We start from the raw sequence: 222,112 nt of genomic DNA on the forward strand, positions 1-222,112 counted from the left end.
TTGGAAAAATGCCTACGCTGATCATCGACGGGAAGGAAATTGATGTCAAGCCGGGGACCTCCATCATGGAGGCCGCCAAGCTTTTGGGCATTTACATTCCCCATTTCTGCTACCATCCCAAGCTGCCGATCGCCGGCAACTGCCGCATGTGTCTGGTCGAAGTGGAGAAAATGCCCAAGCCGGTGATCTCCTGCGCCATGCCGGTGAGCGAGGGGATGGTGGTGAAGACCGACTCTCCCATGGTGCGCACCGCGCGCAAGGGGGTGATGGAGTTCCTGCTGATCAACCACCCCCTGGATTGTCCGGTGTGCGATCAGGGTGGCGAGTGCACCTTGCAGGATCTGGCCATGAAATACGGCCCGGACCGTTCGCGTTTCCACGATCACAAGCGCGAGGTGCCCAATCACGATCTGGGTCCGTTGATCGAGACCGAGATGAACCGCTGCATCCACTGCACCCGCTGCATCCGTTTCTCCGAGGATGTCTCCGGCGTCGAGCAGATGGGCGCGGTCTACCGTGGCGATCACATGACGGTGGGTCCGTTCGTTGAGACCTTCCTGGATTCGGAGCTGACCGGTAACCTGGCCGAGATCTGCCCGGTTGGGGCGCTGAATTTCAAGCCGTTCCACTTCCAGGCGCGTGGCTGGGAATTCAAGCACGCCGACGGGGTATGCGCCCACTGCTCGGTGGGGTGTCACACCCGTCTGGACCATCTGGATGGTCGCATTTTGCGTGTCATGGCGCGCGGTTGGGACGCGGGCAACGAGAGCTGGCTGTGCGACAAGGGTCGTTTCGCCATCGACGGTCTGCGCGAGGGACGTCTGGAGGAGCCCCGTGCCCGTGCGGTGAACGGCGTGGTGCAGCAGAAGGTGAGCTGGCCCGAGGCGTTGGATCGGGCGGCGGCGGTATTGAAATCGGTGAAGCCCGAGGAGGTGGCCGGTCTGGCCTCGGATGCGATCCAGGGTGGCGAGGAGCTGTTCGCGTTCCAGGATTTCCTGCGCAACGTGGTGGGCACGCCGCATGTGGATCACCGTCTGCGGCAACGGGATTTCTCCGGCGACGAGCAGGCCCTGACCCGCGCGGATCTGTTGATGAACACGCCGCTGGTGGAGTTGGCCGGCGCGGACGCGATCGTTCTGGTGGGTTTTGATCCCCGCTTCGAGACACCGCTGTTGAACTTCCGACTGCGCCGCGCGGCCCAGGCCGGCGCGCGGGTGGTGTCGATTCATGCCCGGCAGTTGAACAGCAACATTCCGGGTCTGACCTCGATTCTGGTGACCCCGGGCGGCGAGCCGACCTTGTTGGGTCAGATTCTGCTCGGCCTGGATGGCGAGGCGCCGGGTGGCGATGCCGGGATGGTGGCGGCTCTGTTGAAAGGCGCCAAAAAGCCGGTGGTGCTGCTGGGCGGACAGGCGATCCTCCATCCCGAGGCCGAGACGTTGCGTCGTCTGGCCGTGGCGATTCTGGACAAGCTGGGTGCCATCGGTCCGGGCTGGAACGGATTCAACCGGGTGGCCGCGCGCGGCAACGCGGCGGCAGCCCAGGATCTGGGCGTGGTGCCGCATCGCGGTCCTGGTTATACCCGCCTGGAGCGGGTGGGGATGAACGCCACGGCCATTCTCGAGGCCGCCGCCGAGGGGCGGATCAAGGTGTTGTTCCTGATGGGGGTGGATCCCACCGAGGAGGCCCTGGATCGGGATCTGGCGCGGCGTGCCCTGGAGAAGGCGCGGGTGATCCATCTTGGCGCCTACGGCTGCGAAGCGGCGCGGGTCGCCGAGGTGGTGCTGGCCGGTCTGGCTCCGGGCGAGAAGTCCATGACCTTGACCAACTGCGAAGGTCGGGTCCAGCACAGCGCACGGGCGGGCAACGGACCGCTGGAAGCCAAGGAAGATTGGCGCATTCTGCGCGGTTTGAGCGATCGGTTCGCGGCTCCTCTGGGTTACAACGATCTGGAGGCGCTGCGCAAGCGTCTGGCGGCGAGCGATCACCGCTACGATTTCGCGCGGCTCGGTCCGGGCGAGACCCCGCGGGCCTGCGATCACAGCCCGGTCACCAAGGGATTGCCGGTGACGGTGCGCCCCGTGGAGCAGGCTTCCGGCATTCATCTGGTGCTGGAGTCCTGCTTGTATCGGGATGATCCGGTCACTTGGCGCTCGCCGGTCATGTCCAGGCTGGCCCGCGATGGTCGCTTGCGGATCCATCCGGACGATGCCAAGGGTCTGGCGATCGTGCAGGATGGTCTGGTGCGGGTGCTCCAGGGCGAGAAGCGGGTGGAGTTGCGCGCGGAACTGGATGCGCGGATTCCTCTCGGCGTGGTGTTCGGGGATTTCGGCCAGGGTGAGCACTCTCCGCGTGAGTTGTGCGACGACGCCCGCGGTCATGGTCGGGTGAGTCTGGTGGCATTGCCGGGTTGAGCGGGCGGTCACCGGTCGCCATGAGGCGATGGGTGATCCGGCGTGGATCCGGAATTGGGGTTGAATGGCATGCCAGGTTCGGCGAGGACCTGGGCATGGTGGCGAGTGTCAAGCGTGGACCGGGGACGACATGCCTGAAATTCTGAAAGAACTCTTGGGAACCGTTCATGGCTTCGGCGAGGGGTTATTCGGACCGATGCTCTGGATCGGTGTCTGGACCGTGATCAAAATCGTGCTCCTGCTGGCCCCGGTGCTCTTCATGGTCACCTACATCACGCTGGCGGAACGCAAGATCATCGGCTTCATGCAGGTGCGTTACGGACCCAACCGGGTGGGCTTCTGGGGGATTCTCCAGCCTCTGGCCGACGCGGCCAAGCTGATCTTCAAGGAGTTGCTGCTGCCCGAGAAGGCGGACCGGACCCTCTTCTTCCTGGCTCCGGCCCTGACGCTGGTGCCGGCCCTGATCGCCTGGGCGGTGATTCCGTTCTCGCCGGGTCTGGTGCTCGCGGACATCAACATCGGCATCCTCTACATTCTGGCCATCTCCTCGATGGGGGTGTACGGCATCATCATGGCCGGTTGGGCATCCAACACCCGCTTCAGCTTTCTGGGCGGTCTGCGCTCGGCGGCGCAGATGGTCTCGTATGAGGTTTCCATGGGCTTCACCCTCATCCCGGTGGTGCTGCTTTCCGGCAGTCTCAACCTCACCGAGGTGGTCAATGCCCAGAAGGGGATGTGGTTCGTGATTCCCCTTCTGCCGATGTTCGTGATCTACTTCATTTCGGTGGTCGCCGAGACCAACCGTTCCCCCTTCGACCTCCCGGAGGCCGAGGCGGAACTGGTGGCCGGTTTCATCACCGAATATTCGGCCATGAGTTCGGGTCTGTTCTTCATGGGCGAATACGCCAACATGATCCTGGTCTCTTTCATGGGCTCCATCCTCTTTCTGGGTGGATGGTTGCCGCCGGTCGGGTTCCTGGATTTCATCCCCGGCGTCATCTGGCTGGGGCTGAAGGCGGCGTTTCTGCTGTTCGTCTTTTTGTGGATCCGGGCCACCTTCCCGCGCTATCGCTACGACCAGTTGATGCGGCTGGGTTGGAAGGTTTTTCTGCCCATCTCGCTTTTGTGGATTTTCGTCACCGCGCTGGGTGTGCTGCTGTTCGGAAAGGCGTAATGGAGGAGATGCCAAGATGGGATTGAACTTCAAGGAGTTGGCCGACACCTATGCCCTGCGGGAGCTGGCCTCCGGGCTGGCGGTCACGCTGCGGCACATGTTCAAGCCGCACATCACCATCCAGTATCCCGAGGAGCGCACGCCTTTGTCGCCCCGTTTTCGTGGCGAGCACGCCTTGCGTCGCGACGAGAAGGGTGAAGAGCGCTGCGTGGCCTGCAAGCTCTGCGAGGCCACCTGTCCGGCCCAGGCGATCTACATCGAGATCGATCCGGAAAGCCGCGCGGAGAAGCGTTTGACCCAGGTCTACAGCATCGACGAGACCAAATGCATCTTCTGCGGCTTCTGTCAGGAGGCCTGCCCGGTGGATGCGATCGTGCTGGGACCGAATTTCGAGTTTCACGGTTACACCCGCGAGGATCTCTATTACAACAAGGCGCGGTTGTTGGCCAATGGTGAGCGGTGGAAGGCGGAGATCGACGCCAATCTCGCCGCGGACGCCAAATACCGGTAAGCAGGAGCGCGACAGATCATGGTAGCGGATCTCGTATTCTACATCTTTTCGGCCATCTCCGTGGTTGCGGCCATCGGGGTGATCGCCAGTCGGAACCAGGTCCATTCGGTTTTGTTCCTGATCCTGGCCTTCTTCAATGTGGCCGGTCTGTTTGTGCTGCTGGAGGCGGAGTTCCTGGCCGCGATTCTGGTGATCGTCTACATGGGGGCGGTGGCGGTGCTGTTCCTCTTCGTGGTGATGATGCTCAACGTCGATTTCGAGGAGCTGCGCAAGGGGGCGATGGAGCATCTGCCGATGGGGCTGTTCATCGGCGCGCTGATTCTCGTCGAGTTCGGCTTCATCCTCTCCGGGATCCATGTGGAGGGCCATGCCCACCAGGCGGCCAACATCTCGAACACCCAGCTGATCGGGCAGGTGCTTTTCACCAGGTTCCTGCTGCCGTTCGAGGTTGCCTCGTTGATCCTGCTCGTGGCGCTGATCGGCGCGGTGGTGCTGACGCACCGTCGGCGCAAGGACGTGAAGCGGCAGGATATTCCGTCGCAGATCGCCCGTCGGCGCGAGGATGCGGTGGAGCTGGTCAAGGTCGCTTCGGGTCAGGGAGCCAAGCCATGAGTCTGAACAACTATCTCTTGTTGAGCGCCATGCTGTTCACGATCGGCATTGTCGGGATCTTCCTGAACCGGCGCAACATGATCATCATCCTGATGAGCATCGAGCTGATCCTGTTGGCGGTGAACATCAACTTCGTGGCCTTTTCCCACTATCTGGGGGATGTGTCGGGCCAGATCTTCACCTTTTTCGTGCTGACCGTGGCCGCTGCCGAGGCCGCCATCGGATTGGCCATACTGGTCGCCTTCTTCCGGAATCGCGCCACCATCGACGTGGAAGAGATCGACACCCTCAAGGGTTGAGCCGGGCCGCTCCATTCTCAAGGGCTGAAAAAACCCCACTTGCATGCGGGATTTGAGACCACGATGAGCAAGAACCTTCTGATTGTCCTACTGCCCCTCGCGGGATCCCTGATCGCCGGACTCTTCGGACGGCGCTTCCTGGGGAACGCGGTGAGCCGTCTGGTGACCATCGTCTGCATGTTGGGGGCGCTGGCGCTCTCGATCCAGGCCTTTCTGGCCATCGCCGTGGGGGATGCCCCGACGGTGCGCGAACCGATCTTCTCCTGGATCGTCTCCGGGGGATTCAAGGTCTCCTTCGGGATGCTGATCGACCGGTTGACCGTGGTGATGCTGGTGGTGGTCAACGGTGTTTCGACCCTGGTGCACATCTACTCGGTGGGCTACATGGCCGAGGATCCGGATCAGCCGCGCTTTTTCTCGTATCTGTCGCTCTTCACCTTCGCGATGTTGATGCTGGTCACCGGTGACAACTTCCTGCAACTCTTCTTTGGTTGGGAAGGGGTGGGACTGGCCTCGTATCTGCTGATCGGCTTCTGGTTCACCAAGGAGTCGGCCTGCAACGCGGCGATCAAGGCGTTCCTGGTCAACCGGGTGGGCGACTTCGGTTTCGCGCTGGGAATCTTCGCCCTGTACATGGTCTTCGGCACCCTGGATTACGCCGAGGTGTTCGGCATGGCTGCGGCGGGCCAATATCCGGCCACGGTCGATTTCCCGCTCTGGGGCGCGGTGCCGACCATGACCCTGATCTGCCTGCTGCTCTTCGTGGGGGCCATGGGCAAGTCGGCCCAGCTGGGTCTGCACACCTGGCTTCCGGACGCGATGGAGGGTCCGACCCCGGTTTCGGCGTTGATCCACGCCGCCACCATGGTGACCGCCGGCGTGTTCATGGTCTGCCGCGCCTCGCCGCTTTTCGAACTCTCCCAGACCGCCCTCAACGTGGTGACCATCGTCGGCGCCTCCACCGCCCTGTTCGCCGCCACCGTGGGCCTGGTGCAAAACGACATCAAGCGGGTGATCGCCTACTCCACCTGCTCGCAGCTGGGGTACATGTTCTTCGCTGCGGGAGTCTCCGCTTATCCGGCGGCCATGTTCCACCTGTTCACCCACGCCTTCTTCAAGGCTCTGCTCTTTTTGGGCGCGGGTGCCGTGATTCATGCCATGCACCACGAGCAGGACATGCGCCACATGGGTGGCCTGGTGAAGAAAATCCCCTTCACCTACGCGGTGATGATGATCGGTACGCTGGCTTTGACCGGCTTCCCCTATCTGGCTGGTTTCTACTCCAAGGACGCGATCCTCGAGTCGGCCTACGCAGCTCACACCACGGTCGGCACCCTGGCCTGGATCATGGGCATGCTCGCCGCGATCCTGACCACCTTCTATTCGTTCCGGCTGGTCTTCATGACCTTCCATCGCGGCGCGCCCAAGGATCACCACGACAGGCACGCCTACGACCACGCCCACGAGGCCCCCTGGTCCATGCGTCTGCCGCTGCTGATTCTGGCTGCCGGATCGCTGGTGTGCGGCTACCTGGGGCAGTCCATGGTCGATGTCGGCTGGTTCAAGGAGTCGATCGTCATCGTCAAGGGTCACGACGCCCTGGCCCATGCCCACCATGTGGCCGCCTGGGTGAAGTGGTCGCCGTTCGGCATGTTCCTGATAGGCCTGCTTCTGGCCTGGATCCTCTACATCAAGGTGCCGGGCCTGCCGGCGATCATGGCCGATGTGCTGCGCGGCATCTACCAGTTCCTGCTCAACGCCTGGTACTTCGATCGCCTCTACGACCGGCTCTTCGTGCGCACCGCCCGCGAGATCGGTCAGGGGTTGTGGCAGACGGGTGATGTCAAGATCATCGACGGCTACGGCGTCAACGGCACCGCCGGCCTGGTCGTGCGGTTGGCCCAGGGGTTGAAGCGGATGCAGACCGGTTACGTCTATCACTATGCCTTTGCCATGGTGATCGGGGTTCTGATTCTGATCACGGTTTACGTTTGAGTTGGGGGCGGGAGAGAGCAACCATGCTGAGCCTTGTGACATTCCTTCCGCTTGTCGGAGCCCTGGTGATTCTGCTGGGGGTGCGCAACGACAACCTGGCCAAATACTGGGCCATGCTGGTCTCGCTGGTCACCTTCCTCATCAGCCTCGGGATCCTGCTCGGATTCGACACCAAGACCGCCAGCTTTCAGCTGGTGGAAGAGGTGGCCTGGCTGCCGGAGTACGGCATCGCCTATCGCATGGGCGTGGATGGGATCAGCCTGCCGTTCGTGCTGCTGACCACCTTCTTGACCCCGATCTGCCTGCTCGCCTCGTGGGAGTCGATCAAGATCCGGGTGCGTGAGTACCTGATGGCCTTTCTGGCCCTGGAGAGTTTTGTGGTGGGGGTGTTCTGCGCCCTGGACTTCATCCTCTTCTATGTGCTCTGGGAGGCGATGCTCATCCCGATGTTCCTGATCATCGGCGTCTGGGGTGGTCCGAACCGGGTCTACGCGGCCTTGAAGTTCTTCCTCTACACCCTGGCCGGTTCGGTGTTGATGCTGATCGCCATCCTGTCGCTGGGTTACGCGGGTCACACCTTCTCGATCCCCGAGTTGATGAAGCTGCCGCTCGCGTTCTCGTTCCAGGTGTGGCTGTTCCTGGGTCTGTTCGCCTCCTTCGCGGTCAAGGTGCCGATGTGGCCGGTCCACACCTGGCTGCCGGATGCCCACGTCGAAGCCCCGACCGCCGGTTCGGTCATTCTGGCCGGCATTCTGCTGAAAATGGGCGCTTACGGCTTCCTGCGCTTCTCCCTGCCCATCCTGCCGGACGCCTCGCGCTTTTTCATCCCCTTCATCTTCGGCCTCTCCCTGATCGCGGTGGTCTATACCGCCCTGGTGGCCCTGATGCAGAAGGATCTCAAGAAACTGGTCGCCTATTCGTCGGTCTCCCACATGGGTTTCGTCACCCTGGGGATCTTTGCCCTGAATCAACAGGGGCTCGAGGGCGGTATCCTGCAAATGGTCAACCACGGCATCGTGTCGGGCGCTCTGTTCCTCGCGGTGGGCGTGGTCTACGACCGCATGCACACCCGCATGATCGCCCACTTCGGCGGTGTCGCCCATGTGATGCCGGTGTATGCGGTGATCTTCATGATCTTCACCATGTCCTCGGTGGGTCTGCCGGGCACCAACAGCTTCGTGGGCGAGATCCTGATCCTGTTGGGGGCCTTCATGGCCAACAAGGCGGTGGCCATGGTGGCGGCGACCGGTCTGGTCTTCGGCGCGGCCTACATGCTCTGGATGTTCAAGCGCGTGGTCTTCGGCCCGATCGCCAACGACGAGGTGCGCGCCATGAAGGATCTGTCGATGCGCGAGGTGATGTTGTTCGCGCCGCTGCTGGTGCTGGTGTTCTGGATCGGCTTCTATCCTGCGCCGTTCCTGAATCTGTTCCACGCCTCGGTGGAACATCTGTTGATCCAGGCTGCGGCGGTCAAGACCGGTGCCGTGGCGGTGGCCGGGTTTTAAGTATGAGAATCGAGTCGCACGCTTTCATCCAGACGGGGAGCATGTAAGGAAATGCCAGTCCAAATGCCGGATATCAACCTCGGTGCGATGCTGCCGGAGATCCTGATCACGATCCTGGGACTCGTGGTGCTGTTGAAAAGCGCCAGCGAGAACGAGGAGCGGGGGACCCGGCTGATGGCGATGAGCATCGCCGGCGTGGTCGTGGCCGCCGCCATCACGCTCAACGCTGGAGATGGCACCGCGTTCGGGGGTTCGTTCATCAACGATCTGTTCTCCCGTTCGATGAAGCTGCTGATGTACGTGGCCACCGGTCTGGTGCTGTTCATGTCCTCGGGCTACATGCGTCAGAACCGCTTCGATGGCGGCGAGTACCAGGTGTTGACCCTCATGGCGCTGCTGGGCGGCATGTTCATGGCCTCGGCGGGCGATTTCATCATGCTCTATCTGGGTCTGGAGCTGATGTCCCTCTCCATCTACGTGCTCGCGGCCTGGAAACGCGATGACATCCGTTCCAATGAGGCGGGTCTGAAATACTTCGTGCTTGGCTCCATGGCTTCCGGCTTCCTGCTCTACGGCATCACCCTCATCTACGGCACCACCGGCACCACCCTCTTCACCGGCATCGGACAGGCCATGGCGCATGGTCACATCGCCACCGCCACCATCATGGGCGTGATCCTGGTGCTGGCCGGCATGAGCTTCAAGATCGCCGCCGCGCCGTTTCACATGTGGGCCCCGGATGTCTACGAGGGTGCTCCGACCTCGGTCACCGCCTTCATGGCCGTGCTGCCGAAGATCGCCGCTTTCGCCGGCATCTTCCGGGTGCTGTTGAGCGCCTTCCCGGCGTTGCAGAGCCACTGGAATCCGCTGTTGCAGCTGTTGGCCCTGTTGTCCCTGGCGGTCGGCGCCATCGCCGCCATCGGCCAGACCAACATCAAGCGCATGCTCGCCTACTCCTCGATCGGCCATGTCGGTTTCATCCTGATCGGCATGACCACCCATTCGGGTCTGGGCTATCAGAGCGTGATCGCCTATCTGGCCATCTACATCTTCACCAGCGTCGGCGCCTTTGCCGTGGTGCTGCTTCTCAACCGCGAGGGGATCGGCGACGAGACCTCGGATTACAAGGGGTTGGCCCATCGCCGTCCCATGCTGGCGCTGTTGATGTCCCTGTTCATGTTCTCCATGGCCGGGATCCCGCCTCTGGCCGGGTTCATGGGCAAGCTCTATGTTTTCATGGCCGCGGTCCAGTCCGGCATGATCCTTCTGGCGGTGGCCGGTGTGCTCTTCTCGGCGATTGGCGCTTTCTACTATCTGCGCATCGTCAAGTTCATGTATTTCGATCAGCCTGCCGAGGGTGCCTTCACCATCTCCCTGAACTTCCAGGAGTTGGCGATCCTGACCGTGACCGGCGTGATCATGCTGTTCTGGGGGCTTTTCCCGGGCGGACTGTTGACCTGGAGCGGCACGACCGTCAAGATGTTTCTGTAGTCCGGATTTGTTGTTGCGGGCTTCGGGAGGTCTGGAAGAGGATTCCAGACCTCCTTTTGTTTGGGGCGTGGCCAAGGTGGTCTGGTGGGCAGGGATGCGGGGAGCCGGCGATGCGTGCGGCGAACCTGCTCGGCAGAGCGCTGGTGGGCAGGGATGCGGGGAGCCGGCGATGCGTGCGGCGAACCTGCTCGGCAGAGGGCTGGTGGGCAGGCGATGCGGGGGGCATGCCTGGGCAGGGCGCGCGCGGGACGATCGCGGGTCGCGGTGGTTGCCCCATCTGACTTGAAATGCGGGGAGCGATGAAGGCGAATGTGACGAGCGGGGAGGAGCCGATCGCCGGCGTGCTGCGCGAGGCGATCGCGGGCGCGGGCGGGAGTTTGCCCTTTTGTCGGTTCATGGAGTTGGCGTTGTATCATCCGCGTCATGGTTATTACATGACCGGGCGTACCCGCGTGGGGCGGGGCGGGGATTTTGTCACCGCGCCGGAGCTGACCTCCCTGTTCGGCGAACTGCTGGCCTTGCAGTGCATCGAGATCTGGCAGTTGTTGGGCCGTCCCGCCTTGTTCGAGGTGATCGAGATGGGGGGTGGGTCCGGGCGGTTGGCGCTCGACATCCTGACCACCGCGCGGCGGTTTCCAGAATTTTTCCCGGCATTGCGGTATGGTCTGGTGGAGATCAGCCCGGATTTTCGCGATCGGCAGGAGAGGTTGTTGCAGGAGGCCGGTTTTGGCCCGGAGCGGGTGGCGTGGCTGGCAGGGGTGCCGGAGACGGTTGCCGACGGGGTGATTCTGGGCAACGAGTTTCTGGATGCCATGCCGGTCCACTGGGTGGAGATGGGCGCCGACGGCTTGCGAGAGCTGGCGGTGACCATGGACCGGGATGGCGGTTTGCAAAATTGTCATCGAGAGCCTTGCGAAGCGCGGATCGCAGCCTATTTTGAAGGGGCGGGGATCGGTTTGCCGGTGGGATTTCGCGACGAGGTGGGGTTGGCGGCATGGGACTGGATGGCGGATGTCGGAATGCGTTTGCGGCGCGGCGTGCTGTTGATGATCGATTACGGCGAGGTGGACCAGGACCACTTCGGCCCGTATCGTCAGGCCGGAACGCTGGTGGGGCATCGGGACGGGGAGCGGGTGGACGATCCGCTGCGGCATCCGGGAGCGATGGATCTGACTGCCCATGTCAATTTTTCCGCCATGGCGCGTGCCGGGGTGGCTGGCGGTCTGGAGTTGCTGGGGTTCACCACGCAGGGGTGGTTCTTGCAGGGGTTGGGGATTCTGGAACGGCTGGAGATGGCCGCGCGGCGCATGGAGCCGGAGGCGGTCGAACGGCTGCGCAAGGTGGCGATGCGGTTGCTGCTGCCGGACGAGATGGGGGAGCGGTTCAAGGTGTTGGCCATGGGACGTGGGGTCGGGGATGGGGTGCTGTCCGGTTTTCGGTTGAATGATCAACGGAACCGGTTATAGAATGTTACTTTGTGGGTTTGGTGTATCCGGTTACGAGACGATGAGGGACGAAGGTCATGGGAATCCTGGAAGGCAAGCGGGGATTGATTTTTGGTTTGGCCAACGAGCGCAGCATCGCCTGGGGGATCGCGCGTGCCTGTCATCGCGAGGGGGCGGTGTTGGGGTTCAATTATCTCGGCGAGGCGCTGGAAAAGCGGGTGCGTCCCTTGGCCGAGGAGCTGGGATCCGATTTCGTGGTGCCGTGCAATCTCAACAATGACGAGGAGATCGATCGGGTTTTCCAGGAGGTCGAGCAGCGTTGGGGTGGGGTTGATTTTCTGGTCCACTCCGTGGCTTTCGCCAAGAAGGAGGAGCTGGACGGATACTACTACGACACCTCGCGGGAGGGATTCCGCATTGCCATGGAGACCTCGGTCTATTCGTTGACCGCGTTGTGCGGTCGTGCGGCCCCTCTGATGCGCAACGGCGGTTCGATTCTGACCCTGACCTACCTGGGCGCCGAACGGGTGATGCCCCACTACAATGTGATGGGCGTGGCCAAGGCGGCCTTGGAAGCGAGCGTGCGTTATCTGGCGGTGGATTTTGGACCCAAGAACATCCGGGTGAATGCCATCTCCGCGGGTCCGATCCGCACCCTGGCCGCGGCGGGGATCGGCGATTTCAAGCACATCCTCAACTGGAACCGCGACAACGCCCCCATGCGCCGCAACGTCACCATCGAGGAGGTGGGGGAGTCGGCGTTGTATCTGTTGTCCGGGATGAGCAGCGGGGTGACGGGCGAGGTGTTGCATGTGGATGCCGGGTATCATGTGGTGGGCATGAAGGCGGTCGATCACGAGGAGGGCTGACCATCCCACCGGACCGCGCGGCTCAGGCTCTGCGGAGCGCGCGGCTCAGGCTCTGCGGACCGTGCGGCTCAGGCTCTGCGGAGCACGCGGCTCAGGCTCTGCGGAGCGCGCGGCTCAGGCTCTGCGGAGCGCGCGGCTCAGGCTCTGCGGACCGCGCGGCTCAGGCTCTGCGGAGCGCGCGGCTCAGGCTCTGCGGACCGTGCGGCTCAGGCTCTGCGGAGCGTGCGGCGCAGGCTCCGGTGGTTCTCCGACCGCTCCACCGTCACATCCAACCATCGGGAATCGGCATGTCCGGCAATGGCATTGGTATCCTGTTTCGCTTGACCACCTTTGGCGAGAGCCATGGTCCGGCCCTGGGCGGGGTGGTGGAGGGGTGTCCGGCGGGTTTGCCCCTTGTGGAGAGCGATCTGCAACGGGATCTGGACCGGCGTCGTCCGGGCACGAGCCGTTTCACCACCGGCAGACGCGAACCGGACCAGGTACGCATCCTCTCCGGGGTGTTCCAGGGGGTGACCACCGGGACGCCCATCGGCCTGATGATCGAGAATACCGATCAACGCTCCCGCGATTACTCCGAGATCCAGGACCTGTTCCGCCCCGGACACGCCGATTACGTCTACTGGCGCAAGTATGGCATTCGCGATTACCGTGGCGGCGGACGGGCCTCGGCGCGGGAGACCGCCTTGCGGGTCGCGGGCGGGGCGATCGCCCGCAAGCTGTTGGCCGCCGTCGGGGTGGAGATTCGTGGCGCGTTGATCGCCATGGGTCCGGAGCGGATCGACCGCAATCAATGGGATTGGGAAGAGGTGGGACGCAACCCCTTCTTTTCGCCGGATGCGGCGGCGGTGAGTCGTTTTGAGCTGCTGATCGACACGGTGCGCGCTGCCGGGGATTCGGTGGGCGCGACCGTCGAGGTGGTCGCCTCTGGGGTGGGCGTGGGGTGGGGCGAACCGGTGTTCGACCGGTTGGATGCCGATCTGGCCAAGGCGTTGATGAGCATCAACGCGGTCAAGGGGGTGGAGATCGGCGATGGGATGGAGATGGCGCGCGGTCGCGGCTCCATGCTCGCCGACGAGATGCTCCCCGCGCCGGATGGCGAGGTCACCTTTGTCAGCAACCACGCAGGTGGCATCCTGGGTGGACTCTCCACCGGCCAGGAGATCGTGGCCCGATTGGCCCTCAAGCCCACCTCTTCGATCCGCATTCCCAAGCGCACCGTGGATGTGCATGGCAATCCGCGTCAGGTGATCACCGAGGGGCGTCATGACCCGTGCGTGGGGATTCGCGCCGTGCCGGTGGCCGAGGCGATGATGGCCCTGACCTTGGCCGACCACTGGTTGCGTCACCGCAGCCGTCAGGGTTGGAAGCCGTAGCGCGGCGTTGCTGCCCGGCGCTGGCCGTCAGGGTTGGAAGCCGTAGCGCGGCGTCGCTGCCCGGCGCTGGCCGTCAGGGTTGGAAGTGGTGGCGCGTCGCGCGCCGGTCTAATGGCGCGTTTTGGTGGTATGGCCCGCTTTGGGCGTCAAGGTGAAAACGAGCGAGAAACGCCCCATGTCGATGCGATCGCCGTTTTTCAGACGCTCCTCCTGGATGCGTTCGTCGTTGAGATAGGTGCCGTTCTTGCTGGCCAGATCGCGCAGGTAGTATTTTTCGCTGTTGGCCCTGGAGATGCGCATATGATGACGCGATACCGCCGCGTTGGGCACGCGGATGTCGTTGTCCTTGGCCCGTCCGACCCGGATCGGCTCCTTGCCGACCGGGAACTCCTCGACCAGCTCTCCATCCCGGTACAAGATCAATCTGGCGCGTAGCGTGGTGCTCATGCGGTGCCTGGTGACGCGAGGTTAGCGTGCAACGTCTTTGTGGGGATTCCGTGGGTGAGGCTCGCGGGAGTGCGCGCCCATCTGGCCCGTGTGCCAGGAGGCGGCGCGCGGATGCAGCCGGCCTTCGGCGTCCAGATACCGCACGGTGAGCAGGGTCTGTCCAACGCGAATGGCTGTCGATTCGGGCAGGGGGGCGGGTTCTTCCAGGCGGTGCCAGGTGGCGTGACGCGGTTCCGGCGGACGCAGGAAGGTGCCGTTGGAGCTGCCCAGATCTTCGATCATCCAGAATCCCTTGGCATGCGGGAATATCCTGGCATGTTGCAACGAAACCCCCTGGTCTTGCAACAGAATACGGATGCCCTGGAACGGATGGAGATGGATCGCGGCCCTGCCGATCAGGAATTCCGCATGCTCCTGGACATGGTAGTGGAAGTCATAGCCGTTGCACTCCGGCTCCTGAATGTGGAACAGAAGTTGCGGGAAAACGCCGTTGGGCAGAATGGAGGATGGGTTCGGCAAGCGTTGCATGGCCATTTTTTTCCGGTTTGGCTGGATTGAGAGGCGATTGAGGGTCATGAAAAGCAAGATGCGAGCCACCTCGGATGAGGGTATGCCCAGGAATGTTCGTCAACTTGCGGGAGGAGGGGAGAATCCCCTCGCCCTCCACCCTTGGATCGCCCTGACGGGCGTTCCAAGGTAAACGGTGATCCCCATGATTCAAGCCTTTCTCGATCGTCTGGCGGGCGTGGACCGGCGGGACGGGGAAAGTCTCCTCCCCGCCTCCGACGACAACGACGCGCCGCTGTTCTGGTTGCACACCTCTGCGGACGGGCCGGTGGAGGTGGTGACGGTGGCCCGGTTCGGGGAGGAGGCCCGGCGGTGGGCCGGACGCATCGCGGCCCGTCCCGAGGGGGTGGTGGCGATTTTCGGACGCATGACCCTCTCCATGCTCGCGGCCTGGTTCGGGGCGATGCTGGCCGGTCGGCTGCCCACCTTTCTCTCCCACCCGAGCCGCAAGATCACTTCCGAGGATTACGCCGTCAAGCTCGCCAACTACCGGGCCCGTTTCGGTGCCTGTCTGTTCGTCGGGGAGGCCCTCGACCGGGCGGTGTGCGCGGAGCTTTTGACGCCCGAGGATCCGGAACATGCCCTGGCGCCAGCGGTTTTTCCACCGGTCGTGCCGGATGTCCGGCGACCGCTCTTTCTGCAGTGCAGCTCCGGCACCACCGGGTTGCAGAAAGCGGTGGCGATCACCCCGGCCATGCTCGACCGGCAGGTGGCGGCGCATGCCGGCGCGTTGCGGCTCGATCCGGCTTCGGATCGCATCGTCAGCTGGCTTCCGCTTTACCACGACATGGGACTGGCCGGGGTGTTCCTGCCTGCCCTGCTCACCCAAACCCCGCTCCATCTGCTGGATACCTTCGAATGGGCCGCCAATCCGGGCTGGCTGCTGGGGGTGATCGAACGCTTCCGCGCCACCCTTTGCTGGCTGCCCAATTTCGCCTTTTCGTGGCTGGCGCGGGTGGGCGGCACCCAAGATCTGCGCACCATGCGCGCCTTCATCAACTGCTCGGAACCGGTCTCGACAGGCGCTTTTGCACGATTTCAGGAGGCATTCGGCGTGGATGGCGGACAGTTGGCGGTCTGCTACGCCCTGGCCGAGAACGTCTTTGCCGCCACGCTGACCCCTTTGGGTGAGCCGCCCGGCCTGTTGATCGTGGATCGCATGGCCCTGGCGCGGCGTCAGGTGGTGGTGCTCGGGGAGGGGCGGGCGGGTGATCCGCCGGAGGCCATCCCGCCGGGGGGCGCTGCGCTGTTCGACTGCGGCGCGCCGGTCGCGGGGGTCGGGGTGCGCATCGATTGCCGCTCGGACGCGGAAGAGGTGGGCGAGATCCTCTTGTCCGGCCTGTGCGCGGTGTCGTCCTATCACGGGCAACCGCCTCCCCGCGATGATGGCTGGTTTCCCTCCGGCGATCTGGGTTTCTGGCGGGAGGGCCGGTTGTATGTCACCGGGCGGATCAAGGAGCTGATCATCCACAACGGCAAGAACATCCATCCCGCCGATGTGGAGGCCGCCGCTGAGGGGAGTGGCGTTGTCCATCCCGGTCGGGTGGTGGCGGTGGGACGGCAGGATCCGGGATTGGACTCCGAACAGGTGCTGGTGCTCTTCGAACCGGCGGAGGAGTTGACCCCCGAGATGCGCCGTCAGCACTGCGCACTGCTGCGCCAGCGGCTCGACGCCTGGTTCGACATCCGCTCCGAGGTCGCTTGTGTGCCGCGCAACTGGTTGAAGAAGACCTCCAGCGGCAAGATGGCCCGCCTGGAGAATCTGCGCCGTTTTGAAAACGCCCTCAACACCACGGTTCATCTGGTCGGCGACAGCCATGTGCGGCTCTTCTGGAGCGGCCCGACCAGCCATCACAACCGCTACCGGCGCATCCAGGGCCACTGGGTGGGACTGCTGTGGTCTGAGAACTGGCGTCAGAGCCTGCCCTTTTTCGCCGCCCTGGTCGAACGGCTCCAGTCGACCGATGTGCTGATTGTCTCCTGCGGCGAGCCGGAGTGCCGATCGGTCTTTCCGGTCGATGCCGATCCACCGGCGCGCATCGCGCGGGCGGTGGGCGAGTATCGGGCCTTTTTCGGTCTGCTCAAGCGGCTCTGGCCCGGACGGCTGGCCTATTTGACCGGCATCCCCACCCATCCGGAGAACATCGACAACGGCGATCTCACCTGGCCGATTCGCGGCACGCCGGAGGATCGCTACCGCTGGCAGGGGGTGTTCTATACGGCCATGCGCGCCCTCTGCGGGGAGTTGGTGATCCATTGTCTGGATCTTTGCACCCCGCTGCTGGGCGCGGACGGCTATCTGGATCCGGCCCTGCTGTGCGACAAGGCCCATCTGGATCCGGCCTACGAGGGGGTGGTTCTGAAACTTCTGACCGACCGGTTCGGGCATCTGGATCTGGCGCCCAACGATCCGGCTCCAGAGGAGCGCGTCTGGGACGGCTCCAGGGAGCACTTCCTGGCGTTGATGCGCCTGAAGATCCGCTCGATCCAACCCATGATCGAGGCGGCGGACTGGTCGCGGCTGGTGTCGGATGGGCTGCTCGACTCCCTGGCCATCGTGGCGCTGATCGCCATGCTCGATCGCACCTTCGGGTTCCAGATCGATCCGGCGCGGTTGCGGCGCGAGGATTTCGAATCCCTCGAACGGATCTGGGAGCGGTTCGGTCCCGTGGATCAAGCACAGCCCGACGCGGTGGAACAATCGAACGGCACGGGGTGTTGAGTTGACGGTGGCGGCGGGTCACGCCTGGTCCACGATCCAGTCGCCGATCACCAGATGGTCGAGTCCCATGGCGACAAAGGCCCGAAGCGCCTCTTCGGGGGTGTTGACCAGCGGTTGGCCATGGGGATTGAAGCTGGTGTCGAGCACCACCCCGAGTCCGGTCGCCGCGCGCATGGCGACAAGCAACCGCGCGTACCGGCCCGGATCCTCCTCCGCCACCATCTGCGGACGGCAGCTCCCCTCTGCGCCGCTCACCTCGGCCAGAAGCCCGCGAAAGGTCGGACGCAGCCGGTAGAGGCTGGTCATGCCGCGATCCGGAGGCCCCCGATGGTCCTCCAGGAGCCGTTCCGCCTCGCCGTCGAGCATTGCCGGACAGAACGGTTGATACCAGGCGCGTCGTTTCAGGCGGCGGTTGAGCCGCTCCCGCAGGCCGGGCAGGTCGGGTCGGGCCAGCACGCTGCGTCCTCCCAGGGCGCGCGGTCCGTACTCCATGCGGCCCTGATGCCAGCCGAGGATTCGCCCATCGGTCAACAGGCGCGCCGCTTCCGGCACCGGATCGGCGTGGTGGCGATGGGGCAGACCGCTCCGGCGCATGGCCGCTTCGATCTCCTCCGCGCTGGCCTCGGGTCCGAGAAACGGATGCTCCAGCAGGGGCATGGTCACCTGGGTGGCCGACAGGCAGGCCGCCCCAGCCGCCAGTCCCCCATCTCCCATGTGCGGGAAGACGTAACAGCGTTCCACCTCCGGCAGCCGTCGGATCATCCCATTCAGCCGCACGTTGGCGAAGATTCCGCCTGCCAGGGCCACCCGGTTCAGGCCGGTCGCGGCCAGGGCGTGGCCGATCCATGTCAAGACCCAGCTCTCCAAAGCCTGTTGGGCCATGGCCGCCAGGGTTTCGTTTGGATGACGCCAGTGGACCCGCCGCACGCTTCGTTCGAGATCCCCCACGGTGGCGCGGATCCGGAGTCCGTCGATGGCGAAGAGTTCCAAAAGCGGGTTGTCGTCCGGATCGATCTCCGGGGCGTGATCGGCCAGGGCCATCACCTTGCCCTCGTCTTCGAGTTCGCGCAGATGCATCAGGCGGGTGATGCACTCGAAGAAGCCCCCCAATGAGTCGTGCGCCGCCACCGAGGCCAGCGGTTCGAGCCGGCCACTCCGGAAGCGGTACAGCGAACCGGAACGGCCATCGCCCACCCCGTCCAGGGTCGCCACCAGGGTGTCGTCCAGCCCGAGGCCAAAGGCCGCCGTGGCCGCGTGACACCGATGATGGTCGTGCCAGGTGACGGGAGCCTGGATGCCCAGGCGGCGCAATTCAGGTTGCAACGCCCACTCCGACAGCCGGCGGGTGACGGCGTTGCCGGGCCAGCGGGTGACGACCCGTTTGGCGGTTTGCGTCCAGGGATCCAGGGGAGAGGGAGGGAGGAGGTGGCGGCGCAGCTGGTAATAGCGCTCCTTGGTGGCCGGCAGGAGGCGGGAGAGGGTCTTGGCCGGATCCGTGGTGCAGGCGGCGATGCGATCGATCCGGTCGGCGCGGATGCCGGCCTGGTCGAGACAGGCGGCGATGGCCAGGCGCGGAAAGGCGATCTCGAGCTTGCGGCGCGTCAGCCGCTCCTCGTTGATGGCACAGGCGAGGCGGCCATCGACGAGCAGCGCGGCGCCGGCGTCGTGGCCGTCCCAGAGTCCGAGGATGATCTCGCGCATGGTCGTGGATCCGTGCTGGTGTGGGTATCCGGGATCGTGGGGCGTCCACATGCTTGGCATGGTCGATGCTTTATACCGTGACCAGGAGAATCACTTCAAGCCACGTCCGCAACCGATCGAGTGACCCATGCCCAGTTCCACCGTACCGACCCCGGATCCGCTCTTCGCACCGTTCCAGCGTCATTTGAGCGCCGAGAGGCGCTACTCCGACCACACCACCACCGCCTATCTGGGGGATTTGACCCGTTTTGCCGCATTCTGGGAGCGACACACCGGTCAACCGTTGAACATGGCCACGCTGCCGACCGTTCGACCCGTCGAATTGCGCGCCTTTCTGGCCCACGAGCGCAAGGAGGGGCTTTCCAAGGCCACCTTGCAGCGGCGTCTGGCCTCGGTGCGCGCCTGGTTCCGATTTCTGGAGAGTACCGGAGTGCTCACGCAAAACCCGGCGGCGCTGATCGCCGCGCCGAAGCTGGGGATCCGCCTGCCGCGCGCGCCCACCGAGGAGGAGACCGCCCGTCTGTTGGATGCGCCGCTGGACAACGCGCCGCTCTCCGACCGGGAGATGCCCGCCTGGGCCGAAGCCAGGGATCGCGCCATCCTGGAGCTGCTCTACGGCTCGGGGTTGCGCGTTGGCGAGGTGTGCGGCCTCAACCGTCAGGATGTGGAACTCGACTTTGCTCAGGCGCGGGTGATGGGCAAGGGTGGCAAGGAGCGCATCGCTCCGCTGACCATGCCGTCGGTCCAGGCGCTGCGGCGCTATTTGCGCGAGCGGGACCAGGAGTGCCCGTTCGGGCGCGGCGCCCATGATCCGCTGTTCATCGGGGTGAACGAGACCGGCGATGACCGGCGTCTGAATCCGCGTCAGATCCAACGGTTGCTGCAAGGGTTGCGCCGTCGCCTCGGCCTGCCGGAGAAGATCACCCCCCATGCCCTGCGCCACGCCTTCGCCACCCATCTGTTGCAGGCCGGCGCCGATCTGCGCGCGATCCAGGAGTTGCTTGGCCACGCCTCCCTGGCCACCACCCAACGCTATGCCCATTTGGATTTCCAGGCGTTGAGCCGGGTCTACGACCAGGCCCACCCCCGTTCCCGGGCCATGTGACGCCACCATGGGCCCGATCGTCAATCGTTTCCTCGAGCAGATCGTGCTGCCCCCCGGCGTGTTCCTGACCGGATTGTGCGTGGTGTGGTGGCTGCTGCATCGTCCCGCCCGTCTGGCGGCGGAGATCCGGGTGCGGCGGGCGGGTTGGGCTGTCGTCGTGCTGGGATCGTTCGCCTGGCTCGCCATGCTGCCGATCGTCGCGGATCGGATCGTCGGGAGCCGCCATCCTCCTCGGGAGACGGCCCTGACCCGCGAGTCGATCCAGAGGAGCGATGCCGAGGCGATCGTGGTGTTGGGTACCGGACGCACGCCCAGGGCTCCGGAGTACGATGGCGAGGATACCGTGACCCTGGGTGGATTGGCGCGTGTTCGGTATGCGGCGCGTCTGCACCGTTTGACCGGTCTGCCGCTGCTGTTGGCCGGTGGACGTCCGTATGGGGAGAGTCGTTCGGAAGCGGCCATCATGCGCGACGTGCTCGAACAGGAGTTCCAGGTTCCGGTGGCCTGGCTGGACGAAAAGAGCCGCGATACCAGGGAAAATGCCATCGAGGCCACCGCGATCCTGAAAGAGCGGGGGATAACGAGGATTCTCCTCGTGGTCCACAACCGCGACATGCCACGCGCGCTCGAGGCCTTCGAGCGGGTGAGCGGGGGAGCGATCCGGGTGACTCCGGCGCCGATTCAGTTCCGACCGAAAATCGATCGGAGCCTCTCCTGGAACGCGGCCACCCTGTGGTCTGCGGTTCCCAACGCCGATGCGCTCGCCCTGCTGTCAACCGAGCTGCACGAATGGCTCGGAGGGATCTGGTATCGTCTGCGGGACCGCGGAGCCCATGACCCGAAAGGAGCTTAGCTCCCTTCCTGGTTTGCCAGCCGGGCGAGGCACAGACCGAGAATGTCCGCCAGATCCCGCAACAGATCGGTGGCATCGCTCGGCAGGAAACGGTTTGGCGTGGCCCCGCCCAGATTCAGGGCGCCGATCAGTCCTTCCGGACCGCTCTCGAGATGGGTGAAGAGCGGGATCAGGGCTTCGGAACGGACCTGCGTGGAGGCTGGACCAAAGAAGATTTCGCGGTTGATCCCCTCCTGGCCCACGCGGATCAGCGGACGGGGCGCATCGCGCAGGAGGTCGGCCAGCTGTTTGTGATCGACCAGAAAGAGCCGCTGGTCGAGATCGGGATCGGCTTGCAGCGGCGCGCACAGGCTCCAGAGTCCGGGGTGACGGTTGGAGATGGCGATGGTGGCGCGGTGGATGTCGAAGAGCCGCTCCGGATCGCCGGTGGCGATCAGCAGCAGTTCGCGCGGGTTGGGGGCGGTGACGAGGCGCATCTGAATGCGATGAAAGCTGGCATGAATCCGTTCGTTGCGACGGATCTGCTCCAGCATGGCATCGAGCTTGAGCGACAACTCTTCGTTTTTCTGGCGCAGGACGTTGAGTTGTCCGGCTTCGAGCGTGACCACCTTGCCCGAACCCCCGGAGACGCTCGGCAGCAGCTCCGGATGGGTGTCGAGAAATTCCGGATGGGCGGTCAACCACAGTCGGACCTGTTCGGACGAGAGGTCATCGGAAGGTGTTTCGGCGTTCATGGCGGAATCCAGTCGGTTGGCGCGGCGATGAGTGTTGACGCAGTGCGGAAAAGATCCTATTTTTAGCGGAATCTCATGAACATTGGAAAGGTTTCATGGGTGGAAACGGTCAGGAGCGGAAATTTTTCAGGGAGTGAACATAAAAATCATGGCATGCGAGATTGATGAAGGCAACATTGAAAAAGTGGCTCGCTGCATGAAGGCATTGGCCCATCCGTTGCGTTTGAAGGTGATCGTGGCGCTGCGGGATCGCGAGTTGAGCGTGCAGGAATTGGTCGATGCCGTGGGGACGACGCAATCCAATGTTTCGCAGCATTTGACCATCATGCGCGACAAAAACATCCTCGATTCACGCCGCGAGGCCAATCAGGTGTTCTATCGGGTGGGCGATTGCAAGGTGTTGGATCTCGTCGCTCTGACACGCAGCATTTTTTGCGACTCACGCGGTGGCGCCACGGCGGCGGCTGCGGCTTTGGCCCAGGCGGCGGCGCTGGCCGGGGAGTTCGAGGAGGAGACGGTCGGCACGGGTCGGGAGTGAGACGGTTTCGCTGTCCGGAGTTCGTGGGGGAGGGAGAGCATGGAGTGGGTGCAACAGAATGGTCTGACGGTTCTGCTGACGCTGCTGTTTCTGGTGCTGGCGTTGAAGAATCCGGTCATGGCGCGGATTTACGGCGTGCGTTCGATCTCGGTGCATGAGCTGGCCAAACGGCTCGGGAACAAACCCGCGCCGTTGTTGATCGACGTGCGCACGCCCATGGAGTTCAACTCCGGTCATATTCCCGGCGCGCGCAACGAGCCGCTGGGAGAGCTGTCGAGGCGGATCGAGGCGTTGCGCCAGTTGGCCCAGGGCCGGGAGGTGGCGGTGGTCTGTCGCAGCGGCGCCCGCTCCCTGGGAGGTGCGGTGATGCTGAAAAAGGCCGGCTGCGAAACCGTTTACAACGTTGCGGGCGGCATGTTGCAGTGGCAGTCGCAGGGATATCAGGCGCGCGGTTGAGAGGTTGCGTTCCGGGACCGGCGCGCCGTTGGGCATCCGCACCGGCGCGTCGCCGGGCGCCGCGATGAACGGGGCTTTGTGGCCCGATGCTTCCGACTCCGCCGCTCTGGAGGAGGAGATCCGTTTGACCGTGCCGGATCCGGCCCTGTTTTCCGCCCTGGAATGTGATCTGTCGGCGCGCGTCGGCGGGGGCGGCTTTCTGGATCGCTCCTATACCGATCTCTATCTGGACCATCCGGACCGGTTGCTTCTCAAGCGCCGGCTGGCGCTGCGGCTCAGATCCACTGCCACGGCCACCCATCTGGAGATCAAGGGGGAGGGGGTGCTGGATGGGGGGGTGTGGCGACGTCCCGAGTGGCGGCAGGGGGCGGATGTCGTGCCGCCGGCCCAAGTCCGGGATGTGGCCGATGGTCCGGTGCGCCGGCGGCTGGAGAGCCTGTTGGGACGCGAGGCGCCGTTGGCGCCGCTGCTGACCTGCACCATCGACCGGCGGCTCGTGGCGCTTTCCGGACGTGAAGGGGCACGGTTGGAGGTGAGTCTGGATCGCGGCGAGATCCGGGCTGGCGAAGGCCGGGTCGGAGTCGCCGAGCTGGAGATCGAATGCGGTGCCGACGCCCGCGCGGCGGGCCTGTCGCTGGCGCGCGAACTGCGCGAACGGTTCGACCTCCGGGATGCCCCGCATTCGAAGTTCCGGATCGGTCTGGCGCTGCTGGGGTCGGCCTGATACGGCGCTCCGGACCGGTGGTGACGGAGCGGGGAGCAGGGGGCTCTTCTGTCATAAAAATTCTCTGGAGTTGAAACGACGTGCGCTATATCAGCACCCGGGGGGGCGTGGCCCCGATCTCCTTTTCCCAGGCGGTGATGATGGGGCTGGCCACCGATGGTGGTCTGTTGCTGCCGGAACGGATCCCCACGGTGAGCGCGGAGCAGTTGCGCGCCTGGGCCGGATTGTCGTTCCAGCAACTCGCCATCCAGGTGATCACCCCGTTTCTGACCCCCGGCGAGGCGGTGTCCGACCGTCTGCCGGAGCTGGTGGAACGCTCTTTCGCCACCTTCAGCCACCCCGACATCACCCCGGTCACCCGCGCCGGTGACCACTGGATCCTTGAGCTGTTCCACGGCCCGACCCTGGCCTTCAAGGACGTGGCGTTGCAGTTTCTGGGCAATCTCTTCGAAATGCTCCTCAAGGCGGAAGGGGGACGACTCAACATCCTCGGCGCCACCTCCGGCGATACCGGTTCTGCGGCCATCCACGGGGTGCGCGGTCGCGAGGGGATCCACGTCTTCATCCTCCATCCCCACAACCGGGTGTCGCCGATCCAGGAACGGCAGATGACCTCGGTGCTCGATGCCAACGTACACAACATCGCCATTCGCGGCTCCTTCGACGACGGACAGACCATCGTCAAAACGCTGTTCAACGATCTGGCCTTCAAGGACGCTTATCGCCTCGGCGCGGTCAATTCCATCAACTGGGCGCGCATTTTGGCCCAGATTGTGTATTTCTTCTACGCCTGGGGGCGGGTGACCGGCGGAGATCCGCATCAGAAGGTGCTCTTTTCGGTGCCGACCGGCAATTTTGGCGATATTTTCGCCGGTTACATGGCGCTGCGGATGGGGTTGCCGGTGGAACGGCTCATTCTGGCCACCAACCGCAACGACATTCTGGTACGATTCATGGAAAGCGGGGAGTATCGGACCGGAGAGGTCAACCCCACCATCAGCCCCTCCATGGATATTCAGATCTCCTCGAACTTCGAGCGTTACCTCTATTACCTGCTCGACGAGGATCCGGCGGCGGTGCGTGGGGAGATGGAACGTCTGCGCGTCGAGGGTGTTTTTGCCGTTTCCGAGGCCAGGCGTCGCCAGGCCGGGGAGATTTTTTCCGCCCGCCGCGTGGGCGAGGAGGAGACCTTGGCCCGCATCCAGGCGACCTGGGAGCGGCATGGGGTGCTGCTCGATCCGCATACCGCGGTGGGGGTGGAGGCGGCGGGGAATGAACCGGGGGCCATCTGTCTGGCCACCGCCCACGCGGCCAAGTTCGCCGAGGCGGTCCATCGCGCTGTGGGATTCGATCCCCCGGTGCCACCGCCCCTGGAGGGGTTGCTGGAACGACCGACCCGCTGCCGGATCCTCGATCCGGATCCCGAGGCGGTGCGCGCCTTCATCCGCGAGGTGCTCGGGTGATCCGTCCCGGTCGCGAGGCGCGCGGGTGAGCATTCTGCGCGCGATCGTCTCCGGCGCGGAGGGTGGCGGACGAGGCGTGGAGCGCAGACGGGTGCCGCGTCATCCGTTGCGCGTCGTGGTGACGCTGCGGCTGGTCAATGGCGCCGTCACCGAGGGCAGGATCCGGGACATGAGCACCCAGGGGGCCTTCGTGCGACCGCGCGGATTGCCCTTTGGTCTGGATGTGGGCGAGGAGGGGATGCTCTGTCTGAGTGTGCCGGGAGGCGGGAGCATGGAGCACCGCTTTCCCTGCGAGGTCCGGCGGACGGGCGAGGATGGGGTGGCGGTGCGTTTTTTGAACGGGGAGTGAACCAGAGGGGAGCCGCACGGGTTGGAATCGGCCAAGGCAGCCGCCTCGGTCACGCCGTGGGAGCGCGGAGCGAATGCGACAACCAACTTTCCTGGAATCGGGCATGTACCGATGGTGACGATGCGCGACACGAGAAACGAACCAGACCCGGCGATGCGACGCCGTGCGCGCCCGACGATCGTCCCCTGGCTGACCGCATGGCGGATCGGCCTGGCCGCCTCTCTTCTCTGGATCGGCGCGACCTGGCCGGCAAGTGCCGACATCTACTCCTTCACCGACCCCAACGGCGTGATCCACCTGACCGATCGTCCGCTGGGCCCGGAGTACCGCCTGTTGATCTCCTCGCCCAAGGAGTCCAAGGCCGACCAGAAAAAGAGGGCTCAGGCCCGGAAAGAGAGCCTGGCACGCCAACCGCTGCCCGGTCGCGCCACGGGTTTGCTCTCCGGCAATCCGGTGGCCGGCGATTACGGTTCCAGCGCTCCCGGCGCACGGGTGATCCGCTATGACGGGCGGCAGGAGAGCCGCAACCCCCGTTCCAACCTGGTGACCCTGGGAGGCATGCCCTATTCCGGTTATGCCGGCGGCGGCTCGATGAACGATACCATCCAGGACGCCTCCCAGCGTTATCGGATCCATACCGCGCTGATCAAGGCGGTGATCAAGACCGAATCGGATTTCAACCCCCTGGCGGTTTCGCCCAAGGGGGCGGTCGGGTTGATGCAGCTCATGCCCGGCACGGCCCAGGATCTGGGCGTGGTGGATCGCACCGACCCGGTGGAGAACATTCATGGCGGTGTGCGCTATCTGCGCGAGATGCTGGAACAGTTCAACAACGACCTGGTGCTCTCCCTGGCGGCCTACAACGCCGGTCCGGGCGCGGTCAAGAAACACGGCAACACCGTTCCACCCTATGAGGAGACCCAGCACTATGTGGCCAAGGTGCTCCATTACTATCGGGCCTACCTCGCGGCCATGTGACCCTTCGGGTGGCGCGGCGTCGGGTTCCCGGTCCGTGAGCGGCCTGGGGGCATCGGTTCGGCGCGTGCTGCTGGCGTGGGTCGTTCTGTTTCTGGTCGTGCCCGTCGGGGTTGCCGAAGCCCGTTTCCAGGACGACTTCAACCGTCCCGACTCGCGGGATCTCGGGCCTGGCTGGACCCACGCCCCCACCCAGAACGACTGCCCGCAGCCCAAATCCGCCGCCAGAAAGCCCGCCCGCGCCAAGGAGCCGGCCCCCCGGAGCGACGACGAGGAGGCCGATGCCCCCTACGACGACATCTCCCGCGAGATCGAAAAAAAAGCCGGCAAGAAGCCGGGCAAGCCTGCCGCGAAAAAGTCCCAATCGCCGGCCAGCGACGGGTTTCCGGGTGCCCGCGCGACCATTCGCGACGGGATGCTCTTTTTCAAGTACACAGAGAATCAGGATGCCCAGATGGTGCAGCGGGAGTTCCCTCGCGTCCTGACCCGGCTGAGCTATGATTTCACCCCGCTGTATGCCATGGGTGGCACCGAGGATCGCGCCTGGATCGGGGTGCGTCTCTTCTATCTGGATGCCAACGATCTGATCCTGGGCGAGATTCGCCACTTTTATCACCAGTCCGAGTTTCCGGAAAAAGAGAATCTCCCCACGGTCCACACCATCGCCCAGAAGGGGAGCTTCGATGGCACCCCACGCCGGGCCGACATCGATGCCGAGCGCATTCTCGAACAGCGTCTGCGCGGCGTGGACCGCAAGAAGATCGTCAAGACCCGCGTGTCGTTCGAGGCGGCCACCGGTTTGTGCGCCTCGTCGGTCGAGGCCCAGGTGGATAACGTGGTCGCCAGCTTCGGCGAGGGGGCGGAACCGTTCCGTGTCACCCGTGCCATGCTCATGGAGATCGTCGATGCCGGGGTGGAGCGGTTCGGCAAGGAGCGGGCCGGCTTTCCGGGCAACTGGAAAAGCGCCATGCTCGACCGCTACGGCAAGCAACCCATGACCGACTGGCTCAACGAATTTCCCTCCGACCTGCGCGGCGATCCGCTGCGTCTGGTCGATCATCTCGGGCAACGCTACGGCCTGACCGGACGCGAGGCCTGGCTGGCCGGTTTCTCCCTTCATCAACTGTTGTCCGCACCGTGAGCAGGATTTGGAGCGGGGGCGGGAAACGCCCGTTTTTGTCGGCCCTCGGGCTGCTTGCGATCCCCTGGTCGCTGTTGGCCGCCGAGGAGATGGTGCAGTGTTCCGACGGCAAGGGGGATCCCCAGCTGTTCCGTCGTCAGGAGTGTCAACCGCTCAAGGATCCCACGGTTCCGCGCCCGCGACCGACCGCAGACCCCGCCACCGGGGAGCAAGGGAACAATTCGCCGGTCGGCGTGCCGGAGCTTGGGCCGGACCCGGGTGGTCCGGACGGCGATAACCCGGCACAGGCCTCCGCCAGGCCCAAGGTGGTCACCAGGATTCCCGGCCCCTGGCATGTCACCGAGATCCTCGTTCCCTCCAAGGGCGAGGTGGCCAAGGGGTATGCCCCATCCGCCATCATCAACGGACGGCACATTCTGGTCGGCGAAACCGTCGATGGCGGCGTGGTCGGATCCATCGCCCGCGATCGCGTGGTGATTCGCCACGAGGGCCGGGAGACCGTGGTCCCGTTTGACCAGACCACCCATGCCGCGCTACCCGGACGGGTCGGCGTGGTCCCCTTGAAACGCACCGCCTCGGGCATCTATCTGGTCAAGCTGCGCATCAACGACAATCCGGAGTTCGAGGCGGTGGTCGATACCGGCGCCTCGGAGCTCGCCCTGCCCGCCGAGGTGATCCGTTGGCTGGTGCGCACCGGTTCGTTGCGTCAGGAGCATTTGATCGGCAAGGGAAAGGCCGTCATCGCGGATGGCAGCGAACACGATACCCGCCATCTGCTGCTCACCAGACTGCGGATCGGGGATATGGAGCTTAAGGGGGTTCCGGTCATCGAACTTCCTGAGAAAAAAGAGAAGTCAGAGGATGGTGGGGACAAGGGGGACAAGGACAAGGGGGCGAAACCTGGCCTTGGTGGACCAGGGGAGGCGGACAAGAAGAGCAAGGAGGAGAAGATCGATCCCGACGCGCTCCTGCGTCCCCTGTTCGGCATCAAGACCCTCGAGCGTCTGGGACGCTGGCGGATTGACCAGGGCGCGGGTCAACTCATCGTCGAGCGCTAGCCGTGGCCAACCGGGAGAAATCCCAGACGGAGCTCCGCCTTGGGGCCTGCAAGGGGATGCGTTTGGCCAGATGCTGCTCCGCGTGGACCTGGAGCAAGACCAGCAGGGCAATGATGTGGTACGGCAGGTCGAAATAGGCCATGCCCAGGAAGATCCCCGCAGTATAATAACTGATCAGACTGACCTGTAGCATGCCCGCCAACTCTCTGGCCCAGAGGAGTTCCGGATCCCGCCGCGTCAGGCGGGCGATTCTGCGTCCGGACAGCAGGGCCGAGATGTGCAGCGCCGCCCAGATGAAAAAGCCCACATATCCCTGTTCCGCCAACACCTCGAAATAGATGCTGTGTGCTGCGCGGCGTTGCACGCCGGGCAGATAACGGTCAAAGGCGCCCTGATCGTAGACCTTGAATCCCCCTCCCAGGATCGGACGGTCGTTGGCGACCGCGATGGAGAATTTCCAGGCGTCGAAGCGACCGGTCACGGATTTGTCGCGGGTGATTTCGGTGTCGCTATGCATCATGTACTGAAGAATGGTCATGGCGGTTGACTTTTGACTTTCATTGAGCTGTTCGAAATGGATGTTTCCTTGACTTGATGTGTTGATATTGACCTGTTTTGGCAACTTAAGATCTGTATCGGTATGAGTTCCGAGGGTTGACACGATCGAATCAATTACTTGATTCATTCGATTGTGCCATTGCTGCGGCATGAACTGATAGATGATGGGTGCGCATGCCATGAAAAAGGCCAGAAGAATGAACCTGCTTCGGGTTTTCAGAAACAGGGAGATGCTCAAGATCATGAGTCCCAGAAAACCACCGCGCGAATAGCTTCCCAGTACGGAAACGAAGGAGAGGAGAAAGGAGGCGATCAGAATGATGCGCAGATAGAGTGATTTGGTTTGAGATGTCAAATAATAGATCAGTGGAATGGTCATGAGCATGGCCAGCGCGAAGCTGTTGTTGTCCACGAAGAAAGAGTCGGTGGGGCCCATGACCCGGAAGTGTCCGCCGGAACGAATCGTGAAGAGTCCGCCCTTGACGCCGTAGAAACCGATCGAGATCGTGATGATCAGGACGAGCAGCATGAACTGTCGGCGCGTTTTGACCAGGATCAACGTTGAGAAGACCAGGAGCTGGATCTTGAAGAAGCGATCGAACTGGATCTCCGCGGCGCCGGACTGAATGGCGAATTGGGTGGTAATGAAGGTCCAGAGGGTGAAGACCGCCAGCAGGATGATGGGGAGTCTCCAGGGGATCTTGCCTTGGATGGTGCGCCGGTTGACCAGGATGCTGATGATGGTGATGGCGGCCACGATCAGGTTGAAGCGGAAGTTGTAGGCAAAACCCCAGGTGAGGCGGTGGGGGTTCATATAGCTGAACCAGGTCCAGAGCATCAGGCCGACATAGGGTCGGAACAGGGCGACCGGCAGCAGCGCGAAGACGAACAGCAGGAGCGCGATGTCTCTCATGGCGCGGATCGGTCCCGGGTGCGGAGAGGGTGAGGGATCGAGGAATCTCCGCGGGCGATCAGCCGTTCGTAGAGGGGTTGATAGCGGCGCGCGCTGGCGAGCCAGGTGCGCTCTTCGTTGGCGAAGCGTCGCGCCTGTTCGATGACGGCGGGCCAGGAGGCGCGATCGGCGAGCAGGGCGATGACGGCATGGGCCAGGGCGGTGGAATCGCCGGCGGGAAAGAGAAAGCCGGTGCGTTGATGGGAGATGAGTTCCTGGTGACCCCCGACGTCCGAGGCGAGGACCAGGCGACCCGCGGCCATGGCCTCGAGGGGTTTGAGCGGGGTGACCAGGTGGGTCAGGCGCATCGGCAGTCGTGGGAAGAGCATCAGATCGACCATGGCCAGACAGTTGGGGATGACGCTGGCAGGCAGGCGTCCGGTGAAGTGGACGTGGGTGTCGAGCTGGAGTTCACGGGTACGTTGGCGCAGGCGGGCCTCCTCGGGGCCGCCGCCGACGAGCAGCAGCAGCACGGAGGGGCGTTTGGCGCGGATGGCCGGCATGGCCTCGAGCAGCAGTTCGAGTCCCTCGTAGGCGTAGAAGGAGCCGATGTAGCCGAGGATCTCCCGGTTGCGGGTGTCGAGTTCCGGGAGATCGAGTCGTTGGGGATCGGTCGGGATGAGGAACCGTTCGACCTCGACGGCATTGGGGATGGTGGTGATTTTTTCCGGCGGGATGCCGCGGGCGATGATGTCGCGTCGGAGCCCTTCGCAGATGACGGTGATGGCGTCGGCTTGGCGCATGACGTGGGTTTCGAGCCGGCGGGTCAGGTGGTAGCGGGCCCCCTGGGGGTGCGAGGTGCCATGGCTGGCGGCGGCATCTTCCCAGAAGGCGCGGATTTCGTAGATGACCGGAAGGCCGAGTTCCCGTCCCACGGCGAGCGCCGCCAGGCCGTTGAGCAGCGGCGAGTGGGCGTGGAGCAGATCCGGTTTCTCGGCGCGGGCGATCTCGACAGCTCTTTTCTTGAGAGCCGCCACCATCACCATCTGTCCGAGCAGGGGGATTCTCGCGGCCAGGTGGGTCGGGGTTGGGGTCCGGTGAAAGATCACCCCATCGACCTCTTCGCGCGGGGAGTCGGGCGGGGTGGGATGTTTGGGACTCGTCAACTGTATGGTTTGCCAGCCAAAAGCCTGCTGTTGGCGCAGGATGGCCAGGGTTCGCGAGACATAGCCGCTTTGCAGCGGCGCGGAGTGGTCGAGGAGATGCAGGATGCGCATCGTGGTACGGCCTTCACGCCGTTGAGGCGGTTGAGGTGGAGGTCAGGGCGTGCGGCGGGTGGTGGAACGGGCCGATCGTGCCTGGTCGCGCTTCAGACGCCTTCGCGCGGCGGTGCGGGACGGAGGGCGGAAGGTCTGGTCCGGGCTGGGGCATGGAGTCGTCTCGAGAACCGGGGATGGAGGTGATTGGCGAGGCCTCCTATCTTGTATTAATCCTGGATGGGGGTCAACCGTTGATGTTCCCGGTGGGCGACGTGGTGAAGCCGCGCCAGACGGCGCGTGGTTCACGGCTGGGAGGCGTTTTCGAGGAGGCGGATCACCTGCGCCCACCAGGGCGGGGAGAGGGTGCGGGCGGGGAGCGCGGGCCGGTCGCGCCACTCTGGGAGCGCGGCGCGGATCGAGACCGCCCGATAGCGGTCGGGGTGGGCGTCGATGAGTCGGCAGAGACGCGCCAGGCGGGATTGATGCAGGCGGTGGGCCGGGTAGCCGGGATCGGCCCCCGCCAGATCCCGTGGGTGGATCAGAATCACCACCGGGGAGAGTCGTGCGTGCCGGGCCTGTTCCAACAAGGCGCGCATCTCCCACCAGGATGTGCCGGTCAGGGTCAGGGCGCGCCAGGGACGCGACAGACGCGGCAGACGGGCGTGATGGCTGAGCACCGGCAGTTCCAGCACGCCGTCGATGCGGTGCAGGCCGTTGGCCAGCCGCAATTCCGGCTCTTCGGGCATGAAGATGCCGATGCCGATGTGCGAGGCCGCGGGCATGCCCATGGCCGCCATCACCCGATAGAGTTGCCGATCGACGCGCAGTCCACCGGCGCGCAGTGCCACCGGGGGTTCGACCCCCCACTGACGGAATCGGGCCCGACCGTCCTGGATCCAGCGGGTGAGTTCGGTCACCGTGCGTCCGTGACAGTTGTCGTTGGGGCGCTCCCGACCCAGCCGCTCGCGCCAGTCGGGGTGGCGGAAGAACTCCCAGCAGGGGTGCAGATGGAGCTGCACGTCATGACCGGCGGCCTGGATCCGTTGGACGATCCGTCCCATCGGTTCCGGACCGAACCAGGTGGACTGGAGCGTTTCGCAGAAGAAACTGGCCACCAGATGGTGTTCGGCCAGGGTGTCGAGCAGTCTGCCCAGACCTTGTTCGCGTCCCGAGCCATCCGGGCACAGAACGTTCTCCTCACCCAGGGGGGTGGCGTCCGGCAGGGTGAAGGCGCCGTGGATGCTGAACTCCACATCGACGGTGAGGAGAATCTCCAGGGGGGGTGGCGCGTTCATCGGTGACTCCGGTCGAGGCGGTCGGCGAGCCAGTCGCGCAGATACCAGAGGGTGACGCGCGGGTCGTCGCGCCGGAAGATCTCGTCGCGCCACAGCAGAAATCCCGTCAGGAGGTCGCGCCAGGTGCGCGGCAGACCGGAGGGGTCGTGCGCCAGGTCGGGATCCTGGCGCGCCATGGCGAGCAGCAGTTTGGTGAGCGCCAGCCGGTTGCAGACCACCCCGTCTTGCGGCGTGCCGGCGGCGGGCGGGTAGGGCAGCACCCCGTGGGCGCTCAACAGCAGGCGCGGCTCGTCGAAGCCGAGGAGATGCACCTTGCCGGTGGTGCCGCCCAGGCGACCGTTTACCTCCAGAAACCAGGGCGTGGCGTCGCGGGGATCGAGGAGCAGTTCGAAATGGAGGCAGCCATGCAGGCCCGCTCCCTGGCAGAAGGCGGTACAGGCGGCACGCAGGGATGGATCGAGGGGCGCGGGTTCGAGGGTGAGGGTGACCCCTTCGAATTTGCGTCGCACCAGGAAGGCCGCCAGCGCGAACGGTGTGCCGTTGGCGTCGGTCGCGGCGTGGATCACCAGGTTGGGTCCGTCGATGAAGGGTTGGAGCAGCACGGGCCGGTCGAGTTTCCGGAAGCTCCCCAGCCAGGTGGTCAACGCCGCGGGGGTGTGGAGGATCTTGATCTTGAACATCGGTTCCGCACTGCCGGAGCCGTCCGGACGGGCCACGACCGGGAAGGCCCCGGCGGGAATGAGTGGCAGGTGGTCGCGGTCGGCGTGCCAGGTGGGCAGCACGGCGAAACCGCACGCGCGGGCCAGTTCCGCCTGGCGGCTTTTGGCATCGAGAAAATCGAGCGACCGCTGGGAGGGGAGCCACAACGGGCAGGGGAGTTCCGGTTCGATGGCGCGCAGGAGCCGGGCATCCCCTTCGCCCAGGCAGGTCAGGCCGGCGCAGCGGTTGGCGGTGAGAAAATCCCGCAATCGGGTCTGTCCGGCGGATGTGCGCAGGGCGTCGCGGGGGATCGGCAGGTGGTGACCGGGCGTGCCGGGCCAGCCGGGGGTGCCGTTGCCGGGCGTGAGATGGACGAACAGCGGTTGCAGTCCCAGTTTGCGCCAGGAGCGCAGGCAGGTGAGTTGCGCCGGTCCCAGGGGACCGAGCACGCCGGGTCGTGCGGACTCGGGGGGAACGGTGGGTTGGGTGATGGTCACGAATGCCGGATTTGGGGTCTCCATGGTCGAGACTATACCCTGGGAGTCATCCGTGACTCAAGAGGGTGGACCATTCTCTTGCCAGACAGCCGACGCGGGCCATTCATGGCCCGCCAAATTGCGCAGCAATTTGAGAGCACGAATCGATTTTTTCGATTCGTGCAGGTTTGCTGATGCCATTTATGGAATCACCAGACAGCCTCTGAGTGTGGGCTTGGCATTTTGGTCGGCATTCGTTAAGATCGGAGGGCAAGGGGTTTTTGGGCGGCGCTTCCGGATCCCGCTGGTTGCAGGGATCGCGGGAACCGCGAGAGCAGGGGGCATGGGTGCCGGGGATCCTGAACGGTTCCTTTCCCGGATTGATGGACACGCGAGTCGAAACGGATGCACGAGATCTTCACGGAACTGGACCAGGACGGCTCGATCAACGCCTATCAGCAGGCCGCCAACCGCCTCGCCGAGGGGGGCGGATGGGGTGGACGCCCCCTGACGATCGCGCTGCTCTCCTCGTTCGTGGTCAATCCGTATCTGCCCACCCTGACCGTGGAGGCGGCACGATTCGGCTTCGAGGCGCGCTGCTGGGTGGCTCCGTTCGACAACGTGATCCAGGAGTTGATCGATCCCGCGAGCGCCACGGTCCGGGGAGGGTACGACGTGGCGCTGATCATGCGCACCCTGCATGCCGCCTGTCCGCCCCTGGCGACCCGGTTTCTCGCCCTCTCCCCCCAGGAGGTGGATCGACTCATCGCCGGGCAGGTCGAGGAGTTGGTGACGGCGCTGCGACGGTTCCGCGAGCAGACCGCCACCGTGGTGATCGTCCACGGTTTTGCCCTCCCGGCCCATCCGCTCCTGGGCATCCTGGAAGGGTCGGTGGAGAACTCCCAAACCGAAGCCATCCGCCGTCTCAACGCCGCGCTGAGCCGGGAGGTCCGCGCCATCCCCGGTGTCCATTATCTGGATCACGACCGCGTGTGCGCCCGCGTCGGACATGCCAACAGCCAGGACGATAAATGGTGGTACATGGCGCGAGCCCCCCTGTCGGCCCGTCTGATGCCGGAGTTGGCACGGGAACAGGCGATCTTCTTCCATGCGCTGTGGGGTCGGGTGCGCAAATGTCTGGTCCTGGACCTGGACAACACCCTGTGGGGCGGGGTGATCGGCGAGGATGGCATGGCCGGCATCGCCCTGGGTCATACCGGTTTGGGCCTGGTGTTCCGGGAGTTCCAGGAGAGCGTGCTGGCGCTGCATCGACGCGGAGTGCTGCTGGCCATCGCCAGCAAAAACAACTTCGACGACGCCTTCGCCGTGCTGCGCGATCACCCGGAGATGGTGCTGCGTCCGGAACTGTTCGCCGCCATGCGCATCGACTGGCGACCCAAGCCGGAGAATATTCTCGAGATCGCCCGGGAGCTGAACATCGGCGTCGATTCCCTGGTCTTCTGGGACGACTCCCCCCAGGAGCGACTCTGGATGCGTGCCGCGCGCCCGGAGGTGCTCACCCCGGAGTTGCCCACCGATCCCATGCTTTATTCCGAACGGTTGCGACGCCTGGGGGTGTTCGACAAGCTCTCCCTGACCGGCGAGGATCTCAAGCGCGGCGAGATGTATCGCGATCAGGCCCGCCGTGACCAGTTGCGCGCCGGAACAGACTCCCTCGAGGCCTTTTATCACGGCCTGGCCATGCGCGTGACCATCCAACCCGCAGAGGAGATGACCTTTGCCCGGGTGCTGGATCTGATTCACAAAACCAATCAGTTCAATCTCTCCACCCGGCGCCACGACGCGCAGACCCTGCGCGGCTTCCTCGCCGATCCGGCGTGCGGGGTGTTCGCCATGCGCGTTGCCGACAAATTCGGCGACAACGGCCTGGTGGGGGTGGCCATCGTCCGCCATGCCGGGGAGATGGTCGAACTCGATACCCTGCTGATGAGCTGTCGGGTGATCGGACGAACCGTGGAACGGGCCCTCCTGACCCATCTGTTCGCGTGGTCCCGGCAACGGGGCGCGACCCGCATGGAGGCCGATTTCATCCCCACGGCCAAGAATCAACCCGTGGCGCGATTCTTGCCTGAACATGGCTTCACCGAGATGAGCCGGAACGGGTCGTCAAGCCGCTGGGCGTGCGACCTGACCACGGTCACCCTCTCCTGGCCCGATTACATCGAACGAGGTATGGCATGAGTCACGCTCCACACGATGCGCGCATGTTCAAGGTGCTCTCCGGGGTGTTGGGCAAGAGCGTCGAAGAGGTGGCGCGTCTGGCCGAACGGCAGGAGCCGCATGGGGAGTCGTTCTGGGACTCCCTGCAACACATCAACATCATTCTGGGTCTGGAGGCGGAGTTCGGAATTCGCTTCGAGCTTCTCGAGGCGGTGGATCTCAAGACCGTTCCCCTGATTCGCACCAAACTGGCCGCCCTGATCCGGTGAGTCGGCGGAAGTTCTTCGTCGTTCACCCGTTGATCGACTCTTCGAGGTCTTCTTGATCATGTTCTCCTGGCTCAAGGCACGCAGCCCGGAAGCGCGGCAGACGCGCCCAGGCGTCCGCGACCGCTGGGGTGGCTGGCTCTCCGTGGCGCTCATCCTGGCGGTGATCCTCGTCCCGCCCGCCCTGATCCGTACCCAGCGCGACCCCATCCGCTTCGACGATCATCATCTCCGGCAGCTCCAGGCCCTGCAACCCGAATACGTCTTCGTCGGCTCCTCGACGCTGCTGTCGCGCATCGATCCGGAGTGGATCGGCGCCCTGCGACCCGGTACCCGCGCCTACCTGCTCGGCGAGCTGGGAAGCATGAGCGCTCTTTGGTATCTGTGGGTGAAAAATTCGCTGCTCCCCTCCGGCGTCCGGCCCAAGGCGCTGTTCATCCATTTTCGCGACACCGAGTTGACCGATCCGATCGACGAGACCGGTTCCGTGACCGGCCAGGAGAAGATCGCCCGAAATCGGGTCGGGGACGAGGCGCTGTTCGATCGGGTGATGGGCCATCACAAGGGATGGATCGGGCGTCTGCGCGAGGGGTTGCTGGGACTCTATCCGATTCAGGAGACCTGGCGCCAATCCGGACTCTGGCTGATCGACGGGATCGGTTTTTTCGCCGCCTCTCCGGAGTACCGGGCCTATCTGCACAAACGATTGTTTGGATCGGAACCGGTCACCTCGAGCGAGGCCGCGGCCATGGTCGCCCAGCGGGAACATTTCAAGCGGCAATTGGCCGAGGGGATCTTTTCGACGGCGAATCAGCGGGTGCTCAAGGGGAAAAGCGGGGTGTCGGGAGGCGAGGAGGAACGGTTGCTCTTTTCCGCGCGACTGGAGCACTCCTTTTTGCCGGAGTTGATCCGGCTGGGCAAGGAGGTGGCCTCGCGTGTCGTGTTGGTCCGCATCGAGTCGCGACCGGCCATGGACGAGACCCGACATGGGGAGAGCGGACCCTTGCGTGCCTATATGGCTGACCTGCGGGAACATCTGACCAGGGAAGGGGTGGAGCTGCACGATTTCAACGACGAGCGGGCTTTCAGGTTTGAGATGTATCTGGATGGTGGGCATATCAAGCCCGAGTTCAGGCGTTTTTACACGGAACGCTTCGTCGAGCGGCTCGCGGAGGTGTTTCGATGATCTTCCACAGCCTCGATTTTCTGCTCTTCATGCTTTTCGTGCTGGCGGTCTACTGGCAGTTGGGACGACGCGCGCAGAATCTGTTTTTGTTGGGGGTGAGCTATTTTTTCTACGGTTATGTGCATCCCTGGTTTTTGTATCTCATCTTCGCCTCCACGGTGGTGGATTACCTCTGTGGTCTGACCATGGCGCGCTTTCCGGAGAAAAAACGGTTCGTGCTTTGGTTCAGCATGGTCAGCAATCTGACCTTTCTTGGCTATTTCAAATATTTCGGCTTTTTTGTCGAGAACGTTGCCGAATTGTTGCGACTGCTCGGTCTGCCGAGTTTCACCAACACGCTGGATATTTTCCTGCCGGTCGGGATTTCGTTCTACACCTTTCAGTCGATGAGCTACATCATCGATGTCTATGCCGGCAGGCTCAAGGCACGGGAGAACTTCTTCGAATTCGCCCTGTTCGTGGTCTTTTTCCCGCAACTGGTCGCCGGACCGATCGAACGGGCGATCACCTTTCTGCCGCAAATCGAGAAGGCTCGTTCCATCTCGGCCACGGATGTCCGTGACGCCCTGTTCCTGCTGGTGTGGGGATTCTTCAAGAAGCTGGTGATCGCCGATAACGTCGCCTACATCGTCAACAAACTCTTCGCCCTGGAGGAGACCACCTTTGCCCTGGCCTGGATCGGCGTGTTGGCCTTCGGCGTGCAGGTCTACGCCGACTTTTCCGCCTATACCGACATGGCGCACGGCTCGGCGCGCCTGATCGGCTTTAAACTCTCCCCCAACTTCAACCATCCCTTCATCGCCGCCTCCCCGGCGGAGTTCTGGAAACGGTGGCACATTTCACTCTCCTCCTACATCCAGGATTACATTTTCTTGCCGCTCTTTTTCCATTTCCGGGCGCGCGGGGTGCGATACGGTGTGGAGAAGGGGTTGCTGATCACTTTTTTTCTGATCGGACTCTGGCATGGCGCGGGATGGAATTTCATTGTGTTCGGTCTGTACCACGGCATGCTGGTGATCGTGTATGACCGGTGCAAGGCGGTGACGCCGATTGGCATTCGGGAGAGTCCCTGGATCAGGCCGTTTCAGGTGGTGTTGATGTTCTTTTTCATTCATGTCGGCTTTTTATTGTTTCGAGAGGGTGAAATCGCGTACATTGTGCGCCATCTGAGCCTCTCTCCCTTTGCGACCACCACCGCCTTGCAGGATCGGGCGGCCTGGTTCCTGTTCGGACAGACGCTGCTATGGTCGCTGCCGTTGTGGATCAACACCGCGTATGTGCATGTGAAAGATCATCTGTTCCGCGCACCGGAGTCGCGGATCCGAACCGCCCTGCATCTTCTGGTGTCGGCGTTGATGTTCTATGCGATTCTGGTGGTGCGCGGGGATTCCGAGGCGTTCATCTATTTTCAGTTCTGAACCGCATCCGGTCTGGCATGTGAAGAGTTCCGGTAACGTGCATGATGGGTGGCGAATCCCCTCACCCCCCTTGCCATGGAGCTCCCTTCGGGAGTGCCACGGTAACCATTCAGGATCCCCGCAGGGTCATCACGACTCCGGGATGACGGGTTGGATGCGATTCGTCGCGAGGATGCGGGGGGGACGATCGCCGGATTTGGTGGTTGAAATCGGGCGGGAAATGGCTTAACGTAACCGGTGCAGGGATTGGCATGAACCACCCTTGGTAATGGAACCGTTTCGTGATTCGTATTTTTCGTCACTATCTCCACCGTTGGTCGTTGATGCTGATCGGCATGGAGTTGGCGTTGGCCTCGCTGGCGGTCTATGTCGGCGTGGCGGTCCGTTTTTATGGTATGGATCATCCCGATGAGATCCATACCCAACTGCTGCTCCCCAAGGCGCTCTTTTTTGCCTTTGTGATCGTCACCAGCCTGGCGGCCATGGGACGTTATCAACGGCTGATGAACGAGGGGTTCTCCGGGGAGTTGTTGCAGGTCGGCATCAGCTTCGTGGTCGGTCTGGTGGCCATGAGCATGCTGTTTTATGTGTTTCCGGGTCTGTTCATCGGGCGTGGCGCGTTTGGTTATGCCCTGGTCTTCAGTTTCTGGATGATCGTGGCGGTCCGGTATGTTTTCTTTCGTTTCGTGATCGACACCGATCTTCTGAAACGGCGCGTGATCGTTTTCGGGATGGGCGAGCCGGCCCGTTTGGTGACCCGTGCCGTGATCGACCAGGGGGTCGGACAGTCCGATTGCCAACTGCTGGGATACTGGCCGGTGTCCGGCGAGACGATGCGCGTGGACGACGCCCGGATCATCTGGGATATCCGCGATCTGCCCGAGTACGCCCAGGATCACGACGTGGACGAGGTGGTGATCGCCCTCGAGGAGCCCCTCTCCACCCTCTATCTGGACGAAATCCAGGCGTGCAAGTATCGCGGCATCCGCATCATGGACATCCAGGAGTTCTGCGAACGGGAACGGCACATCATCCTCACCGAGGTCATGGATCCCGGCTGGTGGTTGTTCCACTCCGTGGGATTGTACCGGGAACCCTGGAGCGAAGCGGTCAAGAAACTGTTCGACACCTCGATCAGTCTGCTGTTGTTGTTGATTCTGTCTCCGGTGATGCTTCTGGCCGCGTTGGCGATCTGGATCGAAGGGGGCGGTCGGGGACCGATCTTCTACACCCAGAGTCGGGTCGGGATCGATGGCCGGATCATCCCGGTGTTGAAATTCCGCAGCATGCGCACCGACGCGGAGCAGGACGGCGTGGCGCGCTGGGCGGCGCAAGACGATGCGCGCGTCACCCGCGTGGGTCGGTTCATCCGCAAGAGCCGCATCGATGAGTTGCCGCAGTTCTTCAACGTGCTGCGCGGTGAGATGAGTCTGGTCGGTCCGCGTCCGGAACGTCCCGAATTCGTGACGGAGCTCAAGATCAAGATTCCCTTTTATACCGAACGGCTGCGTGTCAAGCCGGGCATCACCGGGTGGGCGCAAATTCGTTATGGCTACGGCGCGTCGGAGGAAGACGCGGCGGAGAAATTGAAGTACGATCTCTATTATGTCAAGAACCGCGGACTGTTTCTGGATCTGCTGGTGCTGATCCATACCGTGGAGGTGGTGCTGTTCGGCCAGGGCGCCACGGGTCCAAAATCTCGGAATTAGCGAACGGATTGGTTCTTGCATCACCCGTTACATTCCCGACGGGCGGGCGGTTGCCGTTGAACCTCCGGGGGGGCTGTCACGGCAACGGGGATGAGCGATTGCCTCCTCCCATCATGTAAGTTCGTCAAGGCATGGATTGAAGTCGCATGCAGCAGGATTTCGGATTCCGCGATATCTATTTCCAGATGATCTTCTATGCCCGGGGCATGTGGCGGCATCGCTGGCATATGGTCGGTCTGGCATGGTTCGTCTGTCTGTCCGGCTGGGTCTCCGTGGCGGTGATGCAGGATCAATACGTGTCCAGCGCTACGGTCAAGATCGAGGATCCCCGTCAGGAGATCGCCGACTTTCTTTCCAAGACCAAGCAGGTGATCGATGTCACCCGCGAGGCCCATCGGGTGCTTAACAACCTTCTGAGCCAGCAGACCCTTTCGCACGTCGTGCGCGAAACCGATCTGTCGTTTCTGGTCAAAAACGATCAGGAACGCCAGGAGGTCATGAACCAGCTCCGCGTGCAGATCAGTGTCACCTCCACCGGCGACGGTCTCTACCGCATCACCCACCGTCACAACGATCCCAAGATCACCCGTCAGGTGGTGGATGTGGTGCTCGACCGTCTTCCGATGGATACCCTGCCCATCGAAGGGGGTGGCTCGGCGCGCACCGCCGAGGAGTATCTGAAAAAACGGATCGCCGAATACGAGGCCAAGGTGGCCGAAGCGACCCAGAAGTTGCAGGAGTTCAAGAACCGGAATCTCGATCTGATCCCCGAGAAGGATGGGGGATATTACGTGCGCGTGACACGGCTCAACCGCGCCATCGAAGCCCATCAGGCCAAGTTGCACGAACTCGAGCAGAGTCGCGACGAGGTGCGTCGTCAGATGCTGGAAATCGAGAACTCCACGGGATCGCCGACCGAGGAGCAGGATCGCAAGATCGAGGCGCTCAACAAGCAATTGCAGGAGTTGATGAGCAAGCATTATGTCAAGGGTGGACGAAAATTGCCCTTGTACACCGAAAATCATGCCGAAGTGATCGCCCTGCGCAAGGCGATCGCCCAGCAGGATCAGCAGCGCCAGGAGAAGATCAACCGTCTGCGCGCCAGCGCGGATGATGGCACCTCCTGGGAGTTGGAGGCCAATCCGGTCTATCGCAATCTCAAATTGACCGCGAGCAAGCTCGAGGTGGAGCTGACCAGCGCCCGTGTCCGGCTGACGGAGACCGAGGCCCATCTGAAACGGTTGCGGACCCAGGAGACCACGCTGCCTGCCATCGAGAACGAATACAATCGTTTGCAGACCCGCCTGTCGATGATCCAGGAAGAGATGGCGGCGATGTTGCAGCAGGAGACCAAGGCTCGGGAACGCGGTGAACTGGAGGAGGATCTGAGCCGTTTCGTGCGCTTCAAGGTGATCGATCGTCCGCAGGTGCCGCGCAAGCCGGTGGGACCGAATCGACCGCTCTTCTCCACGGTGGTTCTGGTGGGTGGTATTCTGGCCGGTCTGGCGTTGTCGCTGTTCTTGTCGGTGATCCGTCCGGTTTTTGACAGCCCGGCCTCGATGAAGCGCGTTCTGGGTCTGCCGGTGTTGGGCATGGTGTCGATGGTGGATGAAGGGGTGGGCAGCCGTTGGGCCCGTTCCAATGCGGTGTATGGCATGACGCTGATCGGTCTGTTCGTCCTGTACGCGTGCGTGCTCTATTTCGTTCCCATCTTTTGATTCTGGTCGGTTCGCGATTTATTGCCGGTGGGTCCGAGGCCCAATCCACATGATGGACTATCAGAACATTCACAAGAAAGTGGTCCTGGACTTCGAGCGTCTGCGCGCCAAGGGGGTTCTGACGCCGGACACCGGTCGGAGCATCATGGCCGAGGAGTACCGGGTCATCAAGCGTCCCCTGCTGCTCAACGCGGTGGGCAAGGAGTCCGAAAAGGTTGCCAATGGTCGCATGATCATGGTGACCAGTGCCTTTCCCAAGGAGGGCAAGACCTTCACCGCCATCAATCTGGCCATCAGCCTGGCCGCCGAGATGGATTTGAACGTCCTGTTGGTGGACGGGGATGTGGCCAAGCCATCCGTGGCGCGGATTCTGGGATTCAAGGCCAAGGTGGGGTTGATCGACTGTCTGTTGGGCAAGGTGGAGAACTACTCCGAGGTGCTCATCAAGACCAACGTGCCGAAATTGACCCTGTTGCCCTCGGGGCGTCGCCACCATCACGCCACGGAGCTGTTGGCCAGCGAGAACATGCGCATTCTGATCAAGCAGCTCGCCGACAGTCCGGATCGCATCGTGGTGTTCGATTCGCCGCCGCTTCTGGTCACCACCGAGGCTCGGGAGTTGGCGCGCAACATGGGTCAGATCATCATGGTGGTGGAGGCGGAACGGACTCCCCAACTGGCGGTGAAGGATGCCCTGGAGCAGTTGGACAATCCGGATATCGTGGGTCTGGTCCTGAATAAATTCCGCAAGCGTGGCGCGGTGGGTGGCTATTACGGTTACGGCGGCTACGGCGGTTATGGCGGCTACGGCGGTTATGGCGGTTATGGCGGTTACGGCAGCTACGGTGGGGGGTATGGCGGCGGCTATGGTGGGGGGTATGGCGGCGGCTATGGGGGTGGATACGGCAGTTCGGAGTCCGAATCGCCGCCCAGGAAACCGGGATTCTTTTCGCGTTTGTTCCGGCGGGGGCAGGATTGAGAGGTCCGGTCCAGAGTGGGGATGCGCCCCTCAATGGGCTGACCGTGGATGTGGAGGAGTCGTTTCAGGTCGCGGCCTTCGAGGGGTGCGTGGCGCGCGGCCATTGGGAGTGCCTCCCCGCGCGCGTCGAGGGGAACACGCGGCGCATTCTGGCGCTGTGTGACCGGCATGGGGTGCGGGCCACGTTTTTCGTGTTGGGTTGGGTGGCGCGACGTCATCCGGATTTGATCCGTGCCATCGTGTCGGGTGGTCATGAGTTGGCCAGCCACGGCATGGAGCATGTGCGCGCCACCCGGCAGGATCCCGAGGTTTTTCTGGCCGATGTCCGCCAGTCGCGAGAGATTCTCGAGCAGATCTCCGGCGTGCCGGTCGTTGGCTATCGCGCTTCGACCTATTCCATCGGCAAACGGAATACCTGGGCCTTCGACAAGCTCGCCGAGGCCGGTTACCGTTACAGTTCCAGTGTCTATCCGATTCGGCACGACCTTTACGGTTGGCCAGAGGCGCCGCGTGAGCCGTTTTGGCCGAGCGGGGTGGTGGGGCGTGGTCTGGTGGAGATCCCGGTGGCCTGTCTGGAGTGGGCTGGGCGGCGTTGGCCGTGTGGAGGCGGGGGCTTTTTCCGGTTGTATCCGTATGTCGTGACCCGTTGGGCCTGGCGACGGTTGAATGTTGGCGAGGGGCGGGCCGGGGTTTTCTATTTTCACCCATGGGAGTTGGATCCCGGTCAGCCGCGGGTGGCGGGGTTGCGGTGGAAGAGTCGTTTTCGGCACTATCTGAATCTGGAGCGGATGGAACGGCGGATCGAGGCGTTGATGGGGGATTTTCGGTGGGATCGGATGGATCGGGCGTTTGCGGGGGTGATTGGGCAGGTGGGGGCGGGTGTGGTTGGCGGAGTCGGAGATGGGGAGCGCCCTCACGATCGTTCAAGCCCAACCAACCCGACATGTGAACCATGAATCTGTCCGGCCTGACCCCGCCTTCCCAACCGTTGCGCGTCCAACCCGCCAGTCCCGCCGACGCATCGGAATGGGACCGCTTCGTTGCAACCTGTCCGGAAGCCACCTTTTTCCACCGCTTCGGTTGGAAACAGGTGATCGAAACCGTCTTCAACCATCCGACCCACTACCTCCTGGCGCGCGCCAATGGTGAAATCCGCGGCGTTCTGCCTCTGGTTCATGTCAAAAGCCTGCTGTTTGGCAATGCCCTCGTCTCCACCCCGTTTTGCGTTCAAGGCGGCGTCGCGGCTCTGGACGAAGAGAGTCGCCTGGCCCTGGAATCCCACGCCGAACAACACGCCCTGGAACTGGGCGTCGATTGGCTGGAGTGCCGCAACACCACCCCCAGACGGCCCGACTGGGACGCCAAGTCGCTTTATTACGGCTTCCGCAAGCCGATCTCGCCCAATCCCGAGACCAATCTGGCCGCCATCCCGCGCAAACAACGCGCGGAGGTGCGCAAGGGCATCGCCCACCATCTCGTCGCCGTGGAGGATGACACCATCCACACGCGCTGTTTCGATATCTACGCCGAAAGCGTGCGCAACCTGGGTACGCCGGTCTTTCCGCGCGCGCTGTTTTTTCAGTTGAAGGAGACCTTCGGAGCCGATTGCCAGGGCTTGCGCATCGAACAACACGGCAAAAGCGTGGCCGAGGTGGTGAGCTTCTATTTTCGCGACCAGGTGTTGCCCTACTACGGCGGCGGCCTGCCCGAGGCGCGTGCCAGCGGGGCCATGGCCTTCATGTATTGGGAGTTGATGACCCGCGCGGCGGCGCGCGGTGCGGAGACATTCGATTTCGGTCGGAGCAAGATCGGTTCGGGGTCGTTTGATTTCAAGAAGTTCTACGGCTTCACCCCGGAGCCGCTCCAGTATCGCTACCGTCTGGTGCGCGCCGGAAAGTTGCCGGATATCAATCCCATGAATCCGAAGTACCGGTTGTTCATCCGCCTGTGGAAACGTCTGCCGCTTCCGGTCGCGGAGCGGGTCGGACCATGGTTGTCGCGCCATTTGGGGTGAGTGGCCCGAAAGCGTCGATGCGGGGGATTCGGGAGGGGGCGGAATGATGCACGCAACCCTGCTCAACCACGGGTGATGGAGTCGGCGCACAACGATACCGTCACGTCTTGGGGTGAGTGGCCCGAAAGCGTCGATGCGGGGGATTCGGGAGGGGGCGGAATGATGCACGCAACCCTGCTCAACCACGGGTATGGAGTCGGAACACGACGATACCATCACGTCCGAAAGTGCGGCGTGGGGAAGTGGGTATGATAGGCGGTAGAGCTTCCGCCATGGTTTGCTACCGCGGTCGAGACGCACGGTAGCAAACCATGGCGGAGTGCCGTATCGGTATCGCGGGATGCGTTCATGGGCTTGGGAACGCAAGGTGCCGCGAAGGGACCGGACGGATGGGACCGTCAACGGCTGATTGGTCAGACGATCGCCAGAGGCGATTACTTCTTGTTCAGGCTCTTGCGGAAGGTCTTCTTGACCCGCTCGGCCTCTTGACGGGCGGCTTCGGCCTCTTGACGGGCGGCTTCGGCATCGCGCTCGGCCTTCATGCGGGCGGCGTCAGCCCGTTCGGCCTCGAGGCGGGCATTGCGGGCGGCTTCGGCGGCCTGCATGTCGGCGGCATCGGGTTGGGTGGCGCAGCCGGGCAGGGTGCTGCCGAGGACACCAGCGAGCAACAGAACGGGGAAGATTTTGTAACCCTTCATGACTAAGTCTCCTTTTGCTGACTGATTTAAAGCGAAAATAAGTGTTTGAACCACATTTTGCCCATCATACCGTGAAAATGGGGAAAAGTCCCATAAAAAATTAGATTTCCCGAGGTTTTTTTTGCTTTTGCAAACGGCACATCATTTGCATAAGCCAATTTTTTCCATATGAATCAAACAATTGCTTGTCATGATTCCGGAGGGACATTTCCTTGACGATATTCAGGATCTCAGCAAACGCCATGCCAATTATCGAGATTCATCCGCCCCAGAATTTCAATAACCCGCGCCGACTCACGGTCCGGTTCATCACCGCTGTAACCGATTGTGGCCCGGTGCGGGCCTGGGTGCGTCCCAGAGCGGTATCCAGCGCCGATTGGGCGGTGTCGAAACCCTGGGTGTGGTGCAGCAGCGTCTCGACGAAATAGTGGCCGGTTTCCGGCTCCCAGGCGATCACCACCGGCACCAGCCGCTCCACCTCCGTCTCCAGGAGCACCCCCTGTCCGGCGGCCACCCGTCCCGATTCGTCCGATTCCAGTCGCATGGCGTGCTTGACCGGCGGTTCGGTGCCGGCGGTCGGGGAGTGCCAGTAGATCCGCTCCACGGCCCAGGGGGTCACCAGCAGGGCGCGGAACTCACCGGTGAAATCGTCGTTCAGCTCCATCTCCACGGTGATGACCAGATTGCGGTTGATCTCCGGACTTTTTTCCGGCATCTGTCTCAAGATGCGGGTGGCGCTCACCTTGAGGGCCACCGGATCGGGCCAGCGGCAGTCCCAGACCGGTGGTTCCTCCGGGTCGGGATGTTCGACCGATTCGTCCATGGGATGTCGTGTCCTTGGCGCTAGAAAAACAGCCCGTCAAGCGGGCTGGAGGCCGACGCATAGAGCTTGCGCGGGATCCGTCCGGCCAGATACGAGGCGCGCCCGGCCTCGACCGCCTTTCTCATGGCCACGGCCATGCGGATCGGATCCTTGGCGCCGGCGATGGCGGTGTTCATCAGCACCCCGTCGCAGCCCAGCTCCATGGCAAAGGCCGCGTCCGAGGCGCAGCCCACTCCGGCATCCACCAGGATCGGCACCTTGGCCTCCTCGATGATGATCTTGATCGTGTAAGGGTTGCGCACCCCCAGTCCCGATCCGATCGGCGCGGCCAGAGGCATCACCGCCACGCATCCCATCTCTTCGAACCGCTTGCACAGATAGGGATCGTCCGTGGTGTAGACCATCACCTCGAATCCTTCGGCGATCAGCCGCTCGGCGGCGATCAGGGTCTCCGGATTGTTGGGCCACAGGTATTTGGGGTCCGAAAGCACCTCCAGCTTCACCAGATTCCACCCGCCGGCCTCGCGGGCCAGCCGCAGGGTGCGCACGGCATCGTCGGCGGTGTAGCAGCCGGCGGTGTTGGGAAGGTAGAGATATTTTTTGGGATCTAGATGATCGGTCAACATCGGCGCATTGGGATCGCTCACGTTCACCCGGCGCACCGCCACCGTGACGATTTCCGCTCCCGAGGCGGCCACGGCCTGGGCGGTCTCCTCGAAATCCTTGTATTTGCCGGTGCCCACCAGCAGACGACTCGTGAAGCGGCGTCCGGCGATCACCAGCGGGTCGGGTTGCATGACCGCGACGCTCCCGTCAGGGAGGGGCGGGGTCGGGGGGAGAGAAGGGGATTCTCCCATCAAGTCAGAATCTGGTTCCATGCCGCCTCCGATGAAATGGACGATTTCGATGCGATCCTCGGGCTCCACGGTGGTATCCGTGAACCGATCCCTGGGCACCACGTTCAGATTGCGCTCTACCGCCACGCGCCGCGCGTCGAAACCAAGGTGCCGCAGCAGCTCCGCGACGTTGATTCCCTCCGGCAGTTCGGTGGCATCCCCGTTCAGTGATATCCGCATCGTCCGCCTCTCCCGTTCGCTTCACCGCGCCGATTGCTGTTGGGTTGGGATCTCTTTACACTAAAACGTCCCAAAAGGGGGTTCTCGCGCATGCAATGGGTTGCCCTTTGGTGTTGATTTTCGATAAACTCCCAATGGGATTTTATCCATCGAAATATTGTCCGCAACCTTCGCCGCGCGCAAGGACTCATTTTCCCGGGTCACCTCAAGGATGCTGACCGGTCACCTCAAGGAGGCTGAATGAGCGGGAGTCTGGAGACGTGGGATCGGAACCTGGCTCGTTTGCCGCGTCTGCTGCGCGAACGGCGCCTGGAGGAGGCCGAGGCGCTGGTGGAGGCCTGGATCGGCGCCGAACCCGAGATCGCGGCGCGGGGTCTGCTGCTGGCGCGTCTGATCGCGCTGCAACCCGAGCGCTGGGATCAGGTGCTCGCCTCGGCGTTGCGGGAGTTTGGTGCCGCCCCCCTGGCCGCCTACCAGCGGACCATCGGGGTGTTGGACGGGATCCGCGCGGAGCGTTTGGCCAGCCCGGCTCCATCTGCGGCCCAGGCGGAAGAGCCGGTCGTTGAGCCGGTGGAACCGGAAGCGGCCCAGGCGGAAGAGCCGGTCGTTGAGCCGGTGGAACCGGAAGCAGCCCAGGCGAACGAACCGGAAGCGATCGAGGCGAACGAACCGGAAGCGATCGAGGCGAACGAACCGGAAGCGATCGAGGCGAACGAACCGGAAGCGATCGAGGCGAACGAACCGGAAGCGATCGAGGCGAACGAACCGGAAGCGGCCCAGGCGGAAGAGCCGGTCGTTGAGCCGGTGGAACCGGAAGCGGCCCAGGCGGAAGAGCCGGTGGAACCCGAAGAGCCGGCCATCGCAGCGGTGGGGGAAGAACCGGAAGAGGCGGCGAAAGAAACGGAACCTCTGCCCAAGGAAACGGACGAACCGTTGAGAGAAAACGGGGCGGTGCTGCGTCTGGAGGGGTGGTTGCAAGGGGTGCGCGGCGGCTGTGCCGTCGGGCGTTCCGAGGCTCCCGAAGGGGAGGGGATGGTGCGGGCGTCGTCGGAGGAGCGTGCGGATGTCGCGCCCATCCGGGATCCGCGGGTGGAACGGATCGCCTCGTGTCTGGAGGCGTGGCAGGCACGGCTGGCAGCATGAATACCCTGATGAAAAAGCGCTTCCTGGTGCTCAACGGTCCCAATCTGAACATGCTGGGGTCGCGGGAGCCGGGAATCTACGGTTCCCTGACCCTGGCCGACATCGAACGCGCCTGTCGCGGAAAAGCCGCGACTTTGGGAGTCGAAATCGATTTTTTCCAGTCCAACCACGAGGGCGAACTGGTGGAGCGCATTCAGGCCGCGCTGAACGTCGTCGATTGGATCATCATCAATCCGGCGGCGTATACCCACACCTCGGTGGCGATTCGCGATGCCCTGCTTGCCGTGAACATCCCGGTGATTGAGGTGCATCTGAGCAACATCCACCGCCGGGAACCCTTCCGGCATCACTCCTACGTGAGCGACATCGCCGAGGGGGTGATCGCGGGATTGGGGGCGGATGGTTATCTGTTTGCCCTGGAGGCCGGGGCTGGACGCCTTGCCGCGTGCGCGGCGCATGAAAACCCTTAGTTGAGGAAGGTCATATGGCTTTTGATCTGAGAGACATTCGACAATTCATCCGCTTTCTGTCCGACACGGACGTGGCCGAAGTGGAGATCAAGGAGGAGGGGCGTTCGTTGCGCATCACCCGCGCCACCGCCCAGACGGCGCCCGTCATGCCGCAACCGCTTGCGCCGCCCCCGATGAGCCGACCGGCGCCGATGGCGGTGCCGGCGGTCGCCCTGCCGCCGCCGTCCCCCTTCATGCCCTCCTCCTCCCAGGACGACGGCAAGGAGACCACCGTGGCCATCACCGCGCCGATGGTGGGCACCTTCTACAAATCCGCCTCGCCCGAATCCGCTCCCTTCGTGAAACTGGGCGACGTGGTGAAAAAAGGTCAGGTGGTGTGCATCATCGAAGCCATGAAACTCATGAACGAGATCGAATCCGAGGTGAATGGCCGGGTGGTGAGCATCATCAAGGAGAACGCCACCCCGGTCGAATACGGGGAAGAGATGTTTCTGGTCGAGCCGAGCTGACCCATGCCCATGTTCAACAAAATCCTGATCGCCAATCGCGGCGAAATCGCCCTGCGGGTCCATCGTGCCTGCAAGGAGCTTGGCATCCAGACCGTGGCGGTCCACTCCTCTGCGGATGCCGAGGCCATGCATGTGAAACTGGCCGACGAATCGGTCTGCATCGGTCCGCCTCCCTCGCAGGACTCCTATCTCAACGTCGCAGCGATCATGGCCGCCGCCGAGATCACCGATACCCAGGCGATCCATCCGGGTTACGGTTTTCTCTCCGAGAACGCCGCCTTCGCGGAGATCATCCAGGCTTCGGGGCTCACCTTCATCGGTCCGGAACCGGAGGTGATCCGACTGCTCGGCGACAAGGTGCGCGCCCGTCAGGCGATGATCGAGTCTGGCGTCCCGGTGGTGCAGGGCTCCTCCTCGGCGATTCCCAACGAGGAGACCGCGGTCAAGGTGGCTCGTGAGATCGGCTTTCCGGTGATCATCAAGGCCGCCGGCGGCGGGGGTGGTCGCGGCATGAAGGTGGTCCACACCGAGGCCGCCCTGATCAACAGCTACACCGTGGCCCGCACCGAGGCCCAGCAGTTTTTCAAGAACGACGAGGTTTACATCGAGAAGTTCCTGAAAAACCCGCGCCATGTCGAGATCCAGATCCTGGCCGACAAACATGGCCACGCGATCCATCTCGGCGAACGCGACTGCTCGTTGCAGCGGCGTCATCAAAAACTCCTCGAGGAGTCCCCCTCGCCGATGGTCACCCCGGAGGAGCGCGAACATCTCGGGCGTCTGGCCACCAAGGCTGCCCTGGCGGTGGGCTACACCGGGGCCGGCACTTTCGAGTTCCTGCAATCCGAAGGGAAATACTACTTCATCGAGGTCAACACCCGCATCCAGGTCGAACACCCGGTCACCGAGTACGTCACCGGTCTGGATCTGGTCAAAGAGCAGATCCGCGTCGCCGCCGGGCTGCCTTTGGCCATCACCCAGGAGCAGGTCCGTTTCACCGGCCACGCCATCGAGTGTCGCATCAACGCCGAGGATCCGGAACGGTTCATCCCATCCCCCGGCCTGATCACCGAATACCATCCGCCGGGTGGCGGTGGGGTGCGGGTGGACTCGGCGGCCTACTCCGGCTATCGGATTCCGCCCTACTACGACTCCCTGATCGCCAAGCTGGTGGTGCACGGTTCGGATCGCACCGAGGCGGTGGCGCGCATGCGCCGCGCCCTGGATGAGTATGTGATCGGCGGGGTCAAGACCACCTTGCCGTTGCATCAGCGCATCCTGCGCGACAGCGCCTTTGTGCGTGGTCGTTATGATCTGAATTTCTTGAGCCGCTTTCTCAAGCGGGATGGCTGACCGGTCAGGGGAGGAGTGCGCGATGAAGGCATTGGATCACATGACCGTCATGCTGGATGCCGAACAGATCCAGCAGGCGGTCGCCGACATGGCCGAACGGATCAACCGCGAGGTGATCGCTTCCGCGGCGACCGACCGGGAACCGGTGATGGTGGTGGTGCTCAAGGGGGCGTTCCTGTTTGCCAGCGACCTGCTGCGTCATCTCTCCAGACCCATCCCGGTGGTTTTCGCCCACACCCGCTCCCAGGAGGAGCGCATCGTCATGACCGTCGAGGATCAGGAATTCCTGCGCGGGCGTGACCTGATCCTGGTGGATATCCTCCTGGACAGCGGCGACAGCCTGAAGCGGCTGCATCGCTGGTTGACCGATGCGTGTCAACCCGCCTCGATCCGCATTGCCGTGTTGCTGCACAAGACCGTGCTCGATCCCGAACCCCTGCCGCTGGATTTTCTCGGCTACGAGGTGCCCGACCTGCGACTGGTCGGCTATGGCATGGATGAGCATCAACGGTTCCGCGGACTTCCTTGCGTCTACACCTGGTGGAAGCCGACCCCCGATCTGGCCTGAGCGGGATGTCGCATGGTTGCAACGTCGTTTCCATGGCGGATGGATTGAGGCCAATATGCGGAAAAAGCATCTTTTTTCTGTGGTGGTCGTCTCCCTGGTCCTCACCGTGTCGTATCCCGCCGCGTATGCCGAGACGAAACTCGATTTCTGGATGGCCCGGTTTGGCGCCGAGTTGGGCATTGCGGAGTCTCAGTTGGCCCTGGGCGAGATGTACCGCAAGGGCGAAGTGGTTCGTTTCAATTTGGAATTGGCGCGCCATTGGTTCCAGAAGGCCGCGGAGCAGGGGTTTCCGGAAGCGCAGAGCAAACTGGCCCTGATGTATGAACAGGGCGTGGGTGGACGCCGCGCCATTGGCAAGAATGCCGTGCAGGCCTATGCCTTTTACAATCTGGCCGCCCTGAATGGCGACGAGACCGCGGCGGCCAAGCGCGATGCGATCGGGCGAAAGTTGAAACCCGAGCAGATCCAGCAGGCTCAGGAGTTGACCCGGCAGTGGGCCAACAAGTTTCCCGGCATGAACGAGATCCCCGAGTGACCTTTTCCAGGCATGAACGAACCCCCCGAGTGACCTTTTCCCGGCATGAACGAGATCCCCGAGTGACCTGAAAGCCCCGCGTGACCTGAAAGCCCCGAGTGACCTGGAGGCGGTGTTTGCCGCGTGGCCGGGGTGTTTGTCCGCTCGCCGGCCTGGTCACGAGCTGGCGCCGGCCCGGTCACGAAGCCCGTTTCTTTTTACCGTGGTTGAACATCAGATAGAGCAGCGGAATCAGAAACAGCGTCAACAGGGTCGAGAAGCCCAATCCCCACACGATCGACGTGGCCACCGGTCCCCACAGCAGGGATTTCCCACCCAGTCCCATGGCCAGGGAGAGCAGTCCGACGATGGTGGTGATGGTGGTGATGAGGATCGGCACCACGCGGCGTCGGGCGGCATAGATCATGGCGTGCAGGGGGCCCATCCCCTCGCGGCGGCGGTCGTTGGCCGCGGCGATCAGCACGATGGCCGCGTTCACCGCGATCCCCGAGAGGGCCACCACCCCGTAGAGGGTGTAGAGACTCAGCGGATGGCCGGTGATCAGCAATCCGCACACCACCCCGACAAAGGCCAGGATCACGGTGGTCAGGATCAACAGCGGCTGAAAGTAGCTGTTGAACTGGGTGCCGAGGATCAGATACAGCAGGCCGAATCCCATCAGGAACAGCCACGCGATGGCGTCCATCGACTCCTGGATGTCGTCCAGGATGCCGGAGAAGTCGAGATCCACGCCGGGAAAGCGGGTGTGGAGTCCGGCCCACGCCTTCTTGATGTGCTGGTTCGCGGTGACCACATCCATGCGGGTGCGATCGAGTTCCGCCTCGATGGTGATGGCGCGGCGGAAGTTGTAGTGGTGGATGGTATCCACCCCCTGGCGGGTTTCGTGGCGGGTGAGGGTGTCGAGGGTGGTCGAGGTGCCGTTGGGCAGGGCGACCGGCAGGTTGAGGATCTCCTCGACCCCGTGCGGCCTGGTGGGCTTGGCCATCACCCGCACCTTGACCTGCTCCCCCTGGTGCTGGAAAGAGGCGGCGATCTCGCCATCGGCCAACAGACGGGTCAAACGCGCCACCAGCGCGGCATCCACCCCGGCGCGGCGCAGGGCGTCGGCATCCGGACGCAGCACCAGTTCGTGGCTGCCGAAGGCGAAGTTGTCGGTGATGTCGCTCACTTCCGGCATGTCGGCCAGGATCTTCTTGATCGCGGCGCTCGCTTCGCGCAGCTGGGTGTAGTCATCGCCGCGCACCTTGACGCTGATCGGCTTGGTGACCGGCGGTCCGCCCGACATGGGCAGAAAGGTGATGTTGTCCGGTCCCGGCGTGGCCAGGACCGAGGCGCGCATGCCGTCGATGATCTCGCGCACCGAGCGGCGCTTTTGGGCGTCGGGTGTCAGGCTCACCAGGATCTGTCCGAAACGGTCGCCGAAAAAGGGTTCGGTATCGGTCATCATCTGCCCGGCGTAGGGGACCACGGTGCGGGTCTCCTCGGGTTTGAGGCCGGCGCGCACCCGTCGTTCGGCCTCCAGGGTGGTGGTCATGGTCCGTTCCAGCGAGGAGCCGGCGGGCATCTTGAGGTTGACGTAGAAGAGCGGCATGGGATCCATGGCGAAGAAATCGACCCGGATCATGCCGGATGCCACCACGCCGATGGAGAGGGCCAGGCCCAGGAAGGCGGTTCCCATGGAGAGTTTGGGGCGGCGCAGCACGGGAATCAACAGCCGCACGTAGAGGATGCGGATGCGGTGCATGAGGCGGGCGCGCCACAGCTCCATGCGGGTGGGCGGACGGTCGTGCTTCCAGTTCATGGCCGCCACATGGGCGGGGAGCATCCAGAAGGCCTCGACCAGACTGAGGAGCATCGCCAGGGAGACCACCATGGGGATGATCTTCATGAACTTGCCGAGGATGCCGGGCAGGAGCATCAGGGGCAGGAAGGCGGCCATGGTGGTGAGCGACGAGGAGGCGACCGGGATCCAGACCTCGCGGAGTCCCGCGATGGCGGCATCCATGGCCTGGACGCCGTTGGCCAGGCGCAGGGCGATCGACTCCACCACCACCACGGCGTCATCGACCAGCATCCCCAGGGCGATCACCACCCCGAGGAGCGCCATGACGTTCATGGTCTGGCCGAGGGCATGCAGGATGATGAAGGTGCCGGACAGGGCGAAGGGGATGCCGAGACTCACCAACAGCGAGATGCGCAGACCGAGGAAGAGCCAGGTGGACAGGAAGACCAGGATCAGCCCCATGAGGGCGTTGCTCTCCATGATGGAGAGGGCATTCTTGACCATGGCGGTCTGATCGTCGGCGAGCAGGGTCTGGACGCCGGTTTGCTCTTTCAGCGTCTGGCGACTTTCCAGGTACGCCTTGATGTGGTTGGTCAGATCGAGGGAGTTGACCCCGGGCCGTTTGGTGACGGAGAGGAAGATCGCCGGCTTGCCCTGATAGCGCACCATGCGGTCGGCCTTCTTGCGGTCCCGGACCACCTCGGCGAGGCGGTTGAGCTGCAACTCCCCCTCGCGGCCCATGACCGGCCAGGTGGCCAGTTCTGCGGGATCCGGGGTGGTTCCCTGATAGCGCAGCATGCGATTGCCTTCGCCCATGGCCACGGCCCCGCCGGCCAGATCCCGAAAACGCGCGGTGATGGTGCCGGCCAGTTGGGTGGGATCCACGCCGAGCAGGGCCAGATGGAACGGATCGAAGCGCACCTGGAGTTCCGGATCGCGCAGCCCGAGGGGCATCACCTGATCGACCCCCGGAATCCGTTCCAGATCCTTTTGAACCCGGCGCGCCTGCTGGCGCAGGGTTTCGTCATCGGCCTCGCCGGTGACCACGGCCATGACCGTGGGCCAGCCGTTGGCGCTGGTGATCTCCAGGATCACCGGATCCTCGGCCTCGGTGGGGATTTCCCGTTGTTTGTGGTTGATTTCGCGGCGCAGATCGGTGACCCGTTTGTCGAAGGTGTGGTCATCCATCTCCTGGAAGCGGACCAGGATGCTGGAAGTGGCATCGCTGCTGCTCGACATGACGAAGCGGATGTCCGGGATCTTTTGCAGCGCCTCTTCCAGGGGGTCGGTGACCAGTTTTTCCACATCCTCGGCAGAGGCCCCCGGCAGGATGGTGACGAGGCTGATCCAGTTGAAGCTCATGTCCGGATCCTGTTGCCGGGGCAGTTGGCCGTAGGCGAGCAGGCCGAGCACCAGCACCAGGACGAAGGCGACATTGGCCAGGACGTGATTGCCGAGAAAGGTACGCATCATGGGGGAGGGGCTCATGGGTTGCAAGGGTATCGGATCGTGGTCGGGCCACGCGCGCCAACCTGGGGTATGGGAGCGGGGTTCAGGGCGGGGCCGGAATGGGCTGGATCGCCGCGCCGTGGGTGAGGGATTCGCGTCCGGAGATCACCACCGTCCCTTCCGGGAGGGGATCGAGCAGGGCCGGATGGCCTTCCAGGGCCTGGGGAAGCGGTTGGAACGCCGCCTTGTCCCCCTGGGCGAGAAAGAATCCCAGGGTGGCGTCGCGGCGCACCAGCAGCCAGGGTGGAAGATGGGGTCTGGCATCCGACCAGACCAGGCGACCGGCGGCGCCGGGAACCGGTCGATCACCCGTGAAAAGCAGACGGGCCTCCCTGGCGCGACTGGCGGGATCGACCACCGGCACCACCACGCGCAGCTTCACCGGATAGTCGCGTCCTTCGTGGGAAAAGTGCCAGGATGGGGCGCGGGTCAGGCTGTCGATGCGTCCGGAGGCGATGGTCGCGGAGAGTTCCACATGGCGATGGTCCACCAGTTGCGCCAACGGCGTGCCGGGCGCGGCATCCATCCCCACTCTGGCCTGACGTTGCACGACCACCCCGTCGAAGGGGGCCTTGACCAGACACTTTTCGACGCGGGTGCGCGCATCCTCCATGGAGACCTCCACGGCACGCGCCTGGGCGGCCAACTCCTTGACCTCGCTTTCGCTCTGCTCCACCCGTTCTTCGGAGGCCTGTTTTTGCGCGTGCAACTGTCGGGCCCGTTCGGCGCGCTTGCGGGCGGTCTCCAGGCGGGCGCGCAGCCCATCCAGTTCAGCTGCGGCGCGGCGTTCCGCCAGCCGGTAGGCCCAGGGATCCAGACGCACCACCAGGTCGCCGCTCTTGACCGTATCCCCTACCTGTACCGGCAGTTCGACGACGGTCGCGCCAACCTGGGCGGTGATCAAACCATCCAGCAGTGCGCGCGATTCGGCGGGCGCCTCCTCGCGGGGGTGGATCAGCACCGCTTCCAGGGGTTTGGTGGTGACCTGGAGCGGTTCGTCGGCCTGGGAGGGGAGAGGCAGACAGAACAGGATGAACAACCAACCCGGCAATGGGCATTTCATGACTCAAGCATCCTCGTTTTCGTGAAGCGGACGATTTCAAGCGTGGCATCCGGCAGTGTAGGAGGTTATGCCGAGCGGATCAATATTTGGTTTGTTGATAATTGTTCACTATGGGGTGTTGCGTTTTTTTCGTGTTTGTGCGATAAAAAGTGGTGTTCGTTCGCATTCTTGCAAGCAATAGCTAGCGTATAATGACTTTGTGTTTTCTGTGTACCGGCCTGTTTGTAAAACTTAACAGCTTCGGTTGAGGGTGGGATCGTCAAACGTGGGAGGGGGACGCTTCGGATCCGGTGCTCGTCTGATGGTGGGTATGATCGTCTGTGGTCTGCTGGCCGGTTGCGCCAGTACCCCGCCCGCGTCGCGTCCGCTCAAGAAAGTCAACGACGCCTGCGCCATCTTCGAGGATCGGAACGGGTGGTACGACGAAACCCGCAAAGTGGCGAAAAAATGGGGCGCACCGATTCATGTGCAGCTGGCGATCATCCATCAGGAGTCCGGATTTCGCCATAACGCCCGTCCACCCCGTTCCAAACTCTTCTGGTTCGTGCCGGGTGGCCAGTCCACGGCCTTCGGCTATGCCCAGGCCCTGGATTCAACCTGGGAGAACTACAAGAAAAATACCGGTGCCCGCAACGCGAATCGGGACAACTTCGCCGATGCCGTGGATTTCGTCGGCTGGTACGTGGATCAAAGCCATCGCAAGTGCGGCATCGCCAAGGATGACGTGCGCGCCCAGTATCTGGCCTATCACGAGGGGCAGCAGGGCTACAACCGGCGCACCTTCGCGAGCAAGGGGTGGCTTCTGGATACCGCGCGTCGCGTCGAGAAGAACGCCGAGAAGTACCGGCAGCAGTTGCTGCGTTGCCGACCGGAAGAGGAGCCGAAGGGCAGGGGTGGGTGGTTCTTCTGATACCTTGTATTGTCTTGCCAGAAAAGTGATCGGCATGCACACCCCAGGTCTGACAGACGTGCGACACCCCAGGGCTGACAGACGTGCGACACCCCAGGTCTGACAGTCGTGCGACACGCCAGGTCTGACAGTCGTGCGACACGCCAGGTCTGACAGTCGTGCGACACGCCAGGGTGGAGGGGAATCGAGGGTGGGTTGGTGGGATCCGGCATGGCGGGAGCGGGGCGGACGAAAACAAAAAACGAGCCGGCCAGGATCAGGGTCCCAGAGGGGGGAGACGCGTACCGGGCCGGCTCGCGACAACGCTGGGTGACAAAGTCGCCTGGCGCCATCTGATCAGAAGTGATGAGCGGAATACGTTTCTATGATTGCATTCGCTTATACCATGAATTATCGTACGATCGGGATCCAGGGTAAATTTATTTTCGGAACCCATCGTATTCACGACGGGCAGGAAGGGTAAACCCATGCATGATTTGGTTCGGTTCGATCTGAATCTCCTGGTGGCCTTCGATGTGTTGATGACCGAGCGGGGGGTGACGCGCGCGGGACGACGTTTGGGCATCACACAGGCCGCCATGAGCAATACATTGCGACGCTTGCGCGATATCTTCGATGATCCGCTGTTCGTCAAGATCGGACTGCGCATGGAGCCGACGGCACGCGCCCTGGAACTGGCCGGACCGGTGGAGCGGGCACTCAAGGAGGTGCGGCAGGCGTTGAATCAGGAGCGGTTCGACCCGATTCACGCGCAACACCTGTTCCGCATCGGCATGGTGGATTATGCCTCGGTTCTGTTGTTGGCCCCGTTGGTGGATCTGTTGCGCAAGAAGGCTCCGGGCGTGGCTCTGGAGTTGGTGGATATCGGTGGCGAGGACGAGCGCACGGTGTTGGAGAGCGGCGCGGCGGATCTGGTGTTCAGCCGTTTCCAGTGGGTTCCGCCGAATATCCTGCTGCATCGGGTGTTCCAGATGCAGTTCGTCTGCATTTTCCGTCAGGATCATCCGTTGATTCCAGACGGCAAGTTGACCCTGGAGTCGTTTCTGGCTGCGGATCATATCCATTTCTATCCGCGTGGCATGACCAGCACCGTGGTGGACGAGGCCCTGGCCAACATGGGACGGTCGCGGAGCATCAAGGCGCGGCTCTACTCGCTGGGGAACATCCCCTTCATGGTGGCGCAGAGCGACCTGATCGCGGTGTTGCCGGATCGGGTGGCCAAGCGCATCGCCAAGCCCCTCCACTTGCGCGTTGCGCCGGTTCCGGTGAATACCCCGGCATTGCGCATGGCCATCGCCTGGCATCCGCGCACCGAAAAGAGTCCGCCCAACATCTGGTTGCGCGAGCAGGTCAAGTCGCTTCTGGAGTTGCCCGAAGAGGGGTGATCCGCCTGCTTCGGAATGGATCAAGATCGGGGGAACCGGGACGGCGTTCGTCACGTTCCCCCGGTCCCGCCTTGCCGGAGGCGCCCGCCCCCTCACACCCCATACGGCGCTTCGGTGCGCAGACGGCTGTCAACGATCGGGCGTCCCAGGGTGAAGTGATACAGACTCTGGAAACGGGCCGAGCGCAATCCGATGGTCTGGTGAAACCAATCGTCCAGAAAACAGCCAATGCCCGTGCCGCGCATGCCGGCGGCCTCGGCCTCCAGATAGAGGGTCTGTCCCACCATCCCGGCCTCCTGGTAGAGTTGTCGATAGAGCCAGGGTTCGGATGACAACCCTTCCGGAAACTCCCCGAGCATCCCCAACGTCAACACCCCGTCCGAGGCGATCTCCTGCTGGCAGGAGATCCAATAGGCCGTCTCTTCCAGAGAGTCGCTCCGCAACCGGTACAAGGGCAGATGGTCCGGCGCCCCGGTGACCGCTGACCATGCCAGCTCTTCCCCGAGCGCGGCCTTGAGCCCATCCAGGCGATGCGGATCCCGTACCAGGATGTACAATCCGGCCTCGACCCCGCTGATCCGATGGAGCATGCAGACCGGAAAGATCCGGGGCGCCCAGGGGAGGGCATCCCAGGGGGCCAGATCGGCACGCGGCAGGGTGGCGTCGAGCAGACGCCACAAGGCCGATGCCGGGAGGGTGGCGGAGGGATCGAACCGTTGCGCGCTGCGCCGTTGCCGGATCAGGGAGGCCGCCCCCTTGGACGATGCGCCCGCCGGCAAGGGAGTCTCCAGGAGAGGCGCCCAGGGGGGTGGCTCGGGAAGGCGGGGTTGCAGGGTCGCCAAGGTCATGGCTTCGACCTGCGGCCAGTGATGGCCATGGCGGCGGCTCAGACGATTGGGCAGCCCGAGCCACGGACCCCGCGCCGCCAGATCGGCCAGGGCAACCACCTCCGCGCCCAGCGGACGCCAGGGTGCGCTGGCCGGTTCGACCAGGAGCAGCCGTTCGGCCTCCTCGGCTTCGGGGGTTGTGCCGTCGTCACCAAAGTTCACCCCGCTGGTGAGCACGCCGAGCAGGCGCGCCACGTCGCGCGTGGCGGGCGCGGTCAGGAGCCGTGCCCGCCAGCCGAGGGTGGCCGCCGCATGTCGGAAGGCGGATATCGCGTGGCCGGTGTCGAGTTGTACGTAGCGAAAGGCCCGATCCCCGTATTTCCACGTCTCGCGCCACGGGATCGAGGTCAGGCCGATGAGCAGGCTTCCCGGCGGGAACCGGGCGTTCCAGTCTGCCCGTTCGTCGCGGGTGATGGCGCGGCGCTGCTCGAGCCGATGGTCGCGGCTGACGTAGTGATAGACCCCGGCCTCGATGCGCGGGCTGCTCCCTTCCGGGGGGAGATCGGGGAGGATCACATACCCCTCGGTGGGGTGAAGGTTGCCGCTGGAGGGGTTGCAGCGCAGCGCCCAGCGGGTCTCTCCGTGGACCTTCCAGGCGGAGAGACCCAGGGACAGCTCCAACAGGGCGGCCACGGAGGCCAGATGTACCGGGGCCACCGGGATCCGTCCCGGTGGTGCGTAAAGGTCGTCGAAGCTGGAGGTGAGGCGGTCGGCCACGAGGGGAAGCTGGATCCGCGGCGCGCCGGCGTGGGTGCGGAACGGATCGGGCTGGTTGGCCCAGTCGAGGTGGCCCGGACCTGGGGCATGGCGGTCCGGCTGGTGCTTGGAGTGGTGGTGATAGGCCAGGACCGTTTCGCCTGGGGTGGCGTCGTCGCGCTTCATGATGCGAACCTCACCCCGGTGCCGCCCAGTCCACAGTAGCCGCGCGGATTCTTGGCCAGGTACTGTTGATGGTACGCCTCGGCGACATGAAACGGGGGCGCGGGGAGGATTTCGGTGGTGATCGGACCGAACCCGGCCTGGGTGAGCCGGGTTTGGAAGCGATCACGGGAGGCGAGGGCCATCTGGCGTTGTTCGTCGGAGTGGGCATGGATCACGGAACGGTACTGGGTGCCGATGTCGTTGCCCTGACGCATCCCCTGGGTCGGATCGTGGCTCTCCCAGAAGAGGGCCAGGAGCGCCGCGTAGCCGATTCGGGTCGGATCGAAGACGACCAGGACCACTTCGGCATGGCCGGTCAGACCGGTGCAGACCTGGTGGTAGGTGGGATCTGGGGTCTGGCCGCCGGCATAGCCCACGGCGGTGGTGATGACCCCCGGCTGTTGCCAGAACCGTCGTTCCGCGCCCCAGAAGCAGCCCAGGCCGAAGGTGGCCATTTGAGATCCTTCCGGATAGGGGGGCTCGAGGGGAGTGTTCAGGACGGCATGCAGGGTGGATGCGGGCATGATGACCTCTGACGCGGGAGAAAGGAGTCGTTGCACTGTTTTGACACGCCGCCGCGCGGTTTGGTTCGCGCTTCGGGCCTCATCACCCCGCCAGACAGCCGTCGAGCCGGGCGAGGGCGTCCGGGTCCGCGAGGAGCCGATTGCGCAGGGCGTGGCTGATTTCCAGGTGGATGAAGCCCGGAAATCCCATGGCGCGCACCGCCCGGCCCGTGGCGTTGGTGGTGCCGCCGAGGATCTCCACCTCGGTGGGATAGAGGCTGACCGTGCCCAGATCGGCTTGCTTGAGACACTTGGCCACCTTTTCGACCGGCGCCGAGGGTTGCCTGGTGCCGGAACTGACGATCAGATCTGAGGTCCGCGGGTCGTGAGCGGCACGCTTTTTCTCGTCGAATCCATGCAGTTGCACGATGCGCGCATGCGGATGGGTGGCGGCGATGGCGCGCCCGAACGCGGTGAAGGGTGAGGGATCCACATGGGCCAGATCGCTGTGTGGGGTTTCGTGACGGTGCCGGGTGTTCCAGGCCGCGCCGGCCACCCCGCCGCGTTCGAACAACCGCCGGGTGATCTCTCCGGTTCCCTGGTCGAAAAAGCGGTGCGGCGCCTGGATGAACACCCCTCCGGTCCGCTCCGGACGCAGCAGATAGAGTCCCTGTCCCTGGTTGGCGCGTTCGCCGATCAGCAGGGTTGCCGAATCGGGCCATGCAAGCTCGAACCCGAGTCGCCTCCAATCCGCCCGGTTGTCCCTGCCGCGCATGGTGTCGCGAAACGCCAGCTCCATCCGCTCGGCATCCGGAGGGGAGAGGGGCGCGAATCCGCCAGGTCGCACCGTCGCCGGCAGCCAGCGGGCCCACGCGGCGGCATCGAGGGGGGTTCCCGAGGCCTCTTCCAGGGCGACCGTGAGCATCAGCGCCATGGCCAGCCAGCCATGCGTCGCTCCGCGCATGCCCCCCGTCATGCCCCGTTCCGGCGCGCGCCAGAGCCACCCCCGTTATCCGTCCGCAGCGACCAGAAGAGGTGATAAAGCGGCGCCAGGATGGTGAAATCCTCCCGAAGCCGGTCGGCGAATCCGGGACCGAAGTGCTCGGCGCCCACCGGTTCCCGGCGCATGAGGTAGAGGGTCTTGCGTTGATACCAGTCGGCCAGTTCCGGGGGGAGTTTCGGGTTGAGGGATTTTTTGTACATCTCGCCCGCCAGGGAGAAACGGGTTTGTCCCCGTGCCGGCGCGGTCGCCTCCAGGAATTCTTCCGGGGTGTCGTCGATCATGGCGCGTAAGTGGTCCATGGTGGCGCGGGAGGCGGCGTAGAACCCCATGCCGTAATGGCACTGCTCGATGCCCAGATCGAAGAAGAAGGCCGGGTTCTCCTGCCAGGTTTTGAAAGGGCGCTTGAAGGAGAACCACAGGTTGGTCCGGTAGGGGGATTTGTCGCGGGAGAAGCGGGTATCCCGATGAACGCGGGCTATGGTCTTGCCGACCAGGGGACGGGTTTCGAAATCCGGATCGATGTCGAGCATGGCCGGTCCCAGCTCTCCCACCAGCTCGGCCATGGGGTTCAACACATGCCGATCGAACCTCTCCCGATGTTCGGTGAACCAGGTTTTGGTGTTGTTCTCGCGCAGATCGACGAGAAAACGGAGCGTGTCCGGAGTGAAACCGGTGGTCATGGTGGTGACTCCTCGGTATGACTTCCATCGTTGTATCGGCAGGCGATCCCATGCTGCCGGGCCGCCGTTTGGAGTTGGTCGATGCGTCAATCCAACGGGTTGCGACCCATGGCATCGAGAATTTTTTCCGAGGTGTTGGGCGAGATGGTATCAAATGAGGTCTGAACCGGCAAGCGTCATCCCTCCTCCCGCCGCCCGTTCCACGTGCTCTTGGCCGCCTACGCGGCGGCAAACGACAGTCACATCAGCGCCCTTTTTACCCTGCTCTCTTGGCTGCCTACGCGGCGGCAAACATCAGCGCGCAACCCTGCCCAGTTGATGTCATTTTCTTGGCCGCCTACGCGGCGGAAAACCGCCTGAAGATGTACTATCCGACCAAGGAAATTCTTTTGGCCGCCTACGCGGCGGCAAATCAGCGCTCCGGCCATTGCCACAAGCAACCGAATCTCTTGGCCGCCTACGCGGCGGCAATGGGGTGGCCAAATGCAGTTTGGCCCCAACAGCACGTAACAGACGCAGAATCCATTCTTTTGAGAGCCTGTGACCTGCCTGACAGTAGGCCCCGGTCCCAGGTGAACAAGGTGGTTTTCCTTGTGCAACCCTCTCCGCAACGACCTGGGCAACCGCCCAGCAACAGGAATGATCCGGGCTGAGCACCTGGGCAATGAAAGCAGCCAGGGTCACGACAGGTGAGAACACCCGGTCACGGAATGTCGCTTTTTGCTCCTCCAGAATCTGGAGTATGAACCCGGACGACAACACATCCCCGAAGGGCAAACCTTCCCTGAGGGGGAAAACGCGATTTCAATGTGGCTGCAAGTCATCCTTGTATGCCGATATTTTTCCTGTTGGAATGGGTCCTGGGCGTGAGATCTTGGGTTAAGATTAATTTTAATGATTATTTATATTATATTCGTGCGCAAAAAAAATCGGGAAAGCCCTGTTCCCGGATGGGCGAGGTGGAGCCTGTTCCCGATGTCGCTCAAGCTGGATATCGTGATGCGTCGCCCGTGGCGCGCGGGGTCGGCGTGCCACGGGGAGGCGTCAAGCGAAGGGGATCACCGATACCCGTGGTGGCGGTGGTGGTGGGGCGGGGTGTAATCGGATGCGCCGTCGCACTGGGCCTGGACGCGGCAGGCGTGGCCGCCGGTGGCCTGGCGGCAGCGGCGTGCCACGGCGTTGACGGCGGCGTTTTTGCTGCGGAAACCATCGCTCCAGACCCAGGCGCCACCGTGTTTCGGCCAGCCGATCGCGGCGCAGGTGTTGGAGAAGCGTCCCGCGATCCGACAGCGATGGCCGCAAGCCTGTATCGCCTCGCGGTCCGCCTGACGTTGGGTGGGGAAATTGGTCACCATGGATTCGCGCCGGCCCCGTTCGTCGATGGCGATCGCGCCGGCGGCCAGAAGATCGCCCGAGATCAACAGAAGCACCAACAGAATCAAGCGTTGCGCGATGGAAGGGGACATGGGGCTCCTCCTGGCGAATACGGTCGGATCAAGATTGATGGGAACCTCCAGCCGTGAAACGCGCCACGGGTGGGGTACGGGCCAAGTCTGGCGAAAAATGGGTCGGTGTGCCTGATCGAGCCTATTCGCTCACCACGCTGATCGGAGTCAGTACCGGGGAGAGCGGTTCCACCACCCGCGTCAGGGTCGAAGAAGGAATCTCCGAGGCCATGGCCGGGGGGTCCTCGTCCGAATCGACGTGTTCGGTCTCCAGGGCCGCGGGCGGGTGCTCCTCGACCGGTTCCGACTCCGGTTCCGGCGCGGCGGCGCGGGCGGCGGGCGGGGTGGTGGCGGGTTTGCGGGCCGGACGGGTGGCCGGTTCGACCGCGCGGGCGGCGGGCGGCGGCTCGACGCTCTTGGCGGGCTGACGTGCGGCAACCACTGGTCCCGCCACGCAGGGGGAGCGTCCGGCCTTGCGGCAGTTGGCGGTCAGAACCGTCTGACGCCATTCGCCCAGCGACACGAAACGGTAGTTCTCGCGCTCGGCGGCGGCCAGCACCGCCGGCAGGGCGCGCAGGGTGTTGATGTGCGGGCTGTGGAACAGCAGCACCGCGCCCGGATGGAATTGACGAATCACGTTTTTGGCCATGATCTCCGGGGTGATGCCGGTCCAGTCGCGGGAGTCGATGGTCCAGAGCACGGTCTCCATGCCGTGATCCTTGGCGGTATGCACCAACCGGTCGTTGAACTCGCCATAGGGGGGACGAAACAGGGTCAGTGGCACGCCGAGACGGGAGAGTGCCTCCTTGCCCTGGCGGAAGTCGCTGCTCAGGTTTTCGGACGAGAACCAGCTCACCCGTTGGTGGCGGAACGAGTGGTAGCCGATCTCATGCTTGTTCGCATGCACCTCCTTGACCACCTCCGGGAACAGCTTGACCTTGCTCCCGATATAAAAGAAGGTTGCCGGGATTTCGTGCTTCTTGAGGAGCGCGGCGACCTCCAGATCCCGTTCGTCCGGTCCGTCGTCGAAGGTGAGCGACATGATCCGCTCTTCGGGGAGCGAGAGGGTATCGACGGACATCACCACCTCGCCACCCGGATAGAGAAACCGGGGGGTGAAAGAGACGTTGGCGTATTTGACGCCTGCCTTCGACTCCTCGCTCTTGCCGTGCGCCACGGAAAGGGGCAGCACGGAGACGATCAGAAACCAGAACAGCGCGAGATTTCGCGCCAGGGCATGGGAATTGGGCATGATGAACGAGCGAAGGGCCACTTTAAAAAGAGTCAGGATGGATGTCGAATGTGTAAAGAGGCTGTCCGATCCATGCCGAACAGCCGATGCGGGCCAAGGGGCCAGTCATCGTGCGAAGCACTGGGTGAAGCAAGGGTTGAGAGTTTTTTTCGAAAATCGTGCGCATCCGGGTGATGCCGTGGGGGGGCTGATTGAACCGCACCCAAGACGACTCGAAAAGAGCAAACATCATACCGATTCCCACGCTGGATGACAAGCTGTCCTGACCCGTGGGGAGAAAGTTGTTTTTTGAGATTTCCAAAAAAAATGGATCAGACCAGATCCTGGGCGTGCCAAATGCAAGGAGATGGTTTCCTTGCGGGTCGGAGACGTGCTAATCTATGGAAGGGTGTGAGTCCGAAGGCCATGGAATCTCCGGGCCGTCCATTCGTTTCTCTTTTATTTCTATCATTGCCTTGAATCTACAGGAATACCACGGTGAACTGTTCCCAATGCCAACTGGACAACCGTCAAGGTGTCAACTACTGCACCCGTTGCGGTTTCCCCATGATCGCCGTCTGTCCCCACTGCCGCGCCCCGCGTGCCCTGGAGGATCACTATTGCGGCGAATGCGGCATGCGTTTGCCAGTTCCCTCCACCAGTCGCGTGGCGACGCCGACCTCGGCCATGATGGTTCCGGGTGCGGTTTCCGCCGCCGGTGGCTCCCAGACCACCCCGGTGCCGCTGGAGTCGGAACGCAAGAATGTCACGGTGCTCTTCGCCGACATCTCCGGCTTCACCGCCATGAGCGAAAAGATGGACCCGGAAGAGGTCACCAACATCATGAACGGCTGCATGAAGATGCTTGCCGACATCGTTCACCGCTACGAAGGGTATGTGGACAAGTTCATCGGTGACTGCATCATGGCCATCTTCGGCGCGCCGGTCACCCACGAGAACGATCCGGAACTGGCCCTGCGCGCCGCCCTCGACATGCAAAAAGAGATGGAGGAGTACAATACCCGTCTCCAGGGGCGCATCGAAAACCCCCTCGCCCTGCATACCGGCGTCAACTCCGGCATGGTGATCGCCGGTGGGGTGGGATCGGACAAGAAAATGGAATACACCGTCATGGGCGACACGGTGAATCTCGCCGCCCGGCTCGAATCCCTGGCCAAGAACGGTCAAACCTTCGTCTCCGGCTACACCTACAACCTCACCCGCCAGCACTTCGAGTTCATCCGCCACGACCCCATCAAGGTCAAGGGCAAGAAGGATCCGGTGGCCGTTTACGAAGTGGTGCGCGCCAAGAGCCGCCAGGAACAGAGCAACGATACCGGCCAGCCGACCACCCCGCTGGTCGGGCGCGGTCGCGAAATGGAGACCCTGCGCGCCTGCATGGAACGCCATGCCAATGGCCAGGGATTGGTCACCTTCCTGATCTCCCCGGCGGGCGTGGGCAAGAGCCGCATCCACCAGGAACTGAAAAAACAGTTCCTCAAGGGCGAGCGCATCCAGGTGCTCGAGGGGATCTGCCGCTCTTTCAACCGCGATACCAGCTACGCGGTCTTCATCGAACTGTTCCGCCAGATCTTTGACATCGATTCCGAGGATCTCGAGGAGTCGATGACCAACAAACTGGTCACCAACCTGCCCCTGCTGCTCGGCCTTAAACCCGAGACCCTCTCGGAGGAGGCGCGGCGCGCCATGGTGTTCATCGGCGCGGCCATGGGCCTGAAATTGGGGGCCGAGTTCGACGTGCCACTCGACAAGATGAGCGCCCAGGAGATCAAGATGGGGATCTTCCGCTCGGTGGGCTGGTTCCTCCAGTCCCTGGCCGCGCGCAAGCCCCTCATCCTCACCCTTGAGGATCTCCACCTGGCCGATGCCACCTCCGTGGAGTTGATCGCCTCGTTGTTCGAAAGCGTCAAACAGGCGCCGATCCTGCTGCTGCTGCTGATGCGTCCTCAGCCGGAACACCCCTCCAACAAGCTGCCCCTCATCGCCGACAAGGAGCTTGACGACCTCTCCATCGAGATCCAGTTCAAACAACTCACCCCCGCCGAGTGCGATGAGCTGACCCGCCGGCTGCTTCACTCCGACGAGGTGCCCGAGTCGGTCCTGCACCTGATCCGCAACCGCGGCGACGGCAATCCGATGTTCATCGAGGAGATCGTGCGCAACCTGGTGGAGGAGGGGATCGTCGAACTGGTCCCCGGCGAGGCGCCGCGCATCATCAAGAATCTCGACGAGGTGACCATCCCCTCCTCGATCCAGGGGATGTTCATCGCCCGCATCGACAAACTCCCGGCAGACCTCAAGGAGGTGCTGCTCACCACCGCCGTCATCGGACCGGTGTTCCGTCTGTCCCTGCTCCAGAGGCTGTTCCACAACACCGACCTGGAACCAGGTCTGGCCAAACTGGTGGAGATGGGCTTGATCTTCGAGTCCAAATCCTTCCCGGAGATCGAATACAGCTTCCGCAACATCATGATCCAGGAGGCGATCTACTCGATTCCGCTCCACAAGAAACGGCGCGAGCTGCACGCCGCCGTGGCCAACGAGATCGAAACCCTCTACGCCTCGCGTCTCGACGACCACTTCGAGATCCTGGCTCAACACCACCTGCGTGCCGACAACGCCGACCGGGCCTATTTTTATCTGGTCAAGAGTGGCCTGAAGGCCCAGGAGACCTATGCCAACACCGCCGCCCTCGCCGCCCTCGACAAGGCGGTCGAACTGGGTCGCAACCTGCCGAATCCCGCCATTCCGCTCTTGACGACCCTGGTGGCCCTCTCCGAGGTCCAGGAGTTGTGCGGCGAATTCACCCTGGCCATCAAGAGCCGACGCGAGATCATCGCCACCATCGTCGATCCATTGATCCGCATCGACCACATGCGCCGCATCGGTCGGCTGCACGAGAAACAGGAGAACCACCAGGAGGCCATGACCGTCTACGAGGAGGCGCATATCGAACTGGCCGCCTTCCCGGATTCGGTGGAGATGGGGCTGCTGCTGACCAATGAAAGCTGGATCCTGAACCGTCTCGGCCAGCGCGAAGAGGCGGCGGCACGGGCCAAACGGGCTCTGGAGATCTTCGAATCCCACCACGCCAAGGAGCAGATCGCGTTGGTCTGCAACAATCTCGGCGTGATTTTCGAACATCAGGGGGATCTCCAGCAGGCCCTTGAGTACAACCAGAAGAGCTTGAAGATCTTCTCCGAACTCGGCGACAAGCGGCAGACCGCCAACCTTTACCTGTCGCTGGGCTTCTTGCAGGAGAAGATCGGCAACCTGGAGGAGGCGCTTAAATTTTTCGATCTCTCCCACGAGATCATGCAGCGCATTGAAAATCCCTTCGGCATGGGTACCGCCCTGATGCGCAAAGGGGCCTGTCTGAACCGTCTCAACCGTCTCACCGAGGCCGAAAAGGCGCTCAAGGAGGCGTTGCGCATCCACCGGCAGCTCAATCTGACCCGCAAGGTGGTCTCCAATCTCTGGACTTTGTGCGAGCTGCATCTGGCCATGGGCGCCCCCTCGAAGGCCCGCAAACTCATGGAGGAGGCGCGCGCCATCGCCACCGCCAACGACGATACGCCCGATCTGGCGCAGTGCGCCCTGATCGAGGCGCGCATCCGCATCCAGGAGCACGGCGAGCCGGAAGAGGCGTTCCAGGAGGCGATCCGGCTCTATCGGCTGTGCGGTCGGCATGCCGTTGCCGAGGCCGCCGAAAAAGAGATGGAACGACATCGCGTCGAGTCGGGTGGTCCGGGGTGAGGCCGGAACGCGAACGTTCCCTTGCACGACAGGAATGAAGCGACCACCACGGGGGAGCGGGGATCAACACCCGTTCCCCCGTGTGCGTTTGGCGCGGCGTCTCGTCGCGACCGGCAAACGATCGGGCGGTGAGCGTCCTTCCCGTGTGCGTTTGGTGAAGTGCCACGCGCCCCCTTGGCCCGTTCCGTTCAATCAGGAGTCTCCCACCATGCCGATGCGCTGGAATCCCGAGATCCACCCCGATGAAATTACCCCGGAGGGGTTGTTCCGACAACGCCGCCAGATCATGCGCGCGGCGGCGGGGGTGGGGGTGGGCGCGCTGCTGGGTCTGGATCCCTGGCATGCCCTGGCCGCCGCGGGGAAGGATTTGCCCGATGTGCGTTCCGGCGTGGTGACCACTGCCGACAAAGAGACCCCGTTTCTGTCTGCGACAACGTACAATAATTTCTACGAGCTGGGTCTGGGCAAAGAGGATCCGGCCAAATGGGCCGATCATCTGGTGGTCGATCCCTGGAGTGTCACGATTGACGGCGCGGTGGGGCGTCCGGGACGGGTGGCGCTCGACGAGTTGTTGCGACCCCATCCCCTGGAGGAGCGGGTCTACCGTTTGCGCTGCGTGGAGGGGTGGTCGATGGTGATCCCCTGGGTCGGATTTCCGCTGGGCGATCTGTTGAAGCGATTCGAACCGGGCGGCTCGGCCCGTTTTGTCGCCTTCGAGACCGTGCACGACCCGGAGCGTCTGCCGGGGCAGAGCCGCGACATCCTGGCGTGGCCCTATCGGGAGGGTTTGCGGTTGGACGAGGCGATGCATCCTCTGACCATTCTGGCGGTCGGCATGTACGGCAAGGGGCTGCCCAATCAGAACGGCGCGCCGCTGCGCCTGGTGGTGCCGTGGAAATACGGTTTCAAGAGCATCAAGTCGATCGTGCGCATCACCCTCACCGAGGAGCAGCCGGTCACCTCCTGGAACGCCCATGCGCCCGAGGAGTATGGCTTTTATGCCAATGTCAACCCGGCGGTGCCGCATCCGCGTTGGGATCAGAGCAAGGAGCGGCGCATCGGTACGTTGTGGCGACAGGATACCCTGATGTTCAACGGTTACGGCGAGCAGGTGGCCAGGCTGTACGAGGGAATGGATCTGACACGGAATTTTTGACCACGGAATGGTTGACGGGAAGGTTTTGGATGGTCTCGAGGTCGGTTTTTTCACATGACGCGTTTCGAATCTTCTGGTACGGGAGGATTCTGGGCAATGTTGCGACCTTCATGCAGGGTGTGACGATCGCCTGGTTGGTCTACGCGAGCGCGCGCCGTACCCTCGATGAGGCCGAGAGCATGTATCTGGTCGGCTTGCTGGGTCTGGCGCAGTTTCTGCCGATGTTCCTGCTGGCTCTGGTGGCGGGGGCCATGGCGGACCGTCACGACCGGCGTCGGATTCTCCTGGGATGTACCCTGGTGCAGTTGGGGTGCGCGGTGGGGTTTACTGTGGTTTCTGCCCAGTCCGAGGCATCGATCCCGACGATCTTTTTTCTGGCTGGTCTGTTCGGGGCGGCGCGTGCTTTCGAGATGCCGGCGCGCATGGCGTTGACCCCGGCGTTGATCCCTCGGGAGATCCTGCCGAACGCCATCGCCTGGAACACCCTCGGGGTGCAGGGTGGCATCATTCTCGGTCCGTGGCTGGGTGGGGTGTTGTGTGCGTTTTCTGCCACTTTAGCCTGTGCGACGGCGTTGGGACTCTATCTGCTCTCTTTGGCGGCCATGTTGCGACTGCTTGCCATGGTCATCGACGCGCAGCCCCGGAATGGCGACGGGTCGCGCCTGGTGATGATCCGCGAGGGGTTGGTTCATTTGTGGGGCAGTCGGGTTGTGTTGGGGGCGATCTCTCTTGACCTGTTTGCCGTGTTGTTGGGTGGGGTCACCGCGTTGTTGCCGGCCTATGCGCGCGATATCCTGGAGATTGGACCCGAGGGGTTGGGATTGTTGCGCACCATGGTGGGTCTGGGTGGCGGCGGGATGACGTTGTGGTTGGCGTGGCATCCGATCCGGCGTCATATCGGGGTGTGGATGTTGGGTGGGGTGGCCGCGTATGGGTTGGCGACGTTGTGGTTTGCCTATTCGCGGGAGGTGTGGGTGTCGATGTTGGCGTTGATGTGCATCGGTGCGACGGATTCGGTATCGGTATTCGTGCGGCAGAATCTGGTGCAGATTTTGACCCCGGATTCCATGCGCGGGCGGGTGTCGGCGGTTTCAGGTCTTTTTATCAGTGCTTCCAACGAGTTGGGGGAGTTCGAGAGCGGCATGGCGGCTCGGTATCTGGGGGTGGTGGGTTCGGCGGTGTTCGGAGGGGTTGGGGCGTTGGTGGTGACCGGGTTGTGGGCGCGGTTGTTTCCGGGGTTGCGCAAGGTGGACCGGTTGTCGTTGGTGGGGTAGGGGATGGGGGAGCGGGATGGGTCCAGGTCATGACGGGGGAGCGGGTTGGTTTCCAGTCATCACGGGGGACGGGGGGGCGGTTACCGCCCCCGGTGGGATCCAAGGGCAAAGCCCTTGGGACTTTGATTTTTAGCGCGCTCTTCAAAAAAAGCATTTTTTCGCGCTTTTGGCGAAAAAACGCTGCGCGCGCCTTGGCTGCGGCATCGTTTCGCGCTTTTGGCGAAACGATGCCGTGAACATGGCACGGAGTCAAGCCGCCGAAGGCGACGCGTCTTCCGCGGGCTGTTCGTCCCCTCCATTGCCCTGACGGGCAACGTCCATGGCTCATTGCTCCAGTATCCACCCGCCGCGGCATTCCCCATGACCGAACCCGACATCAACCGACAGGAGTATCCGGAATGATCTCCCGCCTGACCTGGATGATCGGCGTGTTGCCGCTGGTGTGGCTGGTGGCCCGTTTTTTGGTGGTCGGGCCCGGCGTCAATCCGGTGGAGACGGTGATGCGTTTTTGCGGGGATTGGTCGCTGTGGTGGTTGCTGGCGACTTTGGCGGTCACTCCGGCGCGGCGTCTGCCGGGGTGTGGCGGGATGATCCGCTGGCGGCGTGCTTTTGGCCTGAGCGCCTTTTTTTATGCCGTGCTCCATCTGGCGGTGTACGCGGTGTTGGACCACGGTCTGGCGTGGGCGCCGATCTGGAAGGATCTGATGAAACGCCCGTACATCACCTTGGGTTTCGTGGCGTGGGTGCTGTTGGTGCCGTTGGCGATCACCTCGACGCGTGGCTGGATGATCCGGTTGGGACGGTATTGGTCGCGCCTGCACCGTCTCATCTACCCGGCATCCCTGCTCGCGGTGGCGCACCATTACTGGATGGTCAAGGCCGACACCCGGCTGCCCCTCGTCCACGCCGCCATCCTGGCGCTGCTGTTGGGCTGGCGGCTGGTGGCGCGGGTGCGGGCTTCCGCTTGAGAAGGCGCGACGGCTTTATTTTTGCAGGCCCATGGGTTAAGGTTTGCAGAAAGATTGCACGCGGTTTCTTTTTACCATGGAACTCCCGAAGGGAGGTCCATGGTGCGGGGGGTGAGGGGGGGCTCCCCCCATCATGCAAGTTAGCGGTGGCCGAAAAATCTCCGCAATTCCCCACCAACCAGGTTGAATGTTCAGATGCTGATCGAGTTTACCGTCGCGAATTTTCGATCGATCCACGAGCCGATCGTGCTGGACCTTTCGCCAGTGCGTCAGATCGGGCGCCTGCCGGAGAATGCGTTCCCATCCGGGCTCAAGCAGCAACCGCGCCGTCTGCTGCGCACCGCCGTGGTGTATGGTCCCAATGCCTCGGGCAAAAGCAACCTGATCCGAGCCGCCCATTTCATGCGCCATTTGGTGTTGAATTCCAATCGCAAAGAGGCGGATGCCCCGCTTTTTGAAGAGCCCTTCCTGCTCAATCCTCAGGCCAGAAATCAGCCAGGCCAATTCGAGATGATCTTTGTCGCGAACCGGGTGCGCTATCAGTATGGCTTCGAGGTGGATCGGCAGAGGGTGGTACAAGAGTGGCTGTATGCCTTTTTGCCAAAGGGAGCCAGGACGATTTTCACCCGCGCCTATCAGGCCGATGAAGATCGTTTTGAAGTGGAGAGCGATCTGGGTGCTGGAATCGTGGATGCGGTGCAATCGCTGCCCGAGGATTGGTTGGCTTTGACCAGACTGGGACAGCAGAAACCAACGCTTTGTCTTGAACTGGATGCGGTTTACAAGTGGTTTCACGGTAAATTGCTTGTTTTGGTTCCTGATAAAAAGATTGATTTTTCAGAAACCATCAATATTTTCAAAAACACTTCTGGACGTCAGTGGGTTTTGGATTTTTTGAAAGCGGCTGATCTGGGTATTGAAGATCTGGCGTTGGATGATGATCAAGAATTACCCGAAGATCTGTTGTCCGCCATCGTAACTGACTTTATTCAAAATCCTCCCATTGGATTTCCATCAAAGGTCCGATCGCAATTGGAGGATGCGATCAGAGAGAAAGATTATAAGCGAATTTATGGGATTATTAAAATAAATCAATGGACATTAAAAACAATTCGAACAGTTCCCGCATCTGGAGGAAAAGTCTCATTTGAAGTTGGAATGGAGTCCTCCGGAACGATTCGGATGCTTGCCCTGGCTGGGCAATGGAAAACCATGTTGGATAAGGGGCAGGTTTGTTTCCTGGATGAGATCGAAGAGGGCCTGCATCCCAGATTGGCTCGATTTTTATTGGAGTTGTTTCAGGAACCGGCTGCGAATCCCAATAATGGCCAGTTGATTGTTGCCACGCACGAGACGAGTTTATTGGATCAAATCCTGCTGCGTCCGGATCAGGTGTGGTTGATGAACAAAAAGCGCGATCATGCTTCGCATTTTTATGCGCTCTCCGACTTTGATCTCAAGGGGAGGGGCGGGAACCTGCAACGGGATTATCTGGATGGTCTGTTCGGAGCCGTGCCCATGGTGTTGCGTAAGCAGCGGTTGTCGGAGATGGGCGTGGAGCACGGCGGGGAGGCATCATGAGCAAGATGAGAGCCCCCAAGCCGCACGCGGACCGTCGGGCAGGCGGGCGGGGGAAAAGCAGAAGGTTGTTGATCTTGTGCGAAGACACCAATAGCGGCTTCAGCTATTTGGATGATTTGGTGCGTGCCGAGAAGCTGTCAGGTGTGAAAGTGCAGCCCCCCAGAAAGCCTTACACGGATCCGTTGAGCATCGTCCGGCAAGTCAGGGATGTGCAGGGCAGGAGAGATTTCGACGAGGTGTGCGCCGTATTCGACGGAGATTGCATTTTGCGAGGTGGAGCAGAAAAAAATCGGTTCGATCAGGCGATTGCTCAGGCCCAAACGGAACCAGCCATCGAGGTGTATGTTTCCGTCCCATGCATCGAATTCTGGTTCATTCTGCACCAGGGCTTGACCGATGCGTCTTTCAGCAATTGTGACGAAGCGTGCCAGCGGTTTGGCCAGCAGGTGGGCATGGTCTACCAAAAATCCAATCCCAAGGTGTTCGATCTCTTGAAAAAGCACTATCCCAACGGTCAGAGTCAGGCGATCAGAAACGCACAACTGTTGCGCGAACAGCAACAGAAAATACGCTTTTCCTCCCCATCGACCGAAATCGACCGGTTGATTTCAAGGCTCGAAACGTTCCCGATTCAATAAATTCCCGTCACTTGCAGGCGCTGGGCAGCAGCCTGGCCGGCAGGGCGGTGGGTTCGGAGCCGGCGCTGCACTGCCAGGTGGCACCGCCATCGCGGGTGCCGAAATGGAGGGTCTTGCCGGCGATCTTGGGATTGGCGGTCTTGGGGTCAAAGGTGGTCCGCATCTCCAGGGCCACCGCCGCGCCGTCGGGAGCCGGAGGGGCCGAAAAGGCGATCGAGGCGATATGGCGGCTGCGCTGGGTGGGGTGCAGCTCATCCGGGTTGGCGGGAACGCTCCCCTTGGCACGATGATGGGCGAGCAGCGCATCTTTCATGCCGGTCATCACCGTGACCGCCTCCTTGGCCTGGGCACGGGCATCGTGCTCCTGATAGGCGGGATAGGCGACCGCGATCATCAGCACGACGATCGCGATCACGATCATCAGCTCGATCAGGGTGAAACCGGCGTTGGCGCGCATCCGTCCGTTCATTTTTCCACTCCCCACGATCCAACCAACTTGCGGATGGGGGAAACCCTCATCCATTTTCCGTGGAACCTCCTTCCGGAGTACACCGGACAGCCGTTTCCCGTGCCTTCTTTTTGGCCCGAAAGCGTTCGTTTGTCAACATCATCCTGGGATGGACGTCAATCTGAATCCGATGTTTTTTCGACCAGCAAACCAAAAACACCCTGCTCGTTCCAAGGTTCCGAGACCTTGAATCCCTGATCGCGCAAGGTGCGCGGAACATTCATCAACGGCTCGCCGCCACTCAGCCGGACCCGCAGGGTCTGACCGGATGCCATGGTCTCCAGACGCAGCTTGACGCGCACGAAGGTCATGGGGCAGGTGTCGGCGGTGATGTCCAGAAAGGCGTCGGCCTCCTGGTCGGACGGGGCGGAGAGCTGCCGCGTCCGGTTGGCGGCCTCGTGGCGGGAGGCGGTTCGGGCGCAGACCGGGCAATCGGGTCGTTTGCGGCGTGGCCGACGATCCGGTTCGCCACGGGTCACATCCAGGGCCAGGGCGTGATCCCACACCGCGCGATCGCCGATGTCGAGCAGATACTTGATGGCCTCGGTGGCCAGGCGCGTGCCGGACAACCCCTGCCACAGAGTGGCCCATGGGGCCGGTGGTTCCGAAGGGTCCGGCGGGGGCGCGCAGGCGAGACACGGCAGGGCGGGATCGAGGCTGGCCCTGGATCCGCTGATCCAGGCCAATCCGTCGGCATCACACCAGGTGGTCAGAAGCGGGATGCGGGCCGCATGACAGGCGCGATGCCGTTCCGGCCACCCCTGATCCAGATCGATGACCAGCTCCAGGCCGGCCAGCCAGGTGTCGATGGGCGTATCGACACCGGCGCATGCGATGGTCACCGTGGGATTGAGATCCCTGGCCCAGGCCAAGGTCGGCTCGATCCGTGTCGGATCCGGGTGGCGGATCCGCAGGGTGCCGATGCCGGCTCCGGCCAGATAGAGCAGGGTGGTGACCAGGATCTCGGAGTCGGCCACCAGGCCCACCACGGCCCGATCGAGTCGCATCTGCCCCTGGCCGCCGATCTCTTTGAGGATGATCTGTCGGGAGTAGCGTTCCGCCCACTCCGGCGCGCGGGCATCGCGGGTCATGCGGGGGGCAGCTCGGTGGAAAGATAGCGATCGGCCATGTCCGGGATGATCACCACCGCCCGTTTGCCGGAAAATTCCGGTCGGCTGGCCACCTGCAACGTGGCCGCCAGGGCCGCGCCACCGGAGATCCCGCAGGCGATCCCCTCGCGGGTGGCCAGCAGTCGGGCGGTCTCGATGGCCAGATCATCCCCGCAGCGCACCACCTCGTTGATCAGGCTCCGGTCGAGCACCGGCGGGACGAATCCCGCGCCCAGCCCCTGGATTTTGTGCGGACCGGGCATGCCGCCGGAGAGAACCGGCGAGTTGGCCGGCTCCACGGCCACCACCCAGAGATCGGGCAGGATTTTTTTCAAGGTTTGCGCCATGCCCGACAACGAACCGCCGGTGCCGACTCCGGCGACCAGCATGTCGAGTTGGCCATCGGTGTCGTCGAGGATCTCCCGGGCGGTGGTTTCGGCGTGAATCCGGGGGTTGGCCGGGTTGTCGAACTGGTTGGGCATGAAGCCGTGTTTCTCTTGCCGCAAAAGCTCCTTGGCCTTTTGGATCGCGCCGCGCATTCCCTCCTTGGCGGGTGTGAGCACCACGTTGGCACCGAGCAGGGCGAAGAGTTTGCGTCGTTCCTGGGTCATGGAATCCGGCATGGTGAGGATGAGTTTCAACCCCTTGGCCGCGCAGATTCCGGCCAGGGCGATGCCGGTGTTGCCCGAGGTGGGTTCGATCACCACCGTTTGGGGGTTGATCTGCCCCGCCTGCTCGCCGGCCTCGATCATGGAGAGGGCGATGCGATCTTTCACCGAACCCATGGGATTGAAATACTCCAGCTTGGCGAGGATCTCCACGGGCAGATCGCCATGCAGACGGTTGACCCGAACCAGCGGGGTATTGCCGATGGTCTCGGTGATGTTGGCGAGAATTTTGTGTCTCATGTCGGGTCGGATCCGGGTTGGAGTTGGCACGCGCAATGGGAAGCGGGTCGCAGGGGAACCGTGCGACGCCTGCCGCGCAGGGCATCGATCGTCAGCAGACGGTTCCACAGGGGGCGACCGGTTCGATACAACAGTTTAACCGCCTCGAGGGCCATCAGCCAACCCACCTCGCCGACCAGGGAACCGAGCGCCCCTGCGTTCTGGCAGGTGGCTCCCTCGGTCTCGGGCGGTCCTCCGAACAGACAGCGCAGACAGGCCGAGCGTCCCGGATCGATGGTCAGCAGTTGACCGGTCATGCCGATGGCTGCGCCGTGCACCAGCGGAAAACGGTGGCGGATGGCCGCGTCGTTGGCCGCGAAGCGGGTGGCGAAGTTGTCCGAGGCATCGATGGTCACCGTCTGGTGACGCGCCACCTCGGCAATCGCCTGCGGGGTGTCGAGCCGGGCGCGCAGGGTGGTGACGGTGCATGCCGGTTGTCGGGTGGCCACGCGAGCCGCGATCGTATCGGCCTTGAAAGCCCCCAGGTCGCGCATGGTGAAAAGAATCTGGCGGTGGAGGTTGGAGAGGGCGATCCGGTCGTCGTCGGCGATCACCAGCCGGGTGATGGGCGAGCCAGCCAGGGCCAGCGCCACCGCGCATCCCAGACCTCCGGCGCCGATGAGCAGCACGCCATCCGGCGCCGTGCCCGCGTTCATATCGAATAGGTGATCCGGTCGCAGCTTTCGCTCGGCACGCCGCCGCGAAAGGCGCGGGTGGTCAACTCCTCGATGGAGACGGTATCCATCATCAGCAGGATTTTTTCCTGGAACTCCCCCCACAAGGGTCGGATCACCACCCGACCGATCGGACCGGTGGCCGCGTCCGGGGGGAGACCCGCTTCGCTGGATTCGGCCACGTCCATGACCACGCGGGCGATGTCGCCCACCGAGATCCGTGCCCGTTCCCGTCCCAACAGATAGCCGCCGCGCGGACCGCGTACCCCCTTGAGGATCCCGGCGCGCACCAGACGTTGCATCACCTGTTCCAGATACCGTTGCGGCACCCCCTGACGACTCGTCACCTCGCGGATTTGCACCGGTTCGCCCGTGGAGTTGTAGGCGATATCCGTCACCGCCTCGATGGCGTAGAGCAGTTTTTTGGAGAATTTCAACATCGTCGTTCATCCCTTGGGGTTGCCGTGGAGTTCCGTTCGGAACCCGCACGGATGGGGGCGGGGGCCCCGCGATCATGTCGGGTTACAGCGATCCATGCGCGGGTCCGGAACCCGCGGATGGTCCAGCCAGTCGGCAACCGCCGCGATCAGCCGTTCGGCCACCAACTCCTTGGACAGGAGCGGCCAGGGATCCTCGAGGCCATCGCGACCGATGAGGGTCACGGCATTGGTATCGGTGCCGAAGCCGCTTCCGGGTGCGCTCACGTCGTTGATCGCCATCAGATCGCATCCTTTGCGGAGCCGTTTTTCCCTGCCGCGTTCCAGGGCCTGACCGGTTTCGGCGGCGAATCCCACCACCACCCGTTGTCTGCCGTCGCGCAAGCGGACTCCGCTCCAGGCCGAAAGCATGGCGAGGATGTCCGGATTGGGCGCCAGGGAGAGGGTGAGATTCCCAGGTTCGGCCCCTTTCTTGATTTTATCCGTCTGGCGCGTTTCGGGTCGGTAATCGGCGACCGCCGCGCTCAAGATCGCTGCGTCCGGGCCGGTCTGGCCGCACCGGTTGCGCAACCAGACGCTCAAGACCGCTTCGAGCATGTCGCAAGCCGAGGTGACCGGATGGAGCCGGACCCCCAGCGGTGGGGCGAGGGAGACCGGACCCTGCACCAGATCCACCTGGGCTCCGGCGCGCAGGGCGGCCCGGGCGATCTCCCAACCCATCTTGCCGGAGGAGTGGTTGGTGAGATAGCGGACCGGATCAAGCTCTTCACGGGTCGGACCGGCGGTGATCAGGATGCGGCGTCCGGCGAGGATCTTGGGTGTCAGCGCCCGACGCGCGGCCTCGAGGATCGTGGCCGGTTCGGACATGCGCCCCTGGCCATCTTCGCCGCAGGCCATGGGGCCGGTTTCCGGCCCTGCGAAGAGGATGCCATCCTCCCGCAGGGTCAGGACGTTGCGACGGGTGGCCGGGTGTTCCCACATGGCCGGGTTCATGGCCGGCGCCACCAGCACCGGTCCGCGCCGGGCCAGCAGCAGGGCGGTCAGAAGGTCGTCGGCCTGACCCTGGGCCATGCGCGCGAGCAGATTGGCGGTGGCCGGGGCCACGATCAGCAGATCCGCCTCCCGCGCCAGGCGGATGTGATCCATGCCATCGGGCTCGCTGGGCGCGAACAGTTCGGTGCGGGCGGGGGTGCCGCTCAAGGCTTGCAGCGTCAGTGGCGTGACGAAACGCAGCGCATCCGGGGTTGCCACCGGGGTGATCGCGGCGCCGGCCTCCCGCAGACGACGGATCAACTCCAGACACTTGTAGGCCGCGATGCCGCCACCCAGACCGATGACGATCCGTTTGCCGTTCCAGAAATTCAAGGGTTGCCCTCCCTTTTGATGGAGATCAAGAAAAAAATTATCCATTTTTTGTATGTGCAAGTCAATTTCTTTTTCACGTTCCTGTGTTGGTCAACCGGTTTCTTCAAAGAAGGGGTGCGGAGAGTCTGGTATAAAACGACGAATTGAGGCATTGTGTGCTATTCGACGGTTGGTGCAACGAGGGGCAAATTCCGGAGGCGGCATGGGTGGAGGTGATGGCATGACCTGGCTGGTGTTGATTGGTGGTGGGTTGTTGACGCTGTTGGGCGTGATCAAGATTGTGGCCAACAGCGCCCGTCTGTTGATTTGGATGCTGGTGCTGCTGGCCGGATTGGTGGGGCTGACCCAGGGATTTCGGCACCATCCCGAGGTGTTGGACCGGATGGGACTGCCCGCCGGATGGTCGGAGAAGATCCGGTCGTTCGTGCAGCGGGATTGAGCGCGATGCGGATGGCGTGATCCGGGGAGAGGGGGTCCCCGGATCGAGTGGCGCGGATTGTAATTATTTAAGTTGTTGATCGACAAAGCATGAATATTCTTAGTAATTTTTCGTCGCAGAGAGGCCGCGACTGGCGGTGCCCCCGCTCTGTGTAAAGATACTCGTCAATCATTCAGTCTCCCTACTTTTGGCGGGGGCCAAGGGCCAAGCCCTTGGGATTTCCCCGTTCCTCTTTTCGCGTGCTTTGCCACGCGGTTTGTCGCGCTTCTGGCCGCTTGATCACGCACTTTGCCACGCACTTTGCCACGCACTTTGCCACGCGGTTTGCCACGCGGTTTGTCGCGCTTCTGGCCGCTTGATCACGCACTTTGCCACGCGGTTTGTCGCGCTTCTGGCCGCAGTTTCTCGGCCTCTTCCCTCTTTGGCAATCTTGCGCAGGCAGCATCCTCTCCGGCACGGCTGGAACCGGGGAGGGGGCGCCCCAAAAAACTTCTCAAGTCGCCATGTGGCCATCCGATAATTTGATTAAGGGTGAATTTGACCATGAATGATCAGGCAGCGGCGATCGGGTCAAGACCCCTCTGGAGGGAAAAACGCGACGGAACTGGAAAAAGTGTTCAAGTCGCATCTCAAGCCAGACGATTAATGGATCAAGGTGAATTTTAATCGAGTGTCCAGGCTGATCCTGGCACGGATGCCGGACGGCGATGGGTTCGACAGGTTGCGAGCGAAGGCCGGGCGGTGCGAATCAGGCACGGATCGTAGGAAAAGGCAGTTTCAAGGGTGGGGGTTAGGCCCGAGAACGTTAACCCACAAGGCATTCCAGGGAAGGACCATCAAACTTGCTCGGCAGAAAAACCTCGCCCGAGAACCATCTTTAATAGAAGAGGAGGATTTACCATGGCTCTCACCATCAACGGCAGCATCGCTTCCATCAATGCGCAGCGGCAACTGACCAAGAACACCACTGCCCTGACCCAGACGTTCCAGCGTCTGTCGTCCGGCCTGCGGGTCAACACCGCCAAGGATGATGCGGCGGGTCTGGCCATCGTCACCCGCATGACCGCGCAGATTCGCGGCATGAACACCGCCAGCCGCAATGCCAATGATGGCATCTCTCTGGTGCAGGTGGCCGAGGGGGCTCTGAGCGAGACCTCTTCCGCCCTGCAACGCATGCGTGAACTGGCCGTCCAGTCCGCCAATGCCACCAACAGCGATCAGGATCGCCTGTCGCTCCAGACCGAGCTGGCCCAGCTTCTTTCCGAAGTGGATCGCATCTCCAAGGCCAGCCAGTTCAACGGCAAGGCTCTGTTTGGCGGCAGCACCGACGGTATCAATCTGGCTCCGGCCACCAGTCACTTCGCTGGTTATTTCCAGGTGGGTCCGAATGCCGGGCAGACCGTGCTGGTATCGATTCAGCGCACCACGGTTTCGATGTTGGGTTTGAGCACGGCTGCCACCACCAATTTCGGCATCTCGACCCTGGCCAAGGCGCAATCGACCATCAGTGTGATCGACAATGCCCTGAATTCGGTGTCGAGCATCCGCGCCAATCTGGGTGCCATGCAGACCCGTTTCGAGAGCATCGTCGCCAATCTGGCCAACGTGGTCGAGAACACCGATGCCGCCCGTTCGCGCATTCAGGATGCCGACATCGCGCTGGAGACCTCGAATCTGACCAAGAACTCCATCCTGCAGCAGGCTGGGGTGGCGATTCTGGCCCAGGCCAATCAGCAGCCGTCGATCGCCTTGACGTTGCTTGCCTCGCGGTAGGTTTCGAGCCTGTCGTGATCGTGGAACGTCCGCCAGGGGGTTCCACGCGGGACTTGATCTCCTTTCCGGTTCTCGCCCCGTCCGTTTCTCCGAGGATGCTCTCCTCGGGGAGCGGGCGGGCCGGAAAGGGGTGTCAAGCCAGACCGGCCTGACCAATCAGCGCCAACATCTCGCCATGCACCGCCATGGGCCCGGCCACCACGTTGCCCGAAACCAGAAAATTCTCCTCGCCCGCGAAATCGCTGATCATCCCGCCCGCCTCACGCACCAACAACGCACCGGCGGCAATGTCCCACGGGGCCAGCCCCATCTCCCAGAATCCATCGTAACGTCCCGCCGCCACATAGGCCAGATCCAGGGCCGCCGAACCCAGCCGGCGTTGATCCGCCACCAGAGGGAAGAAGCTTTCGAACGCCTTGAGGTATCCGGGCAGCCGTTCCAGACGGCGATGGGGAAATCCGGTGGCCAGCAGGCACCCCTGGAGTCCGCGGCGGTCGGGGACGCGGATGCGACGGTCGTTGAGATAGGCCCCGCGTCCCCGTTCGGCCACGAAGGTCTCATCCCGCATCGGATCGTGCACCAGTCCGGAGACCAGTTTGCCCTCTTCGAGCAGAGCGATGGAGATGGCGAAGTGTGGAAGGCCGTGGGCGAAATTGAGGGTGCCGTCGATGGGGTCAACAATCCAACAGGGTCGATCCGTCGGCAGTTTGCCACCCTTCTCCTCGGCCAGCACGCCGTATTTGGGATAGGCCTTCTTCAGTTGGAAGACGATCTCCTCCTCCACGGCCAGATCCGCGCTGGTCACCAGGTCGTTTTTGCCCTTTTCCCGGACTTCCAGTTCGTGGCGTCGGTCGAACCACTCCCGTGCCAGACCGCCCGCCTTGAAGGCGGCGCGCAAGGCGATGTTCATCGGGGGGGAATGGGGCATGCTGAATTCTCCTTGTAAAACGATGTGATCGTGCGAACGGGCCAGTTGAGGCGCGCGCACGCGCTCCGACCGGGCATGGTCAAGAACGATCCTTCAGGGTGGGGTTCAATGGAGCGTGCCATCCTTGCACGCCGGCACACGTTAACACGACCAGCCCGACAAAGCCACCCGCCGGAAACATTTGCCGCCCGATTCCGTCATCACCTGGGACAAAATTTGCCTGCCCGCCATCCGTCCAGTCGCGGATCCGGATTGGATCCGGGATGGGGACGCGACAGTATTTTTGCTTTTGAAACAAATCAATGCGTGGCGTTTTCGAAAGTTTCCCACCCGATCGAAAAGCTGTTTTTTGATGTTGGCACGCCTTCTGCAATAATCTTGGGCAACGGCTGGTCACGGCCAGACGAACCAAGGCGGCCATCGTGACTACGGATCTTCCGAACCCGGAGCAACGCGGAGCGGAGGGAGCCTGCGTTCCGCCGACGTGCACATTCAAGATCACTGGGGAGCTTCTGGAATCATGTCTCTTGGCAGCCTGTTGAACGTATCCAAACTGGGAATCTTCGCTTCCCAGGGGGCATTGCAGACGATTTCGCACAACATCAGCAACGCCAACACCACCGGTTACACCCGGCAGACGGTCGAGCTGGAGTCGATGCGCGGCACCCAGGCCGATTACGGCGGCAACGGCGTGCGCATCGCCGATGTGCGGCGTCAGATCGATGAGCTGGTGGATCGCCGTTTGCAACTGGGTACCGGCGAGCTGGGACGTCTGGAGACTCGCGACAAGTATACCAAGTTGATCGAGGATGTCTTCAACGACATGGACGGCAACGGTCTCTCCCAGGGACTCGAAGGGTTCTTCGACGCCGCGGATACGCTGGCGGACAATCCCGGCAATGCCGTGGCGCGCTATCAACTGATCGCCAAGGCCGAGAGCGTTGCCCAGGACTTCAACAAGATGTCCGAGGCGTTGAGCGAATCCGCCCTGCCTTTGGATAAAGAGATCTCCGTGGTGCTGGACGACATCAACACCCGCCTCAAGGCGATTCAGGAGATCAACAACACCATCGTGCGCACCGAGGCGAGCAGCCCGGCCCTGGATCTCAAGGATCAGCGCAACAAGATGTTGCTGGAACTGGGCCAGATCATCGACATCCGCACCATCCCCATGGAGAACGGCGAGGTCCAGGTGATGAGTTCGCGTGGTCAGGAGCTTCTGGCCGATGCCACCTACTCGGCCAAGTTCGGACGGCTCACCAACGTCAAGACCGACACCGGTTTCAGCGCCATCGGCATCGGGGGGCGCGAGATCGGGCAGGACAAGATCAAGGGCGGCAAGCTCGGGGGATTGCTGGAGCTGCGCGACGAGGTGGTGCATGGGGATACGGGCGTGCTTTCCAAGCTCGAGTCCCTGGCCGATGAGCTGCGTTGGCAGTTCAACCGGGCCAACACCGTGTCGGTGGGCAACAGCATGGTGTCGGACATGACCGGCCTGATGTATCTCGGTTCGGATCTGGATACCGCGCTTTCGGGCGTGGTCACCGACAACAAGGCGGCCACCTATCAAGGGGCGCCGGTGGATCTCTCCCGCGTCACCTCGGGCCGTCTGGTCTTTGCCACCGGCACCGAGAGCGCCCTGACCCCGAGTGCCGCGGTCGATATCACCACCACCATGACCCTGCGGCAGGTGCAGCAGGCCATCGATGCCCTGGACGGGGTGCAGGCCGAGATCACCAGCGACAACAAATTGAAGATTTCCGCCGAGAACGCCGGCTCCAAGCTCGGCGTGGTCATGGACGAGAGCGGCATCCTGGCGGCCCTGGGAGTCGGCGCGCTGATCTCCGGCAAGGGCGCCCAGGATATGGCGGTCAGCGCGGAGCTGCTGAGCAATCCGGATCTGGTGGGGCAGGGGCGTCTGATCGTCAAGGCCAGCGACGCCCAGGGATTGCCCACGGCGGTGGTCCACGACGACGCCAACAGTCAGGGCGCCCTGTTGATGGGGAATCTGCGTTCCACGAAATTCATGTTGTTCGGCAACAGCGCTTCGCTGACCGGTCACTACGCCACCATGGTGGGTGAGCTGGGTTCGCTGATCAACCAGGATACCGAATCCCTGACCGCCCAGCAGGCGGCTCAGACCTTCTTGAGCAACTCCCGCGAATCCCTCTCCGGGGTGTCGCTGGAAGAGGAGTTGACCGATCTGATCCGCTTTCAAAGAGCCTTCCAGGCTTCGAGCAAAATGGTCAGCGTGGCCGATGATCTGATGCAGACCCTGATCCAGATGGTCTGATTCGAGTTAATGATACGGGTGTGAAGGAGTCTTTCCCATGATGCGCGTGACCAACAATCTGCTGTTCAAGACCGGCGCTTCGGCGCTCCAGGGCCAGCAGCAGGAGATGTTGAAGGTCCAGGAACAGAGCAACGGCTACAAGACCAACCGTCCCTCGGACGATCCGACCGGGGTCTATCGCCACATGATCTTCTCTTCGGACCTCTCCGGGGTGGAGAGCCTGAAGAAGACCACCATGTCCGCCGCCGAACGGTTGACTCTGGCCGACAGCCACATGAGTCAGATCCATGACGCCCTGGTCGATGCCCAGGACATGGTGTTGCAGATGGGCGAGAGCATGCTGGACGGTTCGCCGACCATCTTGAAGGCTGCGGCGGAAAAGCCTCTCGCCTGGTATCAGGAAATGATCAGCGGCATCAACACCGAGTTGGACGAGGTGCCGATCTTCGGAGGGGGAAAGACGCAAAAACCCTTTGATTCCAAAAATCTGACCGCGACCGCCGTGCAGGTGAAACGCAAGGACGCCACCACCCTCACCTCGGCGGGAACCGGGTTTTCCGGGTCGGTGACCGCAGGTCAGGTTCCGTCGGATGTGCCGATGAGCGTCAAGATCACCTACGTGGCGGCCAGCAACCAGTATCAGGCCAACGTCAACGGTACCGATGTCACCACGGCGCCGGTGTCGCTGGATGCCGATGGTCAACTGGATCTGGGCGGGGGTGTCAAATTTACCGTCACCGGACAACCCCAGATCGGGGATGTCTATTACTTCGAGGTGGTGCCCCAGTATCAGGGGGGCAGCGAGGATCGTCCGATCCGCGTGCAGTCCGGCTCGACGTTGCAGGGGAATGTGACTGGCAGCGAACTCCTTGAAGGTACGGGAGGTTATTCGCGCGGCGTCAACATTCTCGGCGCCATGGCCGCCCTGCGCGGCGCACTTTTGCGCGCGGATACGAAAGAAGTGGCATTGCAATTGAATCGGGTACAGGAAGCTCGCGCTCAGGTATCGGATTTGCAAGGGGTCACGGGGATCCGCACGACCCAGGTGCAATCCGTGACCACCACGTTGGAGTCGGATGAGAGTTCGTTGACCAAACTGCGCGCCGACAACGTCGAAGCCGATCTGTTCAAGGTGCTGTCCGATTTGGAACAGGCCTCCCAGGCCTTGCAGGTCATGACCGCCTCGCAAAGACAGGTCATGAACACCTCTTTAATTGATTTTATTCGGTAAGAGTTAGGGAGTGGAGGCACGAAAGATGGAAATTCACGGAACCCGGTTCGGCGTGTTGGAGTTCAAGGACGAAGAGGTCATCATCCTCAACGAGGGTCTGCTTGGTTTCCCGTTGAGCAGACGGTTTCTTCTCTTCCCTTACGGGCAGGACTCCTCATTCTTCTGGTTGCAATCGGTGGACGAGCCGGAGATCGCCTTCATCGTCATCAATCCGTTCGACTTCTTCGGCGACATGGAGTTCGTGATCCTGGACGCCGATGCCGAGGCGATCGGTTGTCCGTCCGGCGAGGAGGTGGAGATCTTCACGCTGGTGACGATCCCGGAAGGGCGTCCCGAGGAGATGCGCACCAATCTGGCCGGTCCGGTGGTGGTGAACACCGTGAACCGCATGGGCCGTCAGATTCTGATCAAGGAATATTCGCCCCGGCAGCCGTTGATCCCGCAGGATCTGCGTCAGACCTACATGCAGGAGCGCGAGGCCGAGAAGCGTCGTCAGGGTCATCAGGAGGCGCGGCGCCGTATCCGGCGCGGCGAGAAGATGATGCCGCAACGCATGGCCGCCGCCGGCTGACCGAACGAACAAGACGACTCGATCGCAATCGAAACCAAATTTGTAAGGAACCCAAACCATGCCGCTTTACATCAATACCAACGTCGCTTCTTTGACCACACAGCGGGGGTTGTTGCACTCCGGTGGAGAACTGAACAAGGTTTTCGCCCGTCTCTCCACGGGGTTGCGCATCAATACCGCCGGCGATGATGCGGCAGGTTTGGCCATTTCCAACCGCATGACCTCGCAGATTCGCGGTCTGACCCAGGCGGTGCGCAATGCCAACGACGGCATCTCCGTGTCGCAGGTGGCCGAGGGGGCTCTGGCCGAGCACTCCAACATGCTGCAACGCATGAACGAGCTGGCGGTGCAGGCGGCCAACGCCACCAACAGCGACGAGGATCGCGTCAGCCTGCAACAGGAGATCAATCAACTGTTGGGCGAGATGGAGCGGGTGGCCCAGGAGACCGAATTCAACAACTGGCCGATGCTCAACGGCAAGACCCAGCCGTTGGTGTTCCAGGTGGGTGCCCGTGCCGACCAGACCGTCACCGTGAACCTGGCCGACGCCCGCGCCAACACCCTGTTGGCCCTGCCGCAGCTTTCCAATCCGAATGCGGCGGAAAGCGTGCTCAACGCCAAGGTGAAGGGCATGGCGATCAGCGCGCCCAAGGAGCCGAAGCCGGGCAGCAAACTGTTCAGCTCCTCGTTGTCGGTGGGCATCAACGCCCTGGCCAACGCGGACGACTCCAAGCCGGCCCCGTGGGCGATCGTGCCGAACGATGCCGAGGACAGCATGATCAAGGCGTTCGGCTTCGAGGATAATGCCACGGATCTCAAGACCAAGATCGCGGCAGCCGATCCCAACGATGACGCGATCACCGCCGCGGACAAGATCATTGCCGACAATCCGCAATATTCGGATGCTTCCGGTCTGGGCAGTGCGCGTCTGAGCACGATCATCACCGCGCATCGCAAGGTGACGGATCTGGCGGACACCACCACCACCTTCGGCCAGAACCTGGATGCGGCCATCACCGCCGCCACCGCCGCTTCGACGAGTTCGGCGGCCTACATCGGCGGAACCGGCGATCAGACCCAGGCATCCACGGATGCCGCCGCGGCCACCACCGCCGCCACCGCCCTCAATGACACCAAATACACGGTGGCGTTGGCCATGGGCACGGCTCCGGATGTGAGCCTGGTGATCGAGAAGGGTGTCGAGAAGAGTGGTGTCAAGGATGTGCCGGTGGGCAACATCAAGGTGGTGGTGGATGCGTTCCGTCAGGCGATCAGCCTGGGCGCGGACATCGAGACCGCCGCCGCCGCCGCCCGCGAGGCGGATGCCGGCACCAACGGCAAGAAGGATCTGGGCATCGACGTGGCCAAGATCATCGCCGCCGGTGGCAAAGCCGCGGCCCAGACCAATGGCACGGTGGCCAACGCCATGACGGCGGGGGTCAACATGGCCAAGGTGATGGATGTGCGCAATGCTGCGGTGACCTTTGCCGCCGACAAGCACAAGCCGTTGACCAACGAGAAGCTGGTGGTGCCGGATTGGTTGATCGACACCACGGGTCAGAATCGGTTCCCGCCCGTGCCTCTGGTGGACATCACCGGCGCCTCGGTGCCGACCGATCCGACCATGCCGTTCGATCCGCCGACCACCAATGCCACCAATCCACCGTTGAACGGTTCCAAGGCGGCGGCGCAGATGTTGTCGGTGATCGCCGGCGCCATCGATCGGGTCTCCTCGACCCGTGCCGAGCTGGGTGCGATCCAGAACCGTTTCGAGGCCAACATCGCCAATCTGTCGAATGTGGTGGAGAATGTCTCCGCGGCCCGTTCGCGCATCCTGGATGCCGACATCGCCGCCGAGACCGCCAATCTGACCCAGCTCTCCATCATGCAGCAGGCGGCCACGGCCATCCTGGCCCAGGCCAATCAGCAGCCGCAGCTGGCTTTGCAGCTTCTCAAGTAGTTCCATCCGGTCGGATTCATCCGGAGTCCTGCCGTGGAACCCTCGTCAGAGGGCACGGTCGGGGGATAAGGGGGGATTCCCTATTGTGGAAGTCGGTTTCGGGGGCGGTCATTCCGCCCCCGAACTGTTTGTGGGGTCGGGCTTTTTTGGGGGCCATCCCATGACGGAAGCGTCAAAACCGCAAAATGACCGTGTCTGGGTGTCGGAAATCGGATGACCCATGGATTGGACCAGATGGGATCTTTTTGACGAATGGATCGGACGGATGGCGCCGATGCGGGCAAATTTTTCCTCCCTGGGGGTGGTGTGGGCCCGGAAAAGCGGGCAGGTGTGCGATAAACGGGTTGGCATAAAAGCTGCTTTAATCTAGACGTCTGGATTTCAGGCCGTTCAACCGGCAAAAACGACCGGAACCGAGGGTGAACCCCGGAACGGTGATTCCAAACGAGTGATCGGGAAGCCTTGCCGAGGAACTCCCGAAAGGGGCTCCCTGGTAAGGGGGGTAACTGGGGGCATCCCCCATCATGCCAAGTCAGGCGGCCAGTGAAGGAGAAACGTATCATGGAAGTCCTTGGGACGCGGTTCGGGACCCTCAAGTACAAGGAGGATGAGTTGATCACCCTCGACGCGGGCATGATGGGGTTCCCCAACAGCAAGCGCTTTTTGATGTTTCCCTATTCGGAGGATTCGTCCTTCTTCTGGTTGCAATCCGCCGATGAGCCGGAGATCGCGTTCATCGTGATCAATCCGTTCGACTTCTTCTCGGATCTGGAGTTTCTGGTCGAGGACGCAGACATCGCCGCCATCGGACTGGAGCGGGGCGAGGATCTGGAGGTGTTCTCCCTGTTGACCATTCCGGACAACCGCCCGGAGGAGATGCGCACCAATCTGGCTGGTCCGGTGGTGGTGAACGTGCGCAATCGCCGTGGACGCCAGGTGGTGATCAAGGAGTATTCGGCGCGTCAACCGCTGATTCCGTTCGAGATGCGCGGCGCCTATCGTGAGCAGACCAGGGGAAAAAAACCTGTCAAACAAATGGTTGCGGTTTCCTGACCGACACATGACGATCAAGAAGGATTAAAGCCATGCCACTTTTTATCAATACCAATGTCGCCTCCCTCAACGCCCAACGGAATCTCGAGCGATCCACCGGCGCCCTGGGACAAACCTTCGCGCGCCTCTCTTCGGGCCTGCGGATCAACTCGGCCAAGGACGATGCCGCCGGATTGGCCATCTCCAACCGCATGACCTCGCAGATTCGCGGTTTGAACCAGGCGATCCGCAATGCCAACGACGGCATTTCGCTGGCCCAGGTGGCCGAGGGCGCGCTGCTGGAGACCGGCAACTCGCTGCAACGCATCCGTGAGCTGGCCGTCGAGGCCGCCAACGGCACCAACACCCCGGAAGATCGTGCCGATCTGCAAAAAGAGGTGTCGCAGCTCCTCTCCGAGATTCAGCGTGTCTCCGAGCAGGTGCAGTTCAACAACACCCTGATTCTCAACGGCAACTACAATTCGGGTCAGCAGTTCCAGATCGGTGCCAATGCCAATCAGACCATCACGGTGTCGATCAAGGCAGCCACCTATTCGGCCCTGTTCGGCACGGGCGTCTCGGTGAACATCGGCACCGTTTCCGGCGCCAACAGCGCTCTGGTGCAGATCACCAACGCCCTGAACAGCGTTTCGGATATCCGCGCCAATCTGGGTGCGATCCAGAACCGCTTCGAGGCGGTGATCGCCAATCTGTCGAATGTGGTGGAGAACATGTCCGCGGCCCGCTCGCGCATCCTGGATGCCGACATCGCCAACGAAACCGCCACCTTGACCCGCAACGCCATCCTGCAACAGGCGGGTACCGCGGTTCTGGCCCAGGCCAATCAGCAGCCGCAGCTGGCCTTGCAACTGCTGGGCAAGTGATTGGGATCGGGCTGACGATTTTTAACGCAAGAAACACTCTTTGCCAACCGATAAGACATGATAGGATGGCAAGGATCTTCGAGCGCGAGGTGCGTGCATGAGAGGACCGGAGAGCCTCGGAGCGGAGAATGCGGGCTGTATGACCGCTTTTCCGTATCCGAATGAACCGGATGACCAGGAGCTGGATCCTCTGTTCCTGGAATCCCTGGTGGCCGAAGCCAATCGGGTGTTGGCCGGGCTGAACGCCGTGCGCTGCCAGGTGACGGAAAATCGCTCGGGAGATCCGGAGATTCGCGTGAGTCTGAAAGAGTCATGCCATCCGATCGGCACGATTTCGGAGGAGCGGATTCATCTTCTGGCCAGCAAGGTCCAAGCCCTGCGCGGGCTGCTCGGCGGGCTTTGAGGGTCGTCATGCGCGGAATGGGACGAGGAGAGGAACATGGCGGGTAGCTTCAGCATCACGGGATTGGCCAGTGGTTTGCCGTCGGACATCGTGGATCAGCTGGTCAACGCGCAAAAGACCCGTTTGAAGGCGATGGAGAAGGACAAGAGCTTCTTTTCGAGCCAGCAGACCGCCATTGGCGAGCTGGAGACCAAGATGCTCGCCCTGGAAACCAAGTCCAAGGAGTTGCAGGCGACCTCCGCGTGGGCGCCGCATACCGTCTCCTCGTCCGACTCGGATCGGGTGGCTGCCACCGCCGACAGCACGGCACAGGCCGCCAACCACTCCGTTGTCGTGGGGCAGTTGGCCACCTACGACACCAAGGCCATGGATGCCGCGTCGGGGTTCGCCGCTTCCACGACCACTCTGGGGGTAGGTGCGACCTTCTCCTTTGAGTACAACGGCGTGACCTATGGGACCTCGGAGGGTACGACCAATTTCGACACCTCCACCCTGGAGAACATGACCCTCGAGGATCTGGCCTCGGCGATCAACGGCATCGATTACGGCGATGACGACGGGGTGAGCGCGAGCGTGCTTTACGACGGTTCCAAATACCGTCTGATCCTCACCGCCAAGGACAGCGGCACCTACACCGACTCTTTCGGCAACCGGGGCGATCGGATCGACAACATCGCCTCGGGTTACGGCTTCACCCAGACCGTGACGCCTCAGGATGCGATCCTCAAGATCGACGGCATCGACGTGGTAAGCTCCACCAATCAGGTCACGACGGCCCTGACCGGCGTCACCCTGAATCTCCAGGATGTCACCACCGGCACCACCGTGGCCGACAGCGACGGGGATGGATGGCCCGACAGCATTGGTACCAGCGGAACCGCGGTCAACATCTCGATCCAGAACGATACCACGGCCCTGAAAACGGTGTTGACCGGTTTCCTGGACAGCTACAACGCGGTGGTGGATTACGTCAACGCGCACAAGACCGACACCCTCTCCGGAGATACGTTGTCGCGCAGCGTGTTGTCTCAAATGCGCACCGCGCTCAACACCCAGACGCAAAACTCCCTGGGCACGCTCTCCCCCTATTCGACCTTGGCGGAGATGGGGCTGCGCACCGATCAGAAGACCGGCAGGATCAGCTTTGATTCGAGTTCCCTCGACAAGGCGCTCGCCACCGACTTCAACAGCGTGACGCGGCTGTTCACCTCCAAGCACACCTCGACCGCCGATGGTTTCAACGAGGGTCTGGCCCATCGGATGGCCGATCTGATCGACTCGTTGACCTCCAGCACCGGGGGTTCGGTGACCGGACGCAAGGACGGTCTGAAGGCGCGGGTCGATCGGCTGGAGAAGAGCATCGAGCAGGAGACCTCCCGTCTGGAGAAGGTGCGCGAGACCTTGACCAAGAAGTTCTCCAATCTGGAGCAGATGATCAGCAAAATGAACAGTCAGAGCAGCTCCCTGACCAGTTCGATCTCGAAATTGAGCGGCAGTTGATGAACGACGTTTCTGGCGCACACGTTCAATCCAGGGGCAGATGGAGATAACAGAGCAGTGGACATTCAATCCCAGACGACGATGACCCGGAACGCACCGCCTCCCTCGGCCAATCTGGACGGACTCTCCCAACTGGAGGTGCTGATTCAGCTCTACGAGGGGAGCATCCAGTTTCTGGAACATGCGGCCACGGCCTGTGAAGAGGGGCGGGTGGCCGAGTTCAAACATTGGATGCAACGGGGGCGGCGCATCATCGAGGAGTTCCAGCGCACGTTGGATTTCTCCAAGGGTGGTGAGGTGCCGGCGCAGTTGAACGACCTCTATGCCTACATGCTCGACAGTCTGACCCAGGCGGGTTTGACCCATGACGCGGAGTTCATCCGTCGGGTGGTGGAGCAGTTGCAGGTTTTGTTGGATGGCTGGCGGGGCCTGAACTCCCCCCAGGCCACGGCTTTCATGGAACATTGAGGGTGATGACCCGCCATGTCGTATGGCCTGCGTAGTTACAAGACCTCCCGAGCCAATACCGCCTCGCGGGAAGACCTGCTGATTCTGCTCTACGAGGGTGCGATCCGTTTTCTGGAGCGCTCCATCGAGGAGTTGAACGCCGCGCGTCTGAGTGATCACAAGATGAGTCTGCGTCGCGGCATCGCCATCATCGCGGAGTTGCAGAACACCTTGAATTTCGACAAGGGCGGCGAGTTGGCGATTCAGCTGTTCGATCTGTACGGCTACATGCTCGACCGGCTCACGTATGCCAATCTGCGGCGGGATCCGGAGGCGATCCGCGAGGTGATCCGCCATCTGAACACCCTTCTGGTGGGGTGGCGGGAGGCGGTGCGTCAGGTGAAGAGCGAGGCGATTCCGCCCTTGCCGCCGCTGGACTCCACCCCGCAACGCCGGCTCGAGGGGATGGCGTGAGCGGACAGGCCACCCAGCCGATCGCCGAGCTTTTGACCCGGCTCGATCTGCTTTTGAATCGACTCGCCACGCCGGAGGAGATCGACGCCGATGCGTTGGACGAACTGATGACGGCATGGGATCGGGAGATGGCCCGGCTTGAGGAGCTGACCGCCCGATTTCCCGACGGCGTGACCCCAGGGGATGGGACGCGGGAGCGGTTGACCCGTTTCGTGCGGCGCATGGCCGAGATCCAGCCGGTTCTGATGCGTCACAAGTCCGAGGTGGCGGATCAACTCTTTTCGGAAAACCGGCGTGTGCAGGCGTTGCGCCGGGGATATGGCTCCGCGATGGGCGGTGCCACGCTGTTTCATCACAAAGCCTGATTCTCCTGATCTTCATACAATCACGTTCATCCCTGACATGGAAGATGCCCCATGCCCGTGTTCGGTTCTTCGTCCCCGCCCTTGCCGGTGATCCTTCTGACCGATTTCGGCGTTGCCGATCCCTTCGTGGGCCAGGTCAAGGGGGTGTTGATGCGCCTGTTCCCCAAGGTGAGGTTCGTGGACCTGTTTCACGACATTCCGCCGTTCGCCATCAAGAGCGGCGCCTGGATGCTGGAGCGTTGCCTGCCCCACATGCCGTCACCCGCCATCTGGCTGGGCATCGTCGATCCCGGCGTGGGCGGCGGACGACGCGGCCTGGTGGTGCAATCCGGTGGGTCGTACTTCATCGGACCGGACAACGGTTTGTTGACGCCGATCCTGAACCGTCACGACGCGCGGGTGCTCTCCCTGGATACCCTCGGTGACGCCGAGACGGTCAGCCCTACCTTTCACGGACGCGATCTGTTCGCCCCGGCGGCGGCTCATCTGCTGCAAGGGCGCTCGGTGAGCGATCTGGGCACTCCGCTGATCGATCCGCCCATGCTGCTGGCCGATCCGGGCTGGCGCAAGGCCGGACACGGCGCCTGGGGCACGGAGGTGCTTTTTGTCGATCATTATGGCAATCTGGTCACCGCGCTGCCCGGCGAGGAGTTGCGCAAGCGACCGGTGAAGGGGTGGCTCGACGGCATCCCGTGCGGGGGGATCGTCACCACCTTCGCCAGCGTGCCGGTGGGCGCGCCGGCTCTGGTGGTGGGCGGTTTCGGCACGGTGGAGGTGGTGGTCAATCAGGGGAACGCGGCCAATCACTTCAAACGCGGACTGGGCGCCGAGGTGATGATCCGTGTGGAGGAGGGGTGAGGGACCGTTTGGGTGACGTGCCGATCCTGGTGATCGCGCGGCGGCTCATGTTAGAGTGACGGATCGATCGGTACTTTGCCTTGCCTGGACCCCATCCCCCAAACCAGAAGCCGTCATGCCATGCTCGCCGACCTGTTGAGTCACTCCAAACTGTTTCGTGATGTGCCAGCCGAGCTGTACCTGGACGAACTGGAGGAGTGTCCGATCCGGGAGATCGACGCCGGCGCGGTGCTGATCTCGCCGGGCAACACCAACCGCTGCATCCAGCTGATTCTCTCCGGCTCCCTGTCGATCCACCTGGAGCAGTCGGACAGCCCGCCGGTCAGTCAGGTGGGGCCCGGTGACATCGTGGGGGAGATCTCGTTGATCACCCATTCGATCTCCAGCGCCTGGGTGGTGGCGATCACCCCGTGCCGTCTGTTGCAGATCGACGAGAGCCGCCTGTGGCGTCTGATCGACCATGCCCCGCTCATCGCCCGCAATTTATTGATGATCCTGACCGGCTGGATCCGCTCGGTGAACGATCACGTTCGGGAGCAGCGCCGCCAGATCGATACCCTTCAGGACGTGGTGCGGCTCGACGGTCTGACCGGTTTGAGCAACCGCCGTTGGTTCGACGCCTCCCTCTCCCGACTGCTCTCCCGTCCGCTGCACCATCCGGTGACCCTGGTCATGATGGACATCGACCACTTCAAGCGGTTCAACGACACCCAGGGCCATCTGAACGGGGATCAGGCCCTGCGCGCCCTGGCCGATCTGCTCAAGGCCACCATCCGCCTGAATGACGTGGCCGCGCGCTACGGTGGCGAGGAGTTCGCCCTGATCCTGCCGGAAACGCCGATGGCCGCGGCGGTCGGCGTGGCCGAACGGTTGCGTCAGGCCGCGGAGGCCATGCCGATCCGCTCTTTGGAACAAGAGCCCCTGCCTTTCATCACCCTGTCGTTGGGGATTGCCACCAGCGCGCCGGGCGACACCCCGGAGATGTTGATCCAGACCGCCGATACCCGGCTCTATCAGGCCAAGCGGGAGGGCCGGAACCGGGTCTGCGCGGGCTGAACCTGCGTTCAGGCGATTCGGGATCCCGGCGCGGGGGCTTGGCGCGGCGTCAGGGCGTGACCGGGAAATTTTTCTTCGCTCAAGCGCGAAACGGTTGTCTTGCCGAGGTGCGCGGTATAGAATATCCCCCTTTCGAAACCCGTGGGAGGCTTTGAAATTTCCGGGATTCGTTAAGAAAAATTCGTTTCGGCACGACCGGAGCGTCCCCGCACTCCAGACCGGCTGCATTTGGCCTCATGGCGACCGCCACTCCACCCTCTTCCGAACAACAGGCTCTGCTTGCCTTGCGTGAGGCGATCGACGCCATCGACGATCGCATCCATGACCTGCTCATGGAGCGCATCGAGCGGGTGTTGGAGGTCGGTCATCTCAAGAGCGTCCAGGGGAACGTTTCGCCCGATCCGTCGTTCTACCGTCCGGAACGCGAGGCGTCGATCCATCGCCGGCTGGAGGCGCGTCATCGCGGGCCTCTGCCCAAGGCGGCATTGCATCGCATCTACCGGGAGATCATCTCCGCATCGTTGAGTCTGGAAAAACGGCTCACCGTGGCCTATCTGGGTCCGGAACATGCATTCGCCCACCTGGCCGCGCTCAAGCAGTTCGGATCCTCGTGTCATCTGCGTCCCACCGTCTCCATCGACGAGTTGTTCCATGAGGTGGAGGTGAACCGTGCCGATTTTGGCGTGGCGCCGGTGGAGAACTCCAACGAGGGGATGATCAGCCACACGTTGGACCGGTTCGTGGATTCGCCGTTGTCGATCCGGGGTGAGATCTACGTGGAGGTGTCGTATGCGGTGTTTTCCGGGGTCGGTTCGACCGGGGCCGTCCGTCTTTTGTTGGGCACGCGCCTGGCGATGACCCGGTGTCGCGGCTGGATCGAGCGTCACATGCCGGGTGCGCCGCAACGGGTGGTGGAGAGCATGGCCGAGGCGTTGCGGGTGGCCAGGGAGGAGAGTGGGGTGGCGATCGTGGCGCCGATGGCGCTGGCCGAGGTGTTGGGGTGTGAGATTCTGGCCGAGCACATCGAGGATCGCGCCGAGGAGATCCGTTTTCTGGTGATCGGGCGTGGCGAGCCGACCCGTTCGGGTCGGGACAAGACCAGTCTGATGTTCACTTTTCGGGATCAGCCTGGATTTCTGCATCAGGTGTTGGGGATTTTCGCCAAGCGGCAGATCAATCTGACGCGCATCGAATCGCGTCCTTCCGGGCGTCAGGCGTGGGAATATCTGTTTTTTCTGGATCTGTCGGGTCATCTGGGTGATCCGCCGGTGGCCGGGGCCATGGAGGAGTTGGCCCAGATGCCGGGTGTCACGGCGCGGATTCTCGGTTCGTATCCGGTGCGGGCGTTGTGAGTCGCGGTGGTTTGGCATGGTGCTGGAACCGGCTTGATTGTAACAAATTGCAATCCGTTTTCTATTCAAATTTAAAGATGGCGACATGAAGTCTCTGTTCATTCAACGTTTGGCGATCATCGGGGTCGGATTGATCGGTGGGTCGTTGGCCCGTGCGCTCAAGGAGCGTGATCTGGTGGGCGAGGTGGTGGGGGTGAACCGCACCCGTGATTCGTTGGCGCGCGCCATGGAGTTAGGGGTGATCGACCATTGGACCACTTCGGCGGCCCAGGGGGTACGGGGTGCGAATCTGGTGGTGGTGGCCACGCCGGTGGTGACCATTCCGCGGATTGTCGAGGATTTCGCCTCTGCGTTGGAGTCTGGCGCGGTGGTGACCGATGCGGGCAGTGTGAAGGGGACGGTGGTGGGGCCTTGCGAGGCGATGATGCCCGAGGGTGTGCATTTCGTGGGGGGGCATCCGATCGCGGGCACGGAGTTTTCCGGGGTGGAGGCATCGTTCGCCACGTTGTATGAAGGGAGTCGCACGATTCTTACCCCCACGGAGCGGACCGATCCCGAGGCTTTGGAGTTGGTGCGTCAGGTTTGGGAGGCGGTCGGGTCGCGGGTGGAGACCATGGATGTGTCCACGCATGACCGGGTGTTGGCCGCGACCAGCCATTTGCCGCATCTCATTGCCTACAATGTGGTCAACACGTTGTCGGATCTGGAGGATGACATTCGCGCCGAGGTGTTTCGGTATGCGGCGGGGGGGTTTCGGGATTTCACGCGGATCGCCTCGTCGGATCCAGCCATGTGGCGGGACATTTGCGTGGCCAATCGGGAGTCGATCCTGGACATTCTGCATCGGTTTCGGGATGCGTTGGAGGTTTTGACGCAGCGGGTGCAGGATGGGGATCGGGATGGTTTGTATGGGACGTTTGCCCGGTCGAAACGGACGCGGGATGGGATTTTGTTGTCGCACAAGAAGCCGGTGGAGAGCGAGTAGTCGGGAAGCGGAGAGCGGAAAACGTTGCGCGCGGCCTTGGAAGGTGGGGCGTTTTGCCAGAACCGCAAAACGGCGTACCTTCGCCTTGCACCAGAAACCGGTCGCCGGAGGCGGCTTTTGTTCTGTCATGCCTTTCGCCTCGTGAAAAACGCGCGATAAGGAAAAAGTCATCTAAAGACCAATCCCAAGGGCTTTGCCCTTGGATCCTGCCAGGGGCCATGGGCCCCTGAACCCTGTCAGTGGAACCGGGCTTCGGCCAGGTTGATTCGGAAGGAACCGCCTTGAGCAGCATTCAACATCCCATGTTGATCTCCCACCCCACCCAGGGATTGCACGGGACGATCGAACTGCCCGGCGACAAGTCGATCTCCCACCGGGCGGTGATCCTCGGCTCTCTGGCCGACGGAGAGAGCGTGATTCATCACCTGCTCGAAGGGGAGGATGTCTTGAAGACCGTGGGCGCGTTTCGTGCCATGGGGGTGGATGCGCGCCGCGATGAATCCGGCGCTTGGCGGATTCGCGGCGTGGGTCTGGACGGTCTGAGCGAACCCCTGGACGTGCTCGACATGGGCAACTCGGGCACGGCGATGCGCCTTCTGGCCGGCTTGCTGGCCGGACAGCCCTTTTTTTCGGTGCTGACCGGGGACGAGAGCCTGCGCGGACGCCCGATGGGCCGGGTGGCGCTGCCTCTGGCACGCATGGGGGCGCGGATTCTTGGTCGGGATGCCAACCGGTTCGCGCCATTGGCGATCCAGGGGTCGGACCTGACCGGCATCGACTACATCAGCCCGGTGGCCTCGGCCCAGGTGAAAACCGCCGTGCTGTTCGCCGGACTGACCGCCTCGGGACGTACCACGGTGACCGAACCGGCCCTGTCGCGGGATCACACCGAACGGATGCTGACCGCGTTCGGGGTGCCGGTGGAACGGCAGGGTTTGAGTGTCGCTGTGACCGGGCACTCGCGGCTCAAGGGGCTGGAGATGACCGTGCCGGGAGATGTCTCCAGCGCCGCGTTTCCGATGGTGGCGGCCCTGCTGGCGCCGGGATCGGAGGTGACGCTCAAGGGGGTGGGGGTGAATCCGACCCGCACGGGTCTTCTGGAGTTGCTGCTGGCCATGGGGGCGGATATCACGGTCTCCAACCCGCGCGATGCCGGCGGCGAACCGGTGGCCGACCTGGTGGTGCGCCATTCGCGCCTGAAAGGGATCGAGGTGCCGCCCGAGGTGGTGCCGCGGGCGATCGATGAGTTCCCGGTCTTCGCGCTGGCGGCGGCGTGCGCCGAAGGGGAGACGGTGGTGACCGGGGCCGAGGAGTTGCGGGTCAAGGAGAGCGACCGGATCCGGGCGATCGCGCTGGGACTTGGCGCTCAGGGGGCGCGGATCGAGGAGTTGGCCGACGGCATGCGGGTGACCGGTCGCCCCGAGGGGCTGGAAGGGGGCGGCGTGGCGGAGGCGTTCGGCGACCATCGCGTGGCCATGACCCTGATGGTGGCGGGCATGGCGGCCCGCGCGCCGGTGCGGGTGACCGGCAAGGCCAACATCGAAACCTCGTTTCCGGGCTTTGCCAGCCTGATGAACGGTCTGGGCGGACGCATCGGTCAGGATGAACAAGGGGAGAGACGGTGAGCGACACGGAGTGGCCCGCCAAGGGCGCGCGGCTGGTGGTGGCCGTGGATGGACCGGCGGGCGCGGGGAAGGGGGCGGTGTGCCGGTCGGCGGCGCAACGGTTCGGATTGACCTACCTGGAGACCGGCGCGCTCTATCGGGCGGTGGGACTGATCGGTCTGCGCGACGGTCTGACCGATGAGACGGAACTGGGACGGGTGGCCGGGACGATGCCGTTCGGATTCCGCGCGCTCGGGGATGGCCGATATGGGGCCTTCCTGGGCGAGGAGGAGGTGACCCTGGCCCTGCGCGCCGAAGAGGTGGGTCAGGCCGCCTCGAAGGTGGCGGCCATGCCCGGCGTGCGCGCCGCGCTGTTGAGCTTTCAACGGCGCTACGGTGGCGCCCATGACGCGATCCTGGATGGTCGCGACGTGGGCAGCGTGGTGTGGCCAGACGCGGATTTGAAGATTTTTTTAACCGCGTCGCTCGAAGAACGGGCACGCCGGCGTGCTGTGGAGTTGCAAGAGCGGGGAGAAGCTGTTAATTTGACTGAATTGATCGCACGCATGGCCGAACGCGATGCCCGCGACGCCGGTCGCGCCCACGCCCCGATGGCGGCGGCGCCAGGCGCCATTCTCGTCGATACCAGCACCCTGACCCTGGAAGAGAGTTGCCAGGCCGTTTGGCGCCTGATCGCCCCCCTGCTGGAGGGTCATGCCCGTACCTGAAAGGCGCTGGAGGGTCATGCCCGTACCGGACGCTGGAGAGGCATGCCCATACCGGACTCTGGAGGGTCATGCCCGTACCGGACTCTGGAGGGTCATGCCCATCCGGACGCTGGAGGGTCATGCCCATACCTGAAAGGCGCTGGAGAGGCCTGCCCGTACCTGAAAGGCGATGAATCGGTCTTTCCCGTTGGATTCGTTCCGACGGTTTGGCTCGGCGTTTTGCCGAATGGAATCTGATGTACCACGTGGGGAGTTGGTCCCCGTCCACAATCAACCGAAGGTGTAGGTCCCGTGTCTTCTCAATCCACAAACCTCGATTTTGAATTTGAAGATGAAGATTTTGGCGCATTGCTGGAAGAGTCGTTCGGCAAGGGCGTTGGCAAGGAGGGCCAGGTCATCACTGGTACCATCATCCAGCGCGAGGGCGAGGAGTTTGTCATCGATGTCGGTCTGAAGTCCGAGGGCCGGCTCAACGTCAAGGAGTTCTTGAACGCCGATGGCACCCTGACCCTGGCGGTCGGTGACAAGGTGGACGTTTTCGTGGAGCGCTGCGAGGACCAGAACGGTCAGGCGGTGCTTTCGCGCGAGAAGGCCAAGCGGGAAGAGGCCTGGGTCAATCTGGAAAAAGCCTTCAACGACAGTGCCGTGGTGCGCGGTCGCATCATGGGCAAGGTCAAGGGCGGCTACACGGTGGACATCAACTCCCTGGCGGCGTTTTTGCCGGGTTCGCAGGTGGATGTCCGTCCGGTTCACGACATCTCCCGTCTCCAGGACGAGGAGCAACCCTTCGAGATCCTCAAGATGGATCGCCGTCGCGGCAACATCGTGGTGTCGCGCCGCTCGGTCATCGAGAAGCAGCGCGAAAGCGCCCGCACCGCCCTGCTGGAGACCCTGCACGAGGGGATGATCCTCGACGGCGTGGTCAAGAACATCACCGACTACGGCGCGTTCGTGGATCTGGGTGGCCTCGACGGCCTGCTGCACATCACCGACATGTCCTGGAAGCGGGTCAAGCATCCCTCCAGCGTGGTCACGGTGGGTGACACGGTGGGCGTGCAGGTGATCAAGTTCAACTCCGAAACCCAACGCATCTCCCTGGGCATCAAGCAGCTCCAGACCGATCCGTGGGAGGGCATCGGCGCCAAATATCCCGCCGGCGCCCGTTTCCGGGGCGTGGTCACCAACATCACCGACTACGGCGCGTTCGTGGAGCTGGAAGCGGGTGTCGAGGGTCTGGCGCACGTCTCCGAGCTGGCCTGGACCAAGAAGAATCTCCACCCGTCCAAGGTGCTCAACGTGGGCCAGGAGGTCGAGGTGATGGTGCTGGACGTGGATGCCGAGCGCCGTCGCATCTCCCTGGGCGTCAAGCAGTGCCTGGAGAATCCGTGGCAGACCTTCGCCGAACGCTATCCCGTGGGGACCACGGTGCGCGGCGAGATCAAGAACATCACCGAATTCGGTCTGTTCGTCGGCCTGGATGGCGACATCGACGGCCTGGTGCATCTGTCGGATGTCACCTGGGATCCGAATCCGCCGGAAGATCTGCTCAAGAGCTATCAGCGCGGCCAGGAGGTCGAGGCGGTGGTTCTGTCGCTGGATCCGGACAAGGAGCGCATCTCCCTGGGCCTCAAGCAGGCCACCCCGGACGCCTGGACCCTGTGGGCCGATGCCCACAACAAGGGCGATTCCGTGACCGGTTCGGTGAAAGAGGTGAGCCAGGCCGGCGTGGTGGTGCAGTTGGGCGAGGAGATCGAAGGCTTCCTGCGCAAGTCCGAGTACTCCCGCGATGATCGCGACGGCGCGGAGTTCAAGGTCGGCGGCGACGTGACCGCCCAGGTGATCCAGGTGGATCGCCAGAAGCGCAAGGTGATGTTGTCGATCAAGTCCATGGAGATCAGTCAGGAGCGGCAGAGCATCAAGGAGTATGCCTCCGATCCGGGTAGCGCCACCAGCAGCCTGGGCGAACTGTTGAGCCAGGCCCTGGAGAAACAGCAGTCCGGACGCTGATCCGGATGGATGGTTGAACTCAATCCTCTCGTTGTAATGTAAGGAGTGGCCATGACCAAGTCGTCGCTGATCAGTGCCATCGCGGGGAAGATGGAGCTGTCCCGCAAGGAAGCGGAAGTTGCGGTCAACACCGTGTTCGAGACCATCAGTGGTTCGCTCGACCGGGATGATCGGGTGGAGTTGCGGGGATTCGGCAGCTTCGGAGTCAAACATCGCCGTTCACGCGATGGCCGGAATCCGAAGACCGGGGATCATGTCCTGGTCGACGCCAAGCGGGTGCTGTTCTTCAAGGCCGGCAAGGAGCTTCGCAAACGAGTGGATGTGTAGTCGATCACGGCGGGAGGGGTCCGGGCGCCCTGGTGCACAAAAGCACGTCGGGTGTTCGGGATCCCTCCCGTTTTCGTTTCGTCGCGGCCACGGGTGGCGCGGCAATGGGGGGATTCCCCTCCCTTCACATGAGTTTCATCTGTCCGGGCGGTCGATAAGGCATGTTGGGTTGGTTCCGCTTGATCGTGGCGGCGCTCCTCGGGGTCGTGGCCATCCTGTTTGCATTTGTCAACCAGACCGAGTTGTCGGTGACCCTGCCCGGCGGTTGGGTTCTGGGCGACGTGCCGCTGTTCGTGGTGGTTTTCGTGCCCCTGTTTCTGGGATTCGTGCTGGGATCTTTGTCCGGATGGTCGGGGGAGGTGCGTCAGCGGCGCGGCATGGAGCGGTTGCGCGATCAGAACCGCGCCCTGGAGCGGGAGTTGGCCAATCTGCGCACGCTTCCCCTGATCAACGATTAGCGTTTCGAGGATTGTGATGGCATGGACTTTCCTCACTTGGCGGGTTGGATGGCTTTGGCCGTCACCTTGGGGGCGATCATCTTCGGGGCGGGACGCCGCCTGGGGAGGGAGGAGGGCGCCCAGGCACGCCAGCGCGAGCCGGACGGCGGGGAGTCGGCCTTCTATCTGCGCGGTCTGAATTTTCTGTTGGCCGATGAGCCGGACAAGGCGATCGAGGAGTTCGTCAAGTTCGTGCGCATTAACTCCGAGACCGTGGAGATCCATCTGTCTCTCGGCAAGCTGTTCCGGGCGCGCGGCGAGGTGGGACGGGCGATTCGCATCCATCAAACCCTGATCGCGCGTCCCAATCTGTCGGAGGGCCATCGCACGGCGGCACTCCACGCCCTGGCCGAGGATTACCGGCAGGGGGGGTTCGTGGACCGGGCCGTGGAGGCCTATCGTCAGGTGTTGCAGGTGGATCCGGAACACCGGGCGGCCCTGGCCGGACTCCAGGCCATGCACGAAAACGAAGGGCGCTGGGACAAGGCCCTGGAGATTCTCAAACGCTGGGAGCTGGTGACCGGCGAAAAGGATCCGCGTCGCGAGGCGCACATCCGGGTGCGCATGGGGCTCGAAGAGCAGCAGCGACCCGGCTCCAAGACCGGCGGCGATCGGGCCATGGAGCAGTTTTTCGAGGCGATCCGGGTGTTTCCGGGGTGCGTGGAGGGACGTCGCCTGCTCGGCGAGGTGCTGTTGACCCAGGGCCGTACCCGCGAGGCCATCGAGGTGCTCGAAGGGGTCAAGAACAGCCGTCCGAGCCACTGCTTCATGCTGTTGGATCTGATGCGTCGCGCCCACGAACAGGCCGGGGACGAGGAGGGTTTTTTCCGTGGCATGCGTGCCGCGACCACGGCCCTGGCCAGCTCGCCCCGCCTGGTTCTGCACTGGGCGCGGCTTCTGGAACGGCGCGGACGTCCGGATGAAGCGGTGGAGGTGTTGCGGCTCGGCAAGGCGCATCACCCGCGCGCCCTGGTGATCGTGGCCCCGCTGATCGCTCTTCTGGATCGCCGCGATCAGGGCAAGGAGGCTCTCGAGATCGCCCGCCGCCATCTGGATGGCCTGCTGGGGGCTCAGGAGGCCTTCCAGTGCGGACGGTGCGGGTTCAAGGCGCAGGATATCTACTGGAAATGCCCGCAGTGTCATCAGTGGGATACCATGGACCCCCTGTGAGCGCGCTCTTTGGTCCTTGGAACGCCCAAGGGGAAGGCCATGGTCGGGGGCGTAAGGGGGCTTTGCCATCAGGCACGTTTGTGAACGCGCCAATGCGGATGTCAATTTTGTGGCGAGGTGGACGATGCGGATTTTCATGGCGGCGGATCACGGGGCTTACGAGCTGAAAGAGGATCTGGTGGACTGGATCCGCGATCAGTACGAACTCGAGGTGATCGATTTTGGCGTGCACGGTCCGGAGTCGGTGGATTATCCGGACATGGCCGCCCGGTTGTGTCGGGAGTTGCTCGACTCCGATCCGGATGATCGGGGGATTCTGCTGTGCGGCACCGGCCTGGGGATGAGCATGGCGGCCAACCGCTGGTCCGGGATCCGGGCCGCTTTGTGCCACGACGAATACACGGCGCGTCTCTCCCGTCAGCACAACAACGCCAATGTGCTGGTGATGGGGGGGCGGGTGCTGGGGATCGCGGTGGCGCGCGGCATCGTGGATGTCTGGCTGCGCGAGGCGTTCGAGGGTGGACGCCACCAGCGGCGGTTGGACAAGCTGGAGCAGGCGGGCAAGGGCGGCGGCCATTGATCCGGTTCGCGTCGGGCGGTGCGCGCTGGGAGGGGGTGTTGGGACCGGTTGGTCCCGGTGTTGTGGAATGGGAATCTTGAGCCATGGAAAACAAAACAATGGATGCATTGCGCCTTGCCGATCCCGATGTTTTTGCCGCCATCCGCGAGGAGTTGGGTCGGCAACGCGACCGGATCGAACTGATCGCCTCGGAGAACATCGTCAGTCTGCCGGTTCTCGAGGCCCAGGGGAGTGTTCTGACCAACAAGTATGCCGAAGGGTATCCCCACAAGCGCTACTATGGCGGCTGCGAATTCGTGGACAAGGCCGAGGATCTGGCCATCGATCGGGCCAGGAGCCTGTTCGGTTGCCAGTTCGCCAATGTGCAGCCCCACTCCGGATCCCAGGCCAACATGGCGGCGCTGTTGGCGTTGATGGAGCCCGGCGAGGTGCTGCTCGGCATGTCGCTGGCCCATGGCGGCCATCTGACCCACGGCGCGGCGCCGAACTTTTCCGGGCAGCTTTTCAAGGCGGTGCAGTACGGCCTGGATCCGCAAACCGAACGGATCGACTACGAGCGGCTCGAGGCGCTGGCCCTGGAGCACCGTCCCAAGGTGATCGTGGCTGGGGCTTCGGCCTACAGCCGGGTGATCGACTTCGAACGGTTCCGGGCGATCTGCGACAAGAGCGGCTCCGCGCTTTTGGTGGACATGGCCCACTTCGCGGGTCTGGTGGCGGTGGGCGAGCATCCTCATCCTTTCCCGCATGCCGACATCGTGACCACCACCACCCACAAGACCTTGCGCGGTCCACGCGGCGGCATGATCCTGACCAATCGCGAGGATCTGGCCAAGAAGATCAACTCCAAGATCTTCCCCGGCATCCAGGGTGGTCCGTTGATGCATGTGATCGCGGCCAAGGCGGTGGCCTTCGGCGAGGCGTCGCGTCCCGAATACAAGGCCTACATCCAGCGGGTGCGCGCCAACGCGCGGGTTTTGGCCGAGAGTCTGGTGGCCGGCGGATTGCGTATCGTCTCGGGGGGGACCGACAACCACCTGATGCTGGTGGATCTCACCTCCCGCGACATTACCGGCAAGGATACCGAGAAGGCGCTGGAGCGGGCCGGAATCACCTGCAACAAGAACGCGATCCCCAATGATCCGCGCTCGCCCTTCATCACTTCGGGGATTCGTCTGGGTACGCCGGCTTCCACCACGCGCGGTTTTGGCGTGGAGGAGTTCGCCACCATCGGTCGGTTGATCGTGCGGGTGGTCGATGCCCTGTCCGGCCATCCGGAGGGAGATGCCGGGGTGGAGGCGGAGACCCGCGCCCAGGTGGCGGAGTTGTGTCGGAGATTTCCCGTCTATCCCGGAATGTGACGGATTTTTGAAATCAGGGGGGCCAGGATCGCCCGTGAACCACGATCGTCGCTACATGGCCCTGGCCTTGCGTCTTGCGGCGCGGGCCACGGGACGCACACGACCCAATCCGGTGGTGGGTTGCGTGATCGTGCGGGATGGCGAGATCGTGGGGCAGGGGTATCATCCCCAGGCCGGAGCGCCCCATGCTGAGGTGTTCGCCCTGCGTGAGGCCGGCGAGCGGGCACGCGGAGCCTGTGCGTATGTGAATCTGGAGCCCTGTTCCCACCACGGTCGCACCCCGCCATGCGCCGACGCCCTGATACGGGCCGGCGTGACGCGGGTGGTGGTGGCGATGATCGATCCGAACCTTCAGGTTTCGGGGCGGGGCGTGGAGCGGTTGCGGGCGGCGGGGATCGAGGTGGTGGTGGGGGTGCGCGCCGAGGAGGCGTTCGAACTCAACCGTCCGTTCGTGACCTGGATCGAGCAGGAGCGACCGCTGATCACCCTGAAGTTGGCCGCCTCGCTGGATGGCAAGACCGCGACGCGGACCGGGGAGAGCCAATGGATCACCGGTCCGGCAGCGCGTGCCCGGGTGCAGCGCATGCGCGATCAGCACGACGCGGTGCTGGTCGGCATCGGCACCATTCTGGCCGACGATCCGCGTTTGAACTGTCGCATGCCGGGGGGGCGGGATCCGGTGCGGGTGGTGGTGGATTCGCGGTTGCGCATTCCGGATGACGCGCGGGTGTTCGATTCGTCGGTGGACTCCCCCTTGTGGATCGCCACCGGACGCGGGGCCAACTTCGCCCGTGCCGAGGCGTTGGGTTCGCGTGCCAACGTGCGGGTGATCCCTTGCCGGGAGACCCCGGACGGGCGGGTGAATTTGAGCGATCTGATGTCACGGTTGGCGGAGCTGGATCTGACCAGCGTGTTGTGCGAGGCCGGATCGGTGCTGACCGGTGCGTTGCTCGAGGCGGGTCTGGCGGATCGGCTGGCGTTGTTCGTGGCTCCGAAGTTGATCGGCGGCAAGGATTCGCGTGGTCTTTTGGACAGCATCGGCATCGGTTCGTTGGCCGATGCCCAGCGACTGGTCAACATGAACGTGAGCCAGGTGGGTGAGGATCTGCTGATCGAGGGGGATTTCGAGGGGTCGCGATGTTTACTGGCCTGATCGAGCAGGTGGGGGTGATTCGTTCGGTGGAGCGTTCCGCCGCGGAGTGGGTGATACGGGTGGATTGTCGCCTTTCCGGGGTTCGGTTGGGGGATTCCATCGCCGTTTCCGGGGTTTGTCTGACGGTGGTCGAGTTGCTGCCGCCGGGAGGTTTCGCGGCCCAGGTATCGGCGGCCACGCTGGAGAGTTCGACCCTTGGGAACTTGCGGGCTGGCGTGCGTGTCAATCTGGAGAGGGCGTTGAGTTTTGGCGGACGGCTGGATGGCCATCTGGTGCAGGGGCATGTGGATGCGGTGGGTCGGGTGGAGCGGATCGCGCCGCGCGGTCGGTCGTTGGAGGTGTGGTTTCGCGTGTCTGGGGTGGCAGGTCGTTATGTCGTGGCCAAGGGGTCGATCGCCATCGACGGGGTGAGTCTGACGGTCAACCAGGTGGAGGATGTGGGGGAGGAGAGTCGGTTTTCGATCAACCTGATTCCGCACACTCAGAACGGGACCACGTTGGCCGGGTTGGCGCCGGGGGTTGAAGTCAACATCGAGAGCGATCTGTTGGGTCGTTATGTGGAGCGGTTGTTGGCGCGGGGTGCCGAGTGTGGCGTGGGACGCGGGAAGAGCGGCGGGTTGGATGAGGCGTTTTTGAGGCAGCAGGGGTTTTGAACGGTTGTGGGGGACCGGGGGCGGTCACCGCCCCCGGCAGAGGTTCGGAGGCAGAGCCTCCGAGGTTTTGTTTTTGATCTTGAATCTGTCTTTGTCTTTGATTTTGTTTTTATTCTTTATGATCTTGTCTTTTGACTTTGGCGCGCTCTTCAAAAAAAGCGATTTTCACGTTTTTTGTGAAAATCGCTTGCGCGCGGCCTTGGAACAGGGATCGTTTTGCGAAGTTGGCAAAACGATCCCTGTTCGCCTTGCCTCGGGCAGGTCGCCGGAGGCGGCGGATTTTCTGACAGACCCCTTCACTGTCCCGACGGGCAGGGGGCGCACTTTATTAAGCCCACTTTTGCAAAAGACGCGAAAATGGGCTTAATAAAGTGCGCGAAAAGATGAAAAGTCCCAAGGGCTGTGCCCTTGGATCCCACCAGGGGCCATTGGCCCCAGGACCCCGCCACATGTCGGGGGCCTGAAGACAGATACAAGACCAAAGGCCAAAGTCGCGGGACTCGGCCCCGCTCCCGCCGGAGACGATCATCGCCCCCGGACCCCGTAACCGTTTTTTTGAACCGTCATCCAAACAGGATCAAGAGCGTCATGGAGTTCCAGTTCGATTCGATCGACGAGGTGATCGAGGATTTCCGTCAGGGTCGCATGGTGATCCTGGTGGACGACGAGGATCGCGAGAACGAGGGGGATTTCGTGATCCCGGCCCAGTTCGCCAGCGCGGAAGCGATCAATTTCATGGTGATGCACGGTCGTGGACTGGTCTGCCTGGCCCTGACCGGCGAACGGTCGCGACAGTTGCAGCTTCCGCTGATGGTCGCGGACAACAACGCCCAGTTCAAGACCGCCTTCACGGTGTCGATCGAGGCCAAGACCGGCGTCACCACCGGCATTTCGGCCCACGATCGGGCGCGTACCGTGGCCGTGGCCATCGACGATGCCAGCTCGCCGTGCGATCTGGTGCGACCGGGCCATATCTTTCCGCTGGTGGCCAAGGATGGCGGCGTGCTGGTGCGCGCCGGACACACCGAAGCCTCGGTGGATCTGGCCCGCCTGGCCGGGCTCAAGCCCGCCGCGGTGATCTGCGAGATCCTCAAGGAGGATGGCAGCATGGCGCGGGTGCCGGATCTGATCGAGCTGGCGCGGCGCATGGGCCTCAAGATCGCCACGATCGCGGATCTGATCTCCTTCCGCACCGCCCACGAACAGCTGGTGCGGCGGGTGGTGGAGACCCGCATGCCCACCGATTTTGGCGGCGAGTGGCGGCTGATCATCTTTGCCAACCAGGTGGACGATTTCCAGCATGTGGCGCTGGTCAAGGGGGAGATCGACCCCGAAGAGCCGGTGCTGGTGCGGGTCCACTCCGAGTGTCTGACCGGAGACGTGTTCGGCAGTCAGCGCTGTGACTGCGGCAGTCAGCTCCACGCCGCCATGCGTCAGATCGGTCAGGAGGAACGGGGCATCCTGCTTTATCTGCGTCAGGAGGGGCGCGGCATCGGCCTGGTCAACAAGATGCATGCGTACAACCTGCAAGATCAGGGGTTCGACACGGTGGAGGCCAATCTGGAACTCGGCTTCCCGGCGGATCTGCGCGATTACGGCATCGGCGCCCAGATTCTGCGCGATCTCGGCGTGCGTCGTCTGCGCATCCTGACCAACAATCCCAAAAAGATCATCGGGCTGGAAGGGTACGGGATGGAGGTGGTCGAGCGCGTGCCGATCGAGATCCCGGCCCGTTCCGGCAATGCGGCCTATCTGGAGGTCAAGCACCACAAGATGGGTCACCTGCTGCGGCAGTTCGCGGGTGCGGACAAGGCGGCGTCAGAGGCTGGGGAGTGAGATCGGCATGAGCAGTGACATCAAAACGGTGGAAGGCCATCTGGATGCCAGTGGCGCACGCTATGCGCTGGTGGTGGCCCGTTTCAACAGTTTCATCACCGAACGGTTGCTCGAAGGGGCGGTGGATGCTCTGCTGCGTCATGGGGCGAGCCGGGAGTCGCTCACCGTGTTGCGGGTGCCGGGCGCCTTCGAGATCCCGATGGCTGCCCAGAAGGCCGCTCAAAGCGGTCGTTATGACGGGGTGATCTGTCTGGGCGCGGTGATTCGCGGTTCCACGCCCCATTTCGATTACGTCTCTGCCGAGGTGAGCAAGGGGGTGGCGGCGGTGAGTCTGGAGAGCGGGATTCCGGTCGGTTTCGGGGTGCTGACCACCGATACCCTGGAACAGGCGATCGAACGGGCCGGCTCCAAGGCCGGCAACAAGGGGTGGGAGACCGCGTTGAGCGTGGTCGAGATGATCGACCTGTTCAAGAAACTGGCTGGATAGTCTCATCAGCCTGTCGAGAAGGTCGGTGCGTGCGAGAGGGGGGCGGTATCAGGCCTTCCTCTCTTTTTTTCAGAAGTTTTTCGCAGATGACGTAGCAGGTCGGACAATCACGCAGAGGGATTTGATCATTGAGCATGAATGGCATTTCATCGCATCCACGGTCGGGAACGGGATCGGGCGCAGCCAACGGGACGCGGACCGGGACTCCGGAGAACGGCACGGGATTGAGTCGTCACAAGGCCCGCGAGTTGACTTTGCAGGCTCTCTATCAGTGCGACATCACCGGCGATGGGATCCATCGCGCCGTGGTGCAGTTGTGCGAGGACAACGCAGACGGTCGCGCGGATCTGGATTACTTTCAAAAGGTGGCCGCCGGCACCTGGAGCCGGCTCGAGGAGTTGGATCACTGGATCACTCTGGGGGCGAACAACTGGTCGCTGTCGCGCATCTCCACCATCGACCGGAACATCCTGCGCCAGGGGATCTATGAGCTGTTGGCCGAGCCGGAGTTGCCGGTTCAGGTGGTGATCCACGAAGCCATCGAGCTGTCCAAGCGTTACGGCGGGGATGGTTCGGGGGCGTTCGTCAACGGTGTGATGGACAACGTGGCGGGTCGGATTCGTGTCACGCGGGCGCAAATCGAGGGAGGTATCCCATGAAAGAGGAGATCGCCACGACCCTGGCCTCGGTCGGGGAGTTTCCGTTGATTCGGGAGTTCTTCCAGCCCTTGCGTTTGGAAGGGGTGGCCGGGGTGGTGGCCGGGATCGGGGACGACGCGGCGGTTTTGGCCGTGCCGCGCACCCAGCAGTTGCTGGCCACGGTGGATGCCCTGATCGAGGGGATCCATTTTTCCGCCACCGACGATCCGTTTCTGCTCGGACAGAAGGCGTTGCGGGTGAATTTGTCCGACATCGCGGCCATGGGTGGCAGGCCGAACTGGTATCTGTTGTCGGTGGGTCTGCCGGGGGATACCCCTTCCCAGTGGCTGGCGGAGTTCACCCGCGGGCTGCGTGCCTGTGGCGAGCGGTATGGGGTGACGATCGTGGGGGGCAATACCACGGGATCCTCGTCCGGTCGCACGATTCATGTGACCATGTTCGGTCTGGTGGGTCAGGGGCGGGCCCTGTCGCGGGGAGGCGCCGAGGTGGGGGATCGGATTTTCGTGACCGGCACCGTGGGCGATGCGACGCTGGGTTTGGCGGCACGGCAGGGGAGGTTGACCGGGCTGGACGAGGCGGATCAGCGTTATCTGGAGGGGCGTCTGGATCTGCCGGAACCACAGGTGGCGTTGGGGGTGGCGTTGGCCGATGCCGCGGCGGTGCGTGGGGTGATCGATGTGTCCGATGGGTTGGTGGCCGATTTGGGGCACATTTGCGAGGCGTCGGGCAAGGGGGCGAGGGTGGAGGTCGGACGGATTCCGTTATCCGAAGCGGCGCGGCGTTTGGTGTTGCGCGATCCGGGGTTGATGCGCCGCATTCTGAGCGGTGGTGAGGATTACGAGTTGTTGTTCACGGTCGCGCCGGGTGCGGTGGGGATGGTGCGCACGTTGGGGGAGCGGATCGGGGTGCCGGTGACCGAGATCGGGGAGATCGTCGCGGGGTCGGAGGTTGAGGTGCTGGGGTTGGATGGGGAGCGCGTGGTGGTTGAACAGGGGGGGTGGCGGCATTTTTAGGGGTGTAACGGGCGATGCGGCAGACGAGACTCTCACTGACCCAGAAGGTGCTTGGCGGATCGCTGTTGGGATTCGCGATTACGATTTATTGGTTGGTGATCGTTTCCGAGACGCAGCTGGAGCGGGCGATGCTGGATCAGGTCTACCGACATGCCCAAAGCTACCTGGTGAGTATTGCCCGTCTTCTGGAGGCCATGCCATCCGGGTCCACCCGTGAGCAGTATCGGCAGGTTCTGTTGTCCGGTTTCGAACCCGAACGTCTGACACATCTGGATTTCAAACCCCGGGAGATCTATCTGTACACGGATCGGGGCCAGGTGATCGGTCACACGGTGGTCGGAGAGCACCCCGACAAGCCCATGGATGGGGTGTATGGTCAGGTGATTCGGGAAGGCAAGGCGATCATTTCATCGGACCTGGCCACGGTGATCGAAAATCGGGAGTTCGATGGGCATCCGACTGTGGATGTCATCATTCCGGTTCGTTTGGGAGGCCGGCAGGTCAACGCCGGTCTTGAGGCGGAGCTGGACATGGCCGAGCTGATGCGCCAGATCCGGATCAACGACGATGCCTACGAGAAACGGATCGCGCTGTTGACAACAGCCTCCAGTGTATTACTTTTATTGTTTGTGTGGTGGTTGATGCACCATCTGGCCATTCGTCATGTGCGGCGATTTTCCCAAACCATGTCCCGTTTTGGTTCGGGTGAGCTGGATGCGCGCATCCCCTTGACCTTGCCGGGGGACGAAATCGGAGAGCTTGGACGTGCCATCAACGGCATGGCGGACAACATCGGACGGCTGATGCGCGAACAGGAGGAGAGCTACCTGCAAACGCTTCAGGCGTTGAGCAAGGCCCTGGAGGCCAAGGATTCCTATACGCAAAGCCACTCGGCGCGCGTATCGAAATACTCGGTCAAACTGGGAAAATATCTGGGGCTTTCCGAAGAGCGTTTGAAAAGCCTCAACAAGGGTGCCCTGATGCACGATCTGGGCAAGATCGGGGTGCCGGATGCCATTTTGAACAAGCCGGGGCCGCTGACGGATGAAGAGTATGCGATCATGCGCGGACATGCGCGCTACACGGCGACGATCATGCGTCCGTTGCATCGGTTTCACGAGTTTCTGGAAATTGCCGCCTGGCATCATGAGCACTGGGATGGCAGTGGCTATCCGGATGGTCTTGCCGGGGAGAACATTCCGCTGTTGGCGCGCATCGTGTCGATTGCCGATACCTGGGATGCCATGACCGGGGATCGGGTTTACCGCAAGGGCATGTCTCCGGCCAGGGCCATGGAGATTCTGGAACGGGAGAAGGATTCCGGGCAGTGGGATCCGCGGTTGTTGCAGACGTTTCTCGGCCTGATGCGTGCCGAGTTCAGGGAGGATGAACCGGCGACGTCCAGGAGCGCGGGCGTGGGATGACCGAACGACGCAAACGCTCGAAGAAAATCGATCCCTTCGAAATCGTCGGCCAAAGGGTTCAACCGGGCGAACAGGCGGTGGCCCACATCCCGGTGACCCGCCTGCATACCCATACCCCGGTCGATCTGACGGTGCATGTTTTTCATGGGCGTCGCCATGGCCCCTGCCTGTTCGTGAGCGCCGCCCTGCACGGGGATGAACTCAACGGCATCGAGATCTGCCGTCGCCTGATGCGCCAACGGGTGTTGCGCGGTCTGCGTGGCACCCTGCTGGTGATCCCGGTGGTCAACGTGCTGGGATTTTTGCATCACAACCGCTATTTTCCGGATCACCGGGATCTGAACCGTTCGTTTCCAGGCCTGGCGAACGGCTCGCTGGCAGCACGCACCGCAGATCTGTTCATGCGCCAGATCGTGGCGCGCTCCACCCACGGCATCGACCTGCATGCCGGTACCCGTCAACGCTACAACCTGCCGCAAACGCGCGGCAAGGCGGGTAACGAGGCGGTCGAAGCCATGGCACGGGCGTTTCACGCCCCGGTGCACCTCCAGGCCGATCTGCTGGATGGATCGTTGCGCGCCGCCGCCGATCAAGCCGGTGTGCCGGTGCTGCTCTACGAGGGGGGCGAGGCGCTGCGCCTGGACGAGGTGGCCATTCAGGCCGGCTTGAAGGGGATTCTGGGGGTGATGCGCCATCTGGAGATGCTCGAAGGGAGCAAAACCCCAACGGTCGGGTCCGGCGTGCCGGATCAGGGGAACACCCCTCTACCTCCGACCCGAGGCGCTCCCTTTCGAGAGACCCACGGACGGTGGTGGGTGGCCCGTTCCAGCCGCTGGGTGCGCGCCCCGGAGAGCGGCTTGATGCTGCCGGAAAAACGGGTCGGCGCCCATGTGCGCAAAGGGGAGTTGCTCGGCCATGTGGCCAACCCCCTGGGTTCGGAAATGGTCGAGGTGCGCGCCGATCGCGAAGGGGTGATCATCGGTCACACCAATCATCCCCTGGTCCATCAGGGGGATGCGCTGTTCCATGTCGCTTTTGTCCCGGATGCCGGGGCCCTGCAAGAGATGGTGCAGGGAACCCTGGGCACCGTCCTGCACGAGGGTTTGAACGATGAATTCATGTGACGAGACCACCACCACGACACAGGGCGACGCCACCGACGCGTTGACCCCCACCCAGCGCAAGCATCTGCGTGGACTGGCGCACAGCCTGCAACCGGTGGTATGGGTGGGAAAGGAGGGGCTGAGCCTCAATTTGTTGGCCGAGATCGAACGGGCCCTGGAGGATCATGAACTGATCAAGATCAAGTTCAACGATTACAAGGAGGAGAAGTCCCTGATCCGTGAAGAGATCGAACTCGCCACCGGGTGCGCCCACGCGGGGACCATCGGCCATGTGACGATTCTCTACCGTCCGCGCCGCGAGGTGGCCAAACGCAAGATCGTGTTGCCCGTCAAGCCATGAGCGGAGGTCCGGGCGGGGTGGTGCGTCACGAGGTGCGCCTGGAAGGCGCGGTGCCGGTGGCGGTGACGCTGGTGCTGGCGCGGGGCGCGGAGGTGGAGGTGGATCTGGTGCGACACACGGTGACGCAACGGGCCGGTGCGCCGCTGAAGCCGCGTCATGAGGCGTGGGTCCGGGAGATCGCGGTCTATCTGGCGGGCCAGCAGCTGCTCGAGAGCGCCGAGGAGCGACGCGAGCGCCAGACCGACGGGCGCGCGGCGATCACCTTCGAACCGCGTCCCAAGCCGGGGATGATCTGGTGGGGGTGAGTCGCGAACAGGGGGAAACGGACCAGGAGGGTGAGACCATGTGGATGGGGAACGGGGATCCGGAAAAACGGGCGCTTTTGGATCTGTGGCGGGAGTTGGAAGCCGGGGAGCGGCAGACGCTGTTGCGGTTTGGACGGTTTCTGATCAGCGACCGGCCTCAGACCGGGAGCGGCGCGCCGACCGAGGTCGTTCCCGTGGAGCCGCTGGCCATTCCACGCCCCGAGGTGGAGAGCGCGGTGGCGGGATTGAAGCGGTTGAAACGGACCTATCCGATGATCGAGGCGGATGGCGCGGTGCTGTCCGAGGCATCGCGGATTCTGATGGGCAAGGTGACCGGGGCCACGGACCGGGAGATCATCGATCAGTTGGAGGTTTTCTTCGGCGGGTGTTATGAGACGTGGCGGGAGAAACACGGGAGTTGAGTCGCGCGCCGTGGGCAGGGTGGCAGGATTCAATCCGTCTGCTCACGATCTTCGGAGGGGCGGGCGGTTTCACGGTCCCTTGGGAGCGGGCGCGGTGAGACGCGGCGGGGGTTGATGCTCTCCCGGATCCTTGCGGGTGGTGAGGAGATCCTCCAGGGCCAGTCCGAGCAGAGATGCCACCACCACCGCGGCCAGCCACCCTCCCACGCGCCCTTCCAACCAGGATGGGACGGGCAACGGCTCCGGTGCGGAGGCGGGGTGCAGGGACCGCCAGATCATGCCGATCCCGTACACCAACCCGAACAGGGTGGCCACTCCAAGCGTCAAAAAGATCAGGATGCGCATCCCATTCTCGTCAAAAGATAACCATTCAGGCCCCCTGCAATCGTGGGGGGTCTGCATAATTACGTCAAAAGAGTGATACTCAGTTGCGTCATGATTCTGGCGGTCGCGCCCCAGACCCGGTTGCCCTGATGGTCGAAATGGTCGGCCTGCGGAGAGAGATTGATCGCTTCCAGAAAGAATTGCAAGGGAATCAGGAGCGTTTCCGCGACTTCGGCTGGATCCGGGGTCAGAACGAAGGGTGGATCGAGCCGGGCCGCGAAGGGATGGATCAAAAAGCCGGTGATCTGGGTCGGCGTGGGGGGCAAGAATCCAAGGATCGCCGAGGGATCGAGACGAATGCCCAGCTCTTCTTCCATCTCCCGAAGGGCCGTGTGCAACGGGGATCGATCCTCGGGTTCGGCGCGACCGCCGGGAAAGCCGATCTGTCCGGGGTGGTGGGCCACGCTCTGGGTGCGGCGGATGAACAGCAGATCCCAGCTTTCGCCGTTGGGGATAAGCGGTATGATGACCGCGGCCTCGACCATGGCGGCGGGAAAAAAGAAGCGGGCCGCATGAACTGGCCCGCTTTTTTCATACAGAGAGGAAACGATGCACGCCTCGGTGCAACGGGCGTTCAGGAGCGACGGCTCCACCAACGGGAGGCGCTCACTGGGCGGCACGGAGCACGGGGACGGATTCGCCATCGACCGGTTCACTCAGGGCCATGGCGAATTGTGGAATGCGTCTGCCGTTGTTCGCCGAGGGGTTGACGAGATCATGCCGTGCCTGGGCATGCGTCCGCTGGATCATCAGGTTGGGCGAGGGGGGTGGGGCTGCCCTGGACGGGAGATCCTGTTTGTTGAGACGCGCCTGTTTGGTGGGGATGGATTTGTCACCCGGATGCTTTCTGGATGCCAGGGAACGTTTTTTGCTGTTGGCGGTTTTTTGGTAATAGTCCAACACCTTGCCCACGTAGCGTTGGGTTTCGGTGAGGGGCGGGACCCCCTGGTAGCGTTCGACCATTTTGGGTCCGGCGTTGTAGGCGGCCAGGGCGTGTGGGATTTTTGGGAACTGTTTGAGCATTTGATTGAGATAACGGGCGCCGCCGCGCAGATTCTGCTCCGGGTTATGGATGTTTTTGACCCCGACGAGTTTGGCGGTTTCGGGCATGAGTTGCATCAGGCCGATGGCTCCGTCCGGTGAGACGCTTTCGTTGTTGAAGTCCGATTCGGTGGCCACCACGGCGCGCAGCAGGTCGGGATCGAGATTTTCCTGGATGGCGATCTTGGTGATCAGGCGGTCCAGGGGGGTATCGGCTCGGGCACTGGCCGGAGCGATGGAGATGGCGACCGTGAGCCAGAACAGAACGGTCAGCCGGTTGACGTGGAACTCCCGACGGGAGGTCCACGTTACGGGGGTGGAGGGGGTGTTTCCCCCATCATGCGGTTCCTCGGGGAGGGAGGACCAGGATACCGGACAGTTGACGTCCGCAAGGATCCTGGTGTCGATGAACCGCGCGGCGGTGACTGAAGAAAAAGGATTCCAGAGCATAGGTACATTGTTCCAGATTGAAGATTTGACGAGCGTCAAGTCCGGTCTTGATGAGCCGTGCAAGGACGTATCCAGGTAAATCAAAGGCCATCCTAGCCGATTTCTTCTCCATAGAAAAGAAATTTTGGCAATCCATGCCAATTTTATCCTGTGTTGCAATAATAATTTGTTCTCGAAAGTCAGTGTTTACTTCGTAATGCTTCGGACCGATACATGGACCGATCAGCACCCGCAATTGTTCCAGGCAGGCCCCATTTTCCAGCAGGACAGTCAAGGTATTCTCCAGGATTCCGGCCACCGCGCCGCGCCAACCGGCATGCGCCGCCGCGACGATGCGTCGTTCAGGATCGGCGAAGAGCACCGGCGTGCAATCGGCGGTGAGCACTGCGGCCACCACGCCGGGGCGATCGGTGACCACCGCGTCGGCATCGGGACGGGGGCCGTTCCAGCCGGCGACGGCCACGGTATCGCCATGCACCTGATTGACCAGGGCCAGTTCCCTGGCATGGGGGGCCAGGGCGGCGAGCAGAGACGCCCGGTTGTGGGCGACGTGCGCGGGATCGTCGCCCACATGATCTCCGAGATTGAACCCGGCCCAGCTCCCCGTGCTCACCCCGCCCTGTCGGGTGGTGAAAAAGGGGAGAATTCCCGGACACGCGACGGAATTTTTCCAGGGAAAAATGATATTCTCTTGATTTTCCGGTTCCGGACTGTAACAATGGTGTGTTTTCTTCATCATTGAAGCCTATTAACTCCTTGCTCCTGGGCTAGCGCCTTGGGGCCAGCCGTCCGAAACAAAACCGAAAGGAGGCGCCGTGGCTTATTACGAGTCAATCTTCATTGTACGCCCGGATCTGACCACCGAACAGGTGGATCAGGTCGCGGCTCGCGTGGCCGAGATCATCACCGCCAATGGCGGCACGATTCTGCTGCACGAGCTGTGGGGTCGCCGTCAACTGGCCTATCCACTCAAAAAGAACACCAAGGGCTATTATGTCTTCAATCTGGTCGAAGGGGGCGGCGCGCTGATCGCCAACCTGGAGTCCCGCTTGATGATCGACGAGGATGTGCTGAAATTCCAGAACATTCGCGTCAAGAGCGCCAATCTCAACCCGTCGCCGCTGGCTCCGTCCGCCGAGCGTGCCGCCGAGGAGTCCGAGCGTCTGCTGCCGGGTGACGAGGGGTATGGCGAGCCGGATGAAGAGTACGGCGAAGACGAGGAAGAGGAAGAACTGGAGGTCTGATCCGTTCGATTCCGGGCGATTCCCGCCGGATCGCGAAACGGGTCCGGCTTGGGGTACCCTCCCGGAGCAGGGCTTTGTAGCGTGGCACTCCCGTCAGGGGGGGCACGGATGGGGGTTCCCCCATCAGGCGGGTTGAACGGATGAGCATGGGCGGAGAAACGCGACCGAATCCTGACGTCATCGTGGCGGAAGCGACGCGGGCCGCCAACTTTGTGGAGTTGGAAGGCCGACTGATCGAACCGGTCGATTTCCGGGTCACCCCTGCGGGTCGGGCGGTCGCCATGCTGGAGTTGGAGCATCTCTCCAGCCACGACGATCCGGAACCCGGTCTGCGGCTGGAGGCGCGCATGGTGGTGGTGGCCATGGGGCCCCTGGCGGAACGGTATCGCGCGTGCGCGGTCGGTTCGAGGCTGCTGGTCCAGGGACGACTGAACCAAAAACGGTGGATCCGCGATGATCGGGTGCGTTGGGGTCGTCTGGAGTTGCTTGCCAGGGAGATCCAACGGGTCGATTCGTGATCCGAAGCGTGCAAGCCGGGAATGTCGGTCTTTCGCGCAAGCCGGGAAGGTCGTTCGACATCGCACGTTTGAAGATTTCAGAGGTGTTCATATAACGATCACGTGTCATGCCGGTCATTTCCGGGTGGCGCGACAACCATATCGATTGAGGTAGTTGACATGTCCGATCAAGACAACGATTCCAACGAGAGCAACGCGGGCAACGAGGGTGGATCGTCCCGTTATTCGGGTCGTCCGGGCGGTGGTTTCCGTCCTGGCATGGGGCGTTCGGGTGGTCGTCCGGCTCCGGGTGGCGCTGGTGGCGCCCGTCCAGCGGGCGCGGGTGGCGCACCAGCCGCGGGTGGTTTCCGTCGGCCCTTCTTCCGCCGTCGCAAGGTGTGTGTTTTCTGTGCCGACAAGGCGTTGGAGATCGATTACAAGGATCCCAAGCTGATGCTTCGTTTCATCACCGAGCGTGGCAAGATCGTTCCCAGCCGGATCACCGGCGTGTGTGCCCCCCATCAGCGTCGTCTGAGCAAGGCGATCAAACGCGGACGCAACATCGCCTTGTTGCCGCATCTGGTCAAGTGAGTCGGCTTCGGCCACGCCGGTCGGAGGCCGATTCATGCGTCCGCTCAGTTGGGTGACCAATCCGGTTTTTGCTGGTACCCAGGCCCTGGTGCTGATGATTTTGCCCATGGGTCTGCCCGTGCTTGTGCCGTTGCAGATCTTCGCCCCCTTGCCGGTGCTTCTCACCGCGCTTTGGGGCGGAGCGCAATCGGCCTGGATCGGCGCCACCATTCCGGTGGTGGGTGCTTTTCTGCTTGGGGATGGCTTGCGGTTCCCTCTGACCGCATTTTTGTTGTTTTTCGGCTTTCCTATGCTGGCGGCGCATTTGATTCGTGCCGGCTGGAGAGTCAACCAATGTCTGGCGTCGGCGTTTCTGCTCGGCATGGGGGCCTTGCTGTTGTTGTTCGTCTGGTCCCTGGTGATGGGGTTGGACATGCAGGCCGAGACCGCCTTGCAACTGGATGGATTCAAGAACAAGGTGCTTGCCGCCATTGCCAAGGAGGGTGGCAATGCCGTAGTCTTGACCGAAGCGCGGGCCGTACTGACTCCGATTCTCGACATGCTGTCTCTGCTCATGCCGGCTTTCGTGGTATCGGGTTGGTTTTTGATGCATGTGGTCAATCTGTTGGCGGCCCGTTTTCTGGTGCGCCGATGGGGTGGGGAGGGTCTGTTCGCCGGTGAGGATCTCACCGAGTGGCGTCCGCCGTTCCAGCTGGTTTGGGTGGTGATTGCCTCCGGGGTGTTCGCCTATGCGGCCCAGGGTTTTTCCAGGCAGTTGGGGGCCAATCTTTTTCTGTTGTTCACCATCCTTTATTTTCTGCAGGGGATGGCGATCATTCAGGCCGGCTTTCGTCATCATGCTGTTGCGGGTGTATGGCGCACGTTGTTTTATCTGGCGTTGTTTTTCTGGCATCAGGTCGTGTTGTTTGTGGCGGCTGTGGGCCTGTTCGATATTTGGGTGGATTTTCGCAAACGTTTCTTTCGTACCAGCCATGACGGGGACGATTCCCCTGGGAGTGAATAGCCATGGAAGTAATTCTGTTGGAAAAGATTGGCAAGTTGGGTGATTTGGGTTCCGTGGTTGCGGTGCGTCCGGGTTATGGTCGCAACTTCCTGATCCCGGAGGGCAAGGCCTTGCCGGCCACCAAGCGGAATCTCGAGCGGTTCGAGTCGGAGCGGGTGGCATTCGAGGCGCGTCAGCAGGAGATTCTGGAGCGGGCGCAGGCTTTGGCTGCCCGGATTGCCGGGGTTGAGGTGGTGTTGGATCGGCCAGCCGGATCGGGTGACAAGTTGTTCGGTTCGGTGACCAATTCGGACATTGCCGGATTTTTCACCGAGCGTGGCATCGAGACTCCGCGTGGTTCGATCGACGTGCCTCGTCCGATTCGCACGTTGGGTGAGCATGTGGTGCGCATTCGTTTGCATCCGGACATCATCCCCGAGGTGAAGGTTCGGGTGGAGCGGCGGGTCAACCGTTGATGGTTTTGGGTGATGAGGTGTGACGATGGCGCTTTATGATTACAAGTGCGATGCGTGTGGTGTGAGTTTCGAGCGGGATCATCCCATGTCGGCTCCGCCGGTGAAGGTTTGTCCGGAGTGTGGTGCCGAGAAGGTGCGCAAGATTCTCTCCACGGGTGGGATTCAGATTGGCGGGTCGCGGAGTGTATCCCCGCCGCCGGCCATGCCGTGTGGATCGGGTGGTTGTGGTGGGGGGATGTGCGGTTTGGGGTGAGTGTTGTTGAGTTTGGTTATGGCGCCGTTCGTGGGGGAACCTGCGGGCGGCGTTTTTTTTGGGGGGGTTGGCGGGGATGAAAGGCGGGGATGAAAGGCGGGGATGAAAGGCGGGGAAAAACTGGCGGGGTCCAGGGGCCAGTGGCCCCTGGTGGGGTTCGGGGCGAAGCCCTGAGGTTTTGATTTTTGTCTTTTATGACTTTTTCCTTTCGCGCGCTTTTCACGATAAGCGATTTTTCGCGTTTTTTGCGAAAAATCGCGCAAGCGCGCGGTCTTATGTGCCATGAATCGTTGCCGGTTTCTGGCAACGATTCATGGCGAATTGCGTGTCGGACACCCACCGCCTTCGGCGGCCTGTTTTTTTGGCCATGTTCGCGGGAACGTTTCGCCAAAGGCGCGAAACGTTCCCGCAGCCAAGGCAGCGCGCAGCGATTTTCACAAAAGACGTGAAAATCGCTTTTTTGTAGAGCGCGCTAAAAGCAAGAGCAAAGACCAAGAAGAGATTCAAAGAAGAGGTTCAAAGAAAAAAATCAACACCAAAACCCCAGAGGCTCTGCCTCCGGACCTCCGCCGGGGACCTTCGGCCCCCCGTCCCCCGTAACAGTAACGGAAACGCTACTCCGTCACGCTTCTCCCTTCTCTCCTTCCCCTTTTTCCCACCGCGCCACCAACGCCTCGGCACTGGCCAACTCCTCCGGGCTCATCTCCTCGGCGGACAACTCCAGATTCTCCAACGCATCGATCAATCCCCCACGCGCAGCCAACAAAAACCATGCCCGCGCCTGAACCATCTCCCGCTCTACCCCCTCCCCGGTGGCATGGAGAATCCCAAGATTGTTGCACGCCTTGAGATCTCCCTGCCGGGCGGCAAGCAGAAACCAGGCCGCAGCCTGGGCGGGATCCGGTTCCACCCCCAAACCCTCCAGATACAGGGTGCCCAGATCATATTGGGCGGGGGCATACCCCTGCTCGGCGGATAAACGATGCCAATGCTCGGCTTGCGCATAATCGAGCGGGACATCGATGCCTTCGAGATACATGGCCGCCAGATTGTGCTGGGCCTTGGCATCGCCCCACTCGGCCAACGTGGCCAAGGTTTGGGCATAATCCCCCTCGTCGAGGTTGTAAAGCCCGCTGGCGTGAATGGATGGATTGGCTAACAGGGTGTCAACGTTCAAGAGTGTGCAACCGCTTAAGGGTTTCCCTGATCGAACGGATGGATGAAAAGGAGGTGGCGCAGGTCGATATGCAAAAAATAAGCCGACAACCTGTTGCCGGCGCGCGATCCCGATCCCCTCATCCCACGGGTTCGCCCCGCATCCCACGGGTTCGCCCCTCACCCCACGGGTTCGCCCCTCACCCCACGGGCGCGATCAGGAAAACATCGGGGTCGATCCCATCCCCATCCATCACCCGCACCCTCTGCCCCTCGATTCGCAACCGCCCCTCGGCGTAGAGCTTGACCGCCAGGGGATAGAGGCGATGCTCGTGTTTCAAGATGCGCGCGGCCAGGGCGGAGGCGTCATCGTTGTCGAGGATCGGCACCACCGCCTGGGCGATGATCGGTCCGGCATCCACCTCCTCGGTGACGAAATGGACCGTGGCCCCGGAAAAACGGGCGCCAGCCTCAATGGCCCGCTGCTGCACATGCAACCCCGGAAAGGCCGGGAGCAGGGCAGGGTGGATGTTGAGGAGCCGCCCGGCAAAGGCGCGAATGAAGCGCGGCGTCAACACCCGCATGAAACCGGCCAGACAGACCAGCTCGACCTGGGAGGCGTTCAGGGCGTCGATCATCGCCTGTTCGAAGGAGGGGCGATCCGGATGGGCTTTGTGATCGATCACCAGAGTGGGTATGCCGGCCTGCCTGGCCCGCTCCAGACCGAAGGCATCGGCACGGTTGCTGATCACCAGGGCGATGCGCGCCGGGATGAAGCCGTCGGCCACCCGGTCGATGAGCGCCTGGAGATTGCTGCCACTGCCGGAGATCAGGACGCCGAGGCGCAAGGGAGCACGGGGAACCGGAACGGAGTCAGTCATGGATCGCCACCCTCGGGTCGGAGTCGGCACCCCGCGCCACCACCCGACCGATGGTCCACACCTCCTCGCCCGAGGCGCGCAGGGAGGTCAGGGCGGTCTCGACATCGGCCTCGGCCACCACCGCCACCATGCCCAGACCACAGTTGAAGGTGCGGTTCATCTCCGCCTCCTCGATGTTGCCGAGACGCTGCAACAGATCGAAGATCGGCGGACGGGGCCAGGCGCGTTTTTCGAGGATGACCGAGGTGACATCGGGCAACACGCGCGGGATGTTTTCGGTGAAGCCGCCGCCGGTGATGTGGACCAACCCTTTGATGGTGATCCGTTTGGCCAGATCGAGGATGGCCCGTGCATAGATGCGGGTCGGGGTGAGCAGCGCCTCGCCCAGTCTCTTTTCGCCGGTCGGCGTGGCGAATGGGGCATCGAGACCGGGACCGCCCGGTGCCATCACCAGATGACGGATGAGGGAGTAGCCGTTGGAGTGGGGTCCCGAGGAGGCGATGCCGAGTACCACATCCCCCGGCGCGATGGTCGAACCGTCGATCAGGGCGGGTCGATCGACGATGCCCACCGCGAATCCGGCCAGATCATATTCGCCGGGCGGGTAGAAGGAGGGCATTTCCGCGGTTTCGCCGCCCACCAGCGCGCAGCCGGCCTGACGGCACCCCTCGGCGATCCCTTGGATCACCGTGGCGGCCACTTCGGGATTGAGCGCGCCGGTGGCGAAGTAGTCGAGGAAGAAGAGCGGTTCGGCGCCTTGCACCACCAGATCGTTCACCGACATGGCCACCAGGTCGATGCCTACGGTGTCGTGGATGCCGGTGAGGAAGGCGAGTTTGAGCTTGGTGCCCACCCCATCGGTGCTGGAGACGAGCAGCGGATCGGCGTAGTGACGCCAGTCGGGCCGGAACAGGGCTCCGAACCCTCCGATGCCGCCCAGCACACCGGGACGGCGCGTGGAAGCGACCGCCTGGCGGATCAGTTCCACCACCCGGTTGCCGGCGTCGATGTCCACGCCGGCGTCGCGATAGGTGGTGGCGCGGGGGGTGGCGGTTGGACCCGTGGCGGAATTTTCTGGATTGGACATGGCGGGTGATTTTCCTCGACGTGCTTGGGGGTTTGCTCTTTTTTCCCAAGAGAGGTTACACTAGCCGGGCGTGATGGGGAATGCGCGAAGAATACAAACTGAACAATGATGGGGTGGAATCCCCTCACCCCCGACCGTGGAACGCACTTTAGAGGTTGTTTGGTGATTCCATGAAAAGGAATCACCAAACCTGCGCGAATCGAAACAACATCGATTCGCGCTTCTCGGATTGCTGCGCAATTTGGCGGGCCCTGATGGGCCAGCGTCGGCTGTTCGGCATTTGCCAACCAGCCTCTTAGGGAAGTCCATGGCCAAGAAAGTGGGAGTCTGGATCAGCATGAGAATCTCGAGGGATCCTTTTCGTGGGATGTCGGTTGGATGGGGCGCGTGGATCTGGCTTGGCGCGTTGTGGCTGGCCCTGCCGGCCTGGGCCGCGGACGGGGCGGGCGGTTCGATCTACGAGATGCGCGGCATCGAGGTGTCGGTGCCGATGAGCAAGGGGCTCGAGGCCACCCATGAGGCCGGAGTGACCCAGGCGCAACGCGAAGGATTGCGGCGCCTGCTGCTGCGCATGTTGACCCAGACGGAACGCGACGCGCGCAAGGAGTATCTGGCCACCCTGACCAAGGAGCCCAAGCGGCTGGTCGAACGGACCGTGGTGCGCTCGGAAAAGCAGGTCGGGGAGCGGTTGAACCTCCATCTGGATCTGCACTACGCCCGCAAGGAGGTCGTTGCCGCCCTCGGCAAGGAGAAGATCCCCTTCACCGAGGCGGCCTATCCTCTGGTGCTGCTGATCGCCTCCGAGGAGAAGACGGAGGGGGCCGCGACCCTGTTGTGGAAAGCCATGCCCGCCGCCGCCCGCGAACTGGGACTCAACGTGATGCAACCCCTCGGGGATCTGGAGGATTTGACCCAACTCTCCGCCGAACGGGTCGAAAAGGGGGATGCCGGGATGCTTGAATGGGCGGCCAGCCGCTACGGCGTCGGTGAGGTCTGGGTGGCGCGGGCCACCGCCACGCCGGTTACCGGTGGCAAGGGGGCGCGGATCAAGGTGTCGGCCACGTTGACCGTGGCCCGTCCCCATGTCGCCCCGGTCCGGATTCAGGCCGGGGAGGAGAAAGGCGCCTCTTCCGCCGCCGAGGCGGCCAATGCCGTCTATCCCGCCGTGGCGGGCAAACTGGCCCAGCAGATCCTGGAACAGTGGGTCGGGGATCATGTGATCCAGCCCGGCAACAAACGCACCTTGCGGCTGCGGGTGATGCACGACGTCCAGGTGGCCAAAATGACCGAATTCCTGGCCGGTCTGCGCGCCGTGCCCGGCATGGCCGAACCCCGCCTGGTCCAGGCGACCGCGCGGGAGAGTCTGTTCGATTGCGAATTTGCGGGTCGTGACGAGCAACTGGATGCGGCGCTGGCCAAACTGGTGGTCAAGCGCGAAAAAAGCGAGGAGGGGCTGACGCTCTGGTTGATCCCGCCGCCCAAGGGTGACACTCCGGCGCCTGCCGCCGCGCCCGCGCCTGCCGCGACCCCGGCGGCGGCACCCGCCGCCCCCGCGCCAGAGGCCCAACCCGAACCGGCCCCTCCCGGCAAGACATGGATGTGAGTCCATGAGGATCATGGCTGGGATGGAGAGTCTCCGGGTTCGCGAACCGCTGTTCATCGCCGCCGGCACCCGTGGATCCAAGCGGGTGGGGGGGCGTGAGCAGCCCTTTGTTCCGATCCGGGAGCGGACGAGCATCGAGCATGTGGTCGCTGCGGCGTTGGAGGCCAGGTCGGTGGGACCGATCTACGTCTGGGGGGACCGGGAACGGTTGGAATCCCGCCTGACGTGGGCAGTGCAACGGGCGCGGGAGAAGGGGATCGAGCTGCATCTGGTCGAGGAGGGGAACCATTTCGTCGAGAGCTTCGTGATGACGGTCTTGCGCCATCTGCACGGGACGCACGGCATCAGTCTGAATCCGGAGGTGTTGACCGAGCCCCTGGGTCCGCGTCATTGGGCGCTGTGGCGGGAGTTGAGCCAGGAGGAGTCGATCGCCGCGACACGGGTGAATCTTCTGACCAGCGATCTGCCGCTGATCCGCCCCGAGGAGATCGACTGCCTGGTCACCGGCAAACGGTCGGATGCGGATCTGGTGTTGGGACGCACGCACCGGTCGGCCATCGATGCGGCGGTTGCGCGTTGCGACGAGCCGTTCCAATACGATCGGGCGGTCAAGAACTACTATGCCTTTCTGGCCGGGGATGAACCGGTCGATCTGATCGTCAACAACTTCCTGGCCGGACGACCGTTCCGGGTGCCGCGCTTCATCTGGAATCTGGCCGGACACCTGTTCAACAACCGCACCATCATCGAAGGAGGGCGGTTCAATCTCAAAAAGATCAAGAACAACGTGGTGTTCGTTAAATCGCTTTTTTCCAAGGCGCGTCAGGACGACAGCGAAGGGATCGCGAACGTCCGCAAGAATTACTATCAGATGTTGAAGGCCTTCTCGTTTCTTCTGCGCGCTTATTTCATCATTGTGAAAAACAAGGAGGCCAATCGCAAATTCCGCGATCTGGCCGTTCTGGAAGAGCGGATCCGCACCTTGACCGGCATGACCCTGACCTTGCACATCAGCGCCTGCGCGGGTCCGGCCCTGGATATCGATACCGAATACGAGATCGAATACATTGAGCGCCATTTCGAACGACTGCGCGGTGGGGAGATGGCCCGGAGCCCGGCCTGAAATCCCCCCCGGAGGATGCCGACCATGCTGCAACTGATCCTGTCGTTGGGCGTGGATCCCCTGTTCACCTTCGGGAATTTCATCGTCGGAACCTCCAACCGTCTGGCGCATGCGGCGGTTGGGGGGGTGATGGAATCCCCGGCCACCAGCCTGTTGTTGATCGGCGAGGCCGGCTGTGGCAAGAGCCATCTGCTGCATGCCGCGGTGGCCGACCGGCAGGCCGGGCAAGGTCGCCATCTGGCCGTCTTTCTCGATCCGGAGGCCCTGGGCCTGGCCTTGGCCGATGGTGGGGAGGGGGCCCTGACCGGTTTTCTGGAGCGCTGGTCGGGCCGGGTGCTGGTGGCGGTGGACAATCTGGAGCGCATCGCGGCGGGACCGGAGGTGGTCCAGGAGGGGTTGCTGTTTTTGTTCAATCACCTGCGTGCGTGCGATGGTCGTCTGTTGGTCGCCTCGCGTCTCTCCCCCGTGGAGTTGACCGCGTTGCGGGCCGATCTGCGCTCGCGGCTGTTGTGGGGCCAGATGCTGGAGATCGCCCCGCCGGACGATGCCGAACGGGAGGCGATTCTGGCCAAGCTGGCCGCGGATCGTCAGGTGCGCATGAATCCCGAGGTGATCCGTTTTCTGTGCGCCCGGCTGCCCCGTCGGATCCCCGATCTGGCCGAGGCCCTGGACCGTCTCGATCGTGCCGGTCTGGAGCGGATCCGGCCCCTGACCGTGCCGTTGGCCAAGGAGATCCTGGGGTTGTGACACCGGGGATGGCCTGACTCTTCGGCTGATCCGCCCGCGGTCAGGCGGTTGCATCCGGCTCCCCGGCGGTCGTATCCTGGGGCGCGCAGTCACGTCGCGGAAGACGGACAGCCGTATGCATGACGGGGGCCGCGCTTCGTCATCCTCCGATTCCTCTCGTCGATGGTCCTTTCGTGCGCATTCTGACCTTCTCCACCCTTTTTCCGCATGCCGGCCATCCCGTGCATGGAATTTTCGTGGCCGAACGGCTGCGTCATCTGGTCGCCACCGGAGAGATCGAATCCCGGGTGGTGGCCCCGATCCCCTGGTTTCCGATCACCCATCCACGCCTCAACCCCTTTGTCCAGTTCGGCACCCGGGCCCCGGCACGCGAAGCGATCCACGGCATCGAGGTGCTCCATCCGCGCTATTTTCTGCCTCCGAAAATTGGCATGACCAGCGCGCCTCTGTTGCTGGCGGCTGGCGCGTTCGCCACCCTGCGCCGCTTGATCGCCAACGGGTTTGACTTCGATCTGATCGACGCCCACTATTTTTATCCGGATGGCATCGCCGCCTGGCTGCTCGGACGCCAGTTGGGAAAACCGGTGGTGATCACCGCCCGTGGCAGCGATCTCAACCAGATCCCGGCCCACTTCTTGCCTGGTTGGATGATCCGTCGCGTCGCGGAGCGGGCGGATGGCCTGATTACCGTGAGCGCCGCACTCAAGCGCGTCCTGATCGGGATGGACATCCCGGACGAACGGGTCACGGTGCTGCGCAACGGAGTGGATCTTGAACGCTTTTCACCGGTGGAACGGGAAGCGGCGCGGGCGGCGTTGGGTTGGCGAGGCCCGACGCTCCTCTCCGTGGGCCATCTGATCGAACGCAAGGGGCATGATCGGATCATTCGCGCCCTGCCCGAGTTGCCCGGCGTCCATCTGGCGATCGCCGGTTCGGGAGCGTTGCAAGAGACTTTGCGCGCACTGGCATGGGAACTTGGCGTGGCCGATCGGGTCCAACTGCTGGGAGAGATCCCGCAAGGTCAACTCAGGCGCTACTATTCCGCCGCCGATGCTCTGGTGTTGGCCTCGAGCCGCGAAGGGTGGGCCAATGTGCTCCTGGAGGCCATGGCCTGCGGCACGCGGGTCGCGGCGACCCGCGTCTGGGGCGCGCCGGAGGTGGTCACCGCGCCCGAGGCCGGGGTGTTGATCGAGGGGCTTGAACCGGCGGCCATCGCGATGTCGGTGCGCGATCTCCTGGCGCGAGCGGCGGATCCCGAAGCCACCCGTCGCCATGCCGAGACATTCTCCTGGGAGGCGACCACGCGGGGACAGTTGCACCTGTTTCGCGACATTTTGCAGGGGGGGTGACCGCCTGACAACCGGCCTGGTGCGACGTGTTCGTCAAAGGTGGCGTCATCCGATCAGACGGTATTCAATTCAAGGACGATCCGTCAGCCGCCCAGGCGTTCCGCCGCAGTCTGGAACGCCTGGCGTGGCAATTGGGAGCGTTTCCACGGTGTGGACGGGAGAGGCTGATTGGTTGCCATCCCCTGATCGATTTTTCGCGTTATCCGGTTTTGGTTCTTGGGTTGTTGACAACCCGAATCCCGTTCCTCCCGTGGTGTTGCATGTGTTGCATGGCGCTCGGGATCTGTCAAACCTGCTTGAGGAGATCGAATAACCCATGGTCGAACATGTGAAAGTCCTGATCGCCAACGACTGGCGCACCTGGAGCGATCGAATTCCCTGGCTCGCCAAGATGCGTGGCGATTTGCCCATGCCGGCACGGGTGGGCTGGGTCGAGATCGGCTGGTCGTGGTTGGGGTCGTTTCTGGGGATCCTTCTGGTGGCCGGGCTGGAACGGCTCTTTTTCCAGGATTCCGACCTGATCCTTCTCCTTGGCAGCTTCGGGGCCTCGGCGGTGTTGATCTACGGCGCGCCCGCCAGCCCCCTGGCCCAGCCGCGCAATCTGATCCTCGGCCACTTCATTTCTGCCCTCATCGGCGTGGGCGCGGTGAAACTCCTGCCTGGTGTGACCTGGCTGGCGGCCCCTCTGGCCGTCTCCCTGGCCATCACCGCCATGCACCTGACCCGCTCCCTCCATCCTCCCGGTGGCGCCACGGCCCTGATTGCGGTGATCGGCTCGGAGCAGGTTCGCGCCCTCGGGTTCTTGTATGCCTTTCTGCCCGTTCTGGTCGCAACGACCCTGATGCTCGGCCTGGCCTTGATTTTCAACAATCTTATCCCCTCGCGTCGCTATCCGCTCTGGTGGTAACCGGGAAGCCGGGTGTATGGGGCCCTTCGCGCCGCTCGCGAGCGGTGAAACAATCTGGTGAACCGCACCCGGTTTGGAATGTGTCGTTTTTACCGTTTCGCCTCTTTTGCGAAAAATGCGCCGCGCGCCGCCTTGTGCGAGTCGTTTCCGATTTTCGGGAACGACTCGCGTATCTTGCACGGCAGCCTTGCGGAAAACGACGCATCTCATGATGGTTGCGGTTTGACTATGCAGAACCCATGGTTACAAAATCTGCAAAATTGGCTTTGCGATTATGGTTGAGAATGTGTATCATTCATTCATTCTCCAACCCCCAGCCGCGCCCGATGCCATGAACAACGCCTCTCCCATCGCACCCCTCCTGATTCTGGAAGCGCTCGCCTGTGGCCTCGATCCGCAACGTCCGGTGGTGCGTGACCTGAACTTGAGGGTGGATCCAGGCGAGATGGTGAGCCTGTTGGGGGCGAGCGGGTGCGGAAAGACCACGTTGTTGCGCGCCATTGCCGGGTTCATCCCGCTCATCGCCGGCCAGATCCTGCTCAGGGGGGTGGCGATCGCCCGACCCGGCTTCGCCATGCCGCCGGAACGGCGTCGCGTGGGCATGGTGTTCCAGGATTACGCCCTCTTTCCCCATCTGACCGTGGCCGAAAACGTCGCCTATGGCCTCAAGGGGGAGAGCCGGGAACGGATCCGCGCCACCACCCACGAGATGCTCGAACGGGTGGGGCTCGCCTCCCTGGCCCGTCGCTACCCCCACGAACTCTCCGGCGGACAGCAGCAACGCACCGCCCTGGCCCGCGCCCTGGCCCCAAAACCGGAGCTGATCCTGCTCGACGAGCCCTTTTCCAATCTGGATGTGGAGCTGCGCGAACGGTTGGGGGTGGAGGTTCGTCAAATTCTTGAAAGTCAAGGCACCACCGGCATCCTGGTCACCCACGATCAGCACGAGGCCTTTGCCTGGGGCGACAAGGTGGGGGTTCTCCATGAGGGGAATCTGCGCCAGTGGGGCACGCCGTATGAGCTTTACCACCAGCCGGTGGATGCCTTCGTGGCCGGTTTCATCGGCCAGGGAACCTTTTTGTCCGGGGTGAGCGAGTCGGCGGAGGAGATTCGTACCGCGGTGGGCATGGTGCGCGGCAAGCCCCACGGCGCGCGGATCGATCCCGGTACGGCGGTGCGGGTGCTGATCCGTCCGGACGACGTGTTGCCGGACGAAAACTCCCCGATCGTGGCGCGGGTGATCCGACGCGCCTTTCGCGGCGCCTCGACCCTCTACACCCTGGAGCTTGATTCCGGCTGCCAGTTGCAATCCCTTTTTCCCTCCCACGCCGATCATCCGGTCGGCGAACGGGTGCCGATCCGCGTCTCCACCGACCACCTGGTGCTCTTTCCGGACGACCGGGCGGACGGTTCTTTCATCTGTTATCCCGCCTCGCTCTGAACCGGCGCCAACAAGAATGCAACCGCTAACTTGCAGGAAAGGAAAGGATTGAAATCATGATCAAGCAAGCCCTTATCCCGGCGCTGTTCCTCGCCACCGCGCTGTTTGGCGTCGCGCCCGTGGAGGCGAATGACGAACTGGTGATCTATTCGGCGCGCAAGGAGCATCTGTTGAAACCCCTGCTCGACGCCTACCAGGCCAAGACCGGGGTCAAGACCCGTTATCTCACCGATGGCGAGGGACCGCTGCTGGCCCGTCTTCAGGCCGAGGGCGAGGCTACCCCGGCGGATCTGCTGATCACCGTGGATGCCGGCAACCTCTGGCATGCCGCCGAAAAGGGGGTGCTGGCCGCGGTGGACTCTCCGACCCTGAACGCCAACATTCCGGAACGGCTCCGCGATCCGGAAAAACGGTGGTTCGGCCTGTCGGTGCGGGCGCGCACCATCGTTCATTCCACCGAGCGGGTCAAGCCGGAGTCCCTCTCCAGCTACGAGGATCTGGCTGCCGAGAAGTGGAAAGGCAAGCTCTGTCTGCGCAGTTCCGAGAAAATCTACAACCAGTCCCTGGTCGCCATGCTGATCGCCCGTCTCGGCGAGGAGGCTACCGAGAAGATCGTGCGCGGCTGGGTGGCCAATCTGGCGGTGCCGGTCTTCTCCAACGACACCAAGCTCATGGAGGCGATCGCCGCGGGCAAGTGCGACGTGGGCATCGTCAATACCTACTACTTTGGCGCGCTGCTGAAAGAGAAACCCGCGACACCGGTCAAACTCTTCTGGGCCGATCAGAAGTCGAACGGCACCCATGTCAACGTCTCCGGGGCCGGGGTCACCAAACACGCCAAACATCGCGACGCGGCCATCCGGTTTCTGGAATGGCTCTCCACCCCCGAGGCCCAGGAGATCTTCGCCGAGCTGAACATGGAGTACCCGGCCAATCCGAAAATCCTGCCCCATGCCGAGGTCGCCGCCTGGGGAACCTTCAAGGGCGAGTCGCTCAACGTCTCTCTGGCTGGTCGGCATCAGGCCGCCGCCGTCCGTCTGATGGATCGGGCCGGGTATCGATGATCCGGTCCGTTTCCGGCGAAATCGGTCGCTGGCGTCTGATCGCCTGGCTGTTGACCGGGGTTGTGCTCGTGCCCGTCGGGGTGATCCTTTCCGCCTGGATCACCCCGGAGTGGGCCGCGTGGCGCCATCTGCTCGATACGGTGCTGCCCACCCTCATACGCAACACCGGCATCCTGATCGTGGGTGTCATCGCCTGGGTATGGCTTTTGGGGGTGGGACTCGCCTGGCTTACCGCCCTGTGCGACTTTCCGGGACGGCGGTTTTTCGACTGGGCCCTGATCCTGCCCCTGGCCATGCCCGCCTATGTGCTGGCCTTCACCTGGCTGGGCCTGCTCGACTACGGCGGTCCCCTTCAGCTCGGACTCGCCCGCCGCTTCGGCGCCAACGGCTACTGGTTCCCGGATATCCGTTCGCCCGGCATGGTGGTTTTTTTCTTCGCCCTGTCGCTCTATCCCTATGTGTACATGCTGGCCCGCGCCGCTTTCGCCGGGCAGGGACGCCGCATGCTCGAGGCGGCGCGCATCCTCGGACGCACCCCCTGGGGCGCCTTCTGGCACGCTGCCCTGCCCATGGCCCGCCCGGCCATCGCCGCCGGCTGCGCCCTGGCCGCCATGGAGGCCCTGGCCGACTTCGGCGCCGTGTCGGTGTTCGGCTTCCAGACCTTCACCACGGCCATCTACAAGGCCTGGTACGGGATGTTCAACCTTCCCGCCGCCACCCAACTGGCCTCCCTGCTGCTGTTGTTTGTCCTGGCGGCGCTGACCGTCGAACGCCGCATGCGCGGACGGGCCCGTTATTTTGCCAGTGACGGCCATGCCCCGACCGCACGGGAACGGATCGTGCTCACCGGGATGGCCGGCTGGCTGGCCACCGGAGTCGCCACCCTGGTCTTCGGCCTGGCCTTCGCCGTGCCCATGACCCAGCTTGCCATCTGGGCCCTGGGACGTATCGGCCAGGATCTCGATGCCCGCTATTGGAGCCTGTTGGGCCATACCCTGCTCCTGGGGGGCGGGGCTGCCCTGCTGGCCAGCCTCGCGGCCCTCATCCTCGGCCTGATCCGCAAGCGCCATCCCGAGGATCGCCCGATCCGCCTGGCGGTGCGTCTGGCCTCCTCCGGCTATGCGCTGCCCGGTTCGGTGCTCGCGGTCGGGGTGATGCTGGCCCTGATCGCCATCGGCAAGGCCCTGGGTACCACCGGCGGAACGAACGGTGCCCTGGGCGCCGGCGTCGGTGCGTTGTTGCTGGCCTATCTGGCCCGTTTTCTGGCCGTGGCCATGGGGCCGGTGGAGAGCGGCCTGGAGCGCATCCGTCCCGCCATCCTCGAGGCTGCCCAGGGGTTGGGATCAGACCTGTGGGAGCAGATACGCCGCATCCATCTGCCCCTGTTGCGACCGGGACTTCTGACCGCGATCCTGCTGGTGCTCATCGAGGTGATGAAGGAGATGCCCGCCACCCTGATGCTGCGTCCCTTCGGCTGGGATACCCTGGCGGTGCGCATCCACGAGATGACCGCGGAAGGGGAGTGGGAACGGGCCGCCCTGCCGGCGGTGACGCTGGTGTTGATCGGCGTGTGGCCGGTGATTTTGTTGGTGCGCAAGACGGCGCGGCGTTAGAATGGGGGGGTGTAACGTGTGATCACGGGGATTGGCTCGATATCCGTGAGGCTCCGCTTGCAACGCGGTGCAACGAACAGTCGTCCCCCTTCCTGAATCCCCGAGAACCGCTCTTCATCGCCCCACGAAAAATCGCTCCGCCAGCTCCTTGGCCGGAATCGGGCGGCTGATCAGATAGCCTTGCAGCTCGTCGCAGCCCAATTGGGTCAACAGTTCCCGTTGAGCCGGCTCCTCGGCCCCCTCGGCGGTGGCGCGCAGCCCCAGGGTGTGGGCCAAGGAGATGATCGCCTCGGTGATCACCGCATCCTCGCGATGGGTGGTGATCTCGCGCACGAAGGAGCGGTCGATCTTCAAGATATGCACCGGCAGGCGCCGCAGATGGGAAAAGGAGGAGTAGCCGGTGCCGAAGTCGTCCACCGCCAGATGGATCCCCATATCCCGGAAGGCGCGCAGGGTGTTCATGGCGTGCCCCACGTCGTGCATCACGATCGCCTCGGTCAACTCCAGCTCGATGTGTCGGGGTTCCAGACGGTTCTCCTCCAGTATCCGGCGCACCACCATCACCAGATCGTGACGTCCGAACAGGTGGTGGGAGAGATTGATGGAGAGCCGCAGCGGCGGATGACCCTGGTCGAGCCAGGTGCGCGCCTGTTTGCAGGTCTCCTCGATCATCCACAGATCGATCTCCTCGATCAGCCCCAACTCCTCGGCCAGGGGCAGGAACTCCCCCGGTGAGACCGACGTGCCGCCGCGTCGCCAGCGTACCAGGGCCTCGGCCCCGGCCAGTCGATCCTGTTGCAGATCCCAGCGCGGTTGATAGTGGGCCTCGAGTTCCCCCCGTTCGATGGCGCGACGCAGATCCCGCTCCATGGCGATCCGTTGCGCCCCCTTCCGGTTCATCTCCACGGAAAAGAAACTGAATTGATTCTTGCCCTGTGCTTTGGCGAAATGGGTGGCGATGTCGGCGTTCTTGAGCAGTTCGTCCGGGGTGGCGCCGTTTTCCGGAAAGAGCGAGATGCCGATGCTGGCGGTGATGAAGATCTCCTGGCCGGTGGAGAGCAGGATCGGTTTGGAGACCGCCTGGGAGAGCTTGCGGGCCAGATGGATCACATCGTCGGCTCTGGCGATGTCCTGGAAGAGCACCAGAAACTCATCCCCGCCGATACGGGCCACGGTATCGCCATCGCGTATGCTCTCCAGGAGGCGGGTGGCGGTCTCCTTCAACAGTTCGTCCCCGGCGCGATGGCCGAGGGATTCGTTGATGGTTTTGAAGCGGTCCAGGGCGCAGTGCATCAATCCTACGCTGGTGCTGCGCCAGGGGGCGCGGGTCAGGGTCTGGGAGAGTCGCTCCACCAGCAGCGAACGGTTCGGGAGTTGGGTGAGTACGTCGAAGTTGGCCAGGAAATGGAGCTGCTCTTCGTTGCGCTTGCGCTGGCGGATATCCTGCACCAGAATCACCGTGCCGGCCAGGGACTCCCCTTCGCGCAACAGGGAACTGGAGATCGATACCGCCACCTCGCGTCCGTCGGCGGTCAGAAAGGTGGTTTCCTGGAAGCGGAACGGACGTTCGGCCAGCATGTCCCGATACATGATGGCGCAGAAGGCGGGATCCGGGATCAGCTCATCCAGATGGCGACCGATGAGTTTCTCCTCGGTCTCCTCGAGCAGGGTGAGGAGCGCCTTGTTGACCCGCTGGATGCGGTTGTCGCGATCGAGAATCAGCAGGCCATCGAGCATGGCGCCCAGGATCTGCTCCATGAACCCCTTGGAGTCGGTTTTGTGGTGCAGGATGTCGAGCAGTTGGTTGAAGGTGTCGATCAGGGAGCCGGATTCGTCATGGGTGGAGGGCGGGATCCTGGTGGAGAGGTCGAGCGGTCCGTGGATGAGCCGTTGCATGGCCTCGCGCAGCATGCCGATGGGGGCCAGAAGCCGTTCGCCGTGGCCGCGCAGGGTTATGAGGGTGAGGAGGGTCAGGGTGGCGGCGAGCAGCAGATGGGCCAGGAGCGGATCCAGAAGCCAGGTGCGCGCTTCGGGCATGAGGGCCCGTTCGGCGTGCAGGTGGGCGATGCGCAGGTTGCCGACGCTTGACGGACGGAAGGCGATCAGCCATCGTTCCCCGCCCAGATGGAGTTCGTCATGTCCGGTTTCGCCCTGACGGATGCGCGTGACGATGGCCTTCCAGTCTGTGGAGTCCGGACGTTCCGGGGTCGTGGCGCGGCTGTCGGCGAGAATGGCGCCGTCCGGGGCCAGGATGAGTTGATGGCCTTCGCTCTCCGGATGACGGTGGGTGTGATGCAGCAGGGCGCGCAGCTTTTCCACCGGGGGTGGTCGGGAGGAGAGGTCGCCTGCGACCAGGATTTCGATCTCCCGGATCAAGGCCAGATTGGCCTGATCCAGAAAGGTGAAGGCCGATTCGAGGGCGTTTTTCCCGGTGAGATAGTGGGAGATGGCGGCACTTCCCCCCAGTCCGACGAGCAGGGGTATCAGGCACAACAGAATCAGTTTGAGGCGCATGGACATAAGGTTGATCGGGTATCCTTGGGGTTTCCCGTGACGGTGCGTCGGATCGGAAGCGCCCACGTTGCAGCGTGACATGGAATTATGAATGAATATCATAACACGATTGCATGCCACGGGTCACGGTTTGTGTCATGAACCTTGATGGAGTTTGTGCATGCATTTTTTGAAAAATGCGCTATTCTAATACCAACAGTCAAGTGATGGATGGTATTTTTTATTTTGTTGTATGTGATGTGCGTGAATTTCATGGCCATCCTCAAGTCGGCGAGGTCGGGAACGCATGACGATGGACACCATCTTGATCGTGGAAGATTCGAGCAGTTTCGCGGCTTTGCTCAAGGGCCGCCTGCAACGGGCCCTGGGTGTTGAGGTGGTGGTCGCCAAGAGTCTCGCCGAGGCGCGCGTGGTGGTCGAGCGCTACCCGCGCCGGTTCCTGCTGGCGATTCTCGATCTGTTCCTGCCCGATGCCCCGGATGGGGAGATCGTCGATCTGATGGTGACCCATAAAATCCCTTCGATCGCCCTCACCGGCATGTTCAAGCCGCAACTGCGCCAGATCTTTCTCGACAAGGGGCTGCTGGATTACTTCATCAAGGACAGTCCGGGGGTGGTCGATACCGTGATCCAGGCCATCGAGCGGTTCCGCTCGAATCGCCGGACCCGCATCCTGGTGGTCGATGACTCCCGCGCCGCGCGTCGCCTGCTGTGCCGGCTCCTGGAACGGCACGGCTTCGAGCTGCGCGAGGCCGGGGACGGGGAGGAGGCCCTGCGCATCCTGGGCGAGGAGCCCCTTTCCCTGGTGATCAGCGATTATCAGATGCCGATCATGGACGGCGTGGCGTTCACGCGCCGCCTGCGTGACCATCGCGGTCGCGAGGAGGTGGCGGTGATCGGCCTCTCCTCCCACGGCGATTCGGAGCTGGCGGCACGCTTCATCAAAGCCGGAGCCAACGACTTCCTCGTCAAGCCGTATCAACCCGAGGAGCTGTTGTGCCGGGTCCATCAGAACCTGGAGAACATCGAGCGCTATCAGGCCATCGTTCGCCTGCTGGATCGTCATCAGGCGATCCTGGCCCACGCCCTGGATGCCATCATCACCACCGATGAGGAGGGGCGGGTGGTGGAGTTCAATCCCGCCGCCGAACAGCTGTTCGGATACGACCGGGAGGTGGTGCTGGGTCAGCCGATCGAGATGTTCATCGTGCCCGAGGGACAACGGGATGCCCATCGGGTCGGCTTGAGACGCTTCGCCGCGCTCGGTCCCGAGGCGCCGCGTCTGCGGCGTCGCCTGGAGTTCCCAGGGGTGCGCGCCGATGGGCAGAGCGTCGATCTTCAGGTGTCGCTCACCTCCACGGTGCAGGATGGCAAGGTCCGCTTCATCGGCTTTTTGCAGGATGTCACCGACCGGCGGCAACTGGTGAAATCCCTCGAGGAGACCCTGGCCGTGGCCGAGATGGCCAGCGTGGCCAAAAGCGAATTCATCGCCAACATGAGCCATGAGATCCGTACCCCGATGCATGCGGTGTTGGGGTTCACGGAGCTGGCGCTCAAGGCCGATCTCAATCCTCGCGTGCGGGATTACCTGGCCAAGATCGAGAACGCCTCGCGTTCATTGATGGGGATCATCAGCGATCTTCTCGACTTCTCCAAGCTCGAGGCGGGCCGGTTGAGCCTCGATCCGGTGCCGTTCGATCTGCATCTGCTGGTGGAGCGGCTGGCGGACCTGTTCAGCAAACAGGTGGCCGATCGTCGCATCGAACTGGTCTTCGCGCTCCCCTCATCCTTCGATTCGGTGCTGTTCGGCGATGCGATCCGCCTGGAGCAGGTGTTGATCAACCTGATCCGCAACGCCATCAAGTTCACCGAACAGGGGGGCGTCACGGTGCGGATTGCGCCGCGCGTCATCCCGGATGGCGGGGTCTGTCTGAGCTGCACGGTCCAGGATACCGGCATCGGCATCGATCCCTCCGTGCTGCCCAACCTGTTCGCCCCGTTCGTGCAGGCCGATGGTTCCATCACCCGCCGGTACGGCGGTACCGGATTGGGGTTGTCGATCTGCCAGCGGCTGGTGTCGCTGATGGGCGGACGGATGTGGTCGGAGAGCGCGCCAGGACAGGGGAGCGAGTTCGGTTTCGAGGTGTGCGTGGGGATGCACGGCCAGAACCGGCGCAAGTCGCTCACCCTCCCGGAGGAGTTGTGGGGCGGACGGGTGCTGGTGGCCGATGACGATCCGGGAACGCGGATGGCCCTGGCCGAGCTGCTCGAAGAGTTGCTGCTCGAACCCGAGGTGGTGGCCTCCGGGTCCGAGGCGGTGGCGCGGGTGCTGGCCGCCAACGGCGCCGGGCGCGCGCCCTACAGCCATGTGCTCCTGGACTGGCGCATGCCGGGCAAGGATGGGGACGTGGCCGCGGTGGAGATTCGGGCAGCCCTCGAGGCCAGGGTGCCCAGACCACCGTTTCCGGTGATTCTGCTGCTGGCGCCGTTCGGAGTCGGCGAGGTGCTCGAGCGCATGGAACGGGCCGGCATGGACGGTTTCATCGACAAGCCGGTCACCCGCTCGCGGCTGATCCGTGGTCTGGCCCATCAGGGGAAGGTCGAGGCGGATCAGGTGGATCGGCGCCGCGAGAAACTCCTGGCCCAGGAGGAGGAGACCGGCGCGCGCATCGGTGGGGCACGGGTGCTGCTGGCCCAGGCGGGGGAGGTGTCGGCGCGGATTCTCACCGAACTGCTGGAACGGATCGGCCTGGTGGTCGAGTTGGCCACGGATGGGGCCCAGGTGCTGGAATGGGCGGGTCGCCATCCGTTCGACGTGCTGCTGATCGACTCCCAACTGCCGGAGTGGGGCGGCCCGGAGTGCGTGGCCCGTCTGCGTGCCTTGCCCACCGGCGCCGAACTGCCGGTGATCGCCCTTCTGGCCCAGGGTGGGATCGAGGAGAAACGTCACTGCCTGGATGTCGGCATGCGCGACACCCTGGAGCTGCCTCCCCGTGCCGAGCGTCTGCATGGTTTGTTGAAAAAATGGGTGGCGCCGTTTGATGGCTGGGATCCCCCCGAGGGGTTCCCCACGCCGGAGGCGCAACCTCTGCTGCGTCTGCCTGGACTCGATCCGGCGCACGGTCTGGAACGGGTGGCCGGAAACCGGGGGTTGTACCGCCGGCTGCTGATCCGTTTTCGCCGCGAATACGAGGAGATGCTCGACGCCCTGCCGGGGTTGATCGAGATGGAACGGCACGAGGACGCGGCGCTTCGGCTGCATGTGCTGCGCGGCGCGGCGCGCGCGGTGGGCGCCATCACCCTGGCCGAGGCTGCCGGCGAGTTGATCGATGCCCTCGCCGCGGATGACCCGGTGTGGCGTCAGGTGGCCCTGGCCACCTTCATCCAACGGATGCGGGTGGTGATGGGCGGGTTGGGCGTGGATCCGGCGCGTCTGGTCGGTGCGCCGGATCCGGGCGTGGCGCGGACCGATCTGTCCGAGGTGGATGTCGAGCGGGCGTTGCGGCTGATGAGCTGGATCCTCGATCGGGTGAGCAGATATTGCATCGAGGTGGAGCCGTGGCTGACCGATCTGGGGTCGCTGCTCAAGAACAGCGACTCCTGGTTCACCTACCAGGAGCTGGCCCGTCAGATCGAGGTGTACCACTTCGCCGAGGCCGAGGAGCGGCTGCATGCCCTGGCGCGCCTGTTCGGACGCGAGCTGGTTGCCGTGTCTCCGCCCCGCGAGGAGCCGTCCAAGGCGCGGGTGCTGATCGTCGATGATCAGCCGGGCAATATCGATCTGTTGAAGGAGTGGCTGGCCGACCACCACCGGCAGGTGGCGCTGAGCGGTCCCCAGGCGCTGCGGGCCGCCTTTTCCGGCGAGCCGCCGGATCTGATCCTGCTGGACATCATGATGCCGGAGATGAACGGCTACGAGGTGTGCCGGCAGTTGCGGGAGCAGCCGGTGACGAGAGAGATCCCGGTGATCTTCGTCACGGCCCGAAAGGAGGTGGCCGACGAGAGCGAGGGGTTCATGATGGGCGGGGTGGATTACATCACCAAGCCGTTTCATGGGGAGATCGTCAGACGGCGCGTGGCCACCCATCTGGAGTTGAAACGCCATCGCGACGCGCTCGAGAAGGAGGTCGCGGCGCGTACCGCCGAGTTGCGCATCGCCAAGGAGGAGGCGGAACGGGCGCGGGAGATGGCCGAGGCGGGCAATCGGGCCAAATCCACCTTTCTGGCCCACATGAGCCATGAGATCCGTACCCCGCTCAACGCGATCCTCGGGGTGAACGAGCTTCTGATGGAGGCCAACGCCACGGAGGAACAGCGCCGGTATCTGGAGATGTCGCGCAAGGCGAGCGAGTCGCTGCTGGCCCTGATCAGCGACGTGCTGGACTTTTCCAAGATCGAGGCCGGCCAGTTCGATCCCGAGTGTTCCGCCTTTGATCTGCCGGCCCTGGTGGTCGGCGCGGCGGAGATCATGCAGGTGCCGGCGCGGGAGCGCGGCATCGGATTGAAATGGCTCGTGGATCCGGGTCTGCCGGTGCATGTGCGCGGGGATCCGAACCGGTTGCGGCAGATCCTGTTGAACCTGTTGGGCAATGCGGTCAAGTTCACCCCCGAGGGGGAGGTGGTGCTGGAGGCGAGCTGCGAGCCGGGCGGACGGATCCTGTTCGCGATCCGCGACAGCGGCATCGGCATTCCGGCGGACAAGTTGATCAGCATCTTTCAGCCGTTCCGGCAGGCGGACCGGTCGATCACCCGCAAGTTTGGCGGATCGGGTCTGGGGTTGTCGATTTGCGCGCTGCTGGTGGAGCGGATGGGCGGACGGATCGCGGTCGAGAGCGCGGTCGGGCAGGGGAGTCGTTTTTCGTTTTCCCTGGAGTTGCCGGTCGTCGAGACGGAGGGATCGGTTCCTCTGGTCTCGGTGGTGCGTCAGGGTGCGCGCGACGAGACGACCCGAGACACAGAACGGGGATTGTCGATCCTGCTGGCCGAGGACTCCGAGGACAACCGGTTGTTGATTCGGGCCTTCCTGAAGGCCACGCCCCATACGTTGACCTTCGCCGAACATGGCGGTCAGGCGGTGGCGTTGTTTCAGGGGGAGCGGTTCGACATCGTGCTGATGGACATCCAGATGCCGGTCATGGACGGCTACGCGGCCACGCGGATGATGCGCGCCTGGGAGCTGGAACAGGGTCTGGTCCCGACCCCGGTGGTGGCCCTGACCGCGCATGCCATGCAGGAGGCCTCAGCCGAGGCCATGGCCGCGGGGTGTGACTATTATCTCTCCAAGCCGATCTCCCGGAAGCGGTTGTTGGAGGTGCTGCACGAGTTCGCGGCGCGATAGGGTTGGTGGGTGGCTTGAGCGGCGTCTCACGGCAGAATCAATGCACCGTTCGCACCCAACGGGAACATCGGCGCCCAGGTGATCTCCCAGGGGTGACCATCCAAATCGGCGAAATAGGCGGTGCGTCCGCCCCAGGGGGTGTCCGCAGGGGGTGTCAGCAGGGTTGCGCCCTTCTCTAAAACCTGGGTCATCTCCCGATCCACATCCTCCCGCGCCACCACGTTGATCCCCAGGGTGATGCCGCCCGCGTTCGGTGCGGCTTCCGGCCTGCCCTGATCCGCCAGCAGGTTGGACAGGGGATAGAGCCCGATCACCATGCCGCCGGTCTGGAAAAAACAGATGTGTTCGTTGCTCTCCTTCCAGGCTTTCCAGCCCAGGCTTTCATAGAACGTGCGCGCGCGATTCATGTCGCGAACCCCGAGGGTGACCAGGGAGAGACGTTGGTCCATGGGAACTCCTTGTGGAGGGTGTGAAGGTTGGTTTCTGGCACGCGCTCCAGCGTGGCGGGTGTGGCGTTGAAGGCGTTCCAGCGCATCTTCCGACAATTCCGGATCGCACTGCAAGAGAAATGCGTTCCGGGGCGTGGTGGGCCGAGGATCGGGGGGATGGCTGGGGTTGGACGGTCATCGGCACGATTCCTGCTGATTGGTGTCAGTGCGTGAACCGGAATTCGTGGTGCGTCGATGGTTTGACAGTCGGTTGCGCGATCCGGGGATGCACCTCTCGCGTGTGGGCCCCTGGAGGGCGATGCGCGGACCCTTATTTGGAAGGAGCAGGCAGATGGCCGAGTTCGGTTTGTTGGGGAATGAAGGGGCTTTCAAGTCCAATCTGATGAATCTGCGTCATCGGCGTCAGGAGATCATCGCCTCCAACATCGCCAATGTCGATACCCCCGGCTACAAGGCGCGCCGTCTGGAGTTCGAGGATGTGCTGCGCGACTCCATGCCGGTGGGCGACGAACTGCCCGTGGCGCGCACCGCGCGTCAGCACATGCCGATGGCCATGCACATCCCGGTGGAGGGGGAGTTGCAGGAGGTCGAAACCCCGATTCCCAAAGGGGATCAGAACAGCGTGGATCTGGAGCAGGAGATGGCCCGTCAGAGTGCCAACCAACTCCTTTACAACTATGCCGCCCAGTCGATGAATTCGCAGATCAGCAATTTGCGCATGGTGATTCAGGGTGGATCCTCCCAGTGATCCGCCGGTCGTCAAGGCGTGATCGATACCAAGCACTTGTACAGGGAATGGCCCCATGGACGACTTCCTGACCTCGTTTCGCGTGACCTCTTCGGGATTATCGGCACAAAGGTTGCGTCTGAACATCATCGCCGAGAACCTCGCCAATGCCCAGACCACCCGTACCCCGGAAGGTGGGCCCTACAAGCGCAAGGATCCGGTCTTTTCGGCCAAGTCGTTCGACGAGATGTTGAGTCGCGAACAGATGGCCGCCACCACGGGCGTGGCCGTGGAACGGATCCATGTGGACGAACGTCCGCCTCGCATGCAGTACGATCCGTCCCATCCGGATGCCAATGCCCAGGGGTACGTGGCCATGCCGAACGTGGATCCCACGGCGGAGATGGTCAACATGATGGCGGCCAGTCGCGCCTACGAGTCCAATGTCACGGTTCTCAACGCCTCGAAGGCCATGGCCATGAAGGCGTTGGAGATCGGTCGTTAGTCGTATTAGGGAATATCAAGGAGTCAACCGATGTCCATCAATCCGATCGGCACCACGCCCCTGCCGCCCATCAACATCTCCGCCCCCTCGATCACCGGAGGGGATGGGGGTGGTGGTCACTGGGAGGATTTTTCCGTGACCCTGGCCCGTCAGATCAAGGAGACCGACCGGCTCGGCAAGGAGGCCAAGGAGTTGAGTGAAAAGGCCCTCCTGGGCAATGCCGGGGTGAGCATTCACGAGGCCCAGATCGCCGGTTCCAAGGCCGAGTTGCACATGCGTCTGCTGATGCAGGTGCGCAACAAGGCCCTGGAGGTCTATCGGGAAGTGATGAGCATGCCGGCATGATCCTGACCGCGCGCAAGCGCGTCGGGCAGACGGCTGTCACGTGCATGATGGGGGGAGAATCCCCTTACCCCCCCGACCGTGGACCTCCCTGGCGGGAGTTTCAGGGTAACTTTATTTTAGTCTTTAAGCGTTGAGGATACCTGAACATGGCAGAGGCGACGAGCGCGATGGCTGCCCGCTCCGAGGCACCAGCGGAAGTTTTCACGCGGTTTCTGGAGCGTCTCCCGCTGGGCGGGCGCAACGGATTGCTGTTGGCTGTGGCCGCCACGGCGCTGGCATTGACGGCGATCATCTGGTTTGCCACCCGGCCCAGCTACAAGGTGCTCTATTCCGGGCTCCCGGAGGCCGAGGCCGGCAAGGTGGTGGCTCAGCTCACCACGATGAACGTGCCGTATCAGCTCTCGATGGGAGGAACCACCATCGAGGTGCCGGCCAACAAGCTCTACAATGCGCGCCTGGATCTGGCCAGCCAGGGGATTCCCAAGCAGGGGACCGGCACCGGTTTCGAGATCTTCGACAAGACCAATCTGGTCGGCATGACCGATTTTCTGCAACGGATGAACTTCCAGCGCGGTTTGCAGGGTGAGCTGGCTCGCACCATCGAGAGCATCGACGCGGTGAGCAAGGCGCGGGTGCATCTGGTGCTGCCCAAGAAGTCCCTGTTCGTCTCCGAGGAAAAACGGGCCACCGCCTCGGTGGTGATGGAACTTTCCCGTCCCCTGAACGCCAAGCAGATCGAGGGGATCACCCATCTGGTGGCCTCGGCGGTGGAGGGGTTGGAGGAGTCGGATGTCACGCTGCTCGATCACAAGGGGAATCTGATCTCCAGCAAGAAGGCGGTCACCACCGATGGCCGCATGCCCGCCGAGGAGAGCCTGAGCCTGCAACGTCAGGTGGAAAAGACCCTCGAGGATCGCGCCCAGGCGATGTTGGACAAGGTGGTGGGGGTGAATGCCAGCGGCGTGAGCCGCAGCATCGTGCGCATCACCGCGGACCTGGATCTCAAGCGGGTGGAGCGCAGCGAGGAGAAGTTCGATCCCGAAGGGCAGGTGGCGCGCAGCGAACAGACCGTCAACGAAAACAGCCGTGGCTCGTTCGGCGAGAGCGGCGTGCCGGGCGTGCGTCCCAACGATGCCAACGACAAGGTGAAGGCCGGCGGGAGTGGTTCCGAGCAGTCGCGCAGCGTGGAGCGCGAGACCATCAACTACGAGATCAGCAAGACGGTCAACAAGATCGTGTTGCCGGTCGGCACCATTCAACGGCTCTCCATCGCCGTGCTGGTCGATGGTCATTACGAGGCCGATCCGAACAACAAGGGCAAGGATCTCTACAAGGAGCGCACCTCCGACGAGTTGGCGCAGCTCCAGAAGATCATCGAGCAGGCGGTCGGTTTCCGCACGCAGCGCGGCGATACCATCCAGGTGACCAGCGCGCCGTTCGAACCGCTCACCGGTGGTCTGGAGCAGACGGTCAAGTTCTGGGAGCGTCCCGAGTTCTATCTTCAGGCCGGTCTGGCGGTCATCGTCCTGCTGCTGCTCTTCCTTGTCCTCAAGCCGATGGTCATGCGTCTGCTGCTGGGCGAGAAGGTGCCGGATTCGAGTGGCGTGCCGGCGGCGGTGGCCGAGTTGGAAGCGCAACTCGTGGCCGAGGGGGTGGGTACCCTGCCCACCGAACAGCCGATGCGCATGCGTACCCCGGATCGCAACATCAAGCTGACGCAGCAGATGATCAGCGAGCATGCGGACGAAGCGCGCGAGATCCTGCGTTCCTGGTTGTTGCAGGAAGATTGAGCCCGGTTTGGTGACCCAACATAAAGGTTGATGGAGAGGGCAGACCCATGGCGGAAGCAGCGGTTGACAACGAAGTCTGGAACGAGCCGGCGGGGGAAGCGGTGCCGAAGCGCAAGATCAGCTCGCGCACCAAGCTGACCGGCAAGGAGAAGGCGGCGATCTTCATTCTGTCGCTGGCCGACGAGGATGTGAAGAAGATTCTGGACGGGATGCAGGAGGACGAGGTGCGCGAGTTGACCCGCACCATCGCCCGGATCGGCAGCACCCCCCAGGATGTGGTGCGGGCGGTGCGTCAGGAGTTCCTGGACCGGTTCGAGTTGCAGCAGTTCGACGTGCGCGGCGGCATGAACAAGGTCAAGGACATGATCTCCAAGGCGCTCGGCAAGGAGAAGGCGCGTCAGTTCCTCAAGGAGTTGCAGCAGGGGCCCAAGAACACCCCTTGGGAGATCCTCAACGCCATGGAACCCACATTGGTGGCCACTTTTCTGTCCAACGAGCATCCGCAGAGCATCGCGTTGATCCTGTCGCAGTTGCAGGTGGAGCAGGCATCCTATGTGGTTGACTATCTGATCAGCGACGTGCAGCAGGAGGTGATCCTGCGCATGGCCAAGCTGGGCAGTCTGCCGCCTGGCGCGCTGGAGGATATCGAGGAGTCGCTTTTGACCGAACTCGAGGCGTTAGGCGCCACCCGTGGTGGTTATGCCAAGGAGGGTGGTGGTGGTGTCAAGAAGGTGGCGGAGTTGTTGAACATGATGAGCCGCGACCTCTCCGACAAGCTGTTGGCCTATCTCGACGAGGAGGACAATCCGCTCGCCGAGGAGGTGCGCAAGGAGATGTTCCTGTTCGAGGATCTGCTGCTCATGGACGACAAGAGCTTCCAGACCCTGCTGCGCGAAGTCAACAACGACGAGCTGCTCTCGGCCCTCAAGGGGACCGACGACCGACTCAAGGAGAAGTTCTTCCAGAACATGTCCGAGCGCGCGGCGGAGATGTTGCGCGAGGATCTGGAGATGATGGGGCCGGTGAAGGTGGCCGACGTCGAATCCGCCCAGCAGAGCATTCTGAAAGCGGCGCGTCGTCTCGAGGCCGAGGGGGCGATCGTCATCATGGGCAAGGGCACCGACGACGTGGTGCTGTAACTGGCAGGATGGGGGGAGAACCTCCTCACCCCCCGTACCCTGGACCGCCCTTCGGGGGTTCCAGGGTGGCAGGATGGGGGAGAAGCTCCCTCATCCCTCGATTGTGGCCCCCCTTCGGGGGTTCCACGGTCAAGAGGCGGTTGGATGCGTTCATTCAGGCGACCACCCAGCCGTTTTCAGGTTGTAACCCGATCCACGACAGGGGAAGCGATCCGTGTCCGAGAGTAACGTTGCGGAGATCATCAAGGCCGAGGCCGGCGGATTGGAGTGCCGGCGGGTGGGAATTGGCGCCCTGCTCGACGCGCCGCGCGAGATCAAGGGGGAGCACTTCTTGCGGTTGCGTCCGGATGGACGGCTGCCGGTGGTGGTGCCGCCCAAGAAGGAGCCGGAGATCTCCCCCGAGGAGTTGCACGCCCGTCGTCTGGAGCAGATGGAGCGGGAGGTCTATCAACGGGTCTTCGCCGCCGCCGAGGCCGCCGGACTCAAGGCCGGCGAGGAGCGCATGGAGCGCGAGATCCACGCCATGCTGCCGCGACTCGAGGGGGTTCTGGCCAATCTCGAGCAGCTTCACGCCCGCATTCTGGCCGGCGCGGAGCGCTATCTGGTTGAAACCACGCTGGTGCTGATCCGCGATCTGATCGCCACCGAACTGACGGTCAACCCCGAGATCGTGGCCGAGCGGGTCAGGCGGATCCTCAAGCGCGCCGCAGGACGCAAGGGGATCGTGATCCGGGTGTCGCCGGGCAACGCGCGGATTCTGGAACGGATCCGGGCCTTCGGCAACCTGAACATCGAGGCGGATCCGACCCTTTCGTCGGGCGCGGTCCATCTGGAGAGCGATTTCGGCGGTCTGGAGGACAATCTGGAGATCCAGCTCAAGGAGGTGGAACTCGCCATGCGCGAGTATCTCCAGGAGCGTCTCGACGCCATGGATGTCCCGGACATCGCCGAGCGGGCGCGCGAGTCGGCCACGTTGGCCACGGCGCGGGAACCGCTTCCGCTTATCCCGGATCCGGGCAGCGTGCCGAATCGTCCCATCCGTCCGCCCATGCCGGCGATGTCGCCGGCCAGGGCGGAACCGCTGGCTCCTGCCGCGCTGGCTCCTGCCGCGCTGGCTCCTGCCGCGCTGGCTTCCGCCGCATTGGTCGGTGGGGAGGCGTCCGTCGGGGAAGCGCTGTCCGAGGAGGCGTTCGGCGAGGAGGATCCGGTCGAAGCGACAGACGCCGGTGAGGCGTTCGTCGAAAACGGGCTGGACGGCGCCGAGGATTGGGGCGCCTTGGCCGGGGATGACTGGTCCGTGGATGAACTGGACCCCGAGGAGCGGGTGGAAGAGTTGGCCATCGACGAGATCTTCACGGAGGCGTCATGAACTTCGACCTGGAACTCCCGTGGGGGGACTATCAGGAGTCGGCGCGGCGCGGACTCGGCATGAAGCGCACCGGCAAGGTGGCGCAGGTGCTGGGACTGCTGATCGAGGGGGAGGGCCCCTCGGCCTCGATCGGCGATATGTGCGAGGTCTACCCGGACGACGGCTCGGCCCCGATTCGCGCCGAGGTGGTGGGATTCCGCAGCGATGCGTTGTTGCTGATGCCGCTGGGGGCGATCAAGGGGATCCATCCGGGCAGTCTGATCGTGTCGCGCGGACGGGCGGAGATGGTGGGGGTGGGGGAGGCGCTGTTGGGTCGGGTGCTGGGTCCCACGGGGGAGCCGATCGATCACGGTCCGCCGATCCATCTGTCCGAGTTCACCCCGCTGAACGCCGAGCCGATCAATCCTCTGCACCGCCGGCGCATCTCCGAGAGCCTGGATTTGGGGGTGCGGGCCATCAATGGCCTGTTGACCATCGGACGCGGCCAGCGGGTGGGGATCTTTTCCGGTTCCGGCGTGGGTAAAAGCACGCTGTTGGGCATGATGGCCCGGTACACCGAGGCGGATGTCAACGTGATCGCCATGGTCGGCGAACGTGGCCGTGAGGTGGTGGAGTTTTTGGAAAAGGATCTGGGGCCGGAGGGGATGCAGCGTTCGGTGGTGGTGGTGGCCACCTCGGATCAGCCGCCGCTGTTGCGGTTGCGCGCCGCCCATCTGGCCACCGCGATCGCCGAGTATTTCCGCGCCCGTCAACAGCATGTGCTGCTGTTGATGGACTCCCTGACCCGTTTCGCCATGGCGCAACGCGAGGTCGGGCTGGCACGCGGTGAACCGCCCACCAGTCGCGGTTATCCGCCCTCGACCTTCATGCTGCTGCCGCGCCTGTTGGAACGGGCCGGTCGGGATAGCGGCGAGGGGAGCATCACCGGGCTCTACACGGTCCTCATGGAGGGGGATGATATCCAGGATCCGATCGTGGACGCGGTGCGCGGTATTCTGGACGGTCACATCGTGCTTTCGCGCGATCTGGCCTCGGCCAACCACTATCCGGCCATCGACGTGCTCGGCTCCTTGTCGCGTTTGATGAGCGACCTGGCCAGCGAGACCCAGAAGGGGTGGGCCGGACAGTTGCGCGAATCCCTGGCCGCCTATACCCAGGCCGAGGACATGATCAACATCGGCGCCTACGTGTCGGGCTCCAACCCGCGCATCGACCTGGCGTTGAAGCTCATCAAGCCGATTCGCGACTATCTGCGGCAACCGGTCTCGCAGGGGTGTTCGATGGAGGAGAGCATCCGCCAGCTGGGTCGGGTCTTCGCCACGCTTCAGGGTGGACAGCAGAACGCCCGCGCCGCCTGATCCCCCTCTTCTTGATTCACGCATCCGTCTGCACGAAGGGCCTGGAGAGCGAAAAACTCTCCAGGCCCTTTTGTTTCATGAAACGCCCTCGGATTGCATCCGTGGTTTCACGCGCCCGGCTCTTGGCGGAGGATCTCTCCGAGCCTGGGCGTTGTCTCCGAGATCATGCGCATGCAGGCGTGGAACCCCAGCTCCCGATAGGCCTCGAACTGCGCCTCGTCGAAGAATTGATCGGCGGTGGTCTGCTCCGGGAAGCTTTTGTTCATGCGCTGATAGGTCCAGACGCACTGCGGAAGCTCCTCGAACAGGCAGGTGTTGATGTAGATCAGGACCCCTTCCTGTTGGTCCAGATAGGTGATCTTGCCGATCAGATACGGAGTTTTGCACAGCTTTTTGCCGGCGGAGACCTTGGGCGGATCGCTTTCGGGTTGGTCCTCCGGGCGCATGGGGGCGGTATCGATGGCGATTTCGGCGCCGAAGTCCACGCGCACCTTCTGGATCAGGTTGCCCAACGAATCGAAGGTGTTCTGGGGGTCCGCGCCCGCGTCGCCGATGATGATCAGGGCGCACTGGCGACGGATCAGTTCGTAGGCGGCCAGGTTCTCGAAGTGTCCGCCGTCGGCCAGGTGGATGTATTGTTGCGATTCATCCAGTTTGTGGCGGAACAGTTCCTTGAGAATGGAGGGGAGCCATGGGGGCGTGGATGGCCGTTTGTCGTGATTGGGATGAATGTCCGGGTTCGGGTTGAGGCACCAGTATCCCAGGCGGATGTTGAGCAGGGTCATGAGGAACGAGAGCGGCCCGAAGCGGGTGGCGCCGGTATTGGGATCCACCGCCGCCCCGGAGATGGTGAAGGCCGTGGCCAGGGAGAAGCGGCCATCCGTGAACGCCTCCGTGCGCCGGTATCCGGTGGCGTCCGACCCGCAATAGAGCGGCGAGAAGATGAAGTTTTCGCCACCGCGACCCGCCCGTTTGGGATTTTTCGAGGTGAGCGTGTTCAGGGTGGTGTTGATGATGGGATAGGGTCGGGCGGGTTTGCGGTTGCCCAGTTCAGGCAAGGAGAACGAATCGGCCTGGTCGCGGGAGGGGTATTCGGGTTTGTGCAACTCCGAGGGCGCGCCGGAGGGCATGAAGGCCTCGCGCAACCGGTCGCGGTAGAAACGGTGCATGGAGACGTTGTTGATGTTGGCGCGACCGGCGAAGTACGACACGACGAGCGGAAACAGGGTAAAGGAGATCTCCTTGCCCTTCCAGCCATCGGCCCAGAGCATCATGGCCACATGATAGAGCCAGACGATCAGGAGAAAGAGCAGCAGGCTGGTACCGATGACAATGGCCTGGGCGAGCCAGCCCTGTCCTTCGTTGTTGTTGCGACGCAGGCTCCAACCGGCGGCCACGCTGGCCGCGCTGGCCAGGGCCGCGACGCTGGTCAGCTTGAACCAATGGCTGACGAACTGTTCCATGAAGGGCAGGGATCCGAGGAGGAGCAGACCGACTGTGAGCCATAAGGCCTGGCCAAAGCGTTTGTTCGCCCAAAGACGTGTTTCATAGGATCGGTCCGTGGCGCTGAGATAGGCGTAGAGCAGAGAACCCAGGAAGACCAGGATCAGCGTCGCGGCCAGCCCGGCCATCATGAAGTAGTCGGCGACGACGATTTTCTGGCTTTGTTGGATGTTCAGTTCGGTTCGATCGCAGTTTTTGGCTTTGGCGCACGCTTGGGTGAAGGTGTCGCCGGGACAGAGCGTTTGCGCGGGTTCTCCGGAGATCTCCAAACAATTGGCGTAGCGGAAATGGGATGGAATCCAGTCGATTTGTTTGTCAATCGGGGTGGACAACAGAATGACGGCGCCCCAGAAAATCGGCAGCAGGATGATCAGGTTGATCAGCACGCCGCGCAGGATGGCGGCCAGCAGGGCCCAGGCGTTCAGGCCTGTGGTCGGGGTGAGGTAGTTGCCGCGACTGCGGATCCAGTTGACGCGACGCCGCTCGATGCCATCCAGCGACGAATCGGGCTCGTCGAACGGGAAGTCGGGTTTGGTGGGGGATGGGGTGGCCTGATCGCAATGGGTGAACCAGGAGTAGGCCGCGCCGATGTAGCCGCCGCCCGAGACCGTGGAGAGATAATGGATCTTTTTCATCCATTTTCCCTGATTCAGCCCTTGCAACACCCCCAGGTTGAAGGCCGCCGAGCGGATGCCGCCACCCGAGAGACCCAGGCCGATGAGTTTGTCGGAAGAGACGCCCAGAAGCGTCTTTTCCTTTTCGATCACAGAATCGATGGTTGTTGCGTTGGATTGATTGGGAAGAGAGGATGTCTGGCTTTTTGGATCTCCATTCATGGATTTTCCTTATGGGAAATGAGGGTTTTATGTGTATTTGGTCGTGTCGAACTCATCTTTGTGTTGATTGTTTTGGGTGAACATACATCTTAAAGAAAGACCGGTCAACCGATTTTATTGGAAACACGGTGTAATGATTTATAATAATTTTAACATTATTATACCATTGATTATAATTTAGATCCTGCCTGGCTTGTGCCAATCAGCCCCAGAACGAAAACGGGCCTGGAGCGTGACGCTCCAGGCCCGTTGGGATGTGACAGGATTTTTGGTTCGACGGGTGGTTCACGCCGGTGCGTCTGGCGCAACCCCCCCGGGGAGGGGTTATTGGGCCGGGCAGGTGACCGGACGGGCGGGGGCGAATCCGGTTTTTTGAACCTGACACTGACCGGCATCGCTCAGAATCCATCCCAGATAGTTCTTCACCTCCCCTTGCGGCATGCCGTTGGTGTACATGAACAGCGGTCGGGAGATCGGATAGCGACGGTTCATCACGTTTTCGATGGTGGGTTCCACCAGTTCGGTGCCGGATTCCCGGGAGATTTTCAATTTTTTGACCCGGTTGGATTCGAAGGCCATGCCGATGTAGCCGATGGCGCAGGGGTTGTGACCGATCTGATCCACCACCTCCTCGGAACTGCTCACGTCGCGGCTCTCCATGTTGTGTTTGAAGTCCCGGCGTTCGCCCAGAACCACCTCCTGGAAGTAGTCGTGGGTGCCTGAGTTGATCTGTCGTCCGACCAGATGGATGCGGTTGCCGGGACAGTTCGGCACCCGCACCCCGAATTTGCCCCAATCGTCGATCGTCCCCTTGCTGTCATACACCTCCGCCAGAGCGGCCATGGAGAGCCAGGAGAGGGGATTGGTGGGATGGATCAGGATGGCCAGGGCGTCGTGGGCCACCAGATGTTCCATGGGGCGGACGCCGTTGGCTTCGGCGGCGATGCGCTCCTTGATCTTGATGGGACGGCTGGCGTTGGCCAGATCCACATGGTTGTTGATCAGGGCCGAGATGCCGGTGCCGGTGCCGCAGCCGCGTATATCGACGCTGATTTCGGGATGGGCCTCGTGATACTGGGTGGCCCAGGCCTGGGCGAGATGGAGAAAGGTGTCCGAGCCCCGGTTGGTGAGGACGGTCGCGGCGGCGACCGCCCCGGACCAGGAGAGGAGCACGAAGGAGAGGAGCAGCGCGGGAATGGATTTTTTCATATTGATTTCCTTGGGTTTCATCTGGGCGATGGCTGGATTGGGTTGAATAGGGTCGGTCATGAATCCATGGTGTTATTGTGGATATGGTTTGTGAATCTCGAATAAAGGTTTGTTTATGGTTCGGTAAAATGTGGAACGCGCATCGCGGAACGGTTGGAGGGACGCTTCGAGGCGTTTGTGAACGTGGCGTGGGATCCCGGTCCCATCACCCATCCGATCCCTGGTGCAAAGAGCGCGTTTGGGGCAAAATCAAAGGCTGTTTGGAGATTTCATCCTGGACTCTCCAAACCTGCACGAATCGAAAGAAGCGATTCGTGTTTTATCAAATTGTTTCGCAATTTGGCGGGCCATGCATGGCCCGCGTCGGCTGCCTGGCAAATGCCAAACAGCCTCCAGGATGGTTGCGGGTTTTGGGGTGTTTTGTTGATCTTTTGAAAGGGTTATTTTCCGTGGAATGGATGCCTGCCGAATCCCATGCGTTTTGTCGCCGGCTTGCCGGTCTGGCCCTGGAGGGGGCGCCGATCCCGCGCGCGGAGGCGATCCGCGTGCTCACCGATCCCGACATTCCGCTGCTGCCGCTCCTGGATGCGGCGTTCGTGGTTCGCGAACGCCATTTCGGACGCGGGGTGCGGGTGCATATCTTGAACAACGTCCAGAACGGGCTCTGTCCGGAGGATTGCAACTACTGCGCGCAGGCCACCAGCAGTGCCGGCGAGGTGCCGGTCTACCGGATGAAGTCCGAGGAGGCGATCTTCGATGAAGCGAAAAAGGCACTGGATTCGGGGGCCTATCGCTACTGTCTGGTGCTTTCCGGGCGCGGTCCGGGGAATGAGCGGGTGGAATACCTGGCCGGGGTCGTCTCGCGACTCAAGGCCGCCTTTCCGATGGAGGTGTGTCTGTCGGCGGGGTTCATCGACGCCAGCCAGGCCGCGCGCCTCAAGGAGGCCGGACTCGACCGCTACAACCACAACCTCAACACCTCCGAGGAGCGTTACGGCTCCATCTGCCACACCCACAGCTACGCGGACCGGGTGGCCACCTTGACCGCGGCCCGCTCCGTGGGTCTGGAGGTGTGCAGTGGTCTGATCCTTGGTATGGGCGAGGGGCCGGAGGAGGTGGTGGAGGTGGCCCTGACGCTCAATCGCCTCGATGCCCGCTCCATTCCGGTCAATTTCTACGTGCATGCGCCTGGATCGAAACTCGGCGCGCAGAACCGCCTGACCCCCGAGTCCTGTCTGCGGGCGTTGTGTCTGTTCCGGTTCCTGAACCCCTCCGCCGAAGTGCGCGCCGCCGGGGGACGGGAGGCCAATCTGCGCGGCCTGGAATCCCTGGCCCTCTACCCGGCCAACTCGCTGTTCGCCGAGGGGTATCTGAACACCGGCGGTCACGCCGCCGACAAGACCCTGCGTTTGATCGAGGACGCCGGCTTCAGCGTGGAGCGGGTGGAAGAGCATGAGTGATTCCGGCACCGGGGTGTTTGTCACCGGCACCGATACCGGCGTGGGCAAGAGCATCGCCTCGGCATGGCTGGTGGCGCGGCTGGGTGCCTGCTACTGGAAGCCGGTGCAGTCGGGACTGGAGGAGGAGAGCGACAGCCGGCTCGTGGCCCGGTTGTCGGGCGGAGGACGGATCCTGCCGGAACGGTTCCGGCTCAACGCGCCGCTCTCGCCCCACGAGTCGGCGCGGCGCGACGGGCTTGCCATCCGGCTGGAGGATTTCGCGCTGCCGGATGCGGGCGGTGCGTGCCTGGTGGTCGAGGGGGCGGGTGGGGTTCTGGTGCCGCTGAACCATCGGGAGACCATGGCGGACCTCATGGTGCGGCTCGCCCTGCCGGTGGTGGTGGTGGCACGCACCACGCTGGGCACCATCAACCACACCCTGTTGACCCTCGAGGCGTTGCGACGTCGCGATCTGGAGATCCTCGGGGTGATTTTGTCCGGCGTGCCCAATGCGGTCAATCGCACCGCGATCACCGATTTCGGCGCGGCCCCGCTTCTGGCCGAGATCCCGTGGCTCGATCCCATGACCCCGGAGGTTCTGGCCGCGGTTCCCCCCTGGGATCCGGAGCGATGGATGATCACGCGGCGGAGACTGGGGCTGTGAACCGCTCTCCCGAACCGTTGATCGCCCTGGACCGGGCGCATGTCTGGCATCCCTACACCCAGCAGGCCACCGCACCCGTGCCGGTGCCGATCGCCTCGGCGCGCGGCGCGTGGCTGTACGGGGTGGACGGCACGGAATATCTGGATCTGATCGCCTCGTGGTGGGTGGCCATCCACGGTCATGCCCATCCGGTGATCGCCGAGGCGATCGCCACCCAGGCCCGGACCATGGCCCAGATCATCTTCGCCGGCCTGACCCACGAACCGGCGGTTCGTCTGGCCGAGGCGCTGGTCAAGACTCTTCCGGCGGGTCTGACGCGACTTTTTTTCTCCGACGACGGCTCCACCGCCGTCGAGGTGGCCATGAAGATGGCCCTGCACTATGGACGCAATATGGGCCAGAGCCGAGGGCGTTTCCTGGTGTTCGAACACGGGTACCATGGCGATACCGTGGGCGCCATGTCGGCGAGCCGCTCTTCCGGCTTTTTCGAGGGGTATGGATCCCTGCTGTTCGGGGTGGACACGTTGCCGTTTCCGGCCACCTGGGAGGGGGATGCGGAGGTCGAGCGCAAGGAGCGCGAGGCCCTGGAGGCGTTGGAACGTTATCTGGAGGCGCACGGTTCCGACTGCGCGGCCATGCTGATCGAACCGCTGATCCAGGGCGCGGGCGGGATGCGCATCTGTCGTCCGGCGTTTCTGCGCGCCCTGGTCGCGCGGTTGCGGGCGGCGGGGGTGTTGTTGATCGCCGATGAGGTGATGACCGGGTTTGGCCGCTGCGGCACCCTGTTCGCCTGCGAAAAGGCTGGCATCGAACCGGATTTCATCTGTCTTTCCAAGGGGCTGACCGGCGGATTCCTGCCGATGGCCATCACCGCCTGTCGCGAGGGGATCTACCAGGCCTTCCTGGGCGAAACCTTCGATCGGGCCCTGGCCCATGGACACTCCTTCACCGCCAATGCCCTGGGCTGCGCGGCGGGTCTGGCCTCTTTGTCGCTGTTCGACGCCGAGAACACCCTGGCGCGGGTGGCGGCCATCGAGGCCGTGCATCGGGAGCGTCTGTCCGCACTCGGCGGGCGGATCCTTTATCCGCGCGCCATGGGCGCGGTGGCGGCCTTCGAGTTGGCCCTGCCGGATCGCCGCTATGGTTCGTCCTTCACCCCACGCCTGATCCGCTTCTTTCTGGAGCGTGGCCTGATCATCCGCCCCCTGGGCGCGGTGTTGTATCTGATGCCCCCCTATTGCATCACGCCGGAGGCGTTGCATCGGGGCTGGGACGGGATCGAGGCGGCGGTGGGGGCGTTTTGCGAGTGAGTGGAACTCTTGATTCAGGTTTGGAGCGACAAATGTCCCATTTCGCGGATCGTTGGATTGGACGTGCCTTGCGGGTGCGTTCGCGGGTGGTGGTCGGATTGGATCCGGAGGTGGAGCGGTTTCCGGCCCAGTTGCGGCAGAGGTTGAAGGATGAGCCCACCGAGGAGCGGTTGGAGGAGACCCTGTTCGAGTTCAACCGCGCGGTGATCGAGGCGAGTGCCGGCGAGGCGGTCGGTTTCAAACCCCAGGTGGCTTTTTACGAGCAGTACGGCACCGCCGGCCATGTGGCGTTGCGGCGTACCATCATGCTGTTGCGGGACATGGGGTTGCCGATCCTTCTGGATGGCAAGCGCAACGACGTGGCTCACACCGCGCGGGCCTATGGGATCGCCTGGCTGGGGCGGGAGCATCCGGTGTTCGGCACGCCGAATCCGTGGCGCGCCGATGCCTTGACCATCAACGGCTATCTGGGTCGGGACGGGGTGGCGCCGTTCCAGGAGGTCAATCGGGAGGCCGGATTGTTTGTGCTGGCCAAGACCTCCAACCCCTCGTCCGGGGAGTTGCAGGATCTGGCGTTGGCCTCTGGGGAGACGGTGGCCGAGCGGATGGCGCTGTTGGCCGAGTCGTGGGGCGAGGGGACGATCGGCACGCATGGGTTTGGCAATGTGGGGATCGTGGTGGGTGCGACCTATCCGGCGCATGCCGGGCGGTTGCGGGAGTTGGCCCCGCACGCGTTGTTTCTGATGCCCGGCATCGGCGCCCAGGGGGGGTCGCTGGAGGCGGTGACGCGGGCTGCCGGGTTCAACGGGGTGGGGGCGTATGCGGCGGCGTCGCGCGGGGTGATGTATCCGTTCAAGCCGGGTGAGATTTCTGGTCCGGGTTGGCGTGGCGAGGTGATGACGCGGGTGGCCGCCGCAGCCAAGGCACTGCGCGAGGCGGTCAACGGGGCTTTGCCGGGGTGAGGGGGAGGGTGTTCAACGGTCACGGGGGACCGGGGGCGGTTACCGCCCCCGGTGGGATCCAAGGGCAAAGCCCTTGGGACTCTATCTTTTGTGACTTTGCCTTTCGCGCGCTTTTCACGATAAGCCATTTTTCGCGTTTTTTGCGAAAAATGGCGCAAGCGCGCGCCGCCTTTGGCCCGAGTCGTCGCCGTTTTTTAGCGACTACTCAGGCTCATTTGCATTGGGAGCAAGATAAATTCCTGGCTTGGGAAACGGAAGGCGTGCGTCTAAGGGGTGGCTGGTTGAATGTTATAGAGAGGTGATATTTTTATTATGCTTAAATCGTTTCGTTCGATTCAGATTCAAGAATGATCCTGTTGGCGAGATTTTTTTTCTGCTCACAGCTTGATTTTATTTCGATCAGAGATTTTTTTAAAGCTGAAAGATCAAAATCATCTGAGTAAGGTATTTTGTATATTGATTTTAGTTTTTCAGTAGTCTCGATCACATCAAGCCCTAGACACGCATATTCGTATTGCCTTGTTTGGAACAACAAATATCCATCATCATAAATTGCGTACTCTGTTTGTTCGTTAACCAGTTTTTTAACACGTTTTAATTTGAATGGTAAGCTAAGTGTTTTGTGTAGGATTGTGTTGTCAATACTTTTCCAATTCACATCGTCTGGAAGAAGAATCGACTCTGGCTCTTTTACTTTTTCGAAAAGTCTGCCTTGAGGATCTGGATTTTCCTGGGGATCCCATATCCCATCATCACAGGCAACAGCACAACAGTCCGATGCAAACTGATCCAGGACACAAATGACCCGTACCGCCAAATAATGCGCATCACGGTCTTGAGATCTTTTTTGTAAATGCCACTCTTTGCCCCAGGTTATGCCGGATCCGAGCAGAGTACTGATAATCGTAAAAATTCTACTGATCCATGTTTGGTCCATTGGGGAACCCCTATAAATGATAAATATAATTTAAATTGTACTTATCAAGTATTATTATGCAAATTGAGCAATCAATGTAAAGCAGCCATCTTGGTGAAGCGTCATGTTCCGCAAGCCTTTTGTGCAAGATACGAGCGTCGTTTCCAAAAACCGGAAACGACGCTCGCGAAGGCTGCGCGCGGCGCATTTTTCGCAAAGAGCGCGAAAAATGCTTTTTTGAGAAGAGCGCGCTAAAGTCAACGTCAGCAGCACAACCCTGGGAGAGGAATCTCCCAGACTCTCTCTTCTTTTTCAACAGTCAAACCAACGCATCCCCAAACAGGCGGGATCAGTTCTTCACGGTCTTCAAGAACACGATGTCCGCCACTTCGCCGCGGTGATGATGCAGGGAGTCGAGCTTCTGCATGATCTCGGTGAGGCGCTGCTGGGATGCGGCCAGTTGCATGTCCGGAGACGGGGCGGCCTTGGGATCCGGGGTGCTCCCGGCCTTGGCGGTCGGCTTGGCCTGCTCCTTGCTTGATTTCAAGAGCTTCTGATATTTGGCGTTTTCGGCATCATAGGCATTTTCGGCGGCGCGAATGTGGCCGGCCAGTTCGTTGAGCTTCTTGGTGCGCGCCTCGTTGGACTCCGGATAGGTCCAGGTGCGGATGCCGAGGGGTCCGGGCGCGCCGCCGGGTTTGCGCGCGGTCTGCGTGGGCTTCCGGGCGTTTTTCCTGGCGGCGGCCTTGGCGTCCGGCTTGGTCTTGGTTTTGGCCTTGAGGTCCATGGTCTTGTCGGTGGGACGCTTGGCGACTTGGGCCTTGGCCATGCGCTGTTGCTTCTTGGCGAGGACCACCTGACGCACATGCTCTTTGTCTTTCCTGGCCTGGGCGGCGCGAGCAGCCTCCTTGCCCTTGGCGGCCTCGGCTTTGTTTGCCTTGGGCGTTGCCGGGCCGGGTTCGTCGCTCCATGCGGCGGTCAGCGGCACGGCCACGAGCAACAGGGCCAAACAGAGGGAATAAAACAGTTTCATGGTCTTCTCCTTGCGTCTGGGTAAGCGTCCTCGACATGCTTTGCGCATGCAAATAGTGATCGACAACGATGGATAAAACCGAATCCCCCATGACGACCACGGGCCATCCCTATCAGGAAGGGTTTCTGTTGACCCTTCTGGTTCTGGCCATTGGCGGCATGGGGTGGCTCTTCTCCCCGTTTTTGCCCGGATTGTTTCTTGCGGCCCTGCTGGCGGCCTCGACCTATCCGCTCCATCGGCGGATTTTGGCCCGCATGCCTAATGAATCGGATCGCGCCGCGCTTTTCATGACTGTTTTGATGTTTTTTTTGGTGGTGAGTCCGATTTTGTATCTGCTGGTGGCCACCACCGTGAAGGCCGGCACCCTCTCCCGCGATATCCAGGAGTGGTTCGCGGGATTCGCCACCCCCGAGGCGTTGACCGTGGAGCTGCGTCGCCTGCTCTCGGCCCTGCCGATCCCGGAGTATCCCCGCGAAGAGCTGATCGGCTGGATCGGCGACAATCACGTCCAGGTGGGCAAGGGGATCGGCCTGGTGCTCCTGACCCTCTTCAAGGGAATCACCAACAACGGCCTGGCCTTCTTCGCCTCGCTGCTCCTGGTGGTTTTCGCGCTCTTTTTCTTTTATCGGGATGGGCCACGCCTGGCCCGGCATCTGAAAATCCTCTCCCCGCTTTCCAACCACTACGACGATATTCTCTTCGGTCGTTTCACCGCCCTGGCCACGGTTTTGACCACCACCATCGTGGGGGTGGCGTTCTTGCAGGGGGTGTCGTTTTCGCTGGTGACCGCTTTCATGGGACTGCCGTGGTTCTACCTGGGGGTGGCGATCGCCGCTTCCTCCTTCATCCCGGTGGTGGGCGGGGTGGTGGTGTGGGCCCCGACCGCCTATGTGCTCTTTCTGCACGGCCATCCGGGCCAGGCGCTCTTTCTGGCGCTGTGGGGCGCGCTCGTGACCGGATTCCTCATCGACAACATCACCCGTCCGATCCTGATGGGCTGGCTGGCCAATCAACAGAAAGAGGCCGGAAACGGGGAACTGCATGTGCTCGACTATACCCTCTTCACCGTGCTTTCGACCTTCGGCGGTCTGATCCAGTTCGGCATCCTGGGGCTTTTCTTCGGACCGATCCTGGCGGCCATGGCCATCTCGGTCTTCGAGGTCTACGAGATGATCCACGCGGAAAAACTGGATCGCACCTGAGCCACCCATCACGCTTGGCATGGGTTTTGGATTGGGCTAACATGATGAACGACCGTCATACCTTGTCAATTCCTATCGGAGCAGCTCTCCCATGCCTGTGACCACGGTTCTGGAACTGGTGAACGATGCCTTGAAGATCGCGCTGCTGATCTCCGCGCCCATGCTCCTGACCGCCCTGGTGGTGGGTATCGTCATCTCCCTGTTCCAGTCGGTCACCCAGATCCAGGAGATGACCCTCACCTTCATCCCCAAAATTCTGGCCACCTTTTTCGCCCTTTCGCTCACCCTGCCGTGGATGATGGAAACCCTCATGGATTACTTCGCCAAACTCTTCGACACCATCCCACGCATGGTGCTGTGAGCCGGAGAGAGAACCATTCCATGGAACCCACGGCCCTTTTGGATCTCTTCGGCCTCTCCACGGGCGAGATCGAACGGCTGCTTCTGATCTTCTCGCGCCTCACCGGCCTGTTTCTGGCCGCGCCGCTCTTTTCGCGCAGCGTCGGCCCGAGCCGCATCAAGGCGTTGCTGCTCATCGCCCTGACCGTGGTGATCTATCCGCTGGTGCCCCCCTGGGGTGGCGAAGGCAAGGGGAGCATCGTGGCCATGGGCTGGGCCGCCATCACCGAGGTGATCATCGGCGCGGTCTTCGGCATGCTGATCCATTGGGTGCTGGTGGCCGTGCAGGTGGCCGGCGGACTGATGGGATTCCAGATGGGCCTCTCCATGGCCATGGTCATGGATCCCACCTCCGGGGTCCAGGAGGGCGTGCTCTCCAACATCCTGTACATGACCGCATTGATGCTTTTTCTGGGCTTCAATGGTCATCACCTGATGGTCGAGGGGATCGCGCGTTCGTTTGCCACCCTGCCGCTCGGTACCGGCCTGCCGCATACCGAGGATCTTTTGCGCGGCGGCGTGGAGATGATGGTGCGCATGTTCAAGCTGGCCCTGATCATCGCCGCGCCGGTCATCGGCACCACCAAGCTGTTGTATCTGGGCATGGGCCTGATCAACCGCGCCTCGCCGCAGATTCAGGTCTTCTTCGTGGCCATGCCGATCGCCCAGATCATCGGATTCGTCGTCATGGGGCTGACCATGACCATCTTTGGGCAGGTCATGGTCTCCGAGATGGAGTCCTTCATCACCGCAGCCCTTCACGTCCTGAAATTGTGATTCGATAACGACCATGCGGATGCATCTGGATCTGGAGGCGGGGATTTCCGGCAACATGTTCATGGCGGCCTGCCTGGACGCGGGGCTGGAACCCAAGTCGTTGCGCGCGGCACTGGCCACCCTCGGACTGCCGGGTTGGACGCTGGATCTCAAGCGCGGACGACGTGGCGGGGTGCGCGGCATCCACGCCGCGATCCGTCTCTCCCAGGAGCACGAGCAACAGAGACAACTGCCGGCGATTCTCGGTCTGATTCGGGGCGCCGAACTTCCGGATCCGGTCAAGGCGCTGGCTGAGAAAATTTTCGTCAAGCTCGCCGAGGCCGAAGCCGTGGTCCATGGGATCCCGGTCGATCAGGTCCATTTTCACGAGGTGGGCGCGGTCGATGCCATCCTGGACATCGTGGGCGCGGCCTTCGCGGTCTGGAAGATGGGCGCCACGCGCATCACCGCCTCGGCGGTGCCGACCGGTTCGGGTTCGGTGCAGTGCGCCCATGGACGCATGCCGATTCCGGCTCCGGCGGTGATCGAACTCTTGAAACGCCATCAGGCCCCGCTGCGCGCCGATCCCGTCGAGGCCGAACTGGTCACCCCGACCGGAGCGGCGATCCTGGTTGCCCTGGCGGAGCGTTACGGAGCGCCCGATCTCCCGCGCATCGATCGGGTCGGATATGGTCTGGGAAGTCGCGATCTGCCCGGTCGCGCCAATCTGATGCGGGTGTTGATCTGCGACGGCGACGAAGAGACGACCTCCCCGATCACGGACATGGACCGGGAACGGGTGGCGGTGCTTTCCGCGCACATCGACGACATGAATCCGGAGTGGTATGGCTCCTTGTGGGAGCTGTTGTTTCAAGCCAGGGCGCTGGATGTGGCGCTGATTCCCGTGACCATGAAGAAGGGACGACCGGGAGTGCGCCTGGAGGTGGTGGCCGCACCGGGGGATGAGGAGAGCCTGGCCCGGGTCATCCTGGCCAACACCACCACCCTCGGGGTGCGCGTGGCGTTGATGGATCGTTATGTGCTGCCGCGCGAGGAGCGGATTTTGAAAACTCCGTGGGGCACGGTCCGCGCCAAGGAGGCTGCCGGCATCTGGCGGGTGGAACACGAGGATCTGGCCATGCTCGCCCGGCGTCAGGGGTGGTCGCTCTCCCAGGCCCAGCAGCACCTGATGCCCTTTCTGGCCGAGGCGGCGGGGGAGCAACTGGCGCCGGTGGTCGAGTTCAAATCCTATGACTTCTGACTGACTTGAGTCCCCTGAAAAAAGTCGCGGCGTCGGAGGCGGTGGGGGAGACCTTCGATGAGGTGACGAAGGGGATCATCGATTCCCTTGGGTTGGAGACTGGCCAGCAGAGGCATGACTCGCCCCATTTTCGCTCGAACAGGGCCAATCTGACCCGGCTGGGGCTGTTCACCCGGACGCTGGAGCATTTTCTGGGAGCCCTCGCAGTTGTTTCCAGAGCGGTGCGAGGCTCTGCCGGACAGTTGCGCCCGAATGCCGGAAAAATCGCCGGAAATGCTCCCAATAGCGGCGTAATGAGGGGGAAATCCCCTCGTTTGGCGGCAAAAAGCGGCTCGTTTGGTTCCTGACTCGCCCTCATGGCGAAAAGTTCGTCCAAGGACTCGTCGGGCGGAAAGCAGGCGCAAAATGCGAACGGGGTTCTTTCGGTGGACTCTTTCTTGATGTCCGCAAAACAAACCACGGGTATCGCCTCGATCAACAAGACGCAGCTAAGTGGATTCCCAGTTCTTTTGCCTCCATTAAGCGTACAGCTTGCGTTCCTGAACCGTGTTGAACGATGGAAGAACGAGCAGCAGAAGCTCGGAAATTTAGAAAGGGAATCCTCTGATCTTTTTGGTTCCCTCACCCAACGCGCCTTCTGGCGGGAGTTGTAGTCCATGGAATACTTTTCAGACCAAGAACGAGGTAAGACGGAAGAATCCAGAGAGGATATCTCTGACCGGGTATGGTATGGTATTTCTGGGTATATCAATTCTTTGATTGATCAGGGTGGGTTCGGGCAAGATTTCCCTCAAAATTGTGATGATTCTTCTTCTGCAATAATTGGAACAAACTCAGTCCGTTTCTGGGAAGTGTGCCATGCTGAAATTCCAAAGCTTCCAGACGACATTAATACAGAAAAACCTGAAACGCTTGATATTCTCGATTTAATCCAATTCTGTTTTCGGTGTGTTTGTTCTCTAACAAAAGATGAATATCATGATTATTATCGACATCACCATCTGACATTTAACCGCAAAGATGGCCAGCAAGCATTTCTTGAGCAGATCAACAGGATCTTTGAACGAAATGGCATCGTCTACCGCCTTCAACCCGATGGTGGCATTGTGCGCACCCTGTCCCCTGAGTTGGGTCATCTCCTCGATTCCGCCCGTTCCGGGAATGAAACGGGCTTCGACGATCTGCTGAATGACGCCAAGTCTAAAATCCTCAACCGAGATCCCCGAGTCCGAAAAGAAGGACTTGAACGTCTGTGGGATGCATGGGAACGCCTGAAAACCCTGGAAGAAGGCAAGGACAAGGAAGCCCAGATTACCAATCTCCTCGATAAGGCCAGCTCTACCCAGGTGTTTCGCCAATTATTGGAAGAAGAAGCCCGGATGTTGACCAGGATTGGCAACGCCTATCAGATCCGCCACCATGAGCAGGGCAAGGAAGAGATCAGCGATCCCAGGCAGATTGATTATCTGTTTTTCCGTATGCTGTCGATGATTGTCCTGTTGCTGAGAGCTAGGAGTGGATCCCTATGAGCATCACCGATGCCGACTTGGCCGCCATGAGCGCCTCGATCGTGGAAACCGTCCACCCGGAGCGGATCGTCCTGTTCGGTTCCCACGCCCGGGGCGATACCAACGATGATTCGGACATTGACCTCTTGGTGGTGGTGGAGGATGGCTTTCAGGAGCGCAGTCGATGGAAAGAGTTGCAGAAGATTCGCCGAAAGCTGGCATCCTTCCCCCTTCCCAAGGATATCCTGCTTTACAGTCGGGAGGAGGTGGCGCGTTGGCAACACTCGGCCAATCACATCATCACCCATGCCATTCAGGAAGGGAGACTCCTTTATGAGCGACCGTGACCAGGCAAAATCCTATCTGCTCATGGCGGACAAGGATCTCCGTGCGCTGGCGGCGATGGGCGATCCTGGAAGTTTCGATGTGGAAATCTTCGGGTTCCACGTCCAGCAGGCCGTTGAGAAGGGGTTGAAGGCCTGGCTTTGCTTGCGCAATGCCAGGTTCCCCAAAAAACACGACCTCCTGGAACTGAATTCTCTCCTCGACAAGGCGGGGGGCACCGTGCCGGAGCCATTCCTCCCCTTGTTGGATTATACCGACTTCGCCATTACCTTTCGTTATGATGCCTATCCAGACTTTGACGAAGAGATCGACCGGGCCGTAACCACGGCGCTGGTGGCACAGTTTCTCGACCATGTGCGCCAACTGCCTGCATGGGAGGAGTCGCCATGACCAGCGACGATCTCCAGAACACCCCGGATGACCAAGAACCGATCCCCGAATTGGATCGGTTCTTCTTCCAGGAGGCGGAAGCACGCATGGTCGCCTACGCCAGTGGCCATTCTGGTGTCCTTGTCGGTGCTGAAGGAGATGTTCGATCTGACCGACGAGGCGTTGATGGGCTCGTTCCGGTTCGACACGTTGGAGAAGACGGGCGTATCGTTGCGGACGCTGGAGTTGTTTCGGGCGCGGGTGTTGAAATCGGAGGCGGTGGGGGAGACCTTCGATGAGGTGACGAAGGGGATCATCGATTCCCTTGGGTTGGAGACTGGCCAGCAGAGGCATGACTCGCCCCATTTTCACTCGAACATGGCCAATCTGACCCGGCTGGGGCTGTTCACCCGGACGCTGGAGCATTTTCTGGGAGCCCTGTCGCAGTTGTTTCCAGAGCGGTGCGAGGCACTGCCGGAGGAGATCCGCAAGCGTTATGGGGAGCGGATTGGTCGGTTCGCTGACGCCAAGTCCAGCGAGGGTCGGCGGCGTCTGGAGACGGCAGCGGCGGACTTGTGGTTTTTGGTGGGACGATTTCGGGAAGAGGCTGCGGTAGCGGCGTTGCCCGAGTTCGCCTTGTTGGAAAGGCTGTTGTCCGAGCAGTGCCGGATCGAAGGGGAAGCCGCCATTCTGAAAGAGGGCAAGGAGATCGCCTCGGACAGCCTGCAAAGCCCGTTCGATCCAGAGGCCAGCTATGACGGACACAAGGGGGTGGGCTATCAGGCGCAGTTGAGCGAGACCTGCGGGGCGGACAACCCGGTTCAGGTGATCACCCGCATCGAGGTGGAGCCGGCGCACAAGAGCGACCAGCACGCCCTGATCCCCGCCCTGGACGATTTGGTGGAGCGGGAAATCGCGCCGGAGAAGATGTTCGCCGATACGGCCTACAACAGCGGTGACAACCTGCTTGCGGCAGCTCAACAAGGTGTGGACCTGGTGGCCCCTACGCCCGGCAAAGGGGATCCGGACGGCATCGTGCTTGGGGCATTTCGAGTTGGACCTGAAGCAAGTATCGGGTGGTGGCCTGTCCCGAAGGGGCGGCGCCCGTGCGGAGTCGGCTCGGCAAGGACGGACGAACCCGCAATCTGCAGTTCGATCCGGCGCGTTGTGCGGCTTGTCCTCTGGCGGCGGATTGCCCGGCGGGACGGCAGGGCGGACGACTTCGGGTCCATCCCCGCGACATCGCCACGGCCTTCAGCCGGGCGCGGGAGGAGAGCGAACCGTTCAAGAAGGCGTATGCCATCCGCGCCGGGATCGAATCGCTCAACGCGGAACTCAAGACGGCCCACGGGTTGGGGAAAGTCTGGACGCGGGGTCTGTTGCGGGTCACATTTGCGGCGACAATGAAGGCCCTGGCCTGCAACCTCAAGCGATTCATGCGCTACAGTTGCGCCCGAATGCCGGAGAAATCGCCGGAAATGCTCCCAATAGCGGCGTAATGAGGAGGGAATCCCCTCGTTTGGCGGCAAAAAGCGGCTCGTTTGGTTCCTGACTCGCCCTCAGGGCGAAAAGTTCGTCCAAGGACTCGTCGGGCGGGAAGCAGGCGCAAAATGCGAACGGGGTTCTTTCGGGGGGCTCACGATTGGGGCTACTTCAATGGTTTCCTTGTTGCCGCACTGTAATCTATAGGTTACAATTGGATCATGTACGCGATTATCCAAAGCGCAACGTTTTAAGCCTGGCTTTCCGGGTTGAAGGATCGGAGGGCGGCCATGCGGATTCATGTTCGAAATTGACCGGGCCAGATTGGGCAATTTCGGAGATGTCAAACCGGTTCGAGATGGAATTTCGGAAATGCGTATTGATTACGGACCAGGCTACCGTGTTTATTTTGTGCAGCGCGAACAGGTGATGGTGATCTTGCTGGCCGGTGGTGACAAAACCAGCCAGGATGCGGACATCGAGCGCGCCGTGATCATTGCGAAAGAGTGGAGGGGATGACCATGGTCGAGACTTTTTCCCGGTACGATACCGCCGAATTCTTAAAAACCGATGACGAGATGGCCATGTATCTGGATGCCTGCCTTGAGGAGGGTGACTCGCCCCTGATCGCGCATGCATTGGGTGTCATTGCACGGGCGCGCGGCATGAGTCAATTGGCGCGGGAAACCGGCATTTCCAGGGAGGGACTGTATCGCGCGCTCTCCTCCGAGGGGAACCCGGAGTTCGCAACCATCATGAAGGTGGTGCGGGCTTTGGGGTTCAGACTCCATGCAGTCACACCCCCTGCTTGAGATATCCTGTCAACCGGCACCGACATTGCGAACGTTTCCCCTGGCTGCAACCGCCGTCGTGACCATCAAAATGGCGTTGGGAACTTGATGAAATGAAAATTTCTGAAGCCATTGTAGGTATGATCGTTGGCAGGCAAAAGATGTACTAAAAAAATCTATATGATATCAATATGTTGCAGCGACTGTTAGGCAGATATGACTTCTGAGCGGATTCACGCACTGTTGGTCGAGGTGGCTGCGGGCCGGATGACGGTGGAGGAGGCGTCGCGCCAGTTGAGCGGGTTTCCGGTGGCTTTGTGTCACCAGGATGGGGAGGTGGTGGCGCGACTCGATACGCAACGGGCGGCGCGCCATGGTTTTCCCGAGGTGATTCTGGCGCAGGGCAAGCGGTTCGCCCATCTGGAGGCGATTGTCGAGCGGGCGCTGTCCGGCGGGGAGCCCCTGTTGATCACCCGCTTGACCTCCAAGCGCATCCGACGGCTGAAGATACGCTTTCCGGCGTTGACCCGCGAGCCGGGCACCGACTGCCTGTTTCGCGTCGGGTGCGAGGTGCGGGAGCCGCGCGGACTGGTCGGGGTGTTGTGCGCCGGGACCAGCGACATCGGGGTGGCCCGCGAGGCGGCGCTGGTGGCCCGGTTGATGGGAGCGCGGGTCCAGACCCATTTCGATGCCGGGGTGGCCGGGTTGCATCGGCTGCTGGCCGCGGACGAACTGTTGCGCACCGCGCGGGTTTTCGTGGTGGTGGCGGGCATGGAGGGGGCCTTGCCGTCGGTGGTGGGCGGTCTGGTGAACAAGCCGGTGATCGCGGTGCCGACCTCGGCGGGCTACGGGGCGGCCTTCGGGGGGCTGACCGCGCTGTTGGGCATGCTCAACAGCTGCGCGGCCAACGTCACGGTGGTCAACATCGACAACGGTTTCGGGGCCGGTTATGTGGCCGGGCTGATCAACCGGTTGTGAGTCGGAGGTCCGGGCTGGGAATCACCGTCCCGGTTTTTCCGGGGGCAGGATATAGACCAGGGTGCCGGTTCCGACCTTCTTGAACAGACGCGCCACATGGGTGTCGCGCATGCGCACGCAGCCCGCCGAGGCTGGCGTGCCGAGCCGGGCTGCATGCGGGGTGCCGTGGATGTAGATGTAGCGTTCCCGTGAATCGAGGCCTGGACCCTGGTTGTGGCCGGGTTCCAGCCCCTCGAGCCAGAGAATCCGGCTGGTGATGAAATCCCCCTCCCGCCTCACACCCGGTGAGACGATCTCGCCGGTGGCCTGACGGCTTTTGAAAACCATTCCCAACGGCGCGTCCGCGCCGATCATCGCCCCGATCCGATGCATTCCCGTGGGGGTGCGACCGCTATCCTGTTGGCATCCGAAGCCGGTAAGCCCGGTCGAGACCGGCCAGATCCGCCTGGCGGGTTTCGGCAGGGTGCGACCGTGCGCGTCGAGTCGCCCGAGCAACCGCAACCGTTGCGCGCCTCCGAAAACGACGATGGCGGACTGGATGCCATCCCAGCCCGCCATGCGCAAACGATTCCGGATCCGGGCCAGCGACTTACTCATCGCCTCCCATCAGGCCGAGCAGACGCAACAGGCTGGTGAAGAGGTTGACGATGTTCAGATACATCGAGAGCGCGGCCACCGAGGGGGAGACGGCCCAGGGGTTTTCCTTGAGCTGCTGGGTCTCGAACAGGATGTAGCCGGCGAAGATCACCGAGCCGATGGCGGACAAACCGAAGGCCATGGCCGAGGATTGCACGAACAGGTTGATCAGTCCACCGATCACCACGATGATCAGCCCGGCGAAGAGCATGCCACTCATCATCGACAGGTCGCGTTTGGTGCTCAGGGAGTAGACCGACAGACCGGAGAAGATGGCTCCGGTGAGGAAGGCGGCCTGTCCGACCACCCCGGCCATGCCGGCGCCGACGTAGTGGGTGATCACCGGGCCGAGGGAGAGTCCGGAGATGCCGGTGAACAGAAAGAGGGTGGCGGCGTTTTGCACCTTGAAGGCCAGGAACATGGCGCCGAACATCATGAAGAGCAGCACGAAGGGGTGTTCGCGGGCAAAGGGCAGGGTCATTCCGATATAGCCGGCGGCCACGGCGACGATGAGGCTGGCGGCCAGCATGGCATAGACCTGCTTGAGGTAGGTGGTGACCTCCGCTTCGCTGTAGGGTTTGACCTGGATGGCGCTGCCCCAGGGGGAGTCTTGGATGGGATATTTGGGTTCGTTGTACATGGTTGGATCTCCGGGGGTCGGTTTGGGTGCTGTTTTGTGAATGCATTCATGGATATGATCATGCCTTCATCGATTGTCAATCCTAGCATGAAGCATTTTGACGTGCAATTGAATTGCAAAATATGCAGGAAGTGTGTCATGATGGTTGTCAGGGGGATGCGAGGCCGGATGGTGTTCAATACAATGAACAACCGTTTGTGAATGTTTCATTTTTCAATGGGTTCTGGAGATTCGCATGTCCCTCGATGATGATCGTGCCGCTGGTTTGAATCGTGAACCCCTCAAGGTGGACCGTCGTCGTCGCCCGGAGAGACGCCTGGAGATTCTGCGTGCGGTCATGACCCTGCTGGAACAGGGCAACCGTCGGGTCACCACCGCCGAACTGGCAGCCCAGGTGGGACTCTCCGAGGCCGCGCTCTATCGTCATTTTTCGGGCAAGGATGCCATCTTTCAGGCCCTGACCGACTATTTAAAGGATCATCTCTTCCACTTTTCCGACAAGATCCCGACGGATGTCTCGCCCTTGTCCCGTTTGCGGCTGTTGTTGGAGTATCACCTGAAATTTTTCGCCGAGCATCCGGGTCTGTGTCGGATCTTTCTCGTCGAGGGGGTGATGACCCCGGCGGAGAGCCAGGTGATGAGCCGCATCGTGCGGGAGTATGTCCGGCTGATCAGAACCATCCTGAACGATGCCCGGGATGCCGGGGAGGTCTCCGCGTCCCTGGCCCTGGATGCTGCTGCGGACTTCTTCGTGGGTTTGATCCAGGCCGCGACCCTGCGTTTCGTGATCAGCGGTTTCACGGTTACGCCGACCACGGATCTGAGCGACTCCTGGGAGTTCTTCCGTCTTGGGGTCGGCGCCGGGGGATAGCGCGGTTGGTGGGGAACGTCGTGTGCGGATGACGTGAAAAGCTGTTTTTTGGCACAGGGCCTTGGAGCGTATCCAAGGCCTTTTTTTTCGGTGGTGATTGGCGGGGCGCGCGGCCAAATGGTGCCGGATCGATTCGGGCGGCTCGGTCACACCTGTTGAGCGACGGGAGCTTTCCATGAGAATGCATGAGACGGCACGGGTCAAGGTGAGCAGGGGTTTGTCGGGGGCTTGGGCAACAAAAAAGCCAGTCGGTTTGACCCGTCTGGCTTTGTGTGCCATTTTGTTCGTCCGGAGTTGATCCCGAACGAAAAAATTGGTGCGGATAGCCGGATTTGAACCGGCACGGCGCTAACCACTGCCCCCTCAAGACAGCGTGTCTACCAATTCCACCATATCCGCTTGACTTTCAAGCCTAGCAGAGGCTTTCATGTTTGGCAATGGTTTTCATTGTTTTCGGTTGGGATGAGGGTGGATGGACAATCAGCGGTACGACGAACGACCGATCGGTCTGTTCGATTCCGGGGTGGGAGGGTTGACCGTGCTTGAGGCCGTGGCGCGGCGATTTCCTGAGGAGAGTTTTCTGTATCTCGGTGATACGGCACGGGTTCCCTATGGCACCAAGTCGGCGCGCACCGTGGAGCGCTATACCCTCCAGGTGGCCGACTGCCTGTTGCGACGCGGGGTCAAGGGGCTGGTGGTGGCCTGCAACACCGCCTCCGCGTTGGGGTTGGCGGCGCTGCGCGCCCAGAGTCCGGTGCCGGTGATCGGCGTGATCGAGCCCGGTTGTCGCGCCGCGGCCACCCTGGGTGGTGGGAATCGGGCGCCACGGGTCGGGGTGATCGGCACCCGTTCCACCGTGGCCAGCGGCGCCTACCCCTATCATCTGGCCATGCTCGATTCCGCCATCCAGGTGATCTCCCTGGCCTGTCCGCTTTTCGTGCCGCTGGTCGAGGAGGGGTGGGTGGACCATCCGGCGGTACGCATGATCGTCACCGACACCCTGACGCCGCTTTTTACCCAGAGGCTCGATGCGTTGATCTTGGGGTGTACCCACTATCCGGTCTTGAAGGGGGTGATTGCCGAGACCATGGGGGCGGGCGTGACCTTGATCGACTCGTCGGCGGCGGTGGCTGAGGAGTTGCGTCGGCATCTGGGGGGAGAAATCGCGCCTGCGCCCCGTGGCGCGACACAAAGGCTGGCGTTTCTGGTGACCGACGTGGCGGATCGTTTCAAGGAGACGGCGACCCGTTTCATCTCCGGCATTGCCGTCGATGCGGTGGAGATGGTGGATTTGTGATCGATGCAACAAGGATGGGAGAGAAATAAGGATGTCTGAGTCGATGTGGATCCGCGATGTGGATGGCGCCTCCTTCGAGCGCGACGTGTTGGAGGGTTCCCGGAGCGTGCCGGTGCTGGTGGATTTTTGGGCCAGTTGGTGTGGTCCGTGTCGCACCCTGGGGCCGATTCTGGAGAAACTGGCCGTGGAGATGGATGGCAGGTTCCAACTGGCCAGGATCGATGCGGATCGCGATCCGGAGTTGGCGCGCCGCCATGGGGTGCGGGGGATTCCGGCGGTGAAGTTGTTCGTAGATGGGGAGGTGGTGGATGAGTTCACCGGCGCCCTGCCCGAGTCGCAGGTCAGGCGTTTCCTGGATCAGGCGTTGCCCGGCGAGGCGGACAAACTGGCTGGGGCGGGACGTTCCGCCGAGGCGGCGAATGCCTGGGATCGGGCGGCGGATCTCTATCGTCAGGCGTTGGAGTTGGATGGCGCTCATGCGGAGGCGCTGTTGGGCATGGCACGGGTGGCTCTGGAGTCGGGTGATCCGGAGGGCGCACGGACGGCCCTGGAGCGTCTGAAGCCCAAGGATCGCGAGCGGGTCGAGGCCAAAACCCTGATCGCCCGGTTGGCCTTTGGTGTTGCGGAGGCGGATCTGGATGTCCTGCGGGCGCGGGTGGCCGAATCTCCGGAGGATCCGGAGGCGCGCATGGCGTTGGGGGAGGCCTTGGTGGCCCGTGAACAGTATGCCGAGGGGATGGACTGTTTCCTGGAGGTGGTGCGTCGCGATCGGAGTCACGGGGATGACGCGGGACGCAGGGCCCTGCTGCGGGTGTTTGATTTGTTGGGGCCGGGCCATCCGTTGATTCGGAGTTATCGACAGAAACTCTCCGCGCTGTTGTTCGCGTAGCGGGGGGCGGTCGATTCGGCGGACGCGCTCCGCATGGCGGGCGCGGTCGGTTTCGGAATCGAGGGGGAGGGGCCCTCGACTCCATCCGGTCAGAAACAGACTCCGGGAGCGCGGATCAGCAACAGACCTGCGACCGGCCCGACGCCTTGGCGCGATAGAGGGCCGCGTCGGCGCTCTGCCACCACGCCTCCAGGGTGGCGTGCTCCGGTTTCCAGAGCGACAACCCGACGCTCACCCCGAGGGGCGCCGCCTCCGGCGCGCGGATGTTCAGCTCCCGCACTGCCTTGCACAGACGTTCCATGAGCAGATTGGCATTCTCGAGCGTGGTGCTGGGCAGGATCATGGCAAACTCGTCCCCGCCCACCCGCGCCAACAGATCCGAATCGCGCACGATGCGCGCAAAGGTCTTCGACACCTTCTGCAAGACCACATCCCCCTCGCCATGTCCCATGCGATCGTTGATCGCCTTGAAATGGTCCAGGTCCAGACAGGCCAGGACCAGCGGATTGCCGTGGCGGTTGGCATGCGCCATCTCCAGGGCGGAGCGCTCCTCGAAGACCCGGCGGTTGACCAACCCGGTCAAGCTGTCGCGTCGCGCCTGATCATACAGATCCTCATACGCCAGCGCCCGCTCCAGCGGACCGCGCAGCTCTTCGAGCACCTCGGCCTCCAGATGATCGAACGGCGCGGAGGAGAGTTCGGCGCACTCGTGGATCACCAGCAGACAGTCGTGACCGTTCGGATCCAGGGGCCACAGGTGGTAATACCGCGCCACGGTGGTCAGACAACCGGAGCGTTTTTCGTTCAAGGGGTGCCGCATCAGTTCCTGGGCGATCTCCCGCAGCGCCTGCCGGTCCGGCCCGTGACTCGAGCAGGCGGTGTGGATGCGGCGGTCGAAGCGGCGATAGGCCACCAGATTGTGGGGCATCACCGGCACCAGCCAGCGGGAGATGGCCTCGATCATGGAGTCCAGATCCAGGGACATGCCGAGCTGTCGGTGCAGATCGTAGATCCGTCCAAGCCGTTCGGTCTCCTTGCGATACTCCTCGATCTCCTCGATCAGGGCGCGCGGTTGCTTGGCGAAAAGCGCCGGATTGATCATCGCCTTGCGGCGGTTTTCCAGTGAAATGCTGATTCCCATGGGGTGGCTCCAGACTCGTGACAACGCATGCCAGGGTGCCGAACGGAACCTTCCGTCCGGATGATCGGCTGTTCATTTGGCTTGAAGCCAAGTTCGTGCCAATTTTCCGGATCGTTTCAGGTATGGAGTAGAATTTTGATAAGACTTGAAAAACAAGGTTGCCCTGCCACGGTGGGCCGCCAGGGGAGAGGCAGGATGAACCGGCAGCAATTGCCGGGTTATCGCATCCTTGGAAAGCTGAACAGCTCAATCGAACCGTTTTTTCTCCTGGAAGGTCTCGCCCTCTTCCTGGATGACCAGGGCCTTGAACGCGCATTTTTGACACTGCGCCTTCTTGAAATCAAAGGTGCCGCGTTGGTCGTCGCCGGTTCCACAGGCCGAAAAGGAGCAGAAGGTGCCTTCGATGTTCCAGCAGGCGCGACCGGCGTCGCGTCCGCCGTTGATGCCGTCGTAGGCGCCGATCAGGCTCACCGGGCAGAAGCTTCCGTCCTGATCGGGTGCGTGGCGGCTGCGGCCACAGTTGAAAAACTCCCAGCAGTTTTGTTTGCGATCCATGATTTTCCCCCCCTCATCGTGGTGTGTCCGGCAACTCCCGCGACCGGTCTGGCGGCGGAATCATCTCATGCCGGCGGCCTCCATGTACAGATGATCCAACAGGTCGAACAGCCGGTCCTTGATGGCGTTGAATTCGGTCATTTTTGTCTCTGCGGCGGAGACATCCCCCTGGCTTGCCAATCGGACCGTTTCGCGGGCCACCTCGTGGACCTCCAGGTGGACTTCGCCCACCTGATGGAAAATGTCGAGCGTGCCGAAGCGGGAGGCGCCGTCGCTGTAGTACCACTTGCCGAAATCGCACTCCCGTCCGCTGGCCACCTGTTCGGGTTTCAGGTCGCTGCGTCCGCGAATGACGTTTTCCAGTTTTCCGAGCCATTTGAGGTGGGCATTCTTGATCTTTTCCACCGGGAAGGGTTCGGGATGCAAGGTGAGATCGCGCACCGAATGTTCGAGTTTGCGACCCGGCACCGCCACCGAATCGATGAGCAGGGAGACGTGATGGATGGTGCCGTTGACCAGGCAGGCGGTCCGGGAGATTTCGTCCACCTTGTGGTTGGCGCTGGTGGTGGCCGAGGCGGCCTGGGCGGCGGAACGGACCACCTCCAGGGATGCGGCGTGGATCGCTTCGCCCTGGCGCGCCAGCAGCGTGGCGGCAGAGGAGGCCTCTTCCGCCGCGCGGGCCACGTCCGAGGCGCCGAGAGCCGCCTCCTGGGCCGAACGCACGATGTCGCGCGCGCCGCCGTCGAGTTCGGCGGAAGAGCCGGTCACCTCGCGGGAGGCCGATGAGACCGCCAGAATCGCCTCCGAGATCTCCGTGACCCGCAGCAGTTGTTCGTCCACCGCATCGGTGATCTCCAGGTTGGATTGATCGATCCGTTCGATGGCGCCGGCGATCTCCTGATTGGCCAGGGCCACCTCCTGGGTGTGGGCCTGGATCTCGAGGATCTTGTCGGCGATCAGACGGGTCGCCTCGCCGGTGCGGCGCGCCAGATCCTTGACCTCGTTGGCCACCACCGCGAACCCCTTGCCGGCGTCCCCGGCCCCGGCGGATTCGATCGAGGCGTTGAGGGCCAGCATGTTGGTCTGGTTGGCGATGTCGTTGATCAACTCCAGCACCTGATCGATCTGTTGGGCGGAGTGGGCCAGCCGGGACATGATTTCCTGGGTGCCCTGGGCCTTTTCGTTGGCCTGGCGGGATTGGGAGCCGGCATCCAGACAACGTTGACGCACCGCGTCGATCGAGCCGGTCACCGCGCCGATCGCGTCGGCCACCGCGGCGATCGAACCATCCACCTGGGAGAGGTTCCGGTTGACATCCGCCACGTTGGCCAGGATGTGTTCCGCCGCGTCCGACATGGCGTGGATGTTGTGGCTGGCCTGTTCGGCGCTCGAGGCGATGGAGGTGATGTTGGCCGAAAGCTCCTCGGTGGCCGCCGACATGGTGCCCACCTGTTCGGTGGCCTGTTGGATGGCCTCCTGGATGGCCGACACCTGCCGTTCCACCAGGTGGTGATCCCGGGCGGTCTGATCGGCGAGGCGAAAACTGTGTTGCGAGTCCTTGGAGAGCATGTCGCGCACGTCGGTCAGATCGGTGATGCAGGCGGCCATGGAGTGGGTTTGCAGGAAGACCTGGCGGATGGTATCCCGAAAGCGGATGGTCATGGCGTTGAAGTCTCGGGCGATGCGTCCCAGATCATCCACCTTGCCGTCCGGGACGGGGATCAGGTGGGTGAGATCGCCGTCGGCGATGCGGGTGATCGCCTCGCGCAGCAGGGCCAGGGGGCGTTGCACGCTGCGGCCCAGAACCAGATGGATCACCAGGATCAGCAGAGGAATGGCCCCGGCCATGAGCAGCAGGGCGATGGCGCGCGCCTCGGCGACCCGGTTTTCGCTGGCCTGACGCGACACGGACAACAGGAATACCCCGCGCAGGGGGTGTTGCGTGCCGTGACAGGCCTGACACGGTTCGTGGTTGGGGATCGGCGCCAGGATGGTGGTGCGTCCGATGCCGTTCGGACCGGTGACGTCGAGCAGCAGGGTCTTCTGATCGGCGAGGGTCTGCTGGAATGGGGCCTTGAGCATCGGATCGAGGGGCATCCCTTCGGTTTCGGGACGGAACGCCTCGCTGCCGTTGACGCGGAAGATGCGCAGGGTCTCCAGCCCTTCCACATGCTTGAGCCGGTCCAGGTAATCGTGGGCCATGCTGGCCTGGCCGGCCAGCATGATGGCCTGGAGCCCCTGGGTGGCGGTTTCGGCGATGCGACCGATGGCGTTGCGGTTTTCTTCCATCAGCGCCTGGTGCATGAGATGGAGCTGGATGCCGCCCAGGAGCAGCAGGGCGAGGGTGCCGACCGTGCCGGTCAAGAGCAGGATTTTGCGACTGACCGACTGGCGGATGTGATCGACGAGCGGGAGTTTCACGGTGGAGATCCGATGGTGTTTTTTTGGGTGCGCATGACGATTGGGTTCGTCACGGATCGACATTTGATTCTATGCCGGCTCGATCGTGGATCGTTTCGGACAAGGATGGATAAGTCATTGATGACTTGAATAACCATATTAGACAAATTGACGACAGATGTCAATGATGGTGTTGAGAAAAAGGTATTTCGAAATTAAATGTTGACAATTCCGACGGCGTGCATCGCACCTTCAAGGTTCCACCCAGCAGCCGGATCCACGCCCTGGCGATGGCCGGTCCGAAACCGGGTGGGTTGGGGAGTCTGGGCAGGGCGTCGGCGTGGGCGCGCAACGGTTTGAAGAGGCTTTTGCATTGGAGTTCGTTGAGAAGGCATCCCGAGGCGCGGATGGTGCCGCGTAGCAGGGAGGTTTGGGCCTTGATCGGGGTGAAATGGAAATCTGCGTGGATTTCGCCGCGCGGGGCCAGTTTCAGGGCCAGTTCGAGGAGGCGGGCGAGGGCGTGACGCGCATGGAGCGCGTCGCCATGCAGACGTTCCGGGAGGGTGGCGGGTGGCGGGGTGAGAAAATCGCTCCCTGCGGCACGGGCCTGGATGGCGAAGGTGTCGTACAGTTCGGCCAGCAGCATTTCTGGCGAAAAGGGTTCGGGTCGTGGTCGCGCCGCGCCGCTGGCCAGCAGGCTGTATTCGAGCATGTCGTCGAGGAGGGCGTGCATCACCAGTCCAGAGTCGTGGATCATCGAGGCTTGACGGCGCGCCTTCTGGAGATCATCCGTCTGTTGCAGCAGATCCGCCAGGCCGAGGATGACGTTGAGCGCGGTGCGCAGCTCGTGGCTGACGGCGGCCAGACAGTGGATTTCGGCCTGGGGCGGACAGGGGGGGTCGTCCGATGGGGGCGGAGGGTCGCTGGACGGGATCGGCTCGGTGGGGATGTTGGGCATGGGGCCTTCAGCTTGGGGTGCGGCGTGGACGACGGGGGTCGGGCGCCGGGATAAGGGTGGTGATCCGGGTAGAGAATGCGAGTACGGTGCCAAAGGGCCGCTCCGTGTGTTGTGACGCGCCTCGCGGGCCGGTTTCGGTATGAAAGCTGCGAGGATGGGGCTGGAAAAATCCCAGGAAGAGGTTGTGAGAAAATTGACGCTCCAGGGCTGGATGTGATAATTTACCTTAATCGTCCCGCCAGGGCGGACGTAAGCGTTCGCGAGGTCGGACGATGGGACGCGCGCCACCATGACAGAGCCTGAATCCCCCCATATCCCAGCGATGGACCCCACCCGAGGGCCGGATGCCCCGGTCGTGGCCCCCCCATGCAGGCCGGATGCCGCCAGGGCGTTGTTTCTGGACCGGGATGGGGTGATCAACATCGATCACGGCTATGTTCATCAAGAGGAGCGGTTCGATTTCATCGACGGGATTTTCGATCTGACCCGCGCCGCCTGTCGGCTCGGCCATCGGGTGGTGGTGGTGACCAACCAGTCCGGCATCGCCCGCGGCTACTACACGGAAAGCCGCTTCCACGCCCTCACCGACTGGATGCGCGCCGCCTTCGAACGCGAGGGGAGCCGCATCGACGCGGTTTATTTCAGCCCGTTCCATCCCACGAAGGGGATCGGTCCGTACCGGCGCGAGGATCCCTCCCGCAAGCCGGGAGCGGGGATGATCCTTCAGGCCGCCCGGGAGCTGAATCTCGATCTGGGCGGATCGCTCCTGGTCGGTGACCGGTTGAGCGACATCCAGGCCGCGGCGGCGGCTGGGGTGGGACGCGCCCTGCTGTTGGTCCATCCTGCGGAGCGTGCTCCGGAGGATCCCCCTTGTCCGGTGATCGCCAGCCCGCGCGACGCGATCCCCTGGTTGATGTGAGTTGCTCGGAAATGTCGGATACCTTAACAGGAGTTGAGAAGATGAGTACCCCATGGACGGAACGGATTCGCGCCGAGATCGAAGCCTCGATGCGCGTCAAGAGCGCCATTCTGCGCGATTTCACCCTCATCGGTCAGATCGAGTCCCTGGCCAGCGACTGCGTGGCCTCCCTCAAGGGAGGCGGCAAGATCCTCTTCGCCGGCAACGGCGGCAGCTTCGCCGATGCCCAGCATCTGAGCGCCGAGTTCACCGCGCGTCTCTGCTACGATCGGGCGCCGGTGGCTTCGATGGCCCTGGGCACCAACAGTTCGGCGATCAGCGCCATCGGCAACGACTACGGCTACGAGCAGGTGTTCGCGCGCGAACTCGATGCCCTGGCGCGGGAGGGGGATCTTTTCATCCCGATCACCACCAGCGGCAACAGCCCGAACATCCTGGCTGCGGTGGAGGTGGCCCGGCGTCGCGACGTGACCTGCGTGGGTCTGACCGGCCAGGCGGGCGGCAAACTCTACACCCTGTGCGACTGCATCCGCGTCCCCTCCTCGGAGACCACCCGCATCCAGGAGAGCCACATCATGATCGGCCATATCCTCTGCGCGCTGGTGGAGCGCACCCTTTTCCCGCGTTGAGCAGGGCCATTCCGGACCGCGTGGGGAACCCCGGCGGGGATGGGGTTCCCCTAGTTTCATGAAGTGGGTGGATTTCCTGGTCTTGACAGGTGATAAATCGGCGTTTATTCTGTAACTCTCCCTTTTTATCACCATCGGGCATGGGATATCCCCGCCATGAAACGTCAACTGATCATCATGCGCCACGCGAAATCGGCCTGGGACACGGATGCGGCCTCGGATTTCGAACGCCCCCTGGCCAAGCGCGGCCTGCAGGACGCCCCCCGCATGGGTCAATGGTTGTCGGATCACGGTCTGATCCCCGACAGCATCCTCAGCTCGCCCGCCCTGCGCGCCAAGCAGACCATCCTCGAAGTGTGCAAGGTGCTCGACATCAAGAAAAAGGCGGTGCTGTGGGATGCGCGCATCTATGGCGCCGGCACCGAAGAGTTGCTCGAGGTCTTGGCCGAACTTCCCAAACAGACCGGGACCGCCATGATCGTCGGCCACAATCCGGGCCTGGAGATGCTCTTCGACTATCTGGTGAATCACGCCATGGAGCTTTCCGGCGTGGAAGAAGGGGGCGAGGCCGGGGCGATCAAAACCGCCACCATCGCCCATCTGGAGCTTCCCAACGACTGGTCGCATCTCACCCCCGGATGCGCCACCCTCGTCAATCTGATCTCGCCGCGTCAGCTGGCCGAATGACGGGCATCCCGTTCGCCCGCGAAGCGGATCTCCCAGGCATGCGGACCATCCTCGAACATCTGCGCGCCACCGGGACGGAGCGTCTGAACCAGCTCATCGACTGGTTGCGGATCCCGTCGATCTCCAGCCATCCCGAAAACCAGCCGGACATGCGGAGCGGTGCCGCCTGGTGCGCCGATTTCCTGCGCGAGGCCGGCCTGGACGGGGTGACCATCCATCCGACCGCCGGCCATCCGATCGTCACCGCCAGTTGGCGGCGCGCGCCGGATGCGCCGACCCTGTTGATCTACGGCCACTACGACGTGCAGCCGGTCGATCCGCTGGCATTGTGGGAGGCCGGCCCTTTCGATCCCGTGGTGCGCGACGACCGGATCTTCGCCCGCGGCAGCGCCGACGACAAGGGACAGATCCTGATGCACATGCAGGCCGTGGCCGCGACGCTGGCGGTCACCGGCAATCTGCCGATCAACGTGGTGTTCCTGATCGAGGGAGAGGAGGAGATCGGCAGTCCGAACCTGCCCGGTTTTCTGGTGGCCAACCGGGAGTTGTTGCGCGCCGATCTGGCGGTTGTTTCCGACACCTGCCAGTGGGCCGAGGGGATTCCGGCGATCACCGCCGGGTTGCGTGGTCTGGCGGCCCTTGAGATCGAGGTGAGCGGGCCGGGACGCGATCTCCATTCCGGCAGCTTCGGCGGTGCGGTGGCCAATCCTCTGGAGGCGCTGGCGCGCATGCTCGCCACCTTGAAGGACGAACGGGGCGTGATCCGGGTGCCGGGATATCTCGACGACGTGCGCCCCCCGACCCCTGTCGAACGGGCCCGCGTGGTCGAAATTCCCTTCGAGGAGTCGGCCTTCTTCAACGCGATCGACCTGGAGTCGGGTGCGGGCGAGGCGGGCTATTCGACCCTGGAGCGCCTCTGGTACCGTCCGACCATCGAGATTAACGGCCTGTGGGGCGGTTACATGGGACCGGGATCCAAAACGGTCCTGCCGGCCCGCGCCCACGCCAAACTCTCCATGCGCCTGGTCCCGGACCAGACCCCGGAGCGGGCCCTGGAGCGGGTGATGGCCCATCTGCGCGCCGTGACCCCGCCGGGGGTGCGCCTCGAACTCTTTCCCAAGCCGGGCGGCGGACTCCCCTGGCGGCTCGATCCGGAACTGCCGGCGGTCCAGGCGGCGCGCCGCGCTCTTTCCGAGGCCTTCGGTCGCGAACCGCTGATCATCGGCGAAGGGGCGACCATCCCCGTGGTGGCCGATTTCGAACGACTCCTGGCCATCAAGACCCTCCTGGTGGGGTTTTCACTGCCGGATGCCTGCCCGCATGCGCCGAACGAAAATCTCCATCTGCCCTCCTTCCATGTGGGGACCGAAAGCCTGGTCCGGTTTTTCCAACAGTTGTCGTTGGGGTGACTCCCCGCGCGTGGCGCGCCCGGTCGTCGTCCAAGGCGTGCGGACGCCGCCTTTTCAGGCTTCCGGGGATCCCAACCTCTGTATTTTTAGGTTGTTCGACACACGAGAATCGAGTATCCTTCATTTTTTTAATCGGTTTCCTTGCGGGCCCGTCGAGGCGCATCCCGGCGGCATCCCCCTCCCTTTGACCAATCTGGAGTTGCATGGCATGGAGCGAACGTTTCTCTTCTCATCGGAGTCGGTCTCCGAGGGACACCCGGACAAAATGGCCGATCGGATCTCCGATGGCGTGCTGGATGCCATTCTGGCCCAGGAACCCTTGAGTCGCGTGGCCTGCGAAACCCTGGTGACCACCGGCATGGTGGTGGTGGCCGGCGAAATCACCACCCGCGCGGTCATCGACTATCCGACCGTGGCGCGCGAGGCGATTCGCGAGATCGGCTACAACTCCTCGGAGATGGGATTCGATTACGCCTCCTGCGCGGTGCTGGTCTCCCTGGACAAACAGTCCTCGGACATCGCCCAGGGGGTCAACGAGGGCGAGGGGATCGATCTGGATCAAGGCGCCGGCGATCAGGGCCTGATGTTCGGCTATGCCTGCGACGAAACCCCGGCCCTGATGCCCATGCCGATCCATTATGCCCATCGGCTCATGGAGCGTCAGTCCCAGGTTCGCAAGTCCGGTCAGCTCCGCTGGCTGCGTCCGGATGCCAAATCCCAGGTGACGGTGCGCTACGAGAACGGTCGCCCGACAGGGGTCGAGGCGGTGGTGGTCTCCACCCAGCACGACCCGGACATCGCCTACGAGGCGTTGCGCGAGGCGGTGATCGAGGAGATCATCAAGCCGGTGATCCCGGCGGAACTGCTCAGCCCGAAGGTGGTCTACCACGTCAATCCCACCGGTCGGTTCGTGATCGGCGGACCGGTCGGCGACTGCGGGGTCACGGGTCGCAAGATCATCGTCGATACTTACGGCGGGGCCGGACGTCATGGCGGCGGCGCCTTCTCGGGCAAGGATCCTTCCAAGGTGGATCGCTCCTCGGCCTACATGGGCCGTTACGTGGCCAAGAACATCGTCGCTGCCGGTCTGGCCCGGCGTTGCGAGATCCAGGTGGCCTATGCCATCGGCCTTTCCAAACCGGTCTCGCTGATGGTCGATACCTTCGGCACCGGGCGGATTCCGGATGGCCGCATCGAGCAGATCGTGGCCGACACCTTTGATCTGCGTCCCAAGGCGATCACCCGGCAGTTGAATCTGCTGCGTCCCATCTATGCCAAGACCGCGGCCTATGGTCACTTCGGACGCGAACTGCCGGAGTTTACCTGGGAGCGCGCCGACAAGGTGGATGCGCTGCGCGCCGCCGCCGGTATTTGAACTCACGGAACCTTTACGAACCCTGAAACGAGACGAAACATGACTGCTGCCAACCCTTCCGATTTCCGTGATTACCGCGTGGCCGACATCGGTCTGGCCGAGTGGGGCCGCAAGGAGATCGCCATCGCCGAAACCGAAATGCCCGGCCTGATGGCCCTGCGGCGCGAATACCAGGGACAAAAACCCCTGGCTGGCGCGCGCATCGCCGGCTGTCTGCACATGACCATCCAGACCGCGGTCCTGATCGAGACCCTGGTGGACCTGGGCGCCTCGGTGCGCTGGTCGTCGTGCAACATCTTTTCCACCCAGGATCACGCCGCCTCGGCAATCGCCGCTGCCGGCATTCCGGTCTTCGCCTGGAAGGGCGAAACCGAGGAGGAGTTCTGGTGGTGCATCGACCAGACCATCTTCGGTCCCGATGGCTGGCTTCCCAACATGATCCTCGATGACGGCGGCGATCTGACCCTGGTGCTGCACCGTCCGGAGCACGCGGCGTTGATGGCCGGGATCCGTGGCATCTCCGAGGAGACCACCACCGGCGTTCATCGCTTGCAGGAGATGATGGCCGCCGGCCTCCTCAAGGTTCCGGCTTTCAATGTCAACGATTCGGTCACCAAGTCCAAGTTCGACAATCTCTACGGCTGTCGCGAGTCGCTGATCGACGGCATCAAGCGTGCCACGGACGTGATGGTGGCCGGCAAGATCGCCGTGGTGTGCGGATATGGCGATGTGGGCAAGGGGTGTGCCCAGGCGTTCCGCGGCATGGGCGCCACGGTGTGGATCACCGAGATCGATCCCATCTGCGCGTTGCAGGCCGCCATGGAGGGGTATCGGGTGGTGACCATGGAGGATGCCGCGCCGATCGGCAACATCTTCGTCACCGCCACCGGCAACGTGGATGTGATCACCCGCGCCCACATGGACCAGATGCCCGATCAGGCGATCGTCTGCAACATCGGTCATTTCGACTCCGAGATCGATGTCGCCTCGCTGCGCTCCCTGACCTGGGAGAACATCAAACCCCAGGTGGATCATGTGATCTTCCCGGACGGCAAGCGGTTGATCCTGCTGGCCGAGGGGCGGCTGGTCAATCTGGGTTGCGCCACGGGTCACGCCAGTTTCGTGATGTCCAACTCCTTCACCAACCAGGTGATGGCGCAGATCGAGTTGTGGAACAATCCCGGCAAGTATCCGATCGGCGTGTATGTGTTGCCCAAGAAGCTCGACGAGAAGGTGGCCCGTCTGCATCTGGGCAAACTGGGCGTGAAACTCACGGTGCTCTCCGACAAGCAGTCGGCCTACATCGGCGTGTCGGTGGATGGGCCTTACAAGCCGGGGCCGTATCGGTACTGAAAGAGCCAGGTCATCACGGGGGGATCGGGGGCCGATCGCCCCCGGCGGAGGTCCGGAGGCAGAGCCTCCGGGACTTTGCCGGGTTCCATGGCAACCATTCAGAACCCCTGCGGTCTTCAAAAAAAAACGTCCAGGGGCCACGGGCCCCTGGACGCTGCCGGGTTTGACGCCTCTTCGGGGCTTCGCCCCGAACCCCACCAGGGGCCATGGGTTCCTGGACCCCGCCAGTTTTGTCACTCCTCCACGTTGCGTGCCTCATCCACCAACATCACCGGGATCTCGTCGCGGATCGGATAGGCCAGACGATCGACCCGGCAGATCAGTTCATCCGCCTTGGCGTCATACTCCAACCCCCCCTTGCACTGCGGACAGACGAGAATTTCCAACAACGCCTTGTCGATCATGTTCCCTCTCCTTGAAAAACCAGAAACCCCTCACACACGGACCAACTGTCTGAACGACGCATCCGCGCTCATCGGCCTAGGTCCGATGCGATTCAACGCCTCCAGGCCCAACTGGTAGAAAAAAAACATCTCCTCGTGGGACAAACCGCTCAAACGCGGTGGCCAGGAACGATCGGCCATGGCCGCCAACACCGCATCCCCGGCCCTGGGCAGACGATCCGCATAGGGGGCGCCGCACGCCTCGCAAACCGCGCCACCCCGTTTCACCGACACGAAACGCAACCGCGTCCGGGTGCCGCACCCCACACAGTCCCCGGCCCGCCAACCATGCCCGAACAACCCCAGCAGACGGCTGATGCTCCCCGCGGCCACGGCCAGAGGATCGGCACCGCTCTCCAGCGCCGCCAGGGCTCCATCCACGCAGTGGAAGATCGCGCCATCCCGCGCGTCATAAGGCATCTCCAGACGGTGTATCGCCTCGAGCAGCAACTGGCCGGCAGACGAAGCCTCGGGCAGGAACGGAAGACGATAGCGCGGCTCGAAGATCTCCGCGCGGACCAGACTGCCGAGAGCATCCGGCGCGCGGGCACGGATCTCGATCGACAGACCGTGAAAGCCGGTCAAGGCGGCACGCATGCCATCCCGTCCCCCCAGACGCGCACCGCGCGCCATGGCGGCGACCACCCCGTGATTCGGGGTCAGAAGCGTCACGATCCATGAGTCGTCGCGAAACGGCACCCGCCGCAACGCCAGGGCCCTATCCGAGATCCGCATCCGGCTCCTCGTCCTCTTCCGGATGCACATAGCCCAGAGCGGCCAGAATGCGTGCGTCCGCGCTCCACTCCCGTTCGACGCGCACCTGAAGACGCATGAAGATCGGACAGTCGAACTGGTGCTCCAACTCCTTGCGCGCCTGGGCGCCGACCCGTTTGAGCAGTTCGCCGCGGTGACCGATGACGATCCCTTTCTGGGACTCGCGCGCCACCAGGATGTGGGCCTCCAGATCGCGCACCTCCGAGGGCGGGGGACGCTGCTCCCACAGCACCACCCGTACCGCCAGGGCATAGGGGAGTTCCTGGCGCAACAGCATGAAGAGCTTTTCGCGGATCACTTCGGCGATGATGAAACTCTCCGGCTGATCGGTCCACTGCCCCTCCGGGAAATAGCGCGGTCCCTCGGGCAGGAACCGGACCAGCAGATCCAGCAGACGTTCGACGTTGCGTCCGGTCAGGGCCGAGATCGGCACCACCTCGGCGATGCGTCCGCCGGCCAGCTCCGAGGTGGCGGACACCTTTTCCATCAGGCGGCTGTTCGGGGTGCGATCGACCTTGTTGAAGACCAGGATGATGGGAGCCTCGCCGAGACGGTTGAGGATCTCCCGATCCTCGTCGGTCAACCCGGAGGTGGCCTCGACGAAGTAGAGGGTGACATCGGCTTCGCGACACGCCTCGAAGGCGGTGCGCACCATCACCTGATTGAGCAGCACCCGTCCCGGATCGTGGATGCCCGGCGTATCCAGAAAGATCAGCTGCGCCCCCTGGCGTTCGTACACTCCGAGCACACGACCACGGGTGGTCTGCGCCTTGGGGGTGACGATGGCCGCCTTGCGTCCGAGCACGCGGTTCAAGAAGGTGGATTTGCCGGTGTTCGGACGACCGGCGATGGCGATGTAGCCGGAACGGAACTCGCCGGGTTGTTTGGATCTGTTGTCGGGCGTTTCCGCCGATGAACCGTTCACTCCGCGTTCTCCTCACGCATGTCGATCCGCTCCATCAGCTCCATGGCATGACGGGCCGCTTCCTGCTCGGCGCGGCGTTTGCTGGGTCCATCGCCGCGTCCCACGATTCCCTCATCCACCCGACAGGCCACCTGAAAGTGACGTTGGTGCGGCGGGCCGGAGACGTTGAGCAGCGCATAACGGGGCAGGGGACGGGCCATGCCCTGCAACCGCTCTTGCAAGGCGGTCTTGAAATCCTTCAACTCCCCGCCCGGTGAAAAACGCTCCATGCGCGGCGCGAACACCCTGGTGGCCATGCGTTCGGCGCCGGGCCAGCCCCCATCCAGAAAGACCGCGCCAAACAGGGCTTCGATGGAGTTGCCGAGAATGGAGGGTTTATCCCGTCCGCCGCTCAGATCCTCGCCGCGACCCAGCCGCAGCCGGGTTCCCAGTCCCATCTCCCGGCCCACCTGACCCAAGGCGCGGGTGTTGACCAGCGCGGCACGCCAATGGGAAAGCTCCCCCTCCGGAGAGTCGGGAAAACGGTGGAACAGCAGCCGCGACACCGCCAGATCCAACACCGCGTCGCCCAGAAACTCCAACCGTTCGTTGTGGCGCAGTGGCCACTCCTCCTCGTGGGCGCCATGGGGGGCGGCATCCCCGGGGTCGTCCTGGGCCACGGAACGGTGGGTCAACGCCAGACGCAACATGCCCGGATCGTTGAAGGTGTAATCGAAGTGCGCGGCAAACCAGGCCGTCAGGGCGTCGGTGTCGAATTCGTCACGATTCATGGCAGCGTCACGTTTCGGTCCGATAGGTCCAGGTCCAGGCGCCATGGCCGGGCACATGGAGTTGCGCGCCCCCGAACACCAGGCTCAAGGGAATGGTCTGCGCCACCTCGACCCGATAGCCGGACAGGGTTTTGGTCACTTTGAAAGCCTCCTCCGGCAATCGGGACTGGTCGATTTCGTGACGCACGCGCCGTTTGACCTCATCGAGGGGCAGTCTGGCGTACTCCTTGACCACCCGGTTGGCCAGATCGCGCAGCAGATAGTGATCGTACACCGCCGAACCGATCCCCATGGTCAAGGCCGATCCCACGATCACCAGCACGCAGATCACCATCAGCGTCAGCCATGCGCCTCCCGATTCGCCCGGCCTGGTTGGCATGCCGGGGAGCATCAGCGGATCACCTGTCCGATGCGCTCCCAGCGTGGCTTGCCCTCGTATCGGTCCCACGACCAGAACATCGCCACCGCCCGACCCACCAGGCGATGTTTGGGCACAAAGCCCCAGTAGCGGCTGTCGTTGCTGTTGTCGCGGTTGTCTCCCACCACGAAGTAGTGATCCGGTGGCACCACGAGTTCCAGGGGTGGTTCCATGCCGGCCATGGGCCGCACCAGGATCGGATGGGGATGGTTGCCGAGTTGCTCGATCAGCCGTTGCGATTCGACCTTCTGTTCGAACTCGTTGATGTAGGTGAAGGTGCCATCCACCTGCTGGGCGATGAGCTGTCCGTTGACGAAGACCCGTTTCTCCCGATAGGCGATCTTGTCGCCGGGCAGGCCGATGATCCGCTTGATGTAGTCCTTGGTGGGATCCTTGGGGTATTCGAACACCGCGATTTCGCCACGCTCCGGATCTCCGGACATGAAGATGCGCTGGTTGGTGTAGGGGAGGCGGTAGCCGTAGGCGAACTTGTTGACGAACAGATAGTCGCCGACCAGCAGGGTGGGGATCATCGAGCCCGAGGGGATCTTGAAGGGTTCGATCAGGAAGGTGCGCACCATGAAGGCGATGGCGACGGCCATGGCGATCGCCTCGTAGTACTCCGCGGCGGCGCTTCCTCCTTCCAGGAAGGCCTCGCCCTTGACGAGCAGGAAGAGCCCGATGACCAACAGGACGCCGGCGATCAGCGGCGCCCAGGAGCGCGAGGCTTCGGGCATGGAGAAGATGCCCATCGAGACCGCGTTGCCGAACACCAGAATGGCGGCGATCACGAACAACACCCCATGCCAAAGATGTCTCCGGCGCCACACCAGTTGTGGATTGACCACCTTCTCCCGCCCTCCTTACCTATTCATCGACCTTGAGGACCGCCAGGAACGCCTCCTGGGGGATCTCCACGCGTCCGATCTGTTTCATCCGTTTTTTGCCTGCCTTTTGTTTTTCCAGGAGTTTGCGCTTGCGGGTGATGTCGCCGCCGTAGCATTTGGCGGTGACGTTCTTGCGCAGCGCCTGCACGGTCTCGCGCGCCACCACCTTGGCGCCGATGGCCGCCTGGATGGCCACCTCGAACATCTGGCGGTGGATCAGTTCGCGCATTTTCTTCACCAGGTCGCGACCACGGGTCATGCTTTTGTCGCGATGCACGATCACCGAGAGCGCATCGACCGGTTCGCCATTGATGAGGATGTCGAGTTTGACCAGTTCGCCGGGGCGGTACTCCAGAAACTCGTAATCCAGGGAGGCGTAGCCCCGCGACACCGATTTGAGCCGGTCGAAGAAGTCGAGCGCGACTTCGTTCATCGGCATCTCGTAGCGCAACATGGCACGGGTATCCGAGACGTAATGGAGGTCGCGCTGTATCCCGCGGCGGTCGTTGCACAGTTGCAGCAAAGGCCCGACGAACTCGGGCGGGGTGAGGATCGAGGCGAGGATGAAGGGTTCTTCCAGGTGATCGAGCTTGTTGGCCGGCGGCAGGGCCGAGGGGTTGTGGACCTCCTCGACCGTGCCATCGGTGAGATGGGCGCGATAGACCACCGTGGGGGCGGTGGTGACCAGATCCAGGTCGAACTCCCGCTCCAACCGCTCCTGGACGATCTCCATATGCAGCATGCCCAGAAATCCGCAGCGCATGCCGAATCCCAGGGCCGGCGAGCTTTCGGTTTCGAAGACGATCGAGGAGTCGTTCAGGGAGAGTTTCTCCAGGGACTCCTTCAAGAGCACGTAATCCGAAGAGATGGTGGGGTAGAGACCGGCGAAGACCAGGGGTTTGATCTCCTTGAAGCCGGGCAACAGCTCTTCCGCCGGGCGAGCGGCATCGGTGATGGTATCCCCGACCCGCGCCATCGACACCTCCTTGATGCCGGCCACCACCCAACCCACCTCGCCTGCGGACAAGGTGGCGGTTTCGGTGAGGCGCGGGGTGAAGATGCCGATCTTGTCGAGCGGGTACTCCATGCCGGTGCTCATCAGGCGGATCTTGCGGGTGCGGGTGGCGTTCTCGGTGGAGAGGCGGCCATCGACGATGCGCACCAGGGAGACCACGCCCAGGAAGTTGTCGTACCAGGAATCGACGATCAGCGCCTTCAACGGGGCGTTGGGATCCCCCTTGGGGGGTGGAATGCGGGTGGTGACCGCTTCCAGGATGTCGGGAATGCCGATGCCGCTCTTGGCCGAGGCGAGAATGGCATCCTGGGCATCCAGACCGATGACATCCTCGATCTGTTTGCGCACCCCTTCGGGGTCGGCGGAGGGGAGGTCGATCTTGTTCAAGACCGGGATCACCGCCAGATCGTGTTCGAGGGCCATGTAGACGTTGGCGAGAGTCTGTGCCTCGACCCCCTGGGCGGCATCCACGACCAGCAGCACCCCCTCGCAGGCCGAGAGCGATCGGGACACCTCGTAGGAGAAGTCCACATGGCCGGGGGTGTCGATGAAATTGAAGATGTAGGTCTTGCCGTCCTTGGCGCGGTAGTTCAACCGCATGGACTGGGCTTTGATGGTGATGCCCCGTTCCCGCTCCAGGTCCATGCTGTCGAGCACCTGGGAGGTCATTTCACGGGCATCCATGGCGCCGGTGACTTCGATCAGCCGGTCGGCCAGGGTACTTTTTCCATGGTCGATGTGGGCAATGATGGAAAAGTTGCGAATCAGATCCAAAGACATGAGCAGGCACGGCCAGGTAGAAGATGCCACTGGACAACCCGCTGATTTAAGGCAGGCGGGTCGCGATTCCCTCCAAGGTCAGGGGTCGCGACTCTATTTATAATCTCCCCGATCGGATTTCGCCAGCTCCACCGTTGCCAAAACAGCGGTTCGATGCAGCAATTCGCGTTCCGAGCCGTTTTCAGGGGCCGTGGAGAGGGAATGGAGGGCCTGATCGCGGGTCTCTTGCAGCCGTTGGCGGGTATCGTCGGACTCGAGGGGCACCTCGTCGTTGAGCAGATCGCGTCCCAGGGCCTCGAGGGTGTCGAGGAGTTCGCCCATCTGCTCGAGCTGCTCGCGGCGTTGATAGGGGGTGGGAGCCCGTTCCCCGTTGGAGGAGACCGAACGGGTGGAGAGAATCGGCATGGCCTCCTGCATGCCGGCGGCGGCAGCCAGGGAGCGGGAAAAATTTACCCCCTCCACCCCGGTCGAGGCAGGTTTTGCCTTGGCGATGGATGCGAGGGCTACGCTCTTGTCGCTCTTTTCCAGGCGGCGAACGGTCATGCACGGTTCTCCCGGTTACGAATGGGTGGTTTGCGCGGGTTCGATGGAACCCACGCGCCGATGCATTTCTTTACATTCAAAAGCCGTGCCAGCTTGATTGGATTGGTTGTGTCTTTGGTGGCGTAACCCATGGTTTGAATTTGGGTGTATGGCCACGGCAAGTTCATTCACCGTCCCAGTAACCGAGGGAGCTGTTTTCGCGGCCCACAAACATCATACGCTTGGGTTGACCATCGATACCGGCTGGTTTGTTCGCCAGGATGCCGAATTTTCCGGAATCGGGATATTCGGCGATCTCCGGTGACAGGATGGTGGAGACAGCGAGGTAACGTAGCTCCTCTGTGCCGGTGTTGATGATCTGGTGAGCGGATTGAGCTCCACCGGACGGAAAAGCGATGATATCGCCTGTGCGGATCGGGTAGACCTGATCACCGATGCGCACTTCGCCACTTCCTTGAATCACATAGGCCATCTCTTCGTTGACCAGATGATTGTGAAACGGAAAGGCACGCTTGCCTGGTGGTACGGCGGTAAGATTGTAACCAAGCTTTTGTGCGCCGATTCGTGCGCTGATCAGACCCGTATGGGCGTCGAAGCGTTCGGCACTGGCTCCGGTTGCAGCGAACGCGGCGGGACGAGGCAAGAGTTGAATGTCGGCGATATTCAGAATGGGCGCTGTCATGGCGATCTCCGAATGTGGAGGATGGCTGAGATTTGATTGAGATGACTGGAAAACAGTCAAACAAAGGGGGTCATCAGGTCAGGCATGTCCCGGATGGATCACCACCTTGTTGCGCCCCGTGCTCTTGGCCTGATACAACGCCAGATCCGCCCGTTCGATGGTCTTGTCGATCGGCTCGTTGATCTCCCGGTAGCTGATGCCGCAACTGATGGTCACCACCCGTTCGTGCATGGGCGACTCGAATTTCTGACTCTCCACCCTCCGGAGGATGCGGTTGGCCACTGCCGGGGGTACATGCTGGGGGCTGCCGATCAGAAACAGCAGAAACTCCTCGCCTCCGAGACGCACCGGAATATCCACTCCGCGGATGCTGTCGGCAATGATGTGCGCCACGGTGCGTAGCGTCACATCCCCCATGGCGTGACCATAGGTGTCGTTGACCGACTTGAAGTGATCGATATCAAAAGCCAGGACCGTGATCGAGGCATGGGCGTCGCGGTCGTGGATGCGACACAGGCGCGCTACGGCCTCCTGCATGTAGTAGCGGGTGTAGAGATTGGTCAGGGGGTCGCGGATCGACCGTTCGTAGGATTTTTTCTGCTCCATGTCCATGACGCGGAAGATGATCTCCCGTTCCACGGCCACGCCGAGGGGGATGCTCAACTGGGTGAGGATATGGGCCATCTCCTCGTCCACGTCGAGATTCTCGCGCAGACGGAACAACACCACGGCCTGCACCGTGTCGTTCTGGGGGGAGAAGAGCGGCAGGATCAGCATCATCCGGATGGGGTCGCCGTTGGGCTGGCGCGTTTCGCCGGTGTAGGGGACGATCAGATAGGGGCCGGCCTGGTCGCGCTGCCAGTGGTCGCGCCGCATGCCGAGAAAGGCGCGACACGCCGCCGGTGCCTGGGCGATGGTGCCGCGAAATCCGCTTTCCGGCGCCAGATGCAGGGTGTCGCCGGACTCGGTGGCGGCGAAGAACTCCAGATCCGTCACCGGGATCAACGGCTTGGCCAATTCGAGAATCCGGGCGGCCACGGCACTGAAATCCCGTTGCACCATCAGGGTTTGCATCATTTCGCGCAGCATGTGGTTCAAACCCGACAGGCGTCGGTAGTCGGAGTTGGTGCGCGTGAGCAGGAACAGTCCGCAGTCGAGGCTTTTCAACCGGTCGAACATGAAACGCACCAGATGTTCCGGAATCAGCGAGCCGTGTTGCGGCGCGATCAGACGGATGGGCAGGGACTCCATGTTCGTCAGACCGTGGCGCAGGATCTCCTGGCTGGGCATATAGTGTTCGTGAAAGAACTGGATCGCCTCGAAGGCCCGTTCGTCCTGGGCGAACAGAGGCGTATCCTTGGAGAGCCCGCCGAACAGGTCGCTGGAGAAAAGGGTTCCGGTGGCTTGATCGAAGGTGCAGAAGGCGCCGCTGAAGTGCAGGTAGGGAGTGAAGAGGAATTGCAGGCGTCGTCCGCCCAGATCCAGTTCCCAGCGGTGATCCTCGACGCAGACGAGCGGCAGTTTTTTGAGTCCCAGGTGTTTGAGCAGGGCGTTGGTGCGCCAATGGCTCAACACCACCGCATCCGGGCGGGTGATCAGCGGATCCAGAGAGGGCAGGATGCCGGTGATATCCGGGTCCTGGTGGTGGCAGATGAAATAGCGGATCGACTCCAGGGGGATGATCTCGCGGATTTTTCGGAGTGTGGTGTCGAAGGTGAGCACCGAGCCGGGATCGAGCAGCACCGATTGATCGCCGTGTTCGATCAGATAGGGGTGGCACTGGAACGGATCATCGGCGAAGTGGTGCCCGACCCACCAGACGCGATGGGCGACCTCGATGGCGTGCTCGAGTTCGTCGGGGGTGGGTTCGCGGCAGGGAAAAACCCGGTTGTTCAACGATGCGTCGGACATGCTTCAACTCTTATTTTGTAACGGTTTTTATTTGGCGAACCGCTTGTCTTGCATCGTTATAATGTGCCACGTCCACGGATGTGCGGCAATGCTTTTTTCGGGGATTTTGAGCCCTGGGTTGGAATGGTGCTTTTATGCTCCGCCGAGGTCGGGAAGGTGCGATCGCAGCAGGTCGAGAGGGATGGCGCCGGGGCGCAGCAGGGTGGCCTGGTCCCCATCGACGCGCAGCAGGGTGGAGGGGAGGGCATTCGGGCGGATCGGGCCATCCAGGACCACCAGTTTTTCGTCGGGCCAGATGGCGCGCACCCCTTCCGCGGTGTCGGATGGCACCCCGCCGGCGCGGTTGGCGCTGGTGGAGATGAGGGGTTTGTGCCAGGCTGCGAGCAGTGCGCCGACGATCGGGGATGGGGAGTGGCGCACGGCGACAAAACCGCTGTCGCCGGTCAGGAACGGCGGCAGGTCGGATCGGGCCGGCAGAACCAGGGTGAGGGGGCCGGGCCAGAACTGTTTCATCAGTCTGACAGCCAGCGGCGATGGCGGGCGCAGCAGGGTATCCAGATCCATGGTCTCATCGATCAACAGGATAAACCCTTTGTCCATCGGACGTTCCTTCAGGCGGATCAGTCGATCCAAGGCCGCGGGGTTCCAGGGGTCGGCGGCGAGCCCGAACAGGGTTTCCGTGGGCAGGCCGATGACCTGTCCGTGATGCAGGGCGGTGAGGGCGGCTTGGAGCATGGGCGCGAACTCTGGAAATGATGTTGAATATTTCTATCAATAAAAGTAATTCATGATGCGTAAAGATTGGTTCGGGTCGGCGTAGAACAGTTCTTGACTTGTTCCGAATTGGACTGTTCATGGTTGATGGGTACGGAATATGCACGGCATGGGCCAAGCGCTTGACGCGGGATGGGCTGATTGGCTACCATCATTATTAACTGACGCAATCACAATGGAACCATGAAAATACGACGCCCAGACGTATACAATCCAAAACGGAAGATGATTCCCCCTCCCGTATCGGATCCCGAGAAAAAGAATCTCGTGGACTTGGCGCGGCAGATTCATTATGGCGGCAATCCCGAGCATAAACGCAATCCAGGTGATTTCGGCCTGACGCCACCGGGTCAACCCAGACCGGGAAAGACGCTCTGCGATTCGGTTCCTATCGTATCACGCAAGGTGGCAATCGAGCTGCTCCAGGAGGGGGTACGTCGGGGACTGATCAGCGAAGCCCGGCATGGCCCGTGGCCACAAAACATCTGGGCGGTCGATTCGCAGGGCAATGCGTTGGAAGCTCAACTGGAGAATCCGGACTGCGGAATTTATCACGGATACCCGATGCCAGAGAGTGATCCATTCCGTCAAAATGTCCTGAAACGTTGGAAAAGCCTATGAATTCCTCTTTTATCATCCATCCCAGATGGGAGACTGCCTATCATGGCAGCGAGGAGATCCGGCAGACTTCGGCGCTCTTGCGGATTACCGTCAACGGTCGTCTTGCGACCCGTGTCGATAACGATTGGTCACGATCGGTCCATGAGGAGGTGATGCTCTCCACCTATCCTCTGGCCATGTGGCTGGCGGCCTCGTGGTGGCGATTGCGGTGGGAAACAACACCCGACAGACCAACTGTTGAATGGCGCATGGCCCATGAGTTGAGTGGGGCTGGACATGGCTATCTCTGGCCACCCATGCGCATCGAAACCGATGGCGCGTCGGTCACCGTCCACTGTGCCCCCCCCCTTCGGGATTCCGGGGAGCCGATCCGCTACCTGTCCATCTTGCATGAATCCATGCCGGTCGAAGATTTCATGCGCGGGGTTTCGGCATTCATCGATACCGTGATTGCCCGGTTGGATGGTCTGGGCCTGCGCGATACCGGGTTGCACAGGTTGTGGCGGGCGGTTGCCGCCGAGTGGTCTGACCCGGAAATGGCCGGATATCGGAAACTTGAAGCCCTGTTGGGGTTTGAACCCGACGAAGGGCCGGATGCCTGGCTGGAAGAGTTTAAACACCTTGAGCCAAGAATCGGCGCGGGGGCGACGGCGGAGATTGCCGCCGCATGCGCGGGCCACGATGCTGTCGGGCGGTTGGCAAGGGTGATGCGGTGCGCGGAACAGCGCGGGGTCGAAGGTGGCTTCGGCAACATCGCCGCCGGGTTTGGGAATCGTTGGCGGACATTGTCGGTTTTCCTGGCGCAGCCGTGGGAGCAGGGACGATCCCTGGCCCGTGACATGCGTGATTGGCTGGGATTGGATCTGCAACCGGTATCTGACAACCAGTTGTTGACGATTCTGGAGATGCCGAAGTCCGCGATCGACGAAAAGACGGCGCCGATGCACGACGCCCGTTTGGGCGTCGCCGTTCGGGAAGGGGAGCGTGATCGGGTCCGTTTCCTGTTCCAGAGAAGATCTCCAACGGGTCGCCGGTTTGAATTGGCGCGTTGGCTGGGGGATTGGGTGTGGGCCTCGGCGCACGACCACTGGTTGCCGTCCACGGAGGCCAAAACCGCGCGCCAGAAGAGTCAGCGGGCCTTTGCTGCCGAATTTCTCGCGCCGATCCAGGCGGTGCAGGCGTTTCTGGGGGATGATCTGACCGATGAAGAACGCATTGAGGAGGCCGGCGACCATTTTGCGGTTTCCCCTCGGTTGATCCAGTCATCCCTGGTCAACCATGATCTGGTGGCACACGACCGTTTCGGACTCGCATTTTCCTTCGCATGACATCGGGGTGTTCCATCAGAACACCCCGTCTTCCAGCCCGCATCGCATGGCACGGTTCCATAGGGATCACATTCGGGACTGCGGGTTTGCTCCCGATTCTTTCCAGCGTGGATTCGTGTCTTCGTTTGGTGATGCGTTGTCTGCGCATTCCAGCCCGCATCGCATGGCACGGTTCCATAGGGATCACATTCGGGACTGCGGGTTTGCTCCCGATTCTTTACCAGCGTGGATTCGTGTCAGTTTGGTGATGCGTTGTCTGCGCACCAGATGCTGCTCAGAGCGCGCCGGTGGATTTGTTCTCGCCGTTGGTGTAGTTGAAGACCACCAGTTCCGCCAAACGGGGCGGGGCATGGTTGGCGCGGACCGTGGCCAGCTTTTGATTCAACGCCTCCACGGCGTCGTCCGAATCGTCCACCACCAGATCGGCGCGGATCCAACAGGGATCGTCGGACGGGATGCCGGTGTAGTTGATGGTTTTGATCTCCTTGCGTTCCCGCTCCAGGATCTTCATCGCCAACCCCTGCAACCGCTCCACGTCGTCGTCGGCGATGCCGAACCGTTCCAGCAGGGCGCCGCTCTTGGCGATGGAGTCGGCCTCTTCGATGGGACGCGACGGATTCAATCGGCTCCAGTCGCTCATGCGGCGCACCCCGTCCTGGATCCGACCCGAGGCCAGGGTGGTGACGATCAGTTCGGCCAGGATGTCCAGATCGTCCGGGTTCTCATCGTGCAGGAGCCGATACTGTTCGCGCGCCTCGGCGAAGTGGCCGAGCCGGGCCAGACAGGCCCCATAACCGTGACGCACGTCCGGATCGTCGCCGCTGTGCCAGAGGGCGTTCCTGAAGTGGGCGCGCATGGTATCGCTCTTTTCGAGCAGCGTGGCGGTCAGCCCCAAAAGATAAAAGGCGCGCACCGGTTCGTGACGGCGGTGTTCGGCGATCACCCGCTCCAGGCGTTTCAATTCGAATTCGAAGCGCGCGGCATCGATGGGTGAGGCCCAGATCCCTTGCAGGCGGACCAACAGGTTATCGAGGATCTCGTCGCGACTTTGTTGGATCATCATCTCTTCTCATCCGCCTCCCATGGCGCGGGATCAGCTCGCATGCGGGCTCTCCCGTTGACCGGTTCGGTCAATAAATGTCTCCCTGATCCATTTATCGTGTCGCGCCATGCCGTGCATGAGGAAAAAATGGGGGTGAGGCCAAAAAAATTAAAACGACTCACCCTGTTCCCGCACCCGCGCTTCGAACCACGCCTCGGCATCCCCGCGCAACGGCGGACCCTCCGGGTCGCGCGCGGCTTCCACAGCCGTGGCGCGCCAGAAGTTCTGGCGGATCTCGGGATCCGCGATCCGCGCCTGGATCGCTTCCCGCCAGTGCCCGAACAGGGCGGCCAGCTCCCCCCAACCCGGTTCCAGCCAGGCGTCGATGCGCTCCTTCAACACCCGCATCAGCGCCGGACTGCGCCCGCCGCTCCCCACCGCCACCGTCACCGCGCCACGCCGCACCACGGCAGGAACCAGAAAGCCGCTGCTCTCCGGATCGTCCGCCGAGTTGCACAGCAGGCCATGCTTCCGGCAGGCCGCGCCGATGGAACGGTTCAGTTCCGCCCGGTCCGTGGCCGCGAAGACCAGCAACGGTCGTGGCGGGCGATCCAGAAGCAGGATCGAGAACGCTTGCGGCCAGTGGTCGATCCGCCCGGTCGCCGCCCACCCGGCCACCACCGGATCCAGATGCGGCGCCACCACGGTCACCCGCGCTCCGGTGACCAGCAACCCCTCGATCTTGCGGCGCGCCACCCGCCCCCCGCCCACCACCAGCACCGGGCGATCCGCCAAGACCAGTTCCGCCATGTAGTGCGGCATGCTATCGTGTGCCATGTTGAATCGATCTCTTCTCAAAGGTGACAGGTCTTATCGCAATCATGTCCGACACCCACATCATCATTCGCGGCGCGCGCGAACACAATCTGAAAAATATCCATCTGGAACTGCCGCGTCACCGGTTGACCGTCATCACCGGCGTTTCGGGATCGGGGAAATCCTCGCTCGCCTTCGATACCCTCTCCGCCGAGGGGCAGCGTCGCTACGTCGAATCGCTCTCTGCTTACGCGCGTCAGTTCCTGAGCCTTCAGGGCAAGCCGGATGTCGATGCCATCGAGGGGCTCTCTCCGTCGATCTCCATCGAACAAAAAGGGACCAGCAAGAATCCCCGCTCCACCGTGGGCACGGTGACCGAGATCCACGACTATCTGCGTCTGCTGTTCGCCCGTGTCGGTCGTCCCCACTGTCACGGCTGCGGCCAGCCGATCCAGAGTCAGAGCATCAGCCAGATGGTCGATATTCTCATGGCCCTGCCGGAAAAGAGCCGGCTTCTGCTCCTGGCCCCGGTGGTGAGCGATCGCAAGGGGGAGTACAAGAAGGAGTTGGCTGCCCTGGCCCGTCAGGGATTCACCCGCGTGGTGATCGATGGCGAGACCTGCGAGCTTGACCAGTTGCCCGTTCTGAACAAACAGGTCAAACATACGATCGAGGCGCTGGTGGATCGGATCGTCATCAAGCCCGGACTCGAAACCCGACTGGCCGATTCGCTCGCCACGGCCCTGGGCGTGGCCGAGGCCCTCGGCATCAAGCATCAGGCCGGCGGCATCGCCAAGGTGATGGTGCTCGACGAACCGCCCCGCGAGATGATTTTCAGCGAACGGCACGCCTGTCCCACCTGCGGCATCTCCTATCCGGAGATCGAACCGCGCATGTTCTCTTTCAACAGCCCCCACGGCGCCTGTCAGGAGTGCGACGGGCTCGGCAACAAGCCCTTCTTCGATCCGGAGTTGGTGGTTCCGAATCCGGACCTGTCGATTCACGATGGGGCGGTGGCTCCCTGGAACAAACCCACCGCCCACCTGGCGCGCGAGTCGCTCCAGACCTTGAGCGAGCATTACGGGTTCGATCCGCGCACCCCCTGGAAGAGCCTGCCGGTGAAAATCCGGGAGATCATCCTGTACGGTTCCGGGAGCGAACGGATCCTGTTCCGGTTTCGCGGTCCGCGCGGCTCGTTCACCACCTCGCGTCCCTGGGAAGGGGTGATCAACAATCTGGAGCGTCGTTTCATCGAGACCGAATCCGACGACGTGCGCGAGGAGTTGCATCCCTATCGTTCCTCGGCCCCCTGTCCCGTGTGTCACGGCAAGCGGTTGCGCAAGGAGGCGCTGCACATCCTGATCGACGGAGCCAACATCGCCGATCTCTCCGCGCTCTCTCTGGATCTGGCGGCGGACAGGCTCTCCGCGCTGCCGTTCACCCCCATGGAGTTGGCCATCGCCGACCGGATCTTGAAGGAGATTCTCGAACGATTGGGATTCCTGCGCGCCCTGGGGCTCGACTATCTCACCCTCGACCGGGCCGCCGCCACCCTCTCCGGCGGCGAGGGGCAGAGGATCCGGCTGGCCAATCAGATCGGATCGGGTTTGACCGGGGTGCTCTACATTCTGGACGAGCCGAGCATCGGCTTGCATCAGCGGGACAATCAGCGTCTGCTCGATGCCCTGTTCCGGCTGCGGGATCTGGGCAACACCGTGGTGATGGTGGAACACGACGAGGATGCCATCCGACGCGCCGATCATGTGGTGGACATGGGGCCTGGGGCCGGGGAGCATGGCGGACGGGTGGTTGCCGAGGGCCCGCCGGCGGCGATTCTCGCGCATCCGTCTTCGTTGACGGGCCACTACCTGGCCGGTATCCGCTCGATACCGGTTCCGACCCGACGTCGCCCCTTCGATCCCAAGCGTTGTGTCACGCTGCACGGGGTGACCACGAACAATCTGAAAAACGTCGCGGCACGCATTCCCCTGGGACTGTTCGTCTGTATCACCGGGGTGTCGGGGTCGGGCAAGTCGAGCCTGGTGCTCGACACCCTTCTGCCCGCCTTGACCGCGCGGCTCCATCAGGGCCATCTGCCCGGCGGGGTCTATGAGGAGATCAGCGGCCTCGAGGCCCTCGACAAGGTGATCCACATCGATCAATCCCCGATCGGACGCACCCCGCGTTCCAATCCCGCCACCTATACCGGCCTGTTCACCCCGCTCCGGGAGTTGATGGCCAGCGTGCCGGAGTCGCGCGGGCGCGGGTATCAGGCCGGACGGTTCAGCTTCAACGTCAAGGGCGGGCGCTGCGAGGCGTGCGCCGGGGATGGGCTGATCAAGATCGAGATGCATTTTCTGCCCGACATCTTTGTGCAGTGCGATGTCTGCCGGGGCAGTCGTTACAACCGCGAGACCCTGGAGATCCAGTATCAGGGCAAGAACATCGCCCAGATTCTCGATTTGACCGTGGACGAGGCGACCGCGATGTTTTCGGCCATTCCGGCGCTCAAGGGGCGGCTGGAGACGTTGCAGGCGGTGGGCATGGGGTATGTGCGGCTTGGACAGTCGGCGACCACTTTGTCCGGCGGCGAGGCGCAACGGGTGAAGATCGCCCGTGAGTTGGCCAAGCGGGCCACCGGGCGCACGCTCTACATTCTGGATGAGCCGACCACCGGCCTCCATTTCGACGACATCCGCAAGCTGCTGGAGGTGTTGGGGCAGTTGGTGGATGCCGGCAACACGGTGGTGGTGATCGAGCACAATCTGGATGTGATCAAGACGGCGGACTGGCTCATCGATCTCGGGCCCGAGGGGGGCAGTCGGGGCGGGGCGGTGGTGATGGAGGGGACGCCGGAGCAGTGCGCCGGGGACGGGAACTCCTGGACCGGTCGTTATCTGGCGCCGATATTGAAGATGGCGACCGGGGTGTGAAGGTGGGAAGGTGTGAAGGTGTGGGGAGCGGAGGGGGCGTTACGGCCCCCCATCCCCATCGTGACCACTCAGGCGTCGTGGTCCTTGCGGCGCGAATCGCGCAGTTTGTCGCCCAGACCGGCCTCGATGGCCAGGGAGCGGCGCTTGTCCGAATAGGAGGGGGCCACCATCGGGAAGCTCTTGTCCAGATCGAACATGGCGCGGTATTCGTCGAAGTCCATTTTGTGCGAACGGGTCAGGTGACCTTTCAAGGCCTTGCAGGGCTTGCCGCAGATCAGGCAGATCACCGCGTCTTCGGTGACGGCCTGATCGATGGGCACGAACGGTTGAGGCTTTTTGGAATCACCCGAGGTCATGATCGGCGAGGCCGGTTCATCTTCGTCGTTCTCGGGCGTGGGGGCGGCGTCGCGGCTCGTGGAGGCGGATCCGTTGGAGGCGAGATCGTTCAGGGTGGAGTACACCTCCCGGAGCAACGCCGGCAGCTCGCGAGCCTGGACTTCGTTATTGGAAACGTATGCTTCGATGATCTCCGCGGCGTGCTTGAGCAGATCGGACGACATCATGGAACTCCTTCAAGGTTAATAGAGGATTTGTTCAGAGATTTATCCGTATAATATTTTTCTTTGGAGAGCAACTGTCAAGATTTTTTTTGCGATTTATCAAAAAATCATGCAAACATTATCTTTTGAGGCGCGGAAAGATCACGATGAGGCGTGATCAATGTAAATGATCTGGCCACAGAGATCCTCTATTCGTTTCACCCTGCATCCGCCGCGCACGGCATTGCCCATGCGGATCTCTTCGGCATCGCGCAGATCATCCAGAGACAAACTGCGAAGGATGGCGTCGCATCGTGGTATTTCCCTGGCGCGCCACAGACTTGGACAAAGGCCATCGCCGGGCGGCGGGGCGATCCACTGGCCGGCGTGGCGTACCAGAAGGGCGCTGATCGCCCCTTCGGTGAGCTGTCCGCGCCGGTTGATGAACAGTCGTTCGTCATGACCTGTCTTGTGAGCTTCATGCCAGGCCATATCCAGGTGAAGGCGGCGGTTGCTCTTGTGGCATGTCAGGGGGTCGAGGGGGTCGGGTCGCCAGGCGGCCAGTCGCACCTTCAATCCGGCCTCGGGCCAGGGGGTGAACGGGCGTCGGGTCAGGGTGATCCTGCCTCCGGTGGTCAGCTCAAGGCGTCCCACCAGGGGGGTCGGGTGCGTTTCGGCCCATTGGTGTGCCGAGGCGCGAATGCGCGCTTCGAGCGTGTCCGGCTCCAGGGGAATGCCAAGGGCGCGCGCCGAATCGCCCAGCCGGCGCAGGTGCGCCGCCAGCCAGGGGATCGCCCCTCCGGCCTCGACGCGAAAGGATTCGATGAGTCCCAGTGGCGCGGGTATGTCGTTCAGAAAGCGGGCCTTGTCGGCTATTTCCATCCATTCGGCCTCGCTCTTCGAGTCGGCCACCACCCCGCCTCCGAGTCCGATCCGGCAGCCTTGGGATTCACGCCGCACCACGGTGCGGATCGCCACGTTCAGCCACCCGTCCCCGCCGGGCATCAGGTATCCCATCGCCCCGGTATAGACCCCGCGCGGGCGTTGTTCCAGTTCCCGGATCATCTCCATGGTCCGTTTTTTCGGCGCGCCGGTGATCGAGGCGGCGGGAAAGAGCGCGGCCAGGATCCCCTCCAGATCGACTCCGGGACGCGCCAGGCCATGCACCCGTGTTTCGAGGTGATGGACGGTGGAGAACGAGCGGCAGGCGGCCAGGGATTCGACCCATACACTGCCGGTGGTGCAGATCTGTCCCAGATCGTTGCGCGCCATGTCCACGATCATCACATGTTCGGCGTTGTCCTTGGGCGAGCTTTCCAGGGTCTCGGCCTGGGTGCGGTCTTGATCGGCATCGTTCGAGCGTGGGCGTGTCCCCTTGATCGGCGCGGTGACGAGTCGCTGGCCGCGTCGTTCCAGAAACAGTTCGGGCGAGAAGGAGGCCACGGCCCAGGTTTGTGTGCGGATCCACATCGCCCGTGGGAAGCGGTGCGCGGTTTGAACATGCAGAAAGAACGCGGCCAGGTCGTCGATGCCCGTCACCTCCGCCTCCAGGGTGTGGTTGACCTGGTAGCTTTCGCCGGCCTGGATCCATGCGGCGATGCGGGCCAGATCCTGTTGGTAACGGGTCTGGTCGCCGTGGGGGGTGAGGCGAACCGGGGGGTGGGGGGACGGGGGCGGATAGCAGACCGGTCGTGGGGCGGTGTCAAAGCGTGCGAACCAGGCCAGGGGCGGGCCATTGGGTTCGGGTTGGGTGAAGACCGGCAGGTCGAAGGCGGCGGCGGCTTCGTAGGCGAGCAGGCCGGCCACCCAGTGACCCGAGCGGGAGGCCTGATCGATCTGGCGCAGCAGGGGGCGCACGGAGTCCGGGGTGTGGGCGGAGAGCACGGCGACGGGGTGGGTGAAGAGGCGCGGTGGGCCGGCTTCGGGGAAATCGATGAGCAGGGTATCGGGTTGATTGAGGAGGGTGGGTGAGAGGAGGGTGGTGGTAGGCATGAGGGAGAGGGGGTGAAGTTGAGTTCGGGCTTGAGTCGTCACGGGGACCGGGGACGGTTGCCGTCCCCGGCGTGGTCAGCAATTTTGCGCGTTTTTTCCGAAAGATCGCTTATTTGAAGAGCGCTCCAAAGGCAAAGGCAAAACCTCGGAGGCGCCGCCTCCGAACCTCTGCCGGGGAGCTTTGGCCCCCGTCCCCCGCAACGGTTTACCCGATCCCGCGCCTGGACAACGCCGCCTTGGGCGACACATGCAACCGGTTCAACCCGGCCTTGCCCTCCAACCCCATGGCCACGGCGATCAACTGGGCGAAATTCATCTCCGGCAGTTCGATGCGCTTGCCCACCACCTTCTCCGCCGGCCCCTGGAACGACCCCATCGACATGTCACATAAGGTACACGGGGTGATCATTACCTCGGCGCCCGCCTCTTTCGCGTTCAGACAGTTCCTGGCCACCATCGCGCGCATCTCCACCTTGTCGGAGAGCATGACATGGAACCCGCAACATTTGTCGTGACCGTCATACGCGACCGGTTCGCCACCCAGCAGCACGATCAACCGATCCAGATGGTCGGCCTTTTCGCCGGCCTTGGCATCGAAGATCTCCTCGGGGCGCAGGTTGTGACAGCCGTAGAACGGCGCCACCCGCAACCCTTTCAACGGCTTGACCACCTTGGCCCGAACCTTCTCGGGCTCGATCTGATCGGTGATCACCCACAACAGATGATAGACCTGAATCGAGGCCTGGTAGGGTCGCACCCCGGCCTGGACCAGCACATGGTTGATCTTGTCCAACAGCTCCGGTTCGGTTTTGAAACGGTGGTTGGCGTGGGTCAAAGTCTGGAGACAGGTGTTGCAGATGGTCACCAGATCCCGTCCCCCCTCCTCGGCCTCGGAGAGGATGCGCGCCGCCACGGCCAAAGAGAAGGCCGGCCTGGTCTCGCGCAGACTCACCGCGCCGCAACAGGTGGCGCGCGGCATCTCATGCAGGGTGATGCCCAGGCTGCCGGCCACGGCGCGGGCGGCCACGTCGGCCTCCTTCTGCACCTGCTTGGCCGCGCAACCCGGATAATAGGCGAAATCGAGTTTCATGAAAGATCTCCTTTGCGCAAGGCGGCCCCTATTCCGGGACCACCTCCTTGGCCTTGGTTTCCACGTCCAGGGGGGTCTCTTCGAGGATCTCGTAGATCTTGGCGAGTTCCTTCAAGCCTTTGGATTTGTGCGGCAACGGCGAGGGAACCTTGCCCTTTTTCATCAGATGCAGGGCGGTGTCGAGTTCCGCGAGCGTGCCGAGAATGCCCACGGTGCGCATCATCAGGGTGAACTCGTTGAGCGATCCGGATTTTTTGATGTCCTGGTGGAAGGCCAGGGCATGCTTTGGACCCGGACCGTCGCCGAGTCCCTTGTCGATGCCGCGGGTGCGCAGCTTGACGATCGCCTCCATCGGCTTGACATCCTTGGGACAGGTCTCCACGCACATGGCGCAACGGGCGCAGGTCCACATCATGTGGGGTTCGGAGAGCTGCTCCAGCCGGCGCTTTTTCTGCCCTTCGCGGGGGTCGGAGACGAACCGGAACGCCTTGGCCAAGGCCGCCGGACCGATGAATTCGGAACTCACCTCGGCCATGGTGCAGTCCGAATAGCAGCTGCCGCACAGGATGCACTGGGTGACGTGGTTGACCTGATCGTAAGCGGTACGCTCCAGCACGGCATCGGTATCCGGACCGTCCTGGAGATAGGGCCGGATCTGGTGGATCTTCTCGAAGAAGGGATCGATGTCGATGGCCAGATCCTTGAGGATCGGCTGATTGGCCTGGGGTGCGATCACCACCACGCCGTCACGGGCCACGCTGCCGACGTGGGTCTTGCAGGCCAGGCGGGTGCGACCGCCGATTTTCATGGCGCACGAGCCGCAGATGGCCGAGCGACAGGACTGCCGGAAGGTGAGAGAGCCATCCTGCTCGCCCTTGATCTCCTCGAGAAGGGTGAGGATGGTGGTGGTGGGGGTCGCGGAGACGGTGTATTCGCGCCATTCGGACTGGATGGGTCCGACCGCGCCCTTGCGGTTGCGCTGGATGCGCAGGGTATAGGGGTTCGTGCTCATCGTGGGCCTCGTCTCGTCAATAGGTGCGGACCTTGGGGGCGTATTCGGCCTTGCCCACGGTGCGGACCGGTTCGTGGGAGAGGGTGACCGCTCCCAGGGAGCCGTCCCAGTGGCTCAGGGTGTGCTTGCGCCAGTTGTCGTCGTCGCGATTGGGATGATCGGTGCGGGAGTGGGCCCCACGGGACTCCGGACGCGCCTGGGCGCCGCGCAGGATGCATTCGGCCAGATCGATCAGATAGCCCAGTTCCACGGCGCGCAGCAGGTCGATGTTGAAGTCGTCGGCGTGGTCGTCCAGGTGGATGCGGGTGTAATCGTCGCGCCAGCCGGCGATCTCGGCCACGCCGGCATCCAGCCCCTCCGGGGTGCGGAACACCCCGCAATGGAGATTCATGGCCCCGGCCATGCGGTGGTGCAGGGCGCTGGGACGCAATCCCTTGTTCGGACGGGCCTTGAGGTCGGCCAGATTGGCCCGGACCGCCTCCACGGCGCTGTTGTCGAAGTCGCGGAAGGTCTCTTTCTTCACGGATGCGGCGCAGTGGGCGCCGGTGATCTTGCCGAAGACGATGGTGTCGAGCAAGGAGTTGCCACCCAGACGGTTGGCACCGTGCACCGAGACGCAGGCCGCCTCGCCGGCGGCGTACAGACCGGGCAAGGGCGAGGCGCCGAGCTTGTCGGTGCGGATGCCTCCCATGGAGTAGTGGGCGGTGGGACGGACCGGGATGGGCGCGTGGATCGCGTCCACACCCTCCAGGTCGAGGGAGAGCTGGCGGATCTGCGGCAGCCGTTCCAGGATCTTCTCCGCGCCCAGATGGCGCAGATCGAGGAAAATGGCGCCATTCTTGCCGCGTCCCTCGATGATTTCGGTCTGCTCGGCCCGCGACACCACGTCGCGGGAGGCCAGTTCCAGCTTGTTGGGGGCGTATTTGCCCATGAACCGTTCGCCCAGGGCATTGATCAGATAGCCCCCTTCGCCGCGCGCCCCCTCGGTGACCAGAATCCCGGAGGTGCGCAGGCCGGTGGGGTGGAACTGCACGAACTCCATGTCCGCCAGCGGCGCGCCGGCGCGCAGGGCCAAGGCCATGCCGTCACCGGTGTTGGTGGTGGCGTTGGTGTTGGAGAGAAAGACCCGTCCATACCCGCCGGTGGCCATCAACACCCCCTTGCCACGCAATCCGAAGAGCGCGCCGGTTTTGATGTCATAGGCCACCACGCCGGAGACCGCTCCCGCGCGGTCGGTGACCAGGCGCATGACGCTGCACTCCTGGTAGACCTTGACACCGGCCTTCACCAGTTGCTCCCACAGGGTGTGCAGCAGCACCTGACCGGTACGGTCCGCGGCGTAGCAGGTACGGTTGAAGCTCGCGCCGCCGAAGGCGCGCTGGGCGATCAATCCCCCCTCGATGCGCGAGAAGGGGGTGCCCATGCGATCCATCTCCAGGATCGCCTCCGGGGCCTCCTGGCACATCAGCTCGATGGCATCCTCGTCGCCGATGTAATCCGCCCCTTTCACCGTGTCGTAGGCGTGGGAATCGCGGGAATCCTGGGGATCGATGGCGGCGTTGATGCCGCCCTGGGCCGCGCAGGAGTGGCTGCGCAGGGGGTGGATTTTGGTGACGATGGCGACGTCGATGCCCGCCTTGACCCCTTCCAGGGCCGCGCGCATCCCAGCCAGCCCCGCCCCGATGATGATCAGGTCATGGCTTTGCATGGACTCCTCCAAATAACGGACGCGACTCTCCTCAAAAATGGAGCGTCCGTTGCCCCTCTTGCGCGTCCTACTAAGAATAATGAAGCGTGAAGAGAATGGATGAAGGATCTCGATGGGAATCGAGGTGGCGTCACTTTATCCGCATGGCGCGGGGCTTGTCAAAAGGAAATCGACACGAATCAAGGCGTGGAAAAATGACGTTTATGGATGTTTGCGCAGCATGACGCCAGGCTTGTCGAGGTCGGCGGGTTTGCACGGGAAAGCGTTCATGTCGAACGCCTGGCGGCATTGCCGGTCGCTGGTCAGGGTGTGGGGACGGTGCGGGCGATCCGAATTCCGGGTTCTGGCGACTCGCTGACGCCCATCCTCGAGGTCGAGGATGGGTTGGTCACGGTCCGGTCCCGATCTCCCGATGCTGGTCACTCATCGAACATCGCGCCGAGTTGTTCGACCTCCGAGGGCATGGTGGCCGAGGGGATGCCCAGGATGATGTTGTGGACATTGGTGAAGGGTTTGCCGATGTGCAGACCCTGGTCGTCGATGGTGAATTCGCGGATCTGTTTGTCGTGTTGCGAGCCGCGCATTTTGATCACCGCCACGCCGCGCCGCAGGATGCCGTTGATCTCGACGTAGCGCAGCAACAGGATCGCGTCGGTGATGGTGGAGATGTGGGCCTCGGTGATCGAATCCCCGCCCGAGAGTTTGGGCGTGGTGCTGGTGAAGAGGGAGCAGACCTCCTCCTGTTTGGCGAACGAGGTCAAACCGATGACGAACTCGCGGAAGAAACGGACCTGGGCGACCCGCTCCATGGCCGAAACGCTGTCCATGATCAGCCGGCGCGGACGGAACTTCTCGATCTCGCGCTGGATCAGCAGCAGATGGTCCTCGAGTCCCATGGACTCCGGGTATTGGCAGATCACCCGCAGCAGGCCGTCCTCTTCCCATTTCTGGAAATCCAGGCCCCATGACTGGGCATTGCGCAGCAGTTGCGCGTGGGACTCCTCGTAGGCCAGCAGCAGGACTTTCTCGCCGCGTCGGCACCCTTCGGCGGCGAAGGTGGTGGCCAAAAGGGTCTTGCCACCCCCGGTGGGACCGCTGACGAGAAAGATCGAATCCCGGAACAGTCCGCCGCCGGCCATCTGGTCGAGGATGGGGTTGCCGAAGCTGATGCGCTGGGTCGAGGAGGACTGCTTGAGTTCGCGGGCCGACAACGGCAGGATGCTGATGCCGATCGGGGCCGTGATCGTGAAGGGATACTCCCCCTTGTAGTGGGTGTCGCCGCGCATCTTGAGCACCTGGATGGTGCGCCGGCACTTCTCCTCCTTGAGCACGTTCCGCAAGATGATCACCGTGTCGGAGACGAACTCCTCCACGCCGTGGCGGGAGATGTGTCCGTATTCGTTGAGCCGTTCGGCGGTCAACAGGGCGGTGATCCCCATGGTACGCAGGGCGTCGATGATGCGGAAGATCTCCCGGCGCACCACGGCGGCGTTGTTGAACTGATCGAAGAGCGAGCCGATCGAGTCGAGTACCAGCAGTTCGGCGCCGCTTTCCTCGACGGCATGCTCGATGCGCACCAGCAGACCGGAGAGGTCATAGGCGCCCGACTCTTCCACGGAGATCGGTTCCGGCGCGGCGTCGATCAGCTTCAGGCGTCCGGTATCGACCAGTCCCTGGATGTTCCATCCCATGCGGCGCACGTTGCGCAGGATGTCCGGAGCGCGCTCCTCCATGCTCACGAAGACCCCCTTGCGACCGAACTGCACGATGCCTCGGTAGAGGAACTCCATGCCCAGGATGGTTTTGCCGGAGCCGGAGCTTCCGGAGATCAGGCAGGTCCGTCCCTGGGGCAGGCCGCCGATGGTCAGATGGTCGAACCCCTCGATGCCGGTGGGCAGTTTCACCAGGGCGTCGGTGTTGTCGTTCATGCGGTTATCAACCTTTCGTGTCAGTGCGAGGGCGAAGGGGATTCGCCCGGTTGTTCCGGCAGCCCGAGAATTTGACGGACACGACCTTCGGCAGAGAGATCGCCGATGATCTTCACGGGCGGCGAGGGGGTCAGTCGGACCAGGGTAGGCGCGGCCAGGATGTTGTTCTCCTCGGCCCTCGCCGGTTGACTCAGGATGTCGATGATCTCCAGTTCATACTGTTCCTTGTAGACGGTTTCGGCCAGATCGCGGAAGTTGGTCGTGGCGCGTTGACCGATCGGGGAGTCTCCGGTGATGAAGAGCAGGAAACGGGGCGAAGTGTCGGTGCTCATGCCGGAATCCTAGCTCTGGGCGCGTTCGCGATAGAGATCGGTCAAATGACCCAACAGTTCCACCAGGACCAGTCGGGCATCCTGGGAGAAGGCGCGCTCCTCGGTCATGGTGGTCCAGTGACCGGTGCCACGCAACATCTTGAGATGCAACACAACCACGTCACGGGCGCCGGCGTGCATGGCCATCAGCCGGGCGGCCACCTTGCGCACCTCCTCGCGGGGGGGATCTCCGCCCTCGCGGGTGGCGACGACGTACTGTCGCACCAGTTCCGAGTAGACCCGTTCCAGGGAGAGCACCCGCAGACCATCTCCGGGAGTGCGGTTGGAGAGCTTTTCCAGGGACAGGATCTCCTGCTCCTGGCGCAGCCGGCGACGGGTTCGATCCAACTCGTTGATCAGTTGTTGTCGTTCCACCGCGTAGCGGAGCGAGCGCAACAGCAGGGGGCCATCCAGACTGCCCTTGTTGAGGAAATCCTGGGCGCCGTGCCGGATGGTATCCGCCCCCAAGGCGTCGTCGTCCAGACCGGTCAGCACCACGATCGCCAGTTCAGGAGCCTGATCGTGGAGACGCAGGAAGGTCTCCATGCCGATGCTGTCCGGCAGGTTCAGATCCAGCAGCACTGCGTCGAAGCGATCCTGGGAGAGCTGTTCGATGGCCTGGCGCAGTTCGCCGACCGGAATCAGAGTCAAACGTGGCAGATGGGCGACGCTGCCGTTTCCGGAGATCTCGGCGTTTTCGCGCACCAGCAGTTGATCGGCCTCCGAGTCTTCGACCAGCAGCACGCGCAACTGTTTGTCAGGCCCCATGGCGCACGGTTTGCCGTGATGCTCCCGTGGGGAGGTGTCACGGGAGGAGCGCGGGGTTCGATCATGCAATAAGCTGGCAGGCATCGCGCCCTCCATCGCGCTCAATGCGATCTGGATCGGTCCTTGTCCGGGGAACGATACAGATCCAGACCCAACAGCACCTTTTCCTTGTCGGTGAGATCACCGATGATGCGACGCAACGGTGGGGGCAAGGCCTTGATCAGGGTCGGGGTGGCCAGGATCTTCTCCTCCTCGGCGGATTCGGGATGTTCGAGGATGTCGATCACCACCATCTCGTAGCGCTCGTCCAGTTCATGGACGCAGATGCGGCGCAGATTCTCGATGGCCCTTTCGGAGCGTGGGGTTTTGCCGGTCACGTAGAGCTTGAGCACAAAGTTACCTTCGTGGGTCATCGGATTTGCGCTCCTGGCAGGTGCGTCATGCAACCAAGGAATGACCATTTTCTAAGAGGCGTTTTGGGAATTCCATAAAGGGAATCCCAAAACCTGCACGAATCGAAAAAATCGATGCGTGCTTCTCAAATTGCCGTGCAATTTGGCGGGCCATTCATGGCCCGCATCGGCTGTTTGGCATGGGCCAACCAGCCTCTAACGTTCGAGGCGTCGCGCGGAGCTGGGTGGATCGCGACGCTTCGGCTGACCATTGTGAACCTTGAGGATCCCATCCTGCCGGGTTTGCCGGTTCTCTCCCGCCTGGCATGTGGGGCGTGCCGCGGTCAGGGTGCTCCATCGGGCGTGGATGACTCAAGGAATGGAACTCTCAATGGCAATCCATCCTATCACATCGATTGGGTTATCACCATACGGAATTGTATAAACAAACGATTGCTGATTTATATTGATCGCCAAGTGGGGATCGGCCCGCCCGAATGCGGCCTTGAGAGGGGGGGGATGGGGTGCCCGCAGGTGTCGATCACTCCGGCGGACCGCCGGGATGGGAGAGGAATCGGACGATGGCACGGCGATCTTTTTTGGTCGGACGCCCGGCGCCGGGAATCATGCGTGGTTCGGCGCGCTGGATCTCGACGATCCGGGCGCGTTCGGCGAGGCTCTCCGGGCTCTCTTCGTAGAGATTGCGGGCCACCGTGGCCGGTCCGCGATGCAGCGAGAGGGTCAGCACCGTCACCTGGAACAGAAAGCTCTCCTTGCGGATCTCCAGCCGGTCGCCGACGCGAATGTCCCGTCCCGGCTTGGCGCGCAGACCGTTGACGTGGATCTTGCCGCCGTTGGCCGCCTCGATGGCCAGGGAGCGGGTTTTGAAGAAGCGCGCCGCCCAGAGCCATTTGTCCAGCCGCTCGACCTGGCTGGCCGGATCGTCGGGGGAGGGAGGAAGTCCGCGAGATGGGGTAGGCATGGTGGGCGTCCGTGGCGCGAAGGTCGGGATTCTGGATGTCAACCGTTCCGGGTCCCGACCACGGCGCCCGGAGCGATCGATCCACGCCGGCTTGCTCCGAATGGTCCGAATCGCCTGCGTATCCAACGCCCACCATTTTTCGGGAACGCAGAACGGGTACGGGCCGTCGTCGGATAGGCATGCCCCATGGTTTGATGACCTGAAAGTTTAAGGTGCGGTTTTAATTTTAGATTCTATGCTCAGGGTATAAAGGTCCATCCTGATTTGTCAAGATGGTCAGTTTTCCATGCGACGCACGATCCTGGCATCGGATCGACAACGACCCGCACGCCTCGGCGAAGCCGTCCAGAGCAACATCCAGGAGGTGGGTGGCGTGCATTCGGATGCATTTCGCGCCGGAAAGGGGTATGCTGGCCCATCCATCCACCATACCCCGGACCTCGATCACCCCATGAAACTCACGTCGCGCGAACTCCCCTCCCGACTGCAACAGGGTCCACTTCCCGAGGCCATGCTGCTCTATGGTCAGGAGCAGGGGGTGGCGGCCAGTCATGCCCTGTTGGCCCGGCGCGCGGTGTTGAGCGCCGAGGACGAGGAGATGGACTTCGAAACCCACCATGGCGCGGATTTGGACGTGGGACGGTTCCTGAGCGGCTGCAACGCCTTTCCGTTCTTTGCCAAACGGCGCTGCGTGTTGTTGAAAGATGCCGATCAGCTCACCGCGCCGGGACGGGAGTCGCTGCTGCGCTATCTGAAATCCCCGGCCTCCGGCGCCGTGCTGGTGGTGCTGGCCGGTGCCCTGGATGCTCGGAGTCCCCTGCGCAAGGCCTTCGAGGCCCACAAAAGCGCCTGGTGCATCCCCTATTACCCCCTCGAAGGGCGCGAGTTGATCGGTTGGATCCATGTCGCGCTGCGCGAACGGGGCCACGCGGCGGATGACGAGGCGATCCGGCTTCTGGCCGAGCGGCTCGAGGGGGATGCCCGCAACGCCGCCTCGGAGATCGAGAAACTCACCCTGTATGTCGGCACGGGCCGTCGGATCACCGTCGAGGATGTGCTGGAATCGGTGGGAGGGTCCGGCAGTCAGAACGCCTTTGCCCTGACTTCGGCGCTCTTCTCCGGTCGCGCCGGCCAGGCGCTGACCATCCTGGATGGCCTGCTCGAAGCCGGCGAGGAGCCATTGGCGCTGCTGGCCATCCTGCTCCAGAGGTTGCGGCGGTTGATCCAGGGCGTGGCGCTCCTCGAAAAGGGCGAAACCCCGGAGGCGGTGATCGCCAGCCTGCAAGTCTTCTGGAAGGAGAAGGGGGAGTTCATCGCCCAGACGCGCCAGTTCTCCGCGCGTCGTCTGGCCAACGCGTTGTTGCGCTGTCAGGAGGCCGATCGGGATCTCAAGAGCGGCGGGGAGCCGCGTCGGGTCATGGAGCGTCTGGTGATGGGGCTGGCGGGGAGCGCAAATCCCGCATCCGGTGGCCCTGGAGCACGAACAGCAGCAGCACCCCGGCGATCCCCATGGCCGTGAGCGGGAAAATTCCGCCCCGCGCCGTGTCGTAGATCGAGCCGCCCAGCACCGGTCCGATGCTGCGTCCCAGGGCGCTCATCGATTGATAGAGTCCCAGCATCGCCCCTTGGGTGGCCGGGTCGGTGTTGAGGCTGGCCAGTCCGGAGAGGGCAGGGTGGAGCAGACCGCTTCCCAGGGCAATGAGGGCCAGGGCGACGAGCATGCCGGTCCAGCTGTTCGGATCCAGGGCGAAGAGTCCGACGCTCACCAGCAGGAGTCCCCCGGAGGCGACCCGTTTTTCGCCGATTTTCGGCAGCAGCCGTCGCACCAGTCCCCCCTGGGTCAGCACGGCCACCACGCCGACAAAGGTGAAGATCCAGCCGGTATGGGTCATGTTCCAGCCCATGAACTCCCGGCCCCAGAGCGGCAGGACCACCTCGAAGGCGGAGAACAGGGTGACGAACAGACCGACCACCTGACAGGCGACCCAGGCGCCGGGGAAGGCGCGGGCCATGGTCCAGGGGGTGGCGGAGAGCAGGGGATGCGCCGGTCGGATCCGGGCCGTCGGGGTGGTGTCCGCGGTTGGGAGCGGCGCGGGACGGGTCTCCGGCAGATAGAACAGGGCGGCCAGGGCGTTGAGTCCGGTGACCAGGGCGGCGACCAGGGGGGCGGCCTCGATGCCGAAGCCGGCCAGCCATCCGCCGAAGGCCGGACCCAGAATGAAGCCCAGACCAAAGGCGGCGCCGATGAGTCCCATGGCCTTGGAGCGATCTTCGACGGGGGAGAGGTCGGCCATGGCGGCCTGGGCTACGGCGATGTTGGCGCCCATCATGCCGGCCACGGCGCGCGCCATGAAGAGAACCCACAAGGTGTTGGCCAGGCCGTAGGCCAGGTAGGAGAGCGCCGAGCCGGCCAGACCCAGGATCAGGGTGGGGCGTCGTCCCACCCGGTCGGAGAGCCTGCCCCAGTAGGGGGCGCACACGAACTGCATGATCGAATAGATCGCCATCAACCAGCCGATCTCGGCGGGGGAGGCGGCGAAGCGGGGATCGGTGGCGTAGAGCGGCATGAGCGGCAGTACCATGCCAAAGCCGAGCAGATCCAGAAAGACGGCGGTGAAGATGACCCCCGTGGATGCCTTGCGTTTCATGGGATTCGTGATTGACGCCTCATGCGTGCGGTTTCATCCGGGGGTGCATGGCCATGCCGTGGTCCGGATGTTCGGGAGAAGGGCTGAATTGCCAACTATATCGCAAGGCGCCTCCTTTTGTACACACCTGGAATCGGGTTTTCCGAGGGTCGTCCTGGAATCGGGTTTGCCGGAGTGGCATCCTGGAAGGGTGCGCGCCTCACGTCCGCCTTTGCCAGGCCAGATGGTGAATGGTCCGACCGGCGGCGACCCCCTTGGTTTCGAATCGGGTCTCGATCCAGAAATCCGGACGCGGGCCGAACCGCTCCGGCGCGACCAGATTGACAAATCCCGGATGGGACTCCAGTACCTCGAACATCCATTCGGCATACTCCGCCCAGTCCGTGGCCAGGGTGAGCAATCCCCCCGGACGCAGCCGTTCGACCAGAAGATCCAGCAGTTCCGGCTGCACGATGCGGCGCTTGTGATGGCGTTTTTTCGGCCAGGGATCGGGAAAGTTGATGATCACCCAGTCGAGGGCGTGTTCGGGAAAGGCGTCGCGCAGGGCCAGCCGGGCATCCTCGGGCAGGATGCGGGTGTTGGTGATCGCGTCGCGTTGCAGACGGCGGAGCAACCCGGCCAACCCTTCCTGGAACACCTCGATGCCGATGAAACGATCCTCGGGGTGTCGCGCGGCCAAAGGGGCGAGAAACTGACCGTTGCCAAATCCGATCTCCACCACCAGTCGCGCCCGTTCCGGATCCGCGCCGAGGGCATCGAGCAGTTCCGCGCGACTGTGCGCCCGCGGGGGGAGGTAGAGCGGCAGGGTCTCATCCAGCCAGACCTTCTCGCGCGGGGTGACGAAGCCCCGTTTGCGGCCATGGACCTTGGGTTTCCAGACCTGGGTCGGGTCCGGCATGGAGGGAGGGATGGAATCGGTCACGACGGTTCACTTTCTTGGGTGGCGGTTGATCCGGCGCGGCTGCCGCGCGCGTTCCGGTGGGTTGCTGGACAAAACGGTCATGCGGCGGATGCCGAGGTTCGAACCGGCCTGGCGGGTCGTCCCCATGCCGTGACCGCACGCCTCTCGCGCGGGCGTTTCAGGGCGCTGGCCCGATCATGGGCGTTGTGAGGGTTGCCGGCTGTTTGGAAACAGACTATCCTATTCATTTATCGGATAGTTTATGAGGTTTTCGTTGATTCTGGAAGGGATGAGGGGACAATGCGCATGGAATCACCCCAAAGAAAGTCGCTTTATTTGAAGGCCAGGGATGCCATCGACTGGCTGGATGAACCCGATGAGGACCCGGAGTCGCAATTCGCCCGGCAGATGTGGTTTGGCTGGCGGTTGCTGGAGGAGAGGCGCCCCCGCGCCAATGCGATGGTGCTGGTGAGCGATGGTCATGATATGGCACTGGTACGGGTGGATGCCCAGGGGAGTCTGGTGCTCGATGGGGTGGCCTGGATCCCGACCCACTGGTTGCCTCTGCCTCTGCCGCCGGAACCGCTCGAAAGCAAGAGCAAACAGTCGATCTTTCAACGGAATCGGTTCAAACGCGGTTTGTGATTGCGTGGCGCGACGGGTGGAATCTCCCCGCGCCGGAAGGGGAGATTCCGGCGCGGGTCGGGACTTGAGCCCGGATGGGCTCTGGTGCGGTCGTTTCAGCTGGCGTCGGTATGCTCGGCCAGCATGACGGCCATCAGATCCTTGATGCGCAGCTTCTCTTTCTTGAGACGCTCGATGTCGAACGGGTTGCGGGCATGACGGGTTTCGTCGATTTCGTTGCGCAGCGACTCGTGCTGATCGTAAAGCTCACGGAACGTGCTGTTGATTTTCAATAATTCATTCACCGCTTGCAATTGATCTTCAAACATGGATGTCTCCTCGTGCTTAATTGTGTCTTCCTTCATGACCCGGACCAAGGCCGGGTTCACCCCTGGATGGGACCCGGCGTGGGTCCGCGAGGGTTGGTGATCGCAGGTCGTCAACCGTTTGGATGCGGCCCGTTCAACGGGGGTTGAGCCCCTCAGTCATCACCCTCGAATCAAAAATTCATGCATGCTAGACGCGGATGGCACTCTCCTATCCCGCCGGATCCGGCGCCAGGGCGCCGACACGTCCGGATTCGATGGCCTCGCGGGCCAGTTGATCCGCGGCTTCGTTGCCCGGATCGCCCGCATGTCCCCGGACCCAGCGCCACTCCACCTCGTGTTTTCGACAGACGGCATCCAGGCGTTGCCACAACTCCACGTTGAGCACCGGTTTGCCATCGCTTTTCCTCCAGCCGCGAGACTTCCAGCCAGGCAGCCATTGGGTGATCCCGTTCTTGACGTAGCTCGAATCGGTGTTGATGATCACCCGGCAGGGCCGGTTGAGCGTCTCCAATGCGTGAATGGCCGCCAGGATCTCCATGCGATTGTTGGTGGTCCGCGGCGAGAAGCCGCGGATGTTTTTCGCATGGGGGCCATATTGGAGCAGGGCTCCCCAGCCGCCAGGGCCGGGATTGCCGCTGCACGCGCCATCCGTATAGATACAAACCTCGGCGGATGAGGCCGTGTCGCGCGGTGTCGTTCGGGTTTCCGTGTCCATGGAAAGCATCGTCGTTGAACGGTTTCATTCCGGTTGAATATCGATTATAGTCAGAACCTCACAGGTTCGATCCTTTATTGAGTCTATCGGAAAGGAAAACACATGGGCAAGGTTCTCGTTACGGGTGCGGCTGGATTCATCGGTTCTCACCTGTCGTTGGCCCTTCTGGAACGGGGTGATCGGGTCGTGGGTCTCGATAATCTCAACGACTACTACGATGTCAACCTCAAACAGGCCCGCCTGGACCGACTGACCCGGCACACAGGGTTCACCCACGCCAGGCTGGATCTCCAGGATCGCGCCGGCATGGAGGCCTTGTTCGAGCGGGAGCGGTTCGACGGGGTGGTCAATCTGGCGGCCCAGGCCGGGGTACGCTATTCGCTGATCAACCCCATGTCCTATGTGGAGAGCAATCTGGTGGGCTTCACCCATCTTCTGGAGGGGTGCCGGCACACCGGAGTCCAGCATCTGGTCTTCGCGTCGTCGTCGTCGGTGTACGGGGCCAACGAAACCATGCCCTTTTCGGTGCATCAGAACGTTGACCATCCGTTGTCGCTGTACGCCGCTTCCAAAAAGGCCAACGAGCTGATGGCGCACACCTATGCCCATCTGTTCCGTCTGCCGGTGACCGGCCTGCGTTTTTTCACGGTCTATGGACCCTGGGGGCGTCCGGACATGGCCCTGTTCCTGTTCACCCGCGCCATGTTGGAGGGCAGGCCGATCGATGTCTTCAACGAGGGGCGCATGCGGCGTGACTTCACCTACATCGACGACATCGTTGCCGGGGTGGTGAAGGTTCTCGACCGCATCCCGACCCCGGATCCCGACTGGACCGGGACGCGCCCGGATCCGGCCTCGAGTTCGGCGCCATACCGGATCTACAACATCGGCAACAACCAGCCGGTGGAGTTGATGGAATACATCGCCGCGCTTGAGGATGCCCTGGGCATGACGGCCCAGAAGAATTTCCTGCCCATGCAGCCTGGCGATGTGCCGGCCACCTGGGCGGATGTGGATGATCTGGAAAGGGATGTGGGATTTCGTCCCCGCACCCCGGTGCGCGAGGGGGTGCGGCGTTTCGTGGCCTGGTATCGGGAGTTCTACCGGGTGTGAACAGCGGTCCGACCATGGACGAACCGCCGCCTGAGTCTCACTCCTTGATCGACAGAAGATCCTCGGGCGCCCCCTGATAATCGGCGCGCAGGATCTTGATCCCCAGTTTGCCCCGGGTCACGCTCACCACCTGGCAGGGATAGTCCGTGGGGCGCCCGAAAAAGACCACCCGGATCAGTCCTTCGCTTCCCACCGGAACTTCGGGGAGGGTTTCGTCGATATGCACGGCGGCGCCTCCGAAGCCCATGTTCTCAGCCGTACCCTCGATCCGTCGTCCATCATTCAGGGTCAAGGTGACGTTGTTATGAAACGAAAAACGTTCGTGGCGTCGTCTTTGATCGGTCATTGCGGCCATGATGTGTGGATCCTCGAGCAAAATAAATTATGCCAAGATAAATATACCAAATTGTCGGATCGCGCGTAAATGGTTCGCATGCGGATTCTCCGTGGCGCGCCAAAACTCGGGATCGCGAGGGGCGTCTTCCCTCCTCCGGAGGGGGCCATCACGCCTGGCGTGACAACAACGCCACGGCCTGGGCGGCAATCCCCTCGCCGCGACCGGTGAAACCGAGCCTCTCGGTGGTGGTGGCCTTGATGTTGATCCGCTCCGTCTCGATGGCAAGGGTGGTCGCGATGCTGGCGCGCATGGCCTCGATGTGCGGGGCGATGCGTGGCGCCTGGCAGATGACCGTGGCATCGAGGTTGATCACCTGGAACCCCCTGGCGCGGATGGCCGCGTCAACCCGTGCCAACAGTACGCGACTGTCCGCCCCCTGGTAGGCGGGATCGGTGTCCGGGAAGTGGTGGCCGATGTCGCCGAGGGAGGCCGCCCCCAGCAGGGCATCGCACAGGGCGTGCAACAGCACGTCGGCGTCGGAGTGACCCAAAAGTCCCTGGTCGTGGGGAATGGTGACGCCGCCGAGGATCAACGGGCGTCCGGGGGTGAAACGGTGTACGTCGAATCCCTGGCCGATGCGCGGTTCCATGGGCGAACTCCGGTATGAGAGATGCTTTTCGGCCAGAAGAAGATCTTCCGGGCGGGTGATCTTGAGATTCTCCTCTTCGCCGGCGATGGTGCGTACCCCGATATGGGCCTCTTCCATCAGGGCGGCGTCATCGGTGACGAGCAGGATGCCGGATTCGTGGGCGCGTATGTGCCCGTCGAGCAGCAGACCGTAACGGAACACCTGCGGGGTCTGGATGCGGCGCAGATGGTCCCGGTCCAGGGTTTTGCCGACCCGATCGATACCGTCTATCCTTTTGATGGTGTCATGGATTACAATGGCCGGAACCACGGCTTCGGCCTTGTCCCGCGCCGCGAAGAGCCGATCCAGAAGGTCGCGGCTCGGCAGGGGACGGGCGCCGTCGTGAATGCCGACCCAACTGGATCTGGGCAGGTTCAGGCTCAACAGACCCAGACGCACCGAATCCTGCCGTTCCGCCCCTCCGGGGACCGGGGCGAGCAGCTTGGGCCATTCGGTCAGACGCGGACCGAGGATCCTCTGCCAGAGTTCCGCGCCGTCCGGCGCGATGACCGGCAGGATCGCCTCGACCAGGGGGTGGGCATGCAGACGTTCGATGGCGTGGGCGAGCAGGGGTTTTCCGGCCAGGGGGAGATACTGTTTCGGCAGTTCCGAGCCGAAGCGGTTGCCCTGTCCGGCGGCAACCACGATCATGGTCACCGGTTGGGTGGCGGAAGTCTGGGGTGGCGGCTCGGACATGGGCGGCATCCGTGTGTTTGGAATGGTGATGAAACGGCAGGTCGATCGGTTTCATTCGTAGGGGAAAAGAGCGGCGTCGTCAACGAAGAAAACCGAGTGTAATGTTTGGTATTCCATCATGGCGTCACCAGACTGGCACGGTACAGGTCAACCCGAACCGTGCTCACGAACTTAAAAAGATGGGGGGAGCCCCCCTCTCACCCTCCGATCGTGGATCTCATCCTGACGGGAGTTCCACGCCAACGATTAGGCGATCGGGTGGGCTTGCGCGCGCGAGGAACTTTAAAGCATGGAGCTGCATTTCTGGTCGGCCACCGGCATGTATGCCATGGCATCCGCCTGGGTGATCTTTCATCAGTTGCGCGGTCATCGTTCCGAGACGGTGGCGGTCTGGTGGCTGGTATTGGCCGGCTGGGTGATGCAGGGAGTGCCGATGATCCGGGAGTTGATCGGATCGGGTGGGCAGGTGGGGATGAATCTGGCGTTGTCGCTGGAGTGGTCCTCGTGGGTGATGGGACTGCTCTATCTGGCCGGTTGGCGTCTGTTGGGACGCGAGGCGCGGCTGGCCGGGGTGCTGTTGCTGCCGTTGATGGTGCTCACCCTCGGGGGGGCGCTGTTTCTCTCCACGGCGGCCCCCGAGGCGCGCGGCGTGACTGGTCCGCTGTTGATCGGCCATCTGGTGCTGTCGCTGCTGGCCTATGGCCTCTTCACGATCGCGGCGATCTTCGCGCTGATGGATGCGTTTCAGGAGCACGCCTTGAAGAGCAAACATCTCGGGGCCCTCTTCGAGATGCTGCCCCCCCTGAATGCCCTGGAATCGACTCTGTTTCTGATGGTGCGCATGGGCTTCCTGCTGCTCACCACGAGCATGGTGACCGGTGCCCTGCACGCCCATGAACAGAAGGGGGTCTATTTCGTCTTTTCCCATAAGGTGGTGTTCACCTGGGCGACCTGGCTGGTCTTTGGGGTGCTGTTGGTGGGGCGTCACTATCAGGGGTGGCGCGGGCGTCGCGCGGTCCGATTCACCCTGTGGGGCTATGGTCTGCTGGTGCTGGCCTTTTTGGGGGTCAAATTCGTCAAAGAGTTTATCATTCTAAATCATTGATTTACGCGACAGGCTCAGAAAAAACGCAAA

General features: G+C 62.8%; 211 protein-coding genes, 1 tRNA gene and 2 pseudogenes. 137 read left to right on the forward strand and 77 right to left on the reverse strand.

The window, feature by feature from the left end; translation table 11 throughout:
* Window positions 1–8 precede the first annotated feature (8 nt).
* The 11 genes from nuoG (at window position 9) to aroC (ending at window position 13,688) form a co-directional block, all read left to right on the forward strand.
* A complete protein-coding gene (gene nuoG, locus ACOY6C_RS00950) occupies window positions 9–2,414 on the forward strand; it encodes an NADH-quinone oxidoreductase subunit NuoG (RefSeq protein ID WP_420903601.1) in 2,406 nt (801 codons plus the stop codon).
* Window positions 2,415–2,544: 130 nt separating this feature from the next.
* Entirely contained in the window at window positions 2,545–3,588 is a 1,044-nt protein-coding gene (gene nuoH / locus ACOY6C_RS00955; RefSeq protein WP_420903602.1) for an NADH-quinone oxidoreductase subunit NuoH, read from the forward strand.
* A 16-nt stretch (window positions 3,589–3,604) separates the two neighbouring features.
* Window positions 3,605–4,099 (forward strand): NADH-quinone oxidoreductase subunit NuoI, encoded by a 495-nt coding sequence (nuoI, locus tag ACOY6C_RS00960; protein WP_420903603.1) that lies wholly within the window; start codon window positions 3,605–3,607, stop codon window positions 4,097–4,099.
* An 18-nt stretch (window positions 4,100–4,117) separates the two neighbouring features.
* Window positions 4,118–4,711, forward strand: a complete 594-nt coding sequence (locus ACOY6C_RS00965; RefSeq protein ID WP_420903604.1) for an NADH-quinone oxidoreductase subunit J — start codon at window positions 4,118–4,120, stop codon at window positions 4,709–4,711.
* Entirely contained in the window at window positions 4,708–5,010 is a 303-nt protein-coding gene (gene nuoK, locus ACOY6C_RS00970) for an NADH-quinone oxidoreductase subunit NuoK (RefSeq protein WP_420903605.1), read from the forward strand. Before ACOY6C_RS00965 ends, nuoK begins: the two co-directional genes overlap by 4 nt.
* 63 nt (window positions 5,011–5,073) lie before the next feature.
* A complete protein-coding gene (nuoL, locus tag ACOY6C_RS00975; RefSeq protein WP_420903606.1) occupies window positions 5,074–7,005 on the forward strand; it encodes an NADH-quinone oxidoreductase subunit L in 1,932 nt (643 codons plus the stop codon).
* A 23-nt stretch (window positions 7,006–7,028) separates the two neighbouring features.
* Complete coding sequence (locus ACOY6C_RS00980) at window positions 7,029–8,510, forward strand: NADH-quinone oxidoreductase subunit M (protein ID WP_420903607.1); 1,482 nt, start codon at window positions 7,029–7,031, stop codon at window positions 8,508–8,510.
* Between the two features lie 63 nt (window positions 8,511–8,573).
* Complete coding sequence (gene nuoN / locus ACOY6C_RS00985; protein ID WP_420903608.1) at window positions 8,574–10,001, forward strand: NADH-quinone oxidoreductase subunit NuoN; 1,428 nt, start codon at window positions 8,574–8,576, stop codon at window positions 9,999–10,001.
* A gap of 299 nt (window positions 10,002–10,300) precedes the next feature.
* Window positions 10,301–11,467: a class I SAM-dependent methyltransferase gene (locus ACOY6C_RS00990; protein WP_420903609.1), complete on the forward strand. Its 1,167-nt coding sequence runs from the start codon at window positions 10,301–10,303 to the stop codon at window positions 11,465–11,467.
* 56 nt (window positions 11,468–11,523) lie between these two features.
* Window positions 11,524–12,315, forward strand: coding sequence for an enoyl-ACP reductase FabI (locus ACOY6C_RS00995; protein WP_420903610.1), 792 nt, complete (start codon window positions 11,524–11,526; stop codon window positions 12,313–12,315).
* 287 nt (window positions 12,316–12,602) lie between these two features.
* On the forward strand, window positions 12,603–13,688 hold the full coding sequence (gene aroC / locus ACOY6C_RS01000; protein ID WP_420903611.1) for a chorismate synthase: 1,086 nt from the start codon (window positions 12,603–12,605) through the stop codon (window positions 13,686–13,688).
* A gap of 108 nt (window positions 13,689–13,796) precedes the next feature.
* Here the strand turns inward: aroC and ACOY6C_RS01005 are convergent, their stop codons facing one another.
* Together ACOY6C_RS01005 and ACOY6C_RS01010 are read right to left on the reverse strand one after the other, a co-directional pair.
* Complete coding sequence (locus tag ACOY6C_RS01005) at window positions 13,797–14,135, reverse strand: FHA domain-containing protein (protein WP_420903612.1); 339 nt, start codon at window positions 14,133–14,135, stop codon at window positions 13,797–13,799.
* A 21-nt stretch (window positions 14,136–14,156) separates the two neighbouring features.
* The gene (locus ACOY6C_RS01010) at window positions 14,157–14,663 is read right to left on the reverse strand and encodes an FHA domain-containing protein (protein ID WP_420903613.1); all 507 of its coding nucleotides are present in this window, start codon (window positions 14,661–14,663) and stop codon (window positions 14,157–14,159) included.
* Window positions 14,664–14,847: 184 nt separating this feature from the next.
* Here ACOY6C_RS01010 and ACOY6C_RS01015 point away from each other — a divergent pair, with 184 nt between their 5' ends.
* Window positions 14,848–17,424, forward strand: coding sequence for an AMP-binding protein (locus tag ACOY6C_RS01015; RefSeq protein ID WP_420903614.1), 2,577 nt, complete (start codon window positions 14,848–14,850; stop codon window positions 17,422–17,424).
* Window positions 17,425–17,442: 18 nt separating this feature from the next.
* On the opposite strand, the gene ACOY6C_RS01020 is transcribed toward ACOY6C_RS01015, so the two are convergent.
* Window positions 17,443–19,125, reverse strand: a complete 1,683-nt coding sequence (locus ACOY6C_RS01020; RefSeq protein WP_420903615.1) for a carbamoyltransferase C-terminal domain-containing protein — start codon at window positions 19,123–19,125, stop codon at window positions 17,443–17,445.
* 127 nt (window positions 19,126–19,252) lie between these two features.
* Between ACOY6C_RS01020 and ACOY6C_RS01025 the strand changes: the two genes are divergently transcribed.
* A complete protein-coding gene (locus ACOY6C_RS01025; RefSeq protein WP_420903616.1) occupies window positions 19,253–20,230 on the forward strand; it encodes a tyrosine recombinase XerC in 978 nt (325 codons plus the stop codon).
* A gap of 7 nt (window positions 20,231–20,237) precedes the next feature.
* Window positions 20,238–21,083 (forward strand): YdcF family protein, encoded by an 846-nt coding sequence (locus ACOY6C_RS01030; protein ID WP_420903617.1) that lies wholly within the window; start codon window positions 20,238–20,240, stop codon window positions 21,081–21,083.
* Here the strand turns inward: ACOY6C_RS01030 and ACOY6C_RS01035 are convergent.
* Entirely contained in the window at window positions 21,080–21,817 is a 738-nt protein-coding gene (locus tag ACOY6C_RS01035) for a DUF484 family protein (protein ID WP_420903618.1), read from the reverse strand. The genes ACOY6C_RS01030 and ACOY6C_RS01035 overlap by 4 nt on opposite strands.
* A 196-nt stretch (window positions 21,818–22,013) precedes the next feature.
* Between ACOY6C_RS01035 and ACOY6C_RS01040 the strand changes: the two genes are divergently transcribed.
* The 8 genes from ACOY6C_RS01040 to ACOY6C_RS01075 all read left to right on the forward strand — a co-directional run bounded on the left by ACOY6C_RS01040 (window position 22,014) and on the right by ACOY6C_RS01075 (window position 28,521).
* A complete protein-coding gene (locus tag ACOY6C_RS01040; RefSeq protein WP_420903619.1) occupies window positions 22,014–22,355 on the forward strand; it encodes an ArsR/SmtB family transcription factor in 342 nt (113 codons plus the stop codon).
* Window positions 22,356–22,394: 39 nt separating this feature from the next.
* Window positions 22,395–22,811, forward strand: a complete 417-nt coding sequence (locus ACOY6C_RS01045; protein WP_420903620.1) for a rhodanese-like domain-containing protein — start codon at window positions 22,395–22,397, stop codon at window positions 22,809–22,811.
* 4 nt (window positions 22,812–22,815) lie between these two features.
* Window positions 22,816–23,535 (forward strand): CYTH domain-containing protein, encoded by a 720-nt coding sequence (locus ACOY6C_RS01050; RefSeq protein WP_420903621.1) that lies wholly within the window; start codon window positions 22,816–22,818, stop codon window positions 23,533–23,535.
* A gap of 80 nt (window positions 23,536–23,615) precedes the next feature.
* Window positions 23,616–24,998, forward strand: a complete 1,383-nt coding sequence (gene thrC, locus ACOY6C_RS01055) for a threonine synthase (RefSeq protein ID WP_420903622.1) — start codon at window positions 23,616–23,618, stop codon at window positions 24,996–24,998.
* A gap of 25 nt (window positions 24,999–25,023) precedes the next feature.
* Window positions 25,024–25,347 (forward strand): PilZ domain-containing protein, encoded by a 324-nt coding sequence (locus ACOY6C_RS01060; RefSeq protein WP_420903623.1) that lies wholly within the window; start codon window positions 25,024–25,026, stop codon window positions 25,345–25,347.
* A 120-nt stretch (window positions 25,348–25,467) separates the two neighbouring features.
* On the forward strand, window positions 25,468–26,325 hold the full coding sequence (locus ACOY6C_RS01065; protein ID WP_420903624.1) for a lytic transglycosylase domain-containing protein: 858 nt from the start codon (window positions 25,468–25,470) through the stop codon (window positions 26,323–26,325).
* A 34-nt stretch (window positions 26,326–26,359) separates the two neighbouring features.
* Window positions 26,360–27,463, forward strand: coding sequence for a hypothetical protein (locus ACOY6C_RS01070; protein WP_420903625.1), 1,104 nt, complete (start codon window positions 26,360–26,362; stop codon window positions 27,461–27,463).
* 35 nt (window positions 27,464–27,498) lie between these two features.
* Complete coding sequence (locus ACOY6C_RS01075; RefSeq protein WP_420903626.1) at window positions 27,499–28,521, forward strand: aspartyl protease family protein; 1,023 nt, start codon at window positions 27,499–27,501, stop codon at window positions 28,519–28,521.
* Here the strand turns inward: ACOY6C_RS01075 and ACOY6C_RS01080 are convergent.
* From ACOY6C_RS01080 to ACOY6C_RS01095, 4 genes are all read right to left on the reverse strand, one after another.
* A complete protein-coding gene (locus ACOY6C_RS01080; protein WP_420903627.1) occupies window positions 28,505–29,992 on the reverse strand; it encodes a putative O-glycosylation ligase, exosortase A system-associated in 1,488 nt (495 codons plus the stop codon). The two genes, ACOY6C_RS01075 and ACOY6C_RS01080, sit on opposite strands and share 17 nt — an antisense overlap.
* Entirely contained in the window at window positions 29,989–31,248 is a 1,260-nt protein-coding gene (locus ACOY6C_RS01085) for a TIGR04063 family PEP-CTERM/XrtA system glycosyltransferase (protein ID WP_420903628.1), read from the reverse strand. The genes ACOY6C_RS01080 and ACOY6C_RS01085 overlap by 4 nt, the downstream gene beginning before the upstream one ends.
* A 284-nt stretch (window positions 31,249–31,532) precedes the next feature.
* Window positions 31,533–32,525: a polysaccharide deacetylase family protein gene (locus ACOY6C_RS01090; protein ID WP_420903629.1), complete on the reverse strand. Its 993-nt coding sequence runs from the start codon at window positions 32,523–32,525 to the stop codon at window positions 31,533–31,535.
* Window positions 32,522–33,745, reverse strand: coding sequence for a hypothetical protein (locus ACOY6C_RS01095; protein ID WP_420903630.1), 1,224 nt, complete (start codon window positions 33,743–33,745; stop codon window positions 32,522–32,524). Before ACOY6C_RS01095 ends, ACOY6C_RS01090 begins: the two co-directional genes overlap by 4 nt.
* Window positions 33,746–34,105: 360 nt before the next feature.
* On the opposite strand from ACOY6C_RS01095, the gene ACOY6C_RS01100 reads away from it, so the two are divergent.
* The 9 genes from ACOY6C_RS01100 to ACOY6C_RS01140 all read left to right on the forward strand — a co-directional run bounded on the left by ACOY6C_RS01100 (window position 34,106) and on the right by ACOY6C_RS01140 (window position 45,171).
* On the forward strand, window positions 34,106–35,902 hold the full coding sequence (locus tag ACOY6C_RS01100) for an HAD-IIIC family phosphatase (RefSeq protein WP_420903631.1): 1,797 nt from the start codon (window positions 34,106–34,108) through the stop codon (window positions 35,900–35,902).
* Entirely contained in the window at window positions 35,899–36,150 is a 252-nt protein-coding gene (locus tag ACOY6C_RS01105) for a hypothetical protein (RefSeq protein WP_420903632.1), read from the forward strand. Before ACOY6C_RS01100 ends, ACOY6C_RS01105 begins: the two co-directional genes overlap by 4 nt.
* 52 nt (window positions 36,151–36,202) lie before the next feature.
* The gene (locus ACOY6C_RS01110; protein ID WP_420903633.1) at window positions 36,203–37,333 is read left to right on the forward strand and encodes a hypothetical protein; all 1,131 of its coding nucleotides are present in this window, start codon (window positions 36,203–36,205) and stop codon (window positions 37,331–37,333) included.
* Window positions 37,330–38,751, forward strand: coding sequence for an MBOAT family O-acyltransferase (locus tag ACOY6C_RS01115; RefSeq protein ID WP_420903634.1), 1,422 nt, complete (start codon window positions 37,330–37,332; stop codon window positions 38,749–38,751). Before ACOY6C_RS01110 ends, ACOY6C_RS01115 begins: the two co-directional genes overlap by 4 nt.
* A 281-nt stretch (window positions 38,752–39,032) precedes the next feature.
* Window positions 39,033–40,460: a TIGR03013 family XrtA/PEP-CTERM system glycosyltransferase gene (locus ACOY6C_RS01120; protein ID WP_420903635.1), complete on the forward strand. Its 1,428-nt coding sequence runs from the start codon at window positions 39,033–39,035 to the stop codon at window positions 40,458–40,460.
* Between the two features lie 146 nt (window positions 40,461–40,606).
* Window positions 40,607–42,178, forward strand: a complete 1,572-nt coding sequence (locus ACOY6C_RS01125; RefSeq protein WP_420903636.1) for an XrtA system polysaccharide chain length determinant — start codon at window positions 40,607–40,609, stop codon at window positions 42,176–42,178.
* Window positions 42,179–42,227: 49 nt separating this feature from the next.
* The gene (locus tag ACOY6C_RS01130) at window positions 42,228–43,157 is read left to right on the forward strand and encodes an XrtA-associated tyrosine autokinase (protein WP_420903637.1); all 930 of its coding nucleotides are present in this window, start codon (window positions 42,228–42,230) and stop codon (window positions 43,155–43,157) included.
* Window positions 43,154–44,113: an XrtA system polysaccharide deacetylase gene (locus ACOY6C_RS01135; RefSeq protein WP_420903638.1), complete on the forward strand. Its 960-nt coding sequence runs from the start codon at window positions 43,154–43,156 to the stop codon at window positions 44,111–44,113. Before ACOY6C_RS01130 ends, ACOY6C_RS01135 begins: the two co-directional genes overlap by 4 nt.
* Window positions 44,110–45,171, forward strand: coding sequence for a FemAB family XrtA/PEP-CTERM system-associated protein (locus ACOY6C_RS01140; RefSeq protein ID WP_420903639.1), 1,062 nt, complete (start codon window positions 44,110–44,112; stop codon window positions 45,169–45,171). The genes ACOY6C_RS01135 and ACOY6C_RS01140 overlap by 4 nt, the downstream gene beginning before the upstream one ends.
* Window positions 45,172–45,605: 434 nt before the next feature.
* Here the strand turns inward: ACOY6C_RS01140 and ACOY6C_RS01145 are convergent, their stop codons facing one another.
* The 3 genes from ACOY6C_RS01145 to thiS all read right to left on the reverse strand — a co-directional run bounded on the left by ACOY6C_RS01145 (window position 45,606) and on the right by thiS (window position 47,768).
* Window positions 45,606–45,869 carry a hypothetical protein gene (locus tag ACOY6C_RS01145; RefSeq protein ID WP_420903640.1) on the reverse strand — a complete coding sequence of 88 codons (264 nt, stop codon included), beginning with the start codon at window positions 45,867–45,869 and terminating at the stop codon, window positions 45,606–45,608.
* Window positions 45,870–46,128: 259 nt separating this feature from the next.
* Window positions 46,129–46,692, reverse strand: coding sequence for a hypothetical protein (locus tag ACOY6C_RS01150; RefSeq protein ID WP_420903641.1), 564 nt, complete (start codon window positions 46,690–46,692; stop codon window positions 46,129–46,131).
* Between the two features lie 20 nt (window positions 46,693–46,712).
* A complete protein-coding gene (gene thiS / locus ACOY6C_RS01155; protein WP_420903642.1) occupies window positions 46,713–47,768 on the reverse strand; it encodes a sulfur carrier protein ThiS in 1,056 nt (351 codons plus the stop codon).
* A 240-nt stretch (window positions 47,769–48,008) separates the two neighbouring features.
* On the opposite strand from thiS, the gene ACOY6C_RS01160 reads away from it, so the two are divergent.
* From ACOY6C_RS01160 to ACOY6C_RS01185, 6 genes are read left to right on the forward strand one after another with little or no spacing between them, the layout of a single operon-like run.
* Window positions 48,009–48,911 carry a hypothetical protein gene (locus tag ACOY6C_RS01160; protein WP_420903643.1) on the forward strand — a complete coding sequence of 301 codons (903 nt, stop codon included), beginning with the start codon at window positions 48,009–48,011 and terminating at the stop codon, window positions 48,909–48,911.
* Window positions 48,908–49,381, forward strand: a complete 474-nt coding sequence (gene aroQ, locus ACOY6C_RS01165) for a type II 3-dehydroquinate dehydratase (protein ID WP_420903644.1) — start codon at window positions 48,908–48,910, stop codon at window positions 49,379–49,381. The genes ACOY6C_RS01160 and aroQ overlap by 4 nt, the downstream gene beginning before the upstream one ends.
* 14 nt (window positions 49,382–49,395) lie before the next feature.
* The gene (gene accB / locus ACOY6C_RS01170) at window positions 49,396–49,890 is read left to right on the forward strand and encodes an acetyl-CoA carboxylase biotin carboxyl carrier protein (RefSeq protein ID WP_420903645.1); all 495 of its coding nucleotides are present in this window, start codon (window positions 49,396–49,398) and stop codon (window positions 49,888–49,890) included.
* A gap of 9 nt (window positions 49,891–49,899) precedes the next feature.
* Window positions 49,900–51,243, forward strand: coding sequence for an acetyl-CoA carboxylase biotin carboxylase subunit (gene accC / locus ACOY6C_RS01175; protein ID WP_420903811.1), 1,344 nt, complete (start codon window positions 49,900–49,902; stop codon window positions 51,241–51,243).
* A 22-nt stretch (window positions 51,244–51,265) separates the two neighbouring features.
* Entirely contained in the window at window positions 51,266–51,811 is a 546-nt protein-coding gene (locus ACOY6C_RS01180) for a phosphoribosyltransferase (protein WP_420903646.1), read from the forward strand.
* A 55-nt stretch (window positions 51,812–51,866) separates the two neighbouring features.
* The gene (locus tag ACOY6C_RS01185; protein ID WP_420903647.1) at window positions 51,867–52,346 is read left to right on the forward strand and encodes a tetratricopeptide repeat protein; all 480 of its coding nucleotides are present in this window, start codon (window positions 51,867–51,869) and stop codon (window positions 52,344–52,346) included.
* Between the two features lie 178 nt (window positions 52,347–52,524).
* Here the strand turns inward: ACOY6C_RS01185 and ACOY6C_RS01190 are convergent, their stop codons facing one another.
* Together ACOY6C_RS01190 and ACOY6C_RS01195 are read right to left on the reverse strand one after the other, a co-directional pair.
* Window positions 52,525–55,602, reverse strand: coding sequence for an efflux RND transporter permease subunit (locus ACOY6C_RS01190; protein WP_420903648.1), 3,078 nt, complete (start codon window positions 55,600–55,602; stop codon window positions 52,525–52,527).
* 79 nt (window positions 55,603–55,681) lie between these two features.
* Window positions 55,682–56,701, reverse strand: coding sequence for an efflux RND transporter periplasmic adaptor subunit (locus ACOY6C_RS01195; RefSeq protein ID WP_420903649.1), 1,020 nt, complete (start codon window positions 56,699–56,701; stop codon window positions 55,682–55,684).
* A 301-nt stretch (window positions 56,702–57,002) separates the two neighbouring features.
* Here ACOY6C_RS01195 and ACOY6C_RS01200 point away from each other — a divergent pair, with 301 nt between their 5' ends.
* Entirely contained in the window at window positions 57,003–57,611 is a 609-nt protein-coding gene (locus ACOY6C_RS01200) for a transglycosylase SLT domain-containing protein (protein WP_420903650.1), read from the forward strand.
* 467 nt (window positions 57,612–58,078) lie between these two features.
* The gene (locus ACOY6C_RS01205; protein WP_420903651.1) at window positions 58,079–58,996 is read left to right on the forward strand and encodes a LysR family transcriptional regulator; all 918 of its coding nucleotides are present in this window, start codon (window positions 58,079–58,081) and stop codon (window positions 58,994–58,996) included.
* A gap of 92 nt (window positions 58,997–59,088) precedes the next feature.
* On the opposite strand, the gene ACOY6C_RS01210 is transcribed toward ACOY6C_RS01205, so the two are convergent.
* From ACOY6C_RS01210 to ACOY6C_RS01235, 6 genes are all read right to left on the reverse strand, one after another.
* Window positions 59,089–60,765 (reverse strand): nitroreductase family protein, encoded by a 1,677-nt coding sequence (locus ACOY6C_RS01210; RefSeq protein ID WP_420903652.1) that lies wholly within the window; start codon window positions 60,763–60,765, stop codon window positions 59,089–59,091.
* Window positions 60,762–61,331 (reverse strand): peptide-methionine (S)-S-oxide reductase MsrA, encoded by a 570-nt coding sequence (msrA, locus tag ACOY6C_RS01215; protein ID WP_420903812.1) that lies wholly within the window; start codon window positions 61,329–61,331, stop codon window positions 60,762–60,764. The genes ACOY6C_RS01210 and msrA overlap by 4 nt, the downstream gene beginning before the upstream one ends.
* 79 nt (window positions 61,332–61,410) lie before the next feature.
* Window positions 61,411–62,283 carry a hypothetical protein gene (locus tag ACOY6C_RS01220; protein ID WP_420903653.1) on the reverse strand — a complete coding sequence of 291 codons (873 nt, stop codon included), beginning with the start codon at window positions 62,281–62,283 and terminating at the stop codon, window positions 61,411–61,413.
* Window positions 62,280–62,990, reverse strand: a complete 711-nt coding sequence (locus tag ACOY6C_RS01225; RefSeq protein ID WP_420903654.1) for a DUF2461 domain-containing protein — start codon at window positions 62,988–62,990, stop codon at window positions 62,280–62,282. The genes ACOY6C_RS01220 and ACOY6C_RS01225 overlap by 4 nt, the downstream gene beginning before the upstream one ends.
* A 1,058-nt stretch (window positions 62,991–64,048) precedes the next feature.
* Window positions 64,049–64,456: a DUF4189 domain-containing protein gene (locus ACOY6C_RS01230; RefSeq protein WP_420903655.1), complete on the reverse strand. Its 408-nt coding sequence runs from the start codon at window positions 64,454–64,456 to the stop codon at window positions 64,049–64,051.
* A gap of 121 nt (window positions 64,457–64,577) precedes the next feature.
* A complete protein-coding gene (locus ACOY6C_RS01235) occupies window positions 64,578–65,687 on the reverse strand; it encodes a polysaccharide deacetylase family protein (RefSeq protein WP_420903656.1) in 1,110 nt (369 codons plus the stop codon).
* Between the two features lie 477 nt (window positions 65,688–66,164).
* Here ACOY6C_RS01235 and ACOY6C_RS01240 point away from each other — a divergent pair, with 477 nt between their 5' ends.
* The 6 genes from ACOY6C_RS01240 (at window position 66,165) to ACOY6C_RS01265 (ending at window position 75,060) form a co-directional block, all read left to right on the forward strand.
* Window positions 66,165–69,443 (forward strand): adenylate/guanylate cyclase domain-containing protein, encoded by a 3,279-nt coding sequence (locus ACOY6C_RS01240; protein WP_420903657.1) that lies wholly within the window; start codon window positions 66,165–66,167, stop codon window positions 69,441–69,443.
* A 208-nt stretch (window positions 69,444–69,651) separates the two neighbouring features.
* Entirely contained in the window at window positions 69,652–70,599 is a 948-nt protein-coding gene (gene msrP / locus ACOY6C_RS01245; protein ID WP_420903658.1) for a protein-methionine-sulfoxide reductase catalytic subunit MsrP, read from the forward strand.
* 29 nt (window positions 70,600–70,628) lie between these two features.
* Window positions 70,629–71,873, forward strand: a complete 1,245-nt coding sequence (locus ACOY6C_RS01250) for an MFS transporter (RefSeq protein WP_420903659.1) — start codon at window positions 70,629–70,631, stop codon at window positions 71,871–71,873.
* Window positions 71,874–72,271: 398 nt separating this feature from the next.
* Entirely contained in the window at window positions 72,272–72,841 is a 570-nt protein-coding gene (locus ACOY6C_RS01255) for a protein-methionine-sulfoxide reductase heme-binding subunit MsrQ (RefSeq protein ID WP_420903660.1), read from the forward strand.
* A 195-nt stretch (window positions 72,842–73,036) separates the two neighbouring features.
* Complete coding sequence (locus tag ACOY6C_RS01260; protein WP_420903661.1) at window positions 73,037–74,422, forward strand: AAA family ATPase; 1,386 nt, start codon at window positions 73,037–73,039, stop codon at window positions 74,420–74,422.
* On the forward strand, window positions 74,419–75,060 hold the full coding sequence (locus tag ACOY6C_RS01265; protein ID WP_420903662.1) for an RloB family protein: 642 nt from the start codon (window positions 74,419–74,421) through the stop codon (window positions 75,058–75,060). Before ACOY6C_RS01260 ends, ACOY6C_RS01265 begins: the two co-directional genes overlap by 4 nt.
* 7 nt (window positions 75,061–75,067) lie before the next feature.
* Here the strand turns inward: ACOY6C_RS01265 and ACOY6C_RS01270 are convergent, their stop codons facing one another.
* The 6 genes from ACOY6C_RS01270 to coaBC form a co-directional block, all read right to left on the reverse strand.
* Window positions 75,068–75,529, reverse strand: coding sequence for a pilin (locus ACOY6C_RS01270; RefSeq protein ID WP_420903663.1), 462 nt, complete (start codon window positions 75,527–75,529; stop codon window positions 75,068–75,070).
* Between the two features lie 155 nt (window positions 75,530–75,684).
* Window positions 75,685–76,659 carry a sulfurtransferase TusA family protein gene (locus ACOY6C_RS01275; protein ID WP_420903664.1) on the reverse strand — a complete coding sequence of 325 codons (975 nt, stop codon included), beginning with the start codon at window positions 76,657–76,659 and terminating at the stop codon, window positions 75,685–75,687.
* Entirely contained in the window at window positions 76,656–77,585 is a 930-nt protein-coding gene (gene cysK / locus ACOY6C_RS01280) for a cysteine synthase A (RefSeq protein WP_420903665.1), read from the reverse strand. The genes ACOY6C_RS01275 and cysK overlap by 4 nt, the downstream gene beginning before the upstream one ends.
* Complete coding sequence (locus ACOY6C_RS01285) at window positions 77,582–78,280, reverse strand: HesA/MoeB/ThiF family protein (RefSeq protein ID WP_420903666.1); 699 nt, start codon at window positions 78,278–78,280, stop codon at window positions 77,582–77,584. Before ACOY6C_RS01285 ends, cysK begins: the two co-directional genes overlap by 4 nt.
* The gene (locus tag ACOY6C_RS01290) at window positions 78,277–78,738 is read right to left on the reverse strand and encodes an RrF2 family transcriptional regulator (protein ID WP_420903667.1); all 462 of its coding nucleotides are present in this window, start codon (window positions 78,736–78,738) and stop codon (window positions 78,277–78,279) included. Before ACOY6C_RS01290 ends, ACOY6C_RS01285 begins: the two co-directional genes overlap by 4 nt.
* A gap of 72 nt (window positions 78,739–78,810) precedes the next feature.
* Window positions 78,811–80,100, reverse strand: coding sequence for a bifunctional phosphopantothenoylcysteine decarboxylase/phosphopantothenate--cysteine ligase CoaBC (gene coaBC, locus ACOY6C_RS01295; RefSeq protein ID WP_420903668.1), 1,290 nt, complete (start codon window positions 80,098–80,100; stop codon window positions 78,811–78,813).
* 202 nt (window positions 80,101–80,302) lie between these two features.
* Between coaBC and ACOY6C_RS01300 the strand changes: the two genes are divergently transcribed.
* Together ACOY6C_RS01300 and ACOY6C_RS01305 are read left to right on the forward strand one after the other, a co-directional pair.
* The gene (locus ACOY6C_RS01300; RefSeq protein WP_420903669.1) at window positions 80,303–80,539 is read left to right on the forward strand and encodes a hypothetical protein; all 237 of its coding nucleotides are present in this window, start codon (window positions 80,303–80,305) and stop codon (window positions 80,537–80,539) included.
* Between the two features lie 900 nt (window positions 80,540–81,439).
* Entirely contained in the window at window positions 81,440–82,312 is an 873-nt protein-coding gene (locus ACOY6C_RS01305; RefSeq protein ID WP_420903670.1) for a flagellin N-terminal helical domain-containing protein, read from the forward strand.
* A 133-nt stretch (window positions 82,313–82,445) separates the two neighbouring features.
* Here the strand turns inward: ACOY6C_RS01305 and ACOY6C_RS01310 are convergent, their stop codons facing one another.
* Together ACOY6C_RS01310 and ACOY6C_RS01315 are read right to left on the reverse strand one after the other, a co-directional pair.
* Window positions 82,446–83,240 (reverse strand): inositol monophosphatase family protein, encoded by a 795-nt coding sequence (locus ACOY6C_RS01310; RefSeq protein ID WP_420903671.1) that lies wholly within the window; start codon window positions 83,238–83,240, stop codon window positions 82,446–82,448.
* A 79-nt stretch (window positions 83,241–83,319) separates the two neighbouring features.
* Window positions 83,320–83,661: a hypothetical protein gene (locus tag ACOY6C_RS01315; RefSeq protein WP_420903672.1), complete on the reverse strand. Its 342-nt coding sequence runs from the start codon at window positions 83,659–83,661 to the stop codon at window positions 83,320–83,322.
* 99 nt (window positions 83,662–83,760) lie between these two features.
* Here ACOY6C_RS01315 and flgK point away from each other — a divergent pair, with 99 nt between their 5' ends.
* The 35 genes from flgK (at window position 83,761) to ACOY6C_RS01490 (ending at window position 116,338) form a co-directional block, all read left to right on the forward strand.
* The gene (gene flgK / locus ACOY6C_RS01320; protein ID WP_420903673.1) at window positions 83,761–85,533 is read left to right on the forward strand and encodes a flagellar hook-associated protein FlgK; all 1,773 of its coding nucleotides are present in this window, start codon (window positions 83,761–83,763) and stop codon (window positions 85,531–85,533) included.
* 37 nt (window positions 85,534–85,570) lie between these two features.
* The gene (locus ACOY6C_RS01325) at window positions 85,571–86,764 is read left to right on the forward strand and encodes a flagellin N-terminal helical domain-containing protein (RefSeq protein WP_420903674.1); all 1,194 of its coding nucleotides are present in this window, start codon (window positions 85,571–85,573) and stop codon (window positions 86,762–86,764) included.
* Between the two features lie 25 nt (window positions 86,765–86,789).
* Window positions 86,790–87,335 carry a flagellar assembly protein FliW gene (gene fliW, locus ACOY6C_RS01330; RefSeq protein WP_420903675.1) on the forward strand — a complete coding sequence of 182 codons (546 nt, stop codon included), beginning with the start codon at window positions 86,790–86,792 and terminating at the stop codon, window positions 87,333–87,335.
* Window positions 87,336–87,393: 58 nt separating this feature from the next.
* Complete coding sequence (locus tag ACOY6C_RS01335) at window positions 87,394–89,295, forward strand: flagellin N-terminal helical domain-containing protein (RefSeq protein ID WP_420903676.1); 1,902 nt, start codon at window positions 87,394–87,396, stop codon at window positions 89,293–89,295.
* Between the two features lie 561 nt (window positions 89,296–89,856).
* Window positions 89,857–90,348: a flagellar assembly protein FliW gene (gene fliW, locus ACOY6C_RS01340; RefSeq protein ID WP_420903677.1), complete on the forward strand. Its 492-nt coding sequence runs from the start codon at window positions 89,857–89,859 to the stop codon at window positions 90,346–90,348.
* Window positions 90,349–90,380: 32 nt separating this feature from the next.
* Window positions 90,381–91,211, forward strand: coding sequence for a flagellin N-terminal helical domain-containing protein (locus ACOY6C_RS01345; protein WP_420903678.1), 831 nt, complete (start codon window positions 90,381–90,383; stop codon window positions 91,209–91,211).
* 139 nt (window positions 91,212–91,350) lie between these two features.
* Complete coding sequence (locus ACOY6C_RS01350; RefSeq protein ID WP_420903679.1) at window positions 91,351–91,614, forward strand: hypothetical protein; 264 nt, start codon at window positions 91,351–91,353, stop codon at window positions 91,612–91,614.
* Window positions 91,615–91,650: 36 nt separating this feature from the next.
* Window positions 91,651–93,114, forward strand: a complete 1,464-nt coding sequence (gene fliD / locus ACOY6C_RS01355) for a flagellar filament capping protein FliD (RefSeq protein ID WP_420903680.1) — start codon at window positions 91,651–91,653, stop codon at window positions 93,112–93,114.
* A gap of 57 nt (window positions 93,115–93,171) precedes the next feature.
* Window positions 93,172–93,582, forward strand: coding sequence for a flagellar export chaperone FliS (gene fliS / locus ACOY6C_RS01360; protein WP_420903681.1), 411 nt, complete (start codon window positions 93,172–93,174; stop codon window positions 93,580–93,582).
* 15 nt (window positions 93,583–93,597) lie between these two features.
* The gene (fliS, locus tag ACOY6C_RS01365; RefSeq protein WP_420903682.1) at window positions 93,598–94,035 is read left to right on the forward strand and encodes a flagellar export chaperone FliS; all 438 of its coding nucleotides are present in this window, start codon (window positions 93,598–93,600) and stop codon (window positions 94,033–94,035) included.
* Window positions 94,032–94,400 (forward strand): hypothetical protein, encoded by a 369-nt coding sequence (locus ACOY6C_RS01370; RefSeq protein ID WP_420903683.1) that lies wholly within the window; start codon window positions 94,032–94,034, stop codon window positions 94,398–94,400. Before fliS (ACOY6C_RS01365) ends, ACOY6C_RS01370 begins: the two co-directional genes overlap by 4 nt.
* Before the next feature lie 51 nt (window positions 94,401–94,451).
* The gene (locus ACOY6C_RS01375; RefSeq protein ID WP_420903684.1) at window positions 94,452–95,258 is read left to right on the forward strand and encodes an SAM hydrolase/SAM-dependent halogenase family protein; all 807 of its coding nucleotides are present in this window, start codon (window positions 94,452–94,454) and stop codon (window positions 95,256–95,258) included.
* A gap of 120 nt (window positions 95,259–95,378) precedes the next feature.
* Window positions 95,379–96,314, forward strand: a complete 936-nt coding sequence (locus tag ACOY6C_RS01380) for a diguanylate cyclase (protein WP_420903685.1) — start codon at window positions 95,379–95,381, stop codon at window positions 96,312–96,314.
* Window positions 96,315–96,550: 236 nt separating this feature from the next.
* Window positions 96,551–97,666 carry a chorismate mutase gene (pheA, locus tag ACOY6C_RS01385; protein ID WP_420903686.1) on the forward strand — a complete coding sequence of 372 codons (1,116 nt, stop codon included), beginning with the start codon at window positions 96,551–96,553 and terminating at the stop codon, window positions 97,664–97,666.
* An 85-nt stretch (window positions 97,667–97,751) separates the two neighbouring features.
* Window positions 97,752–98,651, forward strand: coding sequence for a prephenate dehydrogenase (locus ACOY6C_RS01390; RefSeq protein ID WP_420903687.1), 900 nt, complete (start codon window positions 97,752–97,754; stop codon window positions 98,649–98,651).
* A gap of 302 nt (window positions 98,652–98,953) precedes the next feature.
* Window positions 98,954–100,276, forward strand: coding sequence for a 3-phosphoshikimate 1-carboxyvinyltransferase (gene aroA, locus ACOY6C_RS01395; RefSeq protein WP_420903813.1), 1,323 nt, complete (start codon window positions 98,954–98,956; stop codon window positions 100,274–100,276).
* The gene (cmk, locus tag ACOY6C_RS01400) at window positions 100,273–100,983 is read left to right on the forward strand and encodes a (d)CMP kinase (RefSeq protein ID WP_420903688.1); all 711 of its coding nucleotides are present in this window, start codon (window positions 100,273–100,275) and stop codon (window positions 100,981–100,983) included. The genes aroA and cmk overlap by 4 nt, the downstream gene beginning before the upstream one ends.
* A 291-nt stretch (window positions 100,984–101,274) precedes the next feature.
* Window positions 101,275–102,990 (forward strand): 30S ribosomal protein S1, encoded by a 1,716-nt coding sequence (gene rpsA, locus ACOY6C_RS01405; RefSeq protein ID WP_420903689.1) that lies wholly within the window; start codon window positions 101,275–101,277, stop codon window positions 102,988–102,990.
* Window positions 102,991–103,041: 51 nt separating this feature from the next.
* A complete protein-coding gene (locus ACOY6C_RS01410) occupies window positions 103,042–103,317 on the forward strand; it encodes an HU family DNA-binding protein (protein WP_420903690.1) in 276 nt (91 codons plus the stop codon).
* Window positions 103,318–103,478: 161 nt separating this feature from the next.
* A complete protein-coding gene (locus tag ACOY6C_RS01415; RefSeq protein ID WP_420903691.1) occupies window positions 103,479–103,775 on the forward strand; it encodes a lipopolysaccharide assembly protein LapA domain-containing protein in 297 nt (98 codons plus the stop codon).
* A gap of 21 nt (window positions 103,776–103,796) precedes the next feature.
* Window positions 103,797–104,984 (forward strand): tetratricopeptide repeat protein, encoded by a 1,188-nt coding sequence (locus tag ACOY6C_RS01420; protein ID WP_420903692.1) that lies wholly within the window; start codon window positions 103,797–103,799, stop codon window positions 104,982–104,984.
* Between the two features lie 124 nt (window positions 104,985–105,108).
* Window positions 105,109–105,564 (forward strand): ribose 5-phosphate isomerase B, encoded by a 456-nt coding sequence (gene rpiB / locus ACOY6C_RS01425; RefSeq protein WP_420903693.1) that lies wholly within the window; start codon window positions 105,109–105,111, stop codon window positions 105,562–105,564.
* A gap of 83 nt (window positions 105,565–105,647) precedes the next feature.
* Complete coding sequence (glyA, locus tag ACOY6C_RS01430) at window positions 105,648–106,922, forward strand: serine hydroxymethyltransferase (RefSeq protein WP_420903694.1); 1,275 nt, start codon at window positions 105,648–105,650, stop codon at window positions 106,920–106,922.
* A gap of 34 nt (window positions 106,923–106,956) precedes the next feature.
* Window positions 106,957–108,075, forward strand: coding sequence for a bifunctional diaminohydroxyphosphoribosylaminopyrimidine deaminase/5-amino-6-(5-phosphoribosylamino)uracil reductase RibD (gene ribD, locus ACOY6C_RS01435; RefSeq protein WP_420903695.1), 1,119 nt, complete (start codon window positions 106,957–106,959; stop codon window positions 108,073–108,075).
* On the forward strand, window positions 108,060–108,728 hold the full coding sequence (locus tag ACOY6C_RS01440; protein ID WP_420903696.1) for a riboflavin synthase: 669 nt from the start codon (window positions 108,060–108,062) through the stop codon (window positions 108,726–108,728). The genes ribD and ACOY6C_RS01440 overlap by 16 nt, the downstream gene beginning before the upstream one ends.
* A 79-nt stretch (window positions 108,729–108,807) precedes the next feature.
* Window positions 108,808–109,095 carry a hypothetical protein gene (locus ACOY6C_RS01445; RefSeq protein WP_420903697.1) on the forward strand — a complete coding sequence of 96 codons (288 nt, stop codon included), beginning with the start codon at window positions 108,808–108,810 and terminating at the stop codon, window positions 109,093–109,095.
* A 221-nt stretch (window positions 109,096–109,316) separates the two neighbouring features.
* Window positions 109,317–110,564, forward strand: a complete 1,248-nt coding sequence (locus ACOY6C_RS01450; RefSeq protein WP_420903698.1) for a bifunctional 3,4-dihydroxy-2-butanone-4-phosphate synthase/GTP cyclohydrolase II — start codon at window positions 109,317–109,319, stop codon at window positions 110,562–110,564.
* Window positions 110,565–110,571: 7 nt separating this feature from the next.
* The gene (gene ribH, locus ACOY6C_RS01455; RefSeq protein WP_420903699.1) at window positions 110,572–111,051 is read left to right on the forward strand and encodes a 6,7-dimethyl-8-ribityllumazine synthase; all 480 of its coding nucleotides are present in this window, start codon (window positions 110,572–110,574) and stop codon (window positions 111,049–111,051) included.
* Window positions 111,052–111,185: 134 nt separating this feature from the next.
* Complete coding sequence (nusB, locus tag ACOY6C_RS01460; RefSeq protein WP_420903700.1) at window positions 111,186–111,710, forward strand: transcription antitermination factor NusB; 525 nt, start codon at window positions 111,186–111,188, stop codon at window positions 111,708–111,710.
* Complete coding sequence (gene thiL / locus ACOY6C_RS01465; protein ID WP_420903701.1) at window positions 111,707–112,723, forward strand: thiamine-phosphate kinase; 1,017 nt, start codon at window positions 111,707–111,709, stop codon at window positions 112,721–112,723. Before nusB ends, thiL begins: the two co-directional genes overlap by 4 nt.
* Before the next feature lie 14 nt (window positions 112,724–112,737).
* Window positions 112,738–114,147 (forward strand): HD domain-containing phosphohydrolase, encoded by a 1,410-nt coding sequence (locus tag ACOY6C_RS01470; RefSeq protein ID WP_420903702.1) that lies wholly within the window; start codon window positions 112,738–112,740, stop codon window positions 114,145–114,147.
* Window positions 114,144–115,271 carry a succinylglutamate desuccinylase/aspartoacylase family protein gene (locus tag ACOY6C_RS01475; RefSeq protein ID WP_420903703.1) on the forward strand — a complete coding sequence of 376 codons (1,128 nt, stop codon included), beginning with the start codon at window positions 114,144–114,146 and terminating at the stop codon, window positions 115,269–115,271. The genes ACOY6C_RS01470 and ACOY6C_RS01475 overlap by 4 nt, the downstream gene beginning before the upstream one ends.
* Window positions 115,258–115,611 carry a ribosome assembly RNA-binding protein YhbY gene (gene yhbY, locus ACOY6C_RS01480; protein WP_420903704.1) on the forward strand — a complete coding sequence of 118 codons (354 nt, stop codon included), beginning with the start codon at window positions 115,258–115,260 and terminating at the stop codon, window positions 115,609–115,611. Before ACOY6C_RS01475 ends, yhbY begins: the two co-directional genes overlap by 14 nt.
* On the forward strand, window positions 115,608–115,916 hold the full coding sequence (locus ACOY6C_RS01485) for a hypothetical protein (protein ID WP_420903705.1): 309 nt from the start codon (window positions 115,608–115,610) through the stop codon (window positions 115,914–115,916). The genes yhbY and ACOY6C_RS01485 overlap by 4 nt, the downstream gene beginning before the upstream one ends.
* A gap of 38 nt (window positions 115,917–115,954) precedes the next feature.
* Window positions 115,955–116,338 (forward strand): hypothetical protein, encoded by a 384-nt coding sequence (locus ACOY6C_RS01490; RefSeq protein WP_420903706.1) that lies wholly within the window; start codon window positions 115,955–115,957, stop codon window positions 116,336–116,338.
* Window positions 116,339–116,407: 69 nt separating this feature from the next.
* On the opposite strand, the gene ACOY6C_RS01495 is transcribed toward ACOY6C_RS01490, so the two are convergent.
* The 4 genes from ACOY6C_RS01495 to pgeF are packed head-to-tail and all read right to left on the reverse strand — an operon-like array spanning window position 116,408 to window position 118,784.
* The gene (locus ACOY6C_RS01495; RefSeq protein ID WP_420903707.1) at window positions 116,408–116,683 is read right to left on the reverse strand and encodes a hypothetical protein; all 276 of its coding nucleotides are present in this window, start codon (window positions 116,681–116,683) and stop codon (window positions 116,408–116,410) included.
* A gap of 59 nt (window positions 116,684–116,742) precedes the next feature.
* A complete protein-coding gene (locus tag ACOY6C_RS01500; protein WP_420903708.1) occupies window positions 116,743–117,366 on the reverse strand; it encodes an NUDIX hydrolase in 624 nt (207 codons plus the stop codon).
* Window positions 117,329–118,213, reverse strand: coding sequence for a lytic transglycosylase domain-containing protein (locus ACOY6C_RS01505; RefSeq protein WP_420903709.1), 885 nt, complete (start codon window positions 118,211–118,213; stop codon window positions 117,329–117,331). The genes ACOY6C_RS01500 and ACOY6C_RS01505 overlap by 38 nt, the downstream gene beginning before the upstream one ends.
* Window positions 118,101–118,784: a peptidoglycan editing factor PgeF gene (gene pgeF / locus ACOY6C_RS01510; protein WP_420903710.1), complete on the reverse strand. Its 684-nt coding sequence runs from the start codon at window positions 118,782–118,784 to the stop codon at window positions 118,101–118,103. Before pgeF ends, ACOY6C_RS01505 begins: the two co-directional genes overlap by 113 nt.
* Before the next feature lie 244 nt (window positions 118,785–119,028).
* Between pgeF and rpsF the strand changes: the two genes are divergently transcribed.
* The 6 genes from rpsF to ACOY6C_RS01540 all read left to right on the forward strand — a co-directional run bounded on the left by rpsF (window position 119,029) and on the right by ACOY6C_RS01540 (window position 122,256).
* Window positions 119,029–119,457 (forward strand): 30S ribosomal protein S6, encoded by a 429-nt coding sequence (gene rpsF / locus ACOY6C_RS01515; protein WP_420903711.1) that lies wholly within the window; start codon window positions 119,029–119,031, stop codon window positions 119,455–119,457.
* A 146-nt stretch (window positions 119,458–119,603) separates the two neighbouring features.
* On the forward strand, window positions 119,604–119,975 hold the full coding sequence (locus ACOY6C_RS01520) for a single-stranded DNA-binding protein (RefSeq protein WP_420903712.1): 372 nt from the start codon (window positions 119,604–119,606) through the stop codon (window positions 119,973–119,975).
* A 159-nt stretch (window positions 119,976–120,134) separates the two neighbouring features.
* The gene (rpsR, locus tag ACOY6C_RS01525) at window positions 120,135–120,545 is read left to right on the forward strand and encodes a 30S ribosomal protein S18 (RefSeq protein ID WP_420903713.1); all 411 of its coding nucleotides are present in this window, start codon (window positions 120,135–120,137) and stop codon (window positions 120,543–120,545) included.
* 34 nt (window positions 120,546–120,579) lie between these two features.
* Window positions 120,580–121,548 carry a DUF2232 domain-containing protein gene (locus tag ACOY6C_RS01530; protein WP_420903714.1) on the forward strand — a complete coding sequence of 323 codons (969 nt, stop codon included), beginning with the start codon at window positions 120,580–120,582 and terminating at the stop codon, window positions 121,546–121,548.
* A 2-nt stretch (window positions 121,549–121,550) separates the two neighbouring features.
* A complete protein-coding gene (gene rplI / locus ACOY6C_RS01535; protein ID WP_420903715.1) occupies window positions 121,551–122,003 on the forward strand; it encodes a 50S ribosomal protein L9 in 453 nt (150 codons plus the stop codon).
* Window positions 122,004–122,028: 25 nt separating this feature from the next.
* Complete coding sequence (locus ACOY6C_RS01540) at window positions 122,029–122,256, forward strand: FmdB family zinc ribbon protein (protein ID WP_420903716.1); 228 nt, start codon at window positions 122,029–122,031, stop codon at window positions 122,254–122,256.
* A gap of 622 nt (window positions 122,257–122,878) precedes the next feature.
* On the opposite strand, the gene ACOY6C_RS01545 is transcribed toward ACOY6C_RS01540, so the two are convergent.
* The 3 genes from ACOY6C_RS01545 to purM form a co-directional block, all read right to left on the reverse strand.
* On the reverse strand, window positions 122,879–123,433 hold the full coding sequence (locus ACOY6C_RS01545) for a tetratricopeptide repeat protein (protein WP_420903717.1): 555 nt from the start codon (window positions 123,431–123,433) through the stop codon (window positions 122,879–122,881).
* A gap of 178 nt (window positions 123,434–123,611) precedes the next feature.
* Window positions 123,612–124,292, reverse strand: coding sequence for a phosphoribosylglycinamide formyltransferase (gene purN / locus ACOY6C_RS01550; protein WP_420903718.1), 681 nt, complete (start codon window positions 124,290–124,292; stop codon window positions 123,612–123,614).
* Entirely contained in the window at window positions 124,285–125,379 is a 1,095-nt protein-coding gene (gene purM / locus ACOY6C_RS01555) for a phosphoribosylformylglycinamidine cyclo-ligase (protein ID WP_420903719.1), read from the reverse strand. The genes purN and purM overlap by 8 nt, the downstream gene beginning before the upstream one ends.
* Window positions 125,380–125,746: 367 nt before the next feature.
* On the opposite strand from purM, the gene ACOY6C_RS01560 reads away from it, so the two are divergent.
* From ACOY6C_RS01560 to ACOY6C_RS01595, 8 genes are all read left to right on the forward strand, one after another.
* Window positions 125,747–126,982, forward strand: coding sequence for a DUF2066 domain-containing protein (locus ACOY6C_RS01560; RefSeq protein ID WP_420903720.1), 1,236 nt, complete (start codon window positions 125,747–125,749; stop codon window positions 126,980–126,982).
* 4 nt (window positions 126,983–126,986) lie between these two features.
* Window positions 126,987–128,105, forward strand: a complete 1,119-nt coding sequence (locus tag ACOY6C_RS01565; RefSeq protein ID WP_420903721.1) for a hypothetical protein — start codon at window positions 126,987–126,989, stop codon at window positions 128,103–128,105.
* A gap of 24 nt (window positions 128,106–128,129) precedes the next feature.
* A complete protein-coding gene (locus ACOY6C_RS01570) occupies window positions 128,130–128,852 on the forward strand; it encodes a DnaA/Hda family protein (RefSeq protein ID WP_420903722.1) in 723 nt (240 codons plus the stop codon).
* 119 nt (window positions 128,853–128,971) lie between these two features.
* A complete protein-coding gene (locus ACOY6C_RS01575) occupies window positions 128,972–130,201 on the forward strand; it encodes a glycosyltransferase family 4 protein (RefSeq protein WP_420903723.1) in 1,230 nt (409 codons plus the stop codon).
* A gap of 316 nt (window positions 130,202–130,517) precedes the next feature.
* Window positions 130,518–131,108, forward strand: a complete 591-nt coding sequence (locus tag ACOY6C_RS01580) for an HPP family protein (protein WP_420903724.1) — start codon at window positions 130,518–130,520, stop codon at window positions 131,106–131,108.
* 331 nt (window positions 131,109–131,439) lie between these two features.
* Window positions 131,440–132,549, forward strand: coding sequence for an ABC transporter ATP-binding protein (locus ACOY6C_RS01585; RefSeq protein WP_420903814.1), 1,110 nt, complete (start codon window positions 131,440–131,442; stop codon window positions 132,547–132,549).
* 56 nt (window positions 132,550–132,605) lie between these two features.
* A complete protein-coding gene (locus ACOY6C_RS01590; RefSeq protein ID WP_420903725.1) occupies window positions 132,606–133,613 on the forward strand; it encodes an extracellular solute-binding protein in 1,008 nt (335 codons plus the stop codon).
* Window positions 133,610–135,226, forward strand: coding sequence for an ABC transporter permease (locus ACOY6C_RS01595; RefSeq protein WP_420903726.1), 1,617 nt, complete (start codon window positions 133,610–133,612; stop codon window positions 135,224–135,226). The genes ACOY6C_RS01590 and ACOY6C_RS01595 overlap by 4 nt, the downstream gene beginning before the upstream one ends.
* A 114-nt stretch (window positions 135,227–135,340) precedes the next feature.
* Here ACOY6C_RS01595 and ACOY6C_RS01600 read toward each other — a convergent pair whose 3' ends face one another.
* Complete coding sequence (locus ACOY6C_RS01600) at window positions 135,341–137,746, reverse strand: putative bifunctional diguanylate cyclase/phosphodiesterase (protein WP_420903727.1); 2,406 nt, start codon at window positions 137,744–137,746, stop codon at window positions 135,341–135,343.
* Window positions 137,747–138,032: 286 nt separating this feature from the next.
* Here ACOY6C_RS01600 and ACOY6C_RS01605 point away from each other — a divergent pair, with 286 nt between their 5' ends.
* On the forward strand, window positions 138,033–143,078 hold the full coding sequence (locus tag ACOY6C_RS01605; RefSeq protein ID WP_420903728.1) for a response regulator: 5,046 nt from the start codon (window positions 138,033–138,035) through the stop codon (window positions 143,076–143,078).
* Window positions 143,079–143,104: 26 nt separating this feature from the next.
* Here ACOY6C_RS01605 and ACOY6C_RS01610 read toward each other — a convergent pair whose 3' ends face one another.
* Window positions 143,105–143,527, reverse strand: coding sequence for a VOC family protein (locus ACOY6C_RS01610; protein WP_420903729.1), 423 nt, complete (start codon window positions 143,525–143,527; stop codon window positions 143,105–143,107).
* A gap of 331 nt (window positions 143,528–143,858) precedes the next feature.
* Between ACOY6C_RS01610 and flgB the strand changes: the two genes are divergently transcribed.
* The 7 genes from flgB to ACOY6C_RS01645 all read left to right on the forward strand — a co-directional run bounded on the left by flgB (window position 143,859) and on the right by ACOY6C_RS01645 (window position 150,760).
* On the forward strand, window positions 143,859–144,275 hold the full coding sequence (flgB, locus tag ACOY6C_RS01615) for a flagellar basal body rod protein FlgB (RefSeq protein ID WP_420903730.1): 417 nt from the start codon (window positions 143,859–143,861) through the stop codon (window positions 144,273–144,275).
* A gap of 55 nt (window positions 144,276–144,330) precedes the next feature.
* Window positions 144,331–144,759, forward strand: a complete 429-nt coding sequence (gene flgC / locus ACOY6C_RS01620) for a flagellar basal body rod protein FlgC (RefSeq protein ID WP_420903731.1) — start codon at window positions 144,331–144,333, stop codon at window positions 144,757–144,759.
* A 30-nt stretch (window positions 144,760–144,789) separates the two neighbouring features.
* Window positions 144,790–145,104: a flagellar hook-basal body complex protein FliE gene (gene fliE, locus ACOY6C_RS01625; RefSeq protein ID WP_420903732.1), complete on the forward strand. Its 315-nt coding sequence runs from the start codon at window positions 144,790–144,792 to the stop codon at window positions 145,102–145,104.
* 146 nt (window positions 145,105–145,250) lie between these two features.
* A complete protein-coding gene (fliF, locus tag ACOY6C_RS01630) occupies window positions 145,251–146,894 on the forward strand; it encodes a flagellar basal-body MS-ring/collar protein FliF (protein ID WP_420903733.1) in 1,644 nt (547 codons plus the stop codon).
* 47 nt (window positions 146,895–146,941) lie between these two features.
* Window positions 146,942–148,033, forward strand: coding sequence for a flagellar motor switch protein FliG (gene fliG / locus ACOY6C_RS01635; protein WP_420903734.1), 1,092 nt, complete (start codon window positions 146,942–146,944; stop codon window positions 148,031–148,033).
* A gap of 214 nt (window positions 148,034–148,247) precedes the next feature.
* Entirely contained in the window at window positions 148,248–149,402 is a 1,155-nt protein-coding gene (locus tag ACOY6C_RS01640) for a FliH/SctL family protein (protein ID WP_420903735.1), read from the forward strand.
* Window positions 149,399–150,760 (forward strand): FliI/YscN family ATPase, encoded by a 1,362-nt coding sequence (locus ACOY6C_RS01645; protein ID WP_420903736.1) that lies wholly within the window; start codon window positions 149,399–149,401, stop codon window positions 150,758–150,760. Before ACOY6C_RS01640 ends, ACOY6C_RS01645 begins: the two co-directional genes overlap by 4 nt.
* 107 nt (window positions 150,761–150,867) lie before the next feature.
* Here ACOY6C_RS01645 and ACOY6C_RS01650 read toward each other — a convergent pair whose 3' ends face one another.
* Window positions 150,868–153,099, reverse strand: a complete 2,232-nt coding sequence (locus ACOY6C_RS01650) for a patatin-like phospholipase domain-containing protein (RefSeq protein ID WP_420903737.1) — start codon at window positions 153,097–153,099, stop codon at window positions 150,868–150,870.
* Between the two features lie 324 nt (window positions 153,100–153,423).
* Window positions 153,424–154,308, reverse strand: coding sequence for a PstS family phosphate ABC transporter substrate-binding protein (locus tag ACOY6C_RS01655; protein WP_420903738.1), 885 nt, complete (start codon window positions 154,306–154,308; stop codon window positions 153,424–153,426).
* 458 nt (window positions 154,309–154,766) lie between these two features.
* On the opposite strand from ACOY6C_RS01655, the gene bioB reads away from it, so the two are divergent.
* The 4 genes from bioB to pyrF are packed head-to-tail and all read left to right on the forward strand — an operon-like array spanning window position 154,767 to window position 158,683.
* Window positions 154,767–155,768 (forward strand): biotin synthase BioB, encoded by a 1,002-nt coding sequence (gene bioB / locus ACOY6C_RS01660; protein ID WP_420903739.1) that lies wholly within the window; start codon window positions 154,767–154,769, stop codon window positions 155,766–155,768.
* A complete protein-coding gene (gene bioD, locus ACOY6C_RS01665; RefSeq protein WP_420903740.1) occupies window positions 155,761–156,411 on the forward strand; it encodes a dethiobiotin synthase in 651 nt (216 codons plus the stop codon). The genes bioB and bioD overlap by 8 nt, the downstream gene beginning before the upstream one ends.
* Window positions 156,378–157,721, forward strand: a complete 1,344-nt coding sequence (bioA, locus tag ACOY6C_RS01670; RefSeq protein WP_420903741.1) for an adenosylmethionine--8-amino-7-oxononanoate transaminase — start codon at window positions 156,378–156,380, stop codon at window positions 157,719–157,721. The genes bioD and bioA overlap by 34 nt, the downstream gene beginning before the upstream one ends.
* Before the next feature lie 32 nt (window positions 157,722–157,753).
* Window positions 157,754–158,683 carry an orotidine-5'-phosphate decarboxylase gene (gene pyrF / locus ACOY6C_RS01675; RefSeq protein WP_420903742.1) on the forward strand — a complete coding sequence of 310 codons (930 nt, stop codon included), beginning with the start codon at window positions 157,754–157,756 and terminating at the stop codon, window positions 158,681–158,683.
* A gap of 316 nt (window positions 158,684–158,999) precedes the next feature.
* Here pyrF and ACOY6C_RS01680 read toward each other — a convergent pair whose 3' ends face one another.
* Window positions 159,000–159,620, reverse strand: a complete 621-nt coding sequence (locus ACOY6C_RS01680; protein WP_420903743.1) for a hypothetical protein — start codon at window positions 159,618–159,620, stop codon at window positions 159,000–159,002.
* A gap of 328 nt (window positions 159,621–159,948) precedes the next feature.
* Entirely contained in the window at window positions 159,949–160,632 is a 684-nt protein-coding gene (locus ACOY6C_RS01685) for a hypothetical protein (protein WP_420903744.1), read from the reverse strand.
* 68 nt (window positions 160,633–160,700) lie between these two features.
* Here ACOY6C_RS01685 and ACOY6C_RS01690 point away from each other — a divergent pair, with 68 nt between their 5' ends.
* The 13 genes and pseudogenes from ACOY6C_RS01690 to larB all read left to right on the forward strand — a co-directional run bounded on the left by ACOY6C_RS01690 (window position 160,701) and on the right by larB (window position 169,723).
* The gene (locus ACOY6C_RS01690; RefSeq protein WP_420903745.1) at window positions 160,701–161,834 is read left to right on the forward strand and encodes an AI-2E family transporter; all 1,134 of its coding nucleotides are present in this window, start codon (window positions 160,701–160,703) and stop codon (window positions 161,832–161,834) included.
* Window positions 161,835–161,904: 70 nt separating this feature from the next.
* Window positions 161,905–162,195 (forward strand): annotated as a pseudogene (fliQ, locus tag ACOY6C_RS01695) (flagellar biosynthesis protein FliQ); the annotation flags it as partial.
* A gap of 20 nt (window positions 162,196–162,215) precedes the next feature.
* Window positions 162,216–163,010 (forward strand): flagellar biosynthetic protein FliR, encoded by a 795-nt coding sequence (fliR, locus tag ACOY6C_RS01700; protein WP_420903746.1) that lies wholly within the window; start codon window positions 162,216–162,218, stop codon window positions 163,008–163,010.
* Window positions 163,011–163,023: 13 nt separating this feature from the next.
* Window positions 163,024–164,250 carry a nickel pincer cofactor biosynthesis protein LarC gene (larC, locus tag ACOY6C_RS01705; RefSeq protein ID WP_420903747.1) on the forward strand — a complete coding sequence of 409 codons (1,227 nt, stop codon included), beginning with the start codon at window positions 163,024–163,026 and terminating at the stop codon, window positions 164,248–164,250.
* A 356-nt stretch (window positions 164,251–164,606) separates the two neighbouring features.
* Window positions 164,607–164,903 (forward strand): restriction endonuclease subunit S domain-containing protein, encoded by a 297-nt coding sequence (locus ACOY6C_RS01710; protein ID WP_420903748.1) that lies wholly within the window; start codon window positions 164,607–164,609, stop codon window positions 164,901–164,903.
* 3 nt (window positions 164,904–164,906) lie between these two features.
* Window positions 164,907–165,779, forward strand: a complete 873-nt coding sequence (locus ACOY6C_RS01715) for an AbiJ-NTD4 domain-containing protein (RefSeq protein ID WP_420903749.1) — start codon at window positions 164,907–164,909, stop codon at window positions 165,777–165,779.
* Entirely contained in the window at window positions 165,776–166,105 is a 330-nt protein-coding gene (locus ACOY6C_RS01720) for a nucleotidyltransferase domain-containing protein (RefSeq protein WP_420903750.1), read from the forward strand. The genes ACOY6C_RS01715 and ACOY6C_RS01720 overlap by 4 nt, the downstream gene beginning before the upstream one ends.
* Window positions 166,092–166,493, forward strand: a complete 402-nt coding sequence (locus ACOY6C_RS01725) for a HEPN domain-containing protein (RefSeq protein ID WP_420903751.1) — start codon at window positions 166,092–166,094, stop codon at window positions 166,491–166,493. Before ACOY6C_RS01720 ends, ACOY6C_RS01725 begins: the two co-directional genes overlap by 14 nt.
* Window positions 166,490–166,771 (forward strand): hypothetical protein, encoded by a 282-nt coding sequence (locus tag ACOY6C_RS01730; RefSeq protein WP_420903752.1) that lies wholly within the window; start codon window positions 166,490–166,492, stop codon window positions 166,769–166,771. Before ACOY6C_RS01725 ends, ACOY6C_RS01730 begins: the two co-directional genes overlap by 4 nt.
* A gap of 807 nt (window positions 166,772–167,578) precedes the next feature.
* The gene (locus ACOY6C_RS01735; protein WP_420903753.1) at window positions 167,579–167,971 is read left to right on the forward strand and encodes a transposase; all 393 of its coding nucleotides are present in this window, start codon (window positions 167,579–167,581) and stop codon (window positions 167,969–167,971) included.
* Window positions 167,972–168,223: 252 nt separating this feature from the next.
* Window positions 168,224–168,473: pseudogene (locus ACOY6C_RS01740) on the forward strand (type II toxin-antitoxin system RelE/ParE family toxin).
* 2 nt (window positions 168,474–168,475) lie between these two features.
* Entirely contained in the window at window positions 168,476–168,766 is a 291-nt protein-coding gene (locus tag ACOY6C_RS01745; RefSeq protein WP_420903754.1) for an addiction module antidote protein, read from the forward strand.
* A 195-nt stretch (window positions 168,767–168,961) separates the two neighbouring features.
* A complete protein-coding gene (gene larB, locus ACOY6C_RS01750) occupies window positions 168,962–169,723 on the forward strand; it encodes a nickel pincer cofactor biosynthesis protein LarB (RefSeq protein WP_420903755.1) in 762 nt (253 codons plus the stop codon).
* A gap of 21 nt (window positions 169,724–169,744) precedes the next feature.
* On the opposite strand, the gene ACOY6C_RS01755 is transcribed toward larB, so the two are convergent.
* Both ACOY6C_RS01755 and ACOY6C_RS01760 read right to left on the reverse strand, forming a co-directional pair.
* Entirely contained in the window at window positions 169,745–170,320 is a 576-nt protein-coding gene (locus ACOY6C_RS01755) for a L,D-transpeptidase family protein (RefSeq protein ID WP_420903756.1), read from the reverse strand.
* Window positions 170,313–170,999: a Bax inhibitor-1/YccA family protein gene (locus tag ACOY6C_RS01760; RefSeq protein WP_420903757.1), complete on the reverse strand. Its 687-nt coding sequence runs from the start codon at window positions 170,997–170,999 to the stop codon at window positions 170,313–170,315. Before ACOY6C_RS01760 ends, ACOY6C_RS01755 begins: the two co-directional genes overlap by 8 nt.
* Window positions 171,000–171,234: 235 nt before the next feature.
* On the opposite strand from ACOY6C_RS01760, the gene ACOY6C_RS01765 reads away from it, so the two are divergent.
* A complete protein-coding gene (locus ACOY6C_RS01765; RefSeq protein WP_420903758.1) occupies window positions 171,235–171,870 on the forward strand; it encodes a TetR family transcriptional regulator in 636 nt (211 codons plus the stop codon).
* A 314-nt stretch (window positions 171,871–172,184) separates the two neighbouring features.
* On the opposite strand, the gene ACOY6C_RS01770 is transcribed toward ACOY6C_RS01765, so the two are convergent.
* Window positions 172,185–172,269: transfer RNA gene (locus ACOY6C_RS01770), tRNA-Leu, on the reverse strand.
* 73 nt (window positions 172,270–172,342) lie between these two features.
* Between ACOY6C_RS01770 and murI the strand changes: the two genes are divergently transcribed.
* Together murI and ACOY6C_RS01780 are read left to right on the forward strand one after the other, a co-directional pair.
* Window positions 172,343–173,167: a glutamate racemase gene (gene murI, locus ACOY6C_RS01775; protein ID WP_420903759.1), complete on the forward strand. Its 825-nt coding sequence runs from the start codon at window positions 172,343–172,345 to the stop codon at window positions 173,165–173,167.
* A 31-nt stretch (window positions 173,168–173,198) separates the two neighbouring features.
* Complete coding sequence (locus ACOY6C_RS01780) at window positions 173,199–174,056, forward strand: tetratricopeptide repeat protein (protein WP_420903760.1); 858 nt, start codon at window positions 173,199–173,201, stop codon at window positions 174,054–174,056.
* 115 nt (window positions 174,057–174,171) lie between these two features.
* On the opposite strand, the gene ACOY6C_RS01785 is transcribed toward ACOY6C_RS01780, so the two are convergent.
* The 4 genes from ACOY6C_RS01785 to ACOY6C_RS01800 form a co-directional block, all read right to left on the reverse strand.
* Window positions 174,172–175,197 (reverse strand): GGDEF domain-containing protein, encoded by a 1,026-nt coding sequence (locus tag ACOY6C_RS01785; protein WP_420903761.1) that lies wholly within the window; start codon window positions 175,195–175,197, stop codon window positions 174,172–174,174.
* 246 nt (window positions 175,198–175,443) lie between these two features.
* On the reverse strand, window positions 175,444–175,752 hold the full coding sequence (locus tag ACOY6C_RS01790; protein ID WP_420903762.1) for a two-CW domain-containing protein: 309 nt from the start codon (window positions 175,750–175,752) through the stop codon (window positions 175,444–175,446).
* Between the two features lie 60 nt (window positions 175,753–175,812).
* Window positions 175,813–178,173 (reverse strand): methyl-accepting chemotaxis protein, encoded by a 2,361-nt coding sequence (locus tag ACOY6C_RS01795; RefSeq protein ID WP_420903763.1) that lies wholly within the window; start codon window positions 178,171–178,173, stop codon window positions 175,813–175,815.
* A 160-nt stretch (window positions 178,174–178,333) separates the two neighbouring features.
* On the reverse strand, window positions 178,334–179,110 hold the full coding sequence (locus ACOY6C_RS01800; RefSeq protein WP_420903764.1) for a sensor histidine kinase: 777 nt from the start codon (window positions 179,108–179,110) through the stop codon (window positions 178,334–178,336).
* A 355-nt stretch (window positions 179,111–179,465) separates the two neighbouring features.
* Here ACOY6C_RS01800 and ACOY6C_RS01805 point away from each other — a divergent pair, with 355 nt between their 5' ends.
* The 6 genes from ACOY6C_RS01805 (at window position 179,466) to ahcY (ending at window position 185,482) form a co-directional block, all read left to right on the forward strand.
* On the forward strand, window positions 179,466–180,029 hold the full coding sequence (locus ACOY6C_RS01805) for a D-glycero-alpha-D-manno-heptose-1,7-bisphosphate 7-phosphatase (protein WP_420903765.1): 564 nt from the start codon (window positions 179,466–179,468) through the stop codon (window positions 180,027–180,029).
* Between the two features lie 41 nt (window positions 180,030–180,070).
* Complete coding sequence (locus ACOY6C_RS01810; protein ID WP_420903766.1) at window positions 180,071–180,658, forward strand: D-sedoheptulose-7-phosphate isomerase; 588 nt, start codon at window positions 180,071–180,073, stop codon at window positions 180,656–180,658.
* A 156-nt stretch (window positions 180,659–180,814) separates the two neighbouring features.
* Window positions 180,815–181,345, forward strand: a complete 531-nt coding sequence (locus tag ACOY6C_RS01815) for a SixA phosphatase family protein (protein WP_420903767.1) — start codon at window positions 180,815–180,817, stop codon at window positions 181,343–181,345.
* 38 nt (window positions 181,346–181,383) lie between these two features.
* Window positions 181,384–182,754: a dipeptidase gene (locus ACOY6C_RS01820; RefSeq protein ID WP_420903768.1), complete on the forward strand. Its 1,371-nt coding sequence runs from the start codon at window positions 181,384–181,386 to the stop codon at window positions 182,752–182,754.
* A 208-nt stretch (window positions 182,755–182,962) separates the two neighbouring features.
* Entirely contained in the window at window positions 182,963–184,129 is a 1,167-nt protein-coding gene (gene metK, locus ACOY6C_RS01825; protein ID WP_420903769.1) for a methionine adenosyltransferase, read from the forward strand.
* 39 nt (window positions 184,130–184,168) lie between these two features.
* A complete protein-coding gene (gene ahcY / locus ACOY6C_RS01830; RefSeq protein WP_420903770.1) occupies window positions 184,169–185,482 on the forward strand; it encodes an adenosylhomocysteinase in 1,314 nt (437 codons plus the stop codon).
* Window positions 185,483–185,715: 233 nt separating this feature from the next.
* Here ahcY and ACOY6C_RS01835 read toward each other — a convergent pair whose 3' ends face one another.
* From ACOY6C_RS01835 to ACOY6C_RS01885, 11 genes are all read right to left on the reverse strand, one after another.
* Window positions 185,716–185,883: a Trm112 family protein gene (locus tag ACOY6C_RS01835; RefSeq protein WP_420903815.1), complete on the reverse strand. Its 168-nt coding sequence runs from the start codon at window positions 185,881–185,883 to the stop codon at window positions 185,716–185,718.
* 33 nt (window positions 185,884–185,916) lie between these two features.
* Window positions 185,917–186,660, reverse strand: coding sequence for a DNA repair protein RecO (gene recO, locus ACOY6C_RS01840; RefSeq protein WP_420903771.1), 744 nt, complete (start codon window positions 186,658–186,660; stop codon window positions 185,917–185,919).
* Window positions 186,644–187,624, reverse strand: a complete 981-nt coding sequence (gene era, locus ACOY6C_RS01845) for a GTPase Era (RefSeq protein WP_420903772.1) — start codon at window positions 187,622–187,624, stop codon at window positions 186,644–186,646. The genes recO and era overlap by 17 nt, the downstream gene beginning before the upstream one ends.
* On the reverse strand, window positions 187,621–188,394 hold the full coding sequence (gene rnc, locus ACOY6C_RS01850) for a ribonuclease III (RefSeq protein ID WP_420903773.1): 774 nt from the start codon (window positions 188,392–188,394) through the stop codon (window positions 187,621–187,623). Before rnc ends, era begins: the two co-directional genes overlap by 4 nt.
* Before the next feature lie 7 nt (window positions 188,395–188,401).
* Window positions 188,402–188,785 carry a hypothetical protein gene (locus ACOY6C_RS01855; protein WP_420903774.1) on the reverse strand — a complete coding sequence of 128 codons (384 nt, stop codon included), beginning with the start codon at window positions 188,783–188,785 and terminating at the stop codon, window positions 188,402–188,404.
* Window positions 188,785–189,660 carry a signal peptidase I gene (gene lepB, locus ACOY6C_RS01860; RefSeq protein WP_420903775.1) on the reverse strand — a complete coding sequence of 292 codons (876 nt, stop codon included), beginning with the start codon at window positions 189,658–189,660 and terminating at the stop codon, window positions 188,785–188,787. The genes ACOY6C_RS01855 and lepB overlap by 1 nt, the downstream gene beginning before the upstream one ends.
* A 19-nt stretch (window positions 189,661–189,679) precedes the next feature.
* On the reverse strand, window positions 189,680–191,494 hold the full coding sequence (gene lepA / locus ACOY6C_RS01865) for a translation elongation factor 4 (protein WP_420903776.1): 1,815 nt from the start codon (window positions 191,492–191,494) through the stop codon (window positions 189,680–189,682).
* A 93-nt stretch (window positions 191,495–191,587) separates the two neighbouring features.
* Entirely contained in the window at window positions 191,588–192,037 is a 450-nt protein-coding gene (locus tag ACOY6C_RS01870; RefSeq protein WP_420903777.1) for a hypothetical protein, read from the reverse strand.
* Window positions 192,038–192,200: 163 nt separating this feature from the next.
* A complete protein-coding gene (locus ACOY6C_RS01875; RefSeq protein WP_420903778.1) occupies window positions 192,201–192,719 on the reverse strand; it encodes a cupin domain-containing protein in 519 nt (172 codons plus the stop codon).
* A 78-nt stretch (window positions 192,720–192,797) separates the two neighbouring features.
* On the reverse strand, window positions 192,798–194,630 hold the full coding sequence (locus ACOY6C_RS01880) for an oxygen-binding di-iron domain-containing protein (RefSeq protein ID WP_420903779.1): 1,833 nt from the start codon (window positions 194,628–194,630) through the stop codon (window positions 192,798–192,800).
* Window positions 194,631–194,762: 132 nt separating this feature from the next.
* Window positions 194,763–195,365, reverse strand: a complete 603-nt coding sequence (locus tag ACOY6C_RS01885; RefSeq protein ID WP_420903780.1) for an L-threonylcarbamoyladenylate synthase — start codon at window positions 195,363–195,365, stop codon at window positions 194,763–194,765.
* 222 nt (window positions 195,366–195,587) lie between these two features.
* Between ACOY6C_RS01885 and ACOY6C_RS01890 the strand changes: the two genes are divergently transcribed.
* Window positions 195,588–196,025 (forward strand): hypothetical protein, encoded by a 438-nt coding sequence (locus ACOY6C_RS01890; protein WP_420903781.1) that lies wholly within the window; start codon window positions 195,588–195,590, stop codon window positions 196,023–196,025.
* Window positions 196,022–197,353, forward strand: a complete 1,332-nt coding sequence (locus ACOY6C_RS01895) for a hypothetical protein (protein ID WP_420903782.1) — start codon at window positions 196,022–196,024, stop codon at window positions 197,351–197,353. The genes ACOY6C_RS01890 and ACOY6C_RS01895 overlap by 4 nt, the downstream gene beginning before the upstream one ends.
* 274 nt (window positions 197,354–197,627) lie before the next feature.
* Here ACOY6C_RS01895 and ACOY6C_RS01900 read toward each other — a convergent pair whose 3' ends face one another.
* Together ACOY6C_RS01900 and ACOY6C_RS01905 are read right to left on the reverse strand one after the other, a co-directional pair.
* Entirely contained in the window at window positions 197,628–198,416 is a 789-nt protein-coding gene (locus ACOY6C_RS01900) for a tetratricopeptide repeat protein (protein ID WP_420903783.1), read from the reverse strand.
* 147 nt (window positions 198,417–198,563) lie between these two features.
* Window positions 198,564–199,232, reverse strand: a complete 669-nt coding sequence (locus tag ACOY6C_RS01905; RefSeq protein WP_420903784.1) for a precorrin-2 dehydrogenase/sirohydrochlorin ferrochelatase family protein — start codon at window positions 199,230–199,232, stop codon at window positions 198,564–198,566.
* 44 nt (window positions 199,233–199,276) lie between these two features.
* Between ACOY6C_RS01905 and uvrA the strand changes: the two genes are divergently transcribed.
* The gene (uvrA, locus tag ACOY6C_RS01910; RefSeq protein WP_420903785.1) at window positions 199,277–202,144 is read left to right on the forward strand and encodes an excinuclease ABC subunit UvrA; all 2,868 of its coding nucleotides are present in this window, start codon (window positions 199,277–199,279) and stop codon (window positions 202,142–202,144) included.
* Between the two features lie 68 nt (window positions 202,145–202,212).
* Here uvrA and ACOY6C_RS01915 read toward each other — a convergent pair whose 3' ends face one another.
* The 11 genes from ACOY6C_RS01915 to ACOY6C_RS01965 all read right to left on the reverse strand — a co-directional run bounded on the left by ACOY6C_RS01915 (window position 202,213) and on the right by ACOY6C_RS01965 (window position 212,926).
* Window positions 202,213–202,707 (reverse strand): Ros/MucR family transcriptional regulator, encoded by a 495-nt coding sequence (locus tag ACOY6C_RS01915; RefSeq protein ID WP_420903786.1) that lies wholly within the window; start codon window positions 202,705–202,707, stop codon window positions 202,213–202,215.
* Window positions 202,708–202,845: 138 nt separating this feature from the next.
* Entirely contained in the window at window positions 202,846–204,675 is a 1,830-nt protein-coding gene (locus tag ACOY6C_RS01920) for a bifunctional anthranilate synthase component I family protein/class IV aminotransferase (RefSeq protein WP_420903787.1), read from the reverse strand.
* A 205-nt stretch (window positions 204,676–204,880) separates the two neighbouring features.
* The gene (locus ACOY6C_RS01925; protein ID WP_420903788.1) at window positions 204,881–205,765 is read right to left on the reverse strand and encodes a CoB--CoM heterodisulfide reductase iron-sulfur subunit B family protein; all 885 of its coding nucleotides are present in this window, start codon (window positions 205,763–205,765) and stop codon (window positions 204,881–204,883) included.
* 28 nt (window positions 205,766–205,793) lie between these two features.
* Window positions 205,794–206,777: a succinate dehydrogenase/fumarate reductase iron-sulfur subunit gene (locus ACOY6C_RS01930; RefSeq protein ID WP_420903789.1), complete on the reverse strand. Its 984-nt coding sequence runs from the start codon at window positions 206,775–206,777 to the stop codon at window positions 205,794–205,796.
* 16 nt (window positions 206,778–206,793) lie between these two features.
* Complete coding sequence (locus tag ACOY6C_RS01935) at window positions 206,794–208,485, reverse strand: FAD-binding protein (protein ID WP_420903790.1); 1,692 nt, start codon at window positions 208,483–208,485, stop codon at window positions 206,794–206,796.
* Window positions 208,486–208,686: 201 nt separating this feature from the next.
* Entirely contained in the window at window positions 208,687–208,908 is a 222-nt protein-coding gene (locus ACOY6C_RS01940) for a hypothetical protein (protein WP_420903791.1), read from the reverse strand.
* The gene (gene kaiC / locus ACOY6C_RS01945) at window positions 208,905–210,413 is read right to left on the reverse strand and encodes a circadian clock protein KaiC (protein ID WP_420903792.1); all 1,509 of its coding nucleotides are present in this window, start codon (window positions 210,411–210,413) and stop codon (window positions 208,905–208,907) included. Before kaiC ends, ACOY6C_RS01940 begins: the two co-directional genes overlap by 4 nt.
* 20 nt (window positions 210,414–210,433) lie before the next feature.
* Window positions 210,434–210,745 (reverse strand): circadian clock KaiB family protein, encoded by a 312-nt coding sequence (locus tag ACOY6C_RS01950; RefSeq protein ID WP_420903793.1) that lies wholly within the window; start codon window positions 210,743–210,745, stop codon window positions 210,434–210,436.
* A gap of 9 nt (window positions 210,746–210,754) precedes the next feature.
* Window positions 210,755–211,636 (reverse strand): response regulator, encoded by an 882-nt coding sequence (locus tag ACOY6C_RS01955; RefSeq protein ID WP_420903794.1) that lies wholly within the window; start codon window positions 211,634–211,636, stop codon window positions 210,755–210,757.
* A 17-nt stretch (window positions 211,637–211,653) separates the two neighbouring features.
* Window positions 211,654–211,965, reverse strand: coding sequence for a circadian clock protein KaiB (gene kaiB, locus ACOY6C_RS01960; protein WP_420903795.1), 312 nt, complete (start codon window positions 211,963–211,965; stop codon window positions 211,654–211,656).
* A gap of 520 nt (window positions 211,966–212,485) precedes the next feature.
* Window positions 212,486–212,926: an RNA-binding S4 domain-containing protein gene (locus ACOY6C_RS01965; RefSeq protein ID WP_420903796.1), complete on the reverse strand. Its 441-nt coding sequence runs from the start codon at window positions 212,924–212,926 to the stop codon at window positions 212,486–212,488.
* 286 nt (window positions 212,927–213,212) lie between these two features.
* On the opposite strand from ACOY6C_RS01965, the gene holA reads away from it, so the two are divergent.
* The gene (gene holA / locus ACOY6C_RS01970) at window positions 213,213–214,445 is read left to right on the forward strand and encodes a DNA polymerase III subunit delta (protein WP_420903797.1); all 1,233 of its coding nucleotides are present in this window, start codon (window positions 213,213–213,215) and stop codon (window positions 214,443–214,445) included.
* Here holA and ACOY6C_RS01975 read toward each other — a convergent pair.
* Window positions 214,342–215,574 carry an MFS transporter gene (locus tag ACOY6C_RS01975; protein WP_420903798.1) on the reverse strand — a complete coding sequence of 411 codons (1,233 nt, stop codon included), beginning with the start codon at window positions 215,572–215,574 and terminating at the stop codon, window positions 214,342–214,344. The two genes, holA and ACOY6C_RS01975, sit on opposite strands and share 104 nt — an antisense overlap.
* A 199-nt stretch (window positions 215,575–215,773) precedes the next feature.
* Window positions 215,774–216,496: a tRNA (guanosine(46)-N7)-methyltransferase TrmB gene (gene trmB, locus ACOY6C_RS01980; RefSeq protein WP_420903799.1), complete on the reverse strand. Its 723-nt coding sequence runs from the start codon at window positions 216,494–216,496 to the stop codon at window positions 215,774–215,776.
* Between the two features lie 285 nt (window positions 216,497–216,781).
* Here trmB and ACOY6C_RS01985 point away from each other — a divergent pair, with 285 nt between their 5' ends.
* Complete coding sequence (locus ACOY6C_RS01985; RefSeq protein ID WP_420903800.1) at window positions 216,782–217,120, forward strand: hypothetical protein; 339 nt, start codon at window positions 216,782–216,784, stop codon at window positions 217,118–217,120.
* A 95-nt stretch (window positions 217,121–217,215) separates the two neighbouring features.
* On the opposite strand, the gene ACOY6C_RS01990 is transcribed toward ACOY6C_RS01985, so the two are convergent.
* Together ACOY6C_RS01990 and rnhA are read right to left on the reverse strand one after the other, a co-directional pair.
* Entirely contained in the window at window positions 217,216–217,428 is a 213-nt protein-coding gene (locus tag ACOY6C_RS01990) for an HP1242/YdcH family protein (RefSeq protein WP_420903801.1), read from the reverse strand.
* Window positions 217,429–217,636: 208 nt separating this feature from the next.
* Entirely contained in the window at window positions 217,637–218,143 is a 507-nt protein-coding gene (rnhA, locus tag ACOY6C_RS01995; protein WP_420903802.1) for a ribonuclease HI, read from the reverse strand.
* Between the two features lie 102 nt (window positions 218,144–218,245).
* Here rnhA and ACOY6C_RS02000 point away from each other — a divergent pair, with 102 nt between their 5' ends.
* On the forward strand, window positions 218,246–219,256 hold the full coding sequence (locus ACOY6C_RS02000) for an NAD-dependent epimerase (RefSeq protein ID WP_420903803.1): 1,011 nt from the start codon (window positions 218,246–218,248) through the stop codon (window positions 219,254–219,256).
* A 37-nt stretch (window positions 219,257–219,293) separates the two neighbouring features.
* Here ACOY6C_RS02000 and ACOY6C_RS02005 read toward each other — a convergent pair whose 3' ends face one another.
* Window positions 219,294–219,611 (reverse strand): PilZ domain-containing protein, encoded by a 318-nt coding sequence (locus tag ACOY6C_RS02005; protein ID WP_420903804.1) that lies wholly within the window; start codon window positions 219,609–219,611, stop codon window positions 219,294–219,296.
* Between the two features lie 148 nt (window positions 219,612–219,759).
* A complete protein-coding gene (locus tag ACOY6C_RS02010; RefSeq protein ID WP_420903805.1) occupies window positions 219,760–220,977 on the reverse strand; it encodes a bifunctional 2-C-methyl-D-erythritol 4-phosphate cytidylyltransferase/2-C-methyl-D-erythritol 2,4-cyclodiphosphate synthase in 1,218 nt (405 codons plus the stop codon).
* Between the two features lie 289 nt (window positions 220,978–221,266).
* Here ACOY6C_RS02010 and ACOY6C_RS02015 point away from each other — a divergent pair, with 289 nt between their 5' ends.
* Complete coding sequence (locus ACOY6C_RS02015; RefSeq protein WP_420903806.1) at window positions 221,267–222,082, forward strand: cytochrome C assembly family protein; 816 nt, start codon at window positions 221,267–221,269, stop codon at window positions 222,080–222,082.
* Window positions 222,083–222,112: the final 30 nt, after the last annotated feature.

The organism is Candidatus Magnetaquiglobus chichijimensis, assembly GCF_045865675.1.
Classification (GTDB): domain Bacteria; phylum Pseudomonadota; class Magnetococcia; order Magnetococcales; family Magnetaquicoccaceae; genus Magnetaquiglobus; species Magnetaquiglobus chichijimensis.

Bases quoted from the DNA above. Each gene is read 5' to 3' on its own strand.
- purM (WP_420903719.1), bottom strand. From the start codon at position 125,379: ATGTCCAATCCAGAAAATTCCGCCACGGGTCCAACCGCCACCCCCCGC.
- cysK (WP_420903665.1), bottom strand. From the start codon at position 77,585: ATGAGACACAAAATTCTCGCCAACATCACCGAGACCATCGGCAATACC.
- ACOY6C_RS01920 (WP_420903787.1), bottom strand. From the start codon at position 204,675: ATGCCTACCACCACCCTCCTCTCACCCACCCTCCTCAATCAACCCGAT.
- ACOY6C_RS01560 (WP_420903720.1), top strand. From the start codon at position 125,747: ATGTCGGTTGGATGGGGCGCGTGGATCTGGCTTGGCGCGTTGTGGCTG.
- ACOY6C_RS01390 (WP_420903687.1), top strand. From the start codon at position 97,752: ATGAAGTCTCTGTTCATTCAACGTTTGGCGATCATCGGGGTCGGATTG.
- ACOY6C_RS01260 (WP_420903661.1), top strand. From the start codon at position 73,037: ATGCTGATCGAGTTTACCGTCGCGAATTTTCGATCGATCCACGAGCCG.
- bioA (WP_420903741.1), top strand. From the start codon at position 156,378: ATGGATGATCACGCGGCGGAGACTGGGGCTGTGAACCGCTCTCCCGAA.
- ACOY6C_RS01085 (WP_420903628.1), bottom strand. From the start codon at position 31,248: ATGCGCATCCTGCATCTCCTCGACCACTCCGCGCCGCTGCAAAGCGGC.
- ACOY6C_RS01820 (WP_420903768.1), top strand. From the start codon at position 181,384: ATGCGGACCATCCTCGAACATCTGCGCGCCACCGGGACGGAGCGTCTG.
- ACOY6C_RS01090 (WP_420903629.1), bottom strand. From the start codon at position 32,525: ATGAACGCGCCACCCCCCCTGGAGATTCTCCTCACCGTCGATGTGGAG.
- ACOY6C_RS01285 (WP_420903666.1), bottom strand. From the start codon at position 78,280: ATGAACGCGGGCACGGCGCCGGATGGCGTGCTGCTCATCGGCGCCGGA.
- ACOY6C_RS01300 (WP_420903669.1), top strand. From the start codon at position 80,303: ATGGGTGGAGGTGATGGCATGACCTGGCTGGTGTTGATTGGTGGTGGG.
- ACOY6C_RS01410 (WP_420903690.1), top strand. From the start codon at position 103,042: ATGACCAAGTCGTCGCTGATCAGTGCCATCGCGGGGAAGATGGAGCTG.
- ACOY6C_RS01565 (WP_420903721.1), top strand. From the start codon at position 126,987: ATGAGGATCATGGCTGGGATGGAGAGTCTCCGGGTTCGCGAACCGCTG.
- ACOY6C_RS01965 (WP_420903796.1), bottom strand. From the start codon at position 212,926: ATGCCTACCCCATCTCGCGGACTTCCTCCCTCCCCCGACGATCCGGCC.
- nusB (WP_420903700.1), top strand. From the start codon at position 111,186: ATGAATGGCATTTCATCGCATCCACGGTCGGGAACGGGATCGGGCGCA.
- nuoL (WP_420903606.1), top strand. From the start codon at position 5,074: ATGAGCAAGAACCTTCTGATTGTCCTACTGCCCCTCGCGGGATCCCTG.
- ACOY6C_RS01855 (WP_420903774.1), bottom strand. From the start codon at position 188,785: ATGCTCCCCGGCATGCCAACCAGGCCGGGCGAATCGGGAGGCGCATGG.
- ACOY6C_RS01095 (WP_420903630.1), bottom strand. From the start codon at position 33,745: ATGGAGACCCCAAATCCGGCATTCGTGACCATCACCCAACCCACCGTT.
- ACOY6C_RS01420 (WP_420903692.1), top strand. From the start codon at position 103,797: ATGGACTTTCCTCACTTGGCGGGTTGGATGGCTTTGGCCGTCACCTTG.
- ACOY6C_RS01350 (WP_420903679.1), top strand. From the start codon at position 91,351: ATGACCGCTTTTCCGTATCCGAATGAACCGGATGACCAGGAGCTGGAT.
- ACOY6C_RS01035 (WP_420903618.1), bottom strand. From the start codon at position 21,817: ATGAACGCCGAAACACCTTCCGATGACCTCTCGTCCGAACAGGTCCGA.
- ACOY6C_RS01125 (WP_420903636.1), top strand. From the start codon at position 40,607: ATGCAGCAGGATTTCGGATTCCGCGATATCTATTTCCAGATGATCTTC.
- ACOY6C_RS01335 (WP_420903676.1), top strand. From the start codon at position 87,394: ATGCCGCTTTACATCAATACCAACGTCGCTTCTTTGACCACACAGCGG.
- nuoN (WP_420903608.1), top strand. From the start codon at position 8,574: ATGCCGGATATCAACCTCGGTGCGATGCTGCCGGAGATCCTGATCACG.
- ACOY6C_RS01610 (WP_420903729.1), bottom strand. From the start codon at position 143,527: ATGGACCAACGTCTCTCCCTGGTCACCCTCGGGGTTCGCGACATGAAT.
- fliG (WP_420903734.1), top strand. From the start codon at position 146,942: ATGGCGGAAGCAGCGGTTGACAACGAAGTCTGGAACGAGCCGGCGGGG.
- msrP (WP_420903658.1), top strand. From the start codon at position 69,652: ATGCCGATGCGCTGGAATCCCGAGATCCACCCCGATGAAATTACCCCG.
- ACOY6C_RS01715 (WP_420903749.1), top strand. From the start codon at position 164,907: ATGGAATACTTTTCAGACCAAGAACGAGGTAAGACGGAAGAATCCAGA.
- ACOY6C_RS01810 (WP_420903766.1), top strand. From the start codon at position 180,071: ATGAGTACCCCATGGACGGAACGGATTCGCGCCGAGATCGAAGCCTCG.
- ACOY6C_RS01180 (WP_420903646.1), top strand. From the start codon at position 51,266: ATGAAGGCATTGGATCACATGACCGTCATGCTGGATGCCGAACAGATC.
- ACOY6C_RS01150 (WP_420903641.1), bottom strand. From the start codon at position 46,692: ATGGACGAATCGGTCGAACATCCCGACCCGGAGGAACCACCGGTCTGG.
- ACOY6C_RS01720 (WP_420903750.1), top strand. From the start codon at position 165,776: ATGAGCATCACCGATGCCGACTTGGCCGCCATGAGCGCCTCGATCGTG.
- ACOY6C_RS01470 (WP_420903702.1), top strand. From the start codon at position 112,738: ATGCGGCAGACGAGACTCTCACTGACCCAGAAGGTGCTTGGCGGATCG.
- ACOY6C_RS01305 (WP_420903670.1), top strand. From the start codon at position 81,440: ATGGCTCTCACCATCAACGGCAGCATCGCTTCCATCAATGCGCAGCGG.
- ACOY6C_RS01590 (WP_420903725.1), top strand. From the start codon at position 132,606: ATGATCAAGCAAGCCCTTATCCCGGCGCTGTTCCTCGCCACCGCGCTG.
- ACOY6C_RS01710 (WP_420903748.1), top strand. From the start codon at position 164,607: ATGGCGAAAAGTTCGTCCAAGGACTCGTCGGGCGGAAAGCAGGCGCAA.
- ACOY6C_RS01220 (WP_420903653.1), bottom strand. From the start codon at position 62,283: ATGACGGGGGGCATGCGCGGAGCGACGCATGGCTGGCTGGCCATGGCG.
- accB (WP_420903645.1), top strand. From the start codon at position 49,396: ATGGCTTTTGATCTGAGAGACATTCGACAATTCATCCGCTTTCTGTCC.
- aroC (WP_420903611.1), top strand. From the start codon at position 12,603: ATGTCCGGCAATGGCATTGGTATCCTGTTTCGCTTGACCACCTTTGGC.
- nuoG (WP_420903601.1), top strand. From the start codon at position 9: ATGCCTACGCTGATCATCGACGGGAAGGAAATTGATGTCAAGCCGGGG.
- ACOY6C_RS01490 (WP_420903706.1), top strand. From the start codon at position 115,955: ATGTGGATGGGGAACGGGGATCCGGAAAAACGGGCGCTTTTGGATCTG.
- ACOY6C_RS01895 (WP_420903782.1), top strand. From the start codon at position 196,022: ATGAATTCCTCTTTTATCATCCATCCCAGATGGGAGACTGCCTATCAT.
- ACOY6C_RS01765 (WP_420903758.1), top strand. From the start codon at position 171,235: ATGTCCCTCGATGATGATCGTGCCGCTGGTTTGAATCGTGAACCCCTC.
- fliW (WP_420903677.1), top strand. From the start codon at position 89,857: ATGGAAGTCCTTGGGACGCGGTTCGGGACCCTCAAGTACAAGGAGGAT.
- pheA (WP_420903686.1), top strand. From the start codon at position 96,551: ATGGCGACCGCCACTCCACCCTCTTCCGAACAACAGGCTCTGCTTGCC.
- ACOY6C_RS01575 (WP_420903723.1), top strand. From the start codon at position 128,972: ATGACGGGGGCCGCGCTTCGTCATCCTCCGATTCCTCTCGTCGATGGT.
- thiS (WP_420903642.1), bottom strand. From the start codon at position 47,768: ATGCGGATATCACTGAACGGGGATGCCACCGAACTGCCGGAGGGAATC.
- ACOY6C_RS02010 (WP_420903805.1), bottom strand. From the start codon at position 220,977: ATGTCCGAGCCGCCACCCCAGACTTCCGCCACCCAACCGGTGACCATG.
- aroQ (WP_420903644.1), top strand. From the start codon at position 48,908: ATGAATACCCTGATGAAAAAGCGCTTCCTGGTGCTCAACGGTCCCAAT.
- larB (WP_420903755.1), top strand. From the start codon at position 168,962: ATGACTTCTGAGCGGATTCACGCACTGTTGGTCGAGGTGGCTGCGGGC.
- ACOY6C_RS01935 (WP_420903790.1), bottom strand. From the start codon at position 208,485: ATGCAAAGCCATGACCTGATCATCATCGGGGCGGGGCTGGCTGGGATG.
- ACOY6C_RS01790 (WP_420903762.1), bottom strand. From the start codon at position 175,752: ATGGATCGCAAACAAAACTGCTGGGAGTTTTTCAACTGTGGCCGCAGC.
- ACOY6C_RS01485 (WP_420903705.1), top strand. From the start codon at position 115,608: ATGAGCGGAGGTCCGGGCGGGGTGGTGCGTCACGAGGTGCGCCTGGAA.
- ACOY6C_RS01655 (WP_420903738.1), bottom strand. From the start codon at position 154,308: ATGAAAAAATCCATTCCCGCGCTGCTCCTCTCCTTCGTGCTCCTCTCC.
- ACOY6C_RS01115 (WP_420903634.1), top strand. From the start codon at position 37,330: ATGATCTTCCACAGCCTCGATTTTCTGCTCTTCATGCTTTTCGTGCTG.
- fliW (WP_420903675.1), top strand. From the start codon at position 86,790: ATGGAAATTCACGGAACCCGGTTCGGCGTGTTGGAGTTCAAGGACGAA.
- ACOY6C_RS02005 (WP_420903804.1), bottom strand. From the start codon at position 219,611: ATGGCCGCAATGACCGATCAAAGACGACGCCACGAACGTTTTTCGTTT.
- ACOY6C_RS01540 (WP_420903716.1), top strand. From the start codon at position 122,029: ATGGCGCTTTATGATTACAAGTGCGATGCGTGTGGTGTGAGTTTCGAG.
- lepA (WP_420903776.1), bottom strand. From the start codon at position 191,494: ATGTCTTTGGATCTGATTCGCAACTTTTCCATCATTGCCCACATCGAC.
- ACOY6C_RS01415 (WP_420903691.1), top strand. From the start codon at position 103,479: ATGTTGGGTTGGTTCCGCTTGATCGTGGCGGCGCTCCTCGGGGTCGTG.
- ACOY6C_RS01475 (WP_420903703.1), top strand. From the start codon at position 114,144: ATGACCGAACGACGCAAACGCTCGAAGAAAATCGATCCCTTCGAAATC.
- ACOY6C_RS01685 (WP_420903744.1), bottom strand. From the start codon at position 160,632: ATGAAACTGTTTTATTCCCTCTGTTTGGCCCTGTTGCTCGTGGCCGTG.
- accC (WP_420903811.1), top strand. From the start codon at position 49,900: ATGTTCAACAAAATCCTGATCGCCAATCGCGGCGAAATCGCCCTGCGG.
- kaiC (WP_420903792.1), bottom strand. From the start codon at position 210,413: ATGAACGACAACACCGACGCCCTGGTGAAACTGCCCACCGGCATCGAG.
- ACOY6C_RS01880 (WP_420903779.1), bottom strand. From the start codon at position 194,630: ATGTCCGACGCATCGTTGAACAACCGGGTTTTTCCCTGCCGCGAACCC.
- ACOY6C_RS01235 (WP_420903656.1), bottom strand. From the start codon at position 65,687: ATGCCCAATTCCCATGCCCTGGCGCGAAATCTCGCGCTGTTCTGGTTT.
- bioB (WP_420903739.1), top strand. From the start codon at position 154,767: ATGCCTGCCGAATCCCATGCGTTTTGTCGCCGGCTTGCCGGTCTGGCC.
- ACOY6C_RS01875 (WP_420903778.1), bottom strand. From the start codon at position 192,719: ATGACAGCGCCCATTCTGAATATCGCCGACATTCAACTCTTGCCTCGT.
- ACOY6C_RS01570 (WP_420903722.1), top strand. From the start codon at position 128,130: ATGCTGCAACTGATCCTGTCGTTGGGCGTGGATCCCCTGTTCACCTTC.
- ACOY6C_RS01225 (WP_420903654.1), bottom strand. From the start codon at position 62,990: ATGACCACCGGTTTCACTCCGGACACGCTCCGTTTTCTCGTCGATCTG.
- ACOY6C_RS01890 (WP_420903781.1), top strand. From the start codon at position 195,588: ATGAAAATACGACGCCCAGACGTATACAATCCAAAACGGAAGATGATT.
- ACOY6C_RS00990 (WP_420903609.1), top strand. From the start codon at position 10,301: ATGAAGGCGAATGTGACGAGCGGGGAGGAGCCGATCGCCGGCGTGCTG.
- ACOY6C_RS01105 (WP_420903632.1), top strand. From the start codon at position 35,899: ATGAGTCACGCTCCACACGATGCGCGCATGTTCAAGGTGCTCTCCGGG.
- ACOY6C_RS01585 (WP_420903814.1), top strand. From the start codon at position 131,440: ATGAACAACGCCTCTCCCATCGCACCCCTCCTGATTCTGGAAGCGCTC.
- ACOY6C_RS01025 (WP_420903616.1), top strand. From the start codon at position 19,253: ATGCCCAGTTCCACCGTACCGACCCCGGATCCGCTCTTCGCACCGTTC.
- ACOY6C_RS01925 (WP_420903788.1), bottom strand. From the start codon at position 205,765: ATGAAACTCGATTTCGCCTATTATCCGGGTTGCGCGGCCAAGCAGGTG.
- ACOY6C_RS01065 (WP_420903624.1), top strand. From the start codon at position 25,468: ATGCGCGACACGAGAAACGAACCAGACCCGGCGATGCGACGCCGTGCG.
- ACOY6C_RS01760 (WP_420903757.1), bottom strand. From the start codon at position 170,999: ATGTACAACGAACCCAAATATCCCATCCAAGACTCCCCCTGGGGCAGC.
- fliF (WP_420903733.1), top strand. From the start codon at position 145,251: ATGGCAGAGGCGACGAGCGCGATGGCTGCCCGCTCCGAGGCACCAGCG.
- ribH (WP_420903699.1), top strand. From the start codon at position 110,572: ATGAGCAGTGACATCAAAACGGTGGAAGGCCATCTGGATGCCAGTGGC.
- ACOY6C_RS01140 (WP_420903639.1), top strand. From the start codon at position 44,110: ATGAATCTGTCCGGCCTGACCCCGCCTTCCCAACCGTTGCGCGTCCAA.
- flgC (WP_420903731.1), top strand. From the start codon at position 144,331: ATGGACGACTTCCTGACCTCGTTTCGCGTGACCTCTTCGGGATTATCG.
- ACOY6C_RS01145 (WP_420903640.1), bottom strand. From the start codon at position 45,869: ATGAAGGGTTACAAAATCTTCCCCGTTCTGTTGCTCGCTGGTGTCCTC.
- rnhA (WP_420903802.1), bottom strand. From the start codon at position 218,143: ATGGACACGGAAACCCGAACGACACCGCGCGACACGGCCTCATCCGCC.
- ACOY6C_RS01755 (WP_420903756.1), bottom strand. From the start codon at position 170,320: ATGAGTAAGTCGCTGGCCCGGATCCGGAATCGTTTGCGCATGGCGGGC.
- thiL (WP_420903701.1), top strand. From the start codon at position 111,707: ATGAAAGAGGAGATCGCCACGACCCTGGCCTCGGTCGGGGAGTTTCCG.
- purN (WP_420903718.1), bottom strand. From the start codon at position 124,292: ATGACTGACTCCGTTCCGGTTCCCCGTGCTCCCTTGCGCCTCGGCGTC.
- ACOY6C_RS01505 (WP_420903709.1), bottom strand. From the start codon at position 118,213: ATGCTCTGGAATCCTTTTTCTTCAGTCACCGCCGCGCGGTTCATCGAC.
- ACOY6C_RS01250 (WP_420903659.1), top strand. From the start codon at position 70,629: ATGGTCTCGAGGTCGGTTTTTTCACATGACGCGTTTCGAATCTTCTGG.
- ACOY6C_RS01185 (WP_420903647.1), top strand. From the start codon at position 51,867: ATGCGGAAAAAGCATCTTTTTTCTGTGGTGGTCGTCTCCCTGGTCCTC.
- ACOY6C_RS01195 (WP_420903649.1), bottom strand. From the start codon at position 56,701: ATGAAATGCCCATTGCCGGGTTGGTTGTTCATCCTGTTCTGTCTGCCT.
- ACOY6C_RS01045 (WP_420903620.1), top strand. From the start codon at position 22,395: ATGGAGTGGGTGCAACAGAATGGTCTGACGGTTCTGCTGACGCTGCTG.
- aroA (WP_420903813.1), top strand. From the start codon at position 98,954: ATGTTGATCTCCCACCCCACCCAGGGATTGCACGGGACGATCGAACTG.
- ACOY6C_RS01130 (WP_420903637.1), top strand. From the start codon at position 42,228: ATGATGGACTATCAGAACATTCACAAGAAAGTGGTCCTGGACTTCGAG.
- ACOY6C_RS00965 (WP_420903604.1), top strand. From the start codon at position 4,118: ATGGTAGCGGATCTCGTATTCTACATCTTTTCGGCCATCTCCGTGGTT.
- ACOY6C_RS00980 (WP_420903607.1), top strand. From the start codon at position 7,029: ATGCTGAGCCTTGTGACATTCCTTCCGCTTGTCGGAGCCCTGGTGATT.
- ACOY6C_RS01605 (WP_420903728.1), top strand. From the start codon at position 138,033: ATGGACACCATCTTGATCGTGGAAGATTCGAGCAGTTTCGCGGCTTTG.
- ACOY6C_RS01800 (WP_420903764.1), bottom strand. From the start codon at position 179,110: ATGCCCAACATCCCCACCGAGCCGATCCCGTCCAGCGACCCTCCGCCC.
- ACOY6C_RS01315 (WP_420903672.1), bottom strand. From the start codon at position 83,661: ATGGCCGCCTTGGTTCGTCTGGCCGTGACCAGCCGTTGCCCAAGATTA.
- ACOY6C_RS01190 (WP_420903648.1), bottom strand. From the start codon at position 55,602: ATGATGCGTACCTTTCTCGGCAATCACGTCCTGGCCAATGTCGCCTTC.
- glyA (WP_420903694.1), top strand. From the start codon at position 105,648: ATGGAAAACAAAACAATGGATGCATTGCGCCTTGCCGATCCCGATGTT.
- ACOY6C_RS01375 (WP_420903684.1), top strand. From the start codon at position 94,452: ATGCCCGTGTTCGGTTCTTCGTCCCCGCCCTTGCCGGTGATCCTTCTG.
- fliE (WP_420903732.1), top strand. From the start codon at position 144,790: ATGTCCATCAATCCGATCGGCACCACGCCCCTGCCGCCCATCAACATC.
- ACOY6C_RS01745 (WP_420903754.1), top strand. From the start codon at position 168,476: ATGGTCGAGACTTTTTCCCGGTACGATACCGCCGAATTCTTAAAAACC.
- nuoK (WP_420903605.1), top strand. From the start codon at position 4,708: ATGAGTCTGAACAACTATCTCTTGTTGAGCGCCATGCTGTTCACGATC.
- ACOY6C_RS01595 (WP_420903726.1), top strand. From the start codon at position 133,610: ATGATCCGGTCCGTTTCCGGCGAAATCGGTCGCTGGCGTCTGATCGCC.
- ACOY6C_RS01915 (WP_420903786.1), bottom strand. From the start codon at position 202,707: ATGATGTCGTCCGATCTGCTCAAGCACGCCGCGGAGATCATCGAAGCA.
- ACOY6C_RS01020 (WP_420903615.1), bottom strand. From the start codon at position 19,125: ATGCGCGAGATCATCCTCGGACTCTGGGACGGCCACGACGCCGGCGCC.
- ACOY6C_RS01500 (WP_420903708.1), bottom strand. From the start codon at position 117,366: ATGGCGAATCCGTCCCCGTGCTCCGTGCCGCCCAGTGAGCGCCTCCCG.
- fliS (WP_420903682.1), top strand. From the start codon at position 93,598: ATGTCGTATGGCCTGCGTAGTTACAAGACCTCCCGAGCCAATACCGCC.
- ACOY6C_RS01015 (WP_420903614.1), top strand. From the start codon at position 14,848: ATGATTCAAGCCTTTCTCGATCGTCTGGCGGGCGTGGACCGGCGGGAC.
- ACOY6C_RS01930 (WP_420903789.1), bottom strand. From the start codon at position 206,777: ATGAGCACGAACCCCTATACCCTGCGCATCCAGCGCAACCGCAAGGGC.
- ACOY6C_RS01990 (WP_420903801.1), bottom strand. From the start codon at position 217,428: ATGTTTGAAGATCAATTGCAAGCGGTGAATGAATTATTGAAAATCAAC.
- ACOY6C_RS01265 (WP_420903662.1), top strand. From the start codon at position 74,419: ATGAGCAAGATGAGAGCCCCCAAGCCGCACGCGGACCGTCGGGCAGGC.
- ACOY6C_RS01905 (WP_420903784.1), bottom strand. From the start codon at position 199,232: ATGGCACACGATAGCATGCCGCACTACATGGCGGAACTGGTCTTGGCG.
- rpsR (WP_420903713.1), top strand. From the start codon at position 120,135: ATGTCCGATCAAGACAACGATTCCAACGAGAGCAACGCGGGCAACGAG.
- larC (WP_420903747.1), top strand. From the start codon at position 163,024: ATGCGGATGCATCTGGATCTGGAGGCGGGGATTTCCGGCAACATGTTC.
- metK (WP_420903769.1), top strand. From the start codon at position 182,963: ATGGAGCGAACGTTTCTCTTCTCATCGGAGTCGGTCTCCGAGGGACAC.
- rnc (WP_420903773.1), bottom strand. From the start codon at position 188,394: ATGAATCGTGACGAATTCGACACCGACGCCCTGACGGCCTGGTTTGCC.
- ACOY6C_RS01900 (WP_420903783.1), bottom strand. From the start codon at position 198,416: ATGATGATCCAACAAAGTCGCGACGAGATCCTCGATAACCTGTTGGTC.
- flgK (WP_420903673.1), top strand. From the start codon at position 83,761: ATGTCTCTTGGCAGCCTGTTGAACGTATCCAAACTGGGAATCTTCGCT.
- ACOY6C_RS01975 (WP_420903798.1), bottom strand. From the start codon at position 215,574: ATGAAACGCAAGGCATCCACGGGGGTCATCTTCACCGCCGTCTTTCTG.
- bioD (WP_420903740.1), top strand. From the start codon at position 155,761: ATGAGTGATTCCGGCACCGGGGTGTTTGTCACCGGCACCGATACCGGC.
- ACOY6C_RS01580 (WP_420903724.1), top strand. From the start codon at position 130,518: ATGGTCGAACATGTGAAAGTCCTGATCGCCAACGACTGGCGCACCTGG.
- ACOY6C_RS01815 (WP_420903767.1), top strand. From the start codon at position 180,815: ATGAAACGTCAACTGATCATCATGCGCCACGCGAAATCGGCCTGGGAC.
- ACOY6C_RS01270 (WP_420903663.1), bottom strand. From the start codon at position 75,529: ATGAACGGACGGATGCGCGCCAACGCCGGTTTCACCCTGATCGAGCTG.
- nuoH (WP_420903602.1), top strand. From the start codon at position 2,545: ATGCCTGAAATTCTGAAAGAACTCTTGGGAACCGTTCATGGCTTCGGC.
- uvrA (WP_420903785.1), top strand. From the start codon at position 199,277: ATGTCCGACACCCACATCATCATTCGCGGCGCGCGCGAACACAATCTG.
- ACOY6C_RS01785 (WP_420903761.1), bottom strand. From the start codon at position 175,197: ATGGGAATCAGCATTTCACTGGAAAACCGCCGCAAGGCGATGATCAAT.
- ACOY6C_RS01440 (WP_420903696.1), top strand. From the start codon at position 108,060: ATGTTTACTGGCCTGATCGAGCAGGTGGGGGTGATTCGTTCGGTGGAG.
- ACOY6C_RS01725 (WP_420903751.1), top strand. From the start codon at position 166,092: ATGAGCGACCGTGACCAGGCAAAATCCTATCTGCTCATGGCGGACAAG.
- ACOY6C_RS01730 (WP_420903752.1), top strand. From the start codon at position 166,490: ATGACCAGCGACGATCTCCAGAACACCCCGGATGACCAAGAACCGATC.
- ACOY6C_RS01275 (WP_420903664.1), bottom strand. From the start codon at position 76,659: ATGACCCGCGATGCCCGCGCGCCGGAGTGGGCGGAACGCTACTCCCGA.
- ACOY6C_RS01345 (WP_420903678.1), top strand. From the start codon at position 90,381: ATGCCACTTTTTATCAATACCAATGTCGCCTCCCTCAACGCCCAACGG.
- ACOY6C_RS01530 (WP_420903714.1), top strand. From the start codon at position 120,580: ATGCGTCCGCTCAGTTGGGTGACCAATCCGGTTTTTGCTGGTACCCAG.
- kaiB (WP_420903795.1), bottom strand. From the start codon at position 211,965: ATGACCCACGAAGGTAACTTTGTGCTCAAGCTCTACGTGACCGGCAAA.
- ACOY6C_RS01200 (WP_420903650.1), top strand. From the start codon at position 57,003: ATGGTGGGTATGATCGTCTGTGGTCTGCTGGCCGGTTGCGCCAGTACC.
- ACOY6C_RS01680 (WP_420903743.1), bottom strand. From the start codon at position 159,620: ATGGACCAAACATGGATCAGTAGAATTTTTACGATTATCAGTACTCTG.
- ACOY6C_RS01690 (WP_420903745.1), top strand. From the start codon at position 160,701: ATGGATAAAACCGAATCCCCCATGACGACCACGGGCCATCCCTATCAG.
- ACOY6C_RS01870 (WP_420903777.1), bottom strand. From the start codon at position 192,037: ATGACCGTTCGCCGCCTGGAAAAGAGCGACAAGAGCGTAGCCCTCGCA.
- fliR (WP_420903746.1), top strand. From the start codon at position 162,216: ATGGAACCCACGGCCCTTTTGGATCTCTTCGGCCTCTCCACGGGCGAG.
- ACOY6C_RS02000 (WP_420903803.1), top strand. From the start codon at position 218,246: ATGGGCAAGGTTCTCGTTACGGGTGCGGCTGGATTCATCGGTTCTCAC.
- ACOY6C_RS01955 (WP_420903794.1), bottom strand. From the start codon at position 211,636: ATGCCTGCCAGCTTATTGCATGATCGAACCCCGCGCTCCTCCCGTGAC.
- ACOY6C_RS01310 (WP_420903671.1), bottom strand. From the start codon at position 83,240: ATGCCCCATTCCCCCCCGATGAACATCGCCTTGCGCGCCGCCTTCAAG.
- ACOY6C_RS01160 (WP_420903643.1), top strand. From the start codon at position 48,009: ATGAGCGGGAGTCTGGAGACGTGGGATCGGAACCTGGCTCGTTTGCCG.
- ACOY6C_RS02015 (WP_420903806.1), top strand. From the start codon at position 221,267: ATGGAGCTGCATTTCTGGTCGGCCACCGGCATGTATGCCATGGCATCC.
- ACOY6C_RS01645 (WP_420903736.1), top strand. From the start codon at position 149,399: ATGAACTTCGACCTGGAACTCCCGTGGGGGGACTATCAGGAGTCGGCG.
- ACOY6C_RS01030 (WP_420903617.1), top strand. From the start codon at position 20,238: ATGGGCCCGATCGTCAATCGTTTCCTCGAGCAGATCGTGCTGCCCCCC.
- rplI (WP_420903715.1), top strand. From the start codon at position 121,551: ATGGAAGTAATTCTGTTGGAAAAGATTGGCAAGTTGGGTGATTTGGGT.
- recO (WP_420903771.1), bottom strand. From the start codon at position 186,660: ATGCGGATCTCGGATAGGGCCCTGGCGTTGCGGCGGGTGCCGTTTCGC.
- ACOY6C_RS01080 (WP_420903627.1), bottom strand. From the start codon at position 29,992: ATGAGAGACATCGCGCTCCTGCTGTTCGTCTTCGCGCTGCTGCCGGTC.
- ACOY6C_RS01040 (WP_420903619.1), top strand. From the start codon at position 22,014: ATGAAGGCATTGGCCCATCCGTTGCGTTTGAAGGTGATCGTGGCGCTG.
- murI (WP_420903759.1), top strand. From the start codon at position 172,343: ATGGACAATCAGCGGTACGACGAACGACCGATCGGTCTGTTCGATTCC.
- ACOY6C_RS01950 (WP_420903793.1), bottom strand. From the start codon at position 210,745: ATGAGCACCGACACTTCGCCCCGTTTCCTGCTCTTCATCACCGGAGAC.
- rpiB (WP_420903693.1), top strand. From the start codon at position 105,109: ATGCGGATTTTCATGGCGGCGGATCACGGGGCTTACGAGCTGAAAGAG.
- ACOY6C_RS01010 (WP_420903613.1), bottom strand. From the start codon at position 14,663: ATGCAACGCTTGCCGAACCCATCCTCCATTCTGCCCAACGGCGTTTTC.
- ACOY6C_RS01325 (WP_420903674.1), top strand. From the start codon at position 85,571: ATGATGCGCGTGACCAACAATCTGCTGTTCAAGACCGGCGCTTCGGCG.
- ACOY6C_RS01230 (WP_420903655.1), bottom strand. From the start codon at position 64,456: ATGTCCCCTTCCATCGCGCAACGCTTGATTCTGTTGGTGCTTCTGTTG.
- nuoI (WP_420903603.1), top strand. From the start codon at position 3,605: ATGGGATTGAACTTCAAGGAGTTGGCCGACACCTATGCCCTGCGGGAG.
- yhbY (WP_420903704.1), top strand. From the start codon at position 115,258: ATGAATTCATGTGACGAGACCACCACCACGACACAGGGCGACGCCACC.
- ACOY6C_RS01885 (WP_420903780.1), bottom strand. From the start codon at position 195,365: ATGCTCCAAGCCGCCCTCACCGCCCTGCATCACGGACAGGTCATCGGC.
- ACOY6C_RS01600 (WP_420903727.1), bottom strand. From the start codon at position 137,746: ATGTCCATGCGCCTCAAACTGATTCTGTTGTGCCTGATACCCCTGCTC.
- ACOY6C_RS01520 (WP_420903712.1), top strand. From the start codon at position 119,604: ATGGGCGGAGAAACGCGACCGAATCCTGACGTCATCGTGGCGGAAGCG.
- flgB (WP_420903730.1), top strand. From the start codon at position 143,859: ATGGCCGAGTTCGGTTTGTTGGGGAATGAAGGGGCTTTCAAGTCCAAT.
- ACOY6C_RS01005 (WP_420903612.1), bottom strand. From the start codon at position 14,135: ATGAGCACCACGCTACGCGCCAGATTGATCTTGTACCGGGATGGAGAG.
- ACOY6C_RS01290 (WP_420903667.1), bottom strand. From the start codon at position 78,738: ATGTTGAAATTCTCCAAAAAACTGCTCTACGCCATCGAGGCGGTGACG.
- pyrF (WP_420903742.1), top strand. From the start codon at position 157,754: ATGTCCCATTTCGCGGATCGTTGGATTGGACGTGCCTTGCGGGTGCGT.
- ACOY6C_RS00995 (WP_420903610.1), top strand. From the start codon at position 11,524: ATGGGAATCCTGGAAGGCAAGCGGGGATTGATTTTTGGTTTGGCCAAC.
- holA (WP_420903797.1), top strand. From the start codon at position 213,213: ATGCGACGCACGATCCTGGCATCGGATCGACAACGACCCGCACGCCTC.
- ahcY (WP_420903770.1), top strand. From the start codon at position 184,169: ATGACTGCTGCCAACCCTTCCGATTTCCGTGATTACCGCGTGGCCGAC.
- ACOY6C_RS01255 (WP_420903660.1), top strand. From the start codon at position 72,272: ATGATCTCCCGCCTGACCTGGATGATCGGCGTGTTGCCGCTGGTGTGG.
- ACOY6C_RS01205 (WP_420903651.1), top strand. From the start codon at position 58,079: ATGCATGATTTGGTTCGGTTCGATCTGAATCTCCTGGTGGCCTTCGAT.
- ACOY6C_RS01780 (WP_420903760.1), top strand. From the start codon at position 173,199: ATGTCTGAGTCGATGTGGATCCGCGATGTGGATGGCGCCTCCTTCGAG.
- ACOY6C_RS01380 (WP_420903685.1), top strand. From the start codon at position 95,379: ATGCTCGCCGACCTGTTGAGTCACTCCAAACTGTTTCGTGATGTGCCA.
- ACOY6C_RS01450 (WP_420903698.1), top strand. From the start codon at position 109,317: ATGGAGTTCCAGTTCGATTCGATCGACGAGGTGATCGAGGATTTCCGT.
- ACOY6C_RS01210 (WP_420903652.1), bottom strand. From the start codon at position 60,765: ATGAAGCGCGACGACGCCACCCCAGGCGAAACGGTCCTGGCCTATCAC.
- ACOY6C_RS01495 (WP_420903707.1), bottom strand. From the start codon at position 116,683: ATGCGCATCCTGATCTTTTTGACGCTTGGAGTGGCCACCCTGTTCGGG.
- fliD (WP_420903680.1), top strand. From the start codon at position 91,651: ATGGCGGGTAGCTTCAGCATCACGGGATTGGCCAGTGGTTTGCCGTCG.
- ACOY6C_RS01650 (WP_420903737.1), bottom strand. From the start codon at position 153,099: ATGAATGGAGATCCAAAAAGCCAGACATCCTCTCTTCCCAATCAATCC.
- ACOY6C_RS01100 (WP_420903631.1), top strand. From the start codon at position 34,106: ATGCACGAGATCTTCACGGAACTGGACCAGGACGGCTCGATCAACGCC.
- ACOY6C_RS01985 (WP_420903800.1), top strand. From the start codon at position 216,782: ATGGAATCACCCCAAAGAAAGTCGCTTTATTTGAAGGCCAGGGATGCC.